The following is a 229,010-nucleotide window of genomic DNA, read 5'->3' as shown; positions in this document are numbered from 1 at the left end:
CACTAGGCGGCGAAGTCGCGATGCTCTCATGAGACAGAACGTTCGTTCTCTCTTCGCCGGTCGAAAGGGACCCCAGTGACCATCGCTTCGAACGCCATCGCCGGAACCGCTTTCAGCTTGCGGCGGCTGTACTTCGTCCGCTTCGGATTCGCCATCGTCTGGGCCCTCGCGATGTTCACGACAGCCTCCGACCTGGGTCCCCTCGCGGTCACCCTGCTCGTGCTGTATCCGCTCTTCGATGTCGCCGCCGCCATCGTCGACGTCCGGACGTCGCGCACCACCGGATCGCCCGTGCCGCTGTACGTGAACGCCGCGGTCAGCCTGCTCACCGCCGCCGGCGTGGCCGTCGCCTGCGCGTCCGGCATCCCGGCGGTCCTGCGCGTGTGGGGCGCCTGGGCGATCGTGGCCGGGCTCGTCCAGCTGATCGTGGGCGTCACCCGCCGCGCGATGGGCGGCCAGTGGCCCATGATCATCAGCGGCGCCGTCTCCGTGCTCGCCGGTGGCTCGTTCATCGCCGGCGCCTCCGCGGACGACCCGTCGCTGACCAAGGCGGCCGGCTACGCCATCCCCGGCGGCATCTTCTTCCTGATCTCGGCGATCCGTCTCGGCCGAGCCGCGAACGGACGCCGACAGAGCGTCAATCCCTGAACAACCTGAAGCCGCTGACGGACGACCGGCCGTGACAGCTTGAAGATGGCGCGTCACCATCGAGACTTCGAGAGGAAGGCTGACAGTTGATTTCGAGCAGGACCGTGGCACGCGGCCTCGCGGTCACCGCGCTGGTGCTCGCCGCGACGCAGGTGCCCCTTCCCCCGGCCGACGCCGCAACTGCACCGATGCATCACGCCATCGAGGCGGACAGAACGCTCGGCCGATTGACCGACCTCATCATCCAGCGGCTCCGCGTGAGCGACGAGGTGGCCGCGTCCAAGTTCGGTACCGGCTCACCGATCGACGACCCCGCACGCGAGCGGCAGGTTCTGGATCAGGTGCGCAGGCAGGCCGGCGACCTCGGGCTCGATCCGGCGTCGGCGACGGCCTTCTTCCAGGACCAGATCACCGCGAGCAAAATCGTCCAAAAGGGATTGGTCGCACGCTGGGCCGCACACCCTGAACAAGCCCCGACGACCCGTCCTGACCTCGGGCAGATCCGCGCGCGGCTCGACCGGTTGACCGCGGACCTGCTCCGCGAGCTGAAGGCCACGGTCCGCGTGCGCGACGAGCCGACGGCATGCGCCGTGCAACTCGCCGTGGCCGCCGGTTCCGGCGCGGTGCTGGAACGGCTGGACGCCCTTCACCGCCAGGCACTCACGCGGGCAGTGCACTCAGTGTGCGCCGTCCACGTGGACTAGGGCAGAAAGCCGAAGGCACCCTGTCGCGCCCGCCGGCGGAGCGCGTCGGCCGGACCGTGGCGGGCTTGTTGACTGATCCATCCATCGGTGGTAGCGTGACGGTAGTTGCAGTTGTGGTTCCCATGAGCTTATGTGCGCCTGCTGGTACTTACCTCAGGCGCATTTTTTGTTTTCCCGGTAGTCCGTCCGGATGGGGTCATTACGGCGACACGTGGCTCGCAAAGTGTGGGCTCCGTAATTGCCTTTCGGAAGGAACGAATATGGCCACCGGTACCGTGAAGTGGTTCAACTCGGAAAAGGGCTTCGGCTTCATCGAGCAGGACGGCGGCGGCCCCGACGTCTTCGCCCACTACTCGAACATCGCCGCCCAGGGCTTCCGTGAGCTCCAGGAGGGCCAGAAGGTCCAGTTCGACATCACGCAGGGCCAGAAGGGCCCGCAGGCGGAGAACATCGTTCCCGCCTGAGCACCGAACAGGGCGGTGCCGGGCCCGCACGTCGGCCCGGCACCCCGCCCGCCGGCAGGAAGCGACCTTCCTGTCGACGCCCGCCTCTGATCTTTCTGGGGCGTAGCCATTCTTCGGCGTTCTGCCCTACGGCTCCCCCAAGTACTCGGCTGCGGGTTCCCGGCTGCGCATCGCTCAGCCCAGAGCCCGTCCTTCAGCCACCTTCCGCGGTATCACGCGGCGCCCTTTTTCTGCTTCGGCGCCGCCTCGCGGTTCACTCTGGTTCGTTCTTGCGATCGCTCCGGCCACGGGCTGCGGAGTCTTCCTCGAAACGTGCCACTTCAGGAAGGCTCGCACATGCCCTACGGCACCCGTCCGTCCCAACGTCGCTCCTCCCACTCGCACACCAGGACCTCGCGCCAGCCGGCCGCCCGGCGGCAGAACGACTTCGCGCTCCCCGTCAGCTCCACGCCGCCGCTGCCCCCGGCCGCGTCGTTCGCCGAGCTGGACATGCCGGCGGCCCTGCTGTCCACGCTGACTCGTCAGGGGATGGTGGAGCCGTTCGCCATCCAGGCCTCGACGCTTCCGGACGCGCTGAACGGCCGCGACGTCCTCGGCCGTGGACGCACCGGCTCCGGAAAGACCCTCGCCTTCGGCCTGGCGATGCTCGCCCGTAGCGCCGGTCAGCGCGCCGAGCCGCGCAAGCCGCTGGCCCTGGTGCTCGTCCCGACCCGCGAACTCGCCGTGCAGGTCACCGACGCCCTCCTGCCCTACGCCCAGTCGCTCAGGCTCCGGTCGGCCACCGTCGTCGGCGGCGTGTCGATCTCCCGGCAGGCCGCCGCCCTCCACCGCGGCGCCGAGATCCTGGTCGCCACCCCGGGACGGCTCACCGACCTGATCAACCGCGGCGCCTGCAGCCTGGAGCACGTGCGCACCACCGTCCTGGACGAGGCGGACCAGATGGCCGACATGGGCTTCCTGCCGCAGGTCACCGTGTTGCTCGACCAGGTCGCCCCGGGCGGTCAGCGGATGCTGTTCTCCGCGACGCTGGATCGCAACGTCGACCGCCTGGTCCGGCGCTTCCTCAACGACCCGGTCGTCCACTCGGTCGACCCGTCGGCGGGAGCGGTGACCACCATGGAGCACCACCTGCTGCACGTCACCGAGGCGGACAAGCAGGACGCCACCACGCACATCGCCGCCCGCGACGGCCGCGTCATCATGTTCGTCGACATGAAGCATGCCGCCGACCGGCTGACCCGCAACCTCCTGAGCAGCGGCGTACGCGCCGCGGCGCTGCACGGCGGCAAGTCGCAGCCGCAGCGCAACCGTACTCTGGAGCAGTTCCGCAACGGGGACGTCTCCGTCCTGGTCGCCACGAACGTGGCCGCGCGCGGCATCCACATCGACGGACTGGACCTGGTGGTCAACGTCGACCCGCCCAACGACCACAAGGACTACCTGCACCGCGGCGGCCGCACCGCACGCGCGGGCGAGTCCGGCACCGTGGTCACCCTGGTGCTGCCCAGGCAGCGCCGTGAGATGGACCGGATGATGGTGACGGCCGGCATCACGCCGCACTCCACGCAGGTGCGGCCCGGTGACCCCGAGCTCAACCGCATCACCGGCGCCCGACCGCCCTCCGGCGTCCCCGTCACCATCTCCGCTCCGGCTTCCGAAGGACGGCGTGGCAGCGGAGCCGGGCGTAACCGCCGTCCCGCACGAAACCGCCGCTCCCAGCGATTTGCGACGTCCGAGCGCGCCGGCAGGTAGGCAACCGGCCGACGCCCGCAGGACTTCACCGCAGAACGTTTCGTGGCGTCACCAGCTCACGACGTCGTGAGCTCGTGACGCCACGACCGCGCGCCGCTGTGTCACCGAGGTCGTAAATCTGCTCGCCGAACGCGCCCTGACCTGCGCCGCGCGTGCGGATCGCGGCGCCTTGGAATCAGCTCAAGGTGATCTTTTGCCGGGAACCGGGTAAACCGCAGGGCCATAACGACCGTCCCTCCTGTACCGCGCGTTATCCGGACGTGCAGGGCCAGGAGGGTCATTCCTTTGCGTATCCGAGTTTTCCCGCTGTCCGTTGCAGCGTGCACCGCCGCTTGCGGCCTGGCAGTGCTCGCCCCCACCGCGTCCGCGGCAGGACTCGCCAAGCCCTTCGACTTCAACGGCGACGGCTACGCCGACCTCGCGGTCGGCAGCCCCTACGGGAACGTCGGCGCGAAGAAGGCCGCGGGCTTCGTCACCGTCACCTACGGGAGCAAGAGCGGGCTGAACACCGGCAAGCGCCAGGTGCTGTCGCAGGACACCAAGGGCGTCACCGACACCGCCGAGACCGACGACCACTTCGGCTACTCGGTCGCCTCGGCCGACTTCGACCGCGACGGCTACGCCGACCTCGCGGTCGGCGCCCCCGACGAGGACTCCGGCGGCAAGAAGAACGTCGGCGCGATCACCGTCTTCTGGGGCGGCCGGTCCGGGCTGGGCACCAAGGCCGTCACCGCGGTTCCCGACCGCACCGTCCCGGCCGGCATGCGCGCCGGGGTGTCGCTCGGCGCCGGTGACATCAACCGCCGCGGCTACGCCGACCTCGCCTGGTCCGGTGTCCACGGATGGGGCTGGACCCCCTTCGACCCGAGCGGCGCCCGCCCGGGGTCCGTGCGTCCCACCGGGGGCCTGACGCTGCACACCGCGCCGCGCCCGGGCGAGAAGCCCGGCACCGCCCGCGCCGCCGCCCTGTCCCTGTTCACCGCGAGGTTCGGCTTCGGCAACGTGACCGGCAAGGGCGAGTCGCTGGTCATGTTGTCGGAGACGGCCGACGACGGCCTGATCAGCGTGTGGCAGCCGGTGAACGACCGCACGATCGAGCCGGTGTCCTCCACGCACGCCGAGTACGGGCGGGTCGCGGTGGGCGACTTCGACGGCGACCACCACGCCGACATCGCGATCGGGCAGTCGGTCGACTACGGCCACACCGGCGGCCAGGTCACCGTCTTCAAGGGCTCGGCCGCGGGCGTCACCCCCGCCGCCAAGTACACGATCAACGCCGACACCGCCAGCGTGCCGGGCGCCGTCACCAAGGGCCTCCGGTTCGGCGCCGACGTGTCGGCCGGTGACGTCGACAAGGACGGCAAGGCCGACCTGACCATCGGCGCCCCCGGCGCCAAGGTCGGCACGGCCGCCTCGGCGGGCGGCGCCTACCTGCTGTTCGGCTCCGGCCGCGGCCTGACCGGCGCCAAGTCCCAGTGGGTGTCGCAGGCGACCGCCGGCATGCCCGGCACCGCCGCCAAGAACGACCAGCTCGGCATGCAGGTCAGCCTGCTCGACCACAACAGGGACGGGTACGCCGACCTCGTCGTCGGCGCCCCCTACGACAACTCCGGCGAGGGCACGATCACGCTGGTGCGGGGCCGCCCGTCCGGGTTCACGCCGGTGTCGGGAGCCGTCTGGTACACGCCCAAGACGTTCGGCGTCTCGGGCAAGCACGCTCAGTTCGGCTACAACATCGGGCGCTGACCCCCGGCCCGGCGCCCGCGCCGCCGGGCCCTCGGCCTCCGTCCCCCGGACCGCGCCTCCGGGGGACGCAGGACCGGCCGCGTCAGCCTTCCGCCCACCGTCCGCTGCCGGTCTCCTGATGCCTTTCCAGGGCCGGGGCTGTGGGTCGTGTCAATCGGCTGTGCTGGCGTGCACGGCGATGATTCGCCAGCCGTGCGTCTCGTCGTGGAGCCAGGTTCGGGTGTAGCGCATCCGGGCCGCGAACGGCGTTCCGGAGACGGTCCCTTCGACGGTGCCGAGGAACCATGTCACTCCGGTGCTCCCCTCGGCGAGCACGGTCAGCTCCTCCTCGGTCAGCTTCGTCAGCACCTGCGTGCGAGTGCGGTGCACCTCCAGGTCGTCCGCCTTGGTCTGCACGTTCCCGCCGAAGGTGAAGAGCAGCCGATCATCCAGCAGCCGATCCAGCGCTTCGACATCTCCAGCGAGCTGCGCGGTCTGAAGTCGGCGCTCGGCGTTCCGCAAGTCTTCCATGAGCCTCACCCTCCCAGCCGGCGCCGCATCCGCGCCAGGAGGTTCACGCTCGGCTGATCTTCGCGCCCGAATCCGGGACTTCGATCACCGGGGACGGGCGAGGACCGCAACGTTTCGATCTCCTCGCGCGTATCGATCGCCGGACTGCCCTGTGGCTAAGGTCGAATTCTTTTGGACGGGGCTGGTGGCGAGGCGTCCGCACGCTGATAGGTCTCGGTGATCATCTCGCCCGTGTCGTCGGCGAATGCCCCGAGCGCCCAGCCGTCCCGCGTGAACCCGCTCACCAGTTCCTCGAGGGTCGCGTAACCGTTGCCCTGCGGCCTGTCCACCATGCGGGAACCCGTCGCGGGGTGGGCCCTCAACATCCAAAGTTTTAACTCTCCGCAAGCACGGGGATACTTAGAGTCACATTCAATGACGGAGGCTTGATCATGGAGGAGGGTGAACCGGGGGGTGCGACCGCGTCCTTCGCGGTGACGCCGTACACGCGGAACTGCGCTCGGCTGTACGAGAGGGCCGAGCACGTCCTCGTGGGGGTGAGTCCCGGCAACGGCTATTTCAACAAGCCGCGGCTGTCGGCGTTGCTGCGCTGGGCGGGGGCGAGGTTCGACCAGGTGGACGCGGTGGTGCCCGACGTGTCGCTGACGCACACCTACCAGGCCCTCGGGCAGCCCCCCGCGCTGGCCTGGAAGAACGCGAACCACAAGGCCGGGAAGACCCGTCGGCGCGTCGCCCGCGCCTGGGACGACATCGGCGTCGCGCGGGCCGAGCAGCGCATCCACCTGCTGTCGGACTTCGTCGACCATCCCCACTACGGCCGCATGCGCGCCCACTTCGACGCGGTCCTCGACGCGGACCCCGCCCTGCGGGAGGCGTTCGTCGAGGCCAGTCGCCACGTGCTGAGGGCCTACCTGAAGGGCGGGGAGCCCACCGGCGAGCAGATCGACGAGGGGACGAACTACCTGGCCGCCGAGATGCCGTTGTGCCTGGACACGCCCACGATCATGGGGGTGCCGTCCTCGGTGACCGTCTACCACCGGTGGATGCCCATGATCGAGGCGATGTTCGCCTCGCCGTACACGGACGTCTCGCCCCTGCAAGGCCACGTGGTGGCACGGCCACAGGAAAATGCGCCAGAGCCGGATGGCGGCGACGGTGACGGCGGTGGTGGCAGTGAGTGAGGGCGGTCGCTCCTATCCGTTCGGTGACTGGGGGTTCGAGTTGGCCCCGGGGTACGCCGCCGCGCGGTCGGCGCGCGCCCCGGCCTGCCGGGTGACCACCGTCACCGGGGACCCGGCCTGGCTGATCACCCGCTACGACCTGGCGCGGCGAGCCCTCGCCGATCCGCGGTTGAGCGGGCCCGAGGCCCTGCGTCCCGAGGCTCCCCGGCAGGAGCCGCTGCCGCTGCGGGCGCCCGAGGGCACGGGCGACGTCATCACCACGCTCAGGCAGGCCGGACTTCACCACATGCTCACCGAGGCGCTCGGGCCGCGGACGGCGAAACGGCACCGGCCCTGGACGGACGAGCAGGCCCGGCTGCTGCTGGACACCATGGTCCGCGACGGCTCTCCCGCCGACCTGCGGAGCGGGCTGGCCCTCCGGCTGCCCTTCGCGGTGACCTGCCGGGTGCTGCTCGGCGACATGGAACCCGACGAGTTGGACCGGCTCAACGCGCACGCCGACGTCGCCCTGACGTGGGGGCCGGGGCTCAGTCCGCACGAGATCGAGGACCTGGCGAAGGCGCAGGAGGACATCTACCGCTTCTTTCGGCGACGCCTGCCCGAACTCGCCGCCGCCCCCGGTGACCATCTGGTCGGGAAGCTCGCCGCCGCGGACGTGCTCGACCAGCGCGATCAGGTCGTCTTCGCCATCATGATGTTCATGGCCGGGTACCGGACCTCGGCGAGTTTCCTGGCGAGCGCGCTGGTCACGCTGCTGCGCCACCCGTCCGCCCTGCGGACCGCCCGCGAGCGTCCGGAGCGCGTCCCCGCGATCGTGGAGGAACTGCTGCGCTACACGCCGATGGCCACGGGCGGCGCCAAACGCGTGGCGACCGAGGACGTCGATCTGGACGGCCTGGCGATCAAGGCCGGTGCGCTCGTCCTGATCTCGCTGGAGGCGGCCAACCACGACCCGGCCGCCTTCACCGAACCCGACGCCTTCGACCCTGAGCGCGACGCGTCCGGTCACCTCGGATTCGGGCACGGCAAGCACTTCTGCCCCGGCAACCGCCTGGCCCGCATGCAGCTCGAAGCCGCGGTCGGCGCCCTGGCCGACCGCGCGCCCCCCTTGCGCCTGGCCGTGCCCGCACACGACCTGCGATGGACGAAAGGGGCTGCCTTCCGGACACCTCAGGCGATCCCGGTGAGCTGGTGAGCGGGTGCGTCGGTCCGGTGGGTCGGTGGGCGGACGGCTCGGCAGAAGGCGGCCCGCTCGGCTCCGACGACAGATCTTTCGTTCAGCAGGGCGCCGCGCCCTCGTCAGAATCGCGCCCTCGTCAGATGGGTCAGGTGATCACATGGCTGCCGGCACCAGGCGGGCGCAGCCGTCATCCGAGCCGCCCGGGGCGGCGTCCGGATCCCGCCCGGACCCGGACGCGGTGCTGCGGGTCCTGCGCACGCGCAGCGTGGTCCGCGAGTACACCGACGAGCCGATCAGCGATGCCGACGTCGAGGCTCTGGTCACCGCCATGGTGACCGCTCCGACCGCCTCCAACCGGCAGGCGTGGGCCTTCATCGTCGTCCGGGAACCGCAGCGGTTGCTGTCAGTGCGCGCGTTCGCCCCCGGGGTGATCGGGATTCCGTCCCTGCTCCTGGTCGCCTGCCATGACCACTCCCAGTACACCGCCGAGGACGCGAACACCGACCGCCCGCTGGGCCGGTTGTGCGTGGCCATGGCCGTGGAGAACTTCCTGCTCGCCGCGCACGCGCTGGGCCTCGGCGCCTGCCCCGCGTCCTCCTTCCTGCCCGACCCGATCCGGCTGCTGCTGAACATGCCCGCCCATCTCGAACCCGTCCTGCTGGTCTCCGCCGGGCACCCCGCCTGCCCTCCGCACCCGTCCGAACGCCGCGCCATAGACCAGGTGGTCCGCTATGACAGCTACGCCTGACAGCCCCGCGCACCGCGACACCGAACTCGCCCGCCTGGCCGCCTACCTGCTGGCCAGCAGCCGTTGCCTGCTGACCGAACCGTCGAGCTACGGGCCCATCCGGCTGCTGGACGCCGCGCGCCGCACCCTGACACTGCTGGGCCCCGACGGCGCCGCCAACCAGCACTACACGGACGTCCTCGCCCGTATCGAGGACTCCCACCGCGCCAAAACGCCGATCGACGTGGCCGCCCTGCTCGACGACCTGTGCCTGGAGATGGCCCGCGGCCTCCAAGCCGACAAGACGGCAAACCAGCCTTAGCCCCCGCCCCGTCCCGCGCCGTCGACCGCTCCAACTCGACACCGTCGACGCTCCAGGCAGGAGGCTCAGCGGAGCCGAGCGCGTCTCGCGTCGGAGCGGACCCCCGCTGTTGAACCCCGACAAGGGCACCTTGTCTCAGCCAGAGATAAGCGCCGCGCACTACATGGCAATAACGGTTATCCCGTCACCGGCGGCCGACCCTGCGGGGATCGCGGGGACGGGGACGGGGACGGGGGCCTGGGCCACGGCGCCGCGGATCCCTCCGGGAGCGCCCCGGGGGAGTGGAGGAGAAAGCCCCTTACATGCCCTTACACGCGTATGAGCGTGTAAGGGCATGGCCCTGGCGTGTCTCGAAGTGATCGTCTTTGAGGCGGTCGTCCGTATGAGCCTCTACTCGGGCGCCTCTGCAGGTCGCAACTGGACGATCGTGTCTCAAAAACTGCGCCCGCGAACTACATCTCGTCTCTTGACGTACCACCGGCTTACGAGGCACTTGGCAGGACGTGGTGACCGGGAGGAGACGGACTGTGTGCAGCAGCGTCAGTGAGGGCGGGGTCCAGATGACCCGAAGGCGGAAGCCAAGCGGAGGCACTTTTCTCCATTTGGCCGCCCACTCACCGGCGAGCAGCCGCAGGGACGAAGCGGGACGAAGCGGCGCTGGGTGAACGCGGCGATGGCTGCGTTTCCGCAGGCCGAACGTAGTGGGTCGCGTGGGACTCGAACCCACAACCTACGGATTAAAGGCTACTTATCATGAGATTCGGCGGGATGCGGTAAATCGGGCTTCGGCGGTCGTTGCTGACCACCGCGTCTTTGCTTTGCCCTCCAGCGGTGCGCGACGGTGGGGCGGTTCAGCAACCTGATCTTCGTGTGGACACGGTCGTGGCCCGCCCTCGTGCGGGTCGGCCTGGACCGGTCACGGGTTGATCTTGCGCAGTATGGGTTGCTTTCTGGGATCCTGTGCTGCCTTCGCGCGCTCGGGCCGGGGGCGTCACCGCGCGGAGCAACGAGGAGTCCTTCATGCGGATGCGCTGCATCGGCGTCGTTCTCACTGCCACATCGGTCGCGGCGGGGGCGTTGGCGTCCGGCACCGCCTTCGCCTCGCCGGCGCGGTCGGGTATTGCCACGCAGATCGTGGACACGGCGGCGAGCACTGACCATCTCGACTACGACCACCGGCAGGTCGCGCTGTCGGGCAGGTTGGTGCAGCGGCAGGCGGACGGAACGTCGGTGCCGTTGGCCGGGCACACGGTCCGGGTGTTCGCCGGTGACCGTTCGCATGACAAGGCGAGCACTGACGCCGAGGGGCGTTTCTCGGTCACCGTGACCAACCCCGGCTACCGGATGCTGACCGTCTGCAGCGACCTCGACGCCACCTACGCCAAGGGATGTGCCGATTACCAGTTCACGATTACGTCGCGGCCGACGCGGCTCAGCCTGAACCCGCTGCCCACGAGCTCCATGTTGGGCAGCTGGGTGGCGGTGTCCGGACACGCCGAGGTGCTGACGCCCGCCGGGTGGCGGCCGTTCATCGGCGTGGTCGGTGTGGAGGCGCCGAACTCGCCCGTCAACAACCTCACCGGTATGCGGGTCGAGGCCGACGGCCGGTTCTCCGGCAGAATTCAGATCCGGGCCGGCGCGAGCTGGGTAGCGACGTTGTACTCCGACGCCTATGAGTACGACCGGACGAACTCCACGCCACCGTTGCCGATCCGGGCCATCCACCCGACGGGGATCTGGCTCTATGCGCCGGACAATCGTCTCGTTCCGGGACGGCCGTTCACCTTCCGGGTAGTCACTGACGTTGGTCGCTTCTCGGACGCACAGTCCGACACCGTCGTGACGTGGCCCCTGCCCGACGAACCGTTCAGGCTGTACTTCCGTCCCGACTCCGGCGGCCCGGCCAAGCTCATCGCATCCGGCAGGACCGGCCGGGACGGAACCGTATCGATCACCCACACTCCGAAGGCGGGTGAGCGCGGCACGTGGTCTGCGCGGATCGACCCGAGCGGTGACCTGGCGGGCGGCGTATCCGACAATGTGCACCTGGACATCCGATTCGCCACCGCGTTGCGCCTGTCCGCCAAGCCCGACCCGGTCCGGAAGGGACGCGCACTCACCATGCGCGGGACACTGCTCGCGCCCGGCGGAAAGGCTCTCGGCAAGCGCACAGTGAAGATCTACTTTCAGGCGCGCGGATCGAAGAAGTGGGTCGGCGCGGCCACCGTCCGCACCGACACCCACGGCGCCTTCAGCCGAACCTTCACCGCCAGGCAGGACGGCACATGGCACGCGGTCTTCGCAGGCGACACCCTCGACCTGCCGGTCTACGCGGCCGATTACGTGGACGTCCGCTGACCGAAACCCAAGTTGCCTGCAAGCGCTCTTCGGTGGCGAGCAGGCCGGTTGAGGCGCACCATACGACGCTGGTACATCAGCCGCACGGACGGTGAATGCTCACTAGCCGAACACGCTCCGCGATAGCCAGCATCTCGGCGCCGCTCGCTATGCCGACCGGTAGGTCCTGCTCCTCACCCCACCGAAGACCAGGGAGCCTCGGGTCGTTTGAGCAGGTCAAGCAGGTTCAAACGTCATCGACCAGGCCCATTAAGGCCAGGTGAAGTTGGCCGACTCCGATTGACTGTCCGAGGGCTCTGGTAAACACTAGGAGTGCACGGACGGTCGTCTGCCACTGGAAACAGCGGCACCCGCATCGACGGCTTCAGCCGGCCGACGTGCTCACAGGGTCGCTACCCACGGGTAGGCGGCCTTTGTGAGTTCACCCCATGGATGCATCTTCAAACCATAGGACGTGAGGTTGTGCTTGCGCCGATACAGGCGCGGCGCCAGTTCCGTCAGATACCTGGTCTCGGTGTTGCCGTACCGATCAGGCTCGAAGGCGGCGAAGGTCGCAGAAGCCGAAAGATCCGCCAGTTGGAGCAGTTCGAGGCGCTGCGGTTGGTCCAACCGGCCACCTCGTGAGTCGAGCGCCTCCCAGGCCACCTCGCAGCCCGGCGTTGACCGCAGGCTTTCCTCGTACTCCCGGAGCTTCTCCTTCTTGAACCGCACAATGTGCGCCAAGGTGTAGCTGAGTTCGCAGTCGTGGTCGCGGGCGAACCAGGACAACCGCTCCAGCAAGAACCGAAATGTGAACAGGTAAGCGCGGTCGTCGTTCATCCCCTCCGTGCCCTGCGTGATGTGACGCTTGCACACGACCACACTGGAGATCGTCAGCCAGTCCCGAGTGGCGAGGCTGCACGCCGCGTGCAGACGCTGGGAGTGCTGCTTCAGATTCTTCCAGGTGAGGTGGTCGCCTGGGCGACGGCCGAGGTCCGCGCGCAGCTTGGCGAGCAACTCCTCCGCGTCAAGGCGGTTCTCTTCCCTGAAGATCACCGCGGACATGACGAAGTGGTCACTGGACAGGGGAGTCCTTGACCGTTGCCCGGCCTCGTCGATGTAAGCGATCAGTCGCCCTTGACTCACATGGGGGAGGATACGCCTGCCGGGGCAAAACGGGCGCCTTGATACTTCTTACGTGTCGGAGGCGCGTCGGCCGGCTGTGAGCCACGCCTCAAGCCGAGTCGGGTAAGAGACGCGGGCCACTCAGAATCGCGTTCTGCTGATCAGCGAGTTCCTACCCAACGTCCCATGGAAAGGGAACGTTCCATCCTTTCCATGGCCGGCCGCCCTCGCCTGGACGTGGCCTAGCAGTGGTGAACTAGCTTCATGTAAGGGGTCATAACTCACGCCGGCCGTAAGCGGTTGGACGAGCGGAAGGTGTTGTGCGGGATCTTGCTCGTGCTGCACACCGGGACCGAGTGGGAGTTTTTGCCTCGGGAGCTGGGGTCCGGGTCGGGCATGAGATCCTGGCGCCATCTGGCCGAGTGGCACGTCGCGGGGGTGTGGGAGCGGCTGCATCGGCTGCTGCTGGAGGAACTGCACCCCGCCGGCCAACTCGACTGGTCCAGGGCGGTGATCGACAGCTCCCATGTGCGGACGCTCAAGGGCGGCCCAAAACCGGACCGAAGAAGTTGCTGGCAGACCGCGGCTACGACCACGACAAATACTGTCGGCTGTTCTGGAGGCGGGGCATCGAACCGGTCATCGCCCGCCGCGGCACCGGCCACGGCTCAGGGCTGGGCGTCCACCGCTACGTCGTCGAACGCACCATCGGCCTGCTCCACGGGTTCCGTCGCCTGCGCATCCGCTGGGAGACCCGCGACGACATCCACCAGGCCCTCATGACACCGGCCGCAGCCATCATCTGCTGGCGACGTCTCGTCCGCTAATTCTGTGACTAACTCTCAGCCCCTTGCGGAAGGTGGGAGCGCGGTTTGGATGAGGCGGGTCGAGCCGCCGCGTTGGATCCATAGGCCTCGGCCCGGTGGGAGGGGTGCGGGGTAGTGCGGTGGGAACAGCTGGCCTTCGGAGCGGTCTCCGGACATCTGCAGGGCGCTGGCTCCGCTCTCCCGGACGGCTTGGAGCACGGGTTCGTACAGGCCGCGGCTGGCGCCGGCGACGCGGCGGGCGATGACGAAGTGGAGGCCGATATCGCGTCCGCTGGGGATGAACGGCAGGAAGGGGGCCAAGGGCTGCTGCCCGGCGGTGGTCAGCAGGTCGTAGTCGTCTGCGAGCACGACCACGCGTGGCGCACTCTCGGCTGAGGTGTCGAGGCGCGTTTCGAGCTCTTTCGCCACGGCGGTGGCCAGTCCGGCCGCGAGACGGGCGTTGCCCGCGTAGCCGCCCAGGTACGGCTCGGGGATCACCTCGTGGAGGGTCCTGCGCGGGTCCATGACGGCGAACACCAGTTCCGCGGAGGAATATCGGGCGATGAGGCCGTCGGCGACCAGGCGCAGCAGGGTGGTCTTACCGCATTCCTCGTCGCCGAGGACGAGCAAGTTCTGATCGTCACCGAACAGGTCGAGCAGCACCGGCTCCAGCGCGCGTTCGTCTACGCCGATGGGGACGGCGTCCGGGACGGCGCCCGGTGCGGGGAGGTCCTTTGCGGGCAGAAGGTGAGGCAGGACCCGGACGGCTGGGGCCGTCGGGCCGCTCCATGCTCGGCGTAGGGAGGCGGCTGTGGTCTCGACGACCTCGCCGAGGTCGGCTGCCTCCAGCCTGGAGTCCAGGCGGGGGAGGGCGACGTGGCCGAACAGTTTGGCGTCGGTGAGGGCTCGCCCGGGCTGCTGGGCGGAGATGGTCTCGGCGAGCTTGCGGTCGATGGCCGAGTCGGCGGCGTCGTTGATCCGCAGTTCGACGCGCTGGCCGAAGTTGGACTGCATGGCGATGCGGACGTCGTGCCATCGCAGCATTCCCGCGACGACGTGGACGCCGTAGCCGCCGCCGCGTTGCAGCAGATCGGAGATGTCGTCGTCGATGTCCTCGAAGTCGGTGCGCAGCGCGCCGAACCCGTCGATGAGCAACAGGACGTCGGTGCACGGCAGCTCGGGGACGCGGCCTTCGGCGTGCAGCTGGCGGAGCCTCGCCACCGAGTCGATCCCGTGTTCGCGGAAGACCTCCTGCCGGTGCTCGAGCATCCCCTTGACCTCTTCGACGGTCCGGCGGACCCGTTCAGTGTCGGTGCGTCCCGCGACGCCCCCGACGTTGGGGAGGGAGGCCAGGGCGTGCAGGCCGCCGCCGACCAGGTCCAAGGCGTACACCGACACCTGCTCGGGGGTGTGCGTCAGCGCCAGGGACAGCACCAGCGTGCGCAGCAGGGTGGTCTTGCCGGTCTGCGGCCCGCCGATCACGGCGATGTGGCCGCCGGAGACGGTCAGGTCGAGGTCCCAGCGGTACTGGCGCTGGCGTCGTGGGTCGTCCAGCAGTCCGACCGGTACGTTCATCGGACGGATCTGAGCTGGTGCCTTCAGTCCTTCGGGGGCCTTCTGAGGCGGTCCGATGATCTGGTTGAGCGCGGCGGCGGCGGGGAGCGGCGGCAGCCAGATGTTCTGCACGCGCTGCCCCACGAGCTGACGGACGAACACGTCCAGAAGAGTCGGCCCGGCGCTCCGCTCGGGCATCGCCGCCTCGGCGGCCAGACCTCCTTCAGCGCTCCCGTCCGCCATGCCATAAGCGGGGTATGGCCGGACGGAAGGACGCTCGGTCTCGTCGGCCTCTTCGTCGACCGGCCTGCGATACGGGCCTGAGACGAACCCGCCTTTGAAACGCTGGTAGAGGCTGGTATCGACCTTCAGATAACCGAAGCCGGGCAGCGCGGGGAGGTGAAAGGCGTCGGGCGTGTCCAGAACGGTCCGGGACTCCTCCTCAGAGAACGTCCGCAATCCGATCCGGTACGACAGGTACGTTTCCAGGCCACGCAGCTTGCCGCTTTCGATGCGCTGGCTGGACAGCAGGAGGTGAACGCCGATGCTGCGCCCGATCCGTCCGATCGACAGGAAAAGTTCGATGAAATCGGGCCGCGCCGTCAGCAGCTCGCCGAACTCGTCGATGATGACCAGCAGGTGAGGCAGGGGCGGCAGGTCGGGGCGGTGGTGGGTGCGCTGGTAGTTGTAGTCGCCGATGCTCGCGATGTTCCCCGCGTCCCGCAGGACCTGCTGGCGGCGCTGCACCTCGCCGGACAGGCTGGTGTAGGCGCGTTCGATCAGGCCCGCGTCGTCCTCCAGGTTGGTGATCACACCGGCGACGTGCGGCAGCGAGGCGAACGGCGCGAACGTCGCTCCCCCCTTGTAGTCGACCAGCACCATGCTGACCTGTTCGGGCGAGTGGGTCGCCGCCAGCGACAGCACCAGCGTCCGCAGGAGCTCGCTCTTGCCCGAGCCCGTGGCGCCCACGCACAATCCGTGCGGACCCATGCCCAACTGTGCGGCTTCCTTCAGGTCGAGGATGACCGGCTGCCCGTTGTCGTCGAGGCCGATCGGAACACGCAGGAACGCGCGCTCGCCGCGCGGAGCCCACAGCCTGTGCAGAGGAAGCCGTTCGGCGTCGTCCACGCCCAGCAGCCTGGTGATGTCGAGCGAACCGCTCTGCCGGGCGGTTTCCTCCACCGACTCGGCCGACAGGCGCAAGGGGGCGAGCATTCGCGCCAGTCCGGTCAGCGTGGCGGCCGGGACCTGGTCGAGTTCCCCCTCGAACCTGCCGCCCGTCCGCAGATCCTCCACGAGGACGCGGACGCCATGGACGGTGATGCGGACGCTGACATCCCCGGGCTCATGCCGTTGATCGGCCAGCAGGTGCACGACCGTCACTCCCAGCCCGGCCGGCGGAATCGTGTCATCGGGACGGACGAGCTCAGTCGCGACCGACCCATGAGAGTCGAAGACGAGAACCAGACGGCGCAGGAGCCGGTAGGCCTCCTTCTGGCCGAGACCGCGACGGATCTCGGTCGCGAAATCGGTACGTTCCTTCAGCTCGTCCGCCAGCGTCCAGCTGAGCTGCTGCGCGGACGGGGAGATGAGCCGGGCGCGGACGGGCCCGTCCTTGCGGTCCTGGTCCTGGGTGTGCGGCATCCACTTCGCCCAATCCCAGTCGGCCAGGCCGTTCGGCGCGTGAACGACGCCGAGCGCGACGTCCTCAGGTGCGTGGAAGGCCGTGAGCTGCGCGAGGATCGCCCGGATGACCGCGAGGACGTCTGCGCGCTCGCCCACGATGCTCACATTGCCTGCCATGTCCAGGGGCACGGCCAGCGGCATGTCCGGGGCGGTTTCGAAGCGCCGCAGCGCGGCCTTGGCCTCGGCCATCATGAACGCGTCGGCCGGAGTCAGCGCGTTGGCCTGCTCGCCGAGTTCCAGGGGCGGGCCGGGCATCTCCCCGGTGCCGATGCGGACCCGCAGGAAGTCGGGACTCTGCCGCCGGCGCTCCCACAGCCGCATCGGATCGCGGACGATGTCGTAGAGCGCCTCGGGCGGCGGGTCGAGCGTTCGCGCCCGGTCCCGAGCGGCCTGCTCGGCTTCCCCGAGCTGCGCCCGGACTTCTTCCAGGTACTCCAGGTACCGCTCGCGCTGGGTTCTCCGCTGGCGTGACACCTGCCCGCGCCGTGACAACAGCAGAGCCGCCCCCGCCAGCACCGCGACCACCAGCATCACAGCCCCCAGCGCCATGAACGCCGGATTCCGCAACACCGTCATGATCGACAGCGACACCATCATGCCGATCATCGGCAGCACGGCGAACAGCTGCGTCCCGGCTCCGCCGGCCTCCGGCAGCTGCGGCGGCGCCTCGATCCGATGCTTCTTCGGCTCTTCAGGAGGCATGACGACCCGCGCGGGCCGATGCACCACTCGCGTTGTCACCGACTCATCCTCCGCCGGACGTCCCGCGGCCTGATCACACGAACAGCGGGTACTGCCGATGCTCGACGACGGCCGTACCGGCCAGCTTGTCGTGAATGCACTGGTGGAACGGACGGTCTCAGAACTGCCACAGAAGGTTCAGCAGCCCGAGCAACGGAACCATGTCCAGGACAGCGGTCGATCAACTTGGCGAGCAACCGCTTCCCCCGTGCACCGACTCCGGCACCTCCACCCGCGAACCGTAAGGAATCCAACGACCCGCCGATCCCGGATGAAGAGGGCCGGGCTGGCCTACATGTCCTTGCGGCGGCCCGACGGAAACCTAAAACCCGGTTCGCTCCCCTGCCATCCTCATGTACATATTTTCGAGGATTCTGCCGCATAGTCGCCTCGGTCGCTTCGCTGTGCGATTAACGTTAGTTAAGAACGCTTATCGTAAGTCTGAGGCGGGTTGACGCTCCATCATGTGATGTCGCGATCGAGGCCTTGCAGCCAAAGAGATGGCCTGCTCATTCGAGTCGCACAGTGTGCGGCTGGCCGTCGTCGAGGATGAGAACTCGGCTCTTGTCCTCCGTGCCGCTTCTCACGGCGCCACTTGGAACGGCCTTCCACGGCACGTCCCCGAGTCTCAGCTTCAGAGACAAAACTGAGCTGAACGCCAGAAGCGGCTTACCAGGATTATCCAGCTCCTCGGGTGCGAACGTAGGAAGATAAAGAGGGTCTTGCCTTTCTGGGAGGGCATGGACGAGCTCTGTAAGGTTCTGGATGTCGCCCTTCAATGTGGCTCGAAGTACACGAATGTTCGTGAGCTTGAGGTCGCGGAGCGGCACGAGCGGGCCGGTCTCGTCCACCCATAGGACAAGATCCTCGCCCTCTGGTGCCGACGAAAGATCGTCGACGCTGACCTTCTCCCATCCCGTGCACTGAGCCGCAAGAGACCAGTCGTCCGACGTCCGGCCCGACGTGGAGACCCAGACCCACCGAGCGTCCTCGGACTGGACGTAAGCGAATCCCGCGTCGCTGCGTTTGGGAACGGTCAATTCCGCATCGATGATATCCGTGATGACCTGGAGTCTCCGACTCCACAAACGTCGCAGGGTGTTCTGGTACTCGCGCGAGCTCTCCGAGATGTCGCGATTGCGCACCTCGAGGGGAGTGCGGCGCTCGTACACCGCCAGGAGGTCACTTTTTTCGGGCGCCAGTGAGAAGCTGATGCCGCGGTCGCCGGGGTAAGGAGATCGGTGATCGAATCCATGCGGATAGATATCCGGAGGAATTCCATCGGGAAATGCCTCGCAGTAGGCCAGTTGCTCCTCTTCAGGGGTCTCGCCGTCATACTCGGGGTTTGTTGTGAGTCTGAGGCGGATGCATGCGTCACATGCGTTCCACTTCTTGACCTCCTGCATGATCACCTCCCCTTGAAGTACTTGTCCATGATACTACCGATGGCCGTGGCGATGGGGCGGGGGTGGGGAGAGAGCTTCCATTCCGCGAATCCCTCGGCCAGCATCTCGCTGGGTTTGGTGGCTCCGTACTTGGAGAGTCCGGCACGTACCGCGTCCCGTCCGCCCGGAATTCCTGGCGACAGGCTGTCGGGGTCTACTGGGATCCCGAGCTTCCGGAATTCTTTGGAAAGCTCGTCCCGAAAATGAGGGTTGGCGAGCAGTTTTCGACCGATCTGGTGCCCGAACTCATGGTAGATCGTTCCTTCGGCCGTGCCGCTTCCGGGAACCTGCCATCCGCTGGCGGCATCTTCGTTCGCCCTCTGCAACGTGCTGCCGTGGTCGGCGAAGAAGTTCTGGTTGAGATATATGCCCTTCGGTGGAGTGACCAGGTTACGAAATACTTCGCCGTCATGGACCGAATACCCGAGCGCCTGAGCAGCCCCCGGGTTGGACTGCATCATCTCGTCGAGGCTTTGCACCTTCACCTGGTCCATGCCGCTGAACACGCCCGGGTACTCGCGCCCCAGCTTTTCGAGCGCCTCGTTTATCTTCGCTGCGTTGGCCGGGTCGATCGGGTGGCTCGAGTAGTCGACGTGCACGCCGTGCCGTTGTGCCAGCGCCCGAGCCTGATCCTCGAGTCGGTGAAGTTCGGCCAACTGCTCAGGGGTAAGGGAAGGATCTGGATGCGCGGGCTCGACGGAGCCACTGCTGTGGGAACTCTCCGGCCCATGGTGTCCGGTCTCGTCGCCATGGCTAGAAGGGCCGTCCTGGGGCCCATGGTCGCGGGGCGGAGCACTGCGTGACGGATCGGTGTCGTGGCCCGGTCCGGTGTGGCCGGGGCGCTCCTGTCCGTTGTGTGCTGATGGGTGCCGGTCGTGCGTGGAGGGATGACCGTTGTCGACGTCGGGATGCTCGCCGCTGCGTTCTTTGGGAAGGGCGCCCTCATGTGCTGCTTTCCTGGGGGCGTCACTCGCCGGGGCATGCCCGTCCTTGCCGTCGCCTCCCACAGAATGCGTCTTATGTGGCGAGTTGGGGTCGTGGGTAGTCCTGTTTCCGGCAGGCGAGTTGCCATGGACGGAGCCGGGATCGTGCCTCGGGCGAGCTCCGGCCGGGGCGAGTTCGCGGTCAGGCGGTGTCGGACCCTCCGCGCGTCCCGGATGGGGGTGGCCGGTGCCAGGCTTGGCCGCTTTTGAGCTGGGAAGGTCTTCGCGCGCCGGCGGAGAGTACTCGTGCGGGTGTTTGGCGTCCAGGCCGATCTTGGTCTTGGTGCCGTGGGGGCCGTCGGCTTCGCCGATGGCGTGGAAGTCGCCGGGGCTGGGGCGCGGGGTTCCGGCGGGCGGCGCTGACGGGGTGTCGACCTTGGGTAGATCGGCGTCCAGGCGGGGGCGGGGCAAGCCCAGATTCCCGTCCTTCAGGTTTCCGGCGAGGCTGCGGACTCCGGTCGCGGTCTTGCCGAGGGCTGTGACGGGATCGAGGGCCTTGGCCCCGCGTGCGGCCCATTCGACGCCGCGGCCCGCCGCGCTGGCCGCGGGCGCACCGGTCTTCTTGAGGGAGAGCAGCATGGCCAGGTTGCCGAAGAGCTGGCCGCCCGCACGGGAAGGGTCGCGCTTCCACTCGTCCCAGGCGAGGAATCCCTTGGCCGTGTCCTTGTTGGTCTTCAGGAAGAAGCCACGCACTCTGGGATCGGCGAGGAGTGCCCAGGCGCCGGGGAAGCTGACCAGGAGGCCGGCCAGGCCGATCTTGCCCATGCCCTCCCAGGAGCTCTTGAGGTTGTCGAAGCCTTTGAGCCCGGTAAGGCTGGCGATGTTGCCCCACGTGACGTCCCAGATGCCGAGACCGAACGACTTCACGCCGTGCCAGACGTCCATGTACAGCGGCTCGTCGGCCTTCTCCGGAGTTCCCCACAGCGGGATGGTCGGTTGGTTGTCGCCCGGCGTGCACAGCCGTAGCTCGTGGCCACCGTAGGCGGCGTAGATGCGGGTGGCGCAGCGTTCCTCGGCCGCGGCCAGGGCGATCGCCTGGGTGCGGACCTCGGATTCGAGCCGGTTGTTCTCCTTGACCAGGTCCGGATGTTTGTCGAGGTCGGCGCCGACCGGGTCGGCCTTGGCGATGAAGGCGTTGGCCTCGTTGAACAGTGTGAGGAGGCGCGCCTTGATCGGCTGGATCTCGGCGGCGTAGGCGTCGAGGGCGTCGGCGACCTTCCAGAGCTGGTCGCCGAACTGGGCGCTCTCGGCCTGGACGGGGAGGGTCGCCTGGCGGAGGCGGTCTCCCTCGGGCGCGTCGTAGACGCCCGGGTTGAGGCCGTGGACCCAGGCGGAGTTGACGTTCTCGCCGCTGGTCTTGATGCCCTGCGCCGCCTTGTGAAGCCTGCCGGCCTCGCGCTGCACGCCTTCCGGGTTGAGAGACTGCGCCAGCATCCCGATGTTGCTGGGAATGATCACTTCTTGCCTCCGCGCAGGTCCTCCACGCGGGGGGCGGCGATCGCGTTCCGCTGGGCGCGGACGGCCATCTCCTCGTCGGCGCGCAGGTAGGCGTTGGTCGCCAGCGCGGCTCCACGGACGCAGTTGGACGTGCGTTTGAAGATCATCGGGATCGTGTACCGGTGATGGTCACTGAACCCGGCGAGCGCCGCCTTCACCCGGTCGCTGCCGCTCGCGTACCCCGCGTCGTAGAGCGCCTCGCCGCAGGTCCGGGCGTAGCCCTCCATCGGCTGGATGGCGGTGATCGTCTTGGACAGCGCGCTCCGCACGCCGAGCGGTTCGATGTTCCAGCCTGATATCGCCATGGCCCCTCGTCCTCGGCAAGATCCCCCTGTATCAGTGGACGAGGGTAAAGGTGGGCAAGTGCGACGGTAAAGACCTATTCGACGTTCATTGGGCTTTCGTGGTTACGTATCCGCTGGTGGCAACGCGGATGGCCTGCTGCGGAACTTGACCGGCCGGAAAGCGTCGGGTTCGAAGCGCGCCGGAGTTGCCGGACTCCGCTGGATCTCCTCGGTGAGCAGGGCCAACGCCTCGCCCATCCTGGCTGTTTCGGCGCTGAGGGCCTGTGCGAGGCCGTCCGGATTCGTGAGACCGATGTCGTCGGATGCGTTGTCCGCGTCCTCGTCCGGCTCGGGCGTCCAGTCGAACTTCATGGCCACCTCCGGGAGGTCGCGTCGGATGAATCGGCCATCACGCACGATACCGAGGGCCAGCCATGGCTACGCTCGACGACCGGTCGACCACGCATCCTCGGAACGGAAGGAACCCGCTCGGTGAGCAACGACGTGATCGCCCTGTTGAGAGATGAGCCGGACGAGGAGGCGATCATCGCCGCGCTGGCGGCCGTGGGTCCGGACGTCGGCGTCACCGCCCTCGGGGAAGGCGGTGCCCTTGAGGTGCGGGACGAAGGGGGGAGATCGTTGCTCCTGGTGGAGGCGCCGATCCTGGTGCGCGTGCGCGGTGAGCTCGAACGCGTGCTGGGTCCGGAGGTCGCGCACGTGGAGCCGCCGGTGTGGTGGGTCGAGGTGCAGGGGAACGAGCAGGTCGCGAACTCCGACATCGCCGCGATGAGGTTCGCCGGAGAGTTGTCGTTGCGCACTGGCGGGTCCATCTGGCCGGCGGATCCGGCTTTCGTCGACCGCGCCGGGTTCGGGGCCGGCGATGCGTGAGCAACCCGCGCTCGACCTGGTCACCGAGCACACGGGAATGCTGTCACTGAACCGGCGGATCGTGTCGTTCTCGATGCGGATCGCCGAGGCGATGCGCTTCTGCGCCGAGACCGAGCGCGAGCTGGTGATCCTCGGCCGCCACACCGGACGCCTGACCTTTCCGCTGCGACGGATGATCACGCCCGGCGTCCGGTGGGCGGTCAAGGGCGCGGACGGCGTTTACTTCGACGGCCTGTCCGGGGCACCTCTTGCCTGGAACGGTTCCGTCCTCGCGCCGGCCGCGGACGCCACCCGCCCTCACCCGCAGTTCGACGCCGCCACGGCTCCGGAGGCCCTCCACCTCCTGGTCACCGCCGTGGCGCGGCATCGTCCGGTGGACCGGCTCGTCATCGGAGGGCTGGCCGAACACCTGTGCCGCGAACTGACCGGGCATGTTCCCGCAGGCTGGGGCACGTGTGAGCCCGTCGCCAACCCGTGGAGCAGCGAGGATGTCACCAGGCTGAGCCGCGACCGGGCACCCACGCGTACGTGGCTCGCGTTCGTCGGGGATCCGAGGGCGCGCAGGCGGGCACTCGGAACCATCGAGGTCGATCGCACCGTCTCAGGGGTGCAGGAGATCGTGAACCTCGCTCTCGTGTGGGAGGGGAGTCAGCCAGTGCCTGACCTGAGTCGTCTCGCGGAAGACGTCGCTCACCGGTTTCGGCTCGACTACCTGGCCGTCCAGAGCGTCCCGGGACGGGCGGACCTGACGACCGAGGCGCGGTTCAACGGCCTTCCGGCCCCGGTGGGGATCGCGCTGGGACCTGGGGCACCGAGGATCGAACCGCCCGTCCGCGACGTGGCAGTCAGGTCGTTCGGTCCGCGAGGAGCCTGGTACGCGATGGGCGACGGCCGAAGCGTCGGCGACTGGGCGAAATTCCAGTCCGTGCTGGAACGACTGGAAGCCGGACGGGAGTGATGACCCTTTGGGACACGGATCGTGACCCGAGTCAGAAGCACCGCAAGAATTGGGTCTTGCGGTGATTGTGGGGGGTTGTGGAATCATGGGCCGGGTTGATCATGACGGGGAATCCGCGAGCGGGCACGGACCGGCGAGCGATTGAGGTGACACGTGGGGCGTTGGAATTACGGCCAGGAAACCCTGATCACGCTGGCCAAGGGCACCGAGGGCTCGACACAGGAACTGGCCACCCTGGTGCGGCAGCTGATCGTCGCGGCCGAGCCACTGGTCGGCAAGTTCGACGGCGCGGGGAAGGCGGCCTTCGACTCGTTCAAGGCGCGCTCGGACGAGATCATCGCCGACCTGACCACCGGGCTGCACTCGGTCAACCGGGGCCAGGTCGGGATGGAGACCGCGTTCGTGACCGGCGACCAGCAGATGGCCGCCGACGCGCACCGCAGCATGGGCGCCGCCGACTTCGACGGGGCCAAGTTCCGCACCGGAGCCTGAGCGAGGGGAGAACACCCATGGGGGCAGGCGGACGACGCGCCTACGACACCGGCGCCTCGCACGAGGCGCAGGCCAACATTCATGCGATCATCTCGCGCCTGGAGGCGCTGATCGGGCAGCACGACGGAGACGTGAAGGCCGCGCTCGCCGACTTCGAGGCCACCAACGTGTCGGCGGAGTACGCGGCCAAGGAGCATCGCTGGCACCAGGCGGCGCACGAGACCCGCGAGATCATCCGGCTCGTCAAGCAGACCCTGGCGACCAACGACCACACCGCGCAGCAGGCGCTGAGCAAGGCGGGCGCCGCGGTGGCGGCCATCTGAGCGTACGTCGACAAGGGGAGGGTCGCGCGCCGCGGCTCCTCCCCTTGACCATGTTCCCGGGAAGGTGACGGTGGCGCGCGACTACGACACCCAGTTGCTGGAGTCGGTGGCGGTGCGACGCCGCCGGCTCCGCGACGCGGTGATGTTCGGATCCGAGCGCGTGCGTCGCGGGTTCGACGAGAGCCTCGTCAAGATCATCGCTGGGCTGTGCGTCGCGGCCGTGCTCTGCGCCGGACTGGTCGGCTGGTCGTTCCTGCGGTCCAAGCTCGCCACGCAGAAGAAACAGCAACAGCAGGCCGAGCAGGCGCAGGCGGCCCCGCCGGACGACGGCACCGCCCCCGTCCCGGCCGGGTGGGTCGGAGCGCAGGTCACCTTCCGCATGCTTCAAGGCGCGCTCACTCGGGCGCATGTACCGCGCAGCCTGTACGTTCTGCCGGGCCAGCCGAGGCCTCCGGCGAGCCGTGTGTCCAGCTACTACGTCGTCAGTCGTGTTCGGAACGGGTTCTCCGGCGGCGTCGTCGAGTTCGACCAGGGGCGGATCGGAGCGGAACTTCCCACCGAGGACGAAGCCTGCCGCTGGCTCTACGGAGAACTCGTCGTCCGGGAGAACGCACCGGCCGTCCTGACGCCGCAGGTGGAAGCGCAGGCGCTTCGCGACGGGCAACGCCTCGCCGACGCGGCACGCCAGAAGATCGACTCCGTGGCGGCGGGCTCGACCGGTTTCCTGCTGCCGCAGGGCACGCTGGTCGACGCCTTCGGGCAGGAGAGCGGTTCGGTGCTGTTCCCCTACGGCCTTCCGTTTGCGCAGCGTGGCTTGCCACCCTCCTCAAGAATCACCGTCGACAGGTCAGCGCCCTCGGGTTACCTGCGGTTCCGGGTCGTCAAGCCGTTCCAGGTGACGGCGTCCGTCTCCGGCCCCAGCGGGGGCAGCACGGGCGGCGGGGTCCGGTTCACGATCACGGCAGGACTGTTCCCGCGCCCGCCCGCGCTGCCCACCCTTCGCTGGCTGCTGCGCAACGGATACGTTGAGCGGATCTCCGGGACCAACATCCCGAAATGACGGAAGTGGAGGAGAACCGTGTGGAGCCGGGTGACCCTGGTCGGAGAGCGCCGAAGGGTCGACGTCGTCCTCCCGTCGCGGGAGCCGGTCGGCGCGCTCATGCCCGACATCCTCGACCTGCTGGGCGACCCGGTCAGGCAGCCGGCGCAACTGCGTCACCTGGTGACCGCCGCGGGCGACGTCCTGCTGGGGGACGCCACGCTCGCCGACCACGCGGTGCGCGACGGCGCGGTGCTGCGCCTGGTGCGCTCGGACGAACCGCTTCCCACCCCGGTCGTGCACGAGGTCCCCGAAGCCGTGGACGGCGCGCTCGCCACGCACGCCCTGCGGTGGAGCCCAGACGCCGCCCGATGGACCGCGATCATCACCTTCGCGCTGGCCGTGCTGTTCGCGGGCATCGTGCTCAACCGCTCCCATGGCGGCGTCCCGGCAAGCGCTGCCACCATCGCGTCGGGCCTGGCCGCCCTTGTGGGAGGCCTCGGTGTCGGGCTGACCCGAAAGGCGCCGCTGGGAACAGCCCTCTCGCTGGGCGGCGGAGCGCTCGTCTCGGTCGGCGTCTGGGCGCTGACCGTCGATCGCGGTTGGCCGGGTTGGAGCCACCCGGCCGGACTCGCCCTGGTCACCGGAACGGTCCTGGTGGCACTGTGCTGGTCGTCGCCGCTCGGACGAGGCGGACTGCTCGGCGGAGCAGTCGTCCTATTGCTCGGCGTCGTGGGGATCACCTGCGAAGCGTCCGACCTGACTCTCGCGCAGACCGGCGCGGTACTGGCGATCGTGTGCGCCGTCCTGCTCACCACCATGCTGCGCGGGGCCCTGGCGCTGTCGGGGCTCACCACGCTCGACGACCAGCGCACCGGCGGAGCGCCCGTCCCCCGGGTGGACGTTTTGACCGCCCTGGCGGCCGCGCACCGCAGCCTCCTGATCGCCACGCTCGCCGTCGCGGTCGCCGCCGGGACCGCCGGGACGATGGTGATCGTAACGTTCGACGCCTGGTCGGCCGTGACCGCGCTGCTGCTGTCGGTGATCGTCGCCAGCAGGGCCAGAGTGTTCCCGCTCGTCCCGCAGAAGGCCGTTCTCTGGCTGGCGTCGATCGTGTCGTACGCAGCCGTCGCGTACGGGTGGGCCGAGCAGGTCTCCTGGGGCGCCTACCCCGGTACCGGGATGCTGCTGGCGCTGGCCCTCCTGCCCGTGGTGGTCCTCACCGCGACACCACCGGAACACCTGCGCGCACGGCTCCGCCGGATCGCCAACCGCATCGAGGCGACAGCCGTGATCGCGCTCATTCCGGTGGCACTGGGTACCTTCGGAGTGTTCACCCGCCTGCTGCACACCTTCTGAGGAGAACCGTCGGTGCCTGACCTCGGTCGGGGCGAGCCGCGCCACCCGCCGCGAGCCCTGCCCGCCCCGGCGGCGATCGACGATCTGACCACGGGCCGGCCCCACGGGGACCCGCTCTGGCGACGTGTCGGACGCGGTGCCGCCCGCCCGTTCGTCCCGGCGGACGAAGCCCGCGCGGCTGCCGAACTCGCGGCGAGCATCCAGCGCCCCGTCACAACCGGCCGCAGGATCGCCGTGGTCGGCATGCGCGGCGGCGCGGGCAAGAGCACGATCGCCGCGCTGCTGGCGACCGTGTTCGCCCACTACCGGCACGACCGTGTCCTCGCACTCGACGTCGACCCCGACCTCGGCTCGCTTCCGCTGCGCTTGGGCGTCACGCGCGGCCTCTCACTCGGCGACCTCGCCACCACCGCAGGCGGCTTCCAGTCCTTCGCAGACGCCGAGCCGCACCTCACCCGCGTCGCCGAACGACTCTGGACCCTGCCCGGAAACCGGGGCAGCATCGGAGACAGCCCCCTCGACGCGGCGATCTACCGAGACACCGCCCTTCCGCTGACCAGGTTCTTCGGGATCACCCTCGCCGACTGCGGATCCGGCATCACCAGACCCCTGCCGCGGGCGGTCCTGGAGGGCGTGCACGCACAGGTCCTCGTCGCCCCCGCCACCTCTGAGGGGGCACGCAGCGTCGGACGCGCCCTCGACTGGATGGCGGCCAACGGCCTGCGCGCCCACGTCCCGCGAACCATCGCGGTCTTCACCGTCAAAAGCCCCCATACCCGCCGAACCCTCGACCTGGACGCCACGTCCGCCATCCTCGCCGACGCCGGTGTCAGCTGCCTGAGACTCGACTACGACCGCCACGTCGCCAGCGGTGCCCCCATCTCCCCACCCCGTCTCGCCGAGGCCACCAGCATCACCGTCACCCGCCTCGCCGCCCTGGCTTTGGATCGCGCTCTCCGCCCCGCCCAGGCGTAGCGACCGAGCTGGGGGAGTGCCGAGCGAACCTCGCTCGGAACACGGCCCGGCGCGCTTGTGGCGGTAAAAACTCGCGCTGGCACCTGGTGATTACTGGTCCTGTCCGGAGCCTCGACACGTGCTCGCGCAGACGGTTGGCGCAGCTATGACCCAACGCGGAACACACGGCGAGGAGACCGTTGCGGGTTCCGGCCAGGTAGGTGAAGACGGCCCCAGAGCCGCCGACCGCGCCGGACTGCCGATCCCCGTGCCGAAGTGGCCGCAGCGCAGCGGCAAGCCGTGACCGGTTGGCGTCAAGTCGGGATAATGCACCAGTGATCCCGATCTACACCACCGACACCATCCCGGTTGACGCGAGCGTGGGTAACGTCCTGCAAGCCTGGCCCGAATGGGTCAACGAGGTCGACGACATCGGGCGCGGGCTCGACCAGCTCGCGCAGAAGGCCGCCGGTCGTGGTGCCCATGCCATCGTGGGCTTGCAAATCTGCAGTTTCTGGAGCGAATCCCGGGTGAGAGCCACGCACAGCCTGGTCGGCACGGCCGTGATGCTGGGCGTCGTCACGGCAACCTAGGTCGGCATGGGCGTTTTCATGCGATGTATCACGGGGCGGGTGTCGCGCATGAGAACGGTCAGCGCCCGTCTCGAACAGCCTCGCCTCGACACTGGTGGGCACTACAGGATCCCTTTGATACCTATGGCGGTTGTGAGGTTCCGGGCTCGATTCGGGCAGTAAGTCCGCGTGTCCCCGACTGGCACGGTCGGCCGATGACCGTGGCCGAATGGCTGCCGCGCTGGTTGGAGAATCATCCGGGTGCGGCGTCGACGGTGGCCGGTTACGCCGATCACGCCTGCCGGTACCTGGTGCCGCTGCTCGGCGAGTTGCTGCTGGCCGAGCTGACGGCCGGACATGTCGAGCAGATGCCGGCCGTGATCGTCGACGAGCATGCGCGGGGCGGTCGGCCGTTGACGGCGGCGACGTTGAGTCGGATTCGCGCGACGTTGCGGGCAGCGTTGAACGCCGCGCCCCGTCAGGGGCTGATCCTGGAGAACCCAACCTCGTTGGTGGTGCTGCCGCGGGCCCGGCGGCCGCGGGCGGTGGTGTGGACCGCCGGCCGGGTGGAGCATCGGCGGCGGACGGGGGAACGGCCGCCGTTGGCGGTGTGGACGGTCGCCCAGACCGGGCAGTTCCTCCACGACATCCGCACCTCCCGCCTCCACGCCGCCTTTCCTCTGATCGCGCTGCGGGGGTTGCGGCGCGGGGAGGCGGCCGGGCTGCGCTGGTGCGAGCTGGACTTGGAGGAGGGCACGGCGGTGGTCTGCCGGCAGTTGCAGCGCCGCGACGCTGGCGTTGGCCGCAGGAGTGGAGTTGAAGGTGGTGCAGGAGATGCTGAGACATTCCAGCATCGGGTTGACCGCCGACACCGACACCAGCGTCCTGCCCGAGGTCGCCCGAAACGCGGCGGAGAAGACCGCCGCGCTCCTGCTGCAGACCGCGGGGATCGTGCCGGGCATCGGCTGCCGTCGCGGCAAGGTCCCGGTCTGGCACAGGCGGCCGGTCCGGCGGGCCGCGGGCCGGTCCGGTGCGGCTGGCCCGCCGTCAGGCGACGCATTCGGACGGGGGCGCGTCGTCCCGGCCTCGGGCCAGGCCAGCCGGATGGCCGCCGGGATCCGGCAGCGCGGCATGACGCCGGCCGCTGCGTGACGCAGAGCCTCGGCTCCCCAGCCCCGGTCGGCGATTGGAAAGGACGACTGCACACCGTCCCCCCGCACCGGCCCGCCGGTCGGTGCCCGGACCCGGCGTGCCCGCGTTGCGCACCGGATCCGAGGCTGGCCCCTGAGGATCTCTGGTCTGCGCCCCAGGTGGGCCTCAGGTCGGCCCCAAGCATGATCCGCAGGATGTGGGCCGGCAGGGTGTTTCCCCTGGTCAAGGTGGTGGGTCGGGTGGTACTCGAACCCACTACCTACGGATTAAAAGGGTCAGCGGCGGAATCCGCGGTTGGGATCGCGGGGGGTGACATTGTTGAAGGGCGTGAACCAGTTGGCGGGGCGCATGTCGCCGATGCCGTTGGTTCCATTGAGGTGGGCCGTGGGGTCCTCGATGCCGTCGAGTGCTTCCTGGTAGAGCAGGAGGATGTCGGAGTCCTGGAAGAACTGGTCGCCGTAGAGGCCCCAGTCGTAGTCGTACGGATGTTTGGGCAACGACTCGTGGTCCTCGTCCTCGAGGTCCTGTTTCTCTTCCAGGATGTCGGGGGCTTGGTCGAGGGCGAGGTGCAGGACCAATTCTTCGGCGAAGCAGCGGGGGATGGGGAGTTCCCCGGCTTCGAGGTCTTCGGCGAGGTCGTCACAGGCACGCGCCATCTCTCGACGCCATTGCCGGGGCTGCTGCAAGGCCAGGCGGGGGAGGTCGGTGAAGAACCCCCAGCTCGGGTCTTCAGAGTTCGGAACGGGATCGTCGTCGTGTTCTTGGAGGTCGTCGTAGGCGGCGTCGGCCATGGTCGACAGCGCCGTGTGGATCAGATCTGCCGATCGTGGGGTCAAGGGCCCGGCGTCGCAGGTTGTGCAGCCCTCTGAGCCGCATGCGCATTCCACGGGAAAGATCTTGGCGAAGTCGGGCATCGTCCCCCACCGCGTCTCGCGACTGTGAAGCGGCTGGGGAGGTCGCCGAAGGCCCCAGCCGGAAGTGAAGGTGGCGGTGATCGGGGAGGAACTCCATGGGGAGAGTTCGTCACCCTTGCGGGGGTGAAGCAGCTCGCCGGTCATCTCGTTGTCGGTGTTGTCGGTACCGGGGATTTGCGGGTGGTCAGCAAGAGCCATCACGGCCCCCACGATGTCGTCGGGGTCTTTTTCGTCTTGCTCTGTGAGGGGGGTCCAGCCGGTGGCGCGGGCGGCGGCCAGGAGCCGCTTCGGGTCGTGTACGTGGACGTCAATGAGGCTGGTGATCCTGACGACCTGTCCGGGGAGGTCTGCGAGCCGAGCGCCGCTGGGCGTCCGGGCGAGCGCATCAACGGTCGCGGGAGTGAGCTCCTCGTCCTCATCTTCCTCGCCATCGGCGAACAAGTCTGCCGCAGGGGCGTCGGCTGTGTGGCCGGTGCCTTGCGAGTGGGTAGGAGCCGGCCAATGACCTGCAAACGCACTGTTCAGCGCATTCCGCAGGGAGGCCGCCGGAGCAGCGGGAAGGAGGGCCAGGATGCGTTCGGCTTCGGCGCGAACCGCGGGCCCTTCGCCCCCATGCCAGGCGGCGGACAGCAGGCCTGTGGCGTTCCGGGCGAGTTCGGGATCGTTGCAGGTGAGTACAGCCTGCAGGACGCGTGGACCACCGCCCGGGGACACCAGAGCGTGGACTCTGCTCTTGCTCGGGGTGTGTTCGCAGTAGAAATCGACAGGGACAGAGTGCTGCTCGGACATGAGGGGCTCTCCGAGGTCTGGCCGCCGCGCAAGGAAGACATGCGGACGACGAGCGTGAGGGAAACGCTGGTAGACGAGGTACGGCCAAGTCTCCAGGCGATGAAAGCTGAAGCCCGCTGGTGTCCCCGGTGCAGCCGGTGGACCCTGTTCGGTGACTTCATGTTACCCGTGAGCCCGTCCACGAAACCAAGAGATTCTCGTGACTCATCTGCACCCGAGCTCGCGACGTACCGGTAGAGACGACACAACGCGTTCGTTTCTGTTGGCGGCCAGATAGGGCATGGAGGTCGTCGACGAGACGTTGCGACTGTCCCTGATCGGCATCGCCGCCGACACCCCCACAACAGCCTGCTCCCACAACTCGACCGGGAACGGCTGGAGACACTCGCCATCATCGGCGGAACGCGGATGGCGAAGAACTCGCTCAAGGGAGCCTCCCGTTCGCGCCTTCCCTCGCCACGGTCGCCCACGCACAAGCGAAGACTCCGCATCATCCTGCCGTTCGGCCGTCGCTGTCGGCTTTCAGACTTCTGTGTCGCTTCCGCCCAGGCCCTCCACAAGTTGATCTGTGGTGGGCCGAGCGGGCCTCACCCACCGAAGTCTTCTACTACGCCCATCACCAGGGTGCGGGTGGCCGGTGTCCACTCCTCGGCCGTTGTGGCGAACAGGAGCTGGTCGGCGCGCAACCACGCTGCTGCCTGGCACTTCTTGCGCACCTTCCGATTGCCCGGCGTTCCGCCGAGGCCCCTCCCGCACCGATCACTCCGGACAGTTATGATCATCACACTCGGAGTGATCATCGTAGGGGAAACCGTGTCCCGACCGACCACCGTCCGCCCGCAGTCCGGTGCCCGGCGCGCCGCCGCCGTGTCGGCGGTGGGACTGGCGGCCGCCGCGCTCGCCGCGCCGACCGTCCCCGCGACGGCGGCGACGGCGACCCGAACGTCGCCGCTCAGTCGTCCGGTGGCCTCTGCCGTCACGTCCGCCGCGCTGGTCTGCGACGCGGCGACGCCGCCGGGTCGACCGGTGACCTTTTCGCCGCCGGTGGGCCTGATCCCTCACCGGACGACCGTCGTCGGCGTGGCCGACTTCACCAACTGCTTCTCGCCGAACGGCTCCCGGCGCGCCGTCAACCACGGTCGCCTGACCGCACGCGGGACGGCTCGCGCGTCCTGCACCACGGCGCGCGTCGAGGACGGCCGCGGAGCGATCACCTGGTACGACGCGAAGGGCCGCCGCCTGGGCACCACCACGGTGCGGCCGGCGCGCGACCAGATCGTCGGCTCCAATCCCGGCGACGCGATGCTCAGCGGGATCGCCACCTCCGGACTCCTGGCGGGAAGCCGGGTGCGCGGCACCGCCACGCCCACCAGCGACGTCGGCCCCTGCGCCATCATCGGCCTGGCCGCCGTCCATGGAAGGGGCAAGGTGACCTTCTCCTGAGCCCTCGCCACGCCGCGGCTCCGGTCGGAATCCGGTGCCGCGTCGCAGTGCGGGCTTTCGGCTGTCATTGCCGACCTTCATCGGCGACGAGCAGGCCACACGTGTGGGTCCAATGCTGATATCGGTCACTGATCAGCGACGGTTCATCCACCTCGCAGATGAGCGATGACGACAGATTTAGCACTTCGTAGCGCACCGGTCGAGCTCGGGCGTGAGTGAGCCCGACCCGATGAAACGAAGTCTTCGGAGCTGTGGCCGACGACGAGCACGCGCCGCGCGACGCCGTGGCGTGTGCGTTGCAGGTCGTGGATAGGCCGGCTTCGCCGACTCCGGCCGTCCTCGCGATCGAACTGTCAAAGCAGATGGAGGCGGGCGGTAAAGCCGCGCGGAGCAGCGTGGACGCACCGGAGTGATCGACTGGCGGGTGGCGTCGGCCGTGCCGCCTCCGTCGGCCGACGGCTCGCTCGACCTGATTCTGCGCGGGTCGTCGCTGAACCTACTGCGGATGCGGGCGCTGGGCGACGGGCGTGGCGCGCTTCGCCCTGGTGGACGGGTCAGCTTCACACACGCAGCCGCGCCGGCCGGGGTGGAGGGGGCGAGTTCGACGCGCCCGGTGGTGGACGCAGGCGGGGTCAGGTAGCGGGGAGGCGATAGGAAAGGAGGACGAGGGGAGGGGTTGTTGTGGCAGGTGAGCGGCTGGAACTGGGTGGCGTTCTGGCGGCGGCGGAGGATGCTGCGCCGGTGGCATCGATCGATGTGGTCGCGCGGAACCTGCGCGACCGGTTCGGAGCGGCCACGGTGTCGTTCCTGTTCGTCGACCTCATCGGGCAGCAGTTGGTGCGGTTCACCCAGGAGGCCGCCTCGCGGAAGGGGCAGCAGGCCGAGCAGGTTCCGCTGGTCGGCAGCGTCTACGACCAGGTGCTGCGCACTCAGCGGCCGACCACGACGCCGGCCGATGGGCGGGGGCAACGGGTGGTCGCCCCGGTCACCAACCGGGGCGACCCCCTCGGTGTGCTGGAGCTGACGTTGCCCGAGGTCAGCGACGAGGTGCTGGAGCAGATCGGGCAGGCCGCGCACGCGCTGGCCTACATCATCGTCACCGACCGCCGCTTCACCGACCTGTACCTGTGGGGTCAGCGCACGACCCGCGTCAGTCTGGCCGCCGAGATCCAGTACCAGTTGCTGCCGTCGTCCGCCTGCTGCGAAGCCGCCGAGTTCACCTTGGCGTGTGCACTGGTCCCGGCGGACGAGGTCGCCGGTGACACCTACGACTACGCCCTCGACCACGACACGCTGCACCTGTCGATCACCGACGCCATGGGGCACGACGTCAACGCCGCGCTGCTGGCGACCTTGCTGGTCAACGCCTCCCGCGGCGCCCGCCGCGCCGGAGCCGATCTGACCGAACAGGCCGACCGGACCCACCAGGCCATGCTGAAGCACGGCCGAGACGCCCTCGCCACCGGCCAGATGCTGCGCATCGCGCTGGACGGCAGCGGCGCCCAGCTGGTCAACGCCGGGCACCCCTGGCCGCTGCGGCTGCGCGACGGCCAGGTCCGCGAGGTCATCTGCGAGGTCGACCTGCCCTTCGGCGCGCCGCTGCCCGGCGATTACCGCGTGCAGCGGTTCGACCTGCGGCCGGGGGACCGGCTGGTGCTCTACACCGACGGCATGCAGGAACGCCGAGCCGCCGTCGTCGACCTGCCCGCCCAGATCAGCGAGACCGCTGCGGAGCACCCGCGTGAAGTCGTGCGGACCCTGACCGCCGCGGTGCAGGAGGCCAGCGGCGGCCACCTGGAAGACGACGCCACCGTCATGTGCCTGGACTGGCACGGTCCTCATCTCGAACCCCGCCACACCGCATCGGAATCCGACACCTGATTCCGTTCTCCACGGCCCGGGTTCCGTCCGGCCGGGGGATGAAAAGGTGGCTTGTGCTGGTCTGACAAGGCGTTCTAGGTTGAAGGTAGAACGTCAGTAGTCACCCCGTCGCGCGGTGCTCGTGCCGTGTCCCTGGTTCACCGGGCGGCGGAGCCGCCCCGGACCCGGCGGTCGAGTCGAACTCCCCCGGGACTGAGGTTGTGCGACCGGTGTGCTCCCCACGCGCCGACGGCCCGCTGTCACGGCAGCGGTGTGTCCGGACGGGCCTGAACCACGACTTCCCCCAGGGCTCGCCGCGGCGTCCGTCGCGGCGAGGATCGCCTCGCGGGAGTCCCCATCCCGGCCGCCTTCCCTCTCTTGCCCTCGAAGGCGGCCGTTTCCTCTCCCGCGAGGCGATTCCCGCTCGTGGCGGTGGCCGCATCTCCCGTAGGTCACGGAAGCGTCGGGAGCCGAGCACGAAGGCCGTCCGGACGACGCCTGGAGTCGCCTTCGGCGGGTTCGTCGCGGCCGGTCGCGGTTCGGGCCAGGCGTCAGATGCCCCGGCGAGCGCGCCTTGAGGCTCAGACGGGCGAGGCCGCCGTCGGGACCCGGCCATGTCCTCGCCCCGCCAGTCCTGGCCGCCGAGTCGGCAAGGACGGGCGCCTCTTCCCCCCACAGGAAAGGTGAGGACCGGTCGCACCCCTGGGCGTCCCAGAGGACACGGGTCAGGCCCACCGGGGCTCATCTTCACCCCGCCCCGGCGGTACCGGGGCACCAGGCGGGGGATTGCGGTGGTTGCTCGGCGGTCAGGATTCTTGTGCCGGGCAGGGGAGGGGAGAGGGGCGGGTGGTGGTTTGGAGGCGGTAGAGGTGGGCGTAGGTGCCGTTGCGGGCCATGAGTTCGTCGTGGGTGCCGCGTTCGGTGAGGCGTCCGTGGTCCAGGACGTAGATCCGGTCGGCGTGGCGGACGCTGGTGAGGCGGTGGGTGATGAGGACGACGGTGGCGCCGTGCCGGGCGCCGTGGCGGCGGATGGCGTCGTAGGCGCGTTGTTCGGCGCGCGCGTCGAGCGGCGCGGTGGGTTCGTCGCAGATGAGCAGGGCCGGGGCGTTGTAGAGGGCGCGGGCGAGGGCGAGCCGTTGCCACTGGCCGCCGGACAGGTCGGCGCCGCCGTGCAGGTGGCGTGACAGCAGCGTGTCGCGACCGTGGGGCAGGGCGGCGATGACCTCGTCCGCGCCGGCGTCGCTGATGGCCTGGTCCAGGGCGGACGGGTGGGGGACCGGGCGTCCCAGGGCGATGTTGTCGTGGACCGACAGGGGCCAGCGGACCGGTTCCTGTCCGAGCAGTCCGACCAGGTGGCGGAGGTCGCCGGGGGTGAGGCGGTGCATGGCCGGGCCGCCGGTGATCGTCCCCGAGGTGGGTTGGTGCAGTCCGGCCAGCAGGCGGGCCAGGGTGGTCTTGCCGGAGCCGTTCTCCCCGACCAGCGCGATGGTCTCGCCTTGCCGGAGGGTCAGGTCGATGCCTTCGACGGCGGGCTTCTCGGTGCCCGGGTAGCGGAAGGTGACCTCGTCCATGCGGATCGCGGCGAAGTCGCGGGGCATCGGGTCGCCGGGCGGGTGGGGGCGCGCGTGGCTGTCGGCGAGGAACCGGCGGAGGTCGGCGATGTACAGGCCGCGCTCGTACAGCCGGTTGGCGGTGGTCGCGAGCTGGACGAAGGACGCCTGTCCGCTGCGGATCGCCATGACCGCGGTCGCGGCCGCGGCCAGCGGCATCACTCCCGCGTTCAGCAGCACGACCAGTGCGGCCAGGGTGATCAGGACGCCGATCCCGCCGAGCGCGCGGCCGACCAGGGTGGTGCGGGTGCGGGTGAGTTCCAGGCGTCGCCGCTGGTGCTGGACGGCCTCGGCCCAGCGCCGGTACTCGGCGAGCACGAACCGCTCGGCGCGGTAGGCGCGGATCTCGGCGGCCGCGGGCCGTCCGGTGACCAGGTCCCCGATGAGCTGCTGGCGGTGGTACAGGGCCGCCAGGGGGATCTCCCCGGTGTAGGCGGTGCGGGCCGCGCGCATCGCGGCCCAGGTGTGCGGGACGACGGAGGTCGCCAGCAGGATCAGCAGCAGCGGGTGCAGGGTGGCGAGGATCCCGCCGACCGCCAGCAGTCCGGCGACGGCGCCGACGACGGCGAGCAGTTCGGCGACGGCCAGCTCGAGGGCGGGCAGCGTGCGCTGGCGTGCCCGCGAGAGCGCTTGCTGCCAGTCCGGGTCGTCGAAGGCGGCCAGCTCGACCGCGGCGGTCGCTTCGTAGAGCCGGTCGTGGGCATGCCGGAGAATCCGGGGCGTCAGCCGGGCCCGGGCCTCTCCGACCGCGGCGGTCAGCACGCCGCGTGTCCCCGCCAGGATGCCGACCAGCAGCAGAAACGGTAACGCGGCGGTGATGCGCTGCGGGGTCGGGCCGCCGGCCAGCAGTGCGGTCAGCACGCGGGTCCCGGCCAGCAGGCCCAGGCCGGTCAGCGCGGCCGAAGCCGTCTGGCAGGCGAGGACGGTGACCGTCAGTCCCCGGCTCGCCGTCCACAGCAGGCCGACGGCCTGGCCGATCGCGCCGGGTAGTTCGCGCAGCATCGCCAGGCTGCCGGTCTTCACCGCCTGCGGCTGCCCGCCGAACACGGCCTGCTCGTCGATCCCCGCCGCGCATGGCTCGCCGGTCGGGGGACGAGCCGTCCCGGCGGTCACGCCGCCGTCCACTGGCCGAACGTCCACGGGCCGGGACCGCCGTGGTCGCGCAGGCGGCGCAGCAACGTCAGCATCCCCGCGCTGCCGGTGGCCCATCCCCCGCTGCTGCCGCGCAAGGAGTTGTCGGGGAACTCCGGACGGGTGCCGGGCTCGCCGCCGCTTCGGTCCAGCATCAGCGCCAGCACCCGTTCGGCCTCGTCGAACCAGGTGCCCTGCCCGGTGGCCGCGCCGAGATCGACCAGCAGTTCACCGACGCCCGCCATCCCGCAGCACTGGGTGATGATTCCCATGCGAGGGGCCATCAGCAGGCACGTCTCGGCCACGTCCTGGGCCAGCTGCAGGCAGCGGTCGTCGCCCAGGGCGGCGGCCCGCAGCAGGGACGACCCGATGCCCGAAAGTCCCTGGCACCAGGAGGCGCACATCGGACGGGCCGAGGGCAGCGCGGCGGCCCGCAGCACCTCCGGCAACCGCCCGCACAGGAAATCGAAATGCTCGCGGGCGGCGGCCTCAGCCCACCCGGCGCCGGTCGCATCGCGGTGGGCGAGGAGGAAGGCGCCCAGTCCGGCGCGTCCGTGGGCGTGGCCGAGGCCGATGACGATCCCTGACACCGGGGCGACCGAGTCGTCCGCCGTGGAGCGGCACTTTCCGCCTGCGATCCGCCGCGCGCACTCGGCGGCGACGGCCAGATGCGCCTCATCACCCGTCAACTCGGCCAGCATCAGATGACCCGCGCCGATCCCGGCCAGTCCCTGCGCGTAGTCGGAGTACTCCATCACGGCCAGCGAACCGACATCGGGCGGCGCGGCAAGCCGGGCCGCCGCGCGCAGGTCGTCGTCGTCCAGCCGCCGCGAGGAGGCGGCCAGGAACACCGCGATGCCCGTCCGGCCGAACGCCAGTCCCGGGGGGTAGGCGGTGAGCAGGGGGTGCTTGGCGGTGTGCTGGGCGAGGCCGACGGCCAGCGTCCTGGCGTCGTCGTCCCCGAGATGGTGCAGCAGTTCGCTCCCGAGACCGGCGGTCCCCTGCCAGACGTCGAGCCGCACCGGCCCGGCCGGCGAGTCGGGAGCGAGCAGTCGCCCGCCGTGCCGCACGGTCTGGGCGAGCGTGTGCGCCAGCAGCCGCTCCGCCGTCCCGGCCTCCGCTTCGACCGGCCGGTGGCTCCAGCCGGTGAACCGCCCGCCGACCCCGGACCGGAGCGCTTCGGCGGCGATGATCCTTCCGGCGGGGTCGGCGCTGACCAGCCCGGGAATCCGCGCCAGCGTCGGGCCGCCCTGCGGGAACGCGCCCGCCAGGACCGCCAGCGTCTGCTCGGCATCACGCCGACCGTCCCGATGGATCATGACCGGTTCGATGCCGGTGCCCGCGTAGAACAGCGTCATGCCGAGGGCGAAGTAGTCGTCGGCGACCGCGCCGGGCTCGCCCGCCAGCTGTTCCGCCGAACAGTAGCCTCGGCTGTATCCCGGCCGCTGCCGTCCGTCGAGCCGGGCGAGTTCGAAGTCGACCAGGTGGAAGTCGACCCGGTGGCCTGTGCCCGGCTCGTCCAGGACCACGTTCTTGGGGCTCAGGTCGCGCACGACGACCCCGCGCTCGTGGACGGCGTCCAGAAGCGCCAGCAGTTCGCGCGCCAGCACCGACAGGTCACGCTCGCCGGGCCGGTCGGGATAGATGCCGGACTCGGCGACGTCGGTGGTCAGGTTGCGCCGTCCCACGCTGGAGAGCACGAGGAACTCGTCCTCGCCGTGGCGGAAGTGATCCAGGACCTGGGGAACGCCGGTGACGCCGTCGAGCGCCGCCAGCACGCGCCGCTCGTTGCGCAGGTTCGCGCGGCAGTCGGTGTCGGCCGTCTCGCCGCCGATGTAGGCCTGCGCCTCCTTGACGATGACCTCCCGGCCGGAGATCGGCTCCCGGCCTCGGAAGATCCGTCCGCGCGAGGAGTTCTGGACGCCCTCGCCCAGTAGCCAGCGCCCGCCCAGCACCACGCCCGGACCGCCGTCGCCCGCCGGCATTCCCTCGCCGATTCCCACCGGCGTGGCCGGATCGCTGGTCAACGGTGATTCCAGGTCGCCGGTCAACGGCGTTCCCGCATTGACTCGCAACGGGTCGTGTTCCCAAGGCGGGCAGCCGAAGAACCGGCCCGCCGCTCCTGGATACTCCGAGCCGTCCGGACCGGTCACCACCAGGTCGGGAGCGCCGTTCTCGCTCACCCGGTACGCGGCGACGAACGGCCCGTACCGGTAGTAGACCGGGGAATCGGGACGCACCCTGCGATCGCTGCGCACCACCGGCGCGGCGAATCCGCATAGCGCTTCGGCCAGCTCGATGGCCAGCTTCCCGAACAGCTCCGGCAATGGATAGGCCGTGATCGCCTTGCCCACCGACGACACGCGATCGCCCGGGGCATTCAGTTCGGCCAGCGTCTCCGGACCGTTGACCACCTTGAACGCGCAAGCCCGGCGCACCAGAATCGGAACCGCCACCCGCAACGTCTCCGTCAACGTGGCCGGACGGGCGGAAACATGAATCTTCCAGCCCTGCTCCGGAAGCGACGCCGACGGAGGATCGAGACGCACCCACATACGCCCGGCAGTGGTCCGCCAGCCAAGGCCGTCCACCATTGCGGCAAGGTCGTTCTCCAGCGATTCACCCGGCGAAAGAGAAGCCAATCCACTGACCTTTCGCTATTGCCACCGGAAAGGCGATCGCAGTTGCGGACCGCCTTCCCGGCTCAACATCTCCTATTCCCCAGGGCGTCAGCGGTCGCAGACGAGCGTGTACCCGTAACTGCACGTATTGACCGAGGCGGTATCGCAGAGATGTGTCACTCCGGTGAGGCACGTTGACGCGCACGCCTGCGGACCGTGCGCGGCCACCTCCTCTTCGCCGTCGAAGAATCCGATGTCCAGGTCGGCTGCGGACGATCCGGCGTCACGCGGACCCACGAGCAGGGCGTTCATGGCAACAACTCCTCTCGCCATGCGCCGGCGTCCCACGCGGGGACACCGGCACGAGATCCTTGTCGTTCCTTGTTCGGCATGCCCTCACGGCACCTCATGACAATCACATATTGATCACCGATGCTCCATCCATCTCAGGGAACCTGTCGAGTATCACTGAAGTCATCAATAACTCACCGCCGCGCATAACATTGATTCGCGTTCCGACGCGGGAAAGCTGGCATCTGAGAGGACTGGCCGCTTTTTCCGGTGCTACACCTGCTCGCCACCGCGGCACTTGGAGAACTGTGGCCGGATTGGTCCGCTAGATGACGAGTTGAGAGCCCCGGCCAGCTTCTCCCATCAAGGCCACTACTTGTCGCGAAGCACGGAGTAAAAGACATGGGAGACAAGGCGAGGAACTTAACCTTGGTCTGTTTCCTCAGTGACGGGGTTGGCCGTGTTCACGTGACCAGGCGGCGTTACAAGCCGTAGTGGGTTGTGGTGGCTGGGGCGCCCCACGTGAGGGCGACCCTCGTCTACCCTCGGGTTCAGCGAGTAGTCCGAGGAAACGGAGACGGCGGTCGTGGTCCGCACTGTGGCACCCGCCGCCGGTGCCGTGATCGCGTCGGTAGGACAACCAGCCAACGGGAACGCGGATCCGGCCGGGACGGCCGCGCTGGGAACTGGCGGCGCTGCCGCTGCCCGGCGCCACCGGAGGCCGGATCGTGCTGCCAGCCGAGGTGTCACCGTGGCTGCGTCCCGACGCGGCCGCCTCGCCCGGACGATCCGTTCTGCCGTCCGCACGGCCGCCGCCGAGACGGGCACCTGGTGATCCCGGGCCGGCCGTACTCGATCACCGCCGCTGGACCGGCCCGCTGTGGGACCGGGTGGACGACCGCGCCCCGGCCCGCCGCCGGATCTATGACGGCGACCCACGCCCGATCACCCGCGCCGACGGCGCCGCCCTGGGGGTTCAAGGAAGCTGCCTTCGCCAGCTTGGGGCCAATGGCGTTCATCATGGGCGGTGTGATTGTTGGCCGGTTCAGTGACCACCACCTCACCACCCGCGAACACCGCATCGTGCCGCTCGTCCTCTCGCTGCTGTCGGTCGGCGTCGGGATCGCGACGCTTCAGATGGGAGGCGCGCCGTCTGCTCTGGTGGCGGTGGAGGTGTCCATGCTCGGAGGGCTCCTGGTCATGGGACCGATCACTGCCATCTGGAAGATCAGCTTCCACACCGGCGTCGGCGCCGCAGCGGTCTGCATCCTGATGACCGTCTACGGCTTGGCCCTAGCCGGCCTGCTCAGGTGCTGGGCTGGCTCCGGTGCCCTTCCCGTTGGCGGACTTGCCCGCGCAGTAGTCCATTGAGCTGGGTGAACACGCCATCGTTTTTGCCACTTGGCGAAGTGGGCGTAGACGGTCTGCCAGGGTGGGTGGTCGTGCGGCAGGTAGCGCCAGGGGATGCCGGTCCGGTCGACGTACAAGATCGCGTCCATCAGGGTGCGCAGATCGTGCTCGGGCGGGCGGCCGAAGTACAGCGCGGTCGCCAGGCGGTCCGCGCGCCAGGCGGTCAGGACTGGTTCGATCAGCGCCCAGCGGGCGTCGGACAGGTCACTGGGGTAGCGGCGACGTGCACTCATGAACAGGATGTACGCCGTCTGGAGCGATATGCCCACAGGTATGCCGAAACTGGCAGGGACACCGATCACTTCGCGGGACGATTTGGGATGAGACAGAACTGAGGCACCGAAACAGCCCCACATCCATCTCTGGTGCCCCTGAATACACCTCACCCCCACACCTCGCCAGGTCGGCCCTCAACGGCCGCCGAAAACCATCTCAAAACCTCCCTTATCGGAGCAAAATTGCCTCTCGGTGTCGGTTTCCGAAGTCCTCTGCACGGTTTCCCGAAGTGGTCTTCACTGGCTGACGCACAGTGGCGGGATCATCCCGGTCTCTGAGGCCCGTCCGGATCGAGGGCTGGCGGCATGCCGCGATCAGTTCGGCCGCTAACGCATCGTTACTCTTGGTCAGGCGCATCGCGCCCTCGTCCGCTGCGTCGTCGTCGACCTCGCTGCCAGACCCTTCTGTGACGATCGTGGGCGTCTCCACAGGCCTGTTTCACGGAAGTGGCGATGACCGACCAGATCATTGAGGATCGGGCCGAGGAGATCGGCTTCAACAATCCGATCATCGACCCCGGCCTCGGCGACCTGGCCGAGGCGCACATCCGGTTGGGCGATCTCGATGGCGCCGACCGGGCTCTGTGCCGACTCGAAGATCAGGCGTCCGCCACCGGCCTCGTCTGGCCGGTGGCCGCCGCCGCGCGCTGCCGCGGCCTTTTGTCCAGGGACCTGACCGCCGCCGAACGATGTTTCGCGGAGGCTGAAGCCGCCCTCCGCCGATGGAAGATGCCGTTCGAACAGGCCCGGGTCCGGTTGTCCCGGGGCAAGGTGCTGCGTCGGCATCAGCACGGGGCCGAGGCCCGGTCTCCGCTCCGCAAGGCCTGGAATCTGCTCACGCCCCAGGAGCTGCAGGTGGCCTGAGTGATCGCGCGCGGGATGAACAACAGCGAGGCCGCGTCGGTCCTCTTCCTGTCCCGCAAGACCGTCGAGGCGCACCTCACCAGGATCTACAGGAAGATGGAGATGCGCTCCCGCACGGGCCTCACCCGCGCGGTGATCCATGCCGAGTTGTCGGACTGACCTGCCGACGGTCGATGCCGGGCAGACCGGTGCTCACTCCTTGGTAACGGACTCCACCCGCTTGCCCGTGCCCAGCTTCTGCGTTCCAAGGCCGTCATGCGCCACATCGGCGCGGACCGGCCGCACCGCCGTCCATCCAGATGGCGTGCACCGCCGGGGGCCCCAGCGGCCGGCGCCATGTGGGCGGCCCAGGGAGAGCGGTCAGGACCAGTCCGGCCCGCGGGGCTGCAAGGGGGCCGGTTGTGGTCGTGGCCGGCGCGCTGCTGGCGCGGCTCATCAAGATGGCGGTATGGACGGAGGCGGGCAGGGCCGCTGGCAGCGCCAGGAGCGGTTGCGGGGGGCGTGGCCGTTGCTGGTGGCCGGGGTGGCGGTCGTGGGGGTGGCGCTGCTGCTGGCCGGTGTGGCGATGCCGTTGCTGGTCGGCGGCGCGCCGATGGGCCAGCGCCTGCAACAGGCCGACAACCGGGCATCGGTGGCCGGGGCAGTACTGGCAGGGGGCTCGTGTGTGGCGCTGGTGGGGGTGTGGGCGGTGCGCAAGCGCCGACGCGCGCAGACTGCGACGGCGCCCGAGGCGGCCGATCTCGACCGGGCCGCCGGGGCGCTGGCCGGCAGCGTGCTGCTGCAGTGGAAGCAGGAGGCGGCGCTGCGGTCGCTGGATGACCCCGACCCCATCCCGGTGGGGTGGCGGCTCGCGGCGCGCACGGAGTTGATGGACCACCCGGCCAACGTCGAGACCCCGGCCCCCGGATCAACGGCGGCGGCGACGGGCGGTATGGATCCGTGGGATGCCTCCAGCGCCGACATTCCGGCCCTGGTGGCCCGGTTCCGGCGCCTTCGGCGGCGCCGGCTGGTGATCGTGGGCGGCCCGGGAACGGGCAAGACCACCCTGGCGGTGCAGTTGCTGCTGCATCTGCTCAAGACCCGCGCCGTGGACGAACCGGTGCCGGTGCTGCTGGCGGCCACGGCTTGGGACCCCGTTCGCCACCCCCGGCTGTACACGTGGCTGGCGGCGCGACTACTGGCCGACTACCCGGCGCTGCGTGCACCGCAGATCGGCGAGCAGGCGATCCGGGCTCTGACCGCGCACGGCCGGGTGCTGCCGGTGCTGGACGGTCTGGACGAGCTGGCCCCATCGGCCCGGGCCAGGCTGATCACCGCGCTGAACCGCTCGCTGGGCGCCGACGACCAGCTCATCCTCATCAGCCGCGTCCGCGAGTTCGCGGATGCGATCGAGCAGGCCGCCGACGTGGTCACCTCTGCCGCGGTGCTGACCGCCCGCCCGCTGCCCCCGGCAGCGGCCGCCGACTACCTGCAACGCTGTCTGCCTCCCCGGCCAGGACCAGGATGGCAGCGCGTTCTGGCCGCGCTGCGCAGCACCGCCGGTCGGGCGGGCGACCGATCCGCCGGGTCCCCATCGGGGTCCTCCTCGGGGCCTTCGGTGGCGCTGGCGCAGGTCGTGGCCACCCCGCTGGGGGTGTGGCTGCTGCGCGCGGTCTACACCGCGCCCGGCGCCGATCCCGCTGAGCTCACCGACCCCGACCTTTTCCCCGACGCGGGTGCGCTGCGCGCCCATCTGCTGAACAACCTGGTCGGTGCCCTGATCGCCGCCCGGCCGCCCAGCACCGACCCCGCCCTGACCCCGTACCGGCCCCGCATGCTCCACGACCCGGCCAAGGCCCACGCTTGGCTGGCCTACCTGGCCCATCACCTCAGCCATCCCCGCCGACCCGATGGCGCCCCGCGCACCCGCGACCTGGCGTGGTGGCACCTGGCCCGCCACACCCCCCGAGCCATGGCCACCACCGTGATCGCCGCTGCTGTCATCGGCGGTCTGACGCTCGGGTCGGCCGGTGCGGTCGCCTACGGGGTCAAGGGCCTGCTCGTGGCGGGGACACTGGGCGCGCTGGTGATCGGGTTCAAAGCCGAGAAGTGGCTTGGCGAGCAGCCTGGGTTCGTCGACCTGCGCTTGCGCAGAGGCCTGAAGCCCGTGGTGCTGGTGCTGGGTATCGCAACCGTCGCCGTCCTGTTGAGCGGGGTCGTCTTGGAACCCGTGTCCGGGCTGCTGGCCGGAATCCCCGACGCGTCCACGGCCGAGTTCGCGATCTGGTTGATGGTCGAGGCCGTGACCATCCTGGCGACCCTGCTGTTGCTGGGGCTGCTGTGGTGGACGCTGACCTGGTCGGAGAACACCTTCGGCAACGAACACGCCAGCACCCCGATGACGGTGTGGCACGCCGACCGCCGCCTGCACGCCTTTCGCTTCGCCATCATCGCGCTGGCGTTCGGACTGCCGGGTCTGGTGGCCAACCTCCAGACCGCGCTGGTGGGCGGGCTGGCCTTCGGGATCGTCGGCAGCTTCTACGCCGGCCGACATCACGCGTGGCTGGCCTACGTCGCGGCCACCCTGCTGCTGGCTCGCCGCCGACGACTGCCACGGCGGCTCATGCCGTTCCTGGACGATGCCCACCGGCTCGGGCTGCTGCGCACGGTCGGCCCCCTCTACCAGTTCCGCCACGCCGCCTTCCAGGACCACCTGGCAGCCACCTACCAGCCCGACACCTGACACTGTCGGCGACTGTAGGCGTTCTGCACGCACACGATGCCTGCGCCAAGCGCGCGGCGCAGCACCTCGGCGGTGACGCTGCTCAGCCCGATCGCGCCCATCTTGCCCGCCTCGCGCAGCGAGATCATCCCCGCGAGCTGATCGTCGAGGTCGACCACCTGGTCCGGGGGATGGGGGCTGGCATGCCGGAGTCGACGTAGGTGCTGAACTCCAGTCACGACAAGGCAGGCCCGCCAGGCTCCTTAACGTGACTGGCCGCTCGGTTGCTGCTCAAGCCCCGATGCCTGAGCGACGCCAGGTTGTCGTCCGTCTCGCGCCAAGCAGCGGGCGGGCCGAGAACTACGCCAAGCTCCGCGAGCCGTTGGACGCCAAGCGGCGCCGAGCTGGAGGAGGAGATGGACGCCGAGCTGTCGGTGGTCAACGGTGCGCTGCCGGGGCTGGACTGGCTGGAGATCGCCGAGCGGAAGCGGGGCGGCCCGATCAGTTGTCTCCGCTGGAGCCGCTGCCGGAGCCGACCGGGCTGCGCAAGCTCAAGGCCGCGGTGCGGCACCGGTGGGGCGTGGTGCCGCTGCTGGACATGTCCACCGAGACGGGCCTGCGGACCGGCTGCGTGGACGTGCGGTGAGAGGGGGCAGGTCCCTCGGTGGGCGGTGTTGTGCTGCTGTTCGGTTTTTTGTCGGTCCTCAGCCTGGACCTGTCGCCGGGCCGTGGGGAAGGTCGATGGTGACGTCGAGGCCGCCGGCGGGTCGGGCGGCGACGGTGATCTGTCCCCGGTGGGCGAGGGTGACCGCGCGCACGATGGACAATCCCAGTCCCAGGCTGTCGCTGCGGACGCGGGTTCCGTGGCCGTGCACGAATGGTTCCAGGAGTGCCCGTGCCCGGTCGGGCGGGACCGTGGGGCCGGTGTTGGAGATCTTCAGGACGGCGCGGTCACCGGCGATGCCGGTGTCGATGATCAGTTGCCCGCCCGGCTGGTTGTAGCGGACGGCGTTGTCGACCAGGTTGTCGACCATCCGTTCCAGCAGGACGGGTTCGCCGCGGACCGGTGCCGATCGGAGATCGGTCCGGATGGCCAGGCCGACGGCCGCGGCGCTTGCCGCAGCGGTGTCGAGGGCCGCGGCCGCGACGGTTGCGAGGTCGAGGGACTTGGGTGCGCCGAGCCCGGCTTGGCTGCGCGCGAGGAGCAGCAGCCCGTCCAGGACTCGCTGCATGTGGTCGACGGCGCCGCCCACGTCGCCCGCCATCACGAGCAGCTCGGCGTGTGTCGGGTTCCCGTCCAGGGTGACATCGATCGCGGTGCGGGCGGTGGTCAGCGGGGTGCGCAGTTCGTGGGCGGCATTGGCGGTGAACAGCCGCTGGCCGTCCAGGATCTGATCGCGCTCGGCGATGCCGCGCTGGATGCGGTCCAGCATCTCGTTGAAGGTGCTCGCGAGGGCGGACAGCTCGTCGGTGGGGGCGGCGACCGGCACCCGCTCGGCGAGGTTCTCGGCGGACAGCCGTCGCGCGGTGGCCGAGATCGAGCGGATCGGGCGGAGCACCCGTCCGGCCAGCAGCCAGCCCAGGACGGCGGTCAGCGCGGTCACCACGGCCAGCGCCACCCCGGCCTGGGTGAGCAGGGTGGACAGGGTGTCGGTCTGCACCCGGTGGGCGAGGGCCCGCAGCGGGTCGTCGGGCGGCGCCGCCGTGGTGCCGGGCGGGTCCAGGCGGGTGAAGACGGTGCGCTGCCGCATCAGGAGATAGGTCAGTCCGGTCAGTACCGTCCCGGCGGCCGCCACCAGGCCGGTCAGCAGCAGGGTGAGTCGGGCCCGGGCGGTCGGCCGGACCGTCATCGTCAGCCGCCGATCCGGTAGCCGGCACCGGTCACGGTCAGGATCAGCGGCGGGTCGCCGAGCTTGCGGCGGAGCGTGCCGACGGTGATCCGGACCGCGTTGGTGAACGGGTCGGCGTGCTCGTCCCACACCTTCTCCAGCAGGGTCTCCGCGCTGACCACGTCGCCGGCGGCGACAGCACCTGCTCGAGCACGCCGAACTCCTTGGGAGTCAGGTTCAGCAGCCGCCCGTCCCGCTCGGCGGTGCGGCGGGCGGGATCCAGCGCCACGCCGCCGGCGCGCAGCACCGGCGGGCGGGCCGGGGCGCTGCGCCGGGCCAGCGCGTGGACCCGCGCGACCAGCTCGGAGAATGCGAACGGCTTGCCCAGGTAGTCGTCGGCGCCCAGCATCAGCCCGCCGACCCGGTCCTCCACGGCGTCGGACGCGGTCAGCATCAGCACCCGCGACACCCCCCGCTCGGCGAGCCGGCGGCAGACCGCGTCGCCGTGTACGACCGGCAGGTCCCGGTCGAGCACCACCACGTCGTACGGCGTGATCTCGCACTTGTCCAGGGCGGCCCGGCCGTCGAGGGCCACGTCGACGCCGAAGCCGTGCTTGCGCAGCCCGGCTTGGATGTATCCGGCCAGGGGCTGTTCGTCTTCGACCAGGAGCACCCGCATCCGCGCAGTCTCGCAAGACCCGGATATGGAACGCGTATGGTTCCGCGATCGGCCCTTGATCACCGCCCGCCGGTAGATCTGGTCACCCTGAAATCCCACCGGGAAAGGATGATCGGTCATGGCGACCACGCATCGGAGAGGGAGGACCTCAGCGATGAGGCGCGGAGGAATCACCGGCACGGCCGTGGCGATGGCCTGCGCGGCGCTGGCGTTGAGCGTCCCGCCACCCGCGACCGCCGCGGGCCGGGTCGCGCTGGGAGACGTCCAGCAGGCGATCCAGAAGCTGGCGAACACCACCGGGGTGGTGGGCACCATCGGAGAGGTCTACGTGGACGGCAGGCGCGTGGGCCAGGGCTCGGCGGGATCGCGTCTGCTCGATGGCAAGGGCGGGCGCATCCCTCCGGGTTCCCGCTACCGCATCGCCTCGCAAACCAAGATCATGGAAGCCGCGGTCGTGTTGCAACTGGTCGGGGAGGGCAAGCTCAGCCTGGACGACAAGCTCAGTCACCTGCTGCCCGAGGTCGCCACCAACGACTGGGTGGAGCTGGCCGACGAGATCACCGTGCGGGATCTGATCCGCCACACATCGGGCATTCCCCAATACACCGACAGTGGGAAGTTCGACACTTTCGACTTCACCACCCCCTACCAACCGATCGACCTGGTGAAGGCATCCCGAACCGTTCCCCGCCAAGGGCCGGTCGGGCAGTACCTCTACTCCACCACCAACTACGTCCTTCTCGGCATGATCATCGAAAGGACGACCGGCCATGACCGGGCCGCCGAGTTCGCACGGCGCCTGTTCCACCCGCTCGGCATGAACCGCAGCTACCTGGCCACCAGGGTGTCCGACCTGATCAAAGGGCCGCACGGACACGGCTACTACCCCGACGGCCAGGGCAGGCCACGCGACATCGACCGGCTCAACGCCACCATCTCGGCCGAAGGAGCGATCTCCACCGCGCACGACGTCAGCACCTTCTACCGCGCGTTGTTCCAGGGCCGACTGCTGCCACCGGAACTGCAACGGCAGATGCCGCGGCCGCGGCCCGCACTGTGCGGCGGAACAGTGGCGGCGATCGAGGGCAGCGCACCTGGCATCACCTCCGCGACCTTCACCACGACCGACGGCCGTCTCCAGTTCGAGGTCGCGACCACACTGAAGATCGACAACATGCAGGCCACGGACGTCGGTGACGCCACCGCCAAGGCCGCCGAAGCCGTGCTCTGCCCCACCCGGTAACGGGGAAGGCGCGGCGCCGGGTCCGCCTGGCACGTCGCCCGGCTCCGGCTCGTCCGGCCGGACCTGCTCGAGCCGCTCACCCGAACGGGGTCATCGGCGGCCACCCCGCCGGCGGAGTGGCCGCGCGCCACACCCGCCCCGACGCCACTGGGGAACGGGACGCAGCGAACGGAGGAACGAAGATCCGCGCTACACCCGCCGCTGCGGTCCCGGAGAGATCACCGAATCGGGTGCGCGGTGCATTCACGGCCGGTGCGCGGCGCATTGACGGCCGCTGCGTGGTGCATTGACGGCCGGTGCACGCCGCCCGGCGGCCGAGCGGGTTCCGGTCCCGGACGCGGCGGGATAAGTCGGGTCCGGGGACCTGGACGGGAGCGATGACGACCACTGCGGCCGCGCACGCCGAGCAGCTGTCCACCCGCGGGGTGCTGAGCCCGGCGACCTCCTCGGACTCGGCGTCCCCGAAGACCGCCTCTGTCTCAACAAGGTACTCACCGGGAGCGGCCCGGCCTCGACGAGGCCCTCGCGGCCGTCCGCGCGGGCGACACCTTCGCCGTCCCGAAGCTGGACCGCCTCGCACGGTCGGTACCCGACGCCCGCGACATCGGCGACGCCCTCGTGATCCGCGGCATCCGGCTGTCGCTCGGCGGGAGTATCTACGGCCCGGCCCACCCCATGAGCAAGATGTTCTTCACCATGCTGGCAGTGTTCGCCGAGCTGATGGAGGTGTTCTCCATCGGCCGCGCCACCGTCTACCGGACCCTGACCCGATCACAGAACGCGGGGACCTCAGCATGACCGACTCTCTGCTTCTGGCGCTCATAGGCCGGGAGATGACGTCTGTGATCTTCGTACGGGACTACCTGCAACTGGCCTTCGACAGCCCATAGGCCGAGCGCCGAGAGATCCCCAACTCGGCCGCCACCTGATCCCGCTTCCGCGATCCGAACCCGCGGCTGCCGCGCCAACCGACCGATCACCTCGGCGCACCGGACAGCCACCGACCACTGGTGCGAGGAAGCCGTCAGCCCACCACGTTCCCGAAGTCCTGTGGAACCAGCCCCATCACGCCAGGTCGCTGGTGAACACCACTTCGGGAATCGACATCGGCGATCTTCAATGAACGATGGTCTGTTGAAGAACGGCACTGGATGATCAGGCCCCCGGCCCACGCTGGCGTCTGGGGAATCGGTGATTGGCCAGGCGACGCTGGTCAGCTCCACGATCCGGCGCATCATCGGCTGTACCAACCCCCAAGCTGCAGCGAGACGTCGCCTGAAGGCGTCATTTTCACCGGTGAGGGCGATGCGGGCCCGATCACCGGTGACGCCAGCGCCGGTGAACTCCACTCATAGAGAGTGACCCTGCTCCGGAATGCGACTTTCGGCAGTGTCGGGCGGCTTGCGGCCTTCCGTATCGTCACCTTCTGTGAGGCGACTGATCACGACGCGCGTCGTCAGGCCAGGGATCCCGCTGCTGGTGATCACGGCCGGCGCTGCCGGCCTGAGCGTTCTTGATCTGTGGTGGGTTCCTTTGACGATGCTGTCGTCCTTCCTTGCGGGGTGGTCGCCGGGCCGGGCGCGGGAAGCGGCGCTGGCGTTGCTGGTCGCGGTCGTGGCAGGCAGTGCGACGGTGTGCGCCGTGCCGTCGTGGATAACGCTGGGCGAGCGGTTCGTGGCGGTGCTGGTGGGCGGGGCGATGCTGCCGTGGTTCGCCGGGCGGTTCTGGCGGCAGTACCGAGACCTGGTGCGGGCCGGATGGGAGCGGGCCGAGCATCTGGAACGCGAGCAGCGGCTGGTTGGCGAGCAGGCGCGGCTGCGTGAGCGCGCTCGTATCGCACAGGACATGCACGACCTGCTCGGCCACGAGCTGAGTCTGGTCGCGCTATCGGCCGGCGCACTCAAGCTCGCACCTGATCTGCCCGACGAGCACCGCGGGACCGCCGGGCAGATCCGCGCCCACGCCGCTGCCGCGGTGGACCGCCTCGGCGAGGTGATCGGCATTTTGCGGCAGGACGCCGTCGTTTCTCGTCCGTCCGACGTCGCGGGGTTGGTCGATGGCGCGAAGTCCGCCGGGTTGACCGTCACGCTGCGCACCGAGGGTGAGCCCGGGTCCCTACCCGCGGTCGCCGAGCACGCCGTGCACCGGGTCGTTCAGGAGGCGCTGACCAACGCCGCCAAACACGCGCCTGGTGCGGCGGTGGCTGTGCGTATCAGGTACGGCGCGGCCGAAACCGAGGTCAGCGTGGAAAACGGCGCCGCTACGGACGGCGCCGCTACGGACGGCGCCGCTACGGACGGCGCCGCTACGGAGGGGGCCGCTACGGACGGCGGCGCGGCAGCGCCGGGCGTCGGCGGTGGGTACGGCCTGGTCGGGCTGGAGGAGCGCGTCCGGCTCGCGGGCGGGTGGATCACCTACGGGCCCCATGAGGACGGCTTCGCGGTCACCGCCCGGATTCCGAATACTCCCAGGACCGCGCCGGCACCGGTCGCCGCAGGACCCGTACATGAGGAAGCTGGGCGGGTGCCGTGGGAACACCGCCGCGCGCGGCGCCGCCTGGGCCGCACCACGCTCGCGGCCGTCGCGGTGCCGCTGGCCGTCATCGTCCTGCTGGGCGCGGGCTTGCGGGGATGGGACCTGCTGCTTATCCGCGCGACAGTGCTGCCTGCCGCCGACTACGCCCGCATCCAGCTCGGACAGCAGCGCGCCGAGCTTGCCCCCGCTCTCCCGGAACATCAGATGCCCGACCATCCTGCCGATGACCTCCCGCCCGCTCCGGGCACCCGATGTGAGTATTACGCGATGACCGCCAACCCCCTCGATGACCGCTCCGGCGACGCCTACCGCCTGTGTTTCCGGGCAGGACGGCTGGTCTCCAAGCAGGTGATGGCCCAGTGATCCGAGTGCTGGTCGCCGACGACGAGCCCATGGTGCGCCGAGGAGTGCGGGCCGTCCTGGCAACCGCCTCCGACATCGACGTGGTCGCCGAGGCCGCCGACGGCCACCGGGCGGTGGAGCTGGCGCAGCTGCACCGCCCGCGCGTGGCCGTCCTGGACATTCGCATGCCGGGCGTGGACGGTCTGCGCGCCGCCGCCGAGATCCGCAGGACCGTTCCGACCACCGGCGTCGTCATGCTCACGACCTTCGGTGAGGACGACTACATCCTGCGGGCGCTCGGCGACGGCGCGGCGGGTTTCCTGATCAAGTCCGGCGAGCCCGAGGAGCTGATCACCGGCGTCCGCGCTGTCGCCGACGGCGCGGCCTACCTGTCACCCAAGGTCGCGGCCCGCGTGGTCGCCCATCTGGCTTCCGGGGGCACGGGCGCCCGAGCCGAACGGCAGGCCGCCGCCCGCCGCCGGGTCGAGGCGCTGACGCCCCGGGAACGGCAGGTGCTGGCCTTCCTGGGAGCCGGGCTGACCAACGGCCAGATCGCCCGGCGGCTGCACGTGGTCGAGGGAACGGTCAAGGCACACGTCAGTTCCATCCTGGCGCGGCTGGCCGTCGACAACCGCGCGGCCGCCGCCGTGATCGCGCACGAGGCGGGCATCATTCCGCCATCCGCGTCGTTCGGCTAGCGCGCCCAGGGCCGGGGTGAACAACAGAACCGTCGCGGCGGCGACCGCGGCGCCGAGCGCCGCACCGGCCAGCACGTCATGTGGATAGTGAACACCTGCGGCAACCCGCGCCACCGCCACCATCGCAGCCGGCGGCAGCGTGACCACCGCCAGGCGGGGCCGCAGCACCGCCAGCCCGACGGCCAATCCGAAGGCCAGGACGGCGTGGTTACTCGGAAACGACCAATCCCCTGACCCCGGGCAGTCCGCGACCGCCTCGGCACCGCGCACCGCGCGGCATGGCCGCTCCTCGTCCACCACCAGTTTCAACGCCTCACTGGTCGCGTACGCCATGACGGTACCGACGCCGACCAGGACCGTGCCGGCGGCGCGGTGAGCATCGCGGCGACGCACAGCTATCCATCCCGTCCACGCCAGCAGCAGACCGAGCACCAGTAGCAGTCCGTCCGCCGACTGGTCCAGCAACGACGCCGCCCAGGAAGGGGCATCGGCCACCGCGCCGCTCACCGCCCGATACACCGACACCGAGGCCCCGCCGGTCACCCGCACCGGCCCGGCCTGGCCCAGCCCTCCCGGGTACAGCAGCGCAACGGCCACCACCCCCGCCCCCAGCGACGCCACTGCGGCGACCACCCGGCGTCCCATGTTGTAGTGAGATCCGAACTCCATGCCGCACGACGCTAGGAACAACGACCTCCCGGCACCCGATCCGAACGGCGGTCCCACACCCCTGACGATCGTCACCTTGACACCCATGGACCGCACCCCCCACTACGCCGTCACCCCGTACGCGCGTCGAAGGCCCCAGCGTCATTGCTCAGCGCCGGACTCGGTTCCAGTGCCCCAAACGCCCCCTAAACGAGCATCACCATCGTCACGCAGAGCTACCTCACCCCTGGTGCCACGGACCCGAGTGGGACCCCTGCTAGAACTCGCCTGCCTGGACGGCACGGATCTGCAGGCGGTCCGTGAACTGCTTCTCGAAGCGACGGCGGAGCTGCAGGCACACCAATGCCAGCCACGATCCCGGCCGCGGCCGAGACGATGTTCCGGCACATCGCTCACACCCACCTGGCCGGCCAAGCCGACGAACGCTGGGAACTCTCACTCGAGGAGCTGAAAGCCATCGTGTATGGCCGCTGCACAAAACAGCTGAACAGCAGTGGCCCCCACAGCGCGTAGCGCAGAGGACTTCGAACATCCGTGCACACGCCTTCGGAAATCGACAACTCCTCTGCAGGTCGCACCTGGACGATCTTGTCTCAGAAGTTGCGCCCGAAATCTATGTCTCGTCTCCGGACGTGCCACCGGCTTTCGGGGCACTTGGCAGGGCGCTGTGACTGAGAGGCGGTGGAGCGCGTATGGCAGCGTGGGTGCGGTCAGGGCCCAGAAGGCCCGGAGGCGGCAATCGAGCGGAGGCACTTTGCTTCATCGACGACGCATCGCACGCGCATCGCCCCGGTCGTCCACGCTGCCACGCCAGTGCCCACGGCTGGGGCCCTGGGAGGTGATTTGGCCGAGCACTCGACGCCGAGCAGCCATCGAGCAACCACAGGGACAGAGTGGGACGAAACGGCGCTGAGGGAGCGCGGTGGTGGCTGCGTTCTCGCAGGTCAGGCGTGGTGCGTCGCGTGGGACTCGAACCCACAACCTACGGATAAAAGACTCCGGCGCCGTATCGGCAGAACCGTGGCCGTGGCGGAACGTGTTGTCCCGTCCGCGTACGTGCCGCTTTCTGTGCCGTCCCGTGCCGCTGTCTGGCGCCTGCTACCGCGACCACCGAGCGACCATAGCCGTCCGGTACGGCGTCACAGTCCCATCCGCCCATCGGCGGGCGATCAAGCCCCTCGTTCGACGATGATCCCCCTACCCGCCACCGCCCAACCGTTCTCGCCCGACACGTGAACAGCCATGTACGAATCCTGGGTTAGGGCGCACTGCGGCCCGGCGTGCCCCTTCCTGTTCGGGGCTATGACTCCCGGTGGCCGACCACGTTCAGCGATCGCCCGCTTCTGAAGGAATCTGTGGGTTTGGCTTTCTGCAGCCCGGCGATCCTGATTGTCGGCTCCGTGCACGCTCGAACCGCCCTGGTGGCGCTGAGGGGCGTGCCTCGCCACCATCCAGCCGATAGCGTCCGATGCGTTACGCACAGTAGTTGCGGGTATTTGTTCCATGTGGAAGGCCGCGTCTGGCGTGGCTGGAACGGGAGGGAGTGCCAGATGAGTGTGATGACGCTGGAGCCGCGGGTCGCCGGGGCGTCGGTGGGTGACCTGGACACGGGGTTCTTCGATGATGCCGACCAGGTCGTGCAGCACGGGCCGCAGGCCTGCGACCAGACCTGTTTCACGGGGATGACCATTGCTTGCGAACGGGCGACCTCGGCCACCTGCACCTGGGGGAACACCTACTTGTGCGACTCCTGAGCAGAGGGTCGGAACAGTGATCCCGTCAGGGGGCCGCCACCACGTGGCGGCCCCCTGACGGGCGACAGCGGGGCAATCGTTGCGGGGGAACGTGGAGACGACGCGTCCGGCGGCCGACGAGTCGCTGATCGACGAGGTGACCGGGCTCCTTGCCAGGGACGACTGGCGGCTGGAGCCCACGAATACCTGGATTCTGGCGTGGCCACCACGCCCCCTCGACGCGACACAGGGCTGGAAGCTGCACGTCGCGGCGCGTCCGGGCACTCTGCGAGAGACGCTGCGCCGCGCGGTGCCCGTGCTCGAGCGGCACGGCTGCGCGTTCAAGGTCGTCAAGGACCTTCCGTCGCTGGCGGCGCTCAACGCCCCCAACGCCTCTGTGACCTCTGTGGGCAAGGCCATCACCGTCTATCCGGAGGCGGGGATCTTCCGCGAAGTGGCGCGGGATCTGGGCGAGGCGCTGGCTGGGATGGAGGCGCCACCGGTGCGCAGTGACCGCCGTCTGCGCCCGGACAGTCCGGTCTACTACCGATACGGCCCTTTCGCGCCGCGGTACTCCGTGGACGTCAATGGTCGGCCCATGCTGGTGGTGACCGGTCCGGAGGGTGAGGAGTTCCCCGGAGCGGCCGGCCGCTACTTCGCCTGCCCACCCTGGGAACGCGACCCCTTCGAACCGGCCCCTGCTCCCTTCAAAGGCGGCGGGGCAGGGGCTTGTTCGGAAACGCCGATTCTCCTAGACGGCTCGTACCCGAGTCCGGACGGGGCGCGGCGGGTGGTGCTGGCAGACCGTTATGAGCTGGTCAGCGGTGTGCAGAACTCCGCGCGGGGGCGCATCTACCGCGGGAGGGATCTCCACACCGGCGACGCCGTGTTCATCAAGGAGGCCCACGCCTACGTCGGCGGGGACGACGCGGACACCGACTGCCGGGCAAACCTGCGCCACGAGCGGCGCGTCCTTGAGGCGCTGGACCCGTTCCCCGGGGTTCCGGGTGTGGTGGATCACTTCCAACTCGGGCAGGACGAGTTCCTGGTGCTGGCGAGCGTGGGCTGCCGCAACCTGTTTCAAGACGTCGTCGACCACGGCGTCTACCTGGACGGTCCGGCCGAACAGACCCTCGGCGAGCGCGGACTGGGCCGCTTGGCCGGGCGGCTGGCGGAGCTGCTGAACCGGGTCCACGAGCGCGGTGTGATCGTGCGTGACCTGTCGCCCAAGAACGTGGTGCTGGACGATTCCGGAGGCGTCTGGCTGGTCGACTTCGAGATCGCTCGCCTCGATGGCCACCAGCGGCAGGGCTACACCCGCGGCTACTCGGCCCCAGGACAGCGCCGCAACCGCCCCGCCCAGGTCGAGGACGACTACTTCGCTCTCGGTGCGACGCTGTACTACGCCGCGATCGGCAGCGACCCGGTGATGATCCATCAAGACGAGGCGCGCAACGCCCGGCAGTCTCTCGCCGCCCTCGCCTGCGCCTACCCCGACGGAGGCCCCACCCTCGACCACCTGCCCGGACTACTCGACGCCGCCCGCGCCGCCCGCGCCGCCGCCTTCGACACCCTGCGCCACGGCCGCCCCGCGGCCCCGGCCGCCCGAACGAGTTCACGCGCTTCTGAGCGGCGGCCACTACCGGCGGATCCTGAGGATCGGTCCAAGCATCTGCTGGGCGCGACCTTGCACAGCACCGTCCGGCACGCCGAGAGGATGCTGCGCGAGTCCACCGGCACTCCTGTGCGCACCGACGCTTGGCAGGGCGTCGCCGGACCGGGAACCGAACTGTTGCACCACCTCGACAGTGGTACCGACGTCCGAACGCTCGTCCTTGAGATGGCCCGGCACGCCGCAAGCTCCCCGATCCTTCGGTCGTCTCCGCCTGGCCTGCTGTTCGGACGGACCGGCACCGCGCTCTTCCTCGCCTCCGCCGCTCGACGGCTCGGCGACGACGCCCTGCTTGACGCCGTCCAGGCGATCACCCCGCCCGACCCAGACCGGCTGTCCGAGATCGAAATCGGTGACTTCGCGACCGGGCTGGCGGGAATCGGCACCGGTCACCTCGCTCTGTCCGCCCTCACCGGCGACGACGCCCATCTGCGGGTCGCCGCCGAGTGCGCCCGGCGCCTGACGGTCGGCGACTTCCGGGAGCCGGTCGCCGAAACGGTCACCCCGCCCGCCGCCGTGGTCGTCGGGCTCGGCTACGCCCACGGACGCGCCGGGATCGCCTCGTTCCTGCTCGCCCACCATGCCGCCACCGGCGACCCGACCGTCCTTCCGGCGATCGACGAGCACTACACCGCGCTGCTGCGGCGGCTGCCCGAACTACTCACCGCCATCACCCGGCCCGCCGCGCGTCCGATGAGTGCCTCCTGGTGCCAGGGCCTGGCCGGGATCGGCACATCCCTCCTGCACGCCGCGACCGCCCTCGGCGACGACGCGTGCAGGGCTGCCGCGCTTCAGGCGGCCACCGCAAGCCTGCACATGGTGCCCCGCATGCACATCGTCACCCAATGCTGCGGATCCGCCTCGATCGGCGAACTGTTCGTCGATCTGGCCGCCGCCACCGGCGACGACACCCATCTTCAGCAGGCCCACTACGTCCTGCGCCTCATGACCGCCCGCTGCGGAGGCACGCCCGACCAGCCCGAATACCCAGACAACAGCCTCACCGCAACCAGTGCCGCCTGGGGCACCGGATCCAGCGGAATCCTGACCTTCCTCCGCCGACTCCACCAACCCACCACCATCCGGCCCTGGACCTCAAACCCCACTACCGCCTCCTCAGGAAAACTGACGAGATCTCACGGCGAAACGAGCACGGCATGACCATCAATCTCGATGTCTCCACGGTTTCACAGGGCTTGGTCATGGTCCGCAACCTTGGTGGGTGGGTGGATCGTCTTGGTTGTCGGCGGCACGCTGGGGCATGGACATGAAGGAAGTGGCGGAGCTCGACGATGATCTGGTCGAGTTCACCTCTGACGTCTTCGCCTATCTTCTTTACGCGGGACAGCGCCATCATGGGCGGCAGTACCTGCGTGGGCTCATGCTGGACGGCAAACGCAAGTCGGTGGAGCCGATGGCCCGGCGGCTCGGTGTGGCCCGGCAGAACCTGGGGCACTTCGTCGCGCAGTCTCCCTGGGACTACAGGGACGTGATGCGCCGTGTCGCCCTGCGCGCCGGGCGAGTGGTGCGGCCTGCGGCCTGGCTCATCGATGACCATCCTTTCGTCCGGTTCGGTGAGCACACCGCCGGGGCGGCCTTCCAGCACCGCGGGGACCGGGGCCGGCACCTTTGCCAGGTCGCGGTGTCGATCCACGCGGTCTCGGCGCGGGGTTCCTCTCCGCTGCACCGGCGGCTGTTCCTGCCGCGCGGCTGGCCTGCCGACCGCGCCCGCTGCAGCGCGGCAGGAGTGCCCGACGACGTGGGCCACCGCACCAAACAGCAGATCGCCCTGGACCTGATCGATGAGCTCACCGATTGGGGGATGACTCCGCCGCTGGTGGTCGCCGATCAGCACACCGCTGCCGAACACCGTCCGCCCGTTGGTGTTCGATCAACGATTCCGGGCCCGCGTTCTAAGTCAAGATCATAAGGAGGTGCTCGCGCGGACAACCGGCGATGCGTCTGCTTACGAGGTAAGGAGAGGCCACGGGGACTAGGCCTCTTGCTGCACGGGGCTCTCCATGACGGGCGAAGCTGAAGTGGTCGAGCCCAGGACTCGCCGACGAGCAGGCATGGAGCGACCACGGGGACAAAGTGGGGCGAAAGGATGCTGGGCGAACGCGGTGGCGGCTGCGTTTGCGCAGGTCAGGCGTGGTGGGTCGCGTGGGACTCGAACCCACAACCTACGGATTAAAAGCCGCGAAACACTGGGTTGGGCAAGTATAAACGCTGGTGTGGCGTGTCGGTCTGTCCTGTCCGGCTTGCATATGCGTGTCAGCCTCAGCCGACCAGTGACGCGCCGTTCCGGAGCCGCCGAGCAACCACCGAGCAGCCTGGTGGGTGCGAGCGGGCCCCTTGGCGAGGTTGGTGTTCGTTGTGCGGGTGCCGCCGGCGGCCGTGACCGGTGACAGCGGCCTAAATGTCCGGGTTAATGATCACGAGATCCACTTTCACCTCGTTGCCATGCCGATGGTGCAGGAACGCCGGCCCCCAGAGGGGGAGCCACTGCAGCCCGCCTGACGTTCGCTGGATGAAGATGCCCGCCTGAAAGTTGCTTCGGAACCTCCGGTGGCCATGGAATCCCCGGGAGGTTCCGAAGTACTTCTGGGATAGTTTGTGCATGAACGCCCGGAGCAGTGCCGACATCGGTCGATGACTCAGCGCTGTTATCCCTGTTCAATTACCGTGGCGCCCGCCCTCCGGGACGGGCGAGGATCGCAACACCAGAAACAGGAACACCACGGCCACGGACAGCGTGGGTGGCGCCCGCCCTCCGGGACGGGCGAGGATCGCAACGCGCTCTCCAGCAACATCACGAAATCCTCGATCCTGATGTGGCGCCCGCCCTCCGGGACGGGCGAGGATCGCAACACCCTGGCCAAGGACCTGTACGGGGCGCGGGCCGGGGTGGCGCCCGCCCTCCGGGACGGGCGAGGATCGCAACCAGATGGTGCCGTCGTGCTCGGGCGGCGGGGCGGTGGGTGGCGCCCGCCCTCCGGGACGGGCGAGGATCGCAACCCTTCCTGCAGCGCGTCCTGTGGCTGGTGGACGCCCCGTGGTGGCGCCCGCCCTCCGGGACGGGCGAGGATCGCAACGTCCGGACCGGCGTCCCGCTGGACCGGACCGGGACGTGGCGCCCGCCCTCCGGGACGGGCGAGGATCGCAACTACCACGCATACTCCGAGAGGCCCGAGCAGTCGAAACGTGGCGCCCGCCCTCCGGGACGGGCGAGGATCGCAACCTCCTTGGAGTGCCGGACCCGAGCGGGGTCCCGGGGTGGCGCCCGCCCTCCGGGACGGGCGAGGATCGCAACCTGCTGGAGCCAGCGGATTTGAGCCTCGTACTGCGGGTGGCGCCCGCCCTCCGGGACGGGCGAGGATCGCAACCGACCTGCATTTTGAGAGTTTTGAGAGTGTCCCTTGTGGCGCCCGCCCTCCGGGACAGGCGAGGATGTGATCTGCAACGTTCGGTGGCGGGGAATCTGCAACGTTCGTTGTCGCCTTCGTCGCAGGCTGCAACGGCGATCAGCTGATGCCGACGACCAGGGCGTCACGGGCGGCGTCGATGACCTCTGTGGTGATCCGGTCGACGCCGTCGTTGAGTTTCATCACCCGTTCGGCTTGTTCCAGGAGCCTGGTGACCAGCCGGAAGTTGCCTGCGGTGGTGCGGTTGATCGCGGCGATGGCCTCGGTGGTGGTGGCGTCGGGGATGTCCAGTCCCAGGCGGGCGAAGGCCGTGGTCAGGACGGTGGCGAGTTCGTCGGCGGCCAGGGTGCGGTAGTGGTGGACGAAGCCGATCCGGCTGTAGAGCTGGGGGTAGCGGGCCAGGCGCTTTTCGATGCCGGGCATGCCGATGAGGATCAGGCCCAGGCTGCTGCGGTCGTAGAAGTCGCGGACCTGCTCGACGGCGCGGGTGGTGAGGCGTTCGGACTCGTCGATGATGACCAGTTCGGTGTAGAGGCTGGCGCCGTGGAGGTTGGTCTGGCGTTTGGGGTCGTCGATGTCGCGGGCGCGGACCATGGCGTGCCGGTTGGTCAGGTCGGTCAGCTCGGTGAGGGCCCGGCCGGGCGGGGTGTTGATCAGCGGGGTGTAGAGCACGGTGTGCCAGTCGGGCCGGTTGGCGCCGACGTGGAACCAGTCGGCCAGGGCGTGGGGCATCTCCAGCAGGGGGCGTTGTTCGGGCCAGCGCGCGTAGGAGTGGGCCGACAGGGTTTTGCCGACGCCGGCGGGGCCGTAGCACAGGCCGATGTAGCGGGAGGTCCGCACGGTGTCGGCGAACTCGCAGAACCTGCGGTGCTCCTTGGTGGAGATCAGGTTCGGCATCGGCGCAGTGGGGCTTGACCCGCGCCGCACGGCTTTCCGGTTGGGGTTGGAGCGCGGGCGGGGACGGGCCATGCTCGGCTACTCCTCGGTGTAGGTCTTCAGCCGGCGCGGCGCGGGTGCCGGTGGGGCGGGCTCGCGAGTAGGCGCGGGAAGGCCGGTGCGGTGGGCGAGGAGCTGGTCGACCAGGGTGGCGCGTTCGGCCAGGTCGCGGGTGAGCTGACGGCGGCGGGCGCGGCGGGCCGCGCTGATCTCCCGCATGCTGACGGTGGTGCCGGCCAGCTCGGGGCAGATGGCCCGGCAGATGAAGGTGCCGCGGTGGAAGATCCGCAGCTCGGCCAGGTCGCGGGGGTCGTATCGGATGACGACGCTTTCTCCGACGAACGCGGCGAGCGTGGGGTCCAGGTAGCGCAGCCCGAACGCGTGGATGCCGTCGGGGTGGACCTTGCGGGGCTTGGCCACGGTGAGCAGCAGCAGGTCCAGCTGTTCCAGGGAGTCCGGCATCTGCGGCAGGAACCCGCCTTGGGCCCAGCGGGCGGCCGGCGGCTGACGGGTCTCGGGGTGGATGCGCCGGTGGTAGTCGTCCAGGATCCAGGCGGACAGGGCCTCGTCGAGCCCGGTCAGGCTCAGCCGGGCCCGACCGGCGCGGTCGGGCAGGCCAGCGGGTGCGTAGCCGGGCAGCGGCGACAGGCACATCTGATGCACGGTGGCGAACAGCCGCTCGATCTTTCCGCGGCCGCGCGGCTGACCGGGCAGGGAGCACACCAGGCGGATCTTCAGGTCGGCGGCGACCTGTTCCATGTGCTTGGAGGTGAAGTCGGAGCCGTGGTCGGTGTAGAAGACCGCGGGTATCCCGCAGATCTGCCAGTGCGGGTCGCTCTTGCGCCAGATCGCCCGTCGCAGCGTCAAGGCGGTGCCGAGGGCGCTGGGCGCCTCCAGACTCAGCCGGTGCGCGGCGACCGCCCGGGAGTACTCGTCGATGATCAGCGTCAGCCACGGCCGGGCCGGGGTGCCGTCCTCGGTCAGGACGTAGAAGTCCAGCTCGGTGTGGTCGGCCTGCCAGCTGGCGTTCGGCGCGTCCACCTCCCGGCGGCCGATCAGCTCGAAGACGTCGGCGTACCGCTTGCGGCCCTGGTGGGCCAGGCACGTCAGCGCCGGATCGAGGGCCGCGATCACGTTGACCACCGTGCGATAGCTGGGAACCGGCCAGCCGTGCTCGGGCGCCAGCTCCTGGACCCGCCGGTGCACCGCCGCCGCGCTGAGCCGCGGCGTGCGCAGCGCCAGGGCCTCGATCACCAGCTGGAGTTCCTCGGGCATCCGCCGCCGGTCGACGTCCTTGCGGGGCCGCGGAGCCAGCGCCGCCAGGCCGCCCCGGCGGTAGCGTGCCGCCCACCGCTCAGCCGTCCGGACCGAGACCTCGCCCGTGCGGGCGACCTCGGACAGCGAGACGCCCTCCTCCAGATGCGGCCGCAAGATTCCGAACCGCCGCACGGCTTCCTCCCGCGCGGCCGCCGTCAGCCGGGCCAGCGGCGCCGACGGCTCCGCCCCCGCGCCGGCTCCGACCGTCATGGCTTCACGGTAACCGCGACCGGCCGACCCGGGGAGCGGTCAGCCGACCTCGGGGGACGCGGCCTCATCCCCGTCGGCCGGGTCGTCATCGAGCAACGCGGCCTGGGCCTCCTCGCGCAGCTGGGCCAGGACCCGGTACAAGGTGGACTGGGCGACGCCGAACCCCGCAGCGACATCCGCATGCTTCACACCAGAGGCGACCATCGCGGCGGCCGCCGCGCGTTGCTGAGCGGTCAGCTTGGGCGGCCGCCCGGCCGACAGACCGCGGGCTTCCTTGGCGGCCCGGGCACTGGCCACCCGTTCCAGCATGTAGGTCCGCTCCATCTGCGCGAACATCGCCAGCAGCGCGATGGCCATGTCCGCACCCGGACCGGGCACGCTGGTGTCCACCGGGATCTGGTCCTTGAGCGTCCGCAGGCCGATCCCCTGCTCGGTCAGCTCGTGGGCCAGGTTGAGGCACTCGCGCATGTTGCGCCCCAGCCGGTCCAAGGTCACAACGGTGACCCGGTGACCGGCGTGCGGCGGCACGCGGCGCAGCAGGTCCTCCAGGCCGTCGCGGGCGACCGTGGCCCCGGTACGCCGATCGGACCAGATGAGTTCCTCGGGAACGCCTGCGCCCTTGAGGGTGTCGATCTGCCGGGTGAGATCTTGAGCGGTGGTGCTGACCCGGGCATAGCCGAAGTCCACGACCACCACGCTAGCGAAAGCTGACGCCGTAACAAGGGTTACGAGAACCACTTCCGAGACCAACTTACGAGAGTGGCCGACCTGCGGAGCGTCCCCGCCGCACGCCCGGCCGGGGCACCTCTCGAAAGCATGGATTCGAGAGGTGCCCGGTGCCGCTAATCGACGTGTCACCGGCCGCAAGCGAGGGCTTGCAGGGGCGGTGACCGGCGCCCCGCTCCCTAGTGGATGCGGACGTGGAGGGTGGCGGGGACGGCGGCGCCCACGGTGATGCTGCCGGAGGGCCCGGCCAGCGCGGTACCGATCCTCATGATCTTCGTTCCCACATCGAAACTCGCCTTGCGTAGTCGAGCACTACCCACAGCGACAGCACCATGCACAGAACGAGTTCTTTAAATTACTTTCTGTAGTTATCTGGTGGTGGGTGGGAACGGCCAGAAGTAGCACCCGAACACCGACCCGAAGGAGAGCCAGCATGCGCAAGACCCTCGCCCTCGCCGCGGCCGCCGCGGCCGCCGCTGCGGCCCTGACCGCCGCGCCCGCCACGGCCAACGCCGCGGCCGGCCGGCACTACGTCTGCCAGGAGGTCGGCCAGCTCGACGCCGGCAAGGTGCAGGGCAGGCACTGCACGCCCTGGGCGGACGAGTACTGGGTCAACGTCTTGATCAGCCAGCGCGACTCCTCCGAGCACACCTACCGGTGCGAGCACTCCCACTCCCACCACGGGACGGTGGACGGCCGCGGCTGCCGGGCCGCCTGAGCCGGGCCAGGTGACCTGAGCCCCGACACCGGCGCTCTGGGAGATCGTCTCGACGCCACCCTTTGTGTGTGTTCAGTTGACTGCGTTGGGTAGTGCTGGTGGGTGAGGCACGACCGCGGATCGCACGAGAGGAGTTGGCCGGTGGGAGCCACCAGCGTCGAGGAGAGTTTGAAGAAGAGGCGCGAACGCAAGAGGAGGATCGGCGGGGGCCGGTCAGGCCCCAGCCTGGAGCAGATCCGCAAGATGTTGAAGGGGCTGGCCGACAAGGCCGCCGCCGAGGGAGGCGCCAGTGACGTCGGACGCTTCTGAGGGCCTGGCCGTCGATGTCGGCGAGCTGCTGCTGGAGCTGGCCGACAACGGGTTGGCCGACCAGGTGGGAACGTGGGTCAGCGCCACCACCGACAACGAGCCCATCACCGGCGAGCAGTTGCGCACGGCGATGGACTCCGACGAACTGCAGGCCGCGGCCGCCGAGGCCGGGATGAGCGTGACCGAGTTCGCCGACCGGCTCGCCGCCGAACTGCCCGCGGCCGCCGACGCGGTGACGCCCGGCGGCGAACTTCCCGACGACGCCGAGGTCCACAAGCGGCTCCAGAACCTCTAGCGCAGGCCGATGGCGGTGGCGAGACGCTCGGTGAACTCCCACACGTCCCCGCCGCCGCCAGGCACCCGGCGGCGGCGCGCCCACTCGGTGCTGTCCCCGGGGCCCGGTGCTCGGCGGGCTGGTCGGGTGGGCTGGTCGGGTGGGCCGGTCCACGCCTCGCCCGCCGCGCGTTCGGCAGTTCCGGCGGCGCGTAGTTCGCGCAGGTCGGGGATGTGGTTGTACAGGGTGCCCGGGGAGACCTTCAGCAGCCGGGCGATGCTGACGATGGAGTTGTCGGGTTGGGCAGCAGGTCGCGGGCCTGGCGGAGCGGGTCGGCGTCGACGACGGTGGGCCGTCCGCCGACCCGGCCGCGGGCTTTGGCGGCGGCCAGGCCCTCGCAGGTGCCGGCCACGATGAGCTCGCGGATGAACTCGGCCAGGACGGCGAACACGTGGAAGACCAGGCGTCCACCGGGGATGGTGGTGTCGAGGTTCTCGTGCAGCGAGGTGAACCCGACCCCTCCTCGACAACGAACGTTGCAGATTCCCCGCCACCGAACGTTGCAGATCACAGGCGAGGATCGCAACATGGGCTGGGGCTACAACGGCCTATTCGCATCAACGCTGGCGCACGTTCGCCGAGAGGTGCGGGGTGAAAGAGGATTGTCAGCCAGGAGGCCTCTTGGGGCTCGCCTGCGGATTGCCCACGGTGGCGTTACATGATCAGGGCGTCGTCGTGGGGGAGGGGGCGGGCGGTGCCGAGCATTTGGACGGTGCGGAAGGAGCCCTTGGGGATTTTGTAGATGCGGATGCTGTCTTCGTCGTCGTCGATGGTTCTTTGGATCTTGTCGATGAGGGTGAGGAGTTCGGGTTCGGTGCAGACGATTTCGAAGACGGATTTCTGGACGCGCATGCCGTAGCCCTCGCAGAGTTTGGCGACTTTGCGGAGGCGGCCTCTGCCTGCGGGGGTGATGGTGCTGACGTCGTAGGTGAGCAGGAGTTCCACTAGATCATCCAGGGCATGTAAGCGGGGAGTTCGCCGCGGAGGTGGCGGGCGAGGATGCGGGACTGGACGGACGGCAGCAGCGCCGCGGGGACGCGGCGGCCTAGCAGGCGGTGGGGCCAGTCGCGTTTCTTCCAGTCCTGCCATTCGGTGAGGGTCTTCTTGCGGCCGTCCTCGGTGAGTTGAACGGCGCCGCCCGGGAGGGTTTCGAAGTGTTCGGCGCGCAGTTGTCGGCGGTTGAGCAGGGTGAGGGCGAGCCGGTCGGTGATCGGGGCGCGGAGTTCTTCCATGAGGTCCAGCGCGAGGGCGGGTTTGCCGGGGCGCAGGCCGTGGAGGAAACCGATGTAGGGGTCGAGGCCGACTTGTTCGGCGGAGCCGTGGACGGCTGAGCGTGTCAGTCCGTAGAGGAAGGACAGCAGCGCGTTGGTCGGGTCGGTGGGTGGGCGTTTGACGCGTCCGGGGAAGGGCGCGATGTCCAGGCCGGGCCGGATGAGCAGCGCGAAGGCTCCGAAGTAGCTGCGGGCGGCGTTGCCTTCAATGCCACGCAGCGTGTCCAGGTCGGGGACGGTGGTGAGGGCCGGGATGGCGTCGGCGATCGCGTCGGCGCTGATGCGGATCTTGTCGGCGTGCTCTGGGTTGTCGCGGGCGCCGCGCAGCAGGAGCTGGCGGCTGTTTTGGAGCTTGCCGGCCAGCATGGCGCGGGCGATATCGAGGGCGGTGTCGGGGTTGGCGTGGGCGAGGTGTTGGGCGTGGCGGAGCAGGACGTTGCCGCGGGTCGGGCCGTCCAGGCGGCTGAGGAAGCGGCCGCCGGCCGACATCCAGACCACGGGGCGGCCGTCTTCGGCGCAGCGGGTCAGCAGGTGGGAGCTGAACTGGATGTTGCCGAACGCGACGATCTCCTGGAGGCGGCGCAGCGGCAGGGTGCGGCGCTGGCCGTCCTCGGGCAGGACCACGCGGACGCTGTCGCCTTCCAGGTAGAGGGACGTGCCCGGGGTCTGGACGTAGAGGGTGTTGAGCAGCTCAGTCATCCCAGCCCTCGTTCTCGGGTGCCGGACGGAACCTAAGGTCGAGTTGCCGCTGGTAGCGCGTGTGGTCGGCGAGTAGGCGCGGCATGCACAGCGCGTTCATCGAGCAGCCTCGGCAGCGTTTGTCGGCGACCGGCCCCGGCAAGGTCGTTTCGGTGAGGACGGTCCGTACCGCCGCGGCGAACTCGATCACCCGCGCTCTGAGTGCGGGATCGATCGCGACCGGATGACGGCGCCGGTCGGCCCCGGAATAGATGTAGCCGAGCGGCACCGCGCACCCGAAGCGTTCCTCCAAGCACATCGCCTGCCCCGCCACCTGAAGGTCGGCGGGGCTGTCCGGCTTGTAGGGCCCGGACTTGTGCTCGACCGGGACGACCGACCCGTCATCCAGCAGCTCGACGACATCACAGACGCCGTTCAACCCGAATCCGTCGTGCCAGACCGGCAGAGCCCGCAACGTACGGACGCCGGGCCGGGTTTCCTCCGCGGGTTCGTGGACGCGTTGGTGCAGCAGCGTCCCACGGACGGTGTTGACGTCGTCGGCGTAGCCCTCTTCCAGCAGGATGAGTCCGGCCTGGCGTGGGCAGTAGGCGTAGTGTTCGAGCGCGGACAGCGGAACCGGTATCTGGTCCGCGCTCGGGATCATTCGACGATCCGGGTGAGAGTGACGCCGTCCGGAACGCCGTCCTCCTCGATCTTGATCGTGAAGTCCTGGTGGTTGCGGGCAGGCCCGTGGGTGTTCGGGACGACGGTGACCAGGTCAAACAGGCTGTGGGCAGGCACAGTTCCGAAGGCGTCGCCGTGGGTGAACACATACAGGCGGCGCAAGGCCATCTCGCCGCGTGTGGAGGCGCGGTCGTGCTCGAACATGAGAGTGATCGCCCGCCAGAGGGTGGCGAGGTCGTCGGAAGTGACGCCGGTTTTGGCGGCGAGTGGGGCGCTGAAGTGGCCGTGGGCGCGGTAGAGGCCGTAGGGCACGGTGTGCTTGCTGCCCATTTCAGTGGTCTGCCCCCCTTCGATGTCGGCAGTGCGCGTCTGTGTCACCCGGGTGATGCCGTGCTCCTGGGTGAAGACCGGCGCGACCGAACGCGCAAAGGTGAGCTGCACCGGGCCCTGGACACGCCCTGCCTTCTTGGTGCCTGTCGACATCACCGCGCCGAAGGTACGGACGTCGAAGAAGGTCTGGCACATCCACTGCTGCGCGCGCCCGACCGAAGCGTTGTCCTTGGGGTCCAGGTCGAGTTCGGTGTAGGCGCGCTCGTGCTGGGAGTTGAGTGAGACTCCGGCCTCGACGTAGATGTCGTAGCCAGGGACGCCCTCCTTGACCAGGCTGACGACGTTGCGGATCTTCCGTTTGAGGGCGACGTCGGTGACCAGGCCCTCACCGGTCTCGGGGTCGACGCGGGGAGTGCCGCCGGCGTCAGGGTCCCCGTTGGGATTGCCGTCCTTGACGTCGAACAGCATGACGAAATCGTGCTTACGCGTGGGATCGAGGTAGGCATCAGCGGTGGTCATGGAGGATTGGCCTTTCAAATCAGGAGTCGGTGCCATCTGCGTCGCCAGAGCCGCCACCTGCGGCACGGGCAGCGATGTCGGCGGCGCACTGGGCGTGGTAGCCACATACGAACCGGGCCTGCTGCTCCAGGTTGAACGTCGAAGGCGGCCCTTCAGGGGGGAGCTGGTCGATCAGCGTGTGCAACCGGGCCTCCATCGCCCAACCGGCTCTCTTGGCCTTCTCGTCCTTACTGTGCTTGAGCTTGCGCAGGTGCGCGAGGGCGCCGCTGGACAGGCGGACGAAGACCGGCTGGGGCCGGGTCATCGCCGCCCGGAAGTGGCGGTCCTGTAGGGAGGTGTTGAGGTCCGGGATGGCGCGGCGCTGGATCGCTTCCAGCAGGGCGAACACCCGGCCCCAGACGCGGGCGGCGTCTTCGGCTTCGGGCGTGGATTCACTCATGGCGGTTTCCTTCGGCAATCGAGCCAAGAAGAGGTGGAGGAGCGCGACGCGCGGAAGGTCGATCCGGGCGTCCGCGCCGATACGTTGAAGCAGGTGTGACAGCAGCCACGGCGGCGGAGCGAGCAGGCGGTCGTTCGAGACGCCCCGCAGTGCGACGGTGAGGAGCTCCTGCTCGGCGGTCAGCGGTTCAGACCCGTTGACGTAGACCTTCCGCTCGCGGTCCCAGCGCCCACATGATCGGGCGATCTGCCACAGCGGGAGGTTGCGCGTGATCCCTTTCCATGGGTCGAACACCTGGTGGTCGCGGAACCAGGCCTCAACGCTGCGCAGCACACGCGGCAGCGGCGCGTTGATCCAGTCCCGAAGGACGACGCGTCCCTGGTTGGCCGACAGTGTCACGGCGTAGTAGAGGTTGGTGTCGATCTCGTCGAGGTCGGTCACATCGTCGTACTTCTGCGCGGCGGTGTGGATGAGGCGGATGTCGGTGGGGTCGGCATCCTTGATCGATTTGTTGATCGGGATGTCTTCCGGTTCTTTCGTCCACCAGACGGTGACCGAATCTCGAAGACGGTGGCGGTGCTCGTCGTCGGCGAGCAGGGAGTTCAGGACGGCCACGCCTTGGCCGCAGCCATCACAGATCGGCGTGTTGGTGAGTTGGGTGATTCCCGAGCGCCCTTGCGCCTGTTTGTTGATCGAGATCAGCTGGGCGTCGCCGGCGCGTCCCTTGGCGACCGGGATCGCGCCGCCTCGGATCGGCTCTGGAATGGTGTCCAGCAGCGCTCCTGGCGCACCACACGACAGGCAGATGCCCTGCTTACCGCCCGAACTCTTCCGCTCCCTGACGATCTGCTGCCAGTAGGCCACGGCCGAGTCGGACCGGTGGACATAGGCCACGTCGTCGCCACTGAGCCGGAATGCGACGGTGTCGGTGGGGCCGGCCTCGCCCAGGTCGAGGCGCAGATGCTCCTCGCGCTCGAAGAACGCCCGAACCGCCTGGGCCCGGGGGTCATCGGGTGCCGAGTCACACCAGCGGCGGACCAGCTTGAGGTACTCGTCGTTGCGCCGGATGGCCTCCGCCTCGGCCTTGTCCGAGTCGTCCTTGGGCATCGCACAGACGAACTGAAGTGTGTCCACCAGCAGGAACGGCGGCGGTTTCTGCCCCGACCGGTAGACGTACGGGGTCGGCATCACCACACCTGGCGACTTCTTGCCGTCGGCGAGCGAGATCAGACACGGTGGCGTGGGAACGCCGTCCTTGTTGATCTGAACCGCCCAGCGAACCGCCCGCTCCCGGAAGTACGGCGGCGGAAGGTCCGGGCGATGCCGGGCCTGATCGACCAGCAGCTTCAACAGCATGCGGTCACCTGCCTTGCCGTCCGGCGCCGACGGCAGCGGAAGGAAGCCGGATCCCTTCCCGGGGGATCTCCAGCACTCCGTTCTTCAGCTGGGCGTCGAACCAGGTGTAGGACTCGCCCGATTCGGAGTACTCGATGCTGTGCAGCATCGCGCCGATCTTCTCGCTGCCCCGCCACGGCGGACGACCGGACGGCTTGCCGAATCGGCTGACCGAGAACTCACGCGTCCCGAGGAACGGGTGCGAGTAGCTGGCGCCGCGCTCCACCCGTCGGCGGAACATGTCCCGGTACTTGGCGTCGGTGCCGTCGGCCTCGGGCGCCATCTTGACCTGAGCGAAGATCCGGTAGGCGACGTCGCGGAGACAGACCATGTTCCGCTGGTCACGGAACTCCTCGACGTCGAATCGGACGGTCTTGTCGGCCATCGCCCGACGCACCCAGTCGAGCGTCAGCATCGACTCGACCTCGTTACGCCGTACATGAAACCATTTGACCGGTTTGAGGACTTCGATCCGTTGGATCTGATACTGGAACTGCGGCTTCCAGAAGATCGCTTCCAGGATCCCTTTGGCTGCCGACGGGGTCATCACCGGATAACTCAGCCGTTCAGTCTTGAACTCCGGCCTCGTGAAGCATGCCAACGGCCCCTCAAGCTCCACCGCCAACGGCGGCGGAGCATGATGCCGACCTCCCCGACTGCCCATGGCCCGCACCCTCCCGACAACAACGTCAGACGATGGAGGGGAACGTACCGGAGGCCTCCGACAGAATTCCGTCCAAAGCCAGAAGAGGCCGCTTCGCCGGACGATCGATCATCACACCAGCGAAGCGGCCATCTGGCGCACCGGAGCCGATACCTGCTCCTGCGAGCATTGCGACCCTCGCCCGCTCAAAACGGGCGCCAGGCAAATCCTGCCGGACAGGACTGCCGCTGCCCGATAGGGCAGAAGTTGACGGACAAGATCGTTCTTAGGCTCTCCGGCAGAGGCGACGGGCTCCTCATCCTCCATCAGAGAGTTACTACTCCGCCGAGGGTTGGCCCAGAACATCCGGCTGACAAGATCGACGCTCTGGCCCTGCTTCTTTCGTAGGAGAAGGTACGGCACGGTGAGCTAGACCGGTTTTCGTTTAACCCTGCCCGGCGAAGAGATCTTGATAGATCCTGTGGCGTGCCGGGCCAGTCAGGGAGGAACGCCATGCCAACCGGACGACACCGCCGATCGAGTGCCAGCAACTGTCGACGCCACGATAGGGCTTGTCCGTGCGCACAAATGCGGAGGCCCAAAACGCTCCACCGAAGATCATCTCTGGCAGGAGCTCGAGCGACGCGGGCGCGTCTGATGTGCTGCTCGCCTCACCTGGCCGTCACCGTGCTGGCGTTGCTGGTCGTAACCCCATGCGCTGCATCAGCGTGTGTATGCGTGCTCTGCGTGAAGCGCTGCCATGATGGAACACGGCACACGCGGTGATCGGCCCGGGAATCAGAAGACGTACATCTCATCATCCTCGAGGGTGATCCCGCGGTCAGCGTCGTAGGCATCGGCGTCCCAGAGGATGAGATCCCCGATGACGGGCTCGGCGAGCCCACGGTCGAGACCCTGGTCCGCGGTTCGCTTCGTGAGAGTGGCCATGTACGGGCGCAGATCGCGGAGAAGCCCGCCGGCTGCCCGGGGGCAACGTCGGATCTGCGCCACCGCGTCCATGATCTCGGCTTGTTTCTCCTCAGGCCCATAGGGCACGAGTACCGAGGTCGTGAACTCCTCCACCATGTTGAAACGCGCCGCAACATCAGGGAAATCAAGCCGCCGACGGGACCGCTCGATCACTTCTCCCAGGCCCTCTACGTTCTCCAGGGAATAGCGGTCCTTGTAGTAGGCGGCGAGCGCGGCCGAGTCGTCAGGCATCGCCAGCCCGGCTCCAATGTAGGCGTCACTAGCCGCCAACGCCGCTCCGTAGACACGTGAGGCTCCGGTATCGTCCTCCAGATCGAAAATCACGACCCTCCCGCGCGCCAACCTCCCGTTCCTGTTGCAGCGGCCAGCCGCCTGCTGCACGGAGTCCGCCGGAGCCTTCGCCCGGTAGACCAGCGGGAAATCAAGATCGACGCCCGCCTCGACCAACTGCGTCGATACCACCAAGGTCGGCTTCTGGTCCTTGATCAGGTCGATGATCTCTTTGAGAACCTTCTTCCTGTGCACCGCGACCATCCGAGTCGATAGGTGGAGCACCGGCCCGAGCCCGGCAGGCCGACGCTCCTGGACGAGGCGATGCAGTTCCTGTGCTTGCGCGGTGGTGTTCACGATCGCCAAAGCCTGATTCTTGCCCGCAAGCTCGTCGGCGAGCATCTCAGCCGTCGTCGCCCTGGACCGGTACTCGTAATCCACCCGCCGCAAGTCCGCATAGAGCCGCTCCGGATCAGTGATCACCTCGCGCATTGGCACGCCACGGAACGGGCTCAGCTGCCAAAACGCCGGCTGGGTCGCCGAGGTCAGCAGGACCGTTGCACCGAACCGTTCGGTCAGCGTCCGCAACCCGGACAGGATGGGAATGAGCAACCGGTCGGGAAGCGCCTGGACCTCGTCCAGCACGATGACCGACTTGGTCAGCCGATGGACCCGTCGCATCGCGGCAGGGCGACGGTCAAACAACGACTCGAACAGCCGAACGGTCGTCGTGACTACGAACGGTGCGTCCCAGTTCTCCGAGGCGAGCTGCCGCCACCGTGCGGGCGCGCCCGTCTTAGGCTTCTTCTTCCTTTCGGTGTCATCGTGACCTTTGGATTCATCGTCCAGATCAACACCGCTGTGATGCTCGAGGACGACCGGGTCGGCGTCACTGTGCCCGAGGACCTCGCGGAGTACAGCGGCGTTCTGATCGGTAATCGAGATGAACGGGACCGCCATGACCACGCGCTGGAGGCCGTGAGCGCGGGCGTGGCGCAAGGCGAAGGCCGTAGACGCCAAAGTCTTGGCCGCCCCAGTAGGCGCCGACAGCCGGTAGATGCCCTGCTCGCCGACGGCGGCAGTCACCGCCTCGTCGTATACCCGCTGCCGCACTTGGTCGATCGGCGACGGGCCACCACGACGCTTCGAGAGGTAGGAACGCCGTCCACGTTCGAACCGTTCGATTAGCTCAGCAGCAGTCCAGCGCGTCACGGGGGACTGCTCACCGATGGAGAAGTGCTCGCTGGTGTCCAGGTAGTCGGCGTCCACGACACAGCTGAAGACCAGTCGCACCAGCATGTCGACCTCAAGGGGCGTGGCTCCTTCGACCCACGCCGGCCACCGCGGGGGGTGCGCCGGCAAGATCTCCGGCACTATCGCCGAAACGCGCTTGATCGCCTCCTCGACCGGGGCGCGGCCCTTCCCTCTGGAAAGCCGGAGCTCAGCACGGAACTTCTCCTTGTTCGGAAGCCCGCCATGATGCCCGAGCACGACCGCCGCGAGATCCGCCAAGCCGTGCTCGCTGGCCAGGCGAGCGCCCGCGCGTTTGTGATCGATACCCACCCGGCCTCCCGTGCGGCTGGCCGTCTTCAGTCCCTCTTGCCAGAGACAACTCCCCTTCCCGACGTCATGCACCATCGCCAGGTACCGCGCGATCTCCGCAGCACCGAACTCCTCGGCGAACCCAGCGGCACGCCCTGCTGTTCCCCGCAGATGGTCGGCGAGCGGGTGCCACACCGAGTCAGCGTTCGGGCTATGCGCGAAGAGTTCATCCATGCAACCCACATCCCCTGAGCTTGAAGACACCACGCGATCCATTCCCTGACCAACGGGACGGCCCGCCCACGACAAATAGCAGCGTCGCACTTCGCACTGACATCCCGCCTACTCGATCGCAGCGGCCCGCGAATTCCGTTGACGTCGTCACCATTACATGCCGCCGGACGCGGCTACACGGAGTCCATGCTGATCATCATCGAGGTCGCCATCACAGTCACGCGCCGCCGTCGTTGGTGAGGCAATAGCAGCCTGGTACGAGAGGCGCTGCGCCTCGGCGTCAAGCGCTACGGTGGGTGATCGCTGGCCCTAGCCAGGACGCTCCCCAAAGTTCATTACAGATGCGGCCAGGGCGGTGCTCCTCATCCTGGTCATCGCGCCCCATGAAGACGAAACACCCGGGGTGCGAGTGCCAGGCGCGCTCAGGATTTGATCAACGAGTCTCGGCTCAGCCCTCAGCTCTGGTTCGCTGTCCGATGAGGACCGTGCTGCTTCGGAACCTCTAGTGCCCATCGAATCCCTGGGAGGTTCCCAGGTGCTTTGGGATAGTTTGTACAGGAAGGCATGAGTTGGGGGATGGGGTCGATCGCTAGCTCTCCGTCATCCTTCCTGTTCATGTACCGTGGCGCTCACCCTCCGGGGCGAGCGAGGATCGCAACCTCAAGGGCGGCGGCGGGGGAGAATCCGGGCGGCGGGGGTGGCGCTCACCCTCCGGGGCGAGCGAGGATCGCAATTTCGACAACGACACGAACGTGCCGACACCGGGCACGGCGTGGCGCCCGCCCTTCAGGACGGGCGAGGGTGGTAACTCGGCACGGAGCGCTTCGAGGGAGCGGTGGACGTCGGTGGCGCCCATCCAGATGGTCCGTGCGCCTATAGGGGTCAGGTTCGTGTGTCGGGCTGTTGACTGCGTCCGGGGGCCGGGTGATGGTCGGGTTGGCCGACTGAAAGGTGGAATCTGGTGGAACCCTCCGGCGGCGACGGGAAGATCATGTTGTCCTTCTATTGCGGGGGAGATGGGTCGGACACGGCGACGACGTGTCCGGCGGTGCATCGGACGCAGCGGGGGACGTGGGTGTGGCAGGGCGAGTTGCGGGACGATCCGCACACCCGTGCCCAGCTTCACAAGGCATCCCCGACGGAGGCTGGCGTGGAAGTCGGGGAGGACCTGGTGGACAACTTCGTCCGGGCGTATGCGAGGGAGAAGCATGGAGTGGATCTCGGCTGAGCGCCGTGAGGAGCTGTATGCCGGCGCGTGCGCGAGCGTGTGGAAGCTGGAGCTGCGTGACCGGTACGGGGTGGATGCTGCGCGCCGCCAGCTGAGCCGGGATGAGGTTGTCGCGTCGATGGCGCCGGCGGTGGCGGCCACGCGCGCGAAGGTCGAAGCGGGTGTCGATCTGCGTCGGATCAAGACGATCTCCGAGCCGCCGTCGGCGTACATGCGCGGTGCCTACGATGTGGCGTCGCTGCTGGTGGAGGCCGGTGAGGACATTCGCTGGCTTCCTCGCCGTCTCGCCTCTGGCCTGCTGTTGCCGGGCAACGACATGTTCGTCCTGGACGGAAAGGCCGTCATGTTCAACGTCCACGACGGGGACGACAACCCGGCCGGTCAGCAGTGGGACAGCGACCAGGCGCTGGTGGCGCGCTGCCGGGAGGCTTTTGAGGCGGCATGGAGCGTCGCCGTCCCGCACGAGGAATACCGCGCTGCCTGAGCGACGACGATGACCGATCCCAAGGCGGCCCGGGAGGCGCTCGGCGTCCGGTTGCGGGACATGCGTCTGGACGCCGGCCTGAACGGTCGCCAGCTTGCAGCCGTGACCGGGTTCAGTCCGCAGAAGGTGTCGCGGATCGAGAACGGCGTGCAGAACATCAAGGAAGCCGACATCCGGGCGTGGGCGGCGGCGTGTTCGGCTTCCTGGCAGGTGCCGGAGCTGATCGCGGTCCGGCGGGAAGTTGCGCGGTTGTGGCGGGAGCATCGCCGGGAGTTGCGGGCCGGTCTGGTCCATATCCAGTCGCAGAACACCGATGTGTATGCGGCGACGTCGCTGCTGCGGGTGTATGAGTCGACGGCGATTCCGGGCCTGCTGTACACCGAGGACGTGGCGGCGGCTGCGATCGAGACGGTTGCGCGGCTCTACGGGCGTCCGGTGGAGGAGGCCCGTCCGGCGGCGCGGGCGAAGCTGGCGCGGCAGGCGCTGCTGCTGCGGCCGACGGGCCGCAACGCCTACCACTTCGTGATCGAGGCCGGGGTGCTGGACATCGGGCACGGCGGGGCCGAGGCGATGGACGCTCAGCTGGACTTCCTGGTCCAGGTGACGCGGATGCCGCATGTGGCGTTCGGGATCATCCCGCCGCTGGCGGATCGGCGGATCGTGTCCAAGGAAGGGTTCTACATCTTCGATGAGCGGCTGGTCCGCGCCGATGTGTGGACGGTGGCGATCGAGACACGCCGCCGCGAGCAGATCGACTTCTACCTGAGGGTGTTCGACGACCTCCGCCGGATGGCCGTTTACGGGGATCCCGCGCGGGAGCTGATCGAGGCGGCTCGCCAGCGGCTCCGCTGAGTTTGTGGAATTTCGTGGAATCTCCTGGCCGTCGACGAGCGCGGTGAGTCAGGGTCGATTTCACCGGCTCAAGCGTCCGAGCTGAGCCACTTCCCACTGCGGACCCAGTCGGCCAGCCCAGGCCGCATGAGCCAGTCGGCCGCGGCGGGGCGCGCTACGACCAGCCACATCCTTGGGGGATCACCGTGACGAGCATCGGGACCGTGGAGAGCGAAAGCCTGCGTCACCGGATGGTCGACCGGCTGATCGCCGACCACAAATCCCAGGGCCGCACGCTCCGTCCCGAGGTGGAGGCGGCGTTGCGGAGGGTTCCCCGGGAGCTGTACGCGCCGGGCGTGGCCGTGGAGGAGGCGTACGAGAACACCGCGATCGTCACCAAGCGGCGCGATGGGGAGGGCCTCAGTTCGGTGTCGGCTCCGTTCCTGATCGCCGAGATGCTCGGGCAGGCGGTGGAGGCGCTGGACGGTCTGGAGGGCCGTCACGTGCTGGAGATCGGGTCCGGCGGGTACAACGCCTCGCTGCTGGCCGAACTCGTCGGGTCGACGGGCTCGGTGACGACGGTCGATATCGACCCGGAGGTGACCGGCCGGGCCGCAACGTGCCTGGCGGCGGCGGGCTACCGGCGGGTCACGGTGGTGTGCGCGGACGCCGAGCACCCGCTCGCACCGGGGCGGCGCTTTGACCTGATCATCGTCACGGCCGGGGCATGGGACATCCCGCCCGCCTGGCGGGACCAGCTCACCGACGACGGCGTGCTGGTGGTGCCGCTGCGCACGTTCGGGTTGACGCGTTCGTGGGCGTTGCGCCGCGCGGGCCGGGCGCTGGTCAGCCAGAGTCACCGGCAGTGCGGATTCGTCTCCGTCCAGGGCGACGGCGCGCACCGAATGCGGTACGTCGATGTCGCCGACGGCGTCCATCTGCGGCTGGACGAGAACCAGCAGCTCGATGCGGCGCTGGTCGCGGACCTGCTCTCCCAGCCCGGCCACCAGGCGTGGGCCGGGCTTGACCTGCCGCCTCGCACCGTGCTGGCCGACCTTGACCTGTGGCTGGCGACCCGCCTGTCGGGTGAGGGCAGCCAGTTCGTCGTGCTCACCGCGCAGCAGGCGGCTGTCGAATCCGGCCTGGTCGCGCCGTCGTGGCGGTTCGCCACCCCGGCCGCGTTGGAGACCGGCGCGTTGGTCTACCGGTCGGCGCTGCGCTGGCGTGACCGGCGGTTCGACCTGGGCGCGATCGCGCACGGGCCCGACCGTGAGGCCGCGGCCGGGCGGATGGTCGCGCCCATGCGCGCGTGGGTGGAGGCGGGTGGCCCGCCGCCGGTGCTGCGCGTCTTCCCGGCACAGACTCCCGACGGCGAGTTGCCGGACGGGACGGTTTTGGACAAGCGGCACAGCCGCCTGGTCCTGACCTTCACTCCCACTCCCGAACAGAAGGGAACTGCCTGAGATGGAGAACGAGCAGGAGTATCAGCTGGACGTGCGTCTGGTCGACGCCGGACCCGCTGCGGGCGGCCACGCCACCAGCACCGACGACGGCTGCGGCTCGGGCAACACCGGCTCGGACGCCTGCACCGGTAACGCCTACTGACCCGCCAACCACGACTGACCACCGACCCTGGCCCCGGCCGCCCCCGCGAGCCCGGCTGATCGAACTGTTGTGCGTCGCCGGCCCGGCCTTCCGCCAAGGCCGGGCCCCGATCCAGGCGTTTTGCGCCACTTCCCGGAACCGGTGAGCCCCATGCTTGAGGCGACCTTCCAAGCGACGGGCGCGGCGTTGATCAGAGCCGCCGCCTACCCGCACGACCTGCGCCTTCCTCCGTGGCCGGACCTGACCCGCGACCGTCCCGGCCCCTGGCGGCAGTGGCTGGGTGAGGCATGGGCGCTGCCGGGGTTCGCGGCCGCCGTCGCCTCCGCCACGCCCCAGCTGGCCGCCCAGATCACCCGAGTCGTGGAAGGCGGCCCGATCCGGACGCGCAGGCTCCGCCGCCTGATGGAGACCACGATCCGGTACCTACTGAGGTGGACCACCCGCGCGACTCCGTTCGGCCAGTTCGCCGGCGTCGCACCGGTCGAACTCGGCACCCGCGCAAGTGTCCGGTGGGGCGAGCGGCACGAGGACGTCACACGGCCCGACGAGCACTACATCGCCGAGCAGACCGCCCTCGCCGAGCACGACCTGCCGACGCTTCGCACCGCCGCGGTGGTGACCAACGCGTTGGGACACCGCCGCGGCCGAGCATGGGTGCTGCCCTGCGCCCGCACTGGAGACGACCGGATGTGGGACGTCGAGATCAGCCTGACCGAGCCCGTGCGGTCGGCGATCGAAGCAGCTCGCTCACCGATTGGGTTCGAGGAGTTGGCGGCCAAGCTCAGCATCGAGCTGCCCGGCGCAAGAGCGGAGGCCGATCGGCTGCTGGTGGCGCTCGTCCACGCCGGGGTTCTGCTGTCGGCGGTCCGGGCGCCGATGACCGTGACCGACCCGACCGCCCACCTGGCGCGCCACCTGCGGGAGAACCATCGCATGTTGCCTGCTCCCGGCGAGCGGATCGTCCTCGACCGGCGGCTCGACTGCTCGGTGACGCTGCCCACGGCGGTCGTCGCCGAGGCATGCGAGGCCGCGCGCACCCTGGCCGCTGTCGCACCGCAGCTGCCGGGCTGGGCCGCCTACCATCACGCTTTCATCGACCGGTGGGGCCCGGGCGCGGCCGTCCCGCTCCGCGAAGTCCTCAACGTGCTCGGCTTCCCTGCCGGGTATCGCGGCTTCGTTCATCGCGAACCCGACGCCTTCACCGCGCGCGACGCGTTGCTGGCCGAGCTCGCCCAACGCTCGGCGCTGGACGGTGGTACCGAAGTCGTCCTGGATGACGATGTGGTCGCCGCGCTGCGCGGCGACGACGCTCGGCCGCCGATCCCGCACACCGAACTGCGGTTCACGCTCGCCGCCGCCACACTCCACGATCTGGATCAAGGAGCGTTCACGCTGACGGTGGTGAGCGGTGCCCGGCACGCCGGGGTTGCCGCGGCCCGGTTCCTGCACCTGCTCACCTCGCGCGAGCTGCAACGTTTCCGCAGTACCTACGCCTGTTTGCCGACCGTCCTGCCGGGCGCCGAGCTGGTGCAGTTGGCCGCGCTGCCCCTGGAGAGCCGCCTCGCCGCGGTCGCCCGCACTCCCGAGCTGCTGCCCGTCCTGCCGGTCGGTGACTTCCACGCCGGCCCCGGCCGCACCGTGGAGGACCTGGCAGTGGCCGGCGACGGCGAACGGCTGTGGCTGGTGTCCCGCGCCACCGGACGGCCGGTCGAACCGCTCCTGCTGAACAGCGTGCTGCTGGGACTCCAGCAGCCACTCGTCCGGTTCCTCACCGAGATCTGGACGGCCTGGACCGCCCCCTGCGCCAGATTCGACTGGGGCCACGCCCGCGACTTGCCGTTCCTGCCACGGCTACGACGCGACCGCGCCGTCCTGTGTCCGGCCCGCTGGAACATTGCCCGAACCACCCTGCCCGACCGCGCCGCGTCCTGGCGGCACTGGTACCTCGCCTGGCAGCGGCACCGCGCACGGCTGCGGCTGCCGCAACAGGTGCTGCTCGGCGACGGTGACAGCGACGGCGACATGCGTTTGCGGCTCGACCTGGACGAACCGGCCCACCTCGCGCTGCTACGCAGTCACCTCGACCGGCACCTCCGGGCGATGCTCACCGAAGCCCCCGAACCTGCCGGATGGTTGGCCGGACGACCCGCCGAACTCCTGCTCACCCTCACCGCCGCCGCCCCGGTGCGGCACCGCACCCCACCCCGCACGGCACGTCCCGCCAGCACCGTCCGGCACCGGCCCGGCCTGTCGCGCTGGGTGGGCGCCCGGCTGGCCGGACGAGTCGACGACATCCTCTCCCAACTCGCCCACCACCCCGACCTCCCGGACGGCTGGTGGTTCCTGCGCTGCCCCACCCCGACACCGCACCTGCGACTACGAATCCCTTTGCGCGACCCCGGCCAGTTCGCCGACACCGCCCGCCAGATCGCCCGATGGGCCGAGCACCTGCAGGACGAAGGTCTCCTGTCCGACCACACCCTGGCGACCTACCACCCCGAAACCCGCCACGGAACCGGCTCCACTCTCGCCGCCGCCGAAGCGGTCTTCGCCGCCGATTCCCGCGCCGTCCTGCGACGGCTCTCCGGCGACCGGCAAGCGACCACAGCCGCAGGGATGATCACCATCGCGGACGGCTTCACCGGCGGCGACGGCCTGACCTGGCTCGCCCACCACGTCCCGCACCGCAGTGGCCCGCGCCTGGACCCCATCCAGCTGACCCACGCCCGCCGCCCGCCGCCGCAGGACGCCGCGACCGGGGCGCTGACCACGGCGCTCGCGGCGTACCGGGCGCACGCCGAACGAGACGGCCTGGACACCGACCAGATCCTCGCCGACCTGCTGCACCTCCACCACGCCCGCACGATCGGCGTCGACGGCGCGTCCGAGAAGCACTGCCTGCGCCTGGCCCGCGCCATCGCCCACAGCCACCTCACCCGCCGAACACCATGACCAGCGCGCAGAACCTCGCCGACGGCGCGCTCGGCACCGTCCTGCTGCACCTGGAAACCAGCAACTGGCCCGCCGCGCACACGGCCCTGAGGGCGGCCGTCGCCGACGGCGTCAGCATCGCCGGCGGAGCCAGCCTCTACTACGGCGCTCCCGCCCTGGCCTACGTCCTCGCGACCATCGACCAGCCGAGCATCACCCGGGCCAAAGCGATCGCCGCAACGGGCACCGCGACCGTCACCCGCCGACGCCTGGAGACCGCGCACCGCCGCATCGACCACCGTCAACGACCGGTCACCAGTGAGTACGACCTGATCCGCGGCCTGACCGGACTCGGGGTCGTCCTGCGCCGCATCGGCGACCTCGAGCTGCTCCGCGAGGTGCTGACCTACCTGACCAGACTCACCGAACCCCTCGACGGCCTACCCGGCTGGTGGTGCCCCACCGGCCCCGACCGCACCCGACCAGGACCTGTCGGCGGCCACAGCAACCACGGCCTCGCCCACGGCATCACCGGACCGCTCGCGCTTCTGGCCCTCACCCTGACCGACGGCATCGAGGTCGACCGACAACGCGCAGCGATCACCCGCATCTGCGACTGGCTCGACCAGTGGGAACACCAGACCGGCGACCTCCGCTGGTGGCCCGAGATCTGCACCCTCGACGACCTCGACCGCGGGACCGTCCGGCAGCCGGAGCCGCCGCGTCCCTCCTGGTGCTACGGCACCCTCGGCATCACCCGCGCCCAACAACTCGCCGCCCGTGCCCTCCACGACACCGCGCGCCAACACGCCGCCGAAACCGCATTCACCGCCTGCGTGAACGACCCCCACCAGTTGGACCGGCTCACCGGCATGGGCCTCTGCCACGGAACCGGCGGCCTCCTCGCCACCGGACGCCGCATCGCCGCCGACGCACTCACCCCCATCCCCACCACGCCGCTGCTGCACCGACACCAGCGCACCACCGCCCCGCCGGTCCCGCCCCTCGGCCTCCTCGACGGGACCACCGGAGCCACCCTGGCCACCGCAGGCCTCACGACCTCCTGGGACGCCTGCCTGCTGCTCTGCTAGACCACCCACCGAAAAGGGGCCCGCCGATGCAAGAGACCTGCTGGAGGCAAGTGAACATCGCCTTCCCCGGCGCCACCCCGCACCAACGAGAACACCAAGCGATCACCCACCTGGCCCGGATATTGCCCGACGCCGAAGCAGACGGTCTGATCACCTCATGGTTCTTCATCCGCAAAGGCCACTGGCGCGTCCGCTACCTCCCAGCCGATGCCCACAACGCCGACCAATCCCTTCAACGCCAACTCGCCGCGCCGGATGTCGAAGCGATCGGAGACATCTACGAGCCGGAGATCCACGCCTTCGGCGGCATCGCCAGCATGAACACCGCCCACCAACTGTTCCACGCCGACAGCCACCACCTGCTCACCTACCTGAACGGCACCCCAACCGACCGGCGAGAACACTCCCTCATCCTCTGCACCGCCCTCATGCGCCAAGCAGGCCTGGACTTCGGCGAGCAAGGCGACGTGTGGGCCCGACTCGCCGACCAGCGCGCCCCTCTCCGACAAGAACCCCCCGACCCTGCCACCTGGAACGCCCACACCACCAGCGTCCGCGACCTTCTCCTCGGCAACCCACGCCCACACGCGATCGCCGAAGACTGGCTCGCCGCATTCCAAAGGGCAGGACGGCAACTACGGACCCTGCGAAACACCGGCCAACTCACCCGAGGAATCCGCGCCGTCACCGCCCAGCACGTCATCTTCCACTGGAGCCGCATCGGAATCCCCGCACCCACCCAGGCACTCCTCGCCTAAGCAGCCAAGGAAGCCGTCTTCCCCCACACCGGCTGATCAGAACGCTGCCAACACAGGCGTCCCGAAGCTGGCAAGCCCCTGATCGGCCCCAGCGCGGCCTGACGCCCGTTGACGACGGCCCGAAGCCAAAGAGATCTTCCTCGCCGGGAACACCTGCCCCAGGCCGCTTCGGAACCTCCAGTACCCATCAAATCCCTGGCAGGTTCCGAAGGTGTTCTGGGATAGTTTGTGCCACAACGAGCGGAACAGTGCAGGCATGAGTCGATGACTCCGCGTTATTTGGCCTGTTCAAGTACCGTGGCGCCCGCCCTCCGGGACGGGCGAGGATCGCAACGTAGTCGAGCGGCCCAACGAGGAGGCTCCGCAGAGTGGCGCCCGCCCTCCGGGACGGGCGAGGATCGCAACGGCCCGGACGACGGCCCGGACGAGGGCCCGGACGAGGGGTGGCGCCCGCCCTCCGGGACGGGCGAGGATCGCAACTCCAAGATCGCGGACATGACGGAGATCGCGTCACCGTGGCGCCCGCCCTCCGGGACGGGCGAGGATCGCAACAAGAAGTACGGGCGGGCGCTGGAGGAGCTGGCCGAGTGGCGCCCGCCCTCCGGGACGGGCGAGGATCGCAACGTCTACTTCGATCTCTATGACGGTCCGCTTCACGCCGTGGCGCCCGCCCTCCGGGACGGGCGAGGATCGCAATAGCGGGACCTGCCCGGCGCCCGCCGCGTCCGCCGTCGTGGCGCCCGCCCTCCGGGACGGGCGAGGATCGCAACTACCTCACCTACAGCGGCAGCGCGCTGTACCAGCCCGCGTGGCGCCCGCCCTCAGGGACGGGCGAGGATCGCAACACCCACCCTTCGTCTCTCAGGCTTCGGATCGCGTTCTGGTGGCGCCCGCCCTCCGGGACGGGCGAGGATCGCAACGCGATGGCCTGGCGGTCGGTCTGGGCCCAGTGGTCCGCGTGGCGCCCGCCCTTCGGGACGGGCGAGGATCGGAACACCAAGTGGGCCAAGTCGATTGGGTCGCGGGCGTCGGCGGTGGTGCTCGTCCTTCAGGGCGGGCGCGGGGCGCAACGTTTCGATCTCCTCGCGCGTATCGATCGTCGGTCTGCCCCGTGTCTACGATCGCGCGCTTTGGGACGAGGCTGGTTGGGAGGCGGCGAGGTCGCACAGGTGGCGGTAGAACTCGGTGGTGGCGGTAGAGGGATGCGCGTGAGGTGTGTGTTCGCTGAGCTGCTCGCAGAGTTGTCCGTAGGTTCCGTGGACTTCGGTGGGCCGGTTGGCGTGGGCGAGGAGTTGCATCTTCGACCGGTACAGTCCCTCGGTCGTCGGTGAGGTGTCGATTGCCGCGTCGAGGTGGGTGAGGGCGCTGTCGGTGTCGGTTTCCAGGTCGGCGAGCTGGGGGCGGGCCGCGATGATGCTGTTTCGCAGGTTCTTGGCGGGTGCGCGCAGGCGGGCATCGAAGCTGGCGGGTTGGTCGTCGATTGCGGCGAGTCCTTCGAGCAGAAGGGCGAGCTTCGCTGCCTGGTCGTAGGTCCCGGCTGCCTTCTTGATTGCGTCGCGCATCTCCCAGAGATCGGAGGTGATGAGGGCGGGGTTGAGGCGGTAGCCGGTGCCGAGGCGCTGCACGACGACCTTGCCTGACGAACTGGGAAGGCCGAGGGCTTGGCACAGTTTGCCGCGAAGTTCGCGGAGGGGGCCGTGGAAGCATTCTCGGTCAGTTGCTGGATTGGCCTCTGGCCACAGCAGGTCGTAGGCGAGCAGGCGTGTCAGGCCGGCTCGGTACTCCAGCAGCAGGATCAGGAGTTCCAGTGCCTTGCCGGCGCGGTCGAGGCTGAGGTTTGCTTGAGGGCCTTCCAGGTGTCCGCGGCCCACTCGGATGATGACCCGGCCCTCTGGGGCGTTCGGTCGTCCCGGTTTGAGCGTTGTTTCCTGTGGCCGGGTGGGCATCGCGGTGCCGGTTGCCACGTCGGCTGCGGCGGTGAGTCGCCGGTTTGTGCTTTTGGAGCTGACGAGCGACGAACGCGCCGCTGCATACTGCACGGGCCGCTTCAACGCCGCGCGTCGCTGCCCGGGGGTCTTCTGCCGATCTCCGAGCGGGCTGTGACCGAATCCGCGGAAGAAGAGGAACCCGCACAGGCTCAGCAGGCTGAGCGCGAGAACCGGTGGCGTGGCAGGACCTCCGCTCGCCGAATCACGATGACCTTTCATGCTCCAGAGGCCCAACGGCCTCCTTCGAAGCAGCGCGCCCGTGCCTTGACTGGTTTTCATCGCGATCTCCGCTCGCAGGTCGATTGCGGTGATCAAATCCGGTGTCGGCTGTGGCGTCGGCCGGACGAATCGCGCACGCCGACTTCTCGCCAGGCGCGGCCGAACTAGCGGCTGCTTGCAGCCGGCGGGAAGCCCGTGCGTGCTGGGCTGTCGCCAGGACAAGCCGAGTCTGAACAGCTGATGCTGACAACCGCTCAATGAGCGGAAACGATCACCTTGTGTCGCCGGCTGGGGCTGGGCACCGAACTCGCCGGCGTGCAGGCGGGCGAACCGACGAGGGTCGCTCAGTCTGAGCCAGGGGAGAGGTCTTTGGCCAGTGCGCGGTTGATGGCGGTGTCGCGGTCCCGGTAGGCGGGGATCGGGTGGTATCCCGCGTGGGTGTAGAGGGCTAGGGCTTCGACGTTGCGTGAGCCGGTTTCCAGGATGATGCGCTCGGCGCCGATGGCGCGTGCGGCGTCTTCCAATGCTGTGAGGATGCGCTGGCCTAGGCCGTGGCGTCGGTGGGTGGAGGCGACGTACAGCTTTTTGATCTCGGCGACGCCAGGGGCGTGTGCCTGGATGCCGCCGCAGGCGCAGGGGGTGTCGTCCTGGTAGGCGACCAGGAAGAGCCCGGTGGGGGGAGCGAAGCTGTCGGGCAGGTCGTCGGGGGCGTCGGCGAAGCCGTAGCGGGCGAGCTGTTCGCGGTAGAGCTCGGTGGTGAGGCGGCGGGCGTCGGGGTGGTCGTAGGGGCGGGGGCGCAGGTCGAGTTGGTGGTCGTGATCGGCGGGGGGCGGGGCCTGGGCCATTGCTCCATGGTCACGCACTGCGGAGTGCATCATCCAGTTCGGGGAGTAGGTCGGCCACGTAGGGGTTGCGGGCGCGGCGGGCGAAGGTGCGGCGTAGTTGGCGAAGCAGTGATTGGCAGCGGACGGACTGGACGCCGGGCAGGCGCTCGGTCGCCTTGCGCAGGGTCTGGACGGCGGCTTCCAGATCGTGCAGCTGAAGGTGGGCTTGGACGAGGTAGCAGCCGTGCAGCAGAGCAGAGCGCTGGTATTCGTTGCGCAGGCCGGTGGAGGACAGCGGCGTCAACAGATCGACGGCTTCGTTGAGCAGTGCGCGTGCCTGGCCCGGGTTGTGCTTGGCGAGGTCGATGAGGGCTTGTCCGGTCTCGGCGGCCAGTTGGTCGGCGTTGAGGTAGTAGAGGAACGGCGGGTCGTCGGCCTGGCGGCGGGTGTGGAGAAGGGCTTTGGCCTGGTGGGCGGCGTTGCGGAAGGCGTGGACGTCGCCGATGGCGGCCTGGGCGGTGGCGAGTCGGCCGTTCAACCGGGCGCGGGTGCCCGGCGAGGCGTGGGTGTTGTGGTCGGTGGCGGCTTCGGCGATGCGGATCGCGTCTGCGGGCTGTCCGCTGTGGGCGCTTTGGTAGGCGAGCATGCCCAGGGTATTGGCGGCGCTTTCGGTCGCGACCTGGCGGAGCTGGGGGCTGGAGGACTGGGCTGCTGCGCGTGCGGCACGGACGGAGAGCAGGAGGTAGCGCTGGCCGGCGGCGTGGTGGCCGGAGTCCCAGAACATCCAGCCGGACAGTTGGGCGAGGTCTGCGGTCGCCAGCAGGAGGCGTTCGCGGATGTCGGCGCTTGCGGAGGCGTTGCGCAGCAGATCGAGGACGGCGTGCAGCTCGCCGTTGACGTAGCGCAGGTTGAGGGCTCCGCCGCCGGCCTGGTCGTCGAGGAGGCGGAGGTCGGCGATGTGCCGCGCGATGAGGGTCATGAGCGCGGGCCGGACGGCGTCCTTGCCGGTGCTGCCGATCAGGCGGGGCGGGGAATGGCGGATGCCGTCGAGGGCGGCGGTGATCAGGGGGACGCCGGTGGAGGGGACGCGGCGGTCAGGGTCTTCGCGGATGAGCTCTGAGACCTTGGCGATCACTTCGTCGACGTCCCAGTCGGCTGCCAAGGCCGCGATCGCGGATGCGGGCTGGTGCCGGTCCAGTTCGGGCCGTCCGGGCCAGAGGTCTCCGGGGGAGATGGCACCGCCCAGCTCTGTCGACAGCACCTGGGCGACGATCTGCGGGTACGGCGCGTAGGGGCGGAACCCCTTGGCGACCCAGTGGTACGGCGTCGTCGGATGGATCCGGTCGGAGGTCCGGCCGCGTGCCTCCAGCCAGGCGTTGATCGCATGCGCCAGCTCCCGTGGTGTCCAGTTCAGACGTTCCAGGTATTCGTTGAGAAGCGTTTGTTTCGCGCTCATGTGATCTCCGCGCCGAATCGGCATTTGGGAGCAAGGTAGCTCCGCTCAGCGTGCGCGGGGTGAGTGAACCCGGGTTGCCCGGCCGACCTTCACCGCCTTCACGGGTTCATCGGTCACCGTCACCACGTTCACGCTCAGGCGGTCTGCCATCAACGCAGCGTGACGGCGCAGGGTTTCCACTGCTGCCCGGTACCGCGCTCGTTCCGTGGCTGGCAGCCAAGCACTCGCATCTCGAACAGAAGAGGCCCGAAGATGAAGGCTTCACGATCGATCATCTCGATCCACGGCCGTGTCCCCTCGCCGGCGCTCTGGCGCGTGGCGTCCGCTGCCGCCGCCGGCTGCCGGGCGCTGGGCACCCTGCTGGTGTCGGAGCGGCTGATCGTGCCCGCGGTCCCGGAGCAGGTGGCCACGGCCAGGACGTGGCTGCACGACCGGCTCGGCTCGGCGCACCCGTGCGGCGATGCGGCGCGCACCGTGGTGAGCGAGCTGGTCGCGAACGCGATCGTGCACGGGTCGAGAGACAACGATCCGGTCGCGGTCACTGTCCGCCGGTTTCCCGGGCGCCGCGTCGTTGTGACGGTGACCGACTCGGGGAACGGTCCCGGCTCGGCTCCGCGGCTGCGCAAGGTGGACCTGGCGAGTACGAGCGGCCGCGGTCTGCAGATCGTCGGTGCGTTCGCGACCAGGTGGTCGATCCGTCGGCGCGGCGCGGGGTACCGGGTGCGGGTCCTTCTCAGTCCGAAGGGTGGGCCGGCAGGGGACGCATGCCTCGTTGCAGGGTTCAGCGGAGCGCTGGCTGATTTCGACGACGCCTCCCCGGGGCCGGGGAACGGGGCGGCGATGCGCGCGGTGACCGGGGCCGCGCGTCCCCCGCTGGTGTGACCGGCTGGTATCTGGCGGAGCGCGGTCCGGTCGAGCTCGAAGCGCTCGCTGAGGTTCTTCGTAAGCGCCATGAGCTGACCGCCTTCTGCGAGGTTCCCGCAGGGCGTTGCCGACTGCTGGTGGCAAGCCCGCGGGTTGCCTCGGCCCGCATTCTCAGTGCGCACGGTTGGTTCTGGTGGGGGTGGGGAGAAAGTGTCGCCCTCATTGAGGAGTGGGAGGCCGCGGGTGAAGTAATCGCGGCACGTTTGGCGGCCCATATCGGTGTGAGCGGTTATCGACTTGACGGACTGCAAGAGGTGAGCGCCGATGTGTCCGTGCCGTTCGGCTCGTCCGCGAATGAGAGCGGGCGGCGGCATTCGGGGAGGTGTTCCAACGATGCAGCACCAGAGCAACGTGTCGATCACAGCCAAGGAATGGTTGCACGGGGGACAGGCTCTATCCTGGCGGCTGGTGTTTCCGGGACGCGGGGACCAGGCGAAGCCGGCGCGATCGTTCGTCGGTAGCTTCTTCGCGGAGTCCGAGCGCGAGGACGACGCCAAACTGATCGCGTGCGAGTTGATCAGCAATGCGCTGCTGCATTCTCGCTCGGGGGATCCGGGCGGCTGGTTCGGCGTCGAGGTGCGGCGGGGCCGCCTGATGCGCATCGCGGTCCAGGACCTGGGAGGCCGTGGTGTCCCGCGCCCGGTGTCCTCGGCGGCCCGGCCCACGCTCGCCGTCGGTGGCCGGGGCCTGCGCGCGGTCTCGGATCTGTCCGCCGGGTGGGGAGTGTGCGGGACGCCGGAGACCGGCCATCTGGTCTGGGCGGACGTGGCTGTGAACGCTCCTTCAGGCTGGGCGTGCCGTGGCGGTGGCCATGAGCCGCCGGTCCGATGACGGTGCGGGCCAAGGTGCCGTTTTAGCCGGGCCAGGCGGGGGTGTGTTCCGGGAGCCAATGCCCGGCCCGCCTATGACCGGCACCGGTGCCGCAGACGGTTCGGGCAGGTCAGGGCGGCGCCGGGTGGGCCGATGGCGGGGGCGACTATCCCCAGTGGGATACACCAATGCCCGCTCTCGCCGTCGGCCCACCCACTTCCCCCTTCGATCCGCTGGCTCCTTGGCCCGGTACTCCCCGTACTCCTTTCACTCCTCTATCTCTCACTACATGAAGACGAGTCTCCGGCGAGAAGAGGTTGATGCGCTGGCTGAGGTGAGGAGAGGAAGGGCGATGAGAAGTCGAGGTCGTGAGGTGAGTTGAACCTTCGGGGGCGGTTGCAGCTGCTGCTCTCGCCTGGCATGGTGCCCGGCGGTCCTCTCGTGCGAGATAAACCTACTTCTCATCCATAAAAGAGTTTGCCGCATTATTGGATCATGGCGACGGGGGGCGGGCGGGCGGCGATATTTGACCGTTGAGATGAATAAAAACGCGCCGGAGATGCTTGCGTGGTCGTGGCGCGTCGAGAAATGGTCGAGCTCCCTTCGGGGGACGGCGCCGAAATTCGGCGGCCGAAACGAAATAGGAGCCGACATGACCGCGAAGAATGTTCACGCGAACATTGGCGCCGACACGGGCGCTGACAACGCCGCCACCGTCCCGGGCGGGCCCGCCGTCCCCTCCGGGCCCGGGCGACCGGACGGGGCGGCAGGCGCCGTGTGGGACGCGCTGGTGGTCAACCCCGGCGCGACGGTCACCACCATCACCACAGCCGCACAGGTCAGCCGCGCCACCGTGGCGCGGGCCCTGGCCGTCATGGAAGGCGACGGACGGGCCATCCGCACCCGAGGCGGTCGGGACGAGAACAACCGCCGACGCCCCGACACCTGGACCGCGACCACCACCGCACCCGCCCCGACCGTCGCCGGTGACGACACGCCTGACACGGCCGACACCGCGCCGCCCACCGACACCGCGCCGCCCACCGACACCGCGCCGCCTACGGACCCCGGAGCGCCGAACGCGGGCGACGCGCTGCACGCCGCGCCTTCGGCAACGGCCACCGGAACCGGCGAGCCGGTCGACGCCGGGTTCGAGGCGGAAGCCCTGTCGGAGGCGCGCGCGGCGCTGAGCGCGATGGGCGCGGCGATCACGGCGGCGCTCGCGGCGTTGGACGCCGGGAACGGTGCCGACGCGCTGTCGGCCATGGACGCGGTCTACGGCGGGTCGGGACGGGCGCGCCGCCTGGTGCGGGGTGTGGTCCATGGACGGGCGCGGAGCGCGTCGGGGCAACCCCGGTCCCTGCCGGGGCAGATGCGGGCGAAGGTCGCCGCGCACCTTTCCGCCTACCCGGCGTTGCAGTTCACCCCGCACGAGATCGGCAAAGCGCTGGGGCATTCGGCTGGGGCGGTGTCCAACGCGCTCGACCGGCTGGTGGAGGCGGGTGAGGCCGAGTTGGTGTGCGAACGTCCTCGCCGGTTCGCGGCCGTGCGAGACGCGGCCGCGCCGTCCGCCACGCCGTCCGCCACGCCGCCCGCGATGGCCCCCAGCGGGCGCTGACCCGCCGCTACGGGGCGCCCGACCAGCGCCCCCTTCCCGACCGACCTTCACGCCGCGCTACGCGATTGGACGCTGACATGACGACGACTTCCGACACCGCTGCCACTCCGCCCACCATGCCCACCACGCCGACCGCGCCGGGAACGCCGGGCACCGGAACCGGTTCGGTGCCCCGCCTAGGACAGGGCGAACTCCGGCGCCGGGTCGCCGCGCACCTGGTCGCCCGACCGGGGGAGGCCTTCACGCCCGGTGAAATCGCCCGCACCCTGGGCCGGTCGTCCGGGGCCGTGGCCAACGCCTTGTCCACCCTGCTGAGGAACGGACAGGCCGAGCAGGTCGGTGCCAACCCGCGCCGCTTTCGGGCACTGCCCGCCACCGTGCACGCGACCACCACCGGCGGTACCGCCGGTTCAGCCGAACCGGTCAAAGCCGCCAGCCCGACCCACAGCCCGCCCGCGAGCCCGCCCAACAGCCCGGCCTCGGGCCCGGCCACTGCGCCGCCCGCCGCGCCGACTGCCGAACGGAGTTTCCGGCGAGGTGAGACGGTGACGCGTCCGAACGGGCAGGCGTACTACCCGCGTACCTTGGCCGACCTGCCCGACGTCGCGGCGTTGCAGAAACTGCGGGCGGCGTCCATCCCCGCCCTGTTGTACGGGCCGCCGGGAACCGGGAAGACCTCGCTGATCGAGGCGGCGTTCCCGGACCTGATCACCGTGGCCGGGGACGGCGACACCACCGTCTCGGACTTCATCGGGGAGTACACGCAGGCGGCGGGTGGCGGCTATGAGTTCGTGTACGGGCCGCTGGTGACCGCGATGACCGAGGGTCGCGCCCTGCTGATCGACGACGCCACGCTGATCTCCCCGAAGGTGCTGGCGGTGGTGTACCCCGCGATGGACGGGCGGCGCCAGATCATCGTCAAGGCCCACAAGGGCGAGACGATCACCGCCACGCCGGGGTTCTACGTGGTGGCCGGGCACAACCCCGGCGTTCACGGCGCGGTGCTGACAGAGGCGCTGGCGTCCCGGTTCGCCGCACAGATCAGGGTCTCCACCGACTACGACCTGGCCCGGACGCTGAAGATCGAACCGCGCGCGGTCCGGGTCGCCCGCAACCTGGCCAAACGGCAGGAATCCGGGGAGATCGGCTGGGCGCCGCAACTGCGCGAATTGATCGCCTTCCAGAAGATCGCAGGCGTCCTCGGGCCCGAGGCGGCCGTGGCGAACCTCCTCGGGGTCGCACCCGAGGACGACCGCGAAGTCGTGGCGGAAGTCCTCAGCGCGGTCTACGGACGCGCGATCACCCCGCTGTCCCTCGGCCAGCAGATCTGACCGGCCGCCCCCACCGGCCACCGTCCGCGCATCCCCGCAACGCCCCGCACGCTTCGCATCGCCATCGGAGGATCCCATGACCAGTACCCACGTGATCACCACGCCCGCCCCCGTCCCGTCCGCTGACCCGCGCGGCGCATGGCTGCGGCTGTCAGCGGCGCTGTCGGAGGAGGTGTGCAACCTGGCCGACCGCGAGGACCTGACGGTCACCTGCGCCCCCGGCAAAGGGCGCGGGTCGCCCGGATGCTTCATCCCGGCCCTGGCCACCGTGGAACTGGACGGCACCTACCTGGGACACGCCCCCGACTCCTGCGACCCGTCCCGCCCCGCCGACCGCGAACGGTACGCGCCGCTGTGGGGCGTGCTGGTGCACGAGGCCGCGCACGCCGCCCACACCCGCTGGAGCCACACGACCGGCGCGCCCGCCGCCTACGTGGAGGCCGCGCTGATGCTCGAAGAATCCCGCATCGAAGCCGCGCAACTTCGCCGCCGTCCCACCGACCGGCGCTGGTTGCGGGCCTCGGCCAGCCATCTCATCCTCGCCGACTTCGCCGCGCGAACGCCGACCGCTGCGACCGCCTCGGCCGGAACCTCCGCCGGAACGTCCGCCGGGACGCCCCAGCACGCCACCGGCCCGGCCAGTGGCCCGGGCGCTCCGGGAGGCATACCGGGTGCGGCGATGACGCCATGGGACGCCGCCCGCGCGGCAGGCCTCCTGCTCGCGCGGGCCGACCTGGGAATCCTGAACCGCACCGAGATGATGCACCTCGCCCTGACCATCGCCGACGTGCTCGGCCGCGCCCGACTGGCCGAACTGTCCAGCCTGTGGAACGCAGCGCACACCGCCCACGACGACGACCGCGACACGATGCTCGACCTGGGACGCCGGTGGTGCGAGGCCATCGGAACCGCCCCCGAGCAGCCCGCGCCCTCCGGCGGGTCGCCGAACACCGAGGCGAACAAGGACGGACAGCCCAGCACCTCGACGCCGCTCGCAGAGGCCATCCAAGCCACTCTGGCCAGCGTCGAAAGGGCGGAGAAAGCGAAGTCCGGCACGGCCACGCAGGACGAGCACGCGCGCGAACAGCACGCCCGCGAACGCGCCGACCGGACCGCGCAGAAGGTCTTCACCATCACCTGCCAGCCGGGCGAGGGAGACGGCCCCACCGCGATCACCGGGGCCCGCGCACCCCGCCCCGCCGAGCAGGCCGCCGCACGCCGCCTGGCACGCGCGCTCCGGTCGGCATCGCACCGCGAACCGGTCGTCACGACCGTGACCTCGCCGATGCCGCCCGGACGGTTGCGGATGCGCGACGCGCTCGCCGCCGACGCCCAGCGGGCGGCCGGTGCGGTCCCCACGGCCGAACCCTTCGCCCAACGGACGCGCCGTCCGGTGCCGTCCCCGCCGCTGCGGCTCGGGATCGCCTGCGACGTGACCGGTTCGATGCGCGCCCTCGCCGACCCGGTCGCCTCAGCGGCATGGATCCTGGCCCGGGCCGCCGCCTACGTTTGCGACGCCCAGTCGGCCACGGTCATCTTCGGCGCCAAAGTCCGGCCGGTCACCCATCCGGGCATCGCGCCGACGCGCGTCGCGCAGTTCACCGCCTCCGACCGCGACCACCAGTTCGCCGAAGCGGTGGACGCCCTCGACGGCGCGCTGGACCTGTCAAGGCCCGGCGCGGCCCGGCTGTTGGTCGTCGTCTCCGACGGAATCTTCCCCGACTACGAGCGCGACCTGGGCCGCGACCGCATCAAGCGGCTCACCGCTGCCGGATGCGCAGTCCTGTGGCTGGCCATGAACGGACGGACCCGGCCGATCGAAGGCGCCGCCACGGTCACCCTGACCGACCCCGCGCAAGCCGCCGCCGTCATCGGCACCGCCGCCGCCCGCGCCCTACGCCGCGCCTGACACCGACCGGTCCGGGGCGCCACCGTCCCACCCGGCGCCCCGGACCCGAACCGCAGCCACCACGACCACCTCCGGTCATCAACCGGCACCTTGGGGAGGCCACGCATGGCCAACGAGATGTTCATCCTGCTCGGCTGGGCCTGGGACGTCGACGCCGCCGCCCGTCTCGCGGCCCGTTACCCCGTCCGTGACGCCGACATCCGTCCACTGGCCTGGGCACGTGCCGTCATCGCGGTAGACCCCGGCCACGCCGCCACCACCGACCTGACCCGCCCGCTGCTGGCGGTGACCCTCCCGCACACCGACACACCACTGGTGATCGACGGATGGCACCGCATCCACCGCGCCCTGAACAGCGGCGTTCACCGCCTCCCCGTAGTGATCCTCAACCAGACCGACGAGCGCGCCTGCCGCCTCATGGGCGGCTCCGTCCAGCCCGCGTACTGACCCCCTGAAGCCCCGCCACGCTTCGCAATAGGACGATCGCTGGCCTGAGTACTGATGTCCTCGTGAGGCTGAGAAGCACGGATGCACGCCGCCCGGCGTATCGACCTACGGCACTTAACTCTCTTTGAAGCCTGCGGAAGAGATGGAAGACACTCCTCGCAGCAACTGTTGTGAAGTCGGCATCGGCCAGGGCTCGGTGTGCGGGTTGGCCGGCTTCGGCTCCCGGCCGTACGCCAACAACCCGCGCGCTGGTCCCACCCCAAGGGCCTGGCCAACCTCCGCAACGCCACCGCCGCCTGCTGCGACGCGGCGGCCTGACCGGCCTGCCGCTCGCGACCTCCGGTCACGGTCCCTCCTGCGGGCGCCCCTGACAGGCCGTGCTGTGGGCGGTGCCGAACTCTGCCAGCTCGTCTCCTGGATCACGCCGGTGGGGCCGTCGAGCGACTCGCCGTCGAAACCGGGTCCGACGCGGCGCCCCTCGAAGGCGATGACCTTGCCGTCCGCCTCCAGGCCGATATGCCGCTGGCAGAAGTAGCCGATCAGTTCCTTAGGGCTGTCGCAGGCGCTGGCCACCCACCAGGCCGCCTTCGTGATGACGCAATCGTGCCGGACCGTAAAGGTCGCGCGTTCCAGCTGCTAATCACCGCCGCGAATGGAAAACCATGAAGCACTGAGGGTATCGATTTCTGACGGCGAACCCGAACCTCGATCGTTAGCATTTCAAGAGCGATGCATAATTACCGTCACGAGTGGAGAGTTCATCGTGCGTCCCTTGTTCGATAATCCTTCCCTGCTCCAAGACGATGATCACGTCAGCATTTCGGATGGTTGAAAGCCGGTGAGCGATGGTAATCGTAGTCCTGCCCTGTGCAAGCTTTTCAAGGGCCTCTTGGACAGCTGACTCCGTGCGGACATCCAGAGCGCTTGTAGCTTCGTCTAGTACGAGAATCGCCGGATCGCGAAGGATCGTCCGAGCGATGGCGAGACGCTGTCTCTCACCTCCAGAGAACCGATACCCTCGCTCACCGACCATGGTGTCATATCCCTGCGGCAATGTCTCGATTAGGTCGTGGATCTGCGCAGCCCTCGCGGCATCAACTATCTCGCGTAGATCGGCATCAGGTTTTGCGAATCTTAGGTTTTCGATGATAGTCGCATGAAAGAGATGTGTGTCCTGTGCAACGACTCCTACCGCCCGGGCCAGATCGGCAAAACTTAGTTCGCGGACATCGATTCCATCGATCAACACTCTTCCAGAGGTCGGGTCATAAAGACGCGGAACGAGATAGCCCAAAGTGCTTTTCCCTGCCCCTGTCGGGCCCACTATGGCTAGCTGGGTTCCCGGTGGCAAATCCAGATTGATGCCAGAGAGAACAGGTCTTTCCTCGTAACAGAATTCGACTCCCTCGAAGCGAACATGCCCTTGAGGATGTGGGAGCGAAATTGGGTTACGCGGTGCGATGATTTGCTCCTGCAGGTCGAGATACTCAAAAACCCGCTCAAACAGTGAGAGAGAGGTCTGCACGGCGACCCCTGTTTGTAGAAGTTGCACGGTCGGCCCGAACAACGCTTGCTGAAGGGTCGTAAAAGCCACCAAGGTGCCAACTGACATGGCCGGCACATTCGGCGCCACACTGATGCCAGCAGTCCAGTAGATAACCACGGGCATCCCCGCCATAATCATTTGAATCACTGCTTGCCGCCATCGCCCAGCCATAGCCGACCGAATGGTCAGAAGCGTCAACCTATCTGACTCTTCACTGAATCTTCTGACGAGGTCCGCAGTTCGTCCCATTGATCGCCCGAGCACGAATCCGCTGACCGAAAGAGACTCCTCAATCATGGTCGACATGTGCGCGAGCTGCTCCTGCCGATCCTTAGCTATACTGCGGCGTTCCCGCCCCACCCGCTTACTGATTACCGCGAACACGGGAAGCAGCAGAAGCGATGCCAGCGCTAGCCTCCAGCTCAGAATAACCATCGCAGTAATCGTGGCGAACATAGTCGTGAGGTTTCCGACCACCGTGCTGGCGACACTGGTGACGGTGACCCCCATTCCGCCAATATCGTTGGCAATACGCGACTGCACGTCTCCTGTCCGAGTTCGACTGAAAAATGCCAGCGACATACGTTGCAGGCGTGCGTAAACGGCGTTACGCAGATCGCGCATCACTCGCTGCCCGATCGCTACTGACAAGTATGCTTGTATGACCGAGGCGGCCGTGTTCACCCCCGCACAAAGAAGCATTGCCGCAGCAAGAGCGGTCAATAGTCCCGGACGTCCGTCCGGAATCGCCTTGTCGAGGATCTGCCGCAGGAGAAATGGCGATATCAGTGCGACAAGAGATGAGGAGAGGATTAGTAGCAGCAGTAGCGCCAGTCGTCGCCGGTAAGGGACAAAGAGTACGGCGATCCGCCGAAAGGAAACCTGAGAAGCATTTGACCGACTTCGCATACAGCCTCCCGCATAAAATGCCGATGACCATTCGCCGACGTAGTATAGAATCGCCAGATTCAAAGTCGGCAGAATGGCCATCGCGAACATATGCCGTTAGACCAGGGAAAGAAGCCCCTCGCGAACCAGGACGCGGATCAGGACCACGCGCCCGGACTCATCAAGGTTTCCCGGGATGTCGTTACCGGCGAAGAACTCTCCCGTGGTGCCGAGAATGAACTCGACCTCGTCGGTGACACGCGCCGGCAGCTGGACCGTCTTGTTGTGGAAATCCAGTTGCACGCCACTCTCGGTACGAGAGTGACTGAAGCGCACCCCCCGTCGGAGTCGCACCTCGGTGGCCACAGTTATCTCACCCAGTTTTTCCAGGTCAAGCAGATGACCGGACAGCGTCGGATGAGAAATCGACGCGGCTCGCTTGACGGCCGCGCTCCGCATCTCAGAAGCCGACAAGCGGGAGCTGAGAAGGCCGGTCAGCTCGGCGAATCTGGCCTCGACCTCGCGCTGCATTGCGGAACTAGCCAGGAATCCCATGGGCAAGCCGCGCCGGAACGCGACCTCTGCGGCGAACACCTCTTTAATTGCTTCTTCGAGAACCGTCGCCCAAACCACCGGATGCACGCCGATCGTCAGGTGCACGGAAACGGTGTCGTTGGCCATCGCGGAGTGAACCGTACCGCGCGGCAGGTAGAGCAGATCCCCTCGGTTGAGATCGAACTCCTGGTCCGGATCGTCCCGCACAGACTGAGACCTGTCGAAGGGATTGTCCTTCAGGGGCAACTGCTCTTGGGCACCGTGCAGCCGCCAGCGCTTGGAGCCGTGGACCTGTGCGATGAACACGTCGTGGATGTCGTAGTGGGGCGCGAATCCCTGATTCCCAGCGGGAGTGACGTAGACGTTGACGGCGAACCTGGCGCTGACCTGTGCACCCAGGGCCTGAGTAAGCCGCTGCAGCGGTTCCCAACGCTGCTGCAACGAGTTAAGAACCACCGTGGAACCGCTTCGATACTTTTCGTAAAGTCGCTCGAGAGCGTTGGTGCCGCCTATTTCACCGCCAGACACCAAGTCCGAGATAGGGGTTTCCTTCCCGTCGAGAACGACGCGCAACCCGTCCGACCGCACGCTGGACAGCGACAGGATGCGATCCACGTCCTGCAGGGTTAGCAGCTGAGAATAGTAGTCAGGGTCGTTGCGTTGGATGAGGAGAGATTTCTTCTCCCAGTACTCCCGTTCGAAGGTCGGGATATCTATGGGGGCGATGAGATGCGCGAGATCAGAAAGAGGCCGCACTATGGCGGCCTCTTTCCGATCCGCAAGAAGTTCCACCACGATGGGCTCCTTACGGATGAATCTTGATCAGGATGACCGCGGGATCAGACGTCGTGGTCGTCGTAGATCTCGCCGGGGCTGTCCCACCAGTCCTCGTCGTCGTAGGTGGGGTCGCCGGCGACCACCGGGCCCGGCATTCGAGGGGTCACCACGGTGACCTCGTCTTCGAGCAGGGACTTCGGCATTTCCCTGCCTCCCTTCGTGTCGATTCGGTCTGATCGGATCCGATCGAGATCGACCATACAAAGATCGACAAGTTGGGAAAAGGGCCAGTCAGGGGACGGTCCAAGTTGTCACCTATGGCGTGCAAGGGACTCAACGACTGCCAAGAATCACGCTCTGCAATTACCGACCTGGGGACTTTACGTTGCCGTAAATGCGGGCGGTAGTGATCACTTAGCAGCCCCTGGTCATCAGAGCAACACAATTAGCCGAACAGGGATGGCCGGATGGGGACGCGGCACTTTGCCTTCGCTTTACTACTACTATTTACGTACTGATTCCATTTCTTGCGGACCGTGAGCTATAGTGACGCTAAGTAATTTAAATGTCGCGTACCGTGTCGGAGGGAGGTGGGAGGTTCTTGTCGGATCGTTAACCTGACGTTGATCGTCGGCTTCGTAGGGTGCCTCTTGGTCACCGGTCACCGGCGAGCTGAAGCAGGCTGAACATGACAGAGGCAGAAGAGCGATCGCCGGGTTCACGGCGAAACTGGATCCCCACTGCCTGGATCGTCTCAGTGCTGACTGCGGCGTATGCGGCGGTCGCGGTATGGCAAACGGCCAGTTCGGTACATCGTCCCCTCGCTGACCGGCAAGCCGATCTGCACGTGTACTACGGAGCCGTTCAAACGGTGGCGCGCGGGGCGCCGCTGTACTCCTACACCGCACCCAACGGCGACCCTTTTACCTATCCACCGTTCGCCGTGCTGGTGCTGTGGCCGATCCGCTGGCTCAGCGAACCGGTTCTGCGGGTCGTGTGGACCGGGGCCACATGCGCACTCATACCCATGGTCGCCGCCATCGCATTCCGGCGCGTCACCCCACCGGCTCGCGGTCTGGTGGTCGGGCTCGGCGCGCTGCTGGTACTACTCGCCGCACCTTCTCAGAGCAATCTGCGGTTCGGCCAGGTCAGTCTGTTGGTGATCCTTCTGGCGCTGATCGATGCGGCCGAGGTGACACCCCCGCGCTGGCAAGGCGTCCTGATCGGCCTGGCCGCAGGGGTGAAGCTCACCCCGCTGCTGTTCGTCCCATACCTGCTACTCACCGGACGGCGGAAGGCCGCTGCCACGGCGACGATCGTGTTCATTGCCTGTGAAGCTACTGCCGCTCTGCTATTGCCGTCCGACTCGTTGGCGTTCTGGACTCGCGAAGTGTTCAGCACATCCCGGGTAGGGAACCTGTCGGCCACCGGAAACCAATCACTCAACGGCATGCTGCTGCGTCTGCCCTTGGTGGCATCGCATCGGGAGGCAGCCTGGATCCTGCTGTCGCTGGCCGTGACGGTCACCGCACTCCAGCAAGCGCGGCGCCTCGCCGACCATCGACTTCGCACCGAGGCCGCCGCGGTGATCGGTTGCGCGAGCCTGGCCGTGTCCCCGGTGTCGTGGACCCATCATCAGCAGTGGACTGTATTGGCCGGATTGCTCCTGTTTGCGCGTCGGCCTCCGATCTCCTACCTGCTCGCTGGCGCGATCCTCACCCTGATGGTGGTCACCTTGCCGCCCCTTCCCGGAGCCTTCGGGCACATCCTCGCAAGTGACGTGCGTGGATTCTGCGCGATTGCGCTCTGCACAACTGGGCTGCTCGCTACCTGCCGCCTGGCACCACTCGCTCGCCTCCGAAACGCTCGTCCCCGGATCGCCGATCTCCTAGCCGGCCGACTCATCGCCGCCTTCAGCGGACTCGCGGTACTCGCCTCCGCCGTGGCGATAGCCACTGGGATAGTGAGACTCCACTTCCTGCCGCCCGACGGCCTCACCGCCGCCCGGTGGCGCGCCGCGATGAGCGACACCAGCACACCGCCCGCTGCCGCGATGAGCTACCTGATCGCGCCGACCAACGGGGTCGCAGTTAAAACGGCGGGCCGAGCACGAGCTGACGTGGCGCGCATCGAACTCCGGGTAACCAGCACCGGTCCCCTCCGCCCGGTCCCGCTCACCACAGGTTCCTCCGGAACCCGCACGTTCGCGTTCGTCCTCTCCAGGCAAGCCGGCGCCGCCCTCATCGCCTACGACAACCAAGGACAACCCATCAGCTACAAGAACCTCGAATAAAGCGCCCTGTGATCGGTGGAGAGTCTCCGCGCCAACCAGGGTGATTCAGGAAGAGCTCTGTGGAGCTCATATGCACGCACGTCCACTTGTCGGAGTCGATCGCTCGCACGAAGTTGGTCGCACCCCTTCGCCGCCGTCACCTGACTGCGCCATTCCACTATGACCTCCAGCGGCCAAATGCTTACCAGGACCGCTCGTAGCAGTACGCCGACAGGTCCTCTGCACCGACGGGGCCGTCCGGACGCTGGTCGACCTGGTGCTGGGGGATGAGCACCGACTCGGCCACGGTTCGCTCTATGACGGGCTGAATCACGGCGGCCTGGACGCGCGGCCCGGCTGCGGTTCGCGCTGGCCGCGACACTCCTGCGCCGTGCGACCTAGCCCGGTCCTAGCGTTCTGCCACACCTACGGTCGCAACGAGGAGCAGCATCACATACTTCCGGCTGGGCCTTCTCGATCGTCGCGGCGCTGGAGACCAACTCAGGGTCTGCATGGCCGGGCCCGTATCCCGTGTTGAGCGGCTCGTCACGCAGGCACAAGGGCGCGGCTGGGACATCTGCGTAAGCCTGATGACTCCGGGAGTCTGCCCAAAGCCCAAGCCATATCACTGCGCCCGCCACGTACAACACTCGGAACAAGCGGGCCCAGGGCACCGCCGACAGCTACCCGCATGGGCTGCTGGCTGAACTCGTACCGCTCGGCATGCCGACCGTCGTGCTGCCGTTCGTCAAGTTCGCTCTCGCAGCGAACCCGGCGCTCTCAAGCAGCATCTTCGACCTACGCGCCATGAGTGTGCGTGTGCTCTACGGCCCGGGCGAGTCCGAGCCTCACCCACCGGGCACCTGCGATTCTCGACTCGATTCCTACGCAGGGGACTGGCTACTCGACGCTGCCGAAGAAACTCACCAGGCCGCGGCCTTGACACAGCGATGCTCCAGACGAGGTGGCTCATAGGGGTCCTCGCTTACGGTGATTTCATAAGTCTTGACAAGGGGCAGAGCAGCTCAAAGTCCATGCGTCTGCCCCAGCTCATGGATTCCTTGGCCGGGCGAAGCCGAGGAGGGTGGGGCGGTGGTAGGCCTGGATCTGGACGACCGTGCCGGTGTGGGGTGCGGCGATCATCTTGCCGGGGCCGATGACGAGGCCGACGTGTCCGGGGTTGGTGGTGGAGGTTCCGGGGCCGGAGTTGAAGAAGACCAGGTCGCCGGGCTGTTCGTGACCGTTGGGGACGCGGGGTTCGTGGTTCCACTGGTCGCCGGACACGCGGGGGATGGTGATTCCTGCGGCGCGGTAGGCGGCGAGGGTGAGGCCGGAGCAGTCATAGGCGTTCGGGCCGGTAGCGCCCCAGACGTAGGGCTTGCCGAGTTGGGCGCGGGCGAACGTGATCGCCTTGGCGGCGGCTTGGTTCGGTGCCGCCGCGAACCCCGCGCCCGGCGCTGTCGCGCAGCTCATGGGGGCTGTGGCCAGTGGTGTGCTGCCGGAGCTTTTGGCGTACGTGGCGGCGCGTTTGAGGACGTCGTTCACGTAGGCGTTGGAGTGGTTGTAGTCGAGCAGCGCGGTGCGGAGCTTTGCGGGTGCGCCGTTGTGTTTGAGGTAGCGGGCGGCGGCGGGGATGGCGTCGGAGGGGTCGTAGCGGTCGCGGCGGCCGTCGTGGTCGCCATCGACGCCGAAGGTGGCCCAGGTTCCGGGAAGGAACTGCATGGGGCCACCCGCACCGGCGGAGTTCTCGCCTGAGGTGATGCCCGGGTGAGTGGAGCGGCCGTGGTCGGACTCGACCGCACCGACGGCGGCCAGGATGTTCCACGGGATGCCGTACTCCTGCCCGGCGCGCACGTAGAGCGCAAGGTAGCTGGGCGGGATGTTAGTGGACCCGGTGCGGCCTGGGCCGGTGCCGGGAGATGGGGCGCAGTTCGTCGCGTCGGGGTCGCTGCCTGCGCTGAACGCGCTGGAGACGCCGCCGAGGATCGCAGCGACCAGGACGAGGAATGCTCCGGCGGCGCCTGCGAGTATCAGCGGCACGAGGTCTGCTCCGGGCTCGGTTGGTCGCCGGTTGGGTGGCCCAGGGCCTCGGCGAGCTCGATGAGGCGTGCGCGCCGGTCGCCGGTCCCGAGTGGTAGCCAGACTTGTTCGGCGGGGCCGTCGTCGGGCTGGGTTCCGGTGTGGACGGCGGTTGCGGCGGGGACGGGCGAGGTGCGGATGAGGCGCCGCAGGTTGGTCTCTCGGGCTCGGGAGGGCAGCCAGAACAGGACCGGTGTGGAGATGCCCGTGGACTCGGCCAGAGCGGTGTAGTCGGTGAGTTTTTCGGCGACCTTGGGCAGTGGCTCGGTGCCCGTGTCGTACTCAAGGAAGAAGTCGACCTCGACCAGGCCGCCTTCGGGGCTGGGTTCGGTCCAGCGTCCGTAGGCGTCCGGACGGGCCAGGTCGCCCCACAGGCGTGCGCAGCGCCGCTGGGGCCACCAGTCCTTCACGGCCGCGCCGTCGTTGCGCGTGCGGGCGTGGCGGTGGAGCTGGGCGAAGAACTCGTTCACGCCGATCTGGTGGCCGAGCTGGCGGGAGTGGCAGACGGCCAGAGCGGCGGTGCGTTTGTAGCCGAGCTCGGTGACGTCGATGCCGCGCTGCCCGGCCAGGACGTGGGCTCCGGCCGGTCCGAGGACCCAGTGCCAGGGGCGCGTGCCCACCGGCGTCCACGGCTGGACGCGTTCCAGCGCGGACATGCGGAACAGCTCCAGCAGGCGGTGGCGGGCCTTGCCTGGGGTGGAGAAGCAGATCGCGGCGAGTTGGTGGGTGGTCAGGACGCGGTGGTCCCAGACCAGTTCGAGGACGTGTCGGTCGCGGTCGGTGAGGCGGTGGGCGAGTTCGGCCAGCAGCTCGGGCGACATCCGGGGCGGCGGTGCCGTGGCCGGACGGCGGAGGCGGACAACACGACGACTCATGCGGGCTCCTGAATCGAGGCGGAAGCGGGCCGGTCAGCGCTGGCGCGGGTCGCGCAGCGCCGCCTTGCGCGGCTGCTTGGGTTTGCGGGCCGAGTGCGGTGCGCGTTGCGCGGACCATTGGCGGGCCGCCTTGCGCGCTTCGTCCTGGCGGCCGGGTGTGGCGGCGGGGAGGGGGCGGGTGCGGAAGGTGAACGCGGGTGTTTGCTGGGTGCCGGTGATCAGGCGGGCGGCGGCTTGGTAGGCGCCCAGGTGGGACAGGTCGTGGGCTGTGAGCAGCGGGGCGACGTGGCGGGCGAGGTCGTGGGCGTCTTCGGGTGAGGTGGTGAAGTAGAGCTTGTTGCGGGCGTCGGCCGACACCGCCTCGCGCAGGTCTTTGGGGAGCTGGGTGAGGTGCTGGTGGGCCAGGACGAGGGAGAACCGGTAGCCGCGGGCTTCGGCGAGGACGTCGCCGATGGAGCCGGGCAGGTTGAGGAAGTTGTGGCATTCGTCGACGTAGGCGGCGGCGTCCGGACGCTGGTCCTCGGGGAGCAGCGCGCGGCGGGTGATGGCCTGCCAGGTGTGGGCGAGCAGCAGTGACCCGAACAGCCGGGCCGCGTCCTCGCCGAGGACGCCCTTGGGGAGACGGGCCAGGACGAGGCCGCCCTTGTCGAGGTGCCGGCCCAGATGCACGGTTGACTCGCTGGCCGACAGCGCGTCGCGGACGAACGGCCGCAGCAGGACGGTGCGGAGCTTGTTCATCACCGGCCCGATGGTCGCGGCGCGGCCGGCGGGTGAGAGTTCGTCGTAGTCGGCCCAGAATCCGGCCAGCAGTTCGTCGTCGAGTTGGGCGGTGATCCTGGCCCGGTAGGCGGTGTCGGCGAGCAGTCGTGGGACTTGGGCGAGTGTGGCTTTGGGGCCGTTGACCTGGGTGAGGGTGAGGCAGGCCGAGCGCAGCAGGTCGTCCAGGCGCGGCCCCCAGGAGGAGGAGAAGCAGCGTCGGAAGATGGTGATGATCGAGTCGACCGCGAATACCGGGTCCGGTCCGGCCAGCACGTTCACCGACGGCGGTGGGGTTGGGTCTCCGGGATCGAACAGCACCGTCCTGGAGAGCGCGTGTTGGGGAAGGCGGTCGAGGACGTCGGCGACCAGGTCGCCCTTGGGGTCGATGACCAAGGCGCCACGGCGCGCATGGACGTCGTCGAGGATCATCGAGGCGAGCAGCGTCGATTTCCCGACGCCGGTCTGTCCGAGCACGTGAACGTGCTGGCGTGCGCCGGGAATCGGCATCCCGACCGGGCGCGGGTGCCCGGCGTCCGCGTCCCCCAGGACCCGGACGTTCCCGCCGACCGGGACGAGTGGCGACGGCGCGACGGGACGGGCTCCGGCGCGGGCGATGCCCGGTGCGTCCGGATCGAGCGGCAGATGGGCCAGCGCGGCCAACTCGCTAGCGGACAGCAGGTAGCCCCGGCACAGTCGTCGTCGCGCGATGCAGCGGGCGGGGAAGAACAGGCGGCGGCGCCGCAGATACTGGTGGCCGGAACTGAACAGCGCGAACGTCGCGGCGAGGCTGTGGGCGCGTCCTCGCAACCGGTCGCGGGTCGCCTCGCCTGGTCGGGCGGTGGTGGAGACGGCGTAGCGGACTTGGACCTCGAAGCGAGGTTGGGCGGCCTTCTTGAGGATGGCGCGGACCTGTTCAGCTCGCTCGGGGAACCGGCGGGTCAGCTCCCATACCTGCTCGGTCGCGGCGGGGCCGGGAGTGAGCAGGTCGAAGAGCCAGGCCTGCGGGGCGGCCGAGCCGCCGCCGCGCAGCGCGGCGGCGGCTCGGTGGGCGTGATTCAGGCGCCGTCCGGTGACGGGTCTGGCCAGGACCTGCACCACGGCGCGTTCTCCGCGCGCAAGGCCGGAGAAGGCGCCGAGCAGCGCCCGCAACGGGTCGGACTTGTGCTCGGCCGTGAGCGGGAAATGCTCGGGCCGCGCCAGTACTACGCGCCCGCCCACGCACTCGCTTCGGGACGGCATCGGCGGCTGGACGGGACGCCTGTTGAGCGTGGCGCCCGGCCATGCCGACTGGACCGTCTTCTCCATCAGGCCTGCGGGGATGCTCCCGGGAACCCAGAGCTGGATGCGGGCGCCGGCTTCATCGGCCAGGTACTCGAACGCCAAGTGTGGTTGCCCGACGAGCAGGCGCTTCCAGCGCGGTCGCAGCAGGCCGACTTGGTGGGTCCACCAGGCGGTCGCGCTCGGCGGCTCCACGTTCGGCGGCACCGACACCTCGATCATGTAGGCGTCGCGGTGCCACCGCTGGTGCCGCCACTGCCACAGCAGCCAGCGCGCCGCACCCCAAACCCCGGCCGAAACCGCCGCACCACCACCCCACAAGGGAGCTCGTGCGGCTGCGTCCGTGAGCAGATGCTCCAACCCGGGCGGAAGGGGAAGCAGGGTCACAGCGGGTCCCCTTCGTCGCCGGGCAGGCCCGCGAGCTCGGCCGGGTCGGTGGTGACCAGGCCATGCTCGAAGGAGGAGGCTTCGCTGTAGAAGGCGGCGCGATCACCGCTGTTACCGCCGCACAGCAGCCCCTCTCCCTTGTCAGCGGCCAGCAGGAACGCCTTCTCCCCGTCGGACAGGTTGAACGCCGCAGCGACGGCCTTGATCGCTTGAGGGGACTGGCGCAGCAGGACCTGGGTGGCGGAGTTGGACACCACCGCCTTGCCCAGGTCGGTGGACAGCAGGTCCTCGGCGTCCTGGGTTACGACTGCGAGGCCGGCCCAGTGTTTGCGGGCGGACTTGGCCAGGCGGTAGAGGAAGCGGGCGCCTTCGGGCTCCTTCATCAGCAGCCACGCCTCGTCCACCACCACCAGACGCGGACGCCGGTCGTGCGGGTTGGCGACGCGTCGCCAGATCGCATCCAGCGCCAGCAGCACCCCGACCGGCTTGACCTCCTCGGGCAGGTCTCGCAGGGAGAAGACGACCAGCTGGCCGTCGGCGCGGGTGGTGGTCGGCCCGGCGAACAGGCTGCGGTAGGAGCCGGAGACGAACGGCGCGAGGAGTTCGGCCAGAGCATGGCCCTCGTCGATCGCCTCAAGCTGGGCGACCAGATCCTTCAGCAGCGGCGCGGGCCGCGTCCAGGTGCCGGGGTCGGCGGTGATGCCCTTGGAGGCGTAGGCGGCCATCACCGCCCGGTCCAGCACCGCGCGTGCCTCCGGGGTGAGCGGCTGGCCGGTCATCGCGGTGACGAGGGTCTGGCAGAACAGCGCCCGGCGGGTGAGCGCGTCGTCGGATTGGCCGTTGGTCAGGTCGAAGGGGTTGAAGCAGACGCCGGGCGCGCCGAGCGCGAGTCGCGTTCCGCCGATCGCCTCGGCCAGCCGCCGGTACTCGTCCTCGGGATCGACGACGGCGACTTCGACCTGCTGGTAGAGCAGGCGCAGCAGTTCGAGCTTGGTGAAGTAGGACTTGCCCGCACCCGAGCGAGCGATGGTGACCGAGTTGTAGTTGTCCTGAGCGAACCGGTCCCACAGCACCACACCCGAGGAGGCGATGTTCACCCCGTACAGCACCGGCCTCTGACCGGCCGGGGCGCTCAGGTCGGGGGAGGCGAACGGGAAGCTCGCCGCCAGGGCGTCGGTGTCGAAGGTGCGGCGCAGCCGGATCGGGTCGGTGCCCAAAGGAAGGCCGGTGACCCAGCCGTGCAGGGCACGGAAAGTGGTGGGCTGGGCGTCCAGCAGCAGCGACGCGGCGAGCGCCCGCACCTGCTGGACCTCGGCTTCGAGAGCGGCGTGGTCCGGGGCGTGGACGGTGAGGTAGAGCCCGACCTTGAACAGCCGTCCGTGCCCGCGCGCCAGCGCTGCCGACAGCTCGGCCGCGTCCTCTGCGGCGGCCTCGGCGGCGAAGTCGACCAGCCGGCCGGCGCGGGCGTCCGAGCGGGACGCCGACTCCAGCCGGGCGAGCTGGCGACGCAGCCGCTGCGCGGCGACCAACGGCGGGACGGGCTCGATGTGCAGCGAGACGTCCAGATGCCCGGGATAGGTCAACAGCGGCTCCAGCCAGCCGGCCCCCACGTCCTGCGGGTATCCGGTGATGGCGAACGAGGAGCACACCGCGCCGGGAAGCTCGATGCTGCGCGTCCCGGTTCGCAACGCCTGCGGGCCGAGGAGATCGCCGATTGCGACCGGCTCGTCGGTGTCGGCCGCCAGGCGGGAGCGTCCGAGCGTGAACGTTTTGAGGACGGTCAGGGCGGTGGACAGACTCCTGGCCTGGATCACGGGCTCTCCTGAATTGTGGACGCGCCGTCGACGGACGCGGGGTGGGTGGGCGCGGCGCGGGTGATGAGGTCGTCGGGACGGGCCAGGCCGCTGAGGCGCGGCTGGCCGGGCGACAGCGAGTCGGCCAAGACCTCGGTGCAGGCATCGGCGTCCAGCACGACGGCGCCGATCCCGAGAGTGGCGAGCGCGCGGACGGTCTCCTCTGCACGCCGCAGCGTCACCGCGGCACCGGCATCCCGAGACTCGGAACGCGCCGGAGGCTGAAGGGAGAGCTCACCGGTGGACCGGTCACGGATGACGACCAGGACGCGGCGGGTCAGCAGATCACGGGACTGGCTGAGCTCGGCGAGGTAGGAGGCGTGGCCGCGGGCCGCCTGCTCCAGCGCCGGATGAGGGAGCTGGTGCGCTGATTCCTCCAGCTCGGCGATCAGCTCGGACAGGTCGGCCGAGCGGGACTGGACGAGAATCTGCACCGGGGCGTCCAGCGAGTTCAGCCACCGCCCGAACGAGGCGACCAGCGACGCCTGCTCGGCGACCGTGCGCAGCGTGAACGACACGGTGCCCGCCTGCACCAGCGCGGCGGTGCCGCCATCGGCCAGCTCCATCACGCCGTCCTCGCGGACGGCCCGAACGGGCAGGCTCAACGGCGCGGGCAGTTGGCCGCGCAGCTTGCACCAGCTCGGGGCAGGCGCGATTCCTTCCGGTGCGGGAACGCGCACCGCGCGCTGCAACGCGTGCCGGACGCCGTGCAGGGCCAGGCGGTCCAGGCTCAGCCCGTCTCTGCGGCCGAGCGCCAGCGCGAACCCCGCCGCGGCCAGCGGGATCAGCACGACCGCGATCACCATCCACGGGACGCGTCCTTGGGTGAGCATGTAGATCCAGGCCGCGGCGGCGGCGGTGCCGCCGAGGATCAGCAGCTGTCGGGCGGTCAGCCCGGCCAGGACCTTGTCCGGCATCTCCACGTCCGCGGGGATCCTTGCCACCAGCGGCTGGTCAGCGTCGTCGAATCCCATCAGCGTGCTCCTCGGTGGCTGTAGTGGTGTGAGCGCTCCAGCCGCAGCGCCACTCGCTGCGGCGTCCGCGGCGTGCACGCCGCATCGGCTTGGCGCCGCGCTCGCTGGATCGGCGGAGCCGTGGCCGACGACCGCGGGCCGGCTTGCGGTGCAGCAGACGTCGGGCGGGGCAGTGGCGCGCCCGGGTGGGCCGTCCAGGCCAGCCGCGACGTCAAGATTCGGGGTTGCGGGGGTGGGGGCCGACGGTCGGCGGAGCGGGCAGGGCCCGGTGCCTTGGGGGCCCGCTCCGGCTGCTCTCGCCGCTGGCCCTCGTTGCACTTGATCGAGTTGACCCGGGCGCGTTTCGGCTGCTGCCGCGCCGGCTCCCGCTGGGCCGCCGGGCCATCGGCGGTCGGCCCACCGCTGCCCGAGCCGCCGCCCGGTCCACCGTTGGGACGTGAACCTCCTCCACCCGGCGGGCCACCCGGCGGCCTCCTGCGCGGACCGCCCTGAGGACCTCGGTTCGGACCGCCGTGGCGCGTGGTCGAGCGTCCGCCGCGTCCGCCGCGTCCGCGAGACCCGCCCATGAGCCGGCCGACGGTGTGGTACATCACCAGCGACTTCAACAGCTGGGTGGCCATGCGGGGCTGGGCCTGCCGCCAGATCGTCCGGGCGACCCAGGACGGGATCTTGATCATGATCCAGAGCAGGCAGATCACCAGCAGCAGGTCCACGCCGTCGCGGTGCGAGGTGGGGATGCCGAGGAACGGCGCGTTGGAGTCGGACTTGGCGAACAGCACCCGCAGCGCCGACACCAGCACCAACGCCTGCAGCGTCTGGATCGCCAGCATCCCCGACAGTCCGCGCCACCACAGCCGCGCGATCCCGTCGGTGACCGGGAGGGCGTGCAGCATCAGCGCCAGCGGCGCAGCGGCGACCAGCACCATGGTGATCGTCAGGCGGACGACGTAGATGAACGCCACGGTCAGCGCCAGCACCACCGCCACCAGCGCGACCAGGACGTAGAAGACGTGGTTCACCGCCAGCGTCGCCTCGACCCCGGACGCCAGCATCTTCCCCGCCTCGGCCGGGTCGATCTGCTCGGCTCCGGCGGTCAGGAAGGCGTCGGCGAGGCCGTTGGCGAGGGTGATGGCGTAGCCGATCAGGGTGAGGCTGAGGTTGGAGACCAGAAACGCCCACACCAGCCGCGGCAGGACCTCTTGAAGCGATATCTCGCCGGGCAGCGACTGCCCGACCATCATCAGCACGCCGGCGATCGTGACCAGCAGCACGAAGCAGGTGTTGGCGATCCACTGCGAGGTCGTCCACAGCTCCCGGATCCGTGTCATCGAGTCCGAGGTGATGTTCGGCGTTCCGAGCACGGTCGCCGACAGCAACTCGAACGTCGGCTTGGCCGCCGATTCGACGAGCCCCTTGAACCAGTCCGAGATCGCCTGCCCGGTCATGCAGGCCAAGTCGCCGAATCCGCACCCGCTGTCCCCACCGCTCGTCGACGACGAGGCGGGTGGTGGCGGGGAGGTGGACGAGGCGGGCGCCGGAGACACAGGGCCCGGTGAAGCCTCGGATGCCTTGGTGGGACTGGCGGTGCTGCCCGGGGCGACGGTTGGAGTGGGCGAAGGCGCCACGCTTCGCCCCGAAGCCGAAGCCGAAGCCGAGGGCGTGGGTGTACCGGACGGCTGGGCGGCCGCGTCGCTGACCCACAGGCCGCCGCCCAGGATCGCTGCGACCATGACCAGCAGAAGCGGCGCGCATCGGCGGCGCGCGAGAAGCATTCACGCCCCCACGATCTGCTGCAAAATCCGCACCAGCACCGGAGCCATGACCGCGATCCCGTAGCCGATCGCGCTGTTGCGCACCGACTTCTTGGCGGCCTCGACCTCGCCCGGATCGCCGCCGCCCAGGATGTAGCGGATACCGCCGACCGTGGCGAACAAGGTGGCCAGCCCGGCCGACAGCCCGATGATGACGTTGCGGAGGTTCACGATGACCTGGTTGAGGTTCGACACCGCGACCAGGCGATCGGCGGCCTGCGCGGCCTGCGCGGCGTCGGACGCGCACCAGATGATCGAAGCGATGATGCCGACGCACCCCAGCACGATCGCGCTGAGGCATCGGACCCGGTTCACACCGTTGTGCCGTGAGCGCCGGAGCGCCGGACGCCGTGTGGGCGGAGTGAAGGTCATGCTGAGCTCCCGAAACTTCGAGGACGAGCCAGGCCAGGGAAGAGGAGCGGGCCAGCAAGCTCGCGGGCCGCGACCGGGGCGACCGTGGGCGTCCTCCTTCGAGGAGCCGGTGGGACGGGTGCGATGGGGATCGGACGACCGCCTGGTCGGCGCCGGTCGCAGCCCGCGAGCTTTGCTGTGCCTCTGAAAGCGCGGTCAGCGGTCCTGATTGCGCTCGGGGCCGCCGGAATTGGCCGTGACTTTGCCCGCGCGGATCGCCGCGACCAGCCGCTGTTCGGCCTGTTCACGCAGCCGGTAGAGCCGCCGCGCCGACTCGCCGCGCTCGACAGCGACCTGGCTCACCGGGACCTTCTCCAGCCGCGTCCGCCCGATCAGCTCAGCCTCCTCCGCCGTGACCACCCGCTGCGCGACGGCATCGGCCAGCACGAAGTCCTCGTGCCCCCGGGCCGGTTCCCGCGTGCGGCAGGCGGGGTCGTCGGGCGCGATGGGCAGCGTGGCGGTCTCGGTGCGTCGGGCTCGGACGGCGGCGCGCTTGGCCAGCCACAGCAGCCGCGGCGCGATCGAGTGCTGATCCAGGTTGATCGTCTGGAGCCCGGACAGGAACGCGGTGAGCAGGTCGGAGACCACATCGTCGGCCGATGCCAGCTGCAGGTCGCGGGTGAGCGGGGCCGCGACCCGCTTCAGTCCGGGAAGCGCGATCCCGACGCAGCCGATCGTCCAGGACGCGCCGTGCTTGCGGGACCGGCGGACCAGCTCGGCCCACACCGCATCCCGCACCTCCACACCGGTCTCGCGGGCCAGCAGCAGATCCCGCCACTCCAGCAGAGTGCATTCACGAGCGGGCAGCCCTCGCCCGAACTGGCGACCGTCCAGACTGAGCGGCGCGGGACCCTGCATCAGCAGATCGAACGTTGCTTCGGCGGCATCCAGCGCGTTCCCCTCCTCGAAGACCGAGCGGTGACCGTGACCGTGGGCGTTGGCGGTTGAGCACATGACGAACCCCCGTGCAGTGGTGGAGCGGAACCGACGCCACCAGTTCTCCACCGCCGTTCGGTGCGCATTCGGCGCCGATTCGGACCCCACACGGGACGCCACAACACCCCGACCGCCGCCCAACTCAGGCTGCGACCAGCTCCGACACCCCCGCCGCACCCAACCGAGAACGGCACCGGGCAAAGCTCCGACAACTCCTCAACGTGCCCACTGACCTGCACCGATGTGTTTAGGGCGAGGTGGCGAGCAAAGAGATCGCCCAGCGGGTGTCGCCGGGCCGGCTCCAGGAACCTCGCGAGCCCGCGGCCATGTGTTTGGACGACTCTTTGCCGGACGCCGGCGGTAATCGAGGCGGGCTGAAGAGCTTTAAGAGGCGCATGGGGATCGGACGGCCGCCACGGGCCACCATCACGTGGACGCACCCAGCCAGCCCACGCCCGCACTCACCGGCACGCCCCGCCAGCTACTGCCGCTGACGGTCTGGATGTGCCCAGACCCCGACGACGAGCAGCCCACCGCCTCCAGCCGGTTCGATCCGTGCGTCCGGCACCGTCCGAACGCCGGCAGGGAACTCGCCCGCCACCTGATCGCCACCTGCACCCACGACGGGGACCTGGTGGCCGAGACCCATCCGACCAACGACTCGGTGCTGGCCGCCGCAGCCGAACTCGGCCGCCGCGCCGTCGCCTGCGCACCGCACTTCGCCCTCGCCCAGTACGTGGCGAGCACGCTGCGCTCCCGTTCTCTCGGGGGAGCGGCGCGGGGCGTGGCGCTGCGCCCGTGCCGTCCCGACCAGATGACCCGCGCTCTGGCCGACCACCTCGGCACCACCGCTCTGGTCATCACCGCCCCACCACCGGACGACGGCGACACCGCACTGCGGCCGTCCCGCCAGGGGCGAGCGGCCTGTCCGGGCTGCTCGGCCTCCGTCACGGCTGTGCGGCAACCGCCGCTGGGGGAGGTGCTGCTGGCCTCGTGGCGGATGCTGCGGCCCGGCGGCCACCTGGCGGTCGTCACCACTGCCCGACACGAGGGCGGACGTTTCATCGACCCGGCACCCCAGATCATCCGTCAGGCGCGGGCGCTGGGGTTTCGCTACTCCCAGCACGTCATCGCCGTGCGGGTCCCAAGCAGCGAAGACGGAGTGCTGGTGCAAAGCAGCCCCGGCGATCTAGCCCAGATCCGCGACCAGCGCGCCACCGCGCTGCCGCCGGCTGCCCGCGTTCACGCCGACGTGTGCCTGTTCACCAAACCCCACCCGACACCGAACGACGACGGACGCAACGACCGTGAGCCGAAGGGCAAGGTGTGACCGACCAGCTCTCCACCCAACCCGAAACCAGTGCGCCGACATGGCTGGCCGGCCCCGACTGCTCGGTGTTGACGACCGGGCAGCAGCCGTCCCGGATCCAGCGCAAGGACCGCTACGTGCCCGAGGCGATGCAGCACCCCGCCCGGATGCTGCCCGCGATCGCCGCCCAGGTCATCACCGCCTACACGCGCCCGGGCGAACTGGTCATCGACCCGATGTGCGGCATCGGCACCACCCTGGTCGAAGCGGCCCACCTGGGCCGCGACGCCGCCGGGGTGGAGTACGAAGAACACTTCGCGCATCTCAGCGCCCGCAACATCGCCCTCGCCCGCACCCAAGGCGCCACTGGCAACGCCACAGTCGCCTGCGCAGACGCGCGCAACATCACCACCATCCTCAGCGACCGGCTCGGCCAAGCCGCGCTGGTCCTCACCTCGCCTCCGTACGGGGCGTCCACCCACGGGCACATCCGCTCCACCCGCGACTCCGGCCGATCTCGGATCCAGAAGTGGAACACCGACTACTCCGCCGACCGCGGCAACCTCGCCCACACCACCCTGGACGAGCTGTTCGACGGCTTCGCTGACATCCTCTCCGGATGCGCGGCCCTGCTCCGCCCCGGTGGCGTCGTCGCGATCACCATCCGCCCCATCCGCGTCCATGGCGAACTGGTCGACCTACCCGGCCGCGTCGCCGCCACCGCCGAACGCGTCGGTCTTCAACCGGCCGACCGGCTGGCGGCACTGCTGTGCGGGCTGCGCGACAGCCGGGTCATCTCGCGCGCCTCGTTCTTCCAGATGCTCGAAACCCGCCGCGCCCGCGACAAAGGCATCCCCGCCTGCGCCGCCGCCCACGAAGACCTCCTCATCTTCCAGCGCCCCACCGAGAAACCCAGCCCCAACCCGCTCGGGACCGCGAGACAGCTTCAACCCACGCTGAAGGAGGACGAATGAAGAAGAAGGCACTGACCAGCGCGGAGATCCGAGCCCTGCCCGCCATGATCGACCTGGTCACCGCCGGACGCGCACTGGGCATCGGCCGGACCAAGAGCTACACCCTGGCGCGCGCCGGCACCTTCCCGTGCCGAGTGCTGCGCATCGGCGACAACTACCTGGTCCCCACCGCCGGCGTCCTGCGGGTCCTCGAACTGAACCCGGCTGAGGCGAACGGCGAACCGCTCCGCACGCCCGCACGGTCAGAAACGGCAGGTGCATTCCCGCTGGGAGGCGTCAGCGGTCCGTGAGCGGTGCGGCTTGTCGTACGTGACGGAGTCGAGCCACCGTGCGCTGCCCGCGATCACGTAGGGCAATCGGCTCCCTTCGCCCGGCCGCGCCACCGCCACAACCGGCGTGGCCGGGCGAAGACTCGCACCTCACGGAGAAACACGTTGTCCGATGCACAGGCGCCTTCGTTCACCGGACGAAGGGCACACGGCAGATTCCCAGTGCACTTGCGGTTCGGTTTCTACCTCCACATCGACAAGTTCTGGCCGGAGCAGCAGATCCGGAACTGGCGGCAGCGCAACTGGGACGCCGTCCGTGCGATGGTCGCCACCCACGGGTCGATCACCGAGTTCTACCTCGACGACGCGACCATGGAAGTCCCCAGCGACCTCACCCCGTGGAGGGAACGGCCGCAGGCCAGCCGTCTGCTTCGCGACCTGGCCAACGGCAACCTGGACGCGATCGCCGTCGGGACCGTCCGCCACCGCACCTTCGCCGCCACTCCCGTCTGGGACGTTGTGGCGCTGCTGGCCTGGCAGCGCAAGCAGCTGTGGACCGCTGACGTGAACGGCCCACTCGACCCCACCAACCCCAGCCACATCCTCGCCCTCAAAGGCCAGCGCGGCATCCCCAAACCCGACCCCTCCACCGACACCGCCTCGCCGACCACTCGGCAGAACCGGAGGGGCTGATCGTGGCGCCGAAGGGAAGCACTTTCAAAACCTGCGGCTGCCGCGACGAGACGGGCAAGAAGCTCGGCCGCAAATGCCAGCGGCTGAACCGGCCCGACGGACGCTGGAGCAGCAACCACGGCAGCTGGAACTACCAGCTGGAGATGCCGCAGCATGCCGACGGCACCCGGCGCGGCCCGCTGCGCCGCGCCGGATACGCCAGCCAGGCCGACGCCGAAGCCGAACTGCACCAGGCCAAAGAACTACTCAACATCGCCGGCAACGACCCCACCCTCTCCGCCGAGATCGCCGACCTGATCAGCGCGACGCTGAAGGCGACCAAGCAGCTCCCGAGCCCGGAAGAAGTACGGCGCAAGGTCCGCACCGGCCAGCACCTCAACGTCACGATCACCCTCGGCGAGTACCTGCCGCAATGGCTGCAAGGCCGCAAGACCCTGCGAGAAAGCACCCGCCGCAGCTACGAGAGCAACCTCAAGCTCTACCTGATCCCCGCCCTGGGCCATATCCGGATCGACCGCCTCCGCGTCACCGACGTGGACCGGATGTTCGAGGAGATCGACGACCTCAACGACCTGATCACCCGGGCACGGGAATCCTGCGACACGGAGTTGCGGGCCCAGGTGAAAGGACGCCGCCGGGTCGGTGCGGCGACCAAGCAGCGCATCCGCGCCACCCTGCGCAGCGCCCTGAAGAAAGCGATCAGAGAAGGACTGGCGGAGGTCAACGTCGCCTCCCTGGTGGAGTTGCCGTCCGGCAAGGCACCCAAAGCACTGGTGTGGACCCCCGAGCGGATCGTCCAGTGGCGCAAAGACCTCGACACCCACAGCGCCACCATGAGCGCCCGCCGCAGACGCCTCTGGAAGGACACCCCCTCCCAGGGACACGGCCACAACCTCAACCGGATCGACGCCTACATCGGCGCGCCCCGCCCGTCCAAGGTCATGGTCTGGACGCCCGCACTGACCAGGGCCTTCCTGAAACGCGCCGAACTGCACCGCTGGTACGCGCTGTACTACCTGATCGCCTTCCGCGGCCTGCGCCGCGGCGAAGCCTGCGGCCTGCGCTGGACCGATCTGAACCTGGACGCCGGAACGGTCAGCATCCGCTGGCAGATCATCCAGATCGGCCCCGATACCTTCGAAGGCAAACCCAAATCCGACGCCGGCGAGGCCACCATCAGCCTCGACACCTCCACCGTCACCGTCCTACGCGCCCACAAGGCCCGGCAGAACACCGAACGGCTCGCCGCCGGAGACGCCTGGCACGACACCGGCCTGGTCTTCACCGACCCGATCGGCCGACCCATCCGCCCCAACGAGGTCACCGACCAGTTCGAGCACCTGGCCATGGAGACCGGCCTACCACCCATCCGCCTGCACGACCTGCGCCACGGCGCCGCCTCGTTCCTGCTCGCCGCCGGCCACGACATGAAGACCGTCCAGGAAACCCTCCGCCTGTCCTCCATCGCGATCGCCGCCGACACCTACACCAGCCTGCTCCCACAACTAGCCCGCCAGTCCGCCGAAGACGCCGCCGCCATCATCCTCAACGCCGAACCCGTGTGATAGCCGCTACGAAGCCGTGAGCAGTTCAGGTTCTCCCTCTCCGGTGCGGCTGTCCATGCGACTTCCCAACAGGAGCGCGAGCAGCGCGGCAACGGTCGAGATCAGTAGCGTCGCGGCGACCACGAGGGCAGCTTTACCGGGACCATCGTGTTCAGTGAGCGGACCGACCAGCAGGAGCGCGATCGGCGCCAGGGCGTAGGCGGGGACGCTGCTCCACCCGTTCACCCGCGCGAGCGTCTCGACGTGAAGGATCTTCTGCAGCTGGGTGATCCACAGCACCAGGCACACCCTTGGCGATACCCGACGCAAGCATCGCCACCGTGATGACCACGGGAGACGCAGTAACGCAGACGGCCAGCAACGGGGGCCCTGAAACGAGGAGCAGAGCCACCGCAAGGATCACGGGTCGGCGCGGTTTCCAGCGGACGGCCAGAGCCGCCCCGGCGAGAGCTCCGAACGCTTCACAGGCGCCGATGACTCCGCAGGTCTTGCGCACCACCGCCGTCATGGCCACCGCGACGTTCACCGAGATCATCGGGCCGCTGTTCATGTCCGACCCTGGCCGCACCGCGCCATCCTCCCACCCCCCCGAACCCAACGCCGTTTGAGGAACGCAGCACTAGGTTCGGTCTCTCTTGATCATAAAGGAGACGACGACCGAGAATACTATGGCCATTATCGCTATGCCAAAAGTGGCCCAGGTCCTTGTTCCAGTGTCGCCGTTCGCGGTCTTCCATATGGCCATGACGCCCATCCATGCGGCCAGGATCACGCCTACTGCCAGGAGGTAGAAAAGTCGCGCTCGCCTCATTTTTCCTTCCAGAAGTACTGACTCGACCGGGCGGATTCTTAATCCTCCGCTTAACCGGCGACGAACGCCCAGGGGTGTTCCCTGGGCGTTCCAATCATGCGTCTTGGCCTTCAGGCTAGAATGTGTACTTCAGACTCGCGTCGCACTCGGGATCGCTGGATACCGTACCCAGTTGATACTCGCCCCCTTCGGTGCCGTACCCGGCTCCGCCATAGCCGGCATTGCATCCAACGCTTGCGGACAGGCCGGAGTTCACGGTTCCGGCGCTTTCGCTGAGACCTCCGGATACCGAAGGACTTCCCACGCCGAGGGTCACGAACGGGGCACCCTCGCCTTCTGAGTCCATCGACCACCCACCTCCCACGCAGAGGTAGTAGCAGCCCTTGATGCTGAAGTCGAAGGAAATGTTGCCCGAGGGATCGATGTTGTTGATCGGGTTGTCGCCCGCGTAGGCATAGCGGTTGGCGTTTCCGGGGTCGCCGAGGCTGACGATGTTGTCTTGCTGGGTGAAGGCGCCCTGGTCGGCGTCGTAGTGGCGCTGGCCGAGCTTGAGCAGGCCCGTGGCGGGCTCGGTGAGTCCGCCGGTGTAGCGGGTGAGGTTGACGCCGGCCTCCCAGCCGGTGTCGGGGGTGGTCTTGCCGTTGGGGGTGTAGGTGTAGGACGCGGCCTGCGTGCCCGACGGTGAGACGATCGCGGCCACGGAGCCGAGCCCGTCGGTGGCGAAGGCGTAGGGGTTGCTGCCGTCGCTGTAGCCCAGGGGTGTGCCGGTGCTGTCGTGGATCACCCAGACGGTGCTGCTGGTCTGGGTGTAGGAGTCGATCGCCGATGCGCCCGGGCCGGGAAGGCCGTAGACCACCGACATGCCGCCGGTCCGGACCATTTCGGTCTGGCCAGGGCCGGCGTAGGTGAAGGCGGTGGTGGTGGCGCCGACCTTGGTCTGGGTCATCTGCTCTGCGGCGTTGTAGGTCATCTGCGTCACCGTCGGGGAGGAGGTCTGGTTGCCTGCGGCGTCGTAGCCGTACCCCGATGTGGTGATCTGATTCGCCGAGTTGTAGGTCAGGGTCTGGGTGGTGGTGCCGTCGACGGTGAGTTTGGTGCGGTTGCCGTTGCTGTCGTAGGTGTAGTCGTAGGTGTGGCCGTTGACGGCTGTGGCCTTGGTGAGTCGGTTGCCCTTGTCGTAGGTGTAGTCACTGACGGTGCCGTTGGACTTGCTCCATTGCCGCAACCCGGTGTCGGCGCTGCTGCTGGTGTCGCAGGTGGTGGCGTCGCCGCGCTTGGAGTAGCAGTAGGAGATGTCCGACACGGTCGTGGAGTCGCTGGACGCGCGCGTGGTGGTGGTGCGGGTGAGGCGTCCGGAGTCGTCGTAGGCGGTGCGGGTGTGCATCGCCCAGGCGGTGTCGGAGGTCTTGTTGAAGTAGGTGTCGGTGCGGTTGCCGTCGTCGTCGTAACCGAACGTCCACGTCTTGCCCGCGAAGTCGGTCATGGAGGCCAGCAGGTTGCGCGTGGAGTGCACGTAGTGCTGGGTGCCGATCTGGTTGAGCTGGTTGACCAGGTTCCCGGTCGGGTCGTACTGCCAGTCGATCTCGCCGCCGCCGGAGGTGGACTGGCGGGCCGCCATCAGGTTGCGGGTGGTGTAGCCCCAGGTGGTGGTGCCGGTGGCGTCGGTGCGGGTCTTGACGTTGCCGGCCTTGTCGTAGGTGAACACGACGCTGGGGGTGCCATCGGAGTAGGTGATGGTCAACACGCGGTCGTTGCCGTCGTAGGTGTAGCTGGTCTTTTTGCCGTTGCCGTCGGTCGAGGTGGCCAGGCGCCCGTACCCGTCGTATGTGAGGGTCTTCTTTTTGAGGGTGTTGCCGGTCGGCGGGGTGATCGAGGTGAGCTGGTGGTTGCCGTCGTAGCCGTAGGTGGTGGCGTTGGTCCCGTTGGCCGGGTCGGTGGAGTCCTTGACGGTCCCGTCGTCGTTGTAGGTCACCTTTGCTTCGGCGGCCAGCGCGTTCTTCGTCGAGGTCTTGTTGCCCGCGCCGTCGTAGGTGTAGCTGGAGGAGTTGCCCTGCGTGTCGGTGCCGGCCGAGGGCTGGTAGGCGGCGGTCGGGTTCTGCGAGGTGGGCGCGTTGCCGTAGGTCAGCGACCCGGAAGATCCGGTCGGCGAGGCGGACTTGGTCTGTGATTCGCCGTTGTTGGCGCCGAAGGTATTGGTGCTCAGGCCGCCGTTGCCGTTGCTGTAGGACGCGACGTCGCTGAAGGGGGTGTAGCTCTTGGAGCGGGTCTTGCCGGCCGGGTCGACGGCCTTGGTCACCCGGGCGTTGACGTTGATGGTGTAGGTGGTGTGCGGGACGTCGGCGACCGCCTTGGACTGGTCGGTGTTGGGGTCGGCCACCTGTGTCTGCGTGCTGGACGGGTAGGACAGTCGCGTCACCATCGAACTCGAGTCGCCGACCCGGGTGACGGCCTGGACGCGATGGTCGCCGTCGTAGGTCAGGTTGGTGACGGCGCCCTTGCCGTTGGTGATCGAGGACAGGTTTCCGGCGCTGTCGTAACCGAACTTGGTGACCTCGCCCGCGGCCTGCTGGATCTGCGACAGCCGGTTGGAGGTGTCGTAGCTGTAGACGACGATCCGCTGGCCGTCGTCGCCGCCGGACTCGGTGTAGCTGGTGATGCGGTCACCGGTGTACATGCCGACTTTGATCTGGCGGCCGGTCGTCTCACCCTTGGGCTTGTAGGTGATGGCCGAGATGTGCCCGCCGGAGTAGGTGTAGTCGGTGGTGTTGCCGTTGCGGTCGACCACCTTGGTGGGCAGGCCGCCCGAGTCGAAGTAGCTCTGCCGGCCCGAGCCGTGGTCGAGGTACTTCCAGCCGCCGCCGGACTGGCTGCTCAGGTCGCCCTTGAACTCCTTGGGCGTGGTGTAGCCCGACCCGGAGGTGGTGAACACGCCCGAGATCCCGTCGGGGCCCGTGTAGGTTACGGAGTTGTCACTGTTCTTGTACAGCCGCACGTCCTCGCCCAGGCGGGTCCGCCAGCCCGGCGAGATCACCCCCGTGGACACGTCGGCGGCGTGCAGCAGGCTGTTGTAGCTGGCACCCACGGTGACGTTCCCGCCGATTCCCGGCAGCGACATGTCGGTGGAGCGGACCATCGCGTTCCCCGACCCGACGTTCACCTTCAGCTGCAGGTAGTCGGCCAGGCTGAAGGTCAGGAAGGTAGCACTGCGGGCCGGGCCGATTCCCACCGGCACCGACGCCGCGGCGACGGTGGGAGGACCGGCGGCCCTGGCGGTGGCGTAGGTCGGGATGCGCGTGCGGGCGGGGTCGCCGACGGTGCTCGGTGTCACCAGGCGGACGGGGCCGCGGTGGGACGGCCCGAGCTTGGGCTTGCCCGCGTGCGGCGAGCCGATCTCCGGATACAGGTGCTGGAACTGGAATGGCGCTGGCTTGGGGCGAGCCTCGGCGCCGGCAGCACCAGGCACCGCCGCCAGGCCAGCGGCGGCCAGGACCGATGCGGCGACACACGCCACAACACGTCGTGACACTCGGGCACTCCTTTTCTGGGCAGGCTGAACACGATTCCCCGCCCTGCTGCCACTGGAAATCCGTCCTCTTTGAAAATTGGCAGGTGGAATGGCGGGATGGCGGGATGGCGGGATGAGTATGCGGCCGGGAGAAGCACCTTCGGACATGGTCCTACGCCCTGGGGAAGGTGCTGGTTCAAGCTCGAATCGAGCGGGGCGGGGGGTCTTTGCGGGCCCGAACGGCTGGGCCGTCATCAGGGCAGGGCGCCTACAGTGCACGGGCCGATCGTGGCGCAGGGGACGGCGGAGACGCCGTCATAAGGTCAACGCCCGAGGGTCCAGCTCGATCTGACACGTGCGGCGATGGCGAGCATTCCGTGATTCTCCTGTCCCGCGGGTGAGCAGTCAGTATTCGCCGGAAAATAAGGGAGCAACATCGAGATCATGCGTCACAGTCAACGACCAGTAAAGAGCCTTTTCTGTTAGTGGCTGTGACAGATGGTGAGAGCAGGCGAAGGCGCAGGGACGAAAGTAGGAGTGAAAAGCGCTGATCAGCACGAGACTCCCGACAGCGCGGGCGCGACCGCACCCGGAGTCGAGCCCGGCAGCAGCGCGACATGTGACATACATCACCGCGCCTTGGCGGTGGGCAGGCTGCGGGCCGGTGGTTGTCAGGTTCGGACGAAGGGCGCAGTCGTCCGGGCTCTCCCGGGCGAGGCCGGTGATGAGGTCCTGCAGCGCGAGGCCCGGTTCTAGCCCGTGGAACTGTACGGAGTGGCGCCGGCGGCCGTGTTCGGTCGCGGCGTCCACGCCGATCTCAGCGACGGCGGCGGGGACGACCCGGACGGGCGGGGCGGGGTTATCGATGCGAGGGCCGCCCTGTCCCTGGACGCGGAAGCCGTCCGCGCCGATCCGGCAGGAACGCCGGTGCTAATTAGTCAGCGACAGATGGTCGGCGCCGTCGGCTCTCCGTTCTCGTCCTCAGCTACTGATGCTGCTTTGGTCCCATCAGGTCGGCGATCATGATGTCGGCTTGGTCGTCGGCCAGTCCGATCGTGGCGGCCTTCCTCCAGCCCCAACGGTCATACATCGATCGAGCCGGTTCGGCATTGGGATGGGCGCACAACGTCGCGAACGCCTCTGGTCGGTCGCGCAGCAGTTCGTCGCGCAGCCGGTGCGACAACCCGTTTCCGCGGTGAGCCGCGGCGACGACCAGTTCGATCCAGGCGAACTTGTCGCATCCCTTCACCTCCTGCGGCTCGTCGACGCCGCGCCAGAACGCGTTGCCGGGCATCGTGAACCCGAACGCGAATCCCGCCAGCTCGCCGTTGTCCGCGCGGACGGTGACGAGCGTGAACCCGGGCGCGTGGAGCTGCCGGGTGTTGCGGTTGCGGAATCCCTCCTCGGTGTAAACGCCGTGGCCGTTGTAGGGAGGTTCGCTGTAGACCGCCACGTACAGGCGGGTCAGTTCGTCCTCCAGGGCAAGGGCGTCCTTGGTTCCGTGGCGGGCGATCGTGTAGTGGGTCATGTGGTCCTCCCGGCGGGGGCGGTGTTGTCCGCCAGCCGGAGGGCGATGCGCCGGGTTTCGGCGACGTCCTCGCTGCGGCGGGCGTGGGGAGTCAGGGTGGTTGCGAACTGTCCGATTCGTTTCCGTACGCGTGTCGATGACACCTCGATCAGTGCCGGGAGGATTTGGTGGAACGTATCGACTCCGGCCTCGACGTCGTTGACCAAGACCAGAGCGCGCGCCAGGTCGAGGTGGTAGAAGGCGGCGTTGCGCGGCAGCATCCCCGGGATCGCGTCGGCGAGGATTTCCACGGTCTGCTGGTCTTGGTGCAGGTATCCCCGAGCGATCGCCTCAAGGCCCCGCAGCTCCCGTTCGGAGAAGAACGCGAACCAGGGTTCGTCCTCACGCGGCCTGTTGCCGTCCAGCTCTTCCCAGGCTCGTCCGAGGAGCCGTTCGAACTCCTGCGGCTGCTCAAGCCGAGCCACGGCCAGGGCCTGGCGCATGGTGAGCAGGGACCGGAGCCGCGGGTCAGCGTTCGGAGCGGTGCCCAAGGCCGTACCAGCGATCTGGTGTGCCTTGTCAGGACTCGGGCGTGAGCCTGGTTGGCCTGGCTTGGGGTCCACCATCGCCAGCATCGCCATGAGATTGAGCGCATGCAGCCGGACGGCCTCGTTGCCTGCCTCGTGCGAGGCGTACAGCGCCCGGCTGTAATGCTCGGCGGCGTCTCGGTAGTTCCCCGCCTCATGGCTGAACCAGCCGGCGCACACCTCCAGCTCGCCCGCGACCGACACCGCCAGCCGTTCTCGCTCCGGTGACAAGGTCAGCCGCTTCATTTGCGTGCGCAGGCTCGCCAGGCGTGCCCGGGCGATCTCCACCAGGGAAGCGCCGCCGAAGCGATCATCCATGGCGTACAAGTCGGCGGCGATGTCACTCGGGCGCTTCAGCTTCGTCAACACGTCCTGGGTGCCACGTTCTCCGGTGGGAGCGGTCGTGGGGAACGTGGCCGACAGGCCGACGAGCAGCACCGTCGATCCGAACTCACGGCGTTTCACAGGGTCCCTCCGCTGTGGTTCTGCACGGAGCAGCTCGTTGAAGGGTTCCGCTTCAGAGGCGCTCCGCGCGAGGTGATAGAGCCCTTGGGGGGCGAGGCCGGCGAGGATCCGGGGGATCCGTAGGCCGTCAAGGATTTTCACTGCGGTCTCGATGACCTGCCCTCGTGACCTGGAGGTCATGAGGCGCGAGATGGTCGACTGGTTGAGACCTGTTTGTTCGGCGATGGCTTCCTGGGAGGCACCGGCGGCCTTCGCAGCGGCCCGCAGCACGGTTCCCCACTCCCACACCCCCAGCGCAGAGGCGATCTCGGGGGCGAACCAGAACTCCACGGGTAGATCCACTGAGGCTTTCACCCCAGCGGATGAACAGCGACTGCATAGCCCGGAGTCGCTATATCGGCTCAGTGGTGATCGACAACGCGAACATTTCGCGCCTTTGGGGACCTGTCCCATACCGACAATCATGGCCCCGAAACGCTTGCGCGGCACACCTTTATGCAGCACTGCATACCTGCCGTCGGAAAGACATGCAGCGCCGCCGTGGCATCGATCAGCCACCAGCGGCATTGTCTGGTGGCACCAGACACAACCTGCCTGACACGAGACGAGAAGCCATGTCAGCCGAATCTCTTCGCAAGCAGAACGGAACTCAGCCCAAGGCCGTGCGCGAGACGGACGGCGACCACGCGTCGGACGACGAAAAGCTCCTGCTCACGCCGCTGCCCGAGCCTGCCGCTGAGCAGGGCGCCGACGAGGCGTCGTAGCCGTGCTTCTCGCGGTGGAAACTACCGACGAGCCGAGCTGGCCCTACTGGCCGAACGCCGACACCAGCCTGGCTCAACTCGCCGGCGACCTGGACGGCCACTCGATTCGAGTGCGACGGCACGGAGCTGTTCTCAGCGCGGTCGCCATGACGGCCTGCTGGCCGAGTCAGCCCGATCTGGCCTGCACGATCATCTGCATCAGCAACCCCACCGATGACGACCGGCTCTGGTACTTCACCGGATCCACCGACGGAAGCCGCACGCGGCGATCAGTGCCGATCGCCCCGGTCAGCGACAGATGGACGGCAATTCAGGTCATTCGCAGAAAGATCACCCTGCGATGACCGCGACGGATCAACAGCGGTCACGACTGGAATTTCGATGAACCAGATCATAAATGAGCCGTTGGCAGCCAACTCGGCGCTCGAATCCGACCCGCAGCAACAGCCTAGGAAGGAAGGCTTCCCGTGACCCGGAGAGTCCAGACGCGCACTCCGTACGACTGGCTTCAAAACCTCACGGTCGAGCTGGAGCGGCTGGGTGTGGTCGGCACGCTGCACAACTCGCCGTCCGGGCCGCTGCTGGCCGTGGTCTCACAGTTCGACAAGTCCTTGGACTGTGAGATCACGTGCACCGCGGTGGATGGGGCCACGCCGGTGTTCTGGCAGCAGCGCCGCGCTGCCGGCGGGCCCGATGCGGAGCCGGTGCGCCGTGCGTTGCCGTACGGCGATCCGGCGCGAGCGGCGTCCTGGGTGGCGCGCGCGGTGTCGGATGAGCCTCGCCTGATCGCGCGTCCCGACGACGCTGCTGCCGTCTCGGCCGATGCTGTCACCGGGCAGGAGCTGCCGGACGCACCGGTCACGGGCGGGAGGTGTGGCTGGTGAGTACCGACCTTCCGCGCCGCCGCCAGGGTGAGACCGTTCGCATGGACGAGCATCGTCTCGCCCTCGGGAGTCCCACGCCCAACCTCCCGCCGAGTGCTGCTGCTGTGCCGGTCTGCGGGCAGGCGGCCGGGTCGGCCAAGCCGCTCATTGTCGAGCGGGCGGCGGCCATCAAGCACCTTGCGCGGCTCGGCATGCACCTGGCCTCGCACCCCGACATGACGGTCAAGTTCGATGCGGTCACGCCGAGCGTGAAGATCGCGATGGCCGAAGAGCCCGGCACCGAGCTGGTGGTGACCGGGGGTCTTCACCCGGACGAGCGTGTCGGCTGGTTCTACGGCGGTACCGAACCCGATATCGAGCCGCTCGCACCGTTCGAGCACTGCCAGTCGGCGTGCAAAGCGATCCAGAAAAGGTTGACGTCGTGAGCGCGCACGGGCGCCGACTCCTGCGTCGTCTGCCTGACGGCCTGCCGGGTTCGGCCACCCGCCCTCTTGCTGTCGGGACCGAGGGTTCGCCCGTCGATGCGGCGCGGGAAGGAAGGAGAACCTCGCATGTGCCGGCGGGCGGTGGCGTGCAGGAGACGATCGGGGTAGCCGCAACGTCACGGCCATTCCTCCCACCCCCGTCGCCGCCTCCGCCGGGCACCTTTCGGCACCCGACCCCGGCGCTCGCTGCGCTTCAGACCGCCCCGCTCGCGCCCGGTCCCAGGCGGGCGCCGTTCCCGGCCGCCACCACGCCTGCGGTCGAGCTCGGGGGGACGCCGGGCCAGGGCGAACTCTGCCCCGCTGCCGGTGACGTCTCCGCCGCTCTGGGGCTGATCTTCCGGAATGACGAATGGGCCGTCCGCCGCATCGGTGCGCTGTTCGATCGGTTCCGGGCGCGGGCGACCTGGAGTGGTCCCTCCGATGACGCGGAGCTGGAGGCGTTGGTGGCTGGCGAGCTGGTTCGGCTTCGTCGGGAACATTCCTGCTGGGCGATTATCTACAATCCGTTCGCGTGCGCCTGGGTCGCGTTCCGTAGTCGCGGCGACATGGTCCTGGTCGCCGCTGCCTGCACTCCGCAACAGCTGGACGCCGCACTTCGCCCAAGCCTGTTGCCTGCCGTCCCGACCGGGCGGCCGGCGTGACCGCCGCGTACCGCTCTCTCAGCCCCAAGCTCGATCAGGTTTGGCGGCTGCTCAGCCTGCTGCCCGGTCGCGACTTCGATGCCGAGGAAGCCGCCGCGCTCCTGGGCACCGACTCGGAGAAGACGATGCACTGCCTGGCGGCGCTGCATGCCGAGGGGCTGCTTGCGGTCATCTGCCGGGAAGGATGCAGCGATCTTCGCTGGCAGATCCCGACCACGCTGCGGTCGGACGCCGCCCGGTACCGCGAGCAGGATGTGCCGATCGAGCAGCAGGAACAGGCGATCAACCGGCTGCTGGGCTGGGTGCAGCCCGCCGCCGAATGGGCCGCCGCCTGCGCCACCCCCTACCGTGCCTCGTCCCAGCAGGCTTTGGTCGCCAACCGCAGCAGGGCCGACCGTCCCGAGCTCGACGCGCCCGGGGCGTTGCGCTGGCTGACCGACCACCACGAAACGATCACCGGCTGTGTGCGGATCGCCGACGACCACGGCCAGTTCAAGCGGGTGATCGCGCTGGCTGCGACCGAGTGGCCGCCGGCACGCCACCACCTGATCGACCCGGGGAACTGGTGGGTCGCCGACACCACCGCCCTGCGCGCGGCCGAGGCCCTCAACGACCAAGAAGCTGCCGCGCGAATCCTGGACAGGCTCGGTGTGTGGGGCCGCCGCACCGGCAACCACGAGCAGGCCATCGACTACCACTGCCGCGCCGCCGACCGGTGGGCCCTGCTGGGCAACCCGGTCCGGCGGGCCGAATCGCGGCGCCGGATCGGCCACGTCTTGCTCGCGCGACAGCAGATCCAGGACGCGCTGGAGCTGTTCGAGGCGGCCGAGTTCGCCTTCGAGCAGATCCCCACCGACCAGGGACGCCGCAACCTCGGCCTGACCCTGGTCGATATCGCCGCCGCACACCTGGCCGCCGACCGCCCCGACGAGCCTAGCTCCAACGACGATGACGCCTTCCTGGATGCCTTCTCCGCGGCCCGACGCGGCTACGAACTGATCCGCGCCCACGCGCCCCTGGACCTGACCTCCCAAGCCCGCGCCCTAGTCGTGAAGGGCGAGGCGGGCGAGCGGCTGCACTACACCGGCGTTCTGGACGACCTGCGCAAGGCACGCGACCTTGCCCGCCAAGCCGGCGCGGTCTCGGTGCAGGTCGCCGCGCTGGACGTCCTCGCCGACGCCCTGCGCCGCCACGGTGCACAAGCCGACGCCGCCGCCGTCATGGTCGAGCGGCGCACCCTCGCCACCAGACTCCGCTCCTAGGAGCAGCACATGCAGTTGACCGCCGAGATCGCACGGTGGGGGCATCCGCTCCTCGACGATGACCAGCTTCCGGCCTGCTCCATGGTGGTGACCAGCGGCGGCCTGCTCGCCGCGAAGATCACCAGCCTGGACGGCGTCCTCTACGGGCTGGTCGGCTACGTCGCCGACGACGGCCACCAGCGGGCCTGGGGAACCTGGACCAGCTTCCTGGGCGGCGACTGGCAGCGGACCCTGAACCTGCCCTACGACAAGTACGCGCCGCTGGTCACCGCACGGCAGCCGGACGCCCTCGTCCCCGAGCTCGGCCGGATCGCGCGCATCACCGCGGACAGCATCGTCGCGACCAAGTCCACTCAGGATCCGGCTCTGCTCGCCGAGCACGGCAAGGTCCTGGACAGGCTGGCGGCCTGGTGCGGCATCGGCCGAGACCGGATCGGCATCTACGGCTCGGCGATGTACAAGGATCCTGGATGCGCCGCCGACCTCGACATCGTCTTGTACGGAGCCTCCACCTGCCGCCGCGTCCATGCCCGAGCCGCAGGGGCGATCCCGCCACGCCCGGTCGACCACCCGCATCATCCGCACTTTTGGGTCCCCGGCCATCACACCGTTCTGGACCCGCGCTACATCAGCGGCGAGCACACCATCACCCGCGCGCTGATCCGCGGCGACTTCACCGACCAGGGGCATGAGCCGATCGACGGGTTGTGGGTACTGGACGCCACCGACGGAATCTTCTTCCCCGCCCGCTATACGCTCAGTGACGGATCGGTTCTGCTGTCCTATCGGGCCGGGCACAGCGGATGGCTGCATCCCGGCGACGAGCTGACCGGTCCGGCACTCCCGGTCTACCAGCGCGACGGCGTCCGGTACCGCGTGGTGCTGCGCAGTGAACACCTGCATCCTCGCCGCACGGAGCACGAATGACCCGCTCGCCCACCACCCCGGCAGGAACCGCCCGGCCCGACCATGGCCGCGCCGCGTGGATGGACGCCCAGTTCGACCAAGCGCTCCGCCGGCTCGGTCTGTGGTCGGCCGGGCCGCGCGTACGTGGGGTCGGCGACCGCACCAGCAGCGGCCGGGTCACCGACCGCACCGATCGCGACCACGCCTGGCTGCGGGTCCTGGCCGTCCCCTCCAGCCGGGCGCACGGGCCGCTGTGGGACGGCCCGGTCAGCGCCCCCAACCTGCCTGGCCTGCACCGCCCCGCCCTGGAATGCTACGACACCGTCCCTGCCACCTTCGACGGCTGCGACCACACCGTCCGCGCCGAGGTGTGGGAGCTGGTGGACGAGCCGGTCTGCGCCCCGCACGAGGCCCTCACCCCCGGCCGCGCCCGCTGTCTCGGCCTCACCCCGGCCTGGTGGCACAACCTCGACCGCGCCATGGCCGCGCTCGCGACCCATCCCACCGACCGTGTTCCCCGCACCCAGCACCAGATCACCAGCGCCCTCCATCATGCCTACGGACCCGATGTGCCCACGCGGGTCGAGCGGTGGGTGCCCCAGCACGGCGACCTGCGCTGGACCAACCTCACCACCGGCACCCCGTTCCTCCTGGACTGGGAGTTCTGGGGACTGGCCCCCGCTGGCACCGACGCCGCCACCCTGTACTGCACCAGCCTGCTGGTGCCCGACCTCGCCGCCGCCATCCACGACCGCTACCGGCACCTGCTCGACACCCCCGACGGCCGCATCGCCCAACTCGGCATCTGCCTCCAACTGCGCCGCCACCCCGACATCGGCGACCTCGACCAACCACTGGCCGACCTCGCCCAACGGCTCCTCATGCAACGCTGACCTGAGTTCGCCGACTGGGCGCCTAAAGCCACTGTGCCGTTCCGGCGGAAGTTCACCGAAGGGCGGCGCGGATGAGGGAGTCGTAGGTCTCGGTCACCCGGTCGAGCTTCACGCCCAGCCCGCGTGCCCAGGCGTCGAGCTTGACCTGCGTCTCGGTTCCCGGTTCCCCATCGGGCACGACCGTTTCGACCTCCAGAAACTGTCCCACCCCATGGACCTGGTCCAAGCACAGCGTCAGCTCGCCAGCCCGTCCGGTCCGGCGCTGTTTGACGATCCGGACCGTGGGTCGAAATCCCATCTGCAGTAACGCCGCGTGCATCTGCTCGCGGTCGTTCACCGACGACTCGGCCTCCGCGCAGTCCATCTCGTTGTCCCGCGGCGTTTTGACGGTGAACAGGTGGACGCCGTCCAGCGTCCGCAGCCGGGCGAACGGGACCCCGGCCTTGGACTGCCCGTAGTCCCACCAGGACGGCGCGTACGCCTGATCGTCCTGACGGACCGGAGCCGACAACACCACGCCCCGCGCCTCCAGCGCCCGCTCCAGCGCGTCCGCATCGATCACGCGGTACTTGACCTCGATCTCCCGTGTCCTCACCGTGCCCCCCACGTAGGCGCCACCAAGCGACGAAGCGTAGCTGTGGCGACCGAAGCGCCACGCCGCATTCCACGGCACAAAGGGACGTCACACCCGTTGCTTCAGTACCTCAGCTTCAGCCACCACGGGTGGCCTGCCGGTACAAATCGACCGTCTGCGCGGAGGGCCGAAGCTTCATGGGGCTGAGGACCTCGGCGAGCTCCTGGTAGCAGTGGTGGATGGCGGTCGTGTTACCGAGGGCGGCGTAGGCCTGGATGCGGGTTCGGTAGAGGTACTCAGACGTCGGACTGATGACCGTGGCGCGTTCCAGGTAGGCAGGGGCGGCTTCCGGAGCGCTCATGCCGGCGAGCTGGACCAGGGCTTGGACCACATCGCGGTCGAGGGCGCGGCGGGCGGTGGTGGCGAACTCGTGCTGGCAGTCGGGCATGTAGGGCCCGGTGTAGAGATCGACGGCGGCGCGTAGAAGTGCTGCCTTGTCGGGAGTGGTGGCGGCGCGGGCGGCGTTGAGTTTGTCACGCAGCTCCCACACGTCGGTTCGGCAGAAGCCGGCATTGAGGCGGTAACTGCTACGGCCGATCTTCTGAATGACCTGGCTGGCGGCCGGCCCGCCCCCGAGGGCCTTGAGCACGTGGCCGCGGGCCTCCCGCATCGGGCGCCAGAACGCATCCCGGTCTTCGACGGGATCGCTGTCAGGCCAGAGCCTTGAGTATGCCGTCAAGCGCGGCAGAGGAAGGTTCCGGAACTCCGCCAGGAGACCCAGTAGCGACCAGCCACCCGTTTTGCCCTCTGCCTGGACCACGCCGCCGACGCCTTCCACGGAGTATCGGCCCAGAAGGCGGATGAGCACCGAACCCTCGCGAGCTTCCTCGTCGTCGGAACACCCGGCAGCATCCGGGGGCCCTGTGGACTGGAGCCTGGCCGGAGGAGTTCCAACAGGCTCCATGGTCGGGCCGGGGCAGTTCACTGACAGGCGACCAGGCCCAGGTGCAGGCCCCTCAGCAGGGAAAGGCTGAAGTTCTCGAAGGGCTCCACGCAGGAACGCTTCGACACGTTCTCCTACGGCTCGGGCGCGTGGTGAGCGCTGCAAGAGTGTGGCGAGGGCGCTCGTCGGCGACGACCGCCGGGACGCCTGGTGACCCCACGTACTCAACGTCCCTCCCGGCGAACACTGAAGAACGGCACACTCTCGCCAAAGGCACTAGGGCACGGAATGTAGAGAAAAGGGCATTTCGAACCCGAATGGGATGGCCAAATGAGCGGCCACGAGTCAGGGGCCTGGACTTCGGAACCAGGGACCGGCAGACTCTCACTTCTAATCACAGAGTGGCCTTCAATCTGAGGTGACGACGAGCTGGCTCGTTTCACTTTCTGGTGATGCAGGCAGGTCGCACGCTAGAGAACGGCCCTTCCTGGAGTCAACGATCTAGCGGCTCTGTCCGGTGCGTGTCGCGTGAAGTTGATGACAAGCCGGACATTGCCCACCAAAGGTAAATCTGCATTGGTAACCGGCGTCCCTGGAGAAGCTGTGCAACTTTCCGAAAAGATCGATTCGCTCTTCCGGACGGTCTACCCGGCCGGAGGTAAGCCGTATTCGCTACAGGAGGCGGCAGAGGGGATCGAGGCCCTGACTGGCGAGAAGGTGTCCCACAACACGCTTTGGAAGTTGCGGACCGGTAAGGCGGAGAATCCGACCAAGCGCGTCCTTGAGGCGATAGCCAAGTTCTTTGGGGTGAACCCGACATACTTCTTCGACGACGAGTCTGCCGAACAGATCACCAAGCAGATCGAACTCCTGGCGTTGCTGCGCGAAAGCGGCATCCAGGGGGCCCAACTCAGAAGTTACTGTGAGCTTTCCAAAGAGGGGCGCGACATGGTCGGCGAGATGATCTTGCGAACTGCGAGGATCGAGAGAATGGGGCGCGAGGGTAAAGCGGAGTGAGCGACTCTCGCCCTAGTAGCGGGGAAGTGGGTTCATGCTACGAATTGCCAGTTTCCTCCTGAAGGCGTCGGAGAGGACGGCCAACTTGTGCAGGTTGAGCGGGATAGAGGATAGATGCAGGCGCTCGATCCGAGAGCTGCAACTGGCAGGCGTAGTTCCGAGGCCCTTTGATATCGATGAGATGGTCGGTCGCCTGGCCATGCACCGGCGGCGTCCCGTGCGTTTGGAGGAAATAGAGGCCGAGAAGGCTTCTCGCTTCCTGCTATGCGGCCTACTCGTTCAAACCGTGACCTCTGATCACATCATGTTCGCGCGGGGGACAACGCCGCTCCATCGTGAACACATTATCGCCCACGAAATCGGACACATTATCTTCGAGCACGGCGAAGGAGTGTCCTCAATCGATCTTGGCATGACTCTGTTGCCGGACGTCGACCCACGGCTGATCAAACGAATGTTGGGGAGGTTCGCCTACTCGTCCACGGAAGAACGAGAGGCCGAAACGTTCGCCTCTCTCCTGGTGGAGGGAGCGCGAAGGTTGCCCTCGCATACCGAGACCTCGCAGCGCCGTCCCGCGCCGGCCATCGCTCAAGTGGAACAAGCATGGGGGGATATGAGGAGGCTGCTGCCGTGAGCGCGCTCTTCTACCTTCTAGCGTTCGCTTGCTGGTGCGGAGCGCTGAGTCGGATTGTGGGCCTGGGCGGAAGTCGCAACTCGCCTGCCAGGCGCGCTACCTGGATCACCTTGGCCCTACTTGGCCTAGCGTTCGCGGTGCTTCCTGAAAGCAGTCGACCCTCTATTGATGATCTCACCGGAGTCAGGTGTTCCGCCCGATGGTTCGGTAACAGTTGCACGCTGGCCGCTGCTTTCTGCATCCAGGGAGTATTCGAGCGCTTCGCGAATCGAGGTGAGTCGGCCCCACTTATTGGTCTGACCCGTCTATTCTGTTTCGTCGGCGTTGTCTCTATGATGGCGGTACTCATCTTCTCCGCGCAGCCTAGGGATGACGTCAATTTCATAGAGGTCAACGCTTCCAACGGTGCAGTTTTAAGCTATCTCCTGCTCAATCTCTCCTATTTGGGCGTCGTGATGGCACAGGCCTTCCGTGCAACCCTACGCTACGCCCCCCACGTGAGTTCGTCGGCTCTACGGCTTGGACTACGCCTCATCGCGATCGGCAGTGCGTGCGGTGTCACGTTCTGCGTTTACAAGGCAGTGGTCGCCGTATCGGTCTTCCTGGGATTCCCAGGACTCTATGCCGAGAAAATCGTGGGGCCATCACTCGGCCTGCTGTCAGCCGCTCATATCGTCGCCGGCCTTACCACTGCTTCACGAGGATCCGGTGTCGCTGACATGGTGCGCCGACGCGTGGCGCTAAGGCGCCTGGAGCCGATGTGGAAAGAACTGATTCAGGCCGTCCCGCAGGTGGTTCTTGAGGTTGGTCATCAGAATCAGACCGAGCGGCTCTATCGAAAGATCATTGAGATCCGTGATGCTCAGCTCGCACTCAATGCCTACCAAAATGACGACCTAAGGCGCCGAGTCCGTACTGTCGCCCAAGCGCGTGGCTTCTCTGGTTCAGGGCTAAATGCCGCGATCGAGGGAACGCTTCTTTCTCTGACACTTGCGGCGATGAGGGCCGGGTCTGAAGCCAGTAGTCCTCCGACCAAGAGTATGGACGGCTATCCACCAGCGGACCTGATGAGTGAATGTAAATGGCTCGAACAAGTGTCGGTCTTCTTCCGTGCGCCGTTGCTTGAAGCACCGGTAGCTTCGCCGGAGTAACTCCGAATCGGAGGCGTAGGATGTCGAGTGCCGCAGCGCAGGAAGAACGACCTTCGCAGGAAATGAGGGGGCGTGATTGGCGATCAGGCGTGGCACGCGCCGTCACCGAAGTCTTCGCTCCCTGGCTACTGATCACCGGACTGTTCCTGGGGGTCGGTGCGAAGTATGGAACTCCCGGGCTCGCCTGGGGGTTCATCGGAGCTTTCTTCGCCAGCTTGGGCCCCATGGCGTTCATCGTGGGCGGTGTGATCGTTGGCCGGTTCAGTGACCACCACCTCACCACCCGCGAACACCGCATCGTGCCGCTCGTCCTCTCGCTGCTGTCGGTCGGCCTCGGGATCACGACGCTTCAGATAGGAGGTGCGCCGTCCGCTCTGGTGGCGGTGGAGGTGTCCATGCTCGGAGGACTTGTGGTCATGGGACCGATCACTGCCATCTGGAAGATCAGCTTCCACACCGGCGTCGGCGCCGCAGCGGTCTGCATCCTGATGGTCGTCCACGGCTTGGCTCTGGCAGGTCTGCTCCTGCTCGTTGTGCTTATCGGGTGGTCGCGTGTCGTGCTGGCTCATCACTCGGTCGCTCAAGTAATGGCCGGCGCTCCGGTCGGTGTCCTGGCTGCGCTTCCGGCCTTCCTACTGGTGCGTTGACCCAAACCGACGTCGGCGAGGCTGAGGACTTGCCCTGTATAGATCTTGATGCCGCACACGGCAGCCGCGTCCCACCTCGAATTCCCGTCAGCTACGCGCGTCGCCTAAGCCCTTGAGCGGTAACGCATGGCACCGTCGAAGTGCCGTGGCCGAGGCCAACTTCCGTTCGTGAGTGGCTGCTGGCAGCGAGACGTGTCCGGATCTCAGCCCCGACCCCGAAATTAGTGGCCGCTTTCGAATTCGCCGTTCGATCTGGCGGTCTCGGTCGGCGTCCTGGCACGGCGTGGCGGCCGAGGTGGCCGGGACCAGCAGGAAGGGGGTGGCCCACTCAGCTGACCCGTCGTCTGCAGATGTTGCTTCCAGGCTGAAGCGCCGTGTTCGCATCATCGCCTTCGCAAAACCCGACGGGGAGTGGGGACATCGATCGTCCTGCTGACCATGGCCGCCGAGCTCGCCATGCGGAGTTCAAGTTAGCTCCCCTCGACGCGCCTTGCGGCGGCCCAGGGGAAGGACTTGGCCCGGAGAACGTGCGGTCTTACCCCTGCCCGGGGTCGGGTCCGCCGCCGGCTCGACGCAGCACTCGCGCCGCGCGTCGAACTCACCCTCTGAAGACCGCTCGGCCTGCGCCGGCCCCGGAGTGAAACAGGGACGGTGGCCATCGCCTTGCGCGCGGCTCGCACGTCGTCAATCCTTCATCGCCCCCTTAACCACTCACTACTCACTGCCTCGAGAGTCTCACCTAGAGTGGCATGGTGCGGGGTGGTAAGCCCCGGAAAGGAGGCACGGATGAGCTCGCTCACCCAGGACGTGTTACCCGTCGCCGAGTCCTGCCGACTGTACGTGGTCCGGACCCGGATGTGGCGTCGGTCACCGACTTTGTCACCCTCCACAACAGCTCCGGGAGGCATCTGGCCGTCATGCGGATCGACAGTCCCGACTACAAAACGGTCCGCGTCCACAAGGTCGGGGATGCCAAGGCCCAGACCACGACGGAGATGTCCCGATCACCATCCCCGCCGGGGGGCGAGTTCACCCTGGCCCGGGCAAGCAGCACCTGGTGTCGGCCAAGCCCACCGGCCTCATCACCCCTGGTGACGACGTGCACGTCATCTTCACACTGTCCGACCGCCGGATCCTGAAGCTGGCGATGCCCGCCCGCTTCGCGTCTCCGCCGTCCTGACAGCACTCGCCCGAGCCCGACCTGGGCAACCGATGTTTGCAGTCCGATGCGACGCGAAAGGGGACACGCCGTGGCCGATGACGCCCGCGAGTTCTTCGACACCCATCTTCCCGAGGCCGCCAAGGCAAAGCCCGAACAAATCAAGCAGTTGGGCAGGCGATTCCAGTTCAACCTCACCGGCGATGGCGGCGGCGCGTGGTACGTCGACGCCACATCCTCCGGGCCCAGGATCGAACAGGGCGACCCCGGCACCGCCGACCTCACGATCACGCTGCCCGCCGCGGACTTCCGGCAGCTTCGCGACGACCCCAACGCCGGCGTGCGGCTCTACTTCGCCGGAACGCTGAAGATGCAAGGGGATCCGAGCGCGTCCATGCAGGTACCCCAGCTGCTGAAGATGTAGCCGACTCTGCGACCGGTGTCCGCCGAACGGAGCGCCTGGGATTTGGGTGATGCGACCCTCCTTCAGGCGGGGTCCGCCGTCAGTGCTCCGCTCCGTGACACCAACACCATTGATCCGCGGGGCCGGGTGATTAGCTCGCCGCCGTCCTCACAGAGCTGCCGCCCGTCGAGCCTTCATCTGACGTCAGGACCGAGGGGAGTTGCGGCGCCGGTCGGCGGCTTACCTGCGGCACCTGGCGGCTGGCGCTGCTGCTGGTCGTGCTCGGTGGCCTGGCCCTGGCGGTCCTGGTGGTTGGACACCAGTCCAGTTCGTCGGTGAGGAGGAGTGGGCGGCGGGCGAGGATGGTCAGCGTCAGCGGGGTCGGGTTGACTCGGCGGCGCGGCTCAGTCGGTCTTGAGGCGAGTGGAGTCCCGATGCGCGCCGAGGGCATCTGCAGTGGTGGGCGTCCACTTAGCTTTACCGAGGTGGGGGTAGTTCCCGGCTGACAACGGGGCGTTGGTCGGCGGGGAGGAATGAGGCGTGACGGCGGGGGCGAGGGCGGCGGAGTTGTTCGGTCGGGCGGATCTGATCGAGCCGATGGCGATCCGGGTCGCGGCGAGTCTGTGGCTGGCCGATCATGTGGCCGGGGGTGCGGGTGATGTGGCGTCGCTGGCGCGGTTGACCGGGGTGGACGCCGGTGCGCTGGAGCGGTTGCTGCGGTATCTGGTGGCGGCGGGGATCTTCGCTGCGGAGGGCGGAGGCTATCGCCTCACCGAGCGCGGTGCGTTGCTGCGGTCCGGTCATCCGAGCGGGTTGCGGGAGAGTCTGACCGTGGACGGCGCGCATGGCCGAGCCGAGCTGTGCCTGGTGGATCTGCTGCACTGCGTCCGCACCGGGCAGGCCGCCTATCCGGTGCGGTACGGCCGGTCGTTCTGGCAGGACGTGGCGGATCGGGCGGAGTTGTCGGAGTCGTTCGACGCGACCATGGCCGTGAAGGTCGCCTCAGTGGCGGCGGCCGTCGTCGTCGGCTACGACTGGGGCTCGCTGGGGCATCTGGTCGATGTGGGCGGGGGCAACGGCGCGTTGTGCGCGGTGTTGCTGTCGGCCCATCCGGGGCTGCGGGCCACCATCGTCGAGCAGCCCGCCCCGGCGCGTGCCGCGGCCAAGAACCTGGCCCAGCTCGGGCTGGCCGACCGGGGCGAGGTGGTGACGGGGAGCTTCTTCGAGCCGCTGCCTGCTGGGGCCGATGGCTATCTTCTCTGCGACGTCCTGCACGATTGGGATGATGAGCATGCCGTGCAGATTCTGGATCGGTGTGCGCGGGCGGCGGGTGAGCTCGGCCGGGTGCTGGTGGTCGAGCGGTCGGATTTGGACCGGCGCGGCGGCGCGGGCATGGATCTGCGAATGCTGGCCTGGTTCGGCGGGCGGCAGCGGGACGCCGCGCAGATCGGTGCGCTGGGCGACGCGGTGGGGCTCGGCGTGGCGGGGGTTCATCCCGCCGGAGTGATGTCAGTGATCGAGTTGCGGGCTGCGCTCTCGTAGCAGCCGGTGGCCAGGTTGCCGGCGGCGCTCTCGTAGCGGCCGGGGGACAGGATGTGCGCGGGGTCGAGTAGGTCCTTGAGCCGGTCCATGAGTTGCTCGCGGCGGGTGCAGCCGTTGAGCGCGCCGGTCAGGTGCATGTGGTCGATGTCCAACCGGTAGGGCCGCCAGCCGGCCTCGGCGAAGCGTTCGTGCAGCAGGCCCAGCGCGCGGTGGGCGGCTGGGGCGTGCTCGCGTGGGAAGGACGCCCAGGTGACGAAGTCGACGAGATCGGGTGACAGGGCGTTCAGGGTGACCCGCCAGATGGTGCCGGTGTCGGCTTGGACCTGGCGCACCAGCGCGTAGGCGTGGTCGAGTGCGGCACCGTCGAAGGGCACCAGGGGCAGGAACATCAGGAAGCCGTGTTCGCCGTCGCGGTCGACGCGATCGGCGGGGGTGCCGAAGGACGCCTCGAACGCGTCCTCACCGAGCGAGGGGTCGCCGCTGTGCCGGGCCAGGGTGGTGGTGACCGCCCGATCGACATCGACGTCGGCGGGGTCGACCTGCTTGACCCAGGTGAACAGGCCAGACGCGAGCGCGCGGCGGCACAGCGCGGCCTGGCTCGCCGTGACCAGGTCCGCGTCGCCGTCCAGGCAGCAGAACGCCTCGCCGTGTCCGGGCGTGGTGTCGAGGTAGACCTTCGGCACGCCGGTGACCAGCCGCTGGGCGTGGTAGGTGCGCAGCTCGTCCATGGCCTCGCGCAGCCGGCCGCGCGGGAAGGCGAGCCGGATCACGCGCAGTGTCTCGGGACGGGGCAGCAGGTGGACGGCGGCGGCGGTGATCACGCCGAGGCCGGACTGGGCGAACAGCGGCATCAGCGCCGGACCGAGCTCGTGCCGGTAGGCGACCGCGCGGCCGCGGGAGTCGGGCCAGGAGCCGAGCCGCATCAGCGAACCGTCGGCCAGCACGACCTCCAGGCCCAGGAGGTCGTCGCAGCGTTGGCGGCGCACCCCGACTCCCCGGTCCAGGGCGTTGCCGAGCACGCTGGTGTGGGCGCTGGAGGAGGTGAGGTTCAGCATCCGCGGCGTCCCGTCCAGCCGGGCGGCGAGCCGGGCCTGGGTGACGCCCGGCTCGATCACCGCGACGCCGGCGGACGGGTCGAGGTGGCGTATCCGGTCCAGATCGGCCAGCTCCAGCAGCACCGCGCCGTCGCCGACCGGCTCGCGCGATCCCAGTCCCCAGTTACGGCCGGTGCTGACCGGATACAGCGGGACCGGCGGGTCGGCTCGCGTCGCGGCGACCACGATCTGCTGCACCTGATCGACGCCGGTCGGGCGCAGCACCGCCCGCACCCGGCGCGAGGCGAACATGCCGATGTTGCCGCGCGGCTCGTCCGGCAGGCGGACGCGTCCGGGCCCGAGCAGTGCGGACTGTGCCGCCAGCCAGCCGTCGAAGCCGTCCCAGCCGCCCTCGGGCCGCCGTTCCACCACCTGATCTACCATGCCCCGGTCCCTTTCCGCCTCGGGCAGCAGCGACAACGGACAGGCGCGGCGATGCGCCGGACCGGCACCGCAGGAGGGCCGCTCACGGGTGCGTGAGCGCGGTGTCCGGCTCGTCGGTGACGGGCTGACGGGAGCGGTCGGGCAGGGGCGGGACGGCGAGCATGAGGTGGTAACCGACGCTGTCGGAGCCCTCACCGACCGGACGTCCGTCGACCTGGACCCAGGCGTGCGCGGCGAACGGCGGGGTGCGCACCCCGGTGCACCAGGTGGGCCAGTACCCGCGCGACCGGCACAGCAGGACGACGGCCAGCGAGCGCGGCAGGCAGTAGTTGCCCGCGCACGAGGTGCTGGCGGCGGTGACGTCCCGGCGAGCGGCCAGGGCTTCCTCGTAGGTGGCCGGTCGGGCGCCGCGGCGCAGCAGCGACAGCACGGCCACGATGCGCCGGGGCGGCAGCGCGGCCAGCAGCCGTGCCGCGGTGACGGCCGGTCGTGCGGCCAGGCGCGTCGCCAGCGCCGGACGATGCTCGGGACGATCGAGGATCTGGCTCATCGGCCGCCCCCGGCCGCCCCCGAGGACGCCCCTGAAGACGCCCCGGAGGACGACTTGGAGGACGGCCCGGCGGGCGGCCCGGCGGGCGGCCCGGCGGACGGGCCGGGGGTCGTGTCGGTCAGGCGGGCGCGGGTCAGCTCCTCGATCAGGGCGGCGATGTCGGCGGCGGCCCGATCGCGGCTCACCGGACGTCGCGCCGCCAGCTGCTCGGCCAGGTCGTCGCCGGTGGCGCCCGCCAGCAACGCGCGCAGCACGGCGGCGCCGGTGGCGTTGGTCTGCCAGTAACGTCCCGAGCTCTGGTCGAGCAGGACCAGCGCCTGGCCGGTGTCGCACAGCGCGACGTTCCGGCAGAGTTTCAAGCTCATAGCGGTTGTTCCTCGAAGTCGTCGTAGTTGTCCGGCTGGTCGTGCCCGAGGTCGGGCTCGGGCCGGTCATGGCGGTGGAGGTGGGCGGGCGCGGGGTGGGCGGCGAGATCACGCAGCCACGCTTCGGCGATCAGCGTGTTCTCCAGGTCGGCCGCGCCACCGCCGTACAGATCGGGACTGACCAGCGCGCGGCGCAGTGCGGCCGGCTCGGCGAGCCCGACGGCGACCAGGTGGGAGTTCTCGGCCCATGCGGCCAGCTCGCCCTGGTGGGCGCGCATCCCGGCCTGCCATTCGACGTTGGCGTGGTCCTTGCTGGTGCGGGCCAGGATCGACTCGGGAAGCACCCCACGCATCGCCGTGGTCAGCAGCGGCTTGTACGCCCATCCCGAGACGACCTCGTGCGGACGCGCCGCCAGGCACGCCTCGATCACCGCGTCGTCGCAGAAGGGCATGTGCAACGGCAGCCCTGCGGCCCCGCCGCTGCCGCCCGGATCATCACCGGCGTAGCCGCTGCCGCCCGGATTATCACCGGCGTAGCCGCTGCCGCTCGCGTCACCGCTGCCGCCGGCGCTGCCCGCCGATCCGTACAGAGGCCAGGCCGCCGCGGCCGCGATCCGGCCTGCCGCGCGGGCCCGTTCCATCCAGGCGTGACGGCCGCGCTCGTCGGCCAGCGGCTCCCCGTGCCGGGCCGTCGCGCGCAGCGCCTCGGCCAGCCGCTCGCGTGCCTCGGTGCCGGCCCAGCCGGGCAGGCGCACCGGAGGCCCCCAGCCGTGCGGCGGAGCCATCACCGTTCCGCCCTGGTGAGCCCGGCGCCCGGTCGCCGCCGCGCCGCTCCCGCCGACCCGGTCGGCCTGCCCGTTCAGCCAGTCGGCGTAGCCGCCGCGTTCGGCCATGGCGCGGACCGTCGCCGGCCACGGCCAGCGCCAACCCGCCCGCTGACCGGCCACATGCCGCAGCCCGATCAGCGGATGGCGTCGTATCAAGGCGTGTAGGTACCACGGCGGCGGGCTGACCACGTGGTCTCCGCCGAGGCCGGACAGTCGGGCGGTGACCGTGTGCTCGGCGAGCAGGCGAGTGATGTGCTCCTGCTGGGCGCGGTCGCGCAGCGGCAACATCGGATCATCGTGCGGCTCGTCCCTGAGCTGCAGCGTGGCGTAATACCTCGACTCCCGCTCCGAACCGTCCAAGGCCACGTGCGCGATCCCGCCCAGCCGCGCCACCGCCTGCGCCGCGTACCGGTGGTCTTCGTTGCCGGGAGCGGCCCAGCGCAACGTGACGGTCACCAGCCGCGCGCCCGCCTCGGCGGCCAGGAACGCCAGCGAGGTCGAGTCCATCCCGCCGGACACGTCCGCCGCCCACACCTGCCCGGGACGCACCCGCGCGGCCACCGCCGCGCCCAGCGCTTCACGCAGTGCGGGCGCGGCCTCGGCCAGCGGCAGTTGCTCGCGCGGGGCCCGCCACCAGCTCCGCACCCGCTCCTTCCCCTGGCGGTCCAGATGCAGCGCCTGGCCTGGCGTGACGGTGTGCACGTCCTGCCACAGCGCCCGCTCGCCCAGCAGGTACGGCATCTCGGCAGGCAACCGGGCGGCCAGCGCAGTGAGATCGACCTGTGCGCCGGTCAGCCAGGCCAGGGTCCGCGCCCGGTCGGCGGCCACCGTCACCCCACCCAGCCGCGCGTGATACAACCGCCGCGTCCCGAACGCCGGCCCCCGCCCGTACACCTCGCCGTCCAGCGAGGCCAGCACCGTGAACGAGCCAGCCGCCCCCTCGACCAGCGACTCCACATCGCCAGCACGACGCACACCGGCCAGTCCGGCGGCCAGCTCCGGCGGACGCGACGAGCACACCCCCGCGACCGCTAGCGCCGCGGCGCCAGCCCGCACCACCGTGACTTGCTCATCACTCCAGCAGCCCACCAACCATGGGCGCCCCGATGCATGCCGGACGACATGACAAGCCCGGCCCATCAGTTCGGCCGCAGCGGCCGGCGCAGGCCGGCAGTCCGGAAGGACCACCAGCCAGCACCTCAAGCATCCGCCCATCAGTAGGTGTAGTGGAACGACGAGCCCTCCAACATGCCCCCGCCGAAACCTTGCGTCGCCTCGGCGAAGTCGCCGACCTCGGCCACCAGCGGAGTTTCGTAGACCTCGGCGGCGTCCAGGATCAGAACGGCCTGGTCTTGCGCATCCTGCATGGTTCTCCTCTTCTCGGTAGTTGCGAACTACACCTCGACAGCTACCCGGAGAACCTCTACGACTACTGATCGTGATGGTAGGGGTGCGGTAAAGGCGCCCACCGTACTTCCGCGGCAGCGCGCCGGATCAGAGGTCGAGCCCTTGGTCCGCCCCCTTTCTTCCTGGGACCGGCACCACCACTTTGACCGCGTCCACGCCAGCCGCGCGTCGAAAAGTTCGGTGAGGCGACGGCTATTCCACGCCCCCTTTCCCGATCGAACCGCACTCACAGCCCCTGATCGGCGGCCCACGGCCGATAGTTCGCTGCGCAGCCCGGTCCAGGCTTGCTCCCTGACCTCCGCGACCACCCGCCGGGTCGTGAGCTCCGAGCGGTGAACCCGCTCACGGCTTGCGTCGCGTGCGGAGGGCCCGCGCCGAACCTGCCCTTGAACCTCTCGACGTTGTGCAAGACCGGGCCGATCACCTGGCGGGCCGCACGCGCCCAACGATGATCTACTCCGCCTCGGCATCCGCACGTACCGCCTCGTCGTCTCCGGGCCACAACCACCAGGTCGGCCGCCGACCGCGCACTGCGGGGCAGGCCGCAAACGATGAAGATTTCGGAGCTCTGCGAGCCAGATTTCCTCCGACGCGGGTCACTTCATGAGCCAGGTCGTGCGGCAACAGCCGAACTCTCCTTCCGGGTTGGTCTGGCCGCTTCCCCAGGGGCGGGCGAAGCCGAGGAGGGTGGGGCGGCGGTAGGGCACTTTTTCAGTCGGCGTACCTGAAGACGATGCAGCATTTCAGGCCGGGGTGTTCGACGGTGTATCCCTCGGGAGCGGTGAAGACGCACCAGGTCGCTTGGACGGTGCGAACGTCGGGTTCGCCGTTCTTCAGGCACGGCCCCCCTTCGCCCGCCGCCGCGGTGGCCATCAACGGGAAGGTGAACGCGAAAGCGGTCATCCCCAGCGTCATGAGTGTGCGGCGCACCTGGTGCTCCTTCAGCGAATCGAACCTGGTTACCGCCAGTCCTCCCCACCCGTCCCGCCAAGCTACGCGCCACCGCAGGTCAAGAGCACGGACGTAGACGGCCTGCGGCGGCCCCGGCCCGGCTCGGTCTGGGGACGGGCGCGGCCGCCATAGCGACCGGAGGAGGGAGTGGGACCGGTGTACGCGCTGCCCTGCTGGGGTAGCCGCCCCGCATGCGCCCTCACGCCGCGCCGGCCCGAGGGGGACACCAGGCGCTTCGCCCCGGCGAGCCGGGTGATCAACGAGTGTTGATCACTCGGGCAGCCCCGCGTGAAGGCGCCGGTTAGCGCCCGGAAGGGGTTTCATGGCCGGATTGAGGAGAAGTCGCCTCTGAACTGGTGATCTTGGCTCGGGAGCCTTCTGTGGGGGCGGTCGGCTCCGGTGCTCGGCTGAAGCACTTGACCTCAAGCATGGTCGAGGTCGCAGGCTGAAAGTCATGATCTTCACTGAGGCTGAGCGCGCCTACCTGTCGGACCAAGGACTCGGCCGCATCGCGACCCTCGCCCCGGACGGGGCTCCCCACCTTCAGCCGGTCGCGATCTGGTTCGATCCCGAGACCGAGGCCGTCCGGATCGGCGGCCCAGAGCTGACCAGAAGCCGCAAATACAAAAACGTCCTGGCCGACTCCCGGGTCTCGCTCGTCATCGACGACCAGTCGCCGACGCCCAACGCTCTCGGCCAGACCGGTCGAGGCATCGAACTGCGCGGCCACGCCGAGATCACCTACCTGGATCCACCGCTGCACCCGGCCTTCGATCATGAGACACTGCATATCCGGCCGTACCGCGTCATCGCCTGGAACCTTGAGCCGATCAGCGATCCGTCCTTCGGCAGCGGCTTCCACCTTCAGGGCTACAACTCCCGCGCCGTCTGACCGAGCCGGTGCGCTCGGGTGGCCAGGGCAAGTGCAGGCTCCAGCGGATGCTGGGGGCTGAGGCGCGGGGCCGTGCGCGCTCACACAGACGGCCCCGGGGTTGACCCGGCGCCGCGCGTCGAGGCGGCTGGGGCCGGAGAACGCGGGCTCAGGCCGGGGGAGGCCGGTCCTGGTTCCCGGCGGATCCGGTGGAGAAGGAGCCGCCGCGAACGCTTCGCCCGCCGGCGCGGGCAGCTGCGTCGCGCACCTTTTATGCCGTGGGCGGGTCTTGGGGTTGCTCGACCGGCGCGGCGTGGCTGGTCGGGTGGTGGTTTTTCAGGTAGTCGCGGATGGCCTGCTCGGGGATGCGCATGGCCCGGCCGACCCGGATGGCGGGCAGCTCGCCGGAGTGGATGAGGCGAAGGACGGTCGCCTTGTCGACCTTCATGAGCGCCGCAGCCTCGGCCACGGTGAACCAGCGGACGTCGGGGTCTGAGTGCGGGCGGACCAATGAAGGCTGCGCCGCGGCCAGGGGGGCAGCGATCACCCCGGTGCCCAGCGCGGCCGCCGCGGCCAGTCCAACGATGCCTGTGCGCATGTGTGTTCCTTCCTGCGGGCCGGTGCCCGGCACGGATGTGCGGACACTGCAGATGTGCCCCCCTGGTGACTACATGAAGCAACCAGGTGACACTCTCCGCAACTGGCCGCCGGGAGAAAGGCCCGCGCCGCCTGAGGGCCGCCCCCGGTCTGGAGGCCGAGTCCGGCCGTCACGGCGGCCGTCACGGCCGCCGGGCGGGCTGAGAAGCCGGTGGACAACCCTTGGAGCTGAGAAGGACCTTCCGCTGAGAGTCCGGGGAACGCGAGTTCCCATCCCTCCCCGTACGCCGGGTGGGGTGAGGATTCGCGTTGCTTGGCACTGCGGGTGGAGGGCAGCGTCTGCCACCCCAAGGCCGCCTGAGGCGGGGCGGGTGAGGCTGGGCGGGTGAGGCAGGCCCAGACGCCGACCCTGCTGTGAGATCGGCCCGGCTCGGCGCCCGGCCGGGACGAGACGATCTGGAGGCCGGCGCGCGGCTGGGCGGGGCGAGAGTTCGTCCTTGCGCACGGACCCGGCTGCTCATTTGACCCTGCCGGTGACGTGGATGTCGTCGGGGTTGCGGCCTACCGAGGCGGAGTCGATGGCGATCTCGACGCCGGCCCCGGTCCGGCCGCTCGCGGGAGCCGCCGAGGCGGACACGGGCAGCGCGGTCAAAGCCGCGGCGGCGGCGGACGAGGGCCAGAACGGGGCGAGTGAACATGTTGCTGCTGAACGCACGAGACGGCGCACGAACGCGCGCCTGGCCGGGACCTGCACGAAGCAGTCACTAGCAGTGACGGCTTCACTCCATATCGTTGCCCGTCAGGGCTGCCGCAAACCCGAACCCGCCACGCTCAAGAGGGCACCTCGGTGTCCCGGCCTCGTCCGTCCTCGTCCGGCTCCGGCTCAGGCCCCGGCCTCATCCGGTGGTGCCGGACGGGGCCGGGTTGGTCAGGTGAGGGTGACGGCGACCGGATGGTTGGTGGTGTTGACGTAGGTGAACACGATGCGGCCGGTGCCGTCGGTGGCCACCGACGGGGAGGCGATGGGGCCGGTGGCGGCGTCGGCGACGCGGGCCAGGGTGATCCACGGGGCGGCCAGGTCATCGGGCTGCTGAAGGATGGTGACGGTGCCCTGGGCGGCGACCGCCAGCAGCAGCTTGCCGTCAGGACCCAGGGCCAGGTCCGGGCGGGTGCCGCGCTCGATGGTGGCGTCCTTGAAATCGTAGACCAGCGGCTGGGCGGGCCCCCAGGAGTCGGTGCCGTTGTCGACGGCGTAGGCCAGAGTGTCGGGGGCGCCGCCCTGGGTGGCGGCGAACACCGCCAGCAGGGGCCCGCCGCCGGGCAGCGGATGCAGCGCGGGCGGCCCCTGGACGCCGGTGAGGGGCATGGTGAAAGTGGTGGCCCAGGCGGCGTTGGGCGCGGTCTGCAGGATCTGCCACAGGTCGCCCCCGGTGTTGACGTGATAGGCGGCGATCCGGCCGTCAGAGCGGGTGGCGGCGGCGATGTCACGGATGTTGAACCCGCCGAACTTGGCCGGGGCGCCGGCCCAGGCGTACGGGTCGGTGCCGGTGGTGAAGGCGTGCCAGAACGCGCCCTCCATCCCGACCAGGACCGGCTCGAACCGGCCGTCGGCGTTGAGGGCGATCACCGGACTGTTGGGCGTGTTGACGTTGGGGATCTGCGCCGCGGCGGCGTCCAGGGTGAGCTGGTCGGCGCCGAGCGAGGTCTGCCGCAGGTATTTGACGTAGTGGGTGGGTTCGCGCCAGAACACCGTGGCGCGTCCGTCCTTGGACGTGGCCGCCACCGGGCCGCCGCCGGGCGAGACGGTGCGCGCCTCGGGCGCCGACCAGGCGCCGGCGGCGGTCTGCCCGATCGCGGCCCAGTTGGCGGGTGCGTCCTGGTGGGCGAACACCACCGCCCGGCCCCGCCCGTCGATGGTCAGGGCGGGCGGCCACTTGGTCGTCGCCGCCAGCACCTGTGCCGACAGTTGCCAGACCTTGGCCGGCGGCACCGGGGGGATCTCCTTGTAGGTCAAGGTGACCTCGGGAGCCCCCCGCACCGTTATCCCCGAGCCGGTGCTGCCGTCGCTGGTGACCATTTTCACGAACAACGGACGTGCCGTCAGCCTCCACTCGCCATCGGCGACCGGCACCGACTGCTCCCCGCTGACCACCAGCTCCGGCGAGAAACCGGCAGCGGTGTAGGAGCCGCTCGTCCGCTGAGGCCGGGTCTGCAGGGAGGAGGGCCCCGACAGATCCAGCCAGCCGGAGACCACGGTGAGCGTCCCCTCCGGGACGGGCACCTCCGCAAGCTTGATGAACTTCATCAACGGCCAGAGCCTGCCCTGGTCGTCCCCCCGGATCCCCAACTGGACCGTGAATCTGCCGCTGCCGTAGTCGAACAGGTCGAATTCCGGCGACCAGACCTCCATACGCCCTCCACTGGGTAGCCCGACCTCCCTCGGGCCGTTGCCGCCAGCCCAAAGGGCGCGCCGGAGAGGGAACCTTCCGCCTCCCAGATCGTGAACAACCCGACCCGGTCTGTCACCACCCCCGCATGACCAGACCAGGCCACGCTCGACCAACGCCCGACCCGCCCTGCCACCCAGAACAAGCAACCACCACCGCTCACCCGGAACCCGGCCCCGGCGACGGGGCAGGCGATCCAGCCCAGGGTTCTCAAACAGCTTCTGGCGGACGGCCACGACAAAGGCGAACCCGGTCGGCCTTCATCAGGGCAGCCCGGGCCCCGATGCCCATGGTTTCACTGTCGTGTGGGGTCACAGGCCAGATCGCCGGTGGGGCCACGTTCGGAGGCGGAGGGCCGTGAGCTGCGGATGCGCAGGTGTTGAGTTCTCAGCCGGCGGGCCGGCCATTGATGGTGATGTTGGTCGGGAGGTTCTTGGAGTCGAGGGTCTCGGCGTCCGTCCCGGGGATCAGGAACGCGACGTTGAACGTCTTGGTTTCGCCGGACCCCAGGACCTCGCTGAGCTCGCCGACGACGTGACCGCCGTCCTGTTCGGTGTTGACGACTCCATACCCCGGGCTCACCTCGATCCCGGCCAGGACGTTGAACTCGATCGCGGAACGGTCCGCCAGGTCCTCATCGGTCCCGTTGGTGATGACGATGACGATGTTGCCCGCGGGATTCCCCGGTTCCATATGGGTGGTGGCCGTCAACTGACCGGACATGCGGCCCTCCTCCAGCTCCGCGTTCGGGAAGACCAAGAGGATCGTCACACTCCGCGCGACGATCCCGCAACCGGCCGACCAGATCGGCCACCGCCGCCGCAAGGGCGGCCGAGGCGGCCGGCCGCCGGCCTTCTGCGCGGTGGACTACCAAGCCCGCTCCGCAGTGGAGTGTGGCATCAACCGCCTCAAACGCCACCGCGCGGTCGCCACTCGCTATGACAAGCTCGCCGTCCGCGACCAGGCAGTTCTCCACATCGCCTGCATCAACGACTGGCTGGCCTGCCTTTGAGACACGCCCTAGCCGAGGTCGCGTGCCAGTCGGTCGGCCTGGGCATCGTCGGCCAGTTCCCCTCCCGGCGTCAGCGTGTCGGTGGCCGCGGGCAGTTCACGCGCGAGCTGGTCGGCGAGTTCCTCCACGCTCATCCCCGCCTCGGCGGCCGCCGCCTCCAGGACGCCGTCGGGCAGGGCCTCCCGCAGCTGCGCGCTGGTCACGGGTTCGTTGTCGGTGCCGGCGCCGACCCAGGAGCCGACCTCCTCCTTCAGCCCGGCATCGGCGAGGTGCAGCAGCATCTCGCCGAGTTCGGTCGTCTTGCCTTCCGCGGTCACTTCGCGCCCCCCTTCGCTGTGGCCTTCTGCCTCTTGGCCAACTCGTTGACGGCCCACTGGCCCAACTGCTTCAACTGGTCGCCGACCTCCTGCTGGGAAGGCGCCGGCTTGCTCGGCTGCCCGGCCTGCTTGGCCTGCTGCCGCCTGATCTCCGGCTTCACGACCTTGTCGACGTACTGTTTCGCCACGATGAAGGCGAGTTTCGTGCCCCAGCCCAAGCCCATGGTTCCCTCCTCGGTGCGGGTTGACGAACACACACCATCGGACCAAACCGTGCGCAATGACCCGATTACGTAGGGGCAATGGGGAGGTTCAGGACGAGTCCGGTCAAACCCAAACGATCGGGGTGCTGGCGCGGCCTGAAGTCGGCGCGATCCCGGCCGTCCTGGACCTCCAGCAGTTCGACGGGCGGCGTTTGGGCTTGTGGTCGTGAATCTGGCCGAAGGCGAAGGTCTTGGCGGGGCCGCCGGTGGGGGTGGAGCGGCCGGTGACGGCCTCGACGACCCCACCCCCGGCTGCAAGGCCGCCTACTGAGGCTTAGGGGTGATATCGGATCGCTTCCGGAAGCTGCGTGCGCGGGAGAGACGGTGCGGCGCCGCGAAACAGCCGCCCGGACGGGCGGGTGGCTGCTACGGCAAAGAGACGTTCGCGTGTTGATTACCTGCCGTAGCTATTGGCTGCGGTGGATGCGGGCAGGGCTGTCGGCGACGGGATGTCAGATACCCGCCGGATTACCTGGAAAGACGAACATGAAGGGACTTGACACCATCATGCGTACGATCCAGATCGTTGCCCAGCCGGTCACTCGCAGCGACCGAAACAGCCAGGGCTGGTGCCCGGGATGCTACAGCCCCCGGACCCAGCGCTGATGGCCGCGACCGACCATCGATGATCGGTAGGGAGCCGGGGCCGTCCTGCCCCGGTTCCCGCCACCTGGACTACGAGCAGGGAAGAGGTACGCGATGCGTCTGCGCCGGCGCCGGTGCCTGACCTGTTACTGGCACGACGGAGCGTTCGTGGCCCATCCCTACCCCGACGGGGCCGCCGTGGCGTTGCACCCCTGCACCGCCGAGGTCCTGACCGCTTTCGAGGACTGGAGCACCCTGCCGCAGGCCACCGCTGGGCTGGAGCATCTGACCGAGCAGACCGTCGGGGAGGCCGTGGCGGTGTTGCGCCAGCACGGGCTCCTGCTCGCCGAGGACACCCCCGAGGCCGACCGTGACGCCCAGATCGCCCACTACTGGGCCTCCTGGGAACCCGAGGCGCCGTTCTTCCACTACGCCACCCAGGACACCGTGACCGCCGAAACTTGCGCCGAGTACCAGACCAGGGCGCAAGCGGGGTCGGGTGAACTCCCGCCGATCTTCACCACCTACCCCGACGCCGACCGGATCCTGCTGCCCCGCCGCCCTGACCCCCTGGACACCCCGATCGGCGAGGTCCTGTACGCCCGACGCACCCACCGCCAATTCGCCCGCGACCCCGTCGACCTGCCTACCCTGGCCACCCTGTTGGCCACCTGCTTCGCCCCCGTCGACTACATCGACGCCGACCAGTTCGGCGCCGTGATCCGACGCACCAGCCCCGCCGGCGGCGCCCGCCAAGAACTCGACCCCTACCTTGCCGTCGTCAACGTCAGCGGCATCCCTGCCGGGATCTACCACTACAACAGCCGCGAACACAGCCTCGAACTGCTCGCCGAAGGCTTCACCGCCGACGAGGCCGCCTACCTGTGCGCCGGACAGGACTGGGCCGGCGGCGCCGCGTTCCTGGTCATCCTGGTCGCGGTCATCGAACGCCTGCGCATCAAATACCGGATGCCCCGCTGCTACCGGGTCAGCCTCCTCAACGCTGGACACCTCGGCCAGACCTTCGCGCTGACCGCCACCGCCCTGGGCCTGGGTCCCGCCCAAACCGGCGCCTTCGGCGACACCGCCATCGCCCAACGCCTCGGCATCGACAACACCTCACAAACCCCCCTCTACGTCCTGGCTGCAGGCCACCCCCACCCCCGCCCCGACGACGACCCACCACCAGCCGGTCTGACCGCCTTCCGCACCACCCCCCTCACCTGAGAACACCCTCCGGGCCCCGCAACCCGGCCCGCCCCGCCAGGTAGGGAGGGATCGAGGATTGAAACCGGGGTTCGAGGGATCGATGCACCCCCAAACGGGAGCCCGCACCGTCCTGCACAGACGGGCGGGCTCCCCCGACCAGGCAGCGGACTAACCCGCAGCCCGGGCCCTCACACCATGTAGCTGGCGGTCCGGTAGTCGGACGACGCCAGCTCGTGGACACCGTGGCCGGTGGTGAAGCTGCCGTAGTCGACGTCCTCGCCGATCTCCAGCGTCTCCACATCCAGCGCGAGCTCTTCGTTGATGTCCTTCATCTCTGTTTCCCTTCGCCTCACGGAACGCCCACGTCAAAAGCGTCCCAACAGACTGCTTGCGCTGACATCCCTGCCCCAACTGCCGATCCACAAGGCGCCAACCAGGCAAAACCTCGGGAGATAGCGGGCAGGGCAACAGGAGAGAGCAGGCGGACTGTTGCAGCAGTCTCGGTGCGGTCGGGCCTCAGAGGAGCCGGAGGCGGAAAGCCAGCGAAGGAACCTTCCTCCGTCGACGACGCATCGCGCACGCGTTGCCCCGGTCGTCCTGACCGTGTCGGCGGCTGGGGCCATCGGAAGGTGATTTGGCCGAGCACTCGACGCCGAGCAGCCATCGAGCAACCACGGGGACAGAGTGGGACGAAACGGCGCTGGGTGAACGCGGTGATCGCTGCGTTTCCGCAGGTCAGGCGTAGTGGGTCGCGTGGGACTCGAACCCACAACCTACGGATTAAAAGTCCGGAGCTCTGCCAATTGAGCTAGCGACCCGTGATACCGGCCTCCTACCTGCGGGAACGCTACGGCGGTGGCCGGAGCGCTGCTCGCACGTAGGTGGGACGGATCAGGGTTGCTGATCCTACCCGGCTCGCCCCGAGTGTAGGCCGCTCGGTCCCTCGTCGCACCTCGTAATCGGCCCGGGAGGACGTGAATGATCAGGAGGGTGGGTGTCTGCCGACGTCATGGCGCTGGACGCCTGCCGCGGTGAGTCCTTGCCGGGGCGCTGTTTCGCTGTACGCGGCAGGAGGTCGCCTGCGGTGTCTCCTGGGTGTCGCTCGTTGGGGTGATGGTGCGAGTGATCTTGCTTGGCGCTTCGGGAGCGGGTTGATCGGGTGGTCGGGCATGATCAGGCGACCGGCGTTGGGCGCGTCGAGCGTTCGGCCGGCTCACAGGCCGTCGAGGTAGCGGGCCTTGGCGGGCGTGCGTGGGGGAGAGGGAGAAGCTCATGGCGACGTTCGTTCTTGTGCCCGGGGGGTGGAAGGGGGCGTGGGCTTATGAGGCGGTGGTTCCGCTGCTGGAGCGTGCCGGTCATGCGGTGCACGCCCTGACTCTGACCGGGCTGCGGCCGGACGATGATGCCGCCACGGTCGCGACGGCCAATGTCGATACGCATGCCGACGACGTTCTGCGGCTGCTCGATCGCGCGGAGATCACTGAGGCGACGCTGGTCGGCCACAGCTATGCCGGGATGGTGATCACTGCAGCCGCCGACCGTGCCGACGGGCGGATCTCGCGGCTGGTGCATCTCGACGCGTTCGTCCCGCGCGATGACGAGTCGTGGTGGTCGTTGGCGAACGAGTACTTCCGGGAGCTGATCGCGGCCGGTGCCGCGGACAGCGGTTACGCCGTCCGGCCGCCGGAAGGCGGCGATCCGCGCCGCCGTCCCCATCCTCTCGCCTCGTTCCTGCAAGCGGTCCGGCTCACGGGTGCGGTCGACCGCGTTCCTCGGCGGGAGTTCGTCTACTGCTCGGGGTGGGAGGACCGGACGCCGTTCGCTGCACTCCGCACCCGGCTTGAAGCTGACCCTGAATGGCAGGTTCACGATCTCCCGACCCGACACGACGTAATGCATGAGGCCCCGGAAGCGGTCGCTGAACTACTACTCGGTTGATATTTAGCTCCGAGGGTATGGGGCCGGTTTGTGTTGCCGGATTAATCTGTATTTAACGGCTCCCCGAGGCTTCGGTCGTTGTGCGGGTTTTGTACTGGTTGGGACGTCTGGGGCGGCGGGCGTGGCTGGTGAGGTCGTCCTTGCGGTCGCGGCTCGTTTTGGCTGTTCGCGCCGGGTCGTGGGAACCCGCGACCCGGCGTGCCGGATTCCGGCTAACTCGGAGATCTTGGAAAGTACTTCGGGTGAAAGAACCCACCTACCGGCGTTGACTTGTCGGCTGGTGAGTTTGCTTCGTGGTCTGGCGGTGGGTGTAGTGTCTCGACTACAAGCCCCATAAACGAAACGACCCCCAGCGGTGCTACCAACACCGGCTGAGGGTCTGGCCAACCAGACTTCAGAGGAGTCCAGGTGGTTGCTCGCGATGCTATCGCGCCGACTGAATCGTCGGCAGCCGCGGCGACAGACTGTCGCTCGCCGCGCGGGATGCGCCGGGTCCGTACCCGGCACACCAGCCGCTTCACCGTCATTCCGAACGGTCTCGCTCAGCACTCCGGGTTGAGCCTGCGCGCTCGTGGCCTGGGGCTACTGCTCCTGTCACTGCCGGACGGCGCGGACATCAGCATCCGCGCCCTGGCCGCCCGTCTCAACGAGGGCGAAATGGCCATCGGCCGTGCGCTCCGCGAGCTGGAGACCGCCGGGTATCTCAGCCGTCGCGTCGTTCGCCTCGATGATGGCCGTCTCGTCACCTGCACCACGGTTCGGGACGTCCCGGAAGAAATCGATGACGAGTTGCCCTCTGACCTGCGCGGTTCTCGCGCGACGCTCGAAGCTGCGCCGGGTGCGGACGACGCTGCGCCGAACGAGTCCGCGCCGTCCGCCGGACGGGTCGGCGCTGCGTCGCGCACCGGCCGCCGTCCGGCGCAGCTCGCGTCCGCCGCGCTGACCGCTGGGACGCGCGTCCTCCTCGGTGTCGTCGCCGCCGAGCCGCGCCTGTCGGTCGGGGCGGCGACGCTGCCTGCGCTCGCCGCGCTTGTCGGGCAGGCGCTCGCGGCTGACGTCCCGCCCGCTGAGATCCACTGGGTTCTGACCAAGGGTCTGCCCAGCGAGATCCGTTCGGCAGCAGCGCTGATTCGGCATCGGCTCGACGAGCAGATGCCGGTCTGGACGGCCGTCGCGTCCCTTCGCGCTACAGCGTCCGCCGATTCCGCGTGCGGGTCTCGCATCGCGCCGTCCCCCGCCGCCGTGCGTTGGACCGAATGCGGCGACTGCGCGCGTCCGCTCCGCACCGCCACGCCGGACGGCTTGTGCGGTGACTGCCGCGCCGTCCTCGCCGCCTGACGCCCTCCAAGCTAGGCGGGCCCGCACAGCGGTTGCGCCGCTGTCCGAGCCCTCGCCGATGTCCGGGGCTTTCGAGAAGTCGAGCTGGCCCGTCGAATAGCGTCGAAGATGCCGCGCACGATTCGGCCATGCATTCTTTCCTGCCAGTGGTAATTCTCGTTATCGCATAGCCGTCGCCTGTCTGGCATTCCTGGGGCAGGGGCGCCTATGCGGACGTCCCGTCCTCGCGCTTCAACGACGCGGACGGGCGGCCCATGCTCGGTGGCGAGGCGAGGCGAGACGAGACGGGGCTCGGCGGCGAGGTGTGCGGCGGTCTGCGTGGGATGCGATGCGGCCGTTAGTCTCGCTGAACGTGGACGTTCGTACCGAGCTGAGCAGGTTTTTGAAGTCGCGGCGGGCCAGGCTGAAGCCCGAGGACTTCGGATTGGCGGGGCAGGGCGGTCAGCGGCGGGTGCCAGGGCTGCGGCGCGAGGAACTCGCCTCCCTCGCCGGCGTGAGCGTCGCGCACTACACGCGGCTGGAGCAGGGGCATACGGAGAACGTCTCCGCGGACGTCCTCGACGCGATCGCGCGGACGCTGCGGCTGAACGAGGAGGAACGGGTCTATCTGCACGGCCTGGCTCATCCGCCGCAGGTCTCGCCCCGGGTTCCGCGCTTGCGCATCCGGGACGGTCTGCAGCGCGTGCTGGACTCCATGGTGTACAGCCCGGTGTTCGTCCTCGGGCATCACACCGACATCGTCGCCTGGAACCGGCCGGCCGCCGTGCTCGTCGATCTCGCCGCGATGCCGCCCGAGCAGCGCACCTGGTCGCATCAGGTCTTCCTCAACGAGGAGTACCGGCTCATGCTCGGTGCGGAGTGGCGGGCGTTCGCCGGGGCGCATGTCGCCTACCTGCGGGTACTGCTGGCGCGCAGCCCCGAGGACTCCCGGCTGACGGCGCACATCGGCGCCATGCGGGAGTCCAGCGAGGACTTCCGGCGGCTATGGGACGAGCATGACGTGGCCCTGTGGAGCCATCGGGGCTATGTGTTCACGCATCCGGTGGTGGGCGAGCTCCGGCTCACCGGCGAAACGATGCTCCTGCCAGGCGATCCGGACCTCAGCGAGCTCGAACTCCTCGTCGCCGAACCCGGCTCCGCCACCGAGGCCGCGATGAGGTATCTCGCCTCGACCACCGACCGAAGGGCGAGCGCCGACCTCGCGTGACCGCCGCCTGCTCAATCGGTGCGTACTCAGAACGGTGGGCTGGCTGCTGGATCGCCGGGCTTCCAGGCTTGTCCCTGCCAGGCCGAACGGCTCTGGCCGCGAGCTTCCTGGAGGCCTGCCATGCCATTCGTTTCCGCGCCGCCCAGCACCGTCCACTACGAGGTCGACGGTGACGGTCCCGGGCTGGTGCTCGTGCACGGAGTCGGCGGCGACGCCGACAGGGCGTTCGGCAACTTCGTCGGACATTTCAGCGGCGACCGCACCGTCGTGCGCCCCAACCTCAGCGGCAGCGGCCAGACGGCCGATCACGGCGGTGAGCTGACCGTCGACCTCCTCGTCGGGCAGGTCACCGCGGCGGCACGCGCCGCCGTGGACGGCCGGGTGGACCTGTTCGGCTTCTCCATGGGCGCCGCGATCGCCGCGGCCACCGCCGCCACCCATCCCGAACTCGTGCGCAGGCTCGTCCTCGTGGGTGGCGTCGCCGACACCACGGGGCCCCGGGCCCGGTTCAACTTCGAGTTCTGGCGCGACCTGGCCGCCACCGATTTCGGACTGTTCAAGCGCTTCGGCACCCTGCAGGGCTTCAGCGCCGCGACCCTGGACGGCTTCGGCCACGAGGGCCTGGCCAAGTCGCTGGAGGACGAGTGGCCTCCCGGAGTGGCCCGCCAGATCGACCTGGCGTCCCGCATCGACATCCGGGACCTGCTGCCCCGGATCCAGGCGCCGACCCTGGTCATCGGGCTCGGATGCGACCAGATGGCTCCGGTCGAGCAGTCCCGGGTGCTCCACACGGGCATCGCCGGCAGCCGCCTGGTGGAACTCGACGGCGACGGGCACATGGACTGGTTCGTCCGGCCGGACGAGGTCGCCGGGCTGACCCGGAAGTTCATCACCGGGGCCTCGGCATGAGCGCGGCACCGAGCATCCCCAAAAGAGCTTCCCGCGCCCGCGCCGCCAAACCCGACCAGGCCGCCGCCGGAGTCGATCAGGCTGCTGCCGGAGCCGGCCGGTCTTCGATGCGGGGCTGGCTCGCGGTGGCGGCCGTCGCACTGGGGATCTTCAGCCTGATGACGTCCGAGCTGCTGCCGGTCGCGCTGCTCACGCCCATCGGCTCCGGTCTGCACGTCTCGGCGGGGACGGCGGGCCTGATGGTGACGGTGCCGGGCCTTGTCGCCATGGTCTCCGCACCGCTCGTCACCGTGGCCGCCGGACGCGTGGACCGGCGGGTCGTCCTCTGCGCGCTGGTCGGCCTGGTCGGCGCGGCGAACCTGGTCTCCGCCGTCGCCCCCGACTTCGGGGTCGTGCTGGCCGCCCGGTTCCTGGTGGGCGTCGGCGTCGGCGGCTTCTGGGCGATCGCCGGGGGCCTGGCCCCGCGGCTGGTGTCCGAGCGGCACGTGGCCCGCGCCACCGCGATCGTCTTCGGCGGGGTCTCCACGGCCTCGGTCCTCGGCGTCCCGGCGGGGACCCTGATCGGGGACTCGAGCGGCTGGCGCACCGCCTTCGCCGCGGTGGGGTTCCTGGGCCTGGCCGCGCTCGCGGCCCTGGTGCTGCTGCTCCCCTCGCTGCCGTCCCAGCGCACGATCACGTTCGGCGAGCTGCCCCGGCTCCTGCGCGCCGGTTCCGGCGTGCGGACGGGAGTGATCATCACCTTCCTGCTGATCACCGGCCATTTCGCCGCCTACACGTTCGTCCGTCCCATCCTCCAGCAGGTCTCGGGCATCGGCGGCGACCGGACCGGCGGGCTGCTGCTGGCCTACGGCATCGCCGGCGTGATCGGCAACTTCGCGGCCGGAGCGCGGGCCGGGCACGACGTGCGCCGCACCGTCGTCACCATCGCGGCCGCCCTGGCCGCGGCCGTGGCGCTCTTCGCGCTGGTCGGCGGGACGCCCGAGGCCGCGATCGTCCTGCTCCTGGGGTGGGGCCTCGCCTACGGGGGAGTGTCGGTGTCCCTCCAGACCTGGATCCTCAAAGCCGCCCCGCAGCAGCACGAGGCTGCCGGCTCGCTGTTCGTGGCGGCCTTCAACTTCTCCATCGCCTTCGGCGCCCTCGTCGGTGGACTGGCCATGGACCACGTCGCCACTACGGGCACCCTGTGGATCGCCACGGCCCTGGCCGCCCTCACCGCGACGGTGGCGGCCACCCACCGCCGTCCCGAAGCCGGCCAGCGAGCCAGGTGAAAGCTCTCGTACAGACCGGACAGGTCGCGGCCGACCACCCTCCCGCCGCCCCCGCTCGCCTAGCGATCAGGGCGCAGGACGGTAAGGACGGTCAGAGCGATCAGATCGCGTGGTTGTGTCCGGTCAGCCATCTGGGCGGGGAGCGTCCCGGTGATCAGCGGGTCAGGTGGACGGGGAGGTGTTTCAGGCCGTTCTGGAAGTTGGAGACGAGGCGGACGGGAGTGCCGGAGAGGGTGATCTTGAGGGGCAGGAGTTCGCGGTAGAAAGCGCGCATTTGGGTGCGGGCCAGGTGGGCGCCGAGGCAGAAGTGGGGGCCGAAGCCGAAGCTGACGTGGTCGTTCGGGGTGCGGGTGATGTCGAAGCGGTCCGGGCCCGGGAAGACGGCGGGGTCGCGGTTGGCGGACGCGTGGTAGACGACGACCTTCTCGCCGGCCTTGATGGGCCGGCCGGCGAGGGTGAGGTCGCGGGTGGCGGTGCGGCGGAAGTCCATGACCGGGGGCCAGAAGCGGAGGATCTCCTCGATGGCCGTGTCGAGGAGGGACGGGTCGTCCCGGAGGCGCTGGAACTCGGCGGGGTGGTCGAGGAGGCTGAGGAGGCCGCCGGGGATGCCGTTGCGGAGGGTCTCGTTCCCGGCGACGGCGAAGAGGAAGAACATGTTCTCGAACTCGGGGCGGGTGAGGCCGCCCGCGAGCATCCGGGACATGATGTCCTCGCCGGGGGAGCGGCGCTTCTCGTCCGCCAGGGCGTGCGCGTAGGCGAACATGTCGCGGAGGGCCGCCTGCGACCGGGGGTTCATCGGACGGCCGTCCGGACGGGTGAGAGTCGTGGGACGCTGGGTGACGGAATTCTTGCCCATCGGACTGAGGGCGTCGATGTCGGCGGTGGAGAGGCCCGCGTAGTCCGCGTCCTGGTAGCCGATGATGCGGGACGCCCAGTCGTAGAGCAGGCGCCGGTCGCTGTCCGGGATGCCCATGATGTGGGCGAGCGTCCAGACCGGGAGGTCGGCGGCCAGCTCGACGAAGTCGATCTCGCCGGAGGCGGAGGCGACCAGCGCGCGGGCCCGGGCGGTGATCGTCTCCTCCAGGGCGCGGACGGCCCGGGGCGTGAAGGCGGCGGCGACGATGCGGCGCGTGCGGGAGTGGTCGGGCGGGTCCTGGTTGAGCATCATCGCCCGGACGAACTCCAGGTCCTCGGGCGTGTCCGGGTCGCGGATCTGGGTGGCGCCGAGGTGGGACGAGAAGTCGGCGGCGTCGCGCAGCACGTGCTTGACGTCCGCGTGCCGGAACACCGCCCAGTAGCCCGGCCCGGACGGCCAGGGCCCGACGGCGGGCTCGGGGATGCGGCAGACCGGCGATTCCGCGCGAAGCCGGGCGAAGGTGTCGTAGGGGACGCCTTCGGCGTAGGTGGCGGGCAGGAAGACCTCCGCAAGCATGATCCCAGCGTGCATCATGACGGGGTGACGGTAGAAGAGGCGGAGAAGGTCCTGCGCGACAACTTCGCGCCGTGGGTGCTCGACCTCGGGCTGCGCGTCGAGGAGGTGGGGGAGCGCGCGGCGCGGCTGCGGCTGCCCTGGTCCGAGCGGCTGGCGCGGGAGGGCGGCGGGCTGTCCGGGCAGGCGCTGATGGCGGCGGCCGACACGGCGACGGTGATCGCGGTGTCCGGGGCGCGCGGGGGATTCGTCCCGATGACGACCGTCCAGCTGAACACCACGTTCCAGCGTCCGGTGAAGGACGCGGACGTGCTCGTGGACGTCCGGCTGACCAAGATCGGCCGCACGCTCGCGTTCGCCGACGTCACGATGACCGCGGACGGCCGCCCGGACGACCCCGTGGCGCACGCGACGACGGTTTACGCGATCCTGGACCGATGACCAAGCGCACCGAGACCGTCCGCGTGCCGGACGGCGAGTTCTCCCTGCACGTGTGGCTCCCGGAGAAGGGGAGCGGGCCCGGCGTCCTGCTCATCCAGGAGATCTTCGGCGTGGGCGACTACATGGCCGCCGTCGCGGACGATCTGACCGCCCTCGGCTACGTCGTGGCCGCGCCGGACATGTTCTGGCGGCTCGAACGAGACTGGTCGGTCGAGCACAGCGAGAGCATGATGGCCGAGGCGTCCGACAAGGTCTCCCGCTTCGACTGGACGAAGGGCGAGGACGACCTGGAGGCGGCGCTCGACAGGCTGCGCGAGCTGCCCGAAGTGTCCGGCGGCGTCGGGGCTGTCGGGTTCTGCTTCGGCGGGTCGCTGGCGTACCTGCTGGCGGCGCGGGCGTCCGAAAAGCTCGATGCGGTCGTGTCGTTCTACGGTTCGCGCGTACCGAACGACCTCGACCGCGCCGGGGACATCACCGTCCCGATCCAGTTCCACTTCGGCGGGTCCGACCCGTACATCCCCCGCGAGAAGGTCGCGGCCGTCGAGGAGGCACTGGCCGGACGCGACGACGTCGAGTTCCACGTCCAGGAGGACGGCGGGCACGCCTTCCACAACCGGACCTCCCCCCTGTTCCACCAGCCCGAACCCGCCGCCCGCGCCTGGGCGCTGACCGAGGACTTCCTCGCACGACGCCTCCCCGTCCGCTGAACCCGCCGCCGCCCCGGAGACAGCGGCGCGAAGGCTTCCGGGTCCGCTAAGCCGCCACTGTTTCGGGACGTCCCTGCGGCGGCTTCGCGTCTGCCAGGGACGCGGCCGTTGCGGGGACCGTGCCGCGACCGCTTTCCGTCCGCGGGACCGTGCCGCGATCGCTTTCCGTCCGCGGGAGGCGGGGCGGTTACGGGGACAGGGCTGTGGCGATCGCGGCCAGGTGGTCGTCGGATCCGGGCCGTCCGAGGAGCATCACGCCGAACGGACGGCCGTCCACCTGGCCGCGCGGGACGGCCACGGACGCCATGCCCAGCAGGTTCGTGGAGCTGGTGAACCGGCCGAGCCGCGCGTTCACGCCGACCGGATCGGCCGTGACCTCGTCCAGCGTGGGATGGAACGGCGCCGTCGGCAGCAGCAGGGCGTCGGCCTCGCCGAGCGCGATCATGGCCGCTTCGCGCAGCTCGGCGAGGCGCTCACGCTCGGTGAACAGGCGGTACGCGGGAATGTCGGAGGCGGCTGCCACGATGTCCGCGACGGTGGGGTCCAGGTCAGGAGAGCCGCGAACAACGAACGCGCCGACGGCCGCGTACCGCTCGGCGACGAACGCTCCTCCGTAGAGGAGGTCGCCGGCTTCGATGAAGGGAGAGACATCGACAGGCAGCAGATCGGTGTTCAGTGCACCCGCCGCCGACTCGTAGGCGTCGGCCCAGCCCGGGGCCAGTTCGCCTAGGTCACCGGTGGCGGCGGGTATCGCCACGCGCCACGGGCCCGGACGGCGCGGAGGAGGCGTGATCGGACGGTCCGCCAGGATGCCGAGCGCGCGATGGGCTTCTCGCAGCGTGCGCGCGAGGATGCTGACGCAGTCGAGGCTGCGGCACGCGGGTACGACGCCGTCCGTCGGGATCAGGCCGTAGGTCGGCTTGAAGCCGACGATGCCGTTGAACGCGGCGGGAACCCGTCCCGAACCGGCCGTGTCCGTGCCGAGCGCCAGGTCGGCGATGCCGAGCGCGACCGCGACAGCGGAGCCAGAACTCGACCCGCCCGACACGTACGCGGGATCGACGGCGTTCCGCACCGCGCCGTGCGGGCTGCGCGTCCCGACGAGTCCGGTCGCGAACTGGTCCATGTTCGTCGTGCCGAGGACGATCGCTCCGGCGTCTCGCAACCGCGCCACGGCAGGTGCGTCCTCACGTGCGACGTTCCCGTACGACGGACACCCCGCCGTCGTGCGCAACCCGGCCACGTCGAAGTTGCCCTTGACGGCCACGACCGTCCCCGCAAGCGGACGCCCCCGCGCTGCCGCTGCTTCCGCTTCGACCTCGTCCTGCGGGCGCAACTCGATCCAGATTTCGGGCCGATCGACCTCCGCAATTCGCGTATAAGCCTCTCGGACCCGCCTGACCGACATGCTTCCGTCTCGCACATCCGCTCACTACCCCGCTATTTCTTCGCCGCCACGTTTCCCCATCGCCCGCTGCTTGCGCGACAGCCTGCGCCCTCAGCACTGCTTTCGCTGCCTGAGGGGCGACCACAGGCTGCGCCTGGTGGCGCGGAGCTCTGGGGGCGTTCTTCACATGCGCCGGCTCAACGCGCGGGGATGGATGCCCTGGTCGTGCCTGCTGTGCGCAGCGTTCGAAGTCGGGCTTGCGGGGGCTGTTCCTGCGCTGGGGACGGTTCTGGTTGAGGCGTTGAGAACGCGTGTGAGGCGTGGATCAGGTGCATCAGGCGCATCAGGCGCAGTCCGGGGTTGGCGAGCGGGCTTACGGACGCTGGCCGCCGCGCTGGAGACGGCTTTTGGTCGGGGATTGCGGACGAATGTGAAAGCGGGGTCAGGCGCAGCCCTGGGCGGGCTGGGGGACTGGGATTCGGGGGCGGGGCGGCTTGGGGGAGGCCGGGGTGCGGAGGGTGGCGGGTGCGGTGGGGAAAGAAAGGCGGGCCAGATCACGGCGGGAGGAGATGCCCAGTTTCGGATAGGCCTTGTAGAGGTGGTACTCGACGGTGCGGGGGCTCAGGAAGAGCTGGGCGGCGATCTCCCGGCTGCTGGTGCCTTCGGCGGCCAGCTTGACGACCTGGAGTTCCTGGGGGGTCAGGCGGTCCAGGAGGGCGGCGGCGGCCGGGACGGCGGCGGTGGTGCCCTCGCCGGTGGCCCTTAGTTCGGTGCGGACGCGGTCGAGCCAGGGAGTGGCGCGGAGGCGTTCGAAGGACTCCAGGGCCGAGCGGAGGCGGTTGCGGGCGTCCGCGCGGCGGCGGTGGCGGCGCAGCCATTCGCCGTAGGCGAGTTCGGTGCGGGCCTTCTCGAAGGGGCGCAGGGCCTGGTCGTGGAAGTTCAGGGCCTGGACGAACGGGGGCTCGGAGTCGGTCAGGAGGGCCTCGTTGCGCAGGACGATCGCGCGGGCCCACGGCTGGCCGCCCGCGGTCGCCCAGCGGGTGAAGCGGGCCTGGGCCGTCGCGGCGAGGTCGGGCCGGTCGAGGCGGACGGCCGACTCGACCAGGTCGGCGGACGCGATCATGACGCCGGCCGAGTGCCGGTGGGGGCCGTGGAAGAGGTCCTCCAGGCGGTGGACGACGTCGTCGTGGCGTCCGCGGGCGAGGTCGAGGAGGGCGCGGGAGGCGTCCGTCAGGGCGGCGGCGGATCCGGCCGGGGTGCGGGACGGGACGGTCAGGTAGGACTCGTCGCCCTCGATCGCGGCCAGGCGCGTCAGGACGGCGGCCGTGCGGGTGCCGCCGTGCCAGAGGCCGGTGTCGCGGGCGAGGGCGAGGGCTTCGGTAGCCGAGGCTTCGGCGTCGGCGTGCAGGCCGAGGGCGATCTGGGCCTGGGCCAGCGCGTCCAGGATGTCCGGGAGGGAGCCGATCTGGCCGAGGCGGCGGGCTCGGGTGGCGGCGGCGGACGCGAGGTCGAGGGTCTGCTCGTCCGCGCCCAGGATGACGGCCGCCTGAACGGCGTCGGGGCCGCCTTCGCGCACGGCCCGCGCGAGGAGCGGAAGGCCGGTCTCGTAGTCCTCGATGGTGAGGGCGGCCAGGCCGGTGACGAACGGGTCGTCGGTGAGGCGGGACGCGGCGGCCTGCACGGACGCCGTGTCGCCGCTCGTCCACGCGTAGGCGGCGGCGGAGCGGAGCATGGCGTGGGTGTCGGACGGCGCGGACCGTTCGGCGTGGTCCAGCAGGAGCGTCGCGGCGGTACGTCCGTTGCCGCGTTCGACTTCCACGGTCGCGCGCACGCGCGCGAGGCGCGCCAGCAGGACGGGGTCGGACGTGAGCTCGGCGGCCTCCCGCGCGGTCTCCTCGGCGTGCTCGGGGCTTCCCGCGGTGAGGATCGCGTCGGCGGCGGCCGCGAGGCGCGCGGCCCGGGCGTCGTCGTCCGGGCTGAGGTCGGCGGCCTGGCGGTAGAGGCGCGCGACGACGCCGATGGCCGCCTTGCCGCGCGCGCGTTCGGCGGCGAGCTGGAGCTCGGCGGCGACGTCCTCGTCGGGGCCCATGGCCGCGGCGGCGCGGTGCCGGACGCGGCATTCGGGGTCGTCGGCGGCGTCCGCGAGCGCGCGGTGCACGGTGATGCGGCGGGCGGTCGGCGCGCCCTGGTAGGCGGCGGCGCGGATCAGCGGGTGCCGGAACGCGATGCCGGTGCCGGTCACCTCGACCATGCGCAGCCGTTCGGCCTCGGCCAGGTCGTCCAGGTCGAGGCCGAAGGACGCGGCGGCGCGGACGAGGCTCGGCAGGTGCCCGCGTCCTTCGGCAGCGGCGATCAGCAGCAGCTCGCGGGTGCGTTCGGGGAGCGCGGCGATCTGGGCGCGGAACGAGGCGAGGACGCGGTCGGCGACCGGCAGCATCCCCGGGAAGGACGGTGCGGCGGCGCCGAACTCCAGCAGGGCGAGCGGGTTGCCCGCCGCGTCGTGCAGAACCCGGTGGACGGCGTCCGCCGGCAGGTTCCGCTCTTCGAGCAGGCGCAGCGCGTCGCAGTTCTCGAGCCGTTTCAGTTCGATCTCGGGCAGGCCGGAGCCGATCAGGCCGTCGTCGCGGGCGGCGAGCAGCACGACCACGCCCTCGGCCGCGAGCCGCCGGACGGCGAACAGCAGCGCTTCGGCGCTCGCCGCGTCCAGCCACTGCGCGTCGTCCACGAGGCAGAGCACCGGGCCGTCCTCGGCGAGGTCGGCGAGGAGCGTCAGCAGGCCGAGCCCGGCGCCGAACCGGTCGCCGGAGCCGTCGGCGGCGTGTCCGAGTCCGAGCGCGGCGCGCAGCGCCTCCGCCTGCGCGGAGGGGAGCGCCTCCACCCGGTCGCGGACGGGCCAGAGCAGCTGGCTGAGCCCGCCGAAGGCGATGTTGCTCTCGGCCTCGTAACCGGTGACGCGTAGGACGCGCTCGTGCGCGCACGCGTCGGCGGCCCACTCCAGGAGCGCGGACTTGCCGATGCCGGCCTCGCCGCGCAGCAGCAGGACGCCGCTGCGCCCGTTGTCGCGCGCGTCGTCCAGCAACTCGGCGATTCGGTTCTGTTCGGTGTCACGCCCGTAAAGCACGGGTCCAACTTACGGGGGCAAGTACCGAAGTCTTACGGATTCGCCCCGTAGCCGCCGGCTCCTACCTTCGTGACCAGTGGCAAGACGCTGATCGCCAACAGGGAGTTGATCGGGATGAACGAGCTTTTCGAGCCGGTGAAGGTGGGCGCGCTGGAGCTGCCCAGCCGCCTGGTGATGGCCCCGATGACGCGGAGCCGGGCCGCGGACGCCGGGAAGGCGGGCGAGCTGGCGGCCGAGTACTACGCGCAGCGTGCCGAAGCCGGACTGATCATCACCGAGGGCACCCAGCCGAGCGTGCTGGGCCAGGGCTACGTGTTCACGCCCGGCCTGCACCACGACGACCAGGTGGCCGCGTGGCGGCGGGTGACGGACGCGGTGCACGCGAAGGGCGGACGGATCGTCGCGCAGCTCATGCACACGGGACGCGTCGGACATCCCTACCTCTACCCGGACGGCGCGCTGCCGCTCGGGCCGTCCCCGGTCGCGTCCGGCCAGAAGCTGTTCACGCCGGACCGGGGCATGCTGGAGCACCCCGTCCCGCGCGAGATGACCCTCGACGACATCGCGCTGACGATCAAGGAGTTCGCGGCCGCCGCGCGCAACGCGATCGCCGCCGGGTTCGACGGCGTGGAGCTGCACGGCGCGAACGGGTACCTGATCCAGCAGTTCATCGCGGACGGCAGCAACCACCGCACGGACGCCTACGGCGGCTCGATCGAGAACCGCAACCGCTTCGCCGTCGAGGTCGCGCGCGAGGTGAGCGACGCGATCGGCGCCGACCGCGTCGGGTTCCGCGTCTCGCCGGGGACGTCCCTCAACGGCGTCGAGGAGAGCGACCCGGTGGCGCAGTACGAGGCGCTGCTGCGGGAGCTGAACCCGCTCGGCCTCGCCTACCTGCACGTCATGGAGCTCGGCGACCGCGCCCTGACCCGCCGGCTGCGCGAGTTCTGGGACGGCACGCTCCTGCTGAACCCGCACCCGACGCCCGAGTCCTTCCCGGCCAAGCCCGAGTACGGCGTCGAGGCGCTCCGCGAAGGCGTCGCGGACGCGGTCGTGTTCGGCGAGCTCTGGCTCGCCAACCCGGACCTGCCCGCGCGCATCAAGGCGGGCGGCCCGTACAACGAGCCCGACCGCGCGACCTACTACGGCGGCGACCACCGCGGCTACACCGACTACCCGACCCTCGACTGAAACGGCCCGGGATCTTGGAGAACGACGAAGCCGTGCGTCGCGTTGTGGCGACGCACGGCTTCGTTAGTGCTCAGTGCCGGCGAAGGGCCGTCCGGCCCTCGCTCAGTAGCCGGGGTGGACGGCTCCGGCGAACACGCGCTTGTAGTAGCTGTTGAGCTTCACCTTGCGGACCGTCCGGCCCGAACCGGGCGCGTGGATCATGTAGCCGTTGCCGACGTAGATGCCCACGTGGGTGCGTCCGCTGTAGAAGAACAGCAGGTCGCCCGCGACGGCGCCCTTCCACGACACCTTGTAGTGGACGGCCCGGTAGATCTGCTGCGTCGTGCGCGGCAGCTTCACGCCCGCCTTGCGCCAGGCGCCGCCGGCGAGGCCGGAGCAGTCCCAGGAGCCGGGACCGGTGCCGCCGTAGCGGTACGGGTCGCCGATCTGCTTGTAGGCGTAGCGGACCGCGGTCCTCGCCCGGGCCTTCTGCCGGGCGGCGCGCTGCTTGGCGGTGAGGGACGCCAGGGCGCTCACGCTGGTGACCGGCGAGTTCGGGGCCGCGTGCGCGGGGGCCGCGACGAGGGCGGAACCGCCGAGGACGGCGATGGCGGCCGCGACGGCGGCGTGCTTCAGCGGCTTGGTGGTTCGGGGGGTATGCAGAACTGCTCCAGACCTCGCAGTGGGTGCCTGCCGGTGCGGCGTGTTCGTCCGCCGCTCGCGAAGGGGGGCGAGGGCGGGCCGCGATGCGGACCGGGCGGACCGGAGGGCGCTCCCGGGGGGAGCGGATCCGGGACGCCGTGGGCCGCGTCCGGCTCCGTGCCTCAGGGCTGCACGGACTCGGCGCGCGACGCGGGCGGTGCGGAGCGGGGTGTCCCCCGCCGCGTCGGGATGTTCTGTTGTCGGGCGGCGTCCGTGCCGCGTGATCGCCAGGAACGTAGCCAGAGTTCGCCTTTGCTGGCAAATCCCGGCCGTCGCCGGGCGTGTGCGAACGGTCGCACGAGTTCCGGTTCCCGGGGTTCTGCCTGCGCTTTTCCGAAGGCAATTGCGGCGTTGTGATCTGGATCACCGGGCCGCCGGCCGGGCGCTTTCGGGGCGTCCGGCCGGCGGACGACCGGTGACGCTCAGTAGCCGGGACGGACGGCGCCGGCGAACTCGCGCTTGTAGTAACCGGCCAGCCGCGCCTTGCGGACGGTCGTGCCGGAGTGCGGCGAGTGGATCATGTAGCCGTGCCCGATGTAGATCCCGACATGGGTCCGTCCGCTGTAGAAGAACACCAGGTCACCGGGTTGCAGATGGCTCCAGGAGACCTTGTGGGGGACGGCGCGGTAGATCGACTGGGTGGTGCGGGGCAGCCGCACCCCGGCCTTGCGCCAGGCGCCGACGACCAGGCCCGAGCAGTCCCAGGCGTGCGGGCCGTTGCCGCCCCAGCGGTACGGGTCGCCGATGTGCCGGTAGGCGAACCGGACCGCGACCGCGGCCCGCGAGCGCTGCTTCGCGGCCGTCGAGGCGCTGGTCACGGCGGTGGTGTCGGGCGCCGCCTCGGCCGGGGCCGTCGCCAGGACGACCGATCCGGCGGCGCAGAGCGCGCCGAGCGCGAGCGCTCCGCGGGCGCGCCGTCCCGGGGAACCGGACGGCCGTCCGGCGGGAGCGGCGGTGCGCCGGGTGGAGGGAGTCGGGCCTTGGGGGATTTCGAAGCCGTTCAGGGTAGCTCCAAACGTCACCGTTCACGCCTGACCGGCAGCCGAAGTGCGGGATTGGACAAAGGTCTCGGCTCGCGTCGATCCGGTACGCCCAAGAGGAATTCGGGCAGGGACGTCCGGATCCGGCTCCACGCCTCTGGACTGCGTGGACTCGGCGGACCGCCGTGTCCGGGCGCGACCTTCCCACGCTCCGGACCACTCCCCTCCGGATGGCGTCCGGGGGGGCGGCTGGCCATTGTTCGGGGCACCGGCGGCGGGCCGTCTCGGGCCGCGCCTCCGACCGCCGATCACCGTAACGGGGGGCCGCCGGTGCGGCAATGGTGGAAATTGCCGAAAGGCATTGTTGATCAAGATAAAGCCGATTACCGAGCGTTATCGATACCTGTCGAACGGCCCGACCGTTATGGTTCTGTGAACCGCGACACAATCGGGCGACACGCGGAGGAAGTGGCCGCCGGATGCCCCGGTGTCCGGTTCCGTGGACGCGCGAGAACGGCGTCCGCCCGGAAGGCGAACGCCGTTCTGTGCCCGCTTCGCCGCCTCCTGACGGCGCGTCCGGTGGCCCGATCCGGCCACGGGCGGTTGAGTGGACTTCGCGAGGTGTTCGTGAGGGGGTTCGCGAAGGAATCTCGCCAGGGGGAGTGCGGTCAGCCCCACGAGCCGGACGACGACTCGACGTAGGGGGCGTTCGGCGGCAGCGGCGAGCCGGGCGGGCCCGGACGCGGCGGCGCCGCCGCCTCCTGCCGGTCCCGGACGCACTTGGCGAGCGTGAACGTCGAGGTCGTCACGTACAGCATGCCGAGCGCGAGGAAGCCCCGCACCCACATGGGCGCGGGCAGGTACACGATCCCGATGGCCACCGCCGCCATCGAGACCATGAAAGAGATGATCGCCTGGATGAAGAACGCCGTCGTGCTCTTGAGCAGGAGCAGTCTGTCCATGCCGGTGAGTCTCGTCCGCGCCGGTCGGCCGCGCCTGAGTAGCCGAGCGGGCAACGCTACTCATCCCGCGGCCCGCGATGCCTAGGTAACCGCCCGCTTGCCGCTTGCCTGGCGCCTGCTCGCCGCCCGCTTGTCGCCTGTTTGCGGCGCATCGTCCGCCGTCGCCGGCTGGGGTGCGCGGTGCCGTATCCGGTCAGGCACGCCGGGTTGACGGGCGTCTCGTCCGCGCTTGTGATCGTGATCGGGAACCCTGGAGGGAGCCGCCGTGAAAGCCGCCATGGAAGCCGTGGGAGTCGCCTGGCGCGTCCGTGCCGCCGTGGTCGCGCTTGTCCTGGCCGGTTCGTCCGCCTTCGTGCCCGCCGGGTCGGCGGCGCACGCGGCAGAGCGAGCGCACGCGGCAGCGCGCGCGGGCGCGGCAGCGCGAGTGGGCGCGGCGGCGCGAGTGGGCGTCCCCAAGGCGCCGAAAGTCCCGGCGAACTTCATGTGGGGCGTCTCGACGTCCGGGTTCCAGTCGGAAGGCAGCTTCCCTGACAGCAACTGGACGCGGTACGTCGCGCGCAAAAGTCCCGGCGTCACCGATCCGTACAAGCAGTCGGTCGACTTCCGGCACCGCTACCCGGAAGACATCGCGCGCGCCCGCGCGCTGGGCGTGAACGTGTTTCGGACGTCCATCGAGTGGTCGAGGATCGAGCCGAGGCGCGGCCACCGCGATCCGGCCGCGCTCGCCTACTACGACGACCTCGTCCGCCGGATCCGCGCCGCCGGGATGCGTCCGATGCTCACCCTCGACCACTGGGTGTACCCCGGCTGGGTCGCCGACCAGGGCGGCTGGACGAATCCCCGGACGGTGAACGACTGGCTGGACGAGGCGCGCTTCGTCGTCCAGCGCTACCGCCGGATGGGCGTCCTCTGGATCACCTTCAACGAGGCCAGCCAGTACCTGTACCGCGAGTCCGTGGACGCGCCGCTCACCCTCGCGCAGGCGGACACGATGAAGGACGCCCTCGTCCGGACGCACCGCGCCGCCTACGACCTCATCCACCGCATCGACCCCGGCGCGATGGTGACCAGCAACATCGCCTACGGGACGATCCTGAACGGCATCATGGACGCCGTCCTGTTCAACCAGGTGACCGACAAGCTCGACTTCGTCGGCGTCGACTACTACTACGGCGCGAGCCTGACGAACCTGTCCGCCTCGAACGCGGCCTCGGGCGAGCCGTGGAAGGTGGATCCCGAACCGGACGGCCTCTACCACGTCCTGCGCAACTACCAGCGCCGCCTGCCGAAGCTTCCGCTGTACGTGGTGGAGAACGGCTTCGTCACCGACAACGGCAAGCCGCGCAAGGACGGCTACACGCGCGCGCAACACCTGCGCGACCACATCTACTGGATGCAGCGGGCGATCGGCGACGGCGTCAAGGTCATCGGCTACAACTACTGGAGCCTGACCGACAACTACGAGTGGGGCAGCTACCGGCCGCGCTTCGGCCTCTACACCGTGGACGCCCTGACCGACCCGGCACTGACGCGCCGTCCGACCGACGCCGTCCCGGCCTACCGGCGGATCATCGCCGAGCGCGGCGTCCCGTCCGGCTACGTGCCGGTGCGCAAGCCCGCCTGGTGCACGGTCGAGAACCTGCTGACCTGCCTGCTCCTGCCCGAGACTCCGCCCGCCCAGTAACCCGCCGCGCAGTAACCGTCCCGGCAACCCGTCGCCCGGTAACCCGTCGCCCAGGAGGCCATCGCCCAGGAGGCCGTCGCGCAGGAGCCCGTCGCCCAGGAGGCCGTCCCGGTAACCCGGCCGCCAGGAGGGCGCTCGGTGAGCCGCCGCGCGGCCGCGTGCCGCTCTAGGCTCGGTGGGTGAGCCCGGGCCGTCCGGGAGAGGGTGACCCGGGCGACGACCGGGCCGGTTCGAGACCGTAACCTAACCTGTGGGTAACATCACCCCGAACCAGATTCGGTCCCTGACGTAAGGTGCTGCTTATGGACCTGAACGGAGTATCCGCCGTCGTCTCCGGCGGTGCGAGCGGCCTCGGCGAGGCCACCGCGCGCGAGCTGGCCGCGAACGGCGTCAAGGTGGTCGTCGCGGACCTGAACGAGGACAAGGGCAAGGCCCTGGCCGACGAGCTGGGCGGCGTCTTCGTCAAGACGGACGTGTCCGACCCGGCGCAGGTCGAGACGGCCGTCCAGGCGGCCGTGGACACCGGCGCGCCGCTGCGGATCATCGTCAACTCCGCAGGCATCGGCTGGGCGGAGCGCACCGTCAACCGCGACGGCTCCCCGCACAGCCTGGAGACCTACACCAAGGTCATCCAGGTGAACCTGATCGGCACCTTCAACCTGATGCGGATCGGCGCGGCGGCGATCGCCAAGACCGAGCCCGCCGACGCGGACGGCCTGCGCGGCGTGGTCATCAACACCGCGTCCATCGCGGCGCTGGAGGGCCAGACCGGCCAGCTCGCCTACTCGGCGTCCAAGGGCGGCATCGTCGGCATGACGCTGCCCGCCGCCCGCGACCTCGCCGCGATCGGCGTCCGCGTCAACACCGTCTGCCCGGGGATCATCGACACCCCGATCTACGGCGAGGGCGAGGCCGCCGAGGCGTTCAAGGCCAAGCTGTACGCCCCGGTCCCGTTCCCGAAGCGGATGGGCAAGCCGAGCGAGTTCGCGCACCTGGTGCGCTCGCTCATCGAGAACGACTACATGAACGGCGAGACGGTCCGGTTCGACGGCGGCATCCGCTTCCAGCCCAAGTGAGGCCCTGAATGTCCGAAGCTGTACTGGTCGAGGAGGACGGGGCCGTCCTCGTCATCACCATCAACCGCCCGGAGGCCCGCAACGCGGTCAACGGCGCGGTGGCGCAGGGCATCGCGGCCGCCCTCGACACCCTCGACTCGCGCAAGGACCTGTCCATCGGCGTCCTCACCGGCGCGGGCGGCACGTTCTGCGCGGGCATGGACCTCAAGGGCTTCCTGACCGGGGACAACCCGACCGTGGAGGGCCGCGGTTTCGCCGGGATCGTGGAGCGGCCCCCGGCCAAGCCGCTGATCGCGGCGGTCGAGGGCTACGCCCTGGCGGGCGGCTGCGAGATCGCGCTGTCCTGCGACATGGTGGTGGCGGCCAGGGGCGCCTCGTTCGGGCTGCCCGAGCCGAAGCGCGGCCTGGTCGCGGCCGGCGGCGGGCTGCTGCGGCTGCCGCAGCGCATCCCGTTCCACATCGCCATGGAGATCGCGCTGACCGGCGACAAGTACCCCGCCGAGCGGATGGCGGAGCTCGGCTTCGTCAACCGGCTCGCCGAGGACGGCGGCGCGCTCGCCGCGGCCAAGGAGCTCGCGCTCAAGGTCGCCGAGAACGCCCCGCTGGCGCTCGCCGCCACCAAGAAGGTCATCGTCGAGTCCGCCGACTGGACGGCCGAGGAGGCGTGGCGCAAGCAGAGCGACATCGTGATCCCGGTGTTCGGCTCCAAGGACGCCCAGGAGGGTCCGGCCGCCTTCGCGGAGAAGCGCAAGCCGGTCTGGACGGGCGAGTGACCCGCGCCTGACGGAGCACGTCCGGAGAAGCCGGAAACCCGGAATTCCGGAGCACTCGGAACGCCCGGTGGCCACGCGGCCCCGGGCGTTCCGCCGTCCGCGACGCCTGTTGCCGGTGCGGACGCCTGTTGTCGGTGGGTTTGTCTTACTTCCCAGTAAGTCATCCCGTACGCTTTCCCGCATCCTGGTCGATCTTGTGAGTGGGGTCCCATGCGCTGGAACGCGGTTCTCAGTACGGCAGTCGCCACCGTCTGCGGCGCGTCGCTCGTCGTCGCCGCCTCCCCGGCCGCGTTCGCGGCGGGCTGGCGCAACGTCAACGGCGGCGCCGCCCTGAAGTACTCCGGCAGCCTCGACCGGGTGGACTTCGCGGGCAAGGACGTCGGCTGGGCCGTCGGCTCCAAGGGCGCCGCGCCGAAGCCGGGCAGCGTCCCGACGCCGAACCCGGTCATCCTCCGCTACACCGCCAAGGGCTGGGCCGCGCAGGCGAGCCCGGTCAAGTTCAGCCCGATGGACGTCGCCGTCGCGTCGGCGAGCAACGCCTGGGCCGTCGGGTACGGCGCGTGGATGACCCCGACCGCGATCCACTGGAACGGCAAGAAGTGGGTGAAGGTCGGCTACGGCGCGCCCGCGGTGCCGTTCCAGGTGTCCGCGGCGTCCGACGGGACGGCCTACTCGACCGCCGGGATCACCTACGCCGCCGGCGTGAGCGCCGTGCTGCGCTGGAACGGGTCGTCCTTCGTGGGCGCCAAGGTGCCGCTCCCGCAGTCCACCACGATCACGACCGTGGACGTCCGGAGCAGGAACGACGTCTGGCTCGCCGGGACGACCACCGCCGACGGACGCAAGATCACCGGGCTGGCGCTGCACTACGACGGGAAGTCCTGGAAGCGGATCAACGTGCCCGGCGAGTTCGGCGTGAACGCCTACCAGGCGATCATCTACCGGATCGTCGCGCTGTCCCCGACCAGCGTCTACGCGATCAAGGACGCGCAGGCGGCGCAGACGACCAACGCGCTGCTGCACTGGGACGGCAGGACCTGGAAGTCCTTCACCACCCCGCTCAACGCCGCCCCGCTCGGCATCGCGCCGGACGGCCGCGGCGGCGTGGTCGTCGTCCCGGCCGTCAACAACGGCAAGTCCCGCTACCTGCACTTCAACGGCAAGACCTGGACCACCCTGTACGGGCCCGCCCGCAAGGGCACCGTCCAGGTCACCGACCTCGACCAGCGGCCCGGCACCAAGGGCGTCGTCAGCGTCGGCCTGGCCAGCTCCGGCAGCACCCGCGCCCCGTTCGTCGAGCTCTACGGCTGACCCGGGTCCGCGGCCGGCCACGGGACGCCGGTCCAGCCTCCGGAGTCACACGACTCCACGGGCTGAACATCCTCTCAAGGGACTCACGGCCCGCGTTCAGGGTCCCTTCAGGTTCGCCTGGAACCCTCGGGGAACATTGGACTAGGGGGTTCTTCTCATTGGCTGAGCGGACGGTGACCATGGCCGGCAGGACGCCAGAGGCGGTCCTGCTGGTGGTCGAGGACGAGCCGAACATCCTCGAACTGCTGGCCGGGAGCCTGCGCTTCACCGGCTTCGAGGTCGTCACCGCGACCAACGGCGCGGACGCGGTGCAGGCCGCGCGGCGGCACCGCCCCGACCTGATCGTCCTGGACGTCATGCTCCCGGACATCGACGGCTTCGACGTGGCCCGGCGGCTGCGCTCCGGCGGCGACCACACGCCGGTGCTGTTCCTGACCGCGCGCGACGCCGTCCAGGACCGCATCAAGGGCCTCACGATCGGCGGCGACGACTACGTCACCAAGCCGTTCAGCCTGGAGGAGGTCATCGCCCGCATCCGCGCCGTGCTGCGCCGGTTCCGCGGCGGCGTCTCCGAGCCCCCGCCCCGCCTCGTGTTCGCCGACATCGAGCTGGACGAGGACACCCACGAGGTCTGGCGCGGCGGCAAGGTCATCCAGCTCTCGCCGACCGAGTTCAAGCTGCTGCGCTACTTCATGGCCAACGCGGGCCGCGTGCTGTCCAAGGCGCAGATCCTCGACCACGTGTGGAACTACGACTTCCGCGGCGACGCCGGGATCGTCGAGTCCTACGTGTCGGCCCTGCGGCGCAAGGTCGACAACGTCGAGCCCCGCCTCATCCACACCCTGCGCGGCGTCGGCTACGTCCTGCGCGAGCCTCCCGACCAGGGCTGATGAGCGCGTCCGGCCACGCCTCGGCTCCAGGGGGACCCGACCGTGACGGCGCGCCGCCGCACGCACCCGTCCGCCCGCCGTCCGGCCAGGAGCACGCGCCTCCGGCCGGCCCGGCGCCCCTCGGCGCACCCTCCGGCCCCGCTCCGACCGGCCCGTCCTCGTCCGGCCCGTCCTCCAGCGGTCCGACTTCGAACGGCCCCGCTTCGAGCGGCACGACTTCCGCCGGCCCGTCTGCGACCGGCCCGTCTGCGACCGGTCCGTCTTCGACCGGTCCGTCTTCGACCGGCGCGGCCTCCGCCGGCGCGGCCTCATCCGGCGCGGCTTCGACCGGTGCGGGGGCGGTCGGGGCGGTGTTGCTCGGTTCCGGGCCGGGGTTCGAGGCGTCCGGGCTGGTCGGCTCGGTGTCCGGGGGGAGTGGCGCGCACGCGTCCCCGATGGGCGGATTCCCCGCGGGTGCGCCGCCGGTGGCCGGCGGGCCTCCGGGCGGACGGCCTCCAGGCGGTCCCGCCGCGGGTGAGGGCTTCCCCGCGAAGGTCAGGCGGACGTACCAGCGCGTGCCGCTGCGCGTGAAGCTGATCGTCGGGATGCTCGTCCTGGTGACGCTCGGGCTGACCGTGATGGGCGCGGCCGGCAGCGCCGCGCTGCGCGGCTACATGATCCAGCAGGCGGACCTCCAGCTCCGGAGCACGGTCGCGAAGGTGCACGCCGCGCTCGGCGGCGGGCACGCCGGCTTCGTGCGCGTCCCGGACATCATGTACGTCCAGATCTGGTCGGACCCGTCGGAGGGGCGGGTCCCCGTCAACGACAATCCCGGCCCCGGCGTCGATCCCCGGACCATGCCGAGGTTCAGCCGCCACGAGGCGCTGCGCCGGGTGGGCGAGATCACCACCCTGCGCGGCGCGGACAAGCGCACCCAGTGGCGCGTGATGGTCGTCGGCGAGCCGAACGGCGACATCGTCGTCGTCGGCCGGAACCTGAAGGACGTCAAGGACACCGTCCGGCAGCTCGTCACGATCGACATCACCGTCGGCATCCTCGTCGTCGGCGGGCTGGGCGCGCTCGCCGCGCTGGTCGTGACGGCGAGCCTGCGCCCGCTGCGGACGATGGAGGCGACCGCCGAGGCGATCGCGCGCGGCGACCTGTCCCGCCGCGTCCCGGACGCCGACCCGGCCACCGAGGTCGGACGGCTCGGCGCGTCCTTCAACTCTATGCTCAGCCAGATCGAGGCGGCGTTCGGCGCGCAGGCGCGCTCGGAGGCGGCGGCGCGGCGTTCGGAGGAGGCCGCGCGGCACTCCGAGGAGAACGCGCTCCGCTCGGAGGAGCGCATGCGGCGGTTCGTCGCGGACGCCTCGCACGAACTGCGCACGCCGCTGACCGCGATCCGCGGGTTCGCCGAGTTCTACCGGCAGGGCGCCGCCCGGACGCCGGAGGAGCTCGACCGGCTCATCGGACGCATCGAGGAGACCGCGGCGCGCATGGGACTCCTCGTCGAGGACCTGCTCCTGCTCGCCCGGCTCGACCGGCAGCGTCCGGTCGAGCGGCGCCCGGTGGACCTGCTCGCCGTCGCCGCCGACGCCGTCCAGGAGGCCCGCGTCGTCGCGCCGGACCGTCCGATCGACCTGGACGTGGACGGCAGCGTCGCCTACCAGATCCGCGGCGACGAGCCGCGGCTGCGGCAGGTGCTCGGCAACCTGCTGACCAACGCGATCGTCCACACGCCGGACGGCTCGGCGATCGAGGTGCGGCTGCGTCCGGGCACGCTGAAGGGCGCCCCGGCGGCGGTCTGCGAGGTCGCCGACCACGGGCCGGGACTGAGCCCCGAGCACGCCGAGCGGGTCTTCGAACGCTTCTACCGGGCCGACAAGGCGCGCAGCCGGGAGGACGGCGGGACGGGACTCGGCCTCGCCATCGTCGCCGCGCTCGTCGCCGCGCACGAGGGCCGCGTCGAGGTGGACGCGGGCACCGGCTCCGGCGCGACGTTCCGCGTCATCCTCCCGCTCGACACCGACTGACCGCCGCGAGCAGCTTCACCGCCCCCGACCGCCGCGAGCAGCCTTTACCGCACCCGACCGGTCGCATGCGGTCACGAGACCGTCCATATTCAGAAGACTTTCAGGCTCAGTGCAGGCCCGTCTCAGACCCGTCGCCCATTCTGAAACAGACGGAACGACAGGGGGGTCACCGGATGAGCAACCACCAGCAGGACTCCACTCCTCGCCAGGACGGACCGGACGCCGCGCGGCGGCCGGACGCTCACCGGACCCCGGTCGAACCTCCCCAGACGGCACGGCGGAACCCCGAACCGCCGGTTGCCGAAACAGGGTCGTCCGGACCCGCCGAGCCGTCCCCGTGGCAAGGCATTCCGGACGCGCCCACCTCGGTCCGGGACGGCTTGATCCCCGTCGAGCCGTCCCGGACCGGACCGGCCCCCGTCCTGTCCCCGCAGGCGGGGCCGGTCCCGGGCGGCGACCCCGCCCCGCACGCACCTGAGGCCCCGCACGCTTTCGCGGCTCCGCACGCCTCCGAGATGACTTCGCACGCCTCGCCGGCTCCGCACACTTCCGCGGTTCCGTACGTTTCCGAGACGACTGCGCACGCTTCCGAGACGTCTTCGCACACGCCGCACGTTTTCGCGGCTCCGGACGGGCCGAGGTTCGGGCCCGTCTCCGCGGCGTCCACCGCTCCGCCGGCCGGAGTGCCCGGTGGACCAGGGATCGCCGGAACGCCCGGCGGCGGCCACGGTGCAGGCTGGTTCCCGCCGGGCGGTCCGGTCCCCTTCGCGAGCGCGGTCCCGCCGCAGGGTCCGCGCGGCTCCCGGGCCTGGTCGATGCGGCGCAAGCTCGCCCTGCTCGGCGCCGCCGCGGCCCTCGCGCTCGGCGCGGGCGGCGTCGGCGCGGCCGTGACGCTCGGAGTGACCGGCGGGTCCGACTCGTCCGGCAGCCCGGCGGCGGTCGCCGGGGTCTCCACCAAGGGGGACGCCACGACCGCGCAGGTCGCCAAGGCCGTCCAGCCGTCGGTGGTGTCGGTCCAGACGGTCGCCACCTCCGGTGAGGGCACCGGGTCCGGGATCATCCTGCGCGCCGACGGCACGATCATGACGAACGCGCACGTGGTGTCCGGGGCGCGCCAGGTGACGGTGAAGTTCAGCGACGGCAGGACGGCCCCGGCCAAGATCCTCGGCGTGGACCGGCAGCACGACATCGCGGTGATCCAGGCGCAGGGCGCGTCCGGGCTGCGTCCGGCCGTGCTCGGCAACAGCTCCAAGCTCGCGGTCGGCGACCCGGTGCTCGCCGTCGGCAGCCCGCTCGGCCTGGACGGCTCGGTCACCTCCGGCATCGTGTCGGCGCTCGGCCGCAGCATCCAGGAGGGCGGCGGCGACGGCGGTGACGGCGGTGACGGCGGCGACCAGCAGGACCTGCCGCCGTTCATGCAGGGCCGGTTCACCCAGCAGCAGAGCACGGTGATCAAGAACGCGATCCAGACCGACGCGGCCATCAACCCGGGCAACTCGGGCGGCGCGCTGGTCAACGGCGCGGGCCAGGTCATCGGCGTCAACACGGCCATCGCCACCTCCGGCGACGGCTCCGGCAGCATCGGGGTCGGGTTCGCGATCCCCGTCAACGACGCCCGGAAGGCGGTCAACCGGATCCTCACCACCGGCTCGATCTGAGCCGGCGCGAGACTCACCACGGGACGGCGTCCGGACCAGGGCTCTGGGGGGAGCGGGCGGACGAACGCCGCCCCGGCGGTGAACCGGGCGCCAGGGATCCCCGTCCCCGGCGTCCCGGTGGGAAGAAGCGTGGCCGCGCGGACTTGAGGGAGTCCGCGCGGCCACGCGCACGTCCAAGTCCAAGCGGCCACGCGCACGTCCAAGTCCAAGCGCACGCGCGGGGAGGGAAATAGGCGCGACATGATCCGGGTGGGGCGGGGATAATCAGCACATGCCCGGCATCATCAACGTCCGCGACTCGGTCTTCATCCCGGAGACCGAGCTGACCTGGCGCTTCTCGCGGTCGTCCGGACCCGGCGGGCAGCACGTGAACACCAGCGCGACCGCCGCCGAGCTCTCCTTCGACGTGGCGAACTCGCCGTCCCTGCCCGAGCCGCTGCGCGAGCGCGCGCTGGCTCGCCTCTCCGGACGCCTCGTGAACGGCGTCCTGTCGATCCGCGCCGAGGAGTACCGGTCGCAGGTCCGCAACCGCGAGGCCGCCAAGACGCGACTCGCGGCCGTCCTGTCGGACGCGATCGCGCCACCGCCGAAGAAGCGCATCCCGAAGAAGGTCCCGCGCGGCATCAACGAGCGGCGCCTGGAGAACAAGCGCCGCCGTTCCGACGTCAAGCGCGGCCGTTCGGCCCGCTGGGGCTGACCGCCCGCCCGCCTCAGCCCAGTGCGCGGACGGCCCGCAGGGCCTCCTTGCGCACCGGCCCTTCGAGCGTGTCGATGTAGACCTCGCCGTTCAGGTGGCCGGTTTCGTGCTGGAGGCAGCGGGCGAAGTAGCCGGTGCCCTCGACGCGGACGTCCCGGCCGTCCCGGTCCTCGCCCTCGACGACCGCGCGGGCGTGGCGCGGGGTGGGGAAGCGGTGGCCGGGGAACGACAGGCAGCCCTCCTGCTCGACCAGCAGCTCGCCGTCCGCCTCGACCAGCCGCGGATTGACGACGTGGCCGGTGTGGCGGCGGCCCCGGTCGTCGGCGCAGTCGTAGACGAACACGCGCAGCGGGACGCCGATCTGGTTCGCGGCGAGTCCCGCGCCGCGCTGCCGCTGCAGCGTGGCGAACATGTCGTCGATGAGGCGGTGCAGGGAGTCGTCGAAGGCCCGGACGGGGTCGCAGGCGGTGCGCAGCACCGGGTCCCCGAGCAGGCGGACGGGTCGTACGGCGGCCATGACAGCAGCGTAGGACCCCGACGCTCCCGGTACGAACCCGACAAACCCGGCGGTAAGCGGCCCGTGCCCCCGCCGCCGGCCCCGCTTCGGATCGCGTCCCGGCGACCCCGACCCCGACCCCGACCTCACAGCCCGGCCACCGCGAGCCGAGCCCGCGCCTCCGCCCCCTCCGGCGCGCGGCAGAACGCGAGCGCGCCGCCGTCCCCCTAGGGCGGGGGCGGCGGCGCGGGGTTTGTGGCTCGTGGGTCAGTCGCGGTCGTCGGACGGCGGTTCCGCATCGACGATCGTGGCGGGCTGGACGGGCTTGACATGCGGCGTCATGGACGGCTCGGACGTCCTGTCGTCCAGCGGGGACGGCGCGGACCCGGACGGCCCGGACGGCCCCGACGGCCCGGACGGACCCGACGGCCCGGAGACGACCGAAGGCCCCGACGGGCCGGCGGGAGCGGGCGGCGCGGGCGGGGCCTGCCGCGGAACGCTCGGCACGGGCTTGGCGACGACCGGCTCCGGCGGGACCGCCGGGCCGGGGCCGGAGGCCGGGGCGGGCGGTTGCGCCTGCTGGGGCATCGGGCGCTTGCGGGCCGGGGCGCGGACGGCGTCCTCGACCATCTTCTCCAGCGGTCCGGCCTCGTTCTCGGCGGTGAGCAGCCGGTGCAGCGTCTCGGAGATCTCGGTGAGGCGCTGGAGGGCCTGGGTGTGGTTCTTGGTGAGGTGGTTGAGCCGCTGCGTCGCGCCCTCGTTGATCACGTTCGCGCGGCGCTCGGCGGAGGTGAGGGTGCGCTCGGCCTCCAGGCGCGCGCTCGTCACCGTCTGCTCCGCCTCCTGCTTGGCCGCCGACAGGACGCTGTCGGACTCCTTCTTCGCCGAGGCGAGCACCTGGTCGGCCTTCTCGCGCGCGTGCGCGAGGTCGCGGTCGGCGTGCCCCCGCGCCTCCTCGACGATGCGCTGCGACTCGTGCTCGGCTTCCTTGCGGATCTGGGCGCCCTTGGCCTCGGCCTCGTTCAGCTTCTCCTTCGCCTCGTCCTCGGCGAGGTTGATGATCTGGCGGAGCCGGTCGGACAGGTCGTCGCCGGTGGGCTTGCGCGCCTCCCGGACCTCGGCCATCTCGCGGCGGGTGCGCTCCACGTCGTCGAGGGCGCGGGCCAGCCGGGCCTCCAGCTCGCGGATCTGGTTCTGGCTGCGGGCGATGAACTCGTCCACCTGGCGGCGGTTGTAGCCGCGCATGACGATCTCGAAGGATTCCTCCCGCAGGAGGTTCGGCAGGATTTCCGCGTCGTTGCTCATGATGCCTTGGGGGTCGGTGGCGGGGGGTGAGGATCACCCCTTGGGGATCGGGGACGGCTCGAGGAAGTTCGGCATCGACTGTTGTCCGGTCCACCCCATTCGCGCAACCGGAATGCCGTTCTCGCTGCCGTTTCTTAACCTGAGCCAGAAGGACAAACTATCCAATCTGCGGAAATTTCGTGGGCACGACCCCCGGCGTCGGGCGCGTCCCGCCGCGTCCGGTGAACGGGCCGCGTCCTACGATCGCCGCATGACTTACGTGGGTGCGCTGGACGACGACGAGCCCGAGATCCATCCGGACGCCTGGATCGCTCCCGGCGCGGTCGTGGTCGGCCGCGTCCGGCTCGGCCGCGACGCGAGCGTCTGGTACGGCTCGGTGCTGCGCGGCGAGGACGAGGAGATCGTCGTCGGGGCGGAGTGCAACATCCAGGACCTGAGCTGCCTGCACGCCGACCCGGGGATGCCCGCCGTCCTGGAGGACCGGGTCAGCCTGGGCCACAAGGCCATGGTGCACGGCGCGCACGTCGAGACCGGGTCGCTCATCGGGATCGGCGCGATCGTCCTGAACGGCGCGCGGATCGGCGCGCACACGCTGGTCGCCGCGGGCGCGCTCGTCCCGCCCGGGAAGAAGATCCCCTCCGGCGTCCTGGTCGCGGGCACGCCGGGAAAGATCATCAGAGAGCTGACCGACGACGACCGCGCCGTTCTCGAGTACACGCCGGACGTCTACCGGAAAAAGGCGCAGCGCCACGCGCGCGCGACCTGGCGGGGCTGAACGGACGGCCCGGAACCCGGTTAGCAGAGCCAGTGGACGGTGGCAGGGTTGGGGGTTCCTTGACGCGGCTACGATGACCACGTGGTGTGGGGAGCGGGACGAGGGCACGCCCCACCGCCCGGGCAGGACCCGTTCGCGGCGGCCGAACGGGACACCAGGGCGATGGTGGCCGCGGGGTGGTGGCGGTCTGCGCCGCCGCAGCAGCGCCAGCACGCCATCGCCGGACGCATGCTCGCCCTCCCGGACGGCACGTGGTGGCTGTTCGGCGCGTGGGCGCGCTGGTACCGGCTCCAGCCGTCGGACGGCCAGTGGTACCTGTGCCCGCCGCCGCACTCGCCCGCCGTCCGCGCCGGGGCCCGGCCCGCGCAGTACGCCGGCGGGCAGGCCCCGCAGCTCCCCCCGCACGTGGTGCCCGCCGGTCCGGACTTCTCCTACGACCCGTCGCCGTCGCTGACGTTCGTCCGGCGCGGGTTCGCCGCCGAACTGACGAGCCGGATGCGCAGCACGCTGGCCTCCGCCGCCGCGCTGACGCCCGAGGAGTACCCGCACGACGGCAAGACCTTCTCCGCGCGGACGCCGTCCACGGTCGCCGCCGCCTGGGGCGTGATGCTGTGGTGCGCCGCCGCGCCCGCGTTCGACTCGCGCCACGACCCGCAGATGACCGGGCTCTGGAAGCGGTACCGGACGCAGCCGCTCCCCGACGTGGACGGCCCGCGCTGGCTCACCCCGCCGCCGCTGTCCCAGCTCGTCGGCCTCTACGCCGAGCGCCTGCGCGCCGGACGCGTCGACTCCGCCGTGGTCGTCCTGCGGACGATCTGGGCGACCGCGAGCGCGCTGCGCGACGACCCCCGCTTCCAGGCCCGCGGTGACGCGCTGCTCGCGATGGCGGGCGCGACCCTCGAGAACCCGACCGTGGACTACGGCGCCCTGCCCTACGGCGACGAGGCGATCGTCCAGCAGTGGCTGACGCGCTGCCCGCCGCACCTGGTGCCCGCGCTGCGCAGCGAGAGCTCGCCGGGCGACAGCTTCCGGCACGCGTTCTACACCTTCGCCGAAGCGGTCGCCGACATCACCGGCGACGCGTCCGACCCGGCCTACATCGAGCCACGCATGGTCGCCGCCGCGCTGCTCGCCGCCGACCTCGCCGTCGTGCGCGAGGACGTCGCCGCCTCGATCGTCCCGTGGCTGGACCCGGAGATCCGGTACACGGTGCAGGCCGTGATGAGCCGTCCGGGGCATCCGCTGCGGCGGCTCTGGCCGGACGACCTGACCCTCGCCGAGCCGCTGCGGTCGGCGGTCGCCGCGTCCGGGGAGGGCGCGGACACGCTGCTCGCCGCGATGTACGAGCTGGACCTCGCGTGGTGCCGCCTCGCCGGGGGGATGCCCGCGCGTCCGCGCGGATTCCCGACGCCGAACGCCATCGTCGCGGGCATCATCGGCCCCGAGCGCACGCGCGCGACCGCGCGCACCAGCACCGGTCTCGCCGTGCCGAAGCAGCACGCGCCCGCCCAGCCGCCGTCGCCGTTCGGACTGGCCGTCCAGCCGGCGCAGCCGGGCCAGCCCCCGCAGCCCCCTCAGCCGCCGTACGCGCCGCCAGGAGTCGCCGTGCCGGGCGCGGGGGAGCCCCCGCAGCCCTACGGCCAGCCCGCCTCTCCGGCCGCTTTCGGCCAACCCGGCCAATCCGGCCAGCCCGGCCAGTTCGGACAGCCAGGAACGCCCGGATACCCGCCGCAGGACGGTTCGCCGGGCGCCTTCGGCCAGCCGGGCATTCCAGGGCCCCCCGGTCAGCCCGGCCAGCCTGGTCAGCTCGGGCAGCCGCCGCAGCCGTACGTCCAGCCACCGGCGAACCAGGACCAGCCGTTCGTCCAGCCGCCCGCGCAGGCCGACCGCGCGTTCGCGCAGCCCGCCCCGCCCGCCGACCCGCACTTCGGCCCGCCCGGTCCGTCCGGGCCGCCTGGTCCGTCCGGTCCGCCCGCCGTTCCGTCCGTGCCGAAACCCGCCTCCGGCTCGAAGGACGACCAGGAGAGCTTCGCCCCGCCCTACACGGCCCTCGGCTACCAGCCCTCATCCCCGCCGCCGGCTGCGTCCGCTCCTCCCGGAGCCCTGTACGGCCCGGCCTCGGGCGGCGACCAGCCAGGGCCCGCCGCGTTCAACCAGTACGGGCCGCCCCAACCCCGGCGCGAGGATGTCGACGCCGCGACGAACCCCGACAGGTCGTCCCCGAAGAAGGACGACAAGGACGGGGAACTGCACCCGCCGTACACGGCCCTCGGTTACGCGCCGTCCGGCATGGCGGGCGCCCAGCCGCCGATCCCGCCCTACGCGCAGGAGCCGGTCAGCTCCTACGAGCAAGGCATGCCCAAGGCCCCCGGCTACCCCGACGCGCCGGGCTACCCCGATGCCCCCGGTTACCCGAACGCGCCGGGCCAGCCCAACGACTACCCCCAGCCTTCGCGCGCAGGCGGCCCGCCGAGCGAGTACGGCCAGTCCGCAGGCGGCCCGCCGAGCGAGTACGGCCAGCCCGCAGGAGGACCGGCGAACGAGTATGGCCAGCCCGCAGGCGGTCCGCCCAGCGAGTACGGGCAGGCCGCGGAGGGACCGGCGAGCGAGCGAGGGGCGGGGAAGGTCGATCCGCATGGGACGCGGTTCGATGAGGCTCCGGGTATGCGCCGGCCGGGGCCGTCCGGCAAGGGGAATCCTCGTACGCGCGTGATGGGGCCGGACGACGCGTCCTCCGGCGGGACGCCGAAGAAGGCGGATCCGCCCGGCACGCGCGTGATGTCGGAGACGATGATTGGGGGGTTCGACTTCCTCGACCGGACGCCTTCGCCGGAGCGTCCGGTGCACGAGATCCCGCCGCCGAGCGACCGCACCGAGCGGCGCGTCGTGGAGCGGTACGGGATCGGGTTCGTGTCCGGCGCGCAGGACGCCGGGGAGCTGCTGGACGCCGTCCGCGAGCAGACCGAGCAGTTCACGGCGGCGCTGCCGCGCGAGGACGCCGAGGCCACGCGGGTGGACGCGGCGTCCGGCATCCGGCGCGGGGTGCCGAGCGTGCTGCTGGTCGGCGCGCCGCACACCGGGCAGCGGCGGCTCGCGCGGATGATCGCGCTGACGCTGGCCGAGGCGGGTCTCGGCGACGGGACGGTCCGCGCGCACGACGCCGACGACGTGCGCGAGTCGGCGTCGGGCACGGCGTCCGGCGGGCCGCCGAAGACGGTCGTGGACGGCGTGGCCCCGCCGACCGCGGCGGACCTGATGAAGCAGGTGCTCGGCCAGCGCGGTCCGGCGATCCTGTTCGAGCGGCTGGACGCGGCGCTGTTCGGCGCGTCCGACGCGGCGGCGTTCGTGACGGCGGTGCGGCGGGCGCGGCGCGACCCGGCGTGCGACACCGCGCTGATCGCGACCTGCGAGCCGTCGGCGTACAAGCGGCTGCTCGCCGACCATCCGCGGCTGGTCGAGACGTTCCGCGTGTACCGGCTGCCCGACCTCACCGATCCGGAGAACCGGCTCACGCTGCTGCACCTGCTCGCCGACGAGCGGCGCGTCACGGTCGGCGGCGCGGCGCTGGAGACGGCGCGCGAGGACCTGAACCGCCTGCGCGGCCCCGGCGACCTGGTCAACGCGCGGCTCGTCGAGACCTACCTCGACACCGCGTGCCAGCGGCATCTGGAGCGGGCGGGCGCGTCGCGCGACCGGCTCGTCCTGGACGTCCAGGACCTGCACGGCATCGCCGAGGGGCTGGAGCCCGCGCTGCGCCCGCCCGGCGACATCGACGGCTACCTGCGGCAACTGGACGCGCTGCGCGGCCTGGGCGACGTGAAGCACACCGTGCGGGAGCTGATCGAGGAGGCGCGCGTCGCCGCCGACCGCGCGCGGTACGGGGTGACCGAGCACCGGCCGCTGCACCTGGTGCTGGCCGGGCCGCACGGCACCGGGAAGGCGACGGTCGCCGGGCTGGTCGGCGGGATCTTCGCCGCGCTGGGCCTGCTCGGGTCGGGGCACGTGGTCGCGTGCCGGCCCGCCCACCTGACCGGACGCGACCGGTACGACACCGAGGCGCGGGTGCGCGGCATGGTCGACCAGGCGATCGGCGGTGTGCTGCTCGTGCAGGAGGCGCACCTGCTCGACCGCGTCCCGGAGGTGGTCGCCGAGCTGCGGACGGTGCTGCGCCGCGACGGCCACCGGCTGCTGGTCGTGTGCTCCGGACCGTCGGACGAGCTGCACGGCTTCCTCGCCGCGAACCCGGACTTCGGCGAGGAGTTCGGCCGGGTCGTCGAGTTCGAGGGGCTCAGCGACCGGGAGCTCGTCGGGCTGTTCCAGTCCTACGCCGAACGCGACCTCTACATGCTGGACGAGGAGCTGCGGGTCGAGCTGCTGGCCCGGTTCGAGCAGCTGCGCGGCGACCCGTCCTTCGGGTACGCGCGGACCGTCCGGGAGCTGTTCGAGGCGACCATCGCGCGGCAGGCGGCGCGGCTCGCGGGCGCGGACGTCGACGCGTCCACGGTCGCGCGGCTCACCGTGGGCGATCTTCCGGAGACGCGTCTGGAACGGATGATGGGCGGTCTCCACGAAGGTTACCGACCGTCCGAACTGGGCGGTTGACGCGCGCGGGCGTGATCGTCTGACCCGGCCGGGCGGGGCCCGCATCATCCGCGCGGACCAGGGAAGGTACCGGACGGGAGTGGTCCCCGAATGGCCCTCTTGGGTCATGCGTCCCGGCGGACCGGGACCGTACCCTTGACGTGGGCAGTGGGTGCGGCCCGTCCCTGTGGGGAGACGGTGTTCCCGCGGGCGGCGGACGCGAATCGCAACCAGGAGGTGGACGCGGTGCGCCAGCAGAATCTCGACCTGCGCGTCCATGACCGGGTCGCACTGGACGAAATCGAGCTCTACGCCGAGATGCTCAGCGCGGTGGCGGCGGCCGAGAAGCCGCTGACCCTCGCCGAGATCGACATGGTGCTGGGAGTCCGGTCTGACCGCGATCCCGGTCTTCGGGAGCTGTCCGCGCACGAGTAGCGGCGGCTCTTCGGCAGGCCAACCGGTGCCGGACGTCCCAGCGGACGCCCGGCACCCGCCTTTGACGGCACCCTCCCTCGCCGACGCCTTCCCCTGAGACGGCGCCCTCCCCTGAGACGGCGCTCTTCTCTTCGACGGCGTTCCGCCCTCGACCGGGCGCTCTTCCCCGACCGGACGCTTTGGCTCCGACGGGGCGTTCTCCCCCTCGACCGGGCGCTTTCGCTCCGACGGGGCGCTTCCCCCCTCGACCGGGCGCTTCCCGGACGTCTGAGGACGTTCCTTCGCCCGTTCCGGGCCACTTCCGCCCCTCCTGTAACCAAAATCACTTCCGGGTCCGCGTCACGCTCCGTGACGGCCCGCCAGGGCGGCACATCCCGCTGGACAGGGCTGTGTGTCGCGGGTGTGCATGTCGTGATCTAGGGCAACCTTGTAGGTGAGAGGATGGGGGACGGCGGTCGAAGCTGGGGCGAAAGTTCTTTTTACGGCCGGTTGCGCCTACGATCCTCAGCGGACTGTTCCGGCATCTCAGGAGAACGACGTGCGCTTGCGTCTCACGCCGCGTGAGGACAGCTTCTACGACATGTTCGCCGATTCGGCGAACAACCTGGTCACCGGCGCCAGGTTGCTCGTGGAGCTCATCAGCGACGGCACTGACCGGGAAGCGGTCGCGGAGAAGATGCGCGCCTGCGAGCACGCGGGCGACGAGGCGACCCACGCGATCATGCGGCGGCTGAACGAAACGTTCATCACGCCGTTCGACCGCGAGGACATCTACCGCCTCGCGTCGCAGATCGACGACGTGATGGACGAGATGGAGGAGGCCGCCGACCTCGTCGTGCTCTACAAGATCGACGAGTTCCCGAAGGAGATCGTGCACCAGGTCGAGGTCCTGGAGCGCGCCGCCGAGCTGACCGCCGAGGCGATGCCGCGGCTGCGCTCGATGAAGGAGCTCAACGAGTACTGGATCGAGATCAACCGGCTGGAGAACGAGGGCGACCGGGTCTACCGCAAGCTGCTGGCGAAGCTGTTCTCCGGCGACTACGACACCCTGACCGTCCTGAAGCTGAAGCAGGTCATCGACCGGCTGGAGGAGGCGGCCGACGCGTTCGAGCACGTCGCCAACACGGTCGAGACCATCGCGGTCAAGGAATCATGAGCACTCCCGGCGAACCGGGCGCGGTCCTCACCAGGGAGTCCGCGCCCGGCGAGGACCCGACGCTGGCCGAACAGGTCCGCCGGGGCCCGCACCGCTTCTGGTACGCGCTGCCCATCGGGCTGCTCGTGGTCATCCTGCTCGGCGTCACGGGGGTGCGGGCGGAGTCGCAGATCGCGATGCTCCTGCTCGTCGTCCTGGTGTCGCTGACCTTCGACTACACCAACGGCTTCCACGACGCCGCCAACGCGATCGCCACCGCGATCTCGACGCGCGCCCTCACACCGCGCGTCGCGCTGCTGATGGCGGCCGTGATGAACATGGTCGGCGCGCTGCTCGGCGTCCAGGTGGCCAAGACGGTCAGCGAGGTGATCACCCCGCCGGCGGGGCTGCACGGGCTGACCGTGGTCGCGGCGGGCGTGATCGGCGCGATCGCGTGGAACCTGATCACCTGGTACTTCGGGCTGCCGTCGTCGTCCTCGCACGCGCTGATCGGCGGCGTGGTCGGCGCTGGCCTGGCGTCGGCGTCGTCGGTGGCGTGGGCCAAGGTGGTCGACAAGGTCGCGATCCCGATGGTGATCTCGCCGATCGTCGGGTTCGTCGCCGCGTACGGCGTGATGCTGGCCATCCTGTGGATCTTCCGGAGGAAGAACCCGAGCAAGGTCGGCCGCCGGTTCCGGATCGCGCAGACGCTGTCCGCCGCGTCCCTCGCGCTCGGCCACGGCCTGCAGGACGCGCAGAAGACGATGGGCATCATCGTCCTCGCCCTGGTCACCACCGGCCACTCGGACGGCAAGGGCGTGCCGTGGTGGGTCATCGTGGCCTGCGCGGGCGCGCTGTCGGCCGGGACGTACGCGGGCGGCTGGCGCATCATGCGCACGCTCGGCCGCAAGGTCATCGAGGTGGACCCGCCGAAGGGGTTCGCCGCGGAAGCGACGGCCTCGGTCATCCTGTACCTGACCGCCTACATCTGGCACGCTCCAATCTCCACCACGCACACCATCACCGCCTCGATCATGGGCGTGGGCGCGACCAAGCGGCTGTCGGCCGTGCGCTGGGGCATCGCCGGGAACATCGTGGTCGCGTGGGTGCTGACGATGCCCGCCGCCGCGATCGTGGCCGCGGTCGTCTACTACCTCGTCCACTTCTTCGGAGCCTGACCCCGGCGAGTTTCCGGAGCCGGACTCCCCGACTCCCCACCTCCCGACTCCCCACCTCCCGACTCCCCACCTCCCGACGAAACGTCACGAGGGCCGTCCCCACCCGGGGACGGCCCTCGCTGCTTCCGATCGCGGGCTACTTGCCGGAGATGCGGTCCAGCGCCGGCGGGTGGACGGGCGAGTGCGAGCCGAAGTAGCTCACCAGCGCGTCCAGGTCGATCGGGCCGAGCACCTGGTCCTTGCCCTGGGTGAGGACGGTGAAGCCGTCACCGCCGCCGAGCAGGAAGTTGTTCGCCGCGATGCGGTAGGACGCCGCCGGGTCCACGGCCTTGCCGTCGATCGTGATGTTCGAGACGCGGTCGCCGACCGGCCGGGTGCGGTCGATGGTGAAGCGCAGCCCGGAGGACGGCTGGAGGATCTTCTCGCCCGCGCTCGTCCACTGCTGCTCCAGCAGGTCGTCGAGCTGCTTGCCGGTCAGCGTCGTCACGCCGGTGACGTTGCTGAACGGCTGGACGGCGAACGCGTCGCCGTAGGTGACCGTCCCGTCGTTCTTGTAGACGAGGTCGGTGCGGACGCCGCCGGGGTTGGTGACGGCGACCTGCGCGCCCTTGTCCTTGACGGCTTCGAGCTGCGCGTCGGCGATCACGTCGCCGAGGGTCGTCTCGCCGGCCGGGCTCTGCGCGCGGGTGAGGTCGGCGGTGATCGTGCCGATCTTCTTGTTGGCGATCGGCGCGACCCGGTCCTTCCAGGTCTGGACGAACGTCTCGGTCGCCGGGTCCGGCGGGACGTCGCGGGTGACGACGTGGTTGACGCCCTTCAGGGACGACCGGACGATGTCGTCGGTCCGCCGGTCCACCTGGAAGTCGACCTGGGAGATGATGCGGCCGAAGGACGAGCCGGAGGAGTACAGCCGCGGCCGGCCCTGCGGGTCCTTGACGGTGCACATGTACTGCTGGTGGGTGTGCCCGGACAGCACGACGTCGATGTCCGGGTCGGCCTGGGTGGCGATGCGCGTGCCCGCGCCCGGTACCACGCCGCAGTCGTTCGGCTTCTCGCCCTGGACGACCTGGTCGCCCTCGTGGACGAGCAGCACCATCGCGTGCACGCCGCGCTTGCGCAGCTCGCGCGCGGACCGGTTCGCCGAGGCGACCTCGTCGTCGAACTTCAGGCCCTTGATGCCGTCCGCGGTGACGATGGTCGGCGTGGTCTTGGTGACGACGCCGATGAAGCCGATCCGGACGCCGTTGATCCGGCGGATCGTCCACGGCTTGATCGCGGGCTTGTTCGTCTTCTCCCTGAGCACGTTCGCGCCCAGGTAGTCGAACTTCGCGCCCTTCCACGGCCCGGCGGGGGAGCAGCCGTCGACCGGGTGGCAGCCGCCGTTCTGGATGCGGAGCAGCTCGTTCAGGCCCTCGTCGAACTCGTGGTTGCCCACGGCCGACGCGGTCAGGCCGATGTCGCCCATGAACTCGACGGACGGCTCGTCGTGGTAGGCCGCCGAGATCAGGGGGGACGCCCCGATGAGGTCGCCTTGCGCGACCTTCAGGGTGTTGCGGTCGGTGAGCCGCTTCATGTGCGCGGCGATGTAGGCCGCGCCGCCCGCGGGGACGGACTTGCCGTTCTCGTCGATGGCCGTGCCGGAGCTGCCCGTGGGCGGCTCCAGGTTGCCGTGGAAGTCGTTGAGCGCGAGCAGCCGCACCGGCACGGTCCTGCCGTGGTGGTGGTGCGAGGGGGTGGCCCCGGCGGGCTGTGCCGCGAGCGCGGTCACCGCGACCGCGGCGGTCGCCGCTGCCGCCAGGGTGAGACGAGGTCGGATCATGGCAGGGAACCTAACGGCCCGCCGCATCGCCTTCCATACCGCCCAATGACGGTTTCGTGACGTTTTGTCTGACCGGACGGGCCGCCTCCGGATCCGAGGCCCGCACGAGCCCCGCGATCTATCCAGTGATCACTGGTAATAAGCCAGCGTTCACTGTCATGATCGAGGGCGTGATCCTCCTGGGCTGCGTCCTGGTCGCCGGCGCGCTGGTAGCGCGCACCCTCCTGCTCCGCCGCCGTCTGAGCGCGCTCGGGCCGCTCCCTCCGGCCGCCTCGGATACTTCGGGGTATCGGCTCGCGACCGCGCGCGGCGTGCCGGTCCCGCCCGAGGTGTTCGAGGCCGCCGCCGCTCACGCGACGCGGCACGGGCTGGACCTCGTCGATCTCGTCCCTGGCGACCTCCAGACCACCGAGGCGCTGGATTTCGCGCGATCCGCCGACCCGCGCACGCTCCGCCTGCCGGGTCCCTGCCTCGGACGCGGCGCCGGTTACGCGCTGTTGCTCTCCGCCGACCTCGCGGCCCGGCTTTCGCCGTCCGGGCTCGCGTCGCTGGGGCCGGGGGAGATGGCCGAGCTGACCGTCCGGGCCCGGCAGTACGCGCGACGCGCCGATCTCGTGCTCGCGCCCGTTCCCTCGCGGCGTGATCTGGACGGACGGCGGACGTGGCTCACCGCGCTCTGCCTGACCGTCCCGCCGCAGATGGCCGTGCCGCTCGGTCTGGCACGCGCGACGGCGGGATGGCTGCTCGTCGCGGCGTGCCTGGCTGTTGACCCGCGCTGGGGTCTGCTTCCCCTGCTCGCTTACTGTGCGGTTCCGTACGTCCTCACCCTGGGGACGTCGGTGAGGCCGCGCGACCGCTTCCTTGCTGCGGCGACGCGTCCGCTGCACGTCCCGTGGGTGTGGTGGCGGACGCTGCGCGCGCCGCTCAGCGAATGGGAACGGCATCGGGCGGAACTTCGCGAGAAGTCACGCGTCTGGCACGAGGCGCGCATGGACCGTCCGATGTTCGAGGCACGCCGTCCGGACTGCCCGTGGTGCGGGTCGTCCCGGCTGCGCGTCCACCTCGTCACGCGCGACACCCTGATGGTCAAGCCCGGACGGTTCGTCCTGGAACGCTGCGACGCGTGCGGGCACGTCTTCCAGAACCCGCGCCTCGCCCCGGCCGGGCTCGACTTCTACTACAGAGACGTCTACGACGGGCTCTCGGCGGCCAGCACCGAGCACATCTTCAGCGGGCAGACCGGCTGGTACCGCGCCCGCGCGGAGCTCGTCGCCGCCCACGCCCGCCCTGCCACCTGGCTGGACGTCGGCGCGGGGCACGGCCACTTCTGCGCGGCGGCGGCCGAGATCCTGCCGGACACCGCCTTCGACGGCCTCGACCAGTCCGCCGGGATCGAGGAGGCCGCGAGGCGGCGATGGGTCCGCCGGGCCGTCCGGGCGGAGTTCCGCGACATGGCCGCCGACCTGGCCGGACGGTACGACGCCGTCTCGATGAACCACTACCTCGAACACACCGCCGACCCGTCCGCCGAGCTCGACGCCGCCGTGACCGCGCTCGCGCCCGGCGGCCATCTGCTGATCGAGCTTCCCGACCCGGAATCCCGGGTCGGACGCGTCCTGCGCGGCTACTGGATCGCCTGGCTGCCGCCGCAGCACCTCCACATGATCCCCATGCGCAACCTGACGGAAGCCCTCACCGCCCGAGGGCTGGAGATCGTCGCCACGCAGCGCCGGGGCGTCCGCGAGGAACCCGACTTCACCACCGGCGCCCTGCTGTTCGCGAACGTCCACGGACCCGACCCGCACCGGCCGTGGGCCACCTCCGGCCAAACCGCTCGCGCGCGCCGCGCCGCCGCCTACGCGGCCACCGTCCCGCTCCTGGCGCTCGCCGTGGTCACCGACGTGATCGTCCGGATCGTCCGGCCGGGAACGAGCAACGCCTACCGCGTCCTCGCCCGCAAACCGCCCGCGGCCGGGACATAAACTGTGATCATGGAGCAGATCGTCGCGCTGGTGGAAGCCGCAACCCGGGTGGACGGCGTCGCGCCGCTCTCCGAACACGCCCTGCTCGCGCTCAAGGCGGGCCGGACGGGCCTGACCGTCCGGGAGAACGACGAGATCGTCGGATACGCCCATTTCGACCCGGCCACCGAGGACGAGCCCGCATCCGGCGAGCTGGTCGTCCACCCCGAGCGCCGCCACCGGGGCCACGGCCGCGAGCTCCTGCGCGCCCTGCGGCGCAAGGCCGACGGCCCGCTCCGCGTCTGGGCCCACGGCGACCTTCCCGCCGCCGCGCTCCTCGCCGACTCCGAGCGCATGGTCCGCAGCCGCGTGCTGTTCCAGATGCGCCGCTCGGCCGACGACCCGATGACCGACCCCGCCGTCCCCGCTGGCGTCTCCCTCCGCACCTTCGAGGTCGGCCGCGACGAGGACGCCTGGCTCGAAGTGAACGCCCGCGCCTTCGCCGACCACCCCGAACAGGGCCAGTGGACGATCGACGACCTCCGCGCCCGCGAGCAGGAGTCCTGGTTCGACCCGGAGGGCTTCTTCCTGGCCGAACGCGACGGCCGCCTCGTCGGCTTCCACTGGACCAAGATCCACCCGGACGGCCTCGGCGAGGTCTACGTCGTCGGCATCGACCCGTCCGCGCAGGGCCTCGGCCTGGGCCGGACGCTCACCCTCACCGGCCTCCACCACCTGCGCGACCGGGGCGTCCCCGCCGTCCTCCTCTACGTGGACGAGGACAACCGGAACGCCCTGCACCTCTACGAATCCCTCGGTTTCGCCCGCTACGCGGTGGACGTGATGTACGCCACCCCGTGAGAATCGGGGGATGCTCCTCGCCTACCTCGGCCTCTGCCTCCTGATCACCGTCACCCCCGGCCTGGACACGGCCGTGGTGATCCGCGGGACGCTGAAGGGCGGCCCGCGCGCCGGGCTCCGCACGGCCCTCGGCTGCGCGCTCGGCCTGTTCGTCCACGCGACCCTCGTCGCGGTCGGCCTCGCCGGCCTCCTCCTGCGCAGCGCGATCGTGTTCGAGGCGGTGAAGCTGGCCGGCGCCGCCTTCCTCGTCTACCTCGGCGCCCGGACGCTCTGGGCCGTCCGTCACAAGCCGCCGCTCCCCGGCGAGGCCCTCCCGCAGGACGACACGCCGAGCCGTTTCGCCAGGTTCCAGTCCCCGTTCGTCCAGGGACTTCTCACCAACCTGACCAACCCGAAGGCGACCCTGGTCTTCCTGGCCACGCTGCCGCAGTTCGTGCCCAGCGGCCGTCCCGCCGAGGCGGTGCCGATCGCGCTGGGCCTGGCGCTGATCGCGGTCCTGTTCAGCCTGAGCGGCCTCAGCCTGGTCGCGGTGGCCGTGGGTCGCGTCCGGCACCTGCTCGCCTCTCCACGCGTCCGCCGCGTCCAGGAGGCCCTCCTGGGAGCAACCCTGGTCGGCCTGGGCCTACGCGTCGCCGCCGAATGACAGCAAACCTTCCCTGATCGCCTCCAGCATCCCCGCGTCCGACCCGTGGGCCTCCCAGTGGAGGTGCTCGCCGTCGGGGGTGGGGAGGTGCGGCATATGGCGCATTCTTCAGGATCACTGGGGGTTGAGCTGGGGTGTTAACCCGGTGTCCATGGCTTGTCGAGCCATTCTTCCTGGTTGTTGAAGTTTGAGTTCATCCGTCGTTCACCTGGATCGGGGTGTCCGGACACTTCGCCCGCATAGCTTCACACTCGACGGTGAGCCCACTACCTGGACAAACGTCCACATCCTCCGGTCGGGACACCGCTGACGAAGCTATAGAGGAGACCTTGCGGTGAAGAACGGTTCTCGGCTGGCCACCCTGGGCGGTGTCGTCGTCGCCGGTGCCCTGGCGCTCAGCGCCTGCGGCAGCGACAACAACTCCGGCTCCAGCGCGAGTGAGGCCCCCAAGGGCAACATCGACTGCGCCAAGGGCACGGTCAACGCCGCCGGTTCGAGCGCGCAGAAGAACGCGATCGAGGAGTGGACCAAGCTCTTCTCGGCCAAGTGCGCCGGTGCCAACCTGAACTACAACCCGGCCGGGTCGGGCGCGGGCATCCAGTCGTTCAACTCCGGTCAGGTCTCGTTCGCCGGCTCCGACTCGGCACTGAAGCCCGCCGAGGCGACCGCCGCGCAGAAGCGCTGCCAGGGCAACCCCGCCCTGAACCTCCCGATGGTCGTCGGCCCGATCGCGGTCGTCTACAACGTGGACGGCGCCGACTCGCTGAAGCTCTCCCCCGAGACCCTCGCGGGCATCTTCGCCGGCAAGATCAAGACCTGGAACGACCCGGCGATCGCCAAGGAGAACTCCGGCGCCAAGCTGTCCGGGCCGATCAAGCCGATCTACCGCGCGGACGAGTCCGGCACCACCGAGAACTTCACCAAGTACCTCAAGGCCACCGCCCCCGGCGCGTGGACGTGGGAGCCGGCCAAGAAGTGGCCGAACGGCGTCGGCCAGGGCGCGACCAAGTCGGACGGCGTGTCCGCGCAGGTCAAGAGCACCAAGGGCTCGATCTCCTACGTCGAGCTGTCGTTCGCGACCAACAACAGCCTCAAGACCGCCGACATCAAGAACGGCGCCGGCGAGTACACCAAGCTGTCCCCGGACACCGCCTCCAAGGCCGTCGCGGGCGCCAAGGTCGTCGGCACCGGGAACGACGTCGCGCTGAAGATCGACTACGCCACCAAGGAGCCGGGCGCCTACCCGATCGTCCTGGTGACCTACGAGATCGCCTGCCAGAAGGGCCTGGCGGCCGACCAGTCGAAGTTCGTGAAGTCCTTCCTGACCTACACCTCCAGCCCGGACGGTCAGAAGATCCTCACCAACCTGGGCTACGCGCCGCTGCCCGACAGCGTGCTCACCAAGGTCCAGACGTCCGTGAAGGCGCTGTCCTGACCCGCGAGGACCATCGCCTCGTCAGCCCCCTCGCCGGTTCCGCCGGCCAGGGGGCCGACCCCGGTTCACCGCACGTTCCCACCCCACCAGGAGGGTCCCCCGTGAGCACCCAGTCCGGCATCGACGCCGCGGTCGGCGCCAGGCACCGCGCAGACACCAGGCGGCTGAGCACCGGCCGGGCCGGCGACAGGATCTTCGCCGGAGCCGCCCGCGGCTCGGGCGTCCTGGTGCTGGCGATCATGGCCGCGATCGCCGTCTTCCTGATCTGGAAGGCGATCCCGGCGCTCCAGGCGAACAAGGCGAACTTCCTCACCTCCGAGGACTGGGACCCGAACGCGGCGACGCCGAAGTTCGGCATCGCCCAGCTGGCCTTCGGCACGGTCGTGTCGTCCGGGCTGGCGCTGGTCATCGCCACCCCGGTGGCGCTCGGCATCGCGCTGTTCATCGCGTTCTACTCGCCCCGCAGGATCGCTTCGGGGCTGGGCTACGTGGTGGACCTGCTCGCCGCCGTCCCGTCGATCGTGTACGGCCTGTGGGGCCTGCTCGTCCTCGCCCCGCACATGAACGGGATCAGCACGTTCCTCAACAATGTGCTCGGCTGGATCCCGCTCTTCGGCGGCGACAGCCCCGGCAAGAACTCGATCTTCACCGCCTCGGTGGTGCTGGCGATCATGATCCTGCCGATCATCTCGTCCATCTCCCGCGAGGTGTTCCTCCAGGTCCCGCGCGCGCACGTGGAGGCGGCGCTCGCCCTCGGCGCGACCCGCTGGGAGATGATCCGGCTGTCGGTCCTGCCGTACGGACGGTCCGGCGTGATCGGCGCGGCCATGCTCGGCCTCGGCCGCGCGATGGGCGAGACCATCGCGGTCGCGATGGTGCTGACCTTCGTGCCGGGGATCAACGTCCACATCCTGGAGGACGGCGGCAGCACCTTCGCCGCCAACATCGCCAAGAGCTTCGGCGAGGCCACCGCCACCGGCCGCGGCGCGCTGATCGCCTCCGGCCTCGTGCTGTTCGTGATCACCCTCGTCGTCAACATGGCGGCCCGGGCGGTCGTCGCCCGCCGCAAGGAGTTCGTGTGAGCACCCCGTCGACCTCGCTGGGCACGGTCTCGGCGTCCCGCAAGATCAAGAACTGGATCGTCCAGGGCCTGGTCTACCTGGCGTTCGCGCTCGCGGTGATCCCGCTCATCTCGCTGCTCTGGACGGTCGTCCAGCACGGCGCGGCCCGGTTCGACGGCACCTTCTTCGGCCACTCCATGAACGGCGTGGCGGGCAAGGACGCGGGCGGCGGCGCCTACCACGCCATCATCGGGACCCTGGAGCAGGTGCTGATCGCCAGCATCATCTCCGTCCCGCTCGGCGTCCTCACCGCCGTCTACCTGGTGGAGTACGGCCGCAGCAGCCGCCTCGCCCGGATCGTCAGCTTCTTCGTGGACGTCATGACCGGCATCCCGTCCATCGTCGCCGGGCTGTTCGTCCTCGCGATGTGGATGCTGACGCTCGGCATCGGCAAGCAGGGGCAGGGCTTCGCGGGCTCGCTGGCGCTGTCCATCCTGATGATCCCCACGGTCGTCCGGGCGACGGAGGAGATGCTCAAGCTCGTCCCGAACGACCTGCGCGAGGCGTCCTACGCCCTGGGCGTGCCGCGCTGGCGGACGATCTGCTTCGTGATCCTGCCGACCGCGCTGCCGGGCATCCTCACCGGCATCATGCTCGCCGTCGCGCGCGTCATGGGCGAGACCGCCCCGCTGCTGCTCACCATCGCGGTCACGAAGGCGATCAACACCGACCCGTTCAGCGGGCCGCAGGGGTCGCTGCCGACCTTCATCTGGGACCAGGCCGCCGACCCGAACCACACCGCGATCGACCGGGCGTGGACCGCGGCCCTGGTGCTGATCCTGATCATCATGCTGTTGAACCTGGTGGCGCGGCTGATCGCGCGCGCGTACCGGCCGACCGGACGTTAGTTCACCCGAGGAGTACGAAGTCTCATGGCCAAGCGGATCGAAGTCTCGGGGCTGCACGCCTACTACGGCGGCACCCACGCCATCGAGGACATCTCGATGACGGTCGAGCCGCGCTCGGTGACCGCGTTCATCGGCCCGTCCGGCTGCGGCAAGTCCACGTTCCTCCGCACCCTCAACCGGATGCACGAGGTCATCCCGGGCGCCCGCGTCGAGGGCAAGGTGATGCTGGACGACGAGGACCTCTACGGCGCCTCCGTCGACCCGGTCGCCGTCCGCCGCACCGTCGGCATGGTCTTCCAGCGCCCCAACCCGTTCCCGACGATGTCGATCTACGACAACGTCGCCGCCGGGCTGAAGCTGAACGGCGTCCGCCGCAAGTCCCAGCTCGACGACATCGTCGAGGACTCGCTGAAGGGCGCCAACCTCTGGGAGGAGGTCAAGGACCGCCTCGGCAAGCCCGGCGCGGGCCTGTCCGGCGGCCAGCAGCAGCGCCTCTGCATCGCCCGCGCGATCGCCGTCCAGCCCCAGGTCCTGCTGATGGACGAGCCCTGCTCGGCCCTCGACCCGATCTCCACCCTCGCCATCGAGGACCTGATCGCCAAGCTGAAGAACCAGTACACGATCGTGATCGTCACCCACAACATGCAGCAGGCCGCCCGCGTCAGCGACCGCACCGCCTTCTTCAACATCGCCGGCACCGGCAAGCCGGGCAAGCTCATCGAGATCGACGACACCTCGAAGATCTTCACCAACCCCGAGCAGAAGGCCACCGAGGACTACATCACCGGCCGCTTCGGCTAATCCGCGGGCGCGCCCGCGAACCTGCGCACCTGCGCGCTCGTCTTCGCGGAAAGGCCCTCGCTCCGCTCGGACTCCTCCCATCGGGGCTCCCGCCCCGAACCCCAAGCTGGGGCTCCGCCCCAGACCCCCGGCCCCCGGCCGACCGAGGAAGGGAAAACGCCGTCCCAGGAAACCTGGGACGGCGAGGATCACTTGCCGGATGGGCATCGGGTGGCGTGGTCAGGTGAGATGCGTGAGGGCCAGTTTGGCGGCTTCGGCTAGGAGGGGTTCGGCCATCGGGGTGTTGTAGCCCTCGCGGTCGGACAGGACGGCCAGGACGATCGGGGGCTTGTTCTCGGGCCAGAGGACGGCCACGTCGTTGCAGCGGCCGTAGTCGCCGCTGCCGGTCTTGTGGGCGATCTTCCAGCCCGGCGGTAGGGCGGCGCGGATCCGGGTGCCGCCCGTCCTGGCGCGTTCCAGCCAGTCCTTGAGCAGGTCGTGCTTGTCGGCGGGCAGGGCGTTGCCGAGGACGAGTTTCTGGAAGTTTCCGGCGATGGCCCTCGGTGTCGTGGTGTCCCGCGGGTCGCCGGGGCGGTCGCGGTTCAGCTCGGGTTCGAGGTTGTCCATGCGGGTGACGCCGTCGCCCAGGCGGCGCAGGTAGGCGTTGAGCTGGGCCGGGCCGCCGATGTCGCGGACGAGCAGGTTCCCGGCGGTTCCGTCGCTGACGCGGATCGCGGCGTCGCAGAGCTCGCGGACGGTCATGGTGCCGCCGATGCGTCCCTTGGTGATCGGGGAGATCGAGTTCACGTCCGCTGCGTTGATGCGGACGCGGTCGTCCAGGTGGCTCAGGGGATGGCGGTCCAGGACCGCGGCCGCGGCGAGGGGTTTGAAAGTGGAGCAGAACGCGAATCGCTCGTCCGCGCGATAGGCGACGGTCGCGCCGTTGGCGGTCGACAGCGCGAAAAGGCCGAGACGCGCCTTGTACTTCTTCTCCAGCGCCGCGAATTCCGCGGTGTCCGGGGGCGCGGACGGGCGGGGAGGGCCCGGTCTCGTCGTGAGCGGACGGTGCCGGTCACCGCATCCGGCCAGCGGGAACAGGGCCGCCGCGGTGAGCAGCGCACGGCGGGACACGCCACCTTGGGCCATGGATTTCTGCCTTCTCTCGCGTGGACGATGCCGAGTAGAGCAGGCCCATTCGCGCCGTGTCCAATATCGATATCGGACGCGGATCGATAAACGAAGCGATATCTCGCCTGGTCAATGCGGACGGACGGCGATCGCGTTGTACACGCAGGCGGCGTCCGCGTTCGCGCCCGTGGCGGTCGCGGTCTTGACCGGCTTGCCGTCGACGGTGATACGGCAGCTCACCGTCCCGGCCCGGCCCTTGTTCCGGACGATCAGCTGGAGCACGTCCAGCCCGTTGAGGTTCCGCGTCGCCCGCCTGCGCCAGGGCAGCGGGGCGTCGGTCTCCTGGCTGGTGTCGTCACCGAAGGCGTAGGTGATGTCGGCGGACGTCGTGCCGTCCGCGCCGGCGGCGCCCAGGACGATGTCGGCGCGCCTGGTCGTCGCCGCCTTCTGGCCCGCGAATCCGAAGATCAGGCCCATGCCGCTCGCGGCGAGCAGGCCGAGGACGCCGAGGACGATGCCTCCCAGGGCCAGCCCGCGCCCCGCCTGCCGCGTCCGCCTCACCCGCAGCAGGGCGGCGGCGCCGAGCAGGATGGCCAGGAGGCTGCCGGCGCCGCCCAGCCAGAGCAGGCTGAAGATCAACGACGCGACCGCGAGCACGCTCATGCGCGGGGGCTCCGGCGCCGGCCGCCCTGCGGCGGCCGGGCCGGGAGGCGGCTGCCGCGCGGCCATGGAACCCTCCGGAGGACGGTCTGGGAGTCAGCAGGTTCATGCCCTCCGACCTGCGGTTTCATGCCGCGCCGCGGGAATGTCGGAGGCCGTGGCTAGGGTGGTCGCACCCTGACGGGGGAGTGTGCGGCCACGGGGCCGAGGTGCGCGGCGAGCCCATGGGCAAGGGCTGGACGGCGGTCGACGCATCAGACGAGGCCCTGGTCGGATGGATCGAGGAGGCGCTCATTCACCACGCCAGAGCAAGGTCGTAAGCGCGAAAGAGAAAGGGGCGGGCTCAACGGACGGAGAACAGCGGCGTGCGGGGCACGCCTAGGTACGCGCGGGGTCTTCTAGGTACGCGCGGGGGTCTTCTCCTCGGACTCGCCCGGGCGGTGGTCGGGGACGAAGCGGTAGCCGACGTTGCGGACCGTTCCGATGAGGGATTCGTACTCGGCGCCCAGCTTGGCCCGCAGGCGGCGGACGTGGACGTCCACGGTGCGGGTGCCGCCGAAGTAGTCGTAGCCCCAGACCTCCTGGAGGAGCTGGGCGCGGGTGAAGACGCGGCCCGGGTGCTGGGCGAGGTACTTCAGGAGCTCGAACTCCTTGAAGGTCAGGTCGAGGACGCGGCCGCGCAGCCGCGCGGTGTAGGTGGCCTCGTCGATGGTGAGCTCACCACTGCGGATCTCGCCCGGGACGTCCTCGGCCTCGGCGACGGCGGCCCGGCCCACGGCCAGGCGCAGCCGCGCCTCGACCTCGGCGGGACCGGCGGTCGTGAGCAGGACGTCGTCCAGCCCCCACTCGGGGGTCAGCGCGGCGAGACCGCCCTCGGTGACGATGCCGACCAGCGGGCAGTCGAGGCCGGTGGTGCGCAGCAGCCTGCACAGGCTCTTGGCCTGGACGAGGTCGCGGCGCGCGTCCACCAGGACGACGTCGGCGGGCGGGGCGTCGATGAGCGCGGATCCCTCGGCGGGCGCGACCCGCACCGAGTGCAGCAGCAGGCCCAGCGCGGGCAGGATCTCGTCGGACGGTTCCAACGCGTTGGTCAGCAGGAGCAAGCTGCTCAAGTGCCGCCTCCTCGCCCTGAAAAGAGGTCGAGATCCGGACGGCTCGGCTGCGAGCCCCAGTCCGTGACCGGTGCTCGTCGCGCGAGCTCCCTGGCCACGTCGCCCGGATCCCTTCGGCCTCGAGCATATCCAACGGGCCCCGAACGGCAACGGTCGGTGCGGTGAGTGCCGGGTTTCTGGCAGGGTGGCCGGCATGGCGAAGGGCATGATCCGGTACTGGGCCGCGGCGAAGGCGGCGGCGGGCACGGCGGAGGAACCGTACGACGCGACGTCCCTCGCCGAGGCGCTCGAAACCGCCCGCGCCGCAAGGGACGCCGAGTTCACGCGCGTCGTGTCGCGCAGCTCGTTCCTCGTGAACGGCGACCCGGTCGGCGCCCGCGCGCCCGAGGACGTGGAGCTTCCCGAGGACGGCGTCGTCGAGGTGCTGCCCCCGTTCGCCGGAGGGTGACCGACCTCACGGGCGTCCGCTTCCGGCCGGAGCGCGAGCGCGTGGCGCAGGTCACGCGAACTTCGAGATCACTCCGTGGAGTGACGCGCCGTCCCGGGGCCGCGGCACTACTGTGTGGCGATCACGCCGGTTCCCCTGTTGCGCGGCGAGGGCGGCGCCGGCCGCGACCGAAGGAGAGAGATGCGCAAGTTCCTGCTGGTGGTGCTGGTCCTGCTGGTCGTGGGGCTGGTGGCCGCGGACCGGATCGGGGTGCGGGTCGCGCAGAACGAGATCGGCAAGCAGGTCGCCGCGCAGTACAACCTGTCGCGGCAGCCGGACGTGACGATCCACGGCATCCCGTTCCTCACCCAGGCCGTCCAGGGGAACTACGACCAGATCGACGTCGGCATCGGCGACTGGACGCAGCAGGGGATCACCGTGCACGACGTCAAGGTCGAGATGCACGGCGTGGACGCCCCGCTGGACCAGGTCGCCGCCGGGAACGCCGACAACGTGACGGCGCGCACCGCCACGGCGTCCGCGGTGATCCCGTTCGACGTGATCAAGTCGCGCGCGCCGAAGGAGGTCAAGGGCGTCCGGGCGAAGGGCGACAACCTGGAGGTCGACATGGCCGGGCAGGTGCTCACGTTCAACGTGAACGGCACCGCGGAGCTGTCGGTCAAGCCGTCCCGCAGGGGCATCGCGATCACCCCGGTCAAGGTCACCACGAGCGGGATCACGGTGCCGCTGGACGCCGTCCGGGAGCGGCTCACCTGGTACGTCCCGATCACCGACCTGCCGGTCGGGTCGCGGATCCGCCAGATCCAGGTGACCGACCAGGGCCTGAAGGTGTCCGCGGAGGCCGACAACGTCAAGCTCAGCAACCTCCAGCAGCCGGTCCGCTGACGCCGTGCCGAAGCGGGTCGCGGTTTCGGTCCGCGACCGGTGAACCGGCCGTGCGCCTCGGACGTGGTGTGTACGTGGGTCCAACCGCGGACGAACGACTGCTGCGCGCCCTGTACAGCGAGCACGGCGGTCCGCTTCTCGGCTACGTCCTGCGCCTGACGGGCGGCGACCGCTCGCAGGCCGAGGACGTCGTACAGGAGACGCTGCTGCGCGCCTGGCGGCATCCGGAGGCGCTGTCGGAGCGGCCGGTGCGGCCGTGGCTGTTCACCGTCGCCCGGAACCTCGTGGTGGACGCGCACCGCGCCCGCCGCGCCCGGCCGCCGGAGACCGGCATCGACGAGCAGGTGGTCGGCACGCCCGGTGTGGACGACATCGACCGGGCGCTGGAGTCCTGGACGGTCGCGGAGGCGCTGGCCGACCTGAGCCCCAGCCACCGCGCGGTGCTCGTCGAGACCTACTACCGGGGACGCTCGGTCGCGGACGCGGCCCGGGTCCTCGGCATCCCGCCCGGCACGGTGAAGTCGCGAACCTACTACGCCCTGCGGGCGCTCAAACTCGCACTGGAGGAGCGGGGGCTGGCGCCGTGAACGACTGTGGACAGGTCCGAACCGCCCTGGGCGTCTACGTCCTCGGCGCGATCGACCCGGCCGAACGGGCCCGGGTGGACGAACATCTGGCGACGTGTCCCGAATGCCGGGACGAGCTGGCGGCCCTCGCCGGGCTGCCCGCCCTGCTCGGCCGGGTGGACACCGGCCAGATCGACGAGGTCTCCGCCCCCGCGCCCGGAGTGCTGGACGGCCTGCTCGCGCGGGCCGCCGCCGAGCGCAGCGGCCCCTGGTACCGGCGCCTTCCGTCCGTGAGCCGGGCCCCGCTCGCCGCGGCCGCCGCCGTGATCATGGTGGTGGGGCTGCTGCTCGGCGGCGTCGTCGGCCACCAGGTCGCCGGCACCCGCCCGCAGGCCGGGCCGCCGCCCTCGTCCAGCAGCGAGGAGCCGGGTGAGAAGGTCTCCGCCACCAACCCGTCCACGCATGTCACGGCCAGCGTCGTGATGCGCTCGGAATCGTGGGGCACCTACTCGGAGATCACCGTCACGGGCGTCCCCAAGGGGAACAAGTGCCGCTGGTACGTCATCACCCGCTCCGGCAAGCGGGAGATGCTCGGCAGCTGGTACGTGTCCTCGTCCGAGGGCGAAGGCGAGTACGAGGGCAACACGATGTACCCGCGCAACCAGATCGCGTCCTTCGAGGTGGACACCCTGGAAGGCCACCGCCTCGTGACCATCCCGGCCTGACCCGGCCCCGTCCGTCCCCGCCCGCGCGTCGAGCCCGTCCTTCGCGGAGGTGGGGGATGAAGGTGCGATTCTCGTCGTGGGTGAACCGGGTGGTCAGGGTTCGGTGGCGGCTGCGCGGAATCGGCGGGCGGGGACGTATGTTGACGCACGTGATGGTCAGCGGTGTCGTGGTCGCGGCGGTCGTCATAGCCGCGGCGACCGCGTTCGGGCTCGTGTGGCGGTGGCGCGATGGGAGGTTGCGCGTGGGGGACGACAAGCGCCTCCGATCCAGCGATCTAGGTTGTGAGCTGGGCGAACGCGCCACGCTGGTGCAGTTCTCGACGGTCTTCTGCGCGCCCTGCCGGGCGACCCGCCGGATCCTGGAGGACGTCGCCGGGATGGTCGACGGGGTCGTCCACGTCGAGGTGGACGCGGAGACGAACCTCGACCTCGTCCGCAGGTTCGGCATCGTCCGGACGCCCACGACCCTCATCCTGGACGCCGAGGGACGCATCGTCCGGCGCGCGACCGGAACGCCCCGCAAGGTGGACGTGATCGCCGCCCTCGGCGCGGCCGTCGCCTGAGCGGAAAGCGCGTCGCCCCGGTGGGAGCGAGGGGCGACTCGCCGTGCGCGGAGACGGTCGTTGGTTGGAAGGTATGGGCGCTGACCTGCGATGAGACGCTCGTCACCGTCTCGCCTGGCGAGACGGGCGTGACATCGGCGCGCGCGCCGGTTTAGCATCGGACCGTGCGTTACTGGACAGAGCAGATGCTCACGAAGCGTCGCGCGGTCGACTTCTGCCGCGTGGCCGCCTCGCTCTGTCGCATGGTCTGAGGCATCGAGCCGTATCCAACCCCGGTTGTTCTGAACACCGCTCGTACGCACGCTTCCCCGCTTCTGGGAGCTTCCCATGCAGGTCGACCCGCGAGGGCAACGGTTCTCCGCCGTGCTCACCTCGGTCGTCCTAGTGGTGGTCCTGGTCACGGGAAGCTGGGGTTTGCTCGCCGCTCAGACCATGGTCTTCGCTCTCGGAGCTCTCCTCGGTCTGCGGTTCGCCCCGTACGGGCTGGTCTTCAAGCTGCTCGTCCGGCCGCGTCTCGGCCCGCCGCGCGAACTCGAAGCCGAACCGCCGCCCCGCTTCGCGCAGGGCGTCGGGCTGGTGTTCGCGCTGGTGGGGACGGTCGGGTTCGCGCTCGGGATCCCCTGGATCGGTGTCGGTGCCACGGCCCTCGCGCTGGCGGCGGCGTTCCTGAACGCGGCGTTCGGGTTCTGCCTCGGCTGCGAGATGTATCTGCTGATCCGCCGCTTGCTACCGAAGAATCGCTCCGACAGGGAGGTTCCCGCATGAGCCGCTCCGACGTCCTGGTGGACGCCGCTTGGGTTGAGGCCCACCTCGACGACCCCGGCCTGGTCCTGGTCGAGGTGGACGAGGACGTGTCCGCCTACGACAAGGGCCACATCCGCGGTGCCGTGAAGATCGACTGGAAGACGGAGCTGCAGGACCCGGTCCGCCGCGACTTCGTCGACCGGCAGGGCTTCGAGGAACTGCTGTCCCGCAAGGGCATCGCCAACGACGACACCGTCATCCTGTACGGCGGCAACAACAACTGGTTCGCCGCCTACGCGTACTGGTACTTCAAGCTGTACGGCCACGCGAGCGTCAAGCTCCTCGACGGCGGCCGCAAGAAGTGGGAGCTCGACTCCCGCGAGCTGGTCGTGGACGTCCCGTCCCGCCCGGCCACCCAGTACAAGGCGCAGGAGCAGGACCTCGCGATCCGCGCGTTCCGCGACGAGGTCGTGGACGCCATCGGCTCGAAGAACCTGATCGACGTCCGCTCGCCCGACGAGTTCTCGGGCAAGCTGCTCGCCCCGGCGCACCTGCCGCAGGAGCAGGCGCAGCGGGCCGGGCACGTCCCGACCGCGCGCTCGATCCCCTGGTCGAAGGCGGCCAACGACGACGGCACGTTCAAGTCCGACGACGAGCTGCGCGCCCTCTACTCCGAGGCGGGCGTGGACCTGAACAAGGCGACCATCGCCTACTGCCGCATCGGCGAGCGCTCGTCCCACACCTGGTTCGCCCTGCACGAGCTGCTCGGCCTGCCGGAAGTGAAGAACTACGACGGTTCCTGGACCGAGTACGGCTCGCTCGTCGGCGTGCCGATCGAGCTCGGCGCCCCGCAGTAGCACCCGTCCCGACCCCACCTGGTAAGACACACCGTCCGCCGTGCCAGGCGGAGAAGGAGGACCTCCGATGACCCAGGGCTGCGCAGCGCCCGCGCAGACGGCGCACCTTCCGGCGACCGTCGACCTTGCCAACGAGGCCGTGATCCAGGGCACCGTCGTCCGCGACGGACAGCCCGTGTCCAGCGCCTACGCCCGCCTGCTCGACTCCACCGGCGAGTTCACCGCCGAGGTCGTGACCGGCGACGAGGGCGTGTTCCGCTTCTTCGCCGCCGACGGCGACTGGACCGTCCGCGTCCTCGCCGCGGGCGGCGTGAGCGTGGACCGCACGGTCTCCGCCCGCACCGGCGAGGTGGCCGCCGTCGAGGTGACCATCTGACGACCTGATCCAGGTCCCTCCGGAACCCCGCCAGGCCCCGGGCCGCGGCGGGGTTCCGCCTTTCCCCGCCTCCCCGTCACGGCACCGGACGGCACCGGAGGGACGGTCGGGACGTCCGACGTTTGTCGGTAATGTACGGGTCCAGCCGGACAGCGGTGCCTGCGGGAGGACGAGGAATGCGCGTACCGGGCATGAGGCCGGGAGCGGCGGCCGGGGCCAGTGGCCTGGCGCTCGCGTCGATACTGACCGCGATGCCGAGCGCGGCGGCGCAGTCGGGCGCGGCGCAGTCGGGCGCGGCGCAGCAGGATGTGGCGCGGCAGGGTGCGGCGGCGCTGCCGCTCGCGGCGCCGAGCCCCTCGCACAAGCCGACGCACAAGCCGACGACGAAGCCGAGCACCAAACCGTCCACCAAGCCGTCGGACAAACCGTCCGACAAGCCCACGGACAAGACCCCGGACGGACCGACCGCGCCTCCCGCCAAGTGCGACAACCCGCCGGTCGGCGCGCCCGCCTCCGCCATCACGCAGCAGCCCTGGGCCCAGGCGAGGCTCGACTTCGAGCAGGCCTGGTCGGCCACGCGCGGCAACGGCATCAAGGTCGCCGTCGTGGACAGCGGCATCGAGACGTCGAACCCGCAGATGAAGGGCAAGGTCGTGGCCCGGTTCGGCCCGGACGACGGCAGCGTCCGCGACTGCCCCGGGCACGGTACCTCGGTCGCGGGGATCATCGCCGCGACGGACATGCGCAAGCAGAACGTGCCGTTCTTCGGGGTCGTCCCGGACGTCCGGCTGCTGGACGCCAAGTTCACCTCGTCCGAGTCGTCCGACACCGACAAGAGGCTCGCCGAGGCGATCCGGTGGTCGGTCGACAAGGGCGCCCGCGTGATCAACGTGTCGTCCGACTCCCCGGACACGCCCTGGCTGAGCGCGGCCGTGCGGTACGCGCAGGCGCATGACGTGCTGATCGTCGCGGCGGCGGGCAACACCGGCGACCAGTCCAAGGCGCTGCCCGCCTATCCCGCCAACTATCCGGGCGTCCTCTCGGTCGCGGCGGTCGACGCCCAGGGATCGATCTCGAACTTCTCCAACATCAGGTCCCGCATCGACGTCTCGGCTCCCGGCCAGAACGTCACCTCGATCTACGGCAAGGGCTACCAGGTCGGCACCCTGAACGGGACCAGCTTCGGCGCGCCCTACGCGGCCGGCGTCGCGGCGCTCGTCCGCGCCCGGCACCCGAGGCTCGGCTACCAGCAGGTGATCAACCGGATGGAGATCACCGCCGAGGGCACGATCGGCACCGGCAGCGGCTACGGCATGATCAATCCGATGCAGGCCGTGACCGGCCTGGTAGACCCGAACGCCAAGCCGAGCCAGAAGCGCGCGAAGGCCGCACTGAGCGGCGCGGTGAACATCGCGCCCGTCCCGCCGACCGACCACCGCACCCGCAACATCGCGCTCGGTGTCGCGGGCGGCTCGATCGGTGTCGCGATCCTCGTCGCCTTCGGCGGCGCCGTCATCCCCCTGGGCCGCAAGCGAGGCTGGCGTCCCGCCAAGGCCCGCATCCCGCAGGAAGCCACCGAAGACTGACGGCCACGACACCCCGCGCGAAGCCAGTCTGACGAGCGCGGATACCCGCGCAAAGCCTGACGAGCACGGACATCGTCGGACAGCGAAAGGCCCCGCACCGAATTTTCGGTGCGGGGCCTTCTTCCGTAAGGGACGGGTCAGGGGCGGCGTTCGGTGGAGGGGTGGAAGGCGGTCTGGATCAGGCGCTTGCCGGTGCGGCGGTCGACGTGGGTGCCGCGGCCCTTGGCGAGGGGCTGCGGGCGGACGTCGAACAGGTTGCCCTCGTCCTTGTTGCCGGACATGATCAGCGCCGGGCTGGCCATGTCCTTGAGGCGCTGCAGGACGGGGTCGAACATCGCGCGGCCCGAGCCGCCCATGGTGCGGGCGAGGATCAGGTGCATGCCGATGTCGCGGGCCTGCGGGAGCAGTTCGGCGAGCGCCGCCATCGGGTTGCCCGACGGGGTGGCGACCAGGTCGTAGTCGTCCACGATGAGGAACAGCTCCGAGCCGGACCACCAGGAGCGGTTGCGCAGCTGCTCGGGGGTCAGGTCGGACGGTGGGAGCCGGTTCACCAGGGCGCCGTTGGTGTCCTTCATCAGGCTCATGGCGGCGGTGGAGGACGCGGCGTACCCGATGACGTGCTCGCGCTCGGCCGAGTCGAGCAGGGCGCGGCGGTAGTCGAGCATGATGATCCGCGCCTCGGCCGGGGTGTACCGCTCGCAGATCGCGTCGACCAGCACCTTCAGCAGGTTCGACTTGCCGCACTCGTTGTCGCCGATCATGACGAAGTGCGGGTCGGCCTCGAAGTCCAGCAGGACGGGCGACAGCGTGTCCTCGTCGATGCCGATCGGGACGCGCTTGCCGGTCTCGGCCACCTGCGGCAGCGAGGTGATCGGCAGCTCGTCCGGCAGCATCCGGACCTGCGGCGCGCCCGGACGGCCCTGCCAGGCCGCCGAGACGGTGTCGACCAGGTGCTTGACGCCGGCGGCCAGGTCGTCCGGGGACGTCCCGCCGTCGATGCGGGGGAGCGCGCCGAGGAAGTGCAGGCCGTCGCGGGTGACGCCGCGGCCCGGACGCCCCTCGGGGACGTTCGCGGCGAGCTTGCGGTCCATCTCGGACTCGTAGGGGTCACCGAGCTTCAGTTCCAGCTTGGTCTGGAACAGGTCCCGGATGGTCATCCGGAATTCCGACCACTTGTTCGTCGCGGCCATGATGTGGATGCCGTAGCCGAGGCCGCGCGCGGCGAGGTCGGTGATCGTGGTCTCGATCGCCTCGAACTCCGACCGGACGGTCAGCCAGTTGTCCACGACGAGGAACACGTCGCCGAAGCCGTCGCCGGGGATCTGGCCCTCGGCGCGCAGCCGCCGGTACGCGGCGATCGACTCGATGCCGCGCTCGGTGAACATCCGCTCGCGCGACTCCAGCAGCCCCGCGACCTCGGCGACGGTCCGGCGGACGCGGTCGGGGTCGAGGCGGGACGCGATCCCGCCGACGTGCGGCAGGTCGGCCAGGGACGCGAGCGAGCCGCCGCCGAAGTCCAGGCAGTAGAACTGGACCTCCTGCGGGGTGTGCATGAGCGCCAGCGACGTGATCAGCGTCCGGAGCAGGGTCGACTTGCCCGCCTGCGGCGAGCCCGCGACGCCGACGTGCCCGGCCGCGCCGGACAGGTCGAGCCACATCGCGTCGCGGCGCTGGTCGAACGGCCGGTCGACGATGCCCGCGAAGGCGTGCAGCCGGCCGCGGCCCTCCCAGCCGGCGGTGGTGAAGCCGAACTCGGGCGTCGCCTGGAGGTTCGGCAGGCTCTCGTTCAGCGGGGTCGGCTCGTCCAGCGGCGGGAGCCAGATCTCGTGCGCGGGCGGCCCGTGCCCGGCGAGCTGCTTGACGACCATGTCGAACATGCTGATCTGGGGCCCGTCGTCCTCCTTCTTGGCCTGCGCCTGCTGCGGGGCCTCCAGCATCTGCGGCTGGACGTACGACGGGGTGAACGGGACGATCTGCGCGACCTGGCGCGGGCCTTCGTGCTGCTCCTGAGGCGTGTCGTCGTCGGGGCTGTACGGCCCCGAGACGTACGCGGCGCGGAAGCGGGTCATCGTCTCGGTGCCGACCTTCAGGTAACCGTTACCGGGTGCCTGAGGAAGCTCGTACGCGTCGGGGACGCCGAGGACGACGCGCGATTCCATGGCGGAGAAGGTGCGCAGGCCGATGCGGTAGGACAGGTGGGTGTCCAGGCCGCGGAGCTTGCCCTCTTCCAGGCGCTGGGAGGCGAGCAGCAGGTGGACGCCCAGGGAGCGGCCGAGGCGTCCGATCATGACGAACAGTTCGGCGAAGTCGGGCTTGGCCGACAGCAGTTCGGAGAACTCGTCCAGCACGACGAACAGGGTCGGCATGGGCTTGAGCGGGGCGCCCTGCTCGCGGGCCTTCTCGTAGTCGCGCAGGGAGGCGTAGTTGCCGGCGGCGCGCAGCCATTCCTGGCGGCGGACCATCTCGCCGTGCAGGGCGTCGTACATGCGGTCGACCAGCGGCAGCTCGTCTTCCAGGTTGGTGATGATGGCCGAGACGTGCTGCAGGCCGTCCATGCCCAGGAAGGTCGCGCCACCCTTGAAGTCGACCAGGACGAAGTTCAGCACCTCCGACGAGTGCGTCATCGCCAGACCCAGCACCAGCGTCCGCAGCAGCTCCGACTTACCGGAACCGGTCGCACCGATGCACAGGCCGTGCGGGCCGAAACCGCCCTGAGCGGCCTCCTTGATGTCCAGCTCGACCGGACGGCCCTCGGTGTCCACGCCGATCGGGACGCGCAGCCGGTTGCGCGGCGCGCGCGGACGCCACACCTGTCGGACGTCCAGCCGGGCCGCGTCCCCGACGTTCAGCAGCTTGGTCAGCGTCATCGCCGTGGACAGCGCGTCCAGCTCGACGCCGCCCGCCGCGGCCGACGCGCGCAGCGGCGCGAGCTGCCGGGCCAGGCCGTCCGCCTGGACGTAGCTGAAGGCGTCCGGACGGCCGAGCAGCGTCGGGACGTCCTTGCCGGTGCGGTCCTTGCGGAGCATCGCCATCTTGTCCGCCGCGACCCGCAGCCGGAGCATCGTGTTGTCGGCGGTCGGCGCGACGTGCCCGGTGATGTCGATCACGCAGACGCCCTCGATGCCGTCCGCGCCGATCTGCGAGTCCGGCGTCACGGCGCCGCCGTCCACGATCACGATGTGGTACGGCAGGTCGTTCTGCGACAGGCCGGGCGTGAACCGCGGCCGGTCCTTCACCTCGAAGGCGAGCATCGCCTCCAGCTCCGACAGCGTGTTCGCCATCAGCCGGACCGGGCCCGCCGCGTCCGTCACCTGCGGGTGCATCGCGTGCGGCAGCCACTTGACGAAGTCCCAGTGCGGCATCGCCTGCGGCGAGGCGCACACGCTCACGCGCATGTCGTCGGGGGAGTGGAACGAGCAGAGCTGCGCGATCATCGACCGCACCATGCCGCGCACCGCCTCGACGTCCCCCATCGGCAGGATCCGCGAGAAGGACGGCAGCGACACCGCGACCGGCAGGTTCGGCACGGTCGAGTGGGCCCGGACGAACCGGCGCAGCGCGCCCGCCGTCATCGGCTCCAGGTCCTCGATCGGCTTGGTCTCCGGCGGGATCAGCTGGACGGCCAGCTTCTGCGGCCCCGCGCCGATCCGCACGTTCCCGAAGTCGGGGTCGGTGGGACGGCGCTCCCAGATCCGGGCGCTCATCACCAGCGACCACAGCGAGTCCGGGGACGGGCTGTTCCACTCCAGCGACTCGCGCTGCTGCTCGGCGGCCCGCCGCACCTTCCGCCGCGCCTGCGACAGGTACCGGAAGTAGTCGCGGCGCGCGCCGTTCAGCTTGAACTTGCGCTCGCCGGAACCCCGCGTCAGCTGGCCGATCAGCATGCCGACCATCGCCAGGCCCATGCCGCCGGAGCTGATCGCCGCCATCGGCCCGCGGCTGTTGCCGCCGAGCAGCATCAGCCCCATCATCAGCGGCATCACGGCCATCGGCAGGAAGGTCAGGACCGCCTGCATGCCGCCGCTCTGCTGCTCGGGCAGCTCGGGCGGCGACTCCAGCAGCAGCTCGCCCTTGGGTGCCGGGGGCGGCTGCCTGCGTTCCTTGCGTCGGACGAGGATCGTGCTCACCTGGGAGTTCCCTCCACGGATGCGCCGGTGGCGTCGGGCTCGGCGTCGGGCTCGGGGTCGGGGTGCGGGGCTGGCTGCGGGGCGGGGGGTCGCTGGCGGGAGGTCATCGGGCCGGGGGCGTGGGCGTGAGGTCGTCGGTGGGAGGTCGTTGGGCAGGGGGCGCGTTCACAGGCGGGGAGTCATATCGGTATCAGTTCGGCGGAGTGCCCGTTACGTGTGAGCCTCGGAGTTACGGTCGGTCAACGGTTGATTTAGCGTAATGGGACCCAACATCCTAGGCTTCGCGTTCGATCCGACGATCCGGAGGACGGGAGCCCAGGTGAATTCCCCCGCCACAAGCGAACTGTGCAGGGTGACGATCGTCGCGCCACGACGGCGGATCGACGTGTCGCTCCCTGCGGACGTGCCACTGGCGCACATGCTGCCCACCCTGCTGCGCGCGGCCGGGGAGAACCTGGCGGACGCCGGGCTCGCCCACTCCGGCTGGGTGCTGCAACGCCTCGACGAGGGGGCGTTCGACGCCGCGAAGACGCTGAGCGCGCTCGGCGTCCGGGACGGCGAGATCCTCTACTTCCGCCCGCGCATGGCGCAGCTTCCGGAGATGTCGTTCGACGACGTCGCCGACGTCATCGCCGAGGGCATGAAGGAACGGTCCGACCGCTGGCGGCCCGCGTCCACGCGGCGCTTCGGCCTCGGCGCGGCGGCCGCCGCGCTGGTGGTCGGCGCGTTCGTGATCGCGATGTCCGGGCCGCCGTGGATCGCGCCCGCCGCCGCGGCGGGCCTGATCGCGGTGGTGACGGTCGTCGCGGCGGCCGCGCTGTCGCGGGCGTTCGCCGACTCCGGCGCCGGCATGATCCTCGGCTACGCGGCCCTGCCGCACGCCTTCCTGGCCGGGCTGCTCGCCCCGGCCCGCTCGCACGCGTCGCTGCTCGACCTCGGCGCGCCGCACCTGCTCGCCGGGTTCGGCGTGATGGCGCTGGTGTCGGTGATCGCGATGTTCGCGGTCGCGGACGGCCTGGCGACCTTCCTCGGCGTCACGGTCGCCGCCGTCGCCGGGGCGATCGCGTCCGGCGTGGAGCTGGCGGTCGGCGGGCTCGCGCCCGCGGGCCTGGCCGCCTGCGCGGCCGTGGTCGTGATGATGTTCACACCGGCCGTCCCGTCGCTGGCGTTCAAGCTGGCCCGGATGCCGCTGCCGCCCGTCCCGGCCAGCGCGGACGACCTGCGCCGCGACACCGAGACCGTGGACGGCCGCCAGGTGCTCGCCCGCACCGGCATCGCCGACCGGTTCGCGACCGGCCTGATCGCGGGCGTCGCGCTGTCGGCGCTCGGCGGCATGATCTTCCTGGCCACGGCGTCCGGCTGGGCCCCGGCCGCGACGATCGCCGCGATGTCGGTGTCGCTGCTGCTGCGCAGCCGCGTCTTCCGCGGCGTCACGCAGCGGTCCTGGATGCTCGTCGCGGGCCTCACCGGCCTCGGCCTGCTGGAGATCGGCACCGCCTGGCGCGGCGACTCGCAGCTCCTGATGCTCGCGACGGGGCTGCTGCCGCTGCTGGTCGTGGTCGGCGTCGTCGTCGGCGTCTCGCTCTGGCTGCCGAACCACCGGCCGTCCCCGTTCTGGGGCCGGGCCGGCGACATCCTCGACATCATCGTGGTGATCTCGCTGATCCCGCTGGCCCTGGCCGCGCTGGACATCTACGGCCGCATCCGCGGCCTGGCGGGGTGACGCCGCGATGCAGAACCGCCGCGACCTCTACCAGGCCCACCGGCTGATGACCCAGCGGGTCGGGCTCGCGCTGCTCCAGGGCGAGCCCGACATCGCCGAGTCCCCGATGCGCCGGCACGCGGTCGGCGCGTTCGCCGGCGTCATGGTCGCGCTGCTCGTCGCCGCCGTGTTCGGCATCTGGGGCATCCTCGCCCCCGGCGGCGCCCGGGGCCTCGACCAGCCCGGCAAGCTGATCATCGAGAAGGAGACCGGGACCAAGTACATCTACGACGCGAACACGCGCAAGATGTTCCCGGTCGCCAACTACGCCTCGGCGATGCTCGCGCTCAACGAGGACAAGGTCGACCGGCGCACCGTCTCCCGCAAGTCCCTGGCGCACTTCGAGCGCGGCCCGATGATCGGGATCGTCGGCGCGCCGGACTCGCTGCCCGACACCAAGCAGCTCATCCGCGGCCCCTGGTCGGTGTGCGTCCGCGAGGCCGCCGGGACCAACGGCGTCCGCCGCGAGTTCACCGCCCTCGCCGCCGGACGCGACGTCGGCGGACGGCGGCTCGGCGAGAACGAGGCCGTCGTGGTGAAGTCCGGCGGCCAGGCATGGGTGATCTGGAAGGACCACCGGATGCAGCTCGGCGGCCCCGCCGGCGGCGTCGCCGGCGTCACCGCCATCACCGGCGGCCCGGACGCGATCGAGGTCCCGCCCGCGTGGCTGAACGCCATGCCCGCCGCGGGCAACTTCACCGCCCCGGACGTCCCCGGCCGCGGCACTCCGCACCAGGGTCCGGGCGGACGGCCCGCCCGCGTCGGCCAGATCTTCAAGGCCGACACCGGCGGCCAGCCCAACTGGTACGTGCTGCTCGCCGACGGCCTCGCCCAGATCTCCGAGACGCAGGCGCAGCTGCTCCTGCGCTCCCCGGACACCGTCGCCGCCTACCCGGGCGGCCAGGGCGTCAAGGAGATCCCGGTGGACGCCGCGTCCGCGCAGCAGGCCGTCGGCGGCCACAAGCCGCTGATCGACCCGAACCTGCCGCCGACGCTGCCGAAGTTCGCCACCTGGGACCCGTCCACCCCGCTGTGCTCGGTGTTCCCGACCGGCTCGTCGGTCGCGCAGCTGACGCTCGGAGGCTCGCTGCCCCCGCCGTCCGCCGCGACGCTGGGCGCCGGGTCGTCCGGCTCGGCGAACGCGGTGGACCAGGTCGTCCTGCCGCCGGGTGGCGCGGCGCTGATGAGCCTGGTGCCGGGCGGCGGCGAGTCGGGCGGGCAGACGTCCGGCTCGGGGTCGCTGTCGCTGGTGAACGACCAGGGCGTCCGGTTCGCGCTGCCGTCGGCGGACGTGGCGAAGAAGCTCGGCTACGACCCGGCGAAGGCGGCGCCCGTGCCGTCCCCGGTGATCCAGCTGATCCCGTCCGGGCCCGCGCTGGACCCGGCGAAGGCCCGCAACCCCGTCCCAACGACCGGCGGCTGACGCCCGTTGCACGCTGACCGCATCCGGCCACTCCCGGCGCACGGCTTCCGTTCGCCGGGGGCGGCCCTGATCTTTGGGTTTGGGACGGTCCAGCGAAGGGCGTGGCGTGTGAGGTGAATCACATACCGGTGAGTGGATCCAGCTGATCCCGTATTGCGTCGACAGTTTGACAGCGAAACCCATATGATCGCTGACATTTCGGGTCACAGGGCGCGTTGCCTCGCCCGAGGCGATGCGGAGGGGCGCCCACGACGGTGCGGCCAGCACACGCCTGTGACGCGGTGTCAAAGACAAGCTCCCCAACTGGAGGTGACACTGTGGCCGGCCAGTCCGCAGTCGACAGAGCAGCAATGGCCCAGGCGGCGACCCGCATCGAGGAGTCCGCCAACATCATCAAGGGTCTGCAGAGCCAGCTCGAGGGTCACAAGAGCAACCTCATGAGCGGCTGGGCGGGTAACGCCTCGATCTCCTTCGACAAGGTGTTCAACGAGTTCCAGACCGACATGAACAAGGTGCGCACCGCCCTGGACGGCATGCACCAGAAGCTCTCGCACACCAAGATCCAGTACGAGAGCACCGAGCAGGAGCAGAACGAGGCCGTCAACAAGATCAACGCGCTGCTCAACGGCGGCACCTGATCCCCGTCGCGTTCATCCAGCAGTCCGGTCTTCTCGAAGGAATCCCATCGTGAGCGAGAGCTACACCAAAGCAAACTTCGGCACCATGCAGCAGGCGCAGGCCGACTTCACGCTGGCCTACCGCGCCCTGATCGACGAGCTGTCCGACCTGGAGAAGGAGCTCGAGAAGCACCTCCAGCAGTGGGAGGGCGACGCGGTGCAGGCGTACTGGGACGCCAAGCGCCAGTGGGACGCCGCCGCCCAGCACATCGGCACCGTCCTCAACCAGCTCGGCGTCGTCATCGGCGAGGCGCACCAGAACTACAGCGCCGCCGAGCGCAAGAACCAGGGCATCTGGGCCGGCTGACCCGGCCGCTGCGGGCCTGGACGGCGCCGGACCACCTTCTACGGGAAGGTCCGGCGCCGTGCCCGCGCCGGTACCGGACCGCCTACTGCCAGGAGTAGTGACTCATGGGCCAATACGACCTCCCGCCTGACAAGATCCACCAGATCGACGTCTATCACACGACCGGGTACGGGGAGTACGCCTCCACGTACACGACGAAGATGACCGATCAGGAGTGGAACGCACTCACCGAGGACGAGAAGAAGAGCTACTGGCTCCAGTACGCCGGTGACCCGGGCTCGCCGAAGGACCACCCGGTCCAGCGCAAGGAGACCCCGGACGACTCTCCTTGGAAGTACGAAGCCCAGAAGGGCTACGACGTCGACCCGAAGACCCTCCGCGACCTCGCCGACAAGATGGAAGGCGAGATGAACGGGTGGAAGAGCAAGCTGAACCGGGTCCAGACGATCAACATCACCACCCAGAACGTGACGGACTACCAGGCCGGCAAGGACTTCGTGGACATCGCCACCACGTCCAAGACCGCCTTCGGCCAGTACATCACCGACATCACGAGCACCTGGAACGCCGTCATCGGCCGGCTGCGCGCGACCGCGACCGAGTACGAGCGCGCGCACCACAAGACCAAGGACGCCGTCGACAAGGACGTTGACCTCTGATGGACCGCGGCGATCTCAAAGCAGGGGGTGAACGCTGATGGGGCAGGTCGACTACCCGATCAAGACCGGGCCGAAGCCGTCGTACAACTACGGCTCCACAGACTTCGACGAGGTCAAGAAGAAGTTCAAGAGCATCGACACCGGTCCCGTCGGTGACGCCTCCGACGCGTACCGGGACGCCGCCGACGTCCTCGCGGAGATGGCGAACAACCTGCGCGGGCACGCGGCCACCATCGTCGGTGCCTGGAAGGGCGACGCCGCTCAGAAGGCCCTGGACCAGCTGAAGCAGGTCCACTGGACGGCGACGAACCTGTCGAACAACAGCGCGACCAACGCCTCGAACTACCACTGGTTCAAGTACCAGATCCTCGACTGGTACAAGGCCAAGGCCGAGTCGATGGACGACGGCATGTTCCACACCAGTGGTGACGACAAGTACGCGGGCGAGATGCTGAACAAGTTCGCCATGCGTGCCGGTCAGGCCTGGGAGGGGCACCCGGACAAGATCACCAAGGATCTTCCGGGCGACAACCGCGACGACTCGGGCGACCCGCGTGGGAATCCGCCCGGTGGTAACCCGCCCGGTGGCGGCCCTCCCGGCGGTGGCCCTCCCGGCGGTGGTCCGCACGGCGGGCCGAACGGGAACTTCGACCCCAACAAGAACAACCCGTTCAAGCACTTCAACGAGAACAACAACCCGCACCTGAACCCGAACGACCACAACAAGTTCAACGACCCGAACAGCAAGTTCCCCAACAGCCACTACCCCAACAGCCACTACCCCAACAGCCATTACCCGGACAGCCACAACCCGAACTGGAACAACAACAACCACAACCCGTTCCAGGACCCGAACCACAAGACCAACCTCTCGTCGTTCGACCCGTCCGGCATGGGCCCGGGTGGCGGCGGAGGCGGCGGTGGCGGCGGCATGGGGCCGTTCGGCGGTGACGGCGGTGGCCTCGGTCCCGGCGGCGCCGGCGCCGGCGGTGGTCTCGGTGGCGGCGGCATCACGGGCGTTCCGGGCGGTTCCCTCGGCGCTGGCTTGGGCGCCGGCGGGGCGGCCAGTGGGCGTGCTGGAATGAACGGTATGCCGATGGGCGGACAGCACGGCGGCCACGGCGAGGGCGAGAAGGAGCGCGAGCGCTCCACCTGGCTCACCGAGGACGAGGACGTGTGGGGCGCGGACGACGACACCGCACCTCCGGTCATCGGCTAAGTGCTTGACCGTGTGACTGCGACAGGGCGGCGGGACTACGATCCCACCGCCCATGTTGCTGTGTAGCGGGGAAGGAACGAGGAAGACCTTGAGACGGCTAATCCAGGTTGCGGCGGCCACGGCCGCGTTCGGTCTCGCTCTCGGACCGACGACTGCGGCCAACGCGGCGGCGCACGACAAGGGCCAGTGGTGGTTCAACTCCTGGCATGTCGAGCAGGAGGTGTGGCCTCAGACCAAGGGTTCCGGCGTCAAGGTCGCAGTGGTGGACACCGGCGTGACCGCGTCGCTCCCCGACCTCAAGGACGCGGTCCTTCCCGGGACGGACTTCGCCGGCGGGGACGGGCGGACCGACAGCGACGACGAGGACCGGGGCCACGGCACCGCGATGGCCAGTCTCATCGCGGCGAGCGGCAAGAAGAGCGGGTATTCGGGCGTGGCCCCGGAAGCGAAGATCATTCCGATCGCGCGGCGGGGCAACCTCCCGAAGGAGATGGCGGAAGCCATCCGCTACGGGGCCGACCATGGTGCCAAGGTCATCAACATCTCGCAGGGTCCGGCGGCCGACTCCTACCCCAACCACTGCCCGGTCGAAGTGCAGAGTGCGGTCGCCTACGCCGCCCAGAAGGACGCGGTGATCGTCGCGGCGGCCGGCAACGAGGCGAACGCGGGCAACCCCACGGAGTTTCCCGCATCGTGCGCGGGCGTGCTCGCGGTGGGAGCCATCGACCACACCGGCAAGGCATGGGCCAACAGCGAGCGCCAGGACTACGTGACGGTCGCGGCGCCCGGCGCGGGGATGACCACGCTGCGCAAGGACGGCCGCCTCTACGACAACGGCAACGGAACCAGTGATGCCGCCGCGCTGACGTCGGGTGCCATCGCCCTGCTTCGCAGCAAGTACCCGGACATGACGGCTCGCCGTGCCGTGCAGGTCATCGTCGGCTCCGTCAAGGACGTGGACGGACCCGGCAAGAACAACGTCACCGGGTACGGCGTCGTGAGCATCCGGCAGGCGCTCGCGAACAAGGTTCCGCAGGACGCGCCGAACCCGGTCTACGAGCGGCTCGACAAGGCCGCGGCCTCGGCTCCCAAGGGCACGGGCGCGACCGGCCCCGAGTCGACGAAGTCGGACGACAAGAAGAGCTCAAGCAACACGCTGCTCTACGTCGGTATCGGCGTCGTGGTGGTCGTGGTCCTGGTGGTCGGCGGCGTCGTCCTCATGCGGCGCGGCAAGGGCAAGAACGGCGGCGGCCCGTCCGCCCCGCCTCCCGCGCCGATGGGCCCGCCGTCCTTCGGTCAGGGCCAGCCGCAGCAGTCCCCGTACCAGTCCGGCGGCTACCAGCAGCCGTCCGGCCACGGCCAGCCCGGCTCCGGCGCCCCCCGCTTCCAGCCCCCGGCCGGCGGCCAGGAGCCGCGCCAGTAACCGACAAGCCGTAGTGACCCGAAGGCGGGATGGTGAGGCTCGTATCCACGAGCTCCACCGTCCCGCCTGTTTTCTTGAGAACGCTTTGTGAGGGAGAGCGAGAGCAGCCATATGGGCGGTAATCGGATCAACGACCTCATCAACGGCCCGACCCCGCAACCGACTCCCGGGCCGTCGCCGTCTCCTCAAGGCGGCGAAGGCGGTAACCCGGCTGGTAGCCCGGCTCCCACGCCGGGTCCCTCGACCACACCGAATTCCGGCGGGAAGAGCAGTGGGGAGGTGCATTTCGCACCGGACGACCTGCGCAAGCTGGGTGACGCCCTGGAGAAGGAACTCTCGGCCCTGTTCAAGCAGGCTCGTTACAAGCTCGACACGCAGCCCCGGGACGTCCAGCCGGACAACTACACCACCTTCGGGTACTCGGTCGCGGCCACCTACACGCAGGTGATCGAGTTCGTCGACCAGGATCTGATCGATAAGACCAAGGCAGCGATGGACGCCAACGACCGTCTGCACAGGACCGCCGCGACCCAGGACGAGTCCGAGGCCAAGTCGACCCTGAACGGAGCCTTCCGATGAGCAGTCCTCTCGACGCCTGCGCGGATCTCTCCAAGGCCGCGTTCTACGAGTCGATCTGGGTGGCGACCATCATTCCGGCTGCGATTCCGATCGTCCCGTTGGCCTATCAGGGCCAGGGAGATCCGGCCAAGCTGTGGGACGCCGCCGACGGATGGAAGGCGACCATCGACGAGCTGGAGAAGGCCAAGCAGAAAATCGACGAACTGGCCCGGCGCGTCCCCGAGGACCGCTGGCACGGTGACGACCGCAAGGCGTTCGAAGACCGGATGCGGGACTACAAGGACCAGATCGACGCCGACATCATGGTCGCCTGGACGGTCGCGGTCGCCCTGTGGATCCTGGCGGTGCTCATCGGCGTCTTCATCTACATCATGTTCGTCACGATCACCCTGCTCACGATCTTCGCCACGGCGATCGTGGTCGCCGCCGGAACCATCGTGGGAGCACCGGCCGCACTCGAACTGGAGGCGGAGGCCAACCAGTTCGCCGCCATGGGACACCGGATCGTCAGTGTCGGCTCGCAAGTGATCACCCGGGTCAGCCAGGCGACGGCGATCATCTGGGGCGCGATGCTCACGGCCGACATCGGACGTCAGCTGTTCAACGGCAACACCGGCGTGGGTGAAACGTTCTTCGTGTCGGTGAAGAACGGAATGGACGACCAGCTCAAGGGCGCCGCGGCGTTCCTCCAGCAGAAGGCGTTCGCGTCGCTGATGGAGTTCGGCGGAGCCGGAACGTCGTTCTTCGGGAATCCGCTGTACTCGCGGGTCGGATCCCGGACCGCGCTGGAGGGGATTGGGTCGCTACTCGGCGCGGACGATTCCTACGGCAAGGACGGCGGTGCCGTGCACGTGTCCAAGTACCTGGGGAACATGGGCGGTCAGTACGGCACCGAGGACGGTGATCCGTCGGAGGGCCAGAAGTACGTCGACAAGACCACGCCGCACCGCTAGGCGCTTTCCGTTACCTTCGGACGCCTGCCACGCTTGCCGCGCTTGGCTGCTCGGCTGCGATATCCCGCGTAGCCGAGCAGTCCGAGCAATGCCAGGAGCGCTATCGGGGGAAGGAGAAGCCGCATTCCGGGGACGACCGCGCGGCTGGACGTGGCGCGCACCGGAACGGTCTTGCCGAGGTCGTCCCGGCCGACTCCATAGACGCGTCCTCGGCCGCTTCTTTGCTCTGCCAGCGTCCAGTGCCCAGAGCAGCGCACCGATTTGCCGAACCGGCCCGAATGACGCCAGCAGTCGTCGATGGTCGCACGCGCCGACGTCCCGCTGACGTACCACCAAGCCGGGCGGGCGATCCCGCCGACGCCGTCGATGAGGATGGCGAGAACGGCGATCACGGCGAGGGCGGTCACCAACTTCGGTTGCATCCGGCGAAGCACTTCCATCGCCGTTCCCGTGCCGTTCTCCGGCAGGACCCTGGAACCGGGCGGCTGCTTTTCCAAACGACGCACCCAGACCGGACGAAGAAGCCCGCGAAGGGCCAGCCTGCCACCTAGAAGCCCCACCGCCAAGGCCACGAACGCCCCGACGACGAGCCCGACCGGCATCCCCGTCCAGGACGTCTGCCAGAGCCAGAGCAGCTCACCACCCAGCCAGGCGATCGCGAACCACATCACGGCGAGCGGGGCACCGTGCGGCTTGAACCCGTCCGGATACCAGGACTTCCACACCCCGGCGTAAGCCGCCGCCCCCGCGAGGAACAGGCCGAGGGCGACGGCACCGGAGACCACCAGCAGCACATCGACGACCGCCCCGTTTCCGGAGCCCGACGCCAGGCTCACTGGCCGCTCTGCCTCATGCCGAGGTTGCGGTAGATCTGGTCCACCATGGTCTGCGCGTTGCGACCGGCCTGCTCCATGTACGCCTGCATGTCCTTGAGCTGCTTCTGGACGGCCTCCTTGTCGCGCAGGGCGTCCATCGGGTTGGGATTCTCGCCGTACTCCCGTTCGGTGATCCGCGAGACCTGCGCGTCCAGGTCGGCCCGTGCCCGCCGCGCGGCGTCGGTGACCGCCGCGGCGAGATCCTCGGCCGCCATCCGCATGGCCCGGGGGTCGATGGTGAGGCGGGCCAGCGGGTCCTCACCCGTGGCCTCGACCACCACATGGCCGTCCGGCGACTCTCCTCGCCCAGTGAGACCCGCCATCTCCTCACGTACGGCCCCCAACTTGGCCATGCGCTCCTGAGACCGCCGCAACATCGCGTCAAGATCGATCCCATCAGGCCCGAACATGAGTCTCCTTCGCGACAGAGGCCGACATACCGATCCCGGCCCGGACCCCGCCGTGCCGCCTGCGAGGCCAGAGCATCGGATTGTCCGACTTTAGCGAGTCGTTAACGTTCTGGGTGTGTTCCGCACAGCTTCCCCGGTCACGCGGCGCCAGGCGTAGTCAGGATCGGTCATGCGAAGAGTCCCTTTGGGAGGCGAAGCCGTGGCGTACGAGGAATGCGTACCACTCGTCCGCGCTCTCACCGAAGATTCGCCGGTAGCCGGAGCCGAGGGCGTAGCTGACGATGAAGTCGTCCAAGTCGTCGGCCAGCCTCTCGAAGGGGCTGTCGAGGAAGCTTTCCCGCCCGAGGTCGGAGAACCACCAGATGCTTCCCTCGCCCTGCTCAATCAAAAATGGAAAGTCGTGCAAGGTGCCGACGACGTACCACCGGTCACCCTCCCGGCTGATCGTCGCCATCGTTTCGGGATCGTCCAAATAGAACTGAACGGCCGACTGTCGCTTCGCCGAGGGGACAGAGATCCAGCCAACGTGAAAACCGTCCGTCTCCGCCAAGAGCTCCTGTACGGCCAGCGGCAACTCGGTCGGGACATCAGTAGCACCTTGATTGAACCGATGCACCACAGTGAGGTCGCTTTCGGTCGCCAGCTTCCCTTTAACTTCGGCGATCCTGGCTCGCGTTCGATCTCTCATACTCCAAGTCCGGACGATGCTGCAGGGCTAGAAAGGACTACTAGTTAACAGTCTTCTAGCTGATCGACCAGTCACCGTCGGCCTACCTATGAAGGTGACCCTATTCGTTTCATCAGGTGATCAGTGCCTTACTGGCCGGGATTAGACGCTGAGGCCGTTGGTGAGGGCGTCATTGAGATGCGTCCTCTTTTGGATGCGTCATAAAAGTCGGTGTCGGTGATGCTCGTGACTCGGAACTTCGTATACGACCGGTCGACCCAGTTGAGGGCGGCCATCGATGACGATGGCGGTGGTGTTGTCGAGACGGGAGCCGGTGAGCAGGTTGGCGCGGTCGAGTTTGGTGCTGAACAGGTTGTCTCCGTGTAGGTCAAATCCGGGTAGGGAGCTCCTTGAAGATCGGTCGTTGGTTCCAGCGTCGTATGCTCTCCAAGGACGGCCTCTCATTCGCCTCTAGTCGGCGCTTACATGAGCACCTCTTCCAGATTGCCGACCATGTACGGCTCGCGCCAGCGCCCCCCTTTGCCATGCAGTCGCGGCCTCATGGATAAGTATGATGATCTGTCTTTGCTTACGGGTCACCGGCGATTCAATTTCTGACCGGACGAACTCAGAAGAAGACTCCGCGATACGGATGGGGGCGCTTCCAGGACTCCTCCCACATGAGGAGATCGGCCTGCCACTCGGGGAGGTCTGGCCGATACTCGCGAATGAGATTCGGATTATCAGGGACGGCGACGAGAAATCTCCAGTAATTTTCGACCGTATCCCTTGTTTCGGCAAGAGTGTATTCTCCGTGCTGATCGGGAATCCAGAGATTCTGAATAGTAATTCCCGACTCAGAGAACGCAACGTCGAATTTGTCGCTGCTCCACGGTTCGAACGGCGGTCGGCCGGCCGAAACGTCCGCGATCATCGCCAGAGCGTCGAGGCATACCTGCTTGTAGATCGAGATGTCGGCGATGATCCACACTCCCAGAGGCTCGAGGCGCTGATCGTCGGTATGGAAGAGCGGGAGTCGGTGCTTGTCCAGGGAGAAGGTCATGGAGGGCATGCGAAACTTCCTGTCTAGGGAACGACCGGCCAGCCGTGAAGAAGGCCGCCGGAGCTGTCCTTGAAGCCTTCAATAGTGAGTCCGCGGTAGGTTCCACGCCACATGTTCCCCGGCAGCGGGGTGTGGTTCTTGAATGCCTCTCCGATGGCGGCGTCCACTTGAGCCGGTGTCCAGTGGTCCGGGAAGAAGCTACTGTATCCTCCGTTTCCCGCCTTGGGTTTCCACGGTGGGATCCGTGTCGGGTCGTAGAACTGGGGTTTGGCCTTGTATGCGCCGGTGGCCGGATCGACCTGCCTGGTTCCCGGTATCAGTCGGCGACCTGGCCAGTCTCGACCGCCGGGGCGATAGTGATAGCCGGAGCCGGCCGGATGTCCCGGTCTCACATGCCCTGCGAAAACGTGTTCTCTCGCCCACGGCCCCATGCGCCCAGGACGGTTGCGCCGGTTGGCCTTCCGGAGGAACTTCATGGCCTCGGACATCAAACCTGCAGCCGCGCGCTGCTTTGCTCTAGCCACCGAGTATCGCCTCGATCGCCATGTTGATGAGCTGGTCGATGAGGGCGCCGGTGATCTCCTTGAAGATGGGAATCTCGGCGAGGGAGGCGCCGAAGGTCTCGGGGGCGGTGGCGATGGCCTCGGCGATCTCGAACGCCAGGATGGTGAGCTGGACGATGGTGTTGATCTTCAGTGCGAGTACGATGGCGCCACACACCATCAGTCCTGCGCCGATGACCTGTGCGGCGGTACGAGCGTCTTCCAGGTTGGCGTGCGGAGCTTCGCGTTCGGACCAGGCGTGTTGGAATGCTTCAACACCTGCCGCCTGATGCGCTGTCCAGACCAATTGCGCGTGGCCGTGCGCGTCGGCGACCGGCTCGCCCACGGTTCCGGCGAATCGAAGCCAAGCTTGGCCCATTTCGAGGAGTTTGCTTTCGTCGGCCTCGGGCCAGGAGTAGCCGAGCATGTTCAGCAGCGAGCGCAGCTCGCCGGGCAGCTGCAGGCCCATGGCTAGAGAAAGTCCTTCACCCGGTTCACCTCGATGTGCGAGGCGTCCTCGGACTCCCGGTAGGTGGCGGCCATACTTTGCACACCTTCGGCGTGTTCTTGGACGCCGTCGATGTTGTCGTTGAGGCAGTCCTCGAAGATTTGCAGGATAGCCTGGTAGCAACCGCCGATGATCGAGCCGATGTCGTCGTTACCCCATGGCTCGCCGTAGGACGCCAGTTCGCTCTGGAACTGCTGCCAGTGGGAGCGGAGGTTGGTGGCGGCCGCGCCGATGTCACGGCCGGTCTTGAGCAGCTGCTGGTGATCGACGTTCAGTTCCGGTGCCAAGACAGGTCTCCTCGGGGGGATGGGGAGGCGGGTCTCTATTTCGGTTGGACGTTGCTCATCAGGGCTTGAAGGGATGACACGTAGTTGCGCAACTGGGCGACGCTGGCGTCCTGGACGGCCTCAAGGCTTTCGATCGGGGAGGCTGGGCGGGGGCCGCCCTGGTCGACGCTGTTCGCAGCGTCGGCCAGCGCAGTGTTGACCGCTTGGGTGAGGCCGTCAGTGATCTCGGCGGTCCCCGCATCCGGCTCCCACCAGATGCGAGTGACCTGGCCAGTGGACGTCGCTTTCGCGTAGATGCGGTTGTCCATCGTCCAGACTTCCGCTGCTACTTCACCGGCGGTGCGGCTTGCGGAGTCCAGTACTGCTCGGGTCTGCGCGAACAGGCCTTCGATGTCGGGCGGGGCGATGCTGCCGCGCATGACCGCGCGCTGGTTGATCTGCGTCGACGCATCGGCGAGCGCGGCGGTGACCTGCTGCATGCCGATACGGGCCTGGTCCAGGACGGTGTCCAGCGCCGTCCGAAGTGTGTCCAGGTCCACACTCGGCGCGTCCTCGGCACTTCGCGGTTGCGGCCGGGTTTTCGCTAGGGCGGTGTTAATGAGCTGGGTGAGCTGGGATTCCAGTTCGGCCTGGCTCTGCCGAAGTAGCCGGGCGTCCAGCTCGATACCCGAGAGGCGACCTTCGACGGCCGTAACCCGAACGCGGTCGTCCTCTGAAGAGATGGTCGCCCGCGCTGGTATCTGCCCGGCCCGAGACTCGGTGGCCACGGAGTTCGTGCGTAGTTCCGCCAGTCTCCGTCGCGCCTGGCTGATCCGCTCGTCCATACCGTCGCTCGCTCCTGAAAACAAGATCGACTGTCGGTGACGGTAGCAGTGAAGCGAGCGAAAACGCCTATAGAAGGGAAACGGTGCATGTCGCGCAGGCGTGTCGTCCGGACGAGCCGCGCGGCGGCTGCGAAGGAGCCCAGAGCGGATGAGGGCCCGGGCTGCTTGATCCTCGGCATGAAACGGTCCCGACACGGGGCGGATCGTTGCGGACGTGGTGCGTGAAGGTGTCGTAGTCGGCACCGAGCGTGAGGGGTGCGTTGCTGACGGTAAGGCATTCGTCACAGGATCAGAGTTCGCTGCCGCGTTTTGGGGGCGGAGGTTTCGGGGGTACGGGGTCGACCGATCGGGGGGTTCTGTATCCGGTGCCGTTTTGGTGGGTATTCGGGGCGGGTGGATTTTCGGCTGACCGTCCTGTGTGGGGCCGCCTGGGTGCATGGGCTGCTCGTCGAGGTGGGTACGGGTGGCTCGGACGATCTGACATCTGTGCCCGTGTGGCTCACGGGCAAGCACGCGGAGATGTGACCTCCGTGAGGAATAGGGAGAGCGCTGAGGATGAGGCTCAGGCAGTGTCCGCCGGTGGGGACGGCGGGAGAGTGGCTATGGGGGGCGGACGAAAAACGCTGGCGGCGTGCTTTTCCAGGTCGTCCGGATGAGATGGCTTCTGCGCGCGAGTTCGTTGCGGCTCTCTTCGCTGAGGCCGAGTGTCTGGACGTCGTGAAGCTCGTGGTTTCCGAGCTGACCGGTAACACGATTCGGCACACGCGGAGCGGTGAGGATGGCGGCTGGTTCGAGTTGGAGGTCGTTTACGACGATCCGGCGTATGTCGCGGTGATCGACAATGGGGGCGGCGGTGTTCCGGTGGTGAAGGAGGCCGTTGACCTGCTGGCCACGAGCGGGCGGGGGCTGTTCGCGGTCTCGCGGCTCGCCTGCCGGATGGGCGTTGACGGTAATCCTGAGCGCGGGCACAGGGTTTGGGTCGAGATTCCGCTCGGTAAGTCGTTGGGCTTTTAGGCGGTCAGGAGCGGGCCTTGCAGGGGGCGCAGGCCGTCAGGGCCGTGACGACCTCGTGGGCCAGGGCGTCGGTGGAGGGGCGGGCGGTCGCGGCGTCCAGAGGGGTGGACGTCTTCTGATCGGCCCAGCCGAAGCGGTCGGCGGTGGAGTCGCGGCCGCGGTAGGAGACGATCACCACCGCGTTGTGGATGCGGACGGTCTCTTCGGCGGTGCCGAGCTTGCCGAGGCCGCTGACGGCCGTCCGGTGGGTGAAGAAGGCCTGATCGCCGATGCCGCCGAGGCGCGTGGTGTTGTCGCTGCGGAGGGTGCCGAGGGACGTGGTGCCGCTGCTGTGGAGGGCGCCCTGCCAGGCGGCGTCGAAGTCGGCCTTCGCGGCGTCGTCGTCGGTGTGGAGGCGGACGGCGACCATGACGCCGCGCTCGACGATGCGCTTCGCACCGGGCTGTGCCGATGCGGCGGAGCGCCAGTCGCAGTAGGTGTAGCGCTGGCTCGGGTAGGCGCCTGAGGTGGGCGGTTGTTCCGCCTTCGGGACGAGCCGGTCGAGCGTCGCCTGGGAGACCGCATTGCACATGGACGGCGACGACGCATAGGTCGCCTTGTCCTTCTTGTCGTCCGAGCTGCCGACGATCGCCCAGGTCACGCCGCCGACGATGGCGACGAGGGCCGCTGCCCCGGCCAGCCACCACGGATTTCGGCGAGACCGCGGGGCCTTTTCCGGCTCGGCCTCGACGGTCGGCTCGGACGGTTCGGACGGCGGGGGCGTTTCGTCGTCCGGGGGAAGGAAGGTCGGTCGGCTCATGGAGGCGGTCTCACCGGGGCTCTGGGTCATCGCTGGGCACGGGGTGATGCGAGGGGCCTGACGTCTGAATGTTAGACGTTGAGCGCCTCTGGTCTGGTTCGTCCCGTGCCCGGAGATGCGTGCGCTCAGCCGGCGGGGGTCAGGCGGCCGACCGCGTTCGCGTAATAGGACGAGCCGGCGATGTGAAAGGCGAGTTGCTGGAAGGTCCATCCCGTCCCCGGGGAATGGAGCAACTGGTCGCGGGACAGGGAATTCAGGCGGACGGCCCAGATCTGCGCCAGGCGTTCGAGGCGGCTGCGCGCCTCGTCCAGGTCCTTCTCGGTGAACGGCGCCATGTCGGCGGGAGTCGTGCTGTACGAGGCGTGCCAGTAGTCGGCGAGGGGCGGCACTCCGGCGAGACGGGCGTCGAGTTCGGCCAGATGGTCGATGAGATGGTCGCCGACTCGGCGGATCGCCTTGTGCGGGGTGTAGACGCGATCCTCGGCGGGAATCGGCCGCCCGTCCCACGCCGTCCAGGTGGAGGCCAGTTCCAGGACGTGCGCGACCATTTCCGTGACCACTTCGGCGGGGTCGCGGTCGTCGGTCGCCGGCACTTCTTCTGACATTTCCAGCCTCCTCGCGAACGGGTGAGGCTCAAGGTAGGGGACGGAAATCTCGACCGCGGACGAAACGTGGTCGCATTCAGGCGGCCACGGGCTGGGGACGGCGCGTCCTGCGAATGTAGTAGGCGACGGTGACGATCGCGAGGAGCGGACCCCAGGCGAGCAGCGGCGCGTAGCAGGCGGTCATGATCGCTCCGGCGAGGCCGTGCGGGGCCTCGGGGTCGCCCATCGTGTCCGGGTTCGTCCAGCTGAAGGCGCCGACGAGAGTGATCGCGGTGACGGCGAGCGCGCCGAGCGAGGCCGGGACCACCGCGGCGAGCGGCGCGATGCGGCGTCCGCCCAGGAACGGGATCCAGGACGGGACGACCTCGCCCCACGGACGCACGAGGCCCATCGTCAGCATCGCCAGCCCCTCCGCGACCAGCGTCAGGACGATCACGTACGGCGTCAGCACCCAGCCGGGCTTGTAGATGTCGGCGAGGTGGCCGGAGAACCCGACCGGCACGCCGACGCCGAGCGCGATCCGCCAGAGACCGGACGGCAGCGCGGTGAGGCTCGCGATGCGAGCGGCCCATTCGATCCAGCGCGGGGTGGTGACGCTCATGGAGAACTCCCAGGTGAAGGCGTTGCTGACGCCGTCCATGCTGCTGGGAACACCCCCGCCCGCACTTCCCCCGCAAGCCCAAGATCGTCCACCCCGGCGGGCCAATCCCAGATCCCCCTGACGGGGGATCCGCCACGGACGCAAGCACCCTACTGACCAGCGGAGTAGGGGGTGAAAGAGGGCTCGTGGTCAGAAGCGGCAAGCGAGACTCCGGGCTGACCAAGATCTTGACGACAGTCGTAGTAGTTCGTATGGTCTGGAATTAATCAGCAGAGAGAGCGGAGACCCAGTGGCAGATTCGGCCAATCGGATCGACAGCCTGCTCAATGCGGATACGCCGTTCCGACCATCGTCGCCGGATGAGGCCGAGGCCAGGCTGCGGACAAACGAAAGGGCTCCGACGCCTCGATCTGGCGGCTCCAGTGGTTCCTCACTTGCTGAAGAGTCGAGCGGGGAGCACAACGAGCTCGTACGAGATTTCTTTCGAGGTGTGACCGGAGACGCAGAGGGATTGAGAAGAAATCTCGACGGTTTGGTCGCGGAGTCCGAAAATGTCCAGCGCCTACATCGCGAGCGGATGTACGCCGACATGGACGATATTGAGCGTTTGGAACGCCAAAGTGAACAAGGGGAAGGTGGAGAGGAGGTCGCCCCTCCCGATGCTCCGCCCCAGTACGCGGCCGTTCTGAAAAAAATTGCGGAGGGAAAGCTTGACTGGGAGACGGTCGAAAGCGGCGACACGGCCGATCCTGACGGCCGAATCGTGCATCGATGGTTGTCCGAGCGAATGGAAATGCTGCGTGACGCCTACCGCATGATGAAGAACGGCGCGACAGACGAGGAACTAAGCGCGATTCCAGAAGTTCTGTTCGTAACCGGGTGGGAGCCAGGGGCTGGTCCAGGGCGCGGCGGTGGCCAGGAGTTGGTCGGGTGAGCGGGTGCGGAAGAACGCATGGATCTGTTTCAGCCGG

General features: G+C 69.6%; 206 protein-coding genes, 1 tRNA gene, 4 pseudogenes and 2 CRISPR repeat arrays. Of the genes and pseudogenes, 125 read left to right on the top strand and 86 right to left on the bottom strand.

Translation table 11 applies throughout. The features are described 5' to 3' along the window. Window positions 1-75: 75 nt before the first annotated feature. The 5 genes from ACFPCY_RS37485 to ACFPCY_RS37465 all read left to right on the top strand — a co-directional run bounded on the left by ACFPCY_RS37485 (window position 76) and on the right by ACFPCY_RS37465 (window position 5,314). Window positions 76-648, top strand: a complete 573-nt coding sequence (locus ACFPCY_RS37485; protein ID WP_378263557.1) for a hypothetical protein — start codon at window positions 76-78, stop codon at window positions 646-648. 104 nt (window positions 649-752) lie between these two features. Further along, window positions 753-1,352, top strand: a complete 600-nt coding sequence (locus tag ACFPCY_RS37480; protein WP_378263555.1) for a chorismate mutase — start codon at window positions 753-755, stop codon at window positions 1,350-1,352. 260 nt (window positions 1,353-1,612) lie between these two features. Beyond that, on the top strand, window positions 1,613-1,816 hold the full coding sequence (locus tag ACFPCY_RS37475) for a cold-shock protein (RefSeq protein ID WP_378263553.1): 204 nt from the start codon (window positions 1,613-1,615) through the stop codon (window positions 1,814-1,816). A gap of 336 nt (window positions 1,817-2,152) precedes the next feature. Continuing rightward, a complete protein-coding gene (locus ACFPCY_RS37470) occupies window positions 2,153-3,568 on the top strand; it encodes a DEAD/DEAH box helicase (protein WP_378263618.1) in 1,416 nt (471 codons plus the stop codon). A gap of 345 nt (window positions 3,569-3,913) precedes the next feature. Then, complete coding sequence (locus ACFPCY_RS37465; protein WP_378263551.1) at window positions 3,914-5,314, top strand: hypothetical protein; 1,401 nt, start codon at window positions 3,914-3,916, stop codon at window positions 5,312-5,314. Window positions 5,315-5,464: 150 nt separating this feature from the next. On the opposite strand, the gene ACFPCY_RS37460 is transcribed toward ACFPCY_RS37465, so the two are convergent. Beyond that, complete coding sequence (locus ACFPCY_RS37460) at window positions 5,465-5,824, bottom strand: nuclear transport factor 2 family protein (protein ID WP_378263550.1); 360 nt, start codon at window positions 5,822-5,824, stop codon at window positions 5,465-5,467. Between the two features lie 431 nt (window positions 5,825-6,255). Between ACFPCY_RS37460 and ACFPCY_RS37455 the strand changes: the two genes are divergently transcribed. The 5 genes from ACFPCY_RS37455 (at window position 6,256) to ACFPCY_RS37435 (ending at window position 11,592) form a co-directional block, all read left to right on the top strand. After that, window positions 6,256-7,005: a tRNA-dependent cyclodipeptide synthase gene (locus tag ACFPCY_RS37455; RefSeq protein WP_378263548.1), complete on the top strand. Its 750-nt coding sequence runs from the start codon at window positions 6,256-6,258 to the stop codon at window positions 7,003-7,005. Beyond that, window positions 6,989-8,200, top strand: a complete 1,212-nt coding sequence (locus ACFPCY_RS37450; RefSeq protein ID WP_378263546.1) for a cytochrome P450 — start codon at window positions 6,989-6,991, stop codon at window positions 8,198-8,200. The genes ACFPCY_RS37455 and ACFPCY_RS37450 overlap by 17 nt, the downstream gene beginning before the upstream one ends. Window positions 8,201-8,342: 142 nt before the next feature. Next, on the top strand, window positions 8,343-8,933 hold the full coding sequence (locus ACFPCY_RS37445) for a nitroreductase family protein (protein ID WP_378263544.1): 591 nt from the start codon (window positions 8,343-8,345) through the stop codon (window positions 8,931-8,933). Further along, window positions 8,917-9,234: a DUF6092 family protein gene (locus ACFPCY_RS37440; RefSeq protein WP_378263542.1), complete on the top strand. Its 318-nt coding sequence runs from the start codon at window positions 8,917-8,919 to the stop codon at window positions 9,232-9,234. Before ACFPCY_RS37445 ends, ACFPCY_RS37440 begins: the two co-directional genes overlap by 17 nt. Window positions 9,235-10,254: 1,020 nt before the next feature. Beyond that, entirely contained in the window at window positions 10,255-11,592 is a 1,338-nt protein-coding gene (locus ACFPCY_RS37435; RefSeq protein ID WP_378263540.1) for a hypothetical protein, read from the top strand. Between the two features lie 381 nt (window positions 11,593-11,973). Here the strand turns inward: ACFPCY_RS37435 and ACFPCY_RS37430 are convergent, their stop codons facing one another. Continuing rightward, entirely contained in the window at window positions 11,974-12,717 is a 744-nt protein-coding gene (locus ACFPCY_RS37430) for a DUF3800 domain-containing protein (RefSeq protein WP_378263538.1), read from the bottom strand. A gap of 279 nt (window positions 12,718-12,996) precedes the next feature. On the opposite strand from ACFPCY_RS37430, the pseudogene ACFPCY_RS37425 reads away from it, so the two are divergent. Both ACFPCY_RS37425 and ACFPCY_RS37420 read left to right on the top strand, forming a co-directional pair. Continuing rightward, window positions 12,997-13,140, top strand: a pseudogene (locus ACFPCY_RS37425) (transposase); the annotation flags it as partial. 125 nt (window positions 13,141-13,265) lie between these two features. Beyond that, entirely contained in the window at window positions 13,266-13,523 is a 258-nt protein-coding gene (locus tag ACFPCY_RS37420; RefSeq protein WP_378263536.1) for a transposase, read from the top strand. Window positions 13,524-13,538: 15 nt separating this feature from the next. On the opposite strand, the gene eccCa (ACFPCY_RS37415) is transcribed toward ACFPCY_RS37420, so the two are convergent. The 5 genes from eccCa (ACFPCY_RS37415) to ACFPCY_RS37395 all read right to left on the bottom strand — a co-directional run bounded on the left by eccCa (ACFPCY_RS37415) (window position 13,539) and on the right by ACFPCY_RS37395 (window position 22,064). Next, window positions 13,539-17,483, bottom strand: coding sequence for a type VII secretion protein EccCa (gene eccCa, locus ACFPCY_RS37415; RefSeq protein ID WP_378263534.1), 3,945 nt, complete (start codon window positions 17,481-17,483; stop codon window positions 13,539-13,541). A gap of 509 nt (window positions 17,484-17,992) precedes the next feature. Continuing rightward, window positions 17,993-18,889: a hypothetical protein gene (locus tag ACFPCY_RS37410; protein ID WP_378263532.1), complete on the bottom strand. Its 897-nt coding sequence runs from the start codon at window positions 18,887-18,889 to the stop codon at window positions 17,993-17,995. 2 nt (window positions 18,890-18,891) lie between these two features. Then, window positions 18,892-21,369, bottom strand: a complete 2,478-nt coding sequence (locus ACFPCY_RS37405) for a hypothetical protein (RefSeq protein WP_378263530.1) — start codon at window positions 21,367-21,369, stop codon at window positions 18,892-18,894. Then, the gene (locus tag ACFPCY_RS37400; RefSeq protein ID WP_378263528.1) at window positions 21,366-21,713 is read right to left on the bottom strand and encodes a DUF6507 family protein; all 348 of its coding nucleotides are present in this window, start codon (window positions 21,711-21,713) and stop codon (window positions 21,366-21,368) included. The genes ACFPCY_RS37405 and ACFPCY_RS37400 overlap by 4 nt, the downstream gene beginning before the upstream one ends. A gap of 102 nt (window positions 21,714-21,815) precedes the next feature. Then, window positions 21,816-22,064, bottom strand: coding sequence for a hypothetical protein (locus ACFPCY_RS37395; RefSeq protein WP_378263526.1), 249 nt, complete (start codon window positions 22,062-22,064; stop codon window positions 21,816-21,818). Between the two features lie 120 nt (window positions 22,065-22,184). Between ACFPCY_RS37395 and ACFPCY_RS37390 the strand changes: the two genes are divergently transcribed. The 9 genes from ACFPCY_RS37390 to ACFPCY_RS37350 all read left to right on the top strand — a co-directional run bounded on the left by ACFPCY_RS37390 (window position 22,185) and on the right by ACFPCY_RS37350 (window position 29,429). Next, window positions 22,185-22,580, top strand: coding sequence for a hypothetical protein (locus ACFPCY_RS37390; RefSeq protein WP_378263524.1), 396 nt, complete (start codon window positions 22,185-22,187; stop codon window positions 22,578-22,580). After that, complete coding sequence (locus ACFPCY_RS37385; RefSeq protein ID WP_378263522.1) at window positions 22,573-23,538, top strand: DUF6177 family protein; 966 nt, start codon at window positions 22,573-22,575, stop codon at window positions 23,536-23,538. The genes ACFPCY_RS37390 and ACFPCY_RS37385 overlap by 8 nt, the downstream gene beginning before the upstream one ends. A 153-nt stretch (window positions 23,539-23,691) precedes the next feature. Beyond that, window positions 23,692-24,030, top strand: a complete 339-nt coding sequence (locus ACFPCY_RS37380; protein WP_378263520.1) for a hypothetical protein — start codon at window positions 23,692-23,694, stop codon at window positions 24,028-24,030. 17 nt (window positions 24,031-24,047) lie between these two features. Continuing rightward, complete coding sequence (locus tag ACFPCY_RS37375; protein WP_378263518.1) at window positions 24,048-24,353, top strand: pore-forming ESAT-6 family protein; 306 nt, start codon at window positions 24,048-24,050, stop codon at window positions 24,351-24,353. A gap of 70 nt (window positions 24,354-24,423) precedes the next feature. After that, window positions 24,424-25,413 carry a TNT domain-containing protein gene (locus tag ACFPCY_RS37370; protein ID WP_378263516.1) on the top strand — a complete coding sequence of 330 codons (990 nt, stop codon included), beginning with the start codon at window positions 24,424-24,426 and terminating at the stop codon, window positions 25,411-25,413. 30 nt (window positions 25,414-25,443) lie between these two features. Further along, window positions 25,444-26,751, top strand: a complete 1,308-nt coding sequence (locus ACFPCY_RS37365) for an EsaB/YukD family protein (RefSeq protein WP_378263514.1) — start codon at window positions 25,444-25,446, stop codon at window positions 26,749-26,751. Window positions 26,752-26,763: 12 nt separating this feature from the next. Further along, a complete protein-coding gene (locus ACFPCY_RS37360) occupies window positions 26,764-27,726 on the top strand; it encodes a nucleotide-binding protein (protein WP_378263512.1) in 963 nt (320 codons plus the stop codon). A gap of 314 nt (window positions 27,727-28,040) precedes the next feature. After that, on the top strand, window positions 28,041-28,298 hold the full coding sequence (locus ACFPCY_RS37355) for a hypothetical protein (RefSeq protein ID WP_378263510.1): 258 nt from the start codon (window positions 28,041-28,043) through the stop codon (window positions 28,296-28,298). A gap of 795 nt (window positions 28,299-29,093) precedes the next feature. After that, window positions 29,094-29,429: a hypothetical protein gene (locus ACFPCY_RS37350; RefSeq protein WP_378263508.1), complete on the top strand. Its 336-nt coding sequence runs from the start codon at window positions 29,094-29,096 to the stop codon at window positions 29,427-29,429. Window positions 29,430-29,704: 275 nt separating this feature from the next. On the opposite strand, the gene ACFPCY_RS37345 is transcribed toward ACFPCY_RS37350, so the two are convergent. Continuing rightward, window positions 29,705-31,132 (bottom strand): hypothetical protein, encoded by a 1,428-nt coding sequence (locus ACFPCY_RS37345; protein WP_378263506.1) that lies wholly within the window; start codon window positions 31,130-31,132, stop codon window positions 29,705-29,707. Window positions 31,133-31,945: 813 nt separating this feature from the next. Here ACFPCY_RS37345 and ACFPCY_RS37340 point away from each other — a divergent pair. The 3 genes from ACFPCY_RS37340 (at window position 31,946) to ACFPCY_RS37330 (ending at window position 34,456) form a co-directional block, all read left to right on the top strand. Next, a complete protein-coding gene (locus ACFPCY_RS37340; protein WP_378263504.1) occupies window positions 31,946-32,575 on the top strand; it encodes a hypothetical protein in 630 nt (209 codons plus the stop codon). 251 nt (window positions 32,576-32,826) lie between these two features. Then, a complete protein-coding gene (locus ACFPCY_RS37335; RefSeq protein WP_378263502.1) occupies window positions 32,827-32,988 on the top strand; it encodes a hypothetical protein in 162 nt (53 codons plus the stop codon). 328 nt (window positions 32,989-33,316) lie between these two features. Further along, complete coding sequence (locus ACFPCY_RS37330; protein WP_378263500.1) at window positions 33,317-34,456, top strand: PP2C family protein-serine/threonine phosphatase; 1,140 nt, start codon at window positions 33,317-33,319, stop codon at window positions 34,454-34,456. Between the two features lie 785 nt (window positions 34,457-35,241). On the opposite strand, the gene ACFPCY_RS37325 is transcribed toward ACFPCY_RS37330, so the two are convergent. The 3 genes from ACFPCY_RS37325 to ACFPCY_RS37315 all read right to left on the bottom strand — a co-directional run bounded on the left by ACFPCY_RS37325 (window position 35,242) and on the right by ACFPCY_RS37315 (window position 40,109). After that, window positions 35,242-37,185, bottom strand: coding sequence for an ABC transporter ATP-binding protein (locus ACFPCY_RS37325; RefSeq protein ID WP_378263498.1), 1,944 nt, complete (start codon window positions 37,183-37,185; stop codon window positions 35,242-35,244). Beyond that, on the bottom strand, window positions 37,155-39,770 hold the full coding sequence (lanL, locus tag ACFPCY_RS37320; RefSeq protein ID WP_465251252.1) for a class IV lanthionine synthetase LanL: 2,616 nt from the start codon (window positions 39,768-39,770) through the stop codon (window positions 37,155-37,157). Before lanL (ACFPCY_RS37320) ends, ACFPCY_RS37325 begins: the two co-directional genes overlap by 31 nt. A gap of 135 nt (window positions 39,771-39,905) precedes the next feature. Further along, a complete protein-coding gene (locus ACFPCY_RS37315; RefSeq protein ID WP_378263494.1) occupies window positions 39,906-40,109 on the bottom strand; it encodes a hypothetical protein in 204 nt (67 codons plus the stop codon). 987 nt (window positions 40,110-41,096) lie between these two features. Between ACFPCY_RS37315 and ACFPCY_RS37310 the strand changes: the two genes are divergently transcribed. Then, window positions 41,097-41,459 carry a hypothetical protein gene (locus tag ACFPCY_RS37310; RefSeq protein ID WP_378263620.1) on the top strand — a complete coding sequence of 121 codons (363 nt, stop codon included), beginning with the start codon at window positions 41,097-41,099 and terminating at the stop codon, window positions 41,457-41,459. On the opposite strand, the gene ACFPCY_RS37305 is transcribed toward ACFPCY_RS37310, so the two are convergent. After that, the gene (locus ACFPCY_RS37305) at window positions 41,369-41,731 is read right to left on the bottom strand and encodes a transposase (protein ID WP_378263492.1); all 363 of its coding nucleotides are present in this window, start codon (window positions 41,729-41,731) and stop codon (window positions 41,369-41,371) included. The two genes, ACFPCY_RS37310 and ACFPCY_RS37305, sit on opposite strands and share 91 nt — an antisense overlap. A gap of 495 nt (window positions 41,732-42,226) precedes the next feature. Between ACFPCY_RS37305 and ACFPCY_RS37300 the strand changes: the two genes are divergently transcribed. The 3 genes from ACFPCY_RS37300 to ACFPCY_RS37290 all read left to right on the top strand — a co-directional run bounded on the left by ACFPCY_RS37300 (window position 42,227) and on the right by ACFPCY_RS37290 (window position 45,359). Continuing rightward, complete coding sequence (locus ACFPCY_RS37300; RefSeq protein WP_378263490.1) at window positions 42,227-42,637, top strand: hypothetical protein; 411 nt, start codon at window positions 42,227-42,229, stop codon at window positions 42,635-42,637. Then, window positions 42,638-42,796: a response regulator transcription factor gene (locus tag ACFPCY_RS37295; protein WP_378263488.1), complete on the top strand. Its 159-nt coding sequence runs from the start codon at window positions 42,638-42,640 to the stop codon at window positions 42,794-42,796. A gap of 289 nt (window positions 42,797-43,085) precedes the next feature. Continuing rightward, window positions 43,086-45,359: an NACHT domain-containing protein gene (locus ACFPCY_RS37290; protein ID WP_378263486.1), complete on the top strand. Its 2,274-nt coding sequence runs from the start codon at window positions 43,086-43,088 to the stop codon at window positions 45,357-45,359. Here ACFPCY_RS37290 and ACFPCY_RS37285 read toward each other — a convergent pair. Beyond that, on the bottom strand, window positions 45,341-45,577 hold the full coding sequence (locus ACFPCY_RS37285; RefSeq protein WP_378263484.1) for an aldo/keto reductase: 237 nt from the start codon (window positions 45,575-45,577) through the stop codon (window positions 45,341-45,343). The two genes, ACFPCY_RS37290 and ACFPCY_RS37285, sit on opposite strands and share 19 nt — an antisense overlap. A gap of 266 nt (window positions 45,578-45,843) precedes the next feature. Between ACFPCY_RS37285 and ACFPCY_RS37280 the strand changes: the two genes are divergently transcribed. Next, entirely contained in the window at window positions 45,844-45,984 is a 141-nt protein-coding gene (locus ACFPCY_RS37280) for a hypothetical protein (protein WP_378263482.1), read from the top strand. A 58-nt stretch (window positions 45,985-46,042) separates the two neighbouring features. On the opposite strand, the gene ACFPCY_RS37275 is transcribed toward ACFPCY_RS37280, so the two are convergent. Next, window positions 46,043-47,188 (bottom strand): sensor histidine kinase, encoded by a 1,146-nt coding sequence (locus ACFPCY_RS37275; RefSeq protein WP_378263480.1) that lies wholly within the window; start codon window positions 47,186-47,188, stop codon window positions 46,043-46,045. A gap of 2 nt (window positions 47,189-47,190) precedes the next feature. Then, window positions 47,191-47,846: pseudogene (locus ACFPCY_RS37270) on the bottom strand (response regulator transcription factor). Window positions 47,847-48,000: 154 nt separating this feature from the next. On the opposite strand from ACFPCY_RS37270, the gene ACFPCY_RS37265 reads away from it, so the two are divergent. From ACFPCY_RS37265 to ACFPCY_RS37250, 4 genes are all read left to right on the top strand, one after another. Continuing rightward, window positions 48,001-49,089, top strand: coding sequence for a serine hydrolase domain-containing protein (locus tag ACFPCY_RS37265; RefSeq protein ID WP_378263478.1), 1,089 nt, complete (start codon window positions 48,001-48,003; stop codon window positions 49,087-49,089). Window positions 49,090-49,563: 474 nt separating this feature from the next. Next, on the top strand, window positions 49,564-49,887 hold the full coding sequence (locus ACFPCY_RS37260) for a recombinase family protein (RefSeq protein WP_378263616.1): 324 nt from the start codon (window positions 49,564-49,566) through the stop codon (window positions 49,885-49,887). Window positions 49,888-50,517: 630 nt separating this feature from the next. After that, window positions 50,518-51,987: a sensor histidine kinase gene (locus ACFPCY_RS37255; RefSeq protein WP_378263476.1), complete on the top strand. Its 1,470-nt coding sequence runs from the start codon at window positions 50,518-50,520 to the stop codon at window positions 51,985-51,987. Next, window positions 51,984-52,664: a response regulator gene (locus tag ACFPCY_RS37250; protein WP_378263474.1), complete on the top strand. Its 681-nt coding sequence runs from the start codon at window positions 51,984-51,986 to the stop codon at window positions 52,662-52,664. Before ACFPCY_RS37255 ends, ACFPCY_RS37250 begins: the two co-directional genes overlap by 4 nt. A gap of 30 nt (window positions 52,665-52,694) precedes the next feature. On the opposite strand, the pseudogene ACFPCY_RS37245 reads toward ACFPCY_RS37250, so the two are convergent. After that, window positions 52,695-53,309, bottom strand: a pseudogene (locus tag ACFPCY_RS37245) (phosphatase PAP2 family protein); the annotation flags it as partial. Between the two features lie 1,574 nt (window positions 53,310-54,883). On the opposite strand from ACFPCY_RS37245, the gene ACFPCY_RS37240 reads away from it, so the two are divergent. The 3 genes from ACFPCY_RS37240 (at window position 54,884) to ACFPCY_RS37230 (ending at window position 58,668) form a co-directional block, all read left to right on the top strand. After that, on the top strand, window positions 54,884-55,087 hold the full coding sequence (locus ACFPCY_RS37240) for a hypothetical protein (protein WP_378263472.1): 204 nt from the start codon (window positions 54,884-54,886) through the stop codon (window positions 55,085-55,087). A gap of 79 nt (window positions 55,088-55,166) precedes the next feature. Continuing rightward, window positions 55,167-57,899 carry a class IV lanthionine synthetase LanL gene (gene lanL / locus ACFPCY_RS37235; protein WP_378263470.1) on the top strand — a complete coding sequence of 911 codons (2,733 nt, stop codon included), beginning with the start codon at window positions 55,167-55,169 and terminating at the stop codon, window positions 57,897-57,899. Window positions 57,900-57,999: 100 nt separating this feature from the next. Continuing rightward, window positions 58,000-58,668: an IS701 family transposase gene (locus ACFPCY_RS37230; RefSeq protein WP_378263468.1), complete on the top strand. Its 669-nt coding sequence runs from the start codon at window positions 58,000-58,002 to the stop codon at window positions 58,666-58,668. 755 nt (window positions 58,669-59,423) lie between these two features. After that, a CRISPR array of direct repeats spans window positions 59,424-60,196; the repeat unit is 37 nt; unit sequence GTGGCGCCCGCCCTCCGGGACGGGCGAGGATCGCAAC. Between the two features lie 66 nt (window positions 60,197-60,262). Here the strand turns inward: ACFPCY_RS37230 and ACFPCY_RS37225 are convergent. From ACFPCY_RS37225 to ACFPCY_RS37215, 3 genes are all read right to left on the bottom strand, one after another. Then, window positions 60,263-61,060: an AAA family ATPase gene (locus ACFPCY_RS37225; RefSeq protein ID WP_378263466.1), complete on the bottom strand. Its 798-nt coding sequence runs from the start codon at window positions 61,058-61,060 to the stop codon at window positions 60,263-60,265. Between the two features lie 78 nt (window positions 61,061-61,138). Further along, window positions 61,139-62,626 carry a Mu transposase C-terminal domain-containing protein gene (locus ACFPCY_RS37220; RefSeq protein ID WP_378263464.1) on the bottom strand — a complete coding sequence of 496 codons (1,488 nt, stop codon included), beginning with the start codon at window positions 62,624-62,626 and terminating at the stop codon, window positions 61,139-61,141. A 39-nt stretch (window positions 62,627-62,665) separates the two neighbouring features. Beyond that, window positions 62,666-63,313, bottom strand: coding sequence for a recombinase family protein (locus tag ACFPCY_RS37215; RefSeq protein WP_378263462.1), 648 nt, complete (start codon window positions 63,311-63,313; stop codon window positions 62,666-62,668). 472 nt (window positions 63,314-63,785) lie between these two features. Between ACFPCY_RS37215 and ACFPCY_RS37210 the strand changes: the two genes are divergently transcribed. The 3 genes from ACFPCY_RS37210 to ACFPCY_RS37200 all read left to right on the top strand — a co-directional run bounded on the left by ACFPCY_RS37210 (window position 63,786) and on the right by ACFPCY_RS37200 (window position 64,674). Next, window positions 63,786-64,070, top strand: coding sequence for a hypothetical protein (locus ACFPCY_RS37210; RefSeq protein ID WP_378263460.1), 285 nt, complete (start codon window positions 63,786-63,788; stop codon window positions 64,068-64,070). Window positions 64,071-64,211: 141 nt separating this feature from the next. Then, entirely contained in the window at window positions 64,212-64,379 is a 168-nt protein-coding gene (locus tag ACFPCY_RS37205) for a hypothetical protein (RefSeq protein WP_378263458.1), read from the top strand. After that, window positions 64,360-64,674: a YidB family protein gene (locus tag ACFPCY_RS37200; protein WP_378263456.1), complete on the top strand. Its 315-nt coding sequence runs from the start codon at window positions 64,360-64,362 to the stop codon at window positions 64,672-64,674. Before ACFPCY_RS37205 ends, ACFPCY_RS37200 begins: the two co-directional genes overlap by 20 nt. 241 nt (window positions 64,675-64,915) lie before the next feature. Here ACFPCY_RS37200 and ACFPCY_RS37195 read toward each other — a convergent pair whose 3' ends face one another. The 8 genes from ACFPCY_RS37195 to cas3 form a co-directional block, all read right to left on the bottom strand. Next, on the bottom strand, window positions 64,916-65,224 hold the full coding sequence (locus tag ACFPCY_RS37195; protein ID WP_378263454.1) for a recombinase family protein: 309 nt from the start codon (window positions 65,222-65,224) through the stop codon (window positions 64,916-64,918). Between the two features lie 143 nt (window positions 65,225-65,367). Then, the gene (gene cas2 / locus ACFPCY_RS37190) at window positions 65,368-65,658 is read right to left on the bottom strand and encodes a CRISPR-associated endonuclease Cas2 (RefSeq protein WP_378263452.1); all 291 of its coding nucleotides are present in this window, start codon (window positions 65,656-65,658) and stop codon (window positions 65,368-65,370) included. After that, the gene (gene cas1c, locus ACFPCY_RS37185; protein ID WP_378263449.1) at window positions 65,658-66,683 is read right to left on the bottom strand and encodes a type I-C CRISPR-associated endonuclease Cas1c; all 1,026 of its coding nucleotides are present in this window, start codon (window positions 66,681-66,683) and stop codon (window positions 65,658-65,660) included. The genes cas2 and cas1c overlap by 1 nt, the downstream gene beginning before the upstream one ends. After that, window positions 66,676-67,326: a CRISPR-associated protein Cas4 gene (gene cas4 / locus ACFPCY_RS37180; protein ID WP_378263447.1), complete on the bottom strand. Its 651-nt coding sequence runs from the start codon at window positions 67,324-67,326 to the stop codon at window positions 66,676-66,678. The genes cas1c and cas4 overlap by 8 nt, the downstream gene beginning before the upstream one ends. Beyond that, entirely contained in the window at window positions 67,323-68,195 is an 873-nt protein-coding gene (gene cas7c / locus ACFPCY_RS37175) for a type I-C CRISPR-associated protein Cas7/Csd2 (RefSeq protein ID WP_378263445.1), read from the bottom strand. The genes cas4 and cas7c overlap by 4 nt, the downstream gene beginning before the upstream one ends. Window positions 68,196-68,214: 19 nt before the next feature. Then, a complete protein-coding gene (gene cas8c / locus ACFPCY_RS37170) occupies window positions 68,215-69,990 on the bottom strand; it encodes a type I-C CRISPR-associated protein Cas8c/Csd1 (RefSeq protein ID WP_378263443.1) in 1,776 nt (591 codons plus the stop codon). A gap of 4 nt (window positions 69,991-69,994) precedes the next feature. After that, the gene (gene cas5c / locus ACFPCY_RS37165; protein ID WP_378263614.1) at window positions 69,995-70,648 is read right to left on the bottom strand and encodes a type I-C CRISPR-associated protein Cas5c; all 654 of its coding nucleotides are present in this window, start codon (window positions 70,646-70,648) and stop codon (window positions 69,995-69,997) included. Window positions 70,649-71,470: 822 nt separating this feature from the next. Continuing rightward, window positions 71,471-73,708 (bottom strand): CRISPR-associated helicase Cas3', encoded by a 2,238-nt coding sequence (gene cas3 / locus ACFPCY_RS37160; RefSeq protein ID WP_378263441.1) that lies wholly within the window; start codon window positions 73,706-73,708, stop codon window positions 71,471-71,473. 1,208 nt (window positions 73,709-74,916) lie between these two features. Here cas3 and ACFPCY_RS37155 point away from each other — a divergent pair. The 7 genes from ACFPCY_RS37155 to ACFPCY_RS37125 all read left to right on the top strand — a co-directional run bounded on the left by ACFPCY_RS37155 (window position 74,917) and on the right by ACFPCY_RS37125 (window position 82,636). Beyond that, window positions 74,917-75,420: a DUF6879 family protein gene (locus ACFPCY_RS37155; RefSeq protein ID WP_378263439.1), complete on the top strand. Its 504-nt coding sequence runs from the start codon at window positions 74,917-74,919 to the stop codon at window positions 75,418-75,420. A 9-nt stretch (window positions 75,421-75,429) separates the two neighbouring features. After that, a complete protein-coding gene (locus ACFPCY_RS37150) occupies window positions 75,430-76,272 on the top strand; it encodes a Scr1 family TA system antitoxin-like transcriptional regulator (RefSeq protein ID WP_378263437.1) in 843 nt (280 codons plus the stop codon). A 203-nt stretch (window positions 76,273-76,475) separates the two neighbouring features. Beyond that, window positions 76,476-77,714: a methyltransferase, FxLD system gene (fxlM, locus tag ACFPCY_RS37145; RefSeq protein ID WP_378263435.1), complete on the top strand. Its 1,239-nt coding sequence runs from the start codon at window positions 76,476-76,478 to the stop codon at window positions 77,712-77,714. Window position 77,715: 1 nt separating this feature from the next. After that, window positions 77,716-77,856, top strand: a complete 141-nt coding sequence (locus ACFPCY_RS37140; RefSeq protein ID WP_378263433.1) for an FxLD family lanthipeptide — start codon at window positions 77,716-77,718, stop codon at window positions 77,854-77,856. A gap of 150 nt (window positions 77,857-78,006) precedes the next feature. Next, window positions 78,007-80,808, top strand: coding sequence for a lantibiotic dehydratase (locus tag ACFPCY_RS37135; protein WP_378263431.1), 2,802 nt, complete (start codon window positions 78,007-78,009; stop codon window positions 80,806-80,808). Then, the gene (locus tag ACFPCY_RS37130; RefSeq protein ID WP_378263429.1) at window positions 80,805-81,878 is read left to right on the top strand and encodes a lanthionine synthetase C family protein; all 1,074 of its coding nucleotides are present in this window, start codon (window positions 80,805-80,807) and stop codon (window positions 81,876-81,878) included. The genes ACFPCY_RS37135 and ACFPCY_RS37130 overlap by 4 nt, the downstream gene beginning before the upstream one ends. A 50-nt stretch (window positions 81,879-81,928) precedes the next feature. Further along, window positions 81,929-82,636 (top strand): thiopeptide-type bacteriocin biosynthesis protein, encoded by a 708-nt coding sequence (locus ACFPCY_RS37125; protein ID WP_378263427.1) that lies wholly within the window; start codon window positions 81,929-81,931, stop codon window positions 82,634-82,636. 297 nt (window positions 82,637-82,933) lie between these two features. Continuing rightward, window positions 82,934-83,631: a CRISPR direct-repeat array (repeat unit 37 nt; unit sequence GTGGCGCCCGCCCTCCGGGACGGGCGAGGATCGCAAC). A gap of 120 nt (window positions 83,632-83,751) precedes the next feature. On the opposite strand, the gene ACFPCY_RS37120 is transcribed toward ACFPCY_RS37125, so the two are convergent. The 3 genes from ACFPCY_RS37120 to ACFPCY_RS37110 form a co-directional block, all read right to left on the bottom strand. Then, window positions 83,752-84,939 carry an AfsR/SARP family transcriptional regulator gene (locus ACFPCY_RS37120; protein WP_378263425.1) on the bottom strand — a complete coding sequence of 396 codons (1,188 nt, stop codon included), beginning with the start codon at window positions 84,937-84,939 and terminating at the stop codon, window positions 83,752-83,754. Between the two features lie 248 nt (window positions 84,940-85,187). After that, window positions 85,188-85,688 (bottom strand): GNAT family N-acetyltransferase, encoded by a 501-nt coding sequence (locus ACFPCY_RS37115; RefSeq protein ID WP_378263422.1) that lies wholly within the window; start codon window positions 85,686-85,688, stop codon window positions 85,188-85,190. A gap of 10 nt (window positions 85,689-85,698) precedes the next feature. Then, on the bottom strand, window positions 85,699-87,123 hold the full coding sequence (locus ACFPCY_RS37110) for a hypothetical protein (RefSeq protein ID WP_378263420.1): 1,425 nt from the start codon (window positions 87,121-87,123) through the stop codon (window positions 85,699-85,701). 159 nt (window positions 87,124-87,282) lie between these two features. On the opposite strand from ACFPCY_RS37110, the gene ACFPCY_RS37105 reads away from it, so the two are divergent. The 6 genes from ACFPCY_RS37105 (at window position 87,283) to ACFPCY_RS37080 (ending at window position 94,162) form a co-directional block, all read left to right on the top strand. Further along, a complete protein-coding gene (locus tag ACFPCY_RS37105) occupies window positions 87,283-88,005 on the top strand; it encodes an ATP-binding protein (RefSeq protein ID WP_378263418.1) in 723 nt (240 codons plus the stop codon). A 375-nt stretch (window positions 88,006-88,380) separates the two neighbouring features. Beyond that, window positions 88,381-88,878, top strand: a complete 498-nt coding sequence (locus ACFPCY_RS37100) for an ATP-binding protein (protein WP_378263416.1) — start codon at window positions 88,381-88,383, stop codon at window positions 88,876-88,878. Between the two features lie 631 nt (window positions 88,879-89,509). Further along, window positions 89,510-90,475 carry a MarR family transcriptional regulator gene (locus ACFPCY_RS37095; protein ID WP_378263414.1) on the top strand — a complete coding sequence of 322 codons (966 nt, stop codon included), beginning with the start codon at window positions 89,510-89,512 and terminating at the stop codon, window positions 90,473-90,475. Between the two features lie 77 nt (window positions 90,476-90,552). Continuing rightward, window positions 90,553-91,806 (top strand): AAA family ATPase, encoded by a 1,254-nt coding sequence (locus ACFPCY_RS37090; protein WP_378263412.1) that lies wholly within the window; start codon window positions 90,553-90,555, stop codon window positions 91,804-91,806. Window positions 91,807-91,882: 76 nt separating this feature from the next. Further along, the gene (locus tag ACFPCY_RS37085; protein ID WP_378263410.1) at window positions 91,883-93,715 is read left to right on the top strand and encodes a hypothetical protein; all 1,833 of its coding nucleotides are present in this window, start codon (window positions 91,883-91,885) and stop codon (window positions 93,713-93,715) included. Between the two features lie 105 nt (window positions 93,716-93,820). Next, window positions 93,821-94,162, top strand: a complete 342-nt coding sequence (locus tag ACFPCY_RS37080; RefSeq protein WP_378263408.1) for a hypothetical protein — start codon at window positions 93,821-93,823, stop codon at window positions 94,160-94,162. Window positions 94,163-94,874: 712 nt separating this feature from the next. On the opposite strand, the gene ACFPCY_RS37075 is transcribed toward ACFPCY_RS37080, so the two are convergent. Genes ACFPCY_RS37075 through ACFPCY_RS37065 form a run of 3 tightly spaced genes read right to left on the bottom strand, consistent with a single transcriptional unit; the run spans window position 94,875 to window position 98,131 of the window. Beyond that, window positions 94,875-96,698, bottom strand: a complete 1,824-nt coding sequence (locus ACFPCY_RS37075; RefSeq protein WP_378263406.1) for an ABC transporter ATP-binding protein — start codon at window positions 96,696-96,698, stop codon at window positions 94,875-94,877. Window positions 96,699-96,713: 15 nt separating this feature from the next. Next, on the bottom strand, window positions 96,714-97,946 hold the full coding sequence (locus tag ACFPCY_RS37070) for a cupin domain-containing protein (RefSeq protein WP_378263404.1): 1,233 nt from the start codon (window positions 97,944-97,946) through the stop codon (window positions 96,714-96,716). 44 nt (window positions 97,947-97,990) lie between these two features. Then, the gene (locus ACFPCY_RS37065) at window positions 97,991-98,131 is read right to left on the bottom strand and encodes a hypothetical protein (protein WP_378263402.1); all 141 of its coding nucleotides are present in this window, start codon (window positions 98,129-98,131) and stop codon (window positions 97,991-97,993) included. Window positions 98,132-98,616: 485 nt separating this feature from the next. Here ACFPCY_RS37065 and ACFPCY_RS37060 point away from each other — a divergent pair, with 485 nt between their 5' ends. Further along, on the top strand, window positions 98,617-100,221 hold the full coding sequence (locus ACFPCY_RS37060; RefSeq protein ID WP_378263400.1) for a glycosyltransferase 87 family protein: 1,605 nt from the start codon (window positions 98,617-98,619) through the stop codon (window positions 100,219-100,221). A gap of 1,029 nt (window positions 100,222-101,250) precedes the next feature. Here ACFPCY_RS37060 and ACFPCY_RS37055 read toward each other — a convergent pair. From ACFPCY_RS37055 to ACFPCY_RS37020, 8 genes are all read right to left on the bottom strand, one after another. Beyond that, entirely contained in the window at window positions 101,251-102,240 is a 990-nt protein-coding gene (locus ACFPCY_RS37055; RefSeq protein WP_378263398.1) for a C40 family peptidase, read from the bottom strand. Beyond that, window positions 102,231-103,154 (bottom strand): replication-relaxation family protein, encoded by a 924-nt coding sequence (locus tag ACFPCY_RS37050; protein ID WP_378263396.1) that lies wholly within the window; start codon window positions 103,152-103,154, stop codon window positions 102,231-102,233. Before ACFPCY_RS37050 ends, ACFPCY_RS37055 begins: the two co-directional genes overlap by 10 nt. A 33-nt stretch (window positions 103,155-103,187) precedes the next feature. After that, on the bottom strand, window positions 103,188-105,512 hold the full coding sequence (locus ACFPCY_RS37045; RefSeq protein WP_378263394.1) for a type IV secretory system conjugative DNA transfer family protein: 2,325 nt from the start codon (window positions 105,510-105,512) through the stop codon (window positions 103,188-103,190). Window positions 105,513-105,574: 62 nt separating this feature from the next. Beyond that, window positions 105,575-107,392, bottom strand: coding sequence for a VirB4 family type IV secretion system protein (locus ACFPCY_RS37040; RefSeq protein WP_378263392.1), 1,818 nt, complete (start codon window positions 107,390-107,392; stop codon window positions 105,575-105,577). Beyond that, on the bottom strand, window positions 107,389-108,405 hold the full coding sequence (locus ACFPCY_RS37035) for a PrgI family protein (RefSeq protein ID WP_378263390.1): 1,017 nt from the start codon (window positions 108,403-108,405) through the stop codon (window positions 107,389-107,391). The genes ACFPCY_RS37040 and ACFPCY_RS37035 overlap by 4 nt, the downstream gene beginning before the upstream one ends. Next, window positions 108,405-109,850: a hypothetical protein gene (locus ACFPCY_RS37030; protein WP_378263388.1), complete on the bottom strand. Its 1,446-nt coding sequence runs from the start codon at window positions 109,848-109,850 to the stop codon at window positions 108,405-108,407. The genes ACFPCY_RS37035 and ACFPCY_RS37030 overlap by 1 nt, the downstream gene beginning before the upstream one ends. 327 nt (window positions 109,851-110,177) lie before the next feature. Next, window positions 110,178-110,588 (bottom strand): pilin, encoded by a 411-nt coding sequence (locus tag ACFPCY_RS37025; protein ID WP_378263386.1) that lies wholly within the window; start codon window positions 110,586-110,588, stop codon window positions 110,178-110,180. A 195-nt stretch (window positions 110,589-110,783) separates the two neighbouring features. After that, entirely contained in the window at window positions 110,784-111,632 is an 849-nt protein-coding gene (locus tag ACFPCY_RS37020; protein WP_378263384.1) for a hypothetical protein, read from the bottom strand. Between the two features lie 361 nt (window positions 111,633-111,993). Between ACFPCY_RS37020 and ACFPCY_RS37015 the strand changes: the two genes are divergently transcribed. From ACFPCY_RS37015 to ACFPCY_RS36995, 5 genes are all read left to right on the top strand, one after another. Continuing rightward, window positions 111,994-112,893: a hypothetical protein gene (locus tag ACFPCY_RS37015; RefSeq protein WP_378263382.1), complete on the top strand. Its 900-nt coding sequence runs from the start codon at window positions 111,994-111,996 to the stop codon at window positions 112,891-112,893. Next, complete coding sequence (locus ACFPCY_RS37010; protein WP_378263380.1) at window positions 112,890-113,846, top strand: TRM11 family SAM-dependent methyltransferase; 957 nt, start codon at window positions 112,890-112,892, stop codon at window positions 113,844-113,846. Before ACFPCY_RS37015 ends, ACFPCY_RS37010 begins: the two co-directional genes overlap by 4 nt. Next, complete coding sequence (locus ACFPCY_RS37005; protein ID WP_378263378.1) at window positions 113,843-114,136, top strand: DNA-binding protein; 294 nt, start codon at window positions 113,843-113,845, stop codon at window positions 114,134-114,136. The genes ACFPCY_RS37010 and ACFPCY_RS37005 overlap by 4 nt, the downstream gene beginning before the upstream one ends. 201 nt (window positions 114,137-114,337) lie before the next feature. After that, window positions 114,338-114,808, top strand: a complete 471-nt coding sequence (locus ACFPCY_RS37000) for a hypothetical protein (protein WP_378263376.1) — start codon at window positions 114,338-114,340, stop codon at window positions 114,806-114,808. A 2-nt stretch (window positions 114,809-114,810) separates the two neighbouring features. Then, entirely contained in the window at window positions 114,811-116,373 is a 1,563-nt protein-coding gene (locus tag ACFPCY_RS36995) for a tyrosine-type recombinase/integrase (RefSeq protein WP_378263374.1), read from the top strand. Window positions 116,374-116,379: 6 nt separating this feature from the next. Here ACFPCY_RS36995 and ACFPCY_RS36990 read toward each other — a convergent pair whose 3' ends face one another. Further along, the gene (locus tag ACFPCY_RS36990) at window positions 116,380-116,652 is read right to left on the bottom strand and encodes a hypothetical protein (RefSeq protein WP_378263372.1); all 273 of its coding nucleotides are present in this window, start codon (window positions 116,650-116,652) and stop codon (window positions 116,380-116,382) included. A 194-nt stretch (window positions 116,653-116,846) separates the two neighbouring features. Here ACFPCY_RS36990 and ACFPCY_RS36985 point away from each other — a divergent pair, with 194 nt between their 5' ends. Next, window positions 116,847-116,981, top strand: a complete 135-nt coding sequence (locus tag ACFPCY_RS36985) for a hypothetical protein (protein ID WP_378263370.1) — start codon at window positions 116,847-116,849, stop codon at window positions 116,979-116,981. Between the two features lie 318 nt (window positions 116,982-117,299). Here ACFPCY_RS36985 and ACFPCY_RS36980 read toward each other — a convergent pair whose 3' ends face one another. The 4 genes from ACFPCY_RS36980 to ACFPCY_RS36965 all read right to left on the bottom strand — a co-directional run bounded on the left by ACFPCY_RS36980 (window position 117,300) and on the right by ACFPCY_RS36965 (window position 123,578). Next, window positions 117,300-120,710 carry an RHS repeat domain-containing protein gene (locus ACFPCY_RS36980; RefSeq protein ID WP_378263368.1) on the bottom strand — a complete coding sequence of 1,137 codons (3,411 nt, stop codon included), beginning with the start codon at window positions 120,708-120,710 and terminating at the stop codon, window positions 117,300-117,302. A gap of 384 nt (window positions 120,711-121,094) precedes the next feature. After that, entirely contained in the window at window positions 121,095-121,499 is a 405-nt protein-coding gene (locus tag ACFPCY_RS36975; RefSeq protein WP_378263366.1) for a hypothetical protein, read from the bottom strand. A 175-nt stretch (window positions 121,500-121,674) separates the two neighbouring features. Next, window positions 121,675-122,217, bottom strand: coding sequence for a GNAT family N-acetyltransferase (locus tag ACFPCY_RS36970; protein WP_378263364.1), 543 nt, complete (start codon window positions 122,215-122,217; stop codon window positions 121,675-121,677). Further along, the gene (locus ACFPCY_RS36965; RefSeq protein WP_378263362.1) at window positions 122,214-123,578 is read right to left on the bottom strand and encodes a helix-turn-helix domain-containing protein; all 1,365 of its coding nucleotides are present in this window, start codon (window positions 123,576-123,578) and stop codon (window positions 122,214-122,216) included. Before ACFPCY_RS36965 ends, ACFPCY_RS36970 begins: the two co-directional genes overlap by 4 nt. A gap of 284 nt (window positions 123,579-123,862) precedes the next feature. On the opposite strand from ACFPCY_RS36965, the gene ACFPCY_RS36960 reads away from it, so the two are divergent. The 8 genes from ACFPCY_RS36960 (at window position 123,863) to ACFPCY_RS36925 (ending at window position 129,083) form a co-directional block, all read left to right on the top strand. Further along, window positions 123,863-124,012, top strand: coding sequence for a hypothetical protein (locus tag ACFPCY_RS36960; RefSeq protein ID WP_378263360.1), 150 nt, complete (start codon window positions 123,863-123,865; stop codon window positions 124,010-124,012). Window positions 124,013-124,014: 2 nt separating this feature from the next. Next, window positions 124,015-124,356 carry a hypothetical protein gene (locus ACFPCY_RS36955; RefSeq protein ID WP_378263358.1) on the top strand — a complete coding sequence of 114 codons (342 nt, stop codon included), beginning with the start codon at window positions 124,015-124,017 and terminating at the stop codon, window positions 124,354-124,356. Window positions 124,357-124,479: 123 nt separating this feature from the next. Further along, window positions 124,480-124,896: a hypothetical protein gene (locus ACFPCY_RS36950; RefSeq protein ID WP_378263357.1), complete on the top strand. Its 417-nt coding sequence runs from the start codon at window positions 124,480-124,482 to the stop codon at window positions 124,894-124,896. Next, window positions 124,893-125,321, top strand: coding sequence for a hypothetical protein (locus ACFPCY_RS36945; RefSeq protein WP_378263355.1), 429 nt, complete (start codon window positions 124,893-124,895; stop codon window positions 125,319-125,321). Before ACFPCY_RS36950 ends, ACFPCY_RS36945 begins: the two co-directional genes overlap by 4 nt. Beyond that, window positions 125,318-126,022, top strand: a complete 705-nt coding sequence (locus tag ACFPCY_RS36940; protein WP_378263353.1) for a hypothetical protein — start codon at window positions 125,318-125,320, stop codon at window positions 126,020-126,022. The genes ACFPCY_RS36945 and ACFPCY_RS36940 overlap by 4 nt, the downstream gene beginning before the upstream one ends. Further along, window positions 126,019-127,284 (top strand): hypothetical protein, encoded by a 1,266-nt coding sequence (locus ACFPCY_RS36935; RefSeq protein ID WP_378263351.1) that lies wholly within the window; start codon window positions 126,019-126,021, stop codon window positions 127,282-127,284. The genes ACFPCY_RS36940 and ACFPCY_RS36935 overlap by 4 nt, the downstream gene beginning before the upstream one ends. 9 nt (window positions 127,285-127,293) lie before the next feature. Continuing rightward, window positions 127,294-128,211, top strand: coding sequence for a hypothetical protein (locus ACFPCY_RS36930; RefSeq protein WP_378263349.1), 918 nt, complete (start codon window positions 127,294-127,296; stop codon window positions 128,209-128,211). Next, a complete protein-coding gene (locus ACFPCY_RS36925; RefSeq protein WP_378263347.1) occupies window positions 128,208-129,083 on the top strand; it encodes a hypothetical protein in 876 nt (291 codons plus the stop codon). The genes ACFPCY_RS36930 and ACFPCY_RS36925 overlap by 4 nt, the downstream gene beginning before the upstream one ends. Before the next feature lie 52 nt (window positions 129,084-129,135). Here ACFPCY_RS36925 and ACFPCY_RS36920 read toward each other — a convergent pair whose 3' ends face one another. Both ACFPCY_RS36920 and ACFPCY_RS36915 read right to left on the bottom strand, forming a co-directional pair. Then, window positions 129,136-129,756, bottom strand: a complete 621-nt coding sequence (locus ACFPCY_RS36920; RefSeq protein ID WP_378263345.1) for a class IV adenylate cyclase — start codon at window positions 129,754-129,756, stop codon at window positions 129,136-129,138. Between the two features lie 37 nt (window positions 129,757-129,793). Next, complete coding sequence (locus tag ACFPCY_RS36915; protein ID WP_378263343.1) at window positions 129,794-130,495, bottom strand: AfsR/SARP family transcriptional regulator; 702 nt, start codon at window positions 130,493-130,495, stop codon at window positions 129,794-129,796. 633 nt (window positions 130,496-131,128) lie between these two features. On the opposite strand from ACFPCY_RS36915, the gene ACFPCY_RS36910 reads away from it, so the two are divergent. The 7 genes from ACFPCY_RS36910 to ACFPCY_RS36880 all read left to right on the top strand — a co-directional run bounded on the left by ACFPCY_RS36910 (window position 131,129) and on the right by ACFPCY_RS36880 (window position 137,153). Then, entirely contained in the window at window positions 131,129-131,617 is a 489-nt protein-coding gene (locus tag ACFPCY_RS36910) for a helix-turn-helix domain-containing protein (RefSeq protein WP_378263341.1), read from the top strand. A gap of 34 nt (window positions 131,618-131,651) precedes the next feature. Beyond that, window positions 131,652-132,251 carry a hypothetical protein gene (locus tag ACFPCY_RS36905; protein WP_378263339.1) on the top strand — a complete coding sequence of 200 codons (600 nt, stop codon included), beginning with the start codon at window positions 131,652-131,654 and terminating at the stop codon, window positions 132,249-132,251. Further along, window positions 132,248-133,402 carry an MAB_1171c family putative transporter gene (locus ACFPCY_RS36900; protein ID WP_378263337.1) on the top strand — a complete coding sequence of 385 codons (1,155 nt, stop codon included), beginning with the start codon at window positions 132,248-132,250 and terminating at the stop codon, window positions 133,400-133,402. The genes ACFPCY_RS36905 and ACFPCY_RS36900 overlap by 4 nt, the downstream gene beginning before the upstream one ends. A 224-nt stretch (window positions 133,403-133,626) precedes the next feature. Continuing rightward, window positions 133,627-134,049: a hypothetical protein gene (locus tag ACFPCY_RS36895; protein ID WP_378263334.1), complete on the top strand. Its 423-nt coding sequence runs from the start codon at window positions 133,627-133,629 to the stop codon at window positions 134,047-134,049. Window positions 134,050-135,106: 1,057 nt separating this feature from the next. Then, entirely contained in the window at window positions 135,107-135,229 is a 123-nt protein-coding gene (locus ACFPCY_RS36890) for a hypothetical protein (protein WP_378263332.1), read from the top strand. A gap of 70 nt (window positions 135,230-135,299) precedes the next feature. Continuing rightward, window positions 135,300-135,632 (top strand): SCP2 sterol-binding domain-containing protein, encoded by a 333-nt coding sequence (locus tag ACFPCY_RS36885; RefSeq protein ID WP_378263330.1) that lies wholly within the window; start codon window positions 135,300-135,302, stop codon window positions 135,630-135,632. A 519-nt stretch (window positions 135,633-136,151) separates the two neighbouring features. Beyond that, on the top strand, window positions 136,152-137,153 hold the full coding sequence (locus ACFPCY_RS36880; RefSeq protein WP_378263328.1) for a methyltransferase: 1,002 nt from the start codon (window positions 136,152-136,154) through the stop codon (window positions 137,151-137,153). Here the strand turns inward: ACFPCY_RS36880 and ACFPCY_RS36875 are convergent. The 6 genes from ACFPCY_RS36875 to ACFPCY_RS36850 all read right to left on the bottom strand — a co-directional run bounded on the left by ACFPCY_RS36875 (window position 137,102) and on the right by ACFPCY_RS36850 (window position 142,710). Continuing rightward, window positions 137,102-138,631 carry an FAD-binding oxidoreductase gene (locus ACFPCY_RS36875; protein WP_378263326.1) on the bottom strand — a complete coding sequence of 510 codons (1,530 nt, stop codon included), beginning with the start codon at window positions 138,629-138,631 and terminating at the stop codon, window positions 137,102-137,104. The genes ACFPCY_RS36880 and ACFPCY_RS36875 overlap by 52 nt on opposite strands. An 82-nt stretch (window positions 138,632-138,713) precedes the next feature. Further along, window positions 138,714-139,181, bottom strand: a complete 468-nt coding sequence (locus ACFPCY_RS36870) for a lasso peptide biosynthesis B2 protein (protein WP_378263324.1) — start codon at window positions 139,179-139,181, stop codon at window positions 138,714-138,716. Continuing rightward, the gene (locus tag ACFPCY_RS36865) at window positions 139,178-139,546 is read right to left on the bottom strand and encodes a lasso peptide biosynthesis PqqD family chaperone (RefSeq protein WP_378263322.1); all 369 of its coding nucleotides are present in this window, start codon (window positions 139,544-139,546) and stop codon (window positions 139,178-139,180) included. Before ACFPCY_RS36865 ends, ACFPCY_RS36870 begins: the two co-directional genes overlap by 4 nt. Beyond that, a complete protein-coding gene (locus ACFPCY_RS36860; RefSeq protein WP_378263320.1) occupies window positions 139,543-141,432 on the bottom strand; it encodes an asparagine synthase-related protein in 1,890 nt (629 codons plus the stop codon). Before ACFPCY_RS36860 ends, ACFPCY_RS36865 begins: the two co-directional genes overlap by 4 nt. 155 nt (window positions 141,433-141,587) lie before the next feature. Next, window positions 141,588-141,740, bottom strand: coding sequence for a lasso RiPP family leader peptide-containing protein (locus tag ACFPCY_RS36855; RefSeq protein ID WP_378263318.1), 153 nt, complete (start codon window positions 141,738-141,740; stop codon window positions 141,588-141,590). Window positions 141,741-142,491: 751 nt separating this feature from the next. Beyond that, window positions 142,492-142,710 carry a hypothetical protein gene (locus ACFPCY_RS36850; RefSeq protein WP_378263316.1) on the bottom strand — a complete coding sequence of 73 codons (219 nt, stop codon included), beginning with the start codon at window positions 142,708-142,710 and terminating at the stop codon, window positions 142,492-142,494. Between the two features lie 475 nt (window positions 142,711-143,185). Between ACFPCY_RS36850 and ACFPCY_RS36845 the strand changes: the two genes are divergently transcribed. Continuing rightward, window positions 143,186-143,623: a PPOX class F420-dependent oxidoreductase gene (locus ACFPCY_RS36845; protein ID WP_378263314.1), complete on the top strand. Its 438-nt coding sequence runs from the start codon at window positions 143,186-143,188 to the stop codon at window positions 143,621-143,623. Between the two features lie 250 nt (window positions 143,624-143,873). Here the strand turns inward: ACFPCY_RS36845 and ACFPCY_RS36840 are convergent, their stop codons facing one another. The 3 genes from ACFPCY_RS36840 to ACFPCY_RS36830 all read right to left on the bottom strand — a co-directional run bounded on the left by ACFPCY_RS36840 (window position 143,874) and on the right by ACFPCY_RS36830 (window position 147,369). Further along, a complete protein-coding gene (locus tag ACFPCY_RS36840) occupies window positions 143,874-144,113 on the bottom strand; it encodes a helix-turn-helix domain-containing protein (protein WP_378263612.1) in 240 nt (79 codons plus the stop codon). 1,014 nt (window positions 144,114-145,127) lie between these two features. After that, window positions 145,128-146,609, bottom strand: coding sequence for a DUF8189 domain-containing protein (locus ACFPCY_RS36835; RefSeq protein ID WP_378263312.1), 1,482 nt, complete (start codon window positions 146,607-146,609; stop codon window positions 145,128-145,130). 424 nt (window positions 146,610-147,033) lie between these two features. Further along, window positions 147,034-147,369, bottom strand: a complete 336-nt coding sequence (locus ACFPCY_RS36830; protein WP_378263310.1) for a hypothetical protein — start codon at window positions 147,367-147,369, stop codon at window positions 147,034-147,036. Between ACFPCY_RS36830 and ACFPCY_RS36825 the strand changes: the two genes are divergently transcribed. Continuing rightward, complete coding sequence (locus ACFPCY_RS36825) at window positions 147,368-147,658, top strand: hypothetical protein (protein ID WP_378263308.1); 291 nt, start codon at window positions 147,368-147,370, stop codon at window positions 147,656-147,658. The two genes, ACFPCY_RS36830 and ACFPCY_RS36825, sit on opposite strands and share 2 nt — an antisense overlap. Window positions 147,659-147,666: 8 nt before the next feature. Here the strand turns inward: ACFPCY_RS36825 and ACFPCY_RS36820 are convergent, their stop codons facing one another. Together ACFPCY_RS36820 and ACFPCY_RS36815 are read right to left on the bottom strand one after the other, a co-directional pair. Continuing rightward, window positions 147,667-147,975 carry a YidB family protein gene (locus tag ACFPCY_RS36820; RefSeq protein ID WP_378263306.1) on the bottom strand — a complete coding sequence of 103 codons (309 nt, stop codon included), beginning with the start codon at window positions 147,973-147,975 and terminating at the stop codon, window positions 147,667-147,669. Then, entirely contained in the window at window positions 147,972-148,199 is a 228-nt protein-coding gene (locus ACFPCY_RS36815; protein ID WP_378263304.1) for a hypothetical protein, read from the bottom strand. Before ACFPCY_RS36815 ends, ACFPCY_RS36820 begins: the two co-directional genes overlap by 4 nt. 792 nt (window positions 148,200-148,991) lie before the next feature. Between ACFPCY_RS36815 and ACFPCY_RS36810 the strand changes: the two genes are divergently transcribed. Then, window positions 148,992-150,050 (top strand): SagB/ThcOx family dehydrogenase, encoded by a 1,059-nt coding sequence (locus tag ACFPCY_RS36810; RefSeq protein WP_378263302.1) that lies wholly within the window; start codon window positions 148,992-148,994, stop codon window positions 150,048-150,050. A gap of 170 nt (window positions 150,051-150,220) precedes the next feature. Here the strand turns inward: ACFPCY_RS36810 and ACFPCY_RS36805 are convergent, their stop codons facing one another. Together ACFPCY_RS36805 and ACFPCY_RS36800 are read right to left on the bottom strand one after the other, a co-directional pair. Next, the gene (locus ACFPCY_RS36805) at window positions 150,221-150,364 is read right to left on the bottom strand and encodes a hypothetical protein (protein WP_378263300.1); all 144 of its coding nucleotides are present in this window, start codon (window positions 150,362-150,364) and stop codon (window positions 150,221-150,223) included. Window positions 150,365-150,777: 413 nt separating this feature from the next. Continuing rightward, window positions 150,778-150,850: transfer RNA gene (locus ACFPCY_RS36800), tRNA-Lys, on the bottom strand. A 454-nt stretch (window positions 150,851-151,304) separates the two neighbouring features. Here ACFPCY_RS36800 and ACFPCY_RS36795 point away from each other — a divergent pair. The 5 genes from ACFPCY_RS36795 (at window position 151,305) to ACFPCY_RS36775 (ending at window position 156,692) form a co-directional block, all read left to right on the top strand. Then, window positions 151,305-151,970 carry an alpha/beta fold hydrolase gene (locus ACFPCY_RS36795; RefSeq protein ID WP_378263298.1) on the top strand — a complete coding sequence of 222 codons (666 nt, stop codon included), beginning with the start codon at window positions 151,305-151,307 and terminating at the stop codon, window positions 151,968-151,970. Between the two features lie 408 nt (window positions 151,971-152,378). Next, window positions 152,379-153,308, top strand: a complete 930-nt coding sequence (locus ACFPCY_RS36790) for a helix-turn-helix domain-containing protein (RefSeq protein ID WP_378263295.1) — start codon at window positions 152,379-152,381, stop codon at window positions 153,306-153,308. A gap of 352 nt (window positions 153,309-153,660) precedes the next feature. Beyond that, on the top strand, window positions 153,661-154,515 hold the full coding sequence (locus tag ACFPCY_RS36785) for a helix-turn-helix domain-containing protein (protein WP_378263293.1): 855 nt from the start codon (window positions 153,661-153,663) through the stop codon (window positions 154,513-154,515). A gap of 120 nt (window positions 154,516-154,635) precedes the next feature. Then, window positions 154,636-155,424 (top strand): alpha/beta fold hydrolase, encoded by a 789-nt coding sequence (locus ACFPCY_RS36780; RefSeq protein WP_378263291.1) that lies wholly within the window; start codon window positions 154,636-154,638, stop codon window positions 155,422-155,424. After that, entirely contained in the window at window positions 155,421-156,692 is a 1,272-nt protein-coding gene (locus ACFPCY_RS36775) for an MFS transporter (protein ID WP_378263289.1), read from the top strand. The genes ACFPCY_RS36780 and ACFPCY_RS36775 overlap by 4 nt, the downstream gene beginning before the upstream one ends. 154 nt (window positions 156,693-156,846) lie before the next feature. On the opposite strand, the gene ACFPCY_RS36770 is transcribed toward ACFPCY_RS36775, so the two are convergent. Beyond that, on the bottom strand, window positions 156,847-158,124 hold the full coding sequence (locus ACFPCY_RS36770; RefSeq protein ID WP_378263286.1) for a cytochrome P450: 1,278 nt from the start codon (window positions 158,122-158,124) through the stop codon (window positions 156,847-156,849). 24 nt (window positions 158,125-158,148) lie between these two features. Between ACFPCY_RS36770 and ACFPCY_RS36765 the strand changes: the two genes are divergently transcribed. Both ACFPCY_RS36765 and ACFPCY_RS36760 read left to right on the top strand, forming a co-directional pair. Then, window positions 158,149-158,562, top strand: a complete 414-nt coding sequence (locus ACFPCY_RS36765; RefSeq protein WP_378263284.1) for a PaaI family thioesterase — start codon at window positions 158,149-158,151, stop codon at window positions 158,560-158,562. Beyond that, on the top strand, window positions 158,559-159,269 hold the full coding sequence (locus tag ACFPCY_RS36760) for a dienelactone hydrolase family protein (RefSeq protein WP_378263282.1): 711 nt from the start codon (window positions 158,559-158,561) through the stop codon (window positions 159,267-159,269). Before ACFPCY_RS36765 ends, ACFPCY_RS36760 begins: the two co-directional genes overlap by 4 nt. Before the next feature lie 187 nt (window positions 159,270-159,456). Here the strand turns inward: ACFPCY_RS36760 and ACFPCY_RS36755 are convergent, their stop codons facing one another. Both ACFPCY_RS36755 and ACFPCY_RS36750 read right to left on the bottom strand, forming a co-directional pair. After that, the gene (locus ACFPCY_RS36755; RefSeq protein WP_378263280.1) at window positions 159,457-160,677 is read right to left on the bottom strand and encodes an allophanate hydrolase; all 1,221 of its coding nucleotides are present in this window, start codon (window positions 160,675-160,677) and stop codon (window positions 159,457-159,459) included. 421 nt (window positions 160,678-161,098) lie between these two features. Further along, a complete protein-coding gene (locus tag ACFPCY_RS36750; protein WP_378263277.1) occupies window positions 161,099-163,777 on the bottom strand; it encodes a helix-turn-helix transcriptional regulator in 2,679 nt (892 codons plus the stop codon). Between the two features lie 114 nt (window positions 163,778-163,891). Between ACFPCY_RS36750 and ACFPCY_RS36745 the strand changes: the two genes are divergently transcribed. Beyond that, window positions 163,892-164,968 carry an alkene reductase gene (locus tag ACFPCY_RS36745; protein ID WP_378263610.1) on the top strand — a complete coding sequence of 359 codons (1,077 nt, stop codon included), beginning with the start codon at window positions 163,892-163,894 and terminating at the stop codon, window positions 164,966-164,968. Between the two features lie 102 nt (window positions 164,969-165,070). On the opposite strand, the gene ACFPCY_RS36740 is transcribed toward ACFPCY_RS36745, so the two are convergent. From ACFPCY_RS36740 to ACFPCY_RS36730, 3 genes are all read right to left on the bottom strand, one after another. Continuing rightward, window positions 165,071-165,484: a C40 family peptidase gene (locus ACFPCY_RS36740; RefSeq protein WP_378263275.1), complete on the bottom strand. Its 414-nt coding sequence runs from the start codon at window positions 165,482-165,484 to the stop codon at window positions 165,071-165,073. Window positions 165,485-166,071: 587 nt separating this feature from the next. After that, on the bottom strand, window positions 166,072-166,671 hold the full coding sequence (locus tag ACFPCY_RS36735; protein ID WP_378263273.1) for a C40 family peptidase: 600 nt from the start codon (window positions 166,669-166,671) through the stop codon (window positions 166,072-166,074). 626 nt (window positions 166,672-167,297) lie between these two features. After that, window positions 167,298-167,591 (bottom strand): YiaA/YiaB family inner membrane protein, encoded by a 294-nt coding sequence (locus ACFPCY_RS36730; RefSeq protein WP_378263271.1) that lies wholly within the window; start codon window positions 167,589-167,591, stop codon window positions 167,298-167,300. Window positions 167,592-167,856: 265 nt separating this feature from the next. Between ACFPCY_RS36730 and ACFPCY_RS36725 the strand changes: the two genes are divergently transcribed. The 8 genes from ACFPCY_RS36725 (at window position 167,857) to arfB (ending at window position 177,692) form a co-directional block, all read left to right on the top strand. Beyond that, complete coding sequence (locus tag ACFPCY_RS36725; protein ID WP_378263269.1) at window positions 167,857-169,275, top strand: glycoside hydrolase family 1 protein; 1,419 nt, start codon at window positions 167,857-167,859, stop codon at window positions 169,273-169,275. Between the two features lie 302 nt (window positions 169,276-169,577). Then, window positions 169,578-170,351, top strand: coding sequence for an SDR family oxidoreductase (locus ACFPCY_RS36720; protein ID WP_378263267.1), 774 nt, complete (start codon window positions 169,578-169,580; stop codon window positions 170,349-170,351). A gap of 8 nt (window positions 170,352-170,359) precedes the next feature. After that, window positions 170,360-171,124 (top strand): crotonase/enoyl-CoA hydratase family protein, encoded by a 765-nt coding sequence (locus tag ACFPCY_RS36715; protein WP_378263265.1) that lies wholly within the window; start codon window positions 170,360-170,362, stop codon window positions 171,122-171,124. A 210-nt stretch (window positions 171,125-171,334) separates the two neighbouring features. Further along, window positions 171,335-172,435 carry a hypothetical protein gene (locus tag ACFPCY_RS36710; protein ID WP_378263263.1) on the top strand — a complete coding sequence of 367 codons (1,101 nt, stop codon included), beginning with the start codon at window positions 171,335-171,337 and terminating at the stop codon, window positions 172,433-172,435. 179 nt (window positions 172,436-172,614) lie between these two features. After that, the gene (locus ACFPCY_RS36705) at window positions 172,615-173,325 is read left to right on the top strand and encodes a response regulator transcription factor (RefSeq protein WP_253883801.1); all 711 of its coding nucleotides are present in this window, start codon (window positions 172,615-172,617) and stop codon (window positions 173,323-173,325) included. A 350-nt stretch (window positions 173,326-173,675) separates the two neighbouring features. Continuing rightward, the gene (locus ACFPCY_RS36700) at window positions 173,676-175,337 is read left to right on the top strand and encodes a sensor histidine kinase (RefSeq protein ID WP_378263260.1); all 1,662 of its coding nucleotides are present in this window, start codon (window positions 173,676-173,678) and stop codon (window positions 175,335-175,337) included. 815 nt (window positions 175,338-176,152) lie between these two features. After that, window positions 176,153-176,995: a S1C family serine protease gene (locus ACFPCY_RS36695; RefSeq protein WP_378263258.1), complete on the top strand. Its 843-nt coding sequence runs from the start codon at window positions 176,153-176,155 to the stop codon at window positions 176,993-176,995. A gap of 271 nt (window positions 176,996-177,266) precedes the next feature. After that, window positions 177,267-177,692, top strand: coding sequence for an alternative ribosome rescue aminoacyl-tRNA hydrolase ArfB (gene arfB, locus ACFPCY_RS36690; protein ID WP_378263256.1), 426 nt, complete (start codon window positions 177,267-177,269; stop codon window positions 177,690-177,692). A 13-nt stretch (window positions 177,693-177,705) separates the two neighbouring features. Here the strand turns inward: arfB and def are convergent, their stop codons facing one another. Both def and ACFPCY_RS36680 read right to left on the bottom strand, forming a co-directional pair. Next, window positions 177,706-178,209, bottom strand: coding sequence for a peptide deformylase (def, locus tag ACFPCY_RS36685; protein WP_378263254.1), 504 nt, complete (start codon window positions 178,207-178,209; stop codon window positions 177,706-177,708). Between the two features lie 246 nt (window positions 178,210-178,455). Beyond that, complete coding sequence (locus ACFPCY_RS36680; protein WP_378263252.1) at window positions 178,456-179,493, bottom strand: DivIVA domain-containing protein; 1,038 nt, start codon at window positions 179,491-179,493, stop codon at window positions 178,456-178,458. A gap of 250 nt (window positions 179,494-179,743) precedes the next feature. Here ACFPCY_RS36680 and ACFPCY_RS36675 point away from each other — a divergent pair, with 250 nt between their 5' ends. The 5 genes from ACFPCY_RS36675 (at window position 179,744) to ACFPCY_RS36655 (ending at window position 187,597) form a co-directional block, all read left to right on the top strand. After that, the gene (locus tag ACFPCY_RS36675; RefSeq protein WP_378263250.1) at window positions 179,744-180,268 is read left to right on the top strand and encodes a gamma carbonic anhydrase family protein; all 525 of its coding nucleotides are present in this window, start codon (window positions 179,744-179,746) and stop codon (window positions 180,266-180,268) included. Between the two features lie 81 nt (window positions 180,269-180,349). Beyond that, complete coding sequence (locus tag ACFPCY_RS36670; protein ID WP_378263248.1) at window positions 180,350-184,870, top strand: ATP-binding protein; 4,521 nt, start codon at window positions 180,350-180,352, stop codon at window positions 184,868-184,870. Window positions 184,871-185,095: 225 nt separating this feature from the next. Then, window positions 185,096-185,284, top strand: coding sequence for a hypothetical protein (locus ACFPCY_RS36665; RefSeq protein WP_378263246.1), 189 nt, complete (start codon window positions 185,096-185,098; stop codon window positions 185,282-185,284). A 538-nt stretch (window positions 185,285-185,822) separates the two neighbouring features. Next, window positions 185,823-186,440, top strand: a complete 618-nt coding sequence (locus ACFPCY_RS36660; protein WP_117355747.1) for a DUF47 domain-containing protein — start codon at window positions 185,823-185,825, stop codon at window positions 186,438-186,440. Then, window positions 186,437-187,597, top strand: coding sequence for an anion permease (locus ACFPCY_RS36655; RefSeq protein ID WP_465251251.1), 1,161 nt, complete (start codon window positions 186,437-186,439; stop codon window positions 187,595-187,597). Before ACFPCY_RS36660 ends, ACFPCY_RS36655 begins: the two co-directional genes overlap by 4 nt. A 136-nt stretch (window positions 187,598-187,733) precedes the next feature. Here ACFPCY_RS36655 and ACFPCY_RS36650 read toward each other — a convergent pair whose 3' ends face one another. Beyond that, window positions 187,734-189,416: a bifunctional metallophosphatase/5'-nucleotidase gene (locus ACFPCY_RS36650; RefSeq protein ID WP_378263243.1), complete on the bottom strand. Its 1,683-nt coding sequence runs from the start codon at window positions 189,414-189,416 to the stop codon at window positions 187,734-187,736. A gap of 158 nt (window positions 189,417-189,574) precedes the next feature. On the opposite strand from ACFPCY_RS36650, the gene ACFPCY_RS36645 reads away from it, so the two are divergent. The 7 genes from ACFPCY_RS36645 to pstB all read left to right on the top strand — a co-directional run bounded on the left by ACFPCY_RS36645 (window position 189,575) and on the right by pstB (window position 197,086). Next, window positions 189,575-191,398, top strand: a complete 1,824-nt coding sequence (locus ACFPCY_RS36645) for a class I SAM-dependent methyltransferase (RefSeq protein WP_378263241.1) — start codon at window positions 189,575-189,577, stop codon at window positions 191,396-191,398. A gap of 9 nt (window positions 191,399-191,407) precedes the next feature. Next, on the top strand, window positions 191,408-192,238 hold the full coding sequence (mshD, locus tag ACFPCY_RS36640) for a mycothiol synthase (RefSeq protein ID WP_378263239.1): 831 nt from the start codon (window positions 191,408-191,410) through the stop codon (window positions 192,236-192,238). 10 nt (window positions 192,239-192,248) lie between these two features. Further along, the gene (locus ACFPCY_RS36635; RefSeq protein WP_378263237.1) at window positions 192,249-192,881 is read left to right on the top strand and encodes a LysE family translocator; all 633 of its coding nucleotides are present in this window, start codon (window positions 192,249-192,251) and stop codon (window positions 192,879-192,881) included. A gap of 334 nt (window positions 192,882-193,215) precedes the next feature. Beyond that, window positions 193,216-194,316 carry a phosphate ABC transporter substrate-binding protein PstS gene (gene pstS / locus ACFPCY_RS36630; protein ID WP_378263235.1) on the top strand — a complete coding sequence of 367 codons (1,101 nt, stop codon included), beginning with the start codon at window positions 193,216-193,218 and terminating at the stop codon, window positions 194,314-194,316. A gap of 119 nt (window positions 194,317-194,435) precedes the next feature. Next, entirely contained in the window at window positions 194,436-195,398 is a 963-nt protein-coding gene (pstC, locus tag ACFPCY_RS36625; RefSeq protein ID WP_378263607.1) for a phosphate ABC transporter permease subunit PstC, read from the top strand. Beyond that, window positions 195,395-196,285, top strand: a complete 891-nt coding sequence (gene pstA / locus ACFPCY_RS36620) for a phosphate ABC transporter permease PstA (RefSeq protein WP_378263233.1) — start codon at window positions 195,395-195,397, stop codon at window positions 196,283-196,285. Before pstC ends, pstA begins: the two co-directional genes overlap by 4 nt. Before the next feature lie 24 nt (window positions 196,286-196,309). Beyond that, entirely contained in the window at window positions 196,310-197,086 is a 777-nt protein-coding gene (gene pstB / locus ACFPCY_RS36615) for a phosphate ABC transporter ATP-binding protein PstB (protein ID WP_378263231.1), read from the top strand. 219 nt (window positions 197,087-197,305) lie between these two features. Here pstB and bla read toward each other — a convergent pair whose 3' ends face one another. From bla to ACFPCY_RS36600, 3 genes are all read right to left on the bottom strand, one after another. Continuing rightward, window positions 197,306-198,211 (bottom strand): class A beta-lactamase, encoded by a 906-nt coding sequence (bla, locus tag ACFPCY_RS36610; protein WP_378263229.1) that lies wholly within the window; start codon window positions 198,209-198,211, stop codon window positions 197,306-197,308. 111 nt (window positions 198,212-198,322) lie between these two features. Beyond that, entirely contained in the window at window positions 198,323-198,856 is a 534-nt protein-coding gene (locus ACFPCY_RS36605; protein WP_378263227.1) for an MmpS family transport accessory protein, read from the bottom strand. Window positions 198,857-199,251: 395 nt separating this feature from the next. Continuing rightward, entirely contained in the window at window positions 199,252-199,965 is a 714-nt protein-coding gene (locus ACFPCY_RS36600) for a winged helix-turn-helix transcriptional regulator (RefSeq protein ID WP_378263225.1), read from the bottom strand. A gap of 193 nt (window positions 199,966-200,158) precedes the next feature. Here ACFPCY_RS36600 and ACFPCY_RS36595 point away from each other — a divergent pair, with 193 nt between their 5' ends. The 10 genes from ACFPCY_RS36595 to ACFPCY_RS36550 all read left to right on the top strand — a co-directional run bounded on the left by ACFPCY_RS36595 (window position 200,159) and on the right by ACFPCY_RS36550 (window position 206,715). After that, window positions 200,159-200,413 (top strand): MoaD/ThiS family protein, encoded by a 255-nt coding sequence (locus ACFPCY_RS36595; protein WP_378263223.1) that lies wholly within the window; start codon window positions 200,159-200,161, stop codon window positions 200,411-200,413. A gap of 180 nt (window positions 200,414-200,593) precedes the next feature. Next, entirely contained in the window at window positions 200,594-201,298 is a 705-nt protein-coding gene (locus tag ACFPCY_RS36590) for an LmeA family phospholipid-binding protein (protein ID WP_378263221.1), read from the top strand. A 74-nt stretch (window positions 201,299-201,372) separates the two neighbouring features. Further along, window positions 201,373-201,885, top strand: a complete 513-nt coding sequence (locus ACFPCY_RS36585) for a sigma-70 family RNA polymerase sigma factor (RefSeq protein WP_465251250.1) — start codon at window positions 201,373-201,375, stop codon at window positions 201,883-201,885. Further along, a complete protein-coding gene (locus ACFPCY_RS36580; RefSeq protein ID WP_378263219.1) occupies window positions 201,882-202,589 on the top strand; it encodes a zf-HC2 domain-containing protein in 708 nt (235 codons plus the stop codon). The genes ACFPCY_RS36585 and ACFPCY_RS36580 overlap by 4 nt, the downstream gene beginning before the upstream one ends. 152 nt (window positions 202,590-202,741) lie before the next feature. Beyond that, window positions 202,742-203,152 carry a TlpA family protein disulfide reductase gene (locus tag ACFPCY_RS36575; protein ID WP_378263603.1) on the top strand — a complete coding sequence of 137 codons (411 nt, stop codon included), beginning with the start codon at window positions 202,742-202,744 and terminating at the stop codon, window positions 203,150-203,152. 185 nt (window positions 203,153-203,337) lie between these two features. Further along, window positions 203,338-203,403, top strand: a complete 66-nt coding sequence (locus tag ACFPCY_RS36570; RefSeq protein WP_372504074.1) for a putative leader peptide — start codon at window positions 203,338-203,340, stop codon at window positions 203,401-203,403. Between the two features lie 76 nt (window positions 203,404-203,479). Further along, window positions 203,480-203,917: a DUF4395 domain-containing protein gene (locus tag ACFPCY_RS36565; protein ID WP_378263217.1), complete on the top strand. Its 438-nt coding sequence runs from the start codon at window positions 203,480-203,482 to the stop codon at window positions 203,915-203,917. Further along, window positions 203,914-204,753, top strand: coding sequence for a sulfurtransferase (locus ACFPCY_RS36560; RefSeq protein WP_378263215.1), 840 nt, complete (start codon window positions 203,914-203,916; stop codon window positions 204,751-204,753). Before ACFPCY_RS36565 ends, ACFPCY_RS36560 begins: the two co-directional genes overlap by 4 nt. Window positions 204,754-204,820: 67 nt before the next feature. After that, window positions 204,821-205,129 (top strand): DUF1416 domain-containing protein, encoded by a 309-nt coding sequence (locus ACFPCY_RS36555; protein WP_117355731.1) that lies wholly within the window; start codon window positions 204,821-204,823, stop codon window positions 205,127-205,129. A 251-nt stretch (window positions 205,130-205,380) separates the two neighbouring features. Beyond that, a complete protein-coding gene (locus ACFPCY_RS36550; protein WP_378263212.1) occupies window positions 205,381-206,715 on the top strand; it encodes a S8 family serine peptidase in 1,335 nt (444 codons plus the stop codon). A 137-nt stretch (window positions 206,716-206,852) separates the two neighbouring features. Here ACFPCY_RS36550 and eccCa (ACFPCY_RS36545) read toward each other — a convergent pair whose 3' ends face one another. Further along, complete coding sequence (eccCa, locus tag ACFPCY_RS36545; protein WP_378263210.1) at window positions 206,853-210,842, bottom strand: type VII secretion protein EccCa; 3,990 nt, start codon at window positions 210,840-210,842, stop codon at window positions 206,853-206,855. 259 nt (window positions 210,843-211,101) lie between these two features. On the opposite strand from eccCa (ACFPCY_RS36545), the gene eccD reads away from it, so the two are divergent. The 9 genes from eccD to ACFPCY_RS36500 all read left to right on the top strand — a co-directional run bounded on the left by eccD (window position 211,102) and on the right by ACFPCY_RS36500 (window position 219,844). After that, the gene (gene eccD / locus ACFPCY_RS36540) at window positions 211,102-212,565 is read left to right on the top strand and encodes a type VII secretion integral membrane protein EccD (RefSeq protein WP_378263208.1); all 1,464 of its coding nucleotides are present in this window, start codon (window positions 211,102-211,104) and stop codon (window positions 212,563-212,565) included. 7 nt (window positions 212,566-212,572) lie between these two features. Beyond that, window positions 212,573-214,027 (top strand): type VII secretion protein EccB, encoded by a 1,455-nt coding sequence (eccB, locus tag ACFPCY_RS36535; protein ID WP_378263206.1) that lies wholly within the window; start codon window positions 212,573-212,575, stop codon window positions 214,025-214,027. A 254-nt stretch (window positions 214,028-214,281) separates the two neighbouring features. Then, window positions 214,282-214,665 (top strand): WXG100 family type VII secretion target, encoded by a 384-nt coding sequence (locus ACFPCY_RS36530; RefSeq protein WP_378263203.1) that lies wholly within the window; start codon window positions 214,282-214,284, stop codon window positions 214,663-214,665. A gap of 49 nt (window positions 214,666-214,714) precedes the next feature. Beyond that, entirely contained in the window at window positions 214,715-215,011 is a 297-nt protein-coding gene (locus ACFPCY_RS36525; RefSeq protein ID WP_378263201.1) for a WXG100 family type VII secretion target, read from the top strand. Between the two features lie 104 nt (window positions 215,012-215,115). Further along, a complete protein-coding gene (locus ACFPCY_RS36520; protein WP_378263198.1) occupies window positions 215,116-215,670 on the top strand; it encodes a hypothetical protein in 555 nt (184 codons plus the stop codon). Window positions 215,671-215,707: 37 nt separating this feature from the next. Beyond that, a complete protein-coding gene (locus ACFPCY_RS36515) occupies window positions 215,708-216,889 on the top strand; it encodes a WXG100 family type VII secretion target (protein ID WP_378263196.1) in 1,182 nt (393 codons plus the stop codon). Window positions 216,890-216,977: 88 nt separating this feature from the next. After that, on the top strand, window positions 216,978-218,312 hold the full coding sequence (locus ACFPCY_RS36510) for a S8 family serine peptidase (RefSeq protein ID WP_378263194.1): 1,335 nt from the start codon (window positions 216,978-216,980) through the stop codon (window positions 218,310-218,312). A 279-nt stretch (window positions 218,313-218,591) separates the two neighbouring features. Further along, a complete protein-coding gene (locus tag ACFPCY_RS36505; RefSeq protein ID WP_378263192.1) occupies window positions 218,592-218,891 on the top strand; it encodes a hypothetical protein in 300 nt (99 codons plus the stop codon). After that, entirely contained in the window at window positions 218,888-219,844 is a 957-nt protein-coding gene (locus ACFPCY_RS36500; RefSeq protein WP_378263189.1) for a hypothetical protein, read from the top strand. The genes ACFPCY_RS36505 and ACFPCY_RS36500 overlap by 4 nt, the downstream gene beginning before the upstream one ends. On the opposite strand, the gene ACFPCY_RS36495 is transcribed toward ACFPCY_RS36500, so the two are convergent. The 8 genes from ACFPCY_RS36495 to ACFPCY_RS36460 all read right to left on the bottom strand — a co-directional run bounded on the left by ACFPCY_RS36495 (window position 219,841) and on the right by ACFPCY_RS36460 (window position 225,020). After that, complete coding sequence (locus tag ACFPCY_RS36495) at window positions 219,841-220,680, bottom strand: hypothetical protein (RefSeq protein ID WP_378263187.1); 840 nt, start codon at window positions 220,678-220,680, stop codon at window positions 219,841-219,843. The two genes, ACFPCY_RS36500 and ACFPCY_RS36495, sit on opposite strands and share 4 nt — an antisense overlap. Then, window positions 220,677-221,072, bottom strand: a complete 396-nt coding sequence (locus ACFPCY_RS36490; RefSeq protein ID WP_378263185.1) for a YbaB/EbfC family nucleoid-associated protein — start codon at window positions 221,070-221,072, stop codon at window positions 220,677-220,679. The genes ACFPCY_RS36495 and ACFPCY_RS36490 overlap by 4 nt, the downstream gene beginning before the upstream one ends. 214 nt (window positions 221,073-221,286) lie before the next feature. Beyond that, window positions 221,287-221,817 carry a hypothetical protein gene (locus ACFPCY_RS36485; RefSeq protein ID WP_378263183.1) on the bottom strand — a complete coding sequence of 177 codons (531 nt, stop codon included), beginning with the start codon at window positions 221,815-221,817 and terminating at the stop codon, window positions 221,287-221,289. A gap of 607 nt (window positions 221,818-222,424) precedes the next feature. Beyond that, window positions 222,425-222,859 carry a hypothetical protein gene (locus tag ACFPCY_RS36480; RefSeq protein ID WP_378263181.1) on the bottom strand — a complete coding sequence of 145 codons (435 nt, stop codon included), beginning with the start codon at window positions 222,857-222,859 and terminating at the stop codon, window positions 222,425-222,427. Window positions 222,860-222,882: 23 nt separating this feature from the next. Then, window positions 222,883-223,290: an EndoU domain-containing protein gene (locus ACFPCY_RS36475; RefSeq protein WP_378263601.1), complete on the bottom strand. Its 408-nt coding sequence runs from the start codon at window positions 223,288-223,290 to the stop codon at window positions 222,883-222,885. Between the two features lie 85 nt (window positions 223,291-223,375). After that, window positions 223,376-223,870, bottom strand: coding sequence for a WXG100-like domain-containing protein (locus tag ACFPCY_RS36470; RefSeq protein WP_378263179.1), 495 nt, complete (start codon window positions 223,868-223,870; stop codon window positions 223,376-223,378). 2 nt (window positions 223,871-223,872) lie between these two features. Continuing rightward, entirely contained in the window at window positions 223,873-224,196 is a 324-nt protein-coding gene (locus ACFPCY_RS36465; protein ID WP_378263177.1) for a hypothetical protein, read from the bottom strand. A 35-nt stretch (window positions 224,197-224,231) separates the two neighbouring features. Next, window positions 224,232-225,020 carry a hypothetical protein gene (locus ACFPCY_RS36460; protein ID WP_378263175.1) on the bottom strand — a complete coding sequence of 263 codons (789 nt, stop codon included), beginning with the start codon at window positions 225,018-225,020 and terminating at the stop codon, window positions 224,232-224,234. 555 nt (window positions 225,021-225,575) lie between these two features. Here ACFPCY_RS36460 and ACFPCY_RS36455 point away from each other — a divergent pair. Beyond that, entirely contained in the window at window positions 225,576-226,034 is a 459-nt protein-coding gene (locus ACFPCY_RS36455; protein WP_378263173.1) for an ATP-binding protein, read from the top strand. A gap of 4 nt (window positions 226,035-226,038) precedes the next feature. Here the strand turns inward: ACFPCY_RS36455 and ACFPCY_RS36450 are convergent, their stop codons facing one another. The 4 genes and pseudogenes from ACFPCY_RS36450 to ACFPCY_RS36435 all read right to left on the bottom strand — a co-directional run. After that, the gene (locus ACFPCY_RS36450) at window positions 226,039-226,833 is read right to left on the bottom strand and encodes a hypothetical protein (protein ID WP_378263171.1); all 795 of its coding nucleotides are present in this window, start codon (window positions 226,831-226,833) and stop codon (window positions 226,039-226,041) included. Window positions 226,834-226,958: 125 nt separating this feature from the next. Continuing rightward, window positions 226,959-227,438, bottom strand: a complete 480-nt coding sequence (locus tag ACFPCY_RS36445; protein WP_378263169.1) for a hypothetical protein — start codon at window positions 227,436-227,438, stop codon at window positions 226,959-226,961. A gap of 76 nt (window positions 227,439-227,514) precedes the next feature. Continuing rightward, complete coding sequence (locus ACFPCY_RS36440) at window positions 227,515-228,078, bottom strand: hypothetical protein (RefSeq protein ID WP_378263167.1); 564 nt, start codon at window positions 228,076-228,078, stop codon at window positions 227,515-227,517. A gap of 805 nt (window positions 228,079-228,883) precedes the next feature. Beyond that, window positions 228,884-229,010 (bottom strand): annotated as a pseudogene (locus ACFPCY_RS36435) (IS630 family transposase); the annotation flags it as partial.

This window comes from Actinomadura gamaensis, assembly GCF_042652125.1.
GTDB classification, from domain to species: Bacteria; Actinomycetota; Actinomycetes; order Streptosporangiales; family Streptosporangiaceae; genus Spirillospora; species Spirillospora gamaensis.
This window is presented reverse-complemented; position numbering and strand designations above follow the sequence as displayed.

Excerpts from the sequence above, each read along its gene's own strand:
- ACFPCY_RS36460 (WP_378263175.1), bottom strand. The coding sequence starts at position 225,020 with ATGGACGAGCGGATCAGCCAGGCGCGACGGAGACTGGCGGAACTACGC.
- ACFPCY_RS36450 (WP_378263171.1), bottom strand. The coding sequence starts at position 226,833 with ATGAGCCGACCGACCTTCCTTCCCCCGGACGACGAAACGCCCCCGCCG.
- ACFPCY_RS36865 (WP_378263322.1), bottom strand. The coding sequence starts at position 139,546 with ATGAGCTTGAAACTCTGCCGGAACGTCGCGCTGTGCGACACCGGCCAG.
- ACFPCY_RS37065 (WP_378263402.1), bottom strand. The coding sequence starts at position 98,131 with ATGCCGAAGTCCCTGCTCGAAGACGAGGTCACCGTGGTGACCCCTCGA.
- ACFPCY_RS37095 (WP_378263414.1), top strand. The coding sequence starts at position 89,510 with ATGACCGCGAAGAATGTTCACGCGAACATTGGCGCCGACACGGGCGCT.
- ACFPCY_RS36730 (WP_378263271.1), bottom strand. The coding sequence starts at position 167,591 with ATGGACAGACTGCTCCTGCTCAAGAGCACGACGGCGTTCTTCATCCAG.
- ACFPCY_RS36645 (WP_378263241.1), top strand. The coding sequence starts at position 189,575 with ATGATCGAGGGCGTGATCCTCCTGGGCTGCGTCCTGGTCGCCGGCGCG.
- ACFPCY_RS37310 (WP_378263620.1), top strand. The coding sequence starts at position 41,097 with ATGGCGTTCATCATGGGCGGTGTGATTGTTGGCCGGTTCAGTGACCAC.
- ACFPCY_RS37135 (WP_378263431.1), top strand. The coding sequence starts at position 78,007 with ATGCTTGAGGCGACCTTCCAAGCGACGGGCGCGGCGTTGATCAGAGCC.
- ACFPCY_RS37265 (WP_378263478.1), top strand. The coding sequence starts at position 48,001 with ATGAGGCGCGGAGGAATCACCGGCACGGCCGTGGCGATGGCCTGCGCG.
- ACFPCY_RS37455 (WP_378263548.1), top strand. The coding sequence starts at position 6,256 with ATGGAGGAGGGTGAACCGGGGGGTGCGACCGCGTCCTTCGCGGTGACG.
- ACFPCY_RS36560 (WP_378263215.1), top strand. The coding sequence starts at position 203,914 with ATGAGCCGCTCCGACGTCCTGGTGGACGCCGCTTGGGTTGAGGCCCAC.
- ACFPCY_RS37050 (WP_378263396.1), bottom strand. The coding sequence starts at position 103,154 with ATGAGTCGTCGTGTTGTCCGCCTCCGCCGTCCGGCCACGGCACCGCCG.
- ACFPCY_RS36485 (WP_378263183.1), bottom strand. The coding sequence starts at position 221,817 with ATGAGAGATCGAACGCGAGCCAGGATCGCCGAAGTTAAAGGGAAGCTG.
- ACFPCY_RS36605 (WP_378263227.1), bottom strand. The coding sequence starts at position 198,856 with ATGAGCGTGCTCGCGGTCGCGTCGTTGATCTTCAGCCTGCTCTGGCTG.
- eccD (WP_378263208.1), top strand. The coding sequence starts at position 211,102 with ATGGGACCCAACATCCTAGGCTTCGCGTTCGATCCGACGATCCGGAGG.
- ACFPCY_RS36830 (WP_378263310.1), bottom strand. The coding sequence starts at position 147,369 with ATGTCCGGTCAGTTGACGGCCACCACCCATATGGAACCGGGGAATCCC.
- ACFPCY_RS37460 (WP_378263550.1), bottom strand. The coding sequence starts at position 5,824 with ATGGAAGACTTGCGGAACGCCGAGCGCCGACTTCAGACCGCGCAGCTC.
- cas7c (WP_378263445.1), bottom strand. The coding sequence starts at position 68,195 with ATGACCACCGCTGATGCCTACCTCGATCCCACGCGTAAGCACGATTTC.
- ACFPCY_RS36925 (WP_378263347.1), top strand. The coding sequence starts at position 128,208 with ATGACCCGCTCGCCCACCACCCCGGCAGGAACCGCCCGGCCCGACCAT.
- cas3 (WP_378263441.1), bottom strand. The coding sequence starts at position 73,708 with ATGGATGAACTCTTCGCGCATAGCCCGAACGCTGACTCGGTGTGGCAC.
- ACFPCY_RS37290 (WP_378263486.1), top strand. The coding sequence starts at position 43,086 with ATGGACGGAGGCGGGCAGGGCCGCTGGCAGCGCCAGGAGCGGTTGCGG.
- ACFPCY_RS36550 (WP_378263212.1), top strand. The coding sequence starts at position 205,381 with ATGCCGAGCGCGGCGGCGCAGTCGGGCGCGGCGCAGTCGGGCGCGGCG.
- ACFPCY_RS37445 (WP_378263544.1), top strand. The coding sequence starts at position 8,343 with ATGGCTGCCGGCACCAGGCGGGCGCAGCCGTCATCCGAGCCGCCCGGG.
- ACFPCY_RS36650 (WP_378263243.1), bottom strand. The coding sequence starts at position 189,416 with ATGATCCGACCTCGTCTCACCCTGGCGGCAGCGGCGACCGCCGCGGTC.
- ACFPCY_RS37035 (WP_378263390.1), bottom strand. The coding sequence starts at position 108,405 with ATGGGATTCGACGACGCTGACCAGCCGCTGGTGGCAAGGATCCCCGCG.
- ACFPCY_RS36655 (WP_465251251.1), top strand. The coding sequence starts at position 186,437 with ATGAGCACTCCCGGCGAACCGGGCGCGGTCCTCACCAGGGAGTCCGCG.
- ACFPCY_RS37005 (WP_378263378.1), top strand. The coding sequence starts at position 113,843 with ATGAAGAAGAAGGCACTGACCAGCGCGGAGATCCGAGCCCTGCCCGCC.
- ACFPCY_RS36440 (WP_378263167.1), bottom strand. The coding sequence starts at position 228,078 with ATGGACGGCGTCAGCAACGCCTTCACCTGGGAGTTCTCCATGAGCGTC.
- ACFPCY_RS37150 (WP_378263437.1), top strand. The coding sequence starts at position 75,430 with ATGACCGATCCCAAGGCGGCCCGGGAGGCGCTCGGCGTCCGGTTGCGG.
- ACFPCY_RS36520 (WP_378263198.1), top strand. The coding sequence starts at position 215,116 with ATGGGCCAATACGACCTCCCGCCTGACAAGATCCACCAGATCGACGTC.
- ACFPCY_RS36930 (WP_378263349.1), top strand. The coding sequence starts at position 127,294 with ATGCAGTTGACCGCCGAGATCGCACGGTGGGGGCATCCGCTCCTCGAC.
- mshD (WP_378263239.1), top strand. The coding sequence starts at position 191,408 with ATGGAGCAGATCGTCGCGCTGGTGGAAGCCGCAACCCGGGTGGACGGC.
- ACFPCY_RS37100 (WP_378263416.1), top strand. The coding sequence starts at position 88,381 with ATGCAGCACCAGAGCAACGTGTCGATCACAGCCAAGGAATGGTTGCAC.
- ACFPCY_RS36905 (WP_378263339.1), top strand. The coding sequence starts at position 131,652 with ATGCTACGAATTGCCAGTTTCCTCCTGAAGGCGTCGGAGAGGACGGCC.
- ACFPCY_RS36720 (WP_378263267.1), top strand. The coding sequence starts at position 169,578 with ATGGACCTGAACGGAGTATCCGCCGTCGTCTCCGGCGGTGCGAGCGGC.
- ACFPCY_RS36825 (WP_378263308.1), top strand. The coding sequence starts at position 147,368 with ATGCGGCCCTCCTCCAGCTCCGCGTTCGGGAAGACCAAGAGGATCGTC.
- ACFPCY_RS36715 (WP_378263265.1), top strand. The coding sequence starts at position 170,360 with ATGTCCGAAGCTGTACTGGTCGAGGAGGACGGGGCCGTCCTCGTCATC.
- bla (WP_378263229.1), bottom strand. The coding sequence starts at position 198,211 with ATGGCCCAAGGTGGCGTGTCCCGCCGTGCGCTGCTCACCGCGGCGGCC.
- ACFPCY_RS36870 (WP_378263324.1), bottom strand. The coding sequence starts at position 139,181 with ATGAGCCAGATCCTCGATCGTCCCGAGCATCGTCCGGCGCTGGCGACG.
- eccB (WP_378263206.1), top strand. The coding sequence starts at position 212,573 with ATGCAGAACCGCCGCGACCTCTACCAGGCCCACCGGCTGATGACCCAG.
- ACFPCY_RS37220 (WP_378263464.1), bottom strand. The coding sequence starts at position 62,626 with ATGACGGTCGGAGCCGGCGCGGGGGCGGAGCCGTCGGCGCCGCTGGCC.
- ACFPCY_RS36455 (WP_378263173.1), top strand. The coding sequence starts at position 225,576 with ATGAGGCTCAGGCAGTGTCCGCCGGTGGGGACGGCGGGAGAGTGGCTA.
- ACFPCY_RS37240 (WP_378263472.1), top strand. The coding sequence starts at position 54,884 with ATGAGTGTGATGACGCTGGAGCCGCGGGTCGCCGGGGCGTCGGTGGGT.
- ACFPCY_RS37410 (WP_378263532.1), bottom strand. The coding sequence starts at position 18,889 with ATGCAGGAGGTCAAGAAGTGGAACGCATGTGACGCATGCATCCGCCTC.
- ACFPCY_RS36855 (WP_378263318.1), bottom strand. The coding sequence starts at position 141,740 with ATGCAGGATGCGCAAGACCAGGCCGTTCTGATCCTGGACGCCGCCGAG.
- ACFPCY_RS37080 (WP_378263408.1), top strand. The coding sequence starts at position 93,821 with ATGGCCAACGAGATGTTCATCCTGCTCGGCTGGGCCTGGGACGTCGAC.
- cas1c (WP_378263449.1), bottom strand. The coding sequence starts at position 66,683 with ATGACTGAGCTGCTCAACACCCTCTACGTCCAGACCCCGGGCACGTCC.
- ACFPCY_RS36705 (WP_253883801.1), top strand. The coding sequence starts at position 172,615 with ATGGCCGGCAGGACGCCAGAGGCGGTCCTGCTGGTGGTCGAGGACGAG.
- ACFPCY_RS36680 (WP_378263252.1), bottom strand. The coding sequence starts at position 179,493 with ATGAGCAACGACGCGGAAATCCTGCCGAACCTCCTGCGGGAGGAATCC.
- ACFPCY_RS37475 (WP_378263553.1), top strand. The coding sequence starts at position 1,613 with ATGGCCACCGGTACCGTGAAGTGGTTCAACTCGGAAAAGGGCTTCGGC.
- ACFPCY_RS37155 (WP_378263439.1), top strand. The coding sequence starts at position 74,917 with ATGGAGTGGATCTCGGCTGAGCGCCGTGAGGAGCTGTATGCCGGCGCG.
- ACFPCY_RS36795 (WP_378263298.1), top strand. The coding sequence starts at position 151,305 with ATGGCGACGTTCGTTCTTGTGCCCGGGGGGTGGAAGGGGGCGTGGGCT.
- ACFPCY_RS37305 (WP_378263492.1), bottom strand. The coding sequence starts at position 41,731 with ATGAGTGCACGTCGCCGCTACCCCAGTGACCTGTCCGACGCCCGCTGG.
- ACFPCY_RS37060 (WP_378263400.1), top strand. The coding sequence starts at position 98,617 with ATGACAGAGGCAGAAGAGCGATCGCCGGGTTCACGGCGAAACTGGATC.
- ACFPCY_RS37130 (WP_378263429.1), top strand. The coding sequence starts at position 80,805 with ATGACCAGCGCGCAGAACCTCGCCGACGGCGCGCTCGGCACCGTCCTG.
- ACFPCY_RS36595 (WP_378263223.1), top strand. The coding sequence starts at position 200,159 with ATGGCGAAGGGCATGATCCGGTACTGGGCCGCGGCGAAGGCGGCGGCG.
- arfB (WP_378263256.1), top strand. The coding sequence starts at position 177,267 with ATGCCCGGCATCATCAACGTCCGCGACTCGGTCTTCATCCCGGAGACC.
- ACFPCY_RS36635 (WP_378263237.1), top strand. The coding sequence starts at position 192,249 with ATGCTCCTCGCCTACCTCGGCCTCTGCCTCCTGATCACCGTCACCCCC.
- ACFPCY_RS36480 (WP_378263181.1), bottom strand. The coding sequence starts at position 222,859 with ATGACCTTCTCCCTGGACAAGCACCGACTCCCGCTCTTCCATACCGAC.
- ACFPCY_RS37395 (WP_378263526.1), bottom strand. The coding sequence starts at position 22,064 with ATGAAGTTCGACTGGACGCCCGAGCCGGACGAGGACGCGGACAACGCA.
- ACFPCY_RS37090 (WP_378263412.1), top strand. The coding sequence starts at position 90,553 with ATGACGACGACTTCCGACACCGCTGCCACTCCGCCCACCATGCCCACC.
- ACFPCY_RS37085 (WP_378263410.1), top strand. The coding sequence starts at position 91,883 with ATGACCAGTACCCACGTGATCACCACGCCCGCCCCCGTCCCGTCCGCT.
- ACFPCY_RS37115 (WP_378263422.1), bottom strand. The coding sequence starts at position 85,688 with ATGGCCCAGGCCCCGCCCCCCGCCGATCACGACCACCAACTCGACCTG.
- ACFPCY_RS37440 (WP_378263542.1), top strand. The coding sequence starts at position 8,917 with ATGACAGCTACGCCTGACAGCCCCGCGCACCGCGACACCGAACTCGCC.
- ACFPCY_RS36565 (WP_378263217.1), top strand. The coding sequence starts at position 203,480 with ATGCAGGTCGACCCGCGAGGGCAACGGTTCTCCGCCGTGCTCACCTCG.
- def (WP_378263254.1), bottom strand. The coding sequence starts at position 178,209 with ATGGCCGCCGTACGACCCGTCCGCCTGCTCGGGGACCCGGTGCTGCGC.
- ACFPCY_RS36575 (WP_378263603.1), top strand. The coding sequence starts at position 202,742 with ATGGTCAGCGGTGTCGTGGTCGCGGCGGTCGTCATAGCCGCGGCGACC.
- ACFPCY_RS36515 (WP_378263196.1), top strand. The coding sequence starts at position 215,708 with ATGGGGCAGGTCGACTACCCGATCAAGACCGGGCCGAAGCCGTCGTAC.
- ACFPCY_RS36695 (WP_378263258.1), top strand. The coding sequence starts at position 176,153 with ATGCGGCGCAAGCTCGCCCTGCTCGGCGCCGCCGCGGCCCTCGCGCTC.
- ACFPCY_RS37210 (WP_378263460.1), top strand. The coding sequence starts at position 63,786 with ATGCGCAAGACCCTCGCCCTCGCCGCGGCCGCCGCGGCCGCCGCTGCG.
- ACFPCY_RS37400 (WP_378263528.1), bottom strand. The coding sequence starts at position 21,713 with ATGGCGATATCAGGCTGGAACATCGAACCGCTCGGCGTGCGGAGCGCG.
- cas4 (WP_378263447.1), bottom strand. The coding sequence starts at position 67,326 with ATGATCCCGAGCGCGGACCAGATACCGGTTCCGCTGTCCGCGCTCGAA.
- ACFPCY_RS37435 (WP_378263540.1), top strand. The coding sequence starts at position 10,255 with ATGCGGATGCGCTGCATCGGCGTCGTTCTCACTGCCACATCGGTCGCG.
- ACFPCY_RS36875 (WP_378263326.1), bottom strand. The coding sequence starts at position 138,631 with ATGGTAGATCAGGTGGTGGAACGGCGGCCCGAGGGCGGCTGGGACGGC.
- ACFPCY_RS36985 (WP_378263370.1), top strand. The coding sequence starts at position 116,847 with ATGACTCCGCAGGTCTTGCGCACCACCGCCGTCATGGCCACCGCGACG.
- ACFPCY_RS37030 (WP_378263388.1), bottom strand. The coding sequence starts at position 109,850 with ATGACCGGGCAGGCGATCTCGGACTGGTTCAAGGGGCTCGTCGAATCG.
- ACFPCY_RS37140 (WP_378263433.1), top strand. The coding sequence starts at position 77,716 with ATGGAGAACGAGCAGGAGTATCAGCTGGACGTGCGTCTGGTCGACGCC.
- ACFPCY_RS37300 (WP_378263490.1), top strand. The coding sequence starts at position 42,227 with ATGACCGACCAGATCATTGAGGATCGGGCCGAGGAGATCGGCTTCAAC.
- ACFPCY_RS36845 (WP_378263314.1), top strand. The coding sequence starts at position 143,186 with ATGATCTTCACTGAGGCTGAGCGCGCCTACCTGTCGGACCAAGGACTC.
- ACFPCY_RS36490 (WP_378263185.1), bottom strand. The coding sequence starts at position 221,072 with ATGGCCAAGTTGGGGGCCGTACGTGAGGAGATGGCGGGTCTCACTGGG.
- ACFPCY_RS37375 (WP_378263518.1), top strand. The coding sequence starts at position 24,048 with ATGGGGGCAGGCGGACGACGCGCCTACGACACCGGCGCCTCGCACGAG.
- cas8c (WP_378263443.1), bottom strand. The coding sequence starts at position 69,990 with ATGCTGTTGAAGCTGCTGGTCGATCAGGCCCGGCATCGCCCGGACCTT.
- ACFPCY_RS37385 (WP_378263522.1), top strand. The coding sequence starts at position 22,573 with ATGCGTGAGCAACCCGCGCTCGACCTGGTCACCGAGCACACGGGAATG.
- ACFPCY_RS36755 (WP_378263280.1), bottom strand. The coding sequence starts at position 160,677 with ATGTCGGTCAGGCGGGTCCGAGAGGCTTATACGCGAATTGCGGAGGTC.
- lanL (WP_465251252.1), bottom strand. The coding sequence starts at position 39,770 with ATGGTGGACGGCCTTGGCTGGCGGACCACTGCCGGGCGTATGTGGGTG.
- ACFPCY_RS36960 (WP_378263360.1), top strand. The coding sequence starts at position 123,863 with ATGTCAGCCGAATCTCTTCGCAAGCAGAACGGAACTCAGCCCAAGGCC.
- ACFPCY_RS37110 (WP_378263420.1), bottom strand. The coding sequence starts at position 87,123 with ATGAGCGCGAAACAAACGCTTCTCAACGAATACCTGGAACGTCTGAAC.
- ACFPCY_RS36815 (WP_378263304.1), bottom strand. The coding sequence starts at position 148,199 with ATGGGCTTGGGCTGGGGCACGAAACTCGCCTTCATCGTGGCGAAACAG.
- ACFPCY_RS36675 (WP_378263250.1), top strand. The coding sequence starts at position 179,744 with ATGACTTACGTGGGTGCGCTGGACGACGACGAGCCCGAGATCCATCCG.
- ACFPCY_RS37275 (WP_378263480.1), bottom strand. The coding sequence starts at position 47,188 with ATGACGGTCCGGCCGACCGCCCGGGCCCGACTCACCCTGCTGCTGACC.
- ACFPCY_RS37075 (WP_378263406.1), bottom strand. The coding sequence starts at position 96,698 with ATGGCCATTCTGCCGACTTTGAATCTGGCGATTCTATACTACGTCGGC.
- ACFPCY_RS36805 (WP_378263300.1), bottom strand. The coding sequence starts at position 150,364 with ATGAAGGACATCAACGAAGAGCTCGCGCTGGATGTGGAGACGCTGGAG.
- ACFPCY_RS36745 (WP_378263610.1), top strand. The coding sequence starts at position 163,892 with ATGAACGAGCTTTTCGAGCCGGTGAAGGTGGGCGCGCTGGAGCTGCCC.
- ACFPCY_RS36895 (WP_378263334.1), top strand. The coding sequence starts at position 133,627 with ATGGCGTTCATCGTGGGCGGTGTGATCGTTGGCCGGTTCAGTGACCAC.
- ACFPCY_RS36445 (WP_378263169.1), bottom strand. The coding sequence starts at position 227,438 with ATGTCAGAAGAAGTGCCGGCGACCGACGACCGCGACCCCGCCGAAGTG.
- ACFPCY_RS36770 (WP_378263286.1), bottom strand. The coding sequence starts at position 158,124 with ATGCTTGCGGAGGTCTTCCTGCCCGCCACCTACGCCGAAGGCGTCCCC.
- ACFPCY_RS37315 (WP_378263494.1), bottom strand. The coding sequence starts at position 40,109 with ATGAACGCCCTGCTCGTGGGTCCGCGTGACGCCGGATCGTCCGCAGCC.
- ACFPCY_RS36475 (WP_378263601.1), bottom strand. The coding sequence starts at position 223,290 with ATGGGGCCGTGGGCGAGAGAACACGTTTTCGCAGGGCATGTGAGACCG.
- ACFPCY_RS36500 (WP_378263189.1), top strand. The coding sequence starts at position 218,888 with ATGAGCAGTCCTCTCGACGCCTGCGCGGATCTCTCCAAGGCCGCGTTC.
- ACFPCY_RS37345 (WP_378263506.1), bottom strand. The coding sequence starts at position 31,132 with ATGTCCGAGCAGCACTCTGTCCCTGTCGATTTCTACTGCGAACACACC.
- ACFPCY_RS37470 (WP_378263618.1), top strand. The coding sequence starts at position 2,153 with ATGCCCTACGGCACCCGTCCGTCCCAACGTCGCTCCTCCCACTCGCAC.
- pstB (WP_378263231.1), top strand. The coding sequence starts at position 196,310 with ATGGCCAAGCGGATCGAAGTCTCGGGGCTGCACGCCTACTACGGCGGC.
- ACFPCY_RS36775 (WP_378263289.1), top strand. The coding sequence starts at position 155,421 with ATGAGCGCGGCACCGAGCATCCCCAAAAGAGCTTCCCGCGCCCGCGCC.
- ACFPCY_RS36835 (WP_378263312.1), bottom strand. The coding sequence starts at position 146,609 with ATGGAGGTCTGGTCGCCGGAATTCGACCTGTTCGACTACGGCAGCGGC.
- ACFPCY_RS36555 (WP_117355731.1), top strand. The coding sequence starts at position 204,821 with ATGACCCAGGGCTGCGCAGCGCCCGCGCAGACGGCGCACCTTCCGGCG.
- ACFPCY_RS36760 (WP_378263282.1), top strand. The coding sequence starts at position 158,559 with ATGACCAAGCGCACCGAGACCGTCCGCGTGCCGGACGGCGAGTTCTCC.
- ACFPCY_RS37025 (WP_378263386.1), bottom strand. The coding sequence starts at position 110,588 with ATGACCTTCACTCCGCCCACACGGCGTCCGGCGCTCCGGCGCTCACGG.
- ACFPCY_RS37230 (WP_378263468.1), top strand. The coding sequence starts at position 58,000 with ATGGACATGAAGGAAGTGGCGGAGCTCGACGATGATCTGGTCGAGTTC.
- ACFPCY_RS37225 (WP_378263466.1), bottom strand. The coding sequence starts at position 61,060 with ATGCCGAACCTGATCTCCACCAAGGAGCACCGCAGGTTCTGCGAGTTC.
- ACFPCY_RS36590 (WP_378263221.1), top strand. The coding sequence starts at position 200,594 with ATGCGCAAGTTCCTGCTGGTGGTGCTGGTCCTGCTGGTCGTGGGGCTG.
- ACFPCY_RS36710 (WP_378263263.1), top strand. The coding sequence starts at position 171,335 with ATGCGCTGGAACGCGGTTCTCAGTACGGCAGTCGCCACCGTCTGCGGC.
- ACFPCY_RS36970 (WP_378263364.1), bottom strand. The coding sequence starts at position 122,217 with ATGACCCACTACACGATCGCCCGCCACGGAACCAAGGACGCCCTTGCC.
- ACFPCY_RS36470 (WP_378263179.1), bottom strand. The coding sequence starts at position 223,870 with ATGGGCCTGCAGCTGCCCGGCGAGCTGCGCTCGCTGCTGAACATGCTC.
- ACFPCY_RS36780 (WP_378263291.1), top strand. The coding sequence starts at position 154,636 with ATGCCATTCGTTTCCGCGCCGCCCAGCACCGTCCACTACGAGGTCGAC.